The following is a 230686-nucleotide window of genomic DNA, read 5'->3' as shown; positions in this document are numbered from 1 at the left end:
ATCCTTTCCCGCACCGAAGACCGGCATGTCCACATGGCCAAAGCGACGTGTCTTTTCGTTGTCATTGCCGAGCAGGACATCGATCAAATGGCCGGTACCGAACCGTTCCTCTGTTCGATACACGGCAGCGAGCGCCTTGATGGCGGCCTCGGTTCCGTCCCAGGTGTCCACGGGCTTGATGCAGGTATCGCAGTTTCCGCAATGCCCCGCATGCTCTTCTCCAAAATGTGCGAGGATCGCCTGTCGTCGGCAGCCGGCTGTCTCGCAGATCGCAAGCAACGCATTGAGCTTGGCGCGCTCGACCCGCTTGACGTCGTCGCCGGACGTGCCGTTGTCGATCATCCTGCCGCGCTGAATTACGTTGGCCATCCCGTAGGCCATCCAAACTTCGGACGGCAGACCGTCACGACCGGCACGGCCCGTCTCCTGATAATAGGCTTCGACTGAGCTCGGCAAATCCAGGTGCGCGACGTAGCGTACATCGGGTTTGTCGATGCCCATCCCGAAGGCGACGGTCGCGACGAGGCAGAGGTCTTCCTCTTTCAGGAAGGCGTCCTGATTGGCATCGCGAACCTCCCGGTCCATACCCGCATGGTAGGGCAACGCGCGGATGCCTTGCGCACTCAACCACTCCGCGGTTTCCTCGACCTTCGCGCGCGACAGGCAGTAGACGATACCGCTCGATCCCTTGTGATTCTCCAGGAAGCGCAGCAACTGCTGGCGCGGCTGATCCCGTTCAACGATCTCGTAGGCAATATTGGGGCGATCGAACGACGCGTTGAAGACCCGGGCATTGCGCAGGGTGAGCCTGTCGATAAGATCTTCCCGCGTATGCGGGTCGGCGGTCGCGGTCAGCGCCATACGCGGCACGCCCGGGTAAAGGTCGGCGAGTTCACCGAGCTGCCGATACTCCGGGCGAAAATCATGCCCCCATTGCGAGACGCAATGCGCTTCATCGATTGCAAACAGCGCGACCTTGGCGTCTCCGATCAACTCGCGAAACCCTGATGTCACGATCCTCTCGGGGGTCACGTACAGCATGTCGAGCGTGCCGGCCGCGAGCGCGCGTTTGACCTCGCCGAACGTTTCCCGCGGCATGGAGGAATTTATTGAAGCGGCACGGACGCCGATCTGCTTCAACGCTTCGACCTGATCGCGCATCAGCGCAATCAGCGGCGAAACAACGATGCCGACGCCGTCGCGGCAGAGAGCCGGGATCTGAAAGCACAGGGATTTTCCTGCGCCCGTCGGAAACAGCACAACCGCGTCTCCGCCCGAAACAACATGGCGAACGACAGCCTCCTGGTCGCCGCGAAAGGAAGGGTAGCCGTAAACCTTCTGCAAAACCCCGACCGGATCCGCCTGCATACCGCTTTTGCGTTCACCATCTTGGCTGGTTGATTTCGCTTGCATGAGCTCGTTCCGCCTCCATCCTTGCTCGCGAGCCATCTCACAAGGCACGACCTTTGCAAAGCCCGCCGCCGCAGATATCGCCACTATCCATCAAGCGGTTCGTGCCCGAATGACATTGAGGCACGAAACAAATGACCTGATAGAAAATATCAATCGACACACCCCTAGATTTAAGGGGGCAGCGGGATCGCGACCGCGTTGCAAAATTAGCAAACGATAATATTAGATACCGATAATTTGAACACTTTAGGAACATTCTAAAAACCTGTCTGCACCGTTCAAAACGGATTCCCAGACGGTCATAGAGAATATCTATCATATTCTCGTCGAAGCAGTCACCATACAGCTACTCTGAAACTGTTTGCAGAAACTGCGGACAGGCCAGCTCTCATGGGCCAGCTTTCTCAGGCCTCTCGGACGCAAAATGTCCGGCTCGCGATTGCATCGCAACATCGTGATGAAACAGCACCGTACGATTTGCCGCCTTCCGCGTTACCTGCCGAGCAACTCATCTCGGCAGCGACGGAACAGGCCAAATTACGATGATCCCCACACAGTTCTCCTACCCGAAGAAGGGGTTGCTGCCGCGGCTTGCAGCCATCGGCTGTGCCGTTGCACTTGCCGGCTGCAATCTGCAGGCAGAGGAGGAAGCAAAGCCACCGCGCCAGCCAACGGAAGTCGGGATTGTGACGGCGATGACAGAAGACGTGCCGCTCGTGAACGAGCTTGCAGGTCGCACATCCCCGTTCGAGACTTCTGAGGTCAGGCCCCAGGTGTCAGGGATCATCGAGGCTCGCTCGTTTACCGAGGGTGCTTTCGTCAAGAAGGGCGACACGCTCTACCAGATCGATGCAAGCCTGTTCGAAGCCTCGGTTGCGGAGGCACGCGCCAATCTCGAAAGCGCAAGGGCCGGCGAAGACAACGCGCGGATCGAATTCGAACGTTTAAAGCCCCTGGCGCAAAAGGGAGCGGTTAGCGAGCAGGCGTTTACGGATGCCACTGCAGCGCTCCGGTCTGCTACCGCGACCGTCGCGCAGAACAATGCGAAGCTCCAGACCGCGGAGATCAACCTGCGCTACAGCAAGGTGACCGCGCCGATCAGCGGCAGGATCGGCCGTTCGCTGGTGACGACAGGTGCGCTCGTATCGGCTCAGCAGACGCAGGCCTTGGCGACCATCCAGCGCCTCGACCCGATCTTCGTCGATATTCAGCAATCCTCGACTGCGCTTTTAAAGCTGCGAGATGCGATGGCCTCGAGCGAATTGTCCAAGGACACGGCCGAGGTGCGTTTGAAACTGGAAGACGGGCAGGAATATCCGCTTCCGGGCAAGCTCCAGTTTACCGATGTCACCGTCAATCCGTCGACCGGGTCTGTTACACTTCGCGCCGAGTTTCCGAATCCCGACGCCATCCTCCTGCCAGGCATGTATGTCCGCGCAGTTCTCTCACAGACTCAGGCGAAGGACGCGATCCTTGTGCCGCAGCAGAGCGTGACGAGGAGCCCCACAGGAGAGGCAAGCGCGCTTGTGGTCGGCGACGGAGATACCGTCCAGCGGCGTGCGCTCCAGGTCGCTCAGGCTGTCGGCAATCGCTGGCTTGTGACCGAAGGCCTTGCTCCTGGAGACCGGGTCATCGTTGAAGGCGTCTCCAAGGTCAAACCCGACGACAAGGTCAAGATTGTCGACGTGGGTAAGAAGCAGACCGCAGAAGCAACAGAGAACAAGGCGGTCCCCGCGCTATGATCAGCCGTATCTTTGTCGATCGTCCAATCTTTGCCTGGGTGATCGCGATCGTGATCATGTTGGGTGGTATCGGCTCCATCCTGACGCTTCCGGTCGAGCAGTATCCGGATATCGCGCCGCCGCAGGTGAACATCCGCGCCAATTACACTGGGGCTTCTGCTGCAACGCTTGAAACCAGCGTGACACAGGTGATCGAGCAGCAGCTTACCGGCATCGACGGCCTCATCTACTTCACGTCGACCTCCAGCGCCGAAGGCCAGGTCACGATCGCGGTAACATTCGACAAGGGCACCGATCCCGATATCGCACAAGTTCAGGTTCAAAACAGAGTGCAGCAGGCTCTCTCTCGCCTGCCCCAGCAGGTGCAGCAGCAAGGTCTCACCGTTACGAAGTCCAACAGTGACTTTTTGCTTGTCGCCGCAGTTTACGATGAAACCGATAAGGCGAAGGATTCCGATATTTCGGACTACATTGCCGCCAATCTCCAGGAGCGGATCGGTCGCCTTCCCGGCGTCGGCGATACCAACCTTTTCGGCTCGCAATACGCGATGCGGGTCTGGCTCGACCCGGGTCGTTTGTTTTCATACGGGATGATGCCGTCGGACGTCATCACCGCGATCGAGGCGCAGAATACGCAGGTTGCGGCCGGCCAGATCGGCGCCCAACCCTCCCCCGACACGCAGATGCTGAATGCGATCGTGACCGCCCGTTCGCGCCTGACGACACCGGAGGAGTTCCAGCGGATCGTCATCCGCACGGACGAAAGCGGCGCACGTGTCACCTTGGCGGATGTCGCCCGCGTCGAACTCGGACAGGAAAGCTATACGCGCTTCACCCGTTTCAACCGTCATCCGGCATCCGGCATTGCCGTTCAGCTTGCCCCCGGCGCGGACGCGCTTGAAACGGCCGAGCTGGTGAAAGCGGCTATCGATGGCGAAGCGGCAAACATGCCGGATGGCTACCGCGTCACCTACCCTCGTGACTCCACCGAGTTCATCCGGCTTTCGATCGAGGAAGTGGTGAAGACACTGATCGAGGCGATCGTTCTTGTCGTCATCGTCATGTTCGTCTTCCTGCGCAGCTGGCGTGCGACGCTTATTCCAGCACTTGCCGTCCCGGTCGTCGTGCTCGGCACGTTCGGCGTGCTCGCACTGTTCGGATATTCGATCAACACGCTCACCCTATTCGGACTGGTCCTTTCGATCGGTCTTCTGGTCGATGACGCGATCGTCGTCGTCGAGAATGTCGAACGTGTCATGGAGGAAGAGCCGGACTTAAGCCCCCGAGACGCGACGCTTCGCTCGATGGGTGAAATCCAGACGGCGTTGATTGCGATCGCGCTGGTCCTGTCGGCGGTGTTTGTTCCGATGGCATTCTTCGGCGGCTCAACCGGTGTCATTTACCGGCAGTTCTCGGTCACTGTTATCTCCGCAATGGTTCTGTCGGTCGTGGTGGCGCTGGTGCTGACGCCGGCCCTGACCGCAACGCTGATGAAACCACGCGTCAAAGAGAATGCGCCGAAACGCACTGGTGGTCTGATCCGGCGATTTGGGACGATGTTCGACCGCGGTTACGGCTGGGTTCAAAAGACATATCTCGCGGCCGTCACGATCGCCATCCGCAGGATCTGGCTTTCGATCATCGCCTTTTGTGCGCTGGCCGGCGCCGTCGTGTTTCTCTTCCTCCAACTTCCCGGCGGCTTTCTTCCGGTTGAGGATCAAGGTTACGGCGTCGTTCAATACACGCTTCCGCCCGGCGCAACACGCGTTCGCACCGTCGAGACCGCAGCCGCGATCGAAGACCACTTCCTCGGACCGGAGCAGGCGAATATTGCTGGCCTGTTTACGATTTCGGGTTTCCGTTTCAGCGGTTCCGGCCAGAACGTCGGTCAGGGTTTTGTGCAGTTCAAGCCATGGGACGAACGAGTGGGCGAAGAGAACGCGGCCGCCTCGATTGTGGCGCGTGCCACAGCCGCGCTCGGGCGCTCCTTGCGCGACGCCCAGTTCTTTGCGCTGACACCGCCATCGGTGCAGGGACTGGGTCAGTCCAACGGCTTCACCATGCAACTTTTGAACAATGGCGATCTCAGCCTGACGGAATTCAAGCAGCGGCGCGACCAGCTTCTCGCTGCGGCGACTGCGGATCCGACACTTGCGCGCGTACGTCCGAGCGGACTTGAAGACGTCCCGACGTTACAGATCGACATAGACGACGAAAAGGTCGGCGCACTCGGGATCCAGCAGTCCGATGTCGATGCAACCCTGAGCGCAGCCTGGGGTGGCGTCTATGTCAACGATTTCGTGGACCGTGGGCGCGTGAAGCGGGTCTACGTCCAGGGTGATGCCGCCCACCGCGGCGCTGTCGAGGATCTCGACGGCTGGTATGTGCGCACGGCAAGCGGCGAAATGGCACCTTTCTCTTCGTTTGCCAAGACGAGCTGGTCCCAGGCGCCGACAACGCTGACGCGGTTCAACGGGTTGCAGTCTTACGAAATCCAGGGACAAGCGGGACCGGGCCTAAGCTCCGGTCAGGCAATGGACCGTATGACGGAACTGGCAGCGGATCTGCCGGGGACGTCAGTGGCCTGGAGCAGTCTCTCGTACCAGGAAAGACTGTCCGCCGGACAAGCGCCCATCCTGTACGGGCTGTCGCTTCTCGTCATCTTCTTATGTCTTGCAGCACTTTACGAAAGCTGGTCGATCCCGTTCTCGGTCATGCTCATCATTCCGCTTGGCATCATCGGAGCGGTCTGTGCTGTCACCTTGCGCGGCTTGGAGAACGACGTTTATTTCCAGATCGGCCTTCTGACCACGATGGGCCTTTCCGCAAAGAATGCGATCCTGATCGTCGAGTTCGCGGAACAGGCGGAACGGGCCGGCAAGAGCGCTTACGATTCTGCCATGGAAGCTGCCCGCCTGCGGCTAAGACCGATTCTGATGACCAGTCTTGCCTTCATCTTCGGCGTTTTGCCGCTTGCAATTTCGTCCGGCGCGGGTGCACAGAGCCGCATCGCGATCGGTACGGCGGTCATCGGCGGCATGATCACGGCGACGATCCTTGCAACGCTTTACGTTCCGCTGTTTTTCGTGCTCGTACGGCGAATCTTCAGCGGCCGCAAAGCTAAGGCAGAAAATCTGGAGGCCAAGACAGAGACCGCATAGCACCGGCATGTCCGTTATAGATGCGGCTGTCCTTCTCGCACGGTCCGGTTAAAACCTCATGATCTACTTCACCAGCGACACTCATTTTGGCGATCCCCGCGTGTTGCGCATCGACCGGCGACCGTTCCCGGACATGGTCGCGCACGACGAGGCACTCATTCAATACTGGAATGACATAGTCGGCGCTGACGACGATGTCTGGCATCTCGGCGATTTCATGTCCGTGCGCGGTGGCGATTGCGATGCGCTACTGGCAAAGCTCAACGGCCGCAAACACCTGATCATCGGCAATAACGACCCGGAGACCACGACGTCGGCCAGTGGCTGGACGTCCGTGCAGCACTATCATGAGCTTCATATCGACGATGTCCATCTGATCCTCTGCCACTACGCGTTTCGCACCTGGAACAAGATGGGCAAGAAATCGATCAACCTCCACGGCCACTCGCATGGCCGGCTCAAACCGCTGCCACGGCAGTTTGACGTTGGCGTCGATGCGCAGGGGCTTCGGCCGGTAACGCTGGAGGATGTCGTCAAGAAGAAGGCAGCGCCAAAGGTCGCCTCTGTCGTGACGCAGGGCGGCGGACATGCGAACGGATAGAAGAGAGCGGTTTTTGTTGAAAAGGGAATTCCAACTTCTGGGCGCTGGCGCTTTGATGGTCGCGGCTGCCTTTGCCGACCCTGTCGCTGCCGAGACCGCACCTCCGGAACCAACCAAAGAGACGGAGTGCCTCTACGAGCGGCGCGACGGCGACGAAGCGCTCTGCATCGCCAAGGAGACGTTCAACGTCGATCTCTGTCACGCAATCGAACATTTCGCGACAGAACAGAAGATGCCGCCCGCCTTTTTCGCCCGCCTGATATGGCGTGAAAGCCTGTTTCGGCCTGAAGCAGTCAGCCCGAAGGGCGCGCAGGGTATCGCGCAATTCATGCCGGATACGGCCCGTCTACGCGGTTTGAACAACAGCTTCAACGTTCTCGAAGCGCTTGATGCCTCCGCGACATATCTCGCTGAAATGAGAGGTAAGTTCGGCAATTTCGGTCTCTCGGCGGCCGCATACAATGCCGGCGAAGCAAGGCTGCAGAGGTTTCTCACCTCGGGAAGCCTGCCGATGGAGACGCGGGACTACGTCTTCGCGATTACAGGCTATCCCGCGGAAGTCTGGAGAGACAATGCTCCGGCGGTTGCCGCACCCGATCTGGACCCTCAAAAACCGTTTAAGGACGCCTGCGTCGCGCTGGCGGACACTCGTCGCATCAACGATCCGGTTCTCGGTGCGTCAGCCGACTGGGCGCCCTGGGGTGTCCAGCTCGCCGCGCATTATAACCCTGGCGTTGCCGGCCGGCTATTTGCCGCCTCGGCTGCGAAACTGCCCTCGCCGCTTAATGCCGAACGCGCACTTATCGTGCGCCAGCGCGGCGGAAATTTCGGTCGTCGTCCGCGCTACGCAGCCCGCATCGGTGAGGAAAGCCGGGCCGCTGCAGTCAAGCTTTGCAATGAAATCAAAGCCCACGGCGTTTCCTGCACGGTTCTCAAGAACCGCTGAACCGTTGACCCTGTATGTGGACGTCGACACCGTTTCCTGAGAAATCGTCGGCGGGCCTTACTCGAATTCCATGATCAGTTCATCAACCGCGAGGCTCTGGCCGGGCAATGCTGTCACCCGCTTCACCACGCCACGACGTTCCGCCTTCAGGACATTTTCCATCTTCATCGCCTCGACAGTCGCCAGCGTCTGACCTGCTTCGACCTGATCGCCCACGCCGACCGTGACCGAGGTGATGACACCGGGCATCGGGCAGAGCAGCATTCGCGACATATCCGGCGGGACCTTGACCGGCATCAGGCGTGCAAGCTGCGCAACACGCGGTGAACGCACCCGCGCCCTGACATCCATACCGCGCCAACGTAGCCGGATGGCCGATCCAATCAGATCGATTTTCACTTCGGCAACTCTGTCACCGATGGTAAAACTGGCAAGTCGCTTGCCGGGCAGCCAGTCCGAAGAGATCGCGAAGCGACTGCCATCTGCAAATACGACGGCGCTTTCTGCCGATCCGGTCTCGATCGTGACCGTTTCCTCAGCGTCTGCCAGTGCCACGATCCAGTCCTTGGCCGTCACGCGGCCAGCGGTCGCAAGCGTTCCTGAGATCTGCAGCGCCCGCTGCCTGATCATCTGATGCGCAAACGCCGCAATCACTGCCAGCGTCCGCAACGCATCCGCATCGGGATGCACGCCGGAAAAGCCATCGGGAAACTCCTCGGCGATATAGGCCGTCGTCAAGTTGCCGGAGCGGAAACGCTCCTGGCTCATGACCGCCGAGAGGAAGGGTAGGTTGTGGCCGATGCCCTCGACCTCAAAACCGTCGAGCGCTGTCGCCATCGCATCGATCGCAGCCGTCCTGTCTTTCGCCCAGGTGCAGAGCTTGGCGACCATCGGGTCGTAGTACATCGAAATCTCGCCACCCTCGAAGACGCCGGTATCGTTGCGCACGATCGTGCCATCGTGCTTGACGCCCTCGACCGGTGGACGGTAGCGGCTGAGCCTGCCGATCGACGGCAGGAAGTTGCGATAGGGATCTTCGGCATAGAGCCGGCTTTCGATCGCCCAGCCTTCAAGCTTCACGTCGTCCTGGCTGAGGGCCAGCTTTTCATCGGCCGCGATCCGGATCATCTGTTCGACGAGATCGACGCCGGTAATTAGCTCCGTCACAGGATGCTCGACCTGCAGCCGGGTGTTCATTTCGAGGAAGTAGAATTTCCTGTTGCCGTCGACGATGAATTCGACTGTGCCCGCGGAGAAATAACCAACGGCCTTTGCGAGCAAGACGGCCTGCTCGCCCATCGCTTTCCGGATCTGCTCATCGAGGAAGGGAGACGGCGCTTCCTCGATAACCTTCTGGTTTCGCCTCTGGATCGAGCATTCGCGCTCCCCGAGATATAGCGTGGTCCCGTGCTGGTCGCCGAGTACCTGGATCTCGATGTGACGCGGTTGCGTCACGAATTTTTCGATGAAGATGCGATCGTCGCCAAAGGAAGACTTCGCCTCGTTTTTGGATGACTGGAAACCTTCCCGGGCTTCGGCATCGTTCCAGGCGATCCGCATGCCCTTGCCGCCACCGCCGGCAGACGCCTTGATCATGACGGGATAGCCGATCGAGGAGGAAATCTTTACGGCCTCATCGGCATCCGCAATGAGATCCATGTGACCCGGCACGGTCGAAACGCCCGCTTCGGCGGCGATTTTCTTGGACGTGATCTTGTCGCCCATCGCTTTGATCGCCCTGACCGGCGGACCGATGAAGATGATGCCAGCTTTCTCGAGCGCTGCTGCGAACAGGGCGTTTTCCGACAGAAACCCGTATCCAGGGTGGACGGCATCTGCGCCTGTTTTCGCGACGGCATCGAGAATACGGTCGATGACGATATAGGACTGGTCGGAAGGTGCTGGACCGATATGAACCGCCTCATCCGCCATCCTCACATGCAGCGCATCACGATCGGCGTCCGAGTAGACGGCGACGGTTGCGATACCCATCCGCTTGGCGGTCCGGATGACCCGGCAGGCAATTTCGCCGCGATTGGCGATCAGGATTTTCTTGATCATGCTTGGAGCCTCACAGCGGGATTGTGTCGTGCTTTTTCCAATGGGTCTGCACCTGCTTGTCGCGCAACGAGGCAAATGCCCTTGCGATACGACGGCGCGACGAATGCGGCATGATCACATCGTCGATAAAGCCACGCTCTGCCGCGATAAACGGGTTGGCGAACCGCTCCTCGTATTCCCGGGTGCGGGCTGCGATCTTGTCCGGATCGTCAAGCTCCGACCTATACAGGATCTCGGTCGCACCTTTAGCGCCCATAACGGCGATTTCAGCCGTCGGCCAGGCATAGTTGATATCGGCGCCGATATGCTTGGACGCCATCACGTCATACGCGCCCCCATATGCCTTGCGGGTTATCAGCGTCACCATCGGCACGGTGGCCTGCGAATAGGCAAACAGCAGCTTTGCGCCGTGCTTGATGACGCCGCCATATTCCTGCGCCGTGCCCGGAAGGAAGCCCGGCACATCGACCAGCGTCAGCAGCGGAATGGAAAACGCATCGCAGAACCGCACAAACCGCGCCGCCTTGCGCGACGAGTCGATATCGAGGCAGCCGGCCAGCACCATCGGCTGGTTGGCAACGATGCCGATCGTCTGTCCCTCCATGCGAATGAAACCGGTGATGATGTTTTTCGCAAAGGCTTCCTGGATCTCGAAGAAGTCGCCTTCATCGGCAAGTGCCGTGATCAGTTCCTTCATGTCATAGGGCTTGGCCGCGCTATCTGGGATCAGCGTATCGAGCCGCATCTCCAGCCGCGACGGGTCGTCATGGACAGGGCGAACCGGGGGCTTCTGGCGATTGTTGAGAGGCAGAAAGTCGAACAGCTGTCTGACCGCTTCCAGCGCTTCCACGTCGTTTTCGAAGGCGGCATCCGCGACCGAGGATTTCTGGGTATGGGTCGTGGCGCCCCCCAGTTCTTCGGCTGTCACGATCTCGTTCGTCACGGTCTTCACCACGTCCGGGCCCGTCACGAACATATAGGACGTGTCGCGCACCATGAAGATGAAGTCGGTCATGGCAGGCGAATAGACGGCGCCGCCGGCGCATGGTCCCATGATCACCGAAATCTGCGGGATGACGCCGGAAACCTCGGCATTGCGGCGAAACACTTCCGCATAGCCGCCGAGCGAGGCGACGCCTTCCTGGATGCGAGCGCCGCCGGAATCGTTGAGGCCTATGACCGGAGCTCCGACCTTTACCGCCATATCCATGATCTTGCAGATCTTCTGGGCATGGGTTTCGGACAGAGACCCGCCGAGCACTGTGAAATCCTGGCTGAAGACATAGACCTGGCGCCCGTTGATGGTGCCCCAGCCGGTCACGACACCGTCGCCGGCCACCTTCTGTGTCTCCATGCCGAAATCCGTACAGCGATGGGTGACATACATGTCGAACTCCTCGAAGGAGCCCTCGTCCAGCAGGACCTCTATCCGCTCGCGCGCCGTCAGCTTGCCCTTCGCGTGCTGGGCGTCGATCCGTCTTTGTCCCCCTCCAAGACGCGCCTCAGCTCTGCGTTGTTCCAGCTGTTCGATTATCTGCAGCATGCGTTGTCGTCTCCCATCCCCTCGTCCCCGTGCCCCAGCTAAGGCTGATGCGACAGCGGCGCGCCTTATGCCTTCGCGATCAAAGATGAAGCTGCGGCTTCGTCTAGAACTATTGCTAACCGCTTGCCGGAGATGACGCCAGCCCCTCCGATAGGCTGACGTCCGCATCCATTTCAAGCTCCCCCGCCCTCGCGGAAGCGGACAATCTGGCAGCTCAGCGAAGCATATATCGCCGCCAGGGATGCTCTTCGCGGAAGCCTAAAACTTCGCGGGCCTTGCGGTTCGAGAGCGGCGCTTCATCCCGACCCATCTCGCGCCAGACCGGCGTATCCGGACAATATTTTGCGAGGAATTCGGCGGTTGGCAGCTCGGCGGTGATCGTGTCGTTGACTGCGTTGAAGACCTGATAGCCAAGCCCGTCTTTCTCCAGGCAGAGATGGACGATCTGACCAAGGTCGCGCGCGTCGATGTAGCTCCACGCATTGCGTTTTCGCGACATAGGCTGTTCAAGGAAATCTGCGAAATTGTCGTATTCGTCAGGCTCGATCACGTTTCCGATGCGCAGAGCATAGACGTCGGCTCCGTAGCGCATGGCAAAGGCGCGAGCGGTTTTTTCGTTGACGACTTTCGACAATCCGTAGCTGTCCATCGGATCGCTGTCGTAATCTTCTTCCAGCGGAAACGCGTGGAAATTCTTGTCACCTTCGGCAAAGCAGACGCCGTAGGTCGTCTCGCTTGAAGCAATCACGACTTTGCGTACGCCGAGCTTCATGGCGGCTTCCAGCACGTTATAGGTGCCCATGACATTGGCTTCGAATGTTTTGTTATCAGGCTCGATCAGCACGCGTGGAACCGCTGCGAAATGGACGACCGCATCGGGTGCCGATGGCGGTGCGCCGTCTTCGAAGCCGGAGAACCCGAAATGCGTCGTCAACGCATTGAAGACCTGGCCGCTGTCGGTGATATCCGTGATCAGCGTATTCACGCCGGTCATATCGAGCGGTTTCAGATCGACATTCAGGACCGAGTATCCCTTCGCCAGAAGATACGATACCGCATGCTTGCCGGCTTTTCCGGTGCCGCCAGTGAAAACGATCCGCTTTGTCATGTTTCTGTTCCCTTCCCATATGTGAGCCATAACCGCCATGCCGGGCGGTCATGGTAGTCCGCGGCGTCGTGATCGTCACGCCCCTCCGCGCAGCGTTACGTCGCAGCCGGCCAATCGTTGGCGGGTTCCTCGACAACAGCCTTGTCGCTGGCGCGATCAGGCTCATCGGTTTTCGGAAGCCGCAGATCGACCCCTGTCTTTGCTATGACATCGAGCACATCGCTCTGGGATGCTCCAGCTGCAACGTATTCGTCGACGAGTGCCTCAACCTTCTGGCGAAGTTCGTTTGTCCAATGGCCTTCCATCACTCTGCTCCTTTTTTAAGATCGTCTAACAACTCTATCCATACAGGTGCATGGTCGCTCGTGTGGGCCCAGCCACGAACATGCGTGTCGACCTCGGCTCGCGAGAGGTCGTCTGCGAGACCTGGGCTCAACAGGAAATGGTCGAGGCGAAGTCCTGCGTTTCGCCCATACGCGTTCCGGATGTAGTCCCAGAAGGTGTAGATGCGCTCGTCGGCATGTAACCTGCGAATGGCATCCGTCCAGCCCTGCGCGAGAAGCTCCCTGAATGCATTGCGAACTTCGGCCCGGAACAACGCATCATCTGTCCATCGCTCAGGCTTATAGACGTCGAGTTCGGTCGGTATGATGTTGTAATCACCCGCGATGACGACCGGAACGTCTAATTCTATCAGCTCGGCGGCATAGTCCTGCAGTCGCGAAAGCCACGCGAGCTTGTAATCGAATTTCGGGCCGGGTGAAGGATTACCATTCGGAAGATAGACGTTGCCGATGAGGATACCGTTCACAAGGGCTTCGATATATCGTCTTTGGACATCGTCAGGATCGCCAGGGAGGCCCTTTCGAGTCAGCAGCGGCTCTTCGCCGCGCGTTAGAATCGCCACGCCATTCCAGGATTTCTGCCCGTGCCACACGGCGCCGTAACCGGCTGCTTCAATGGCTTTGATGGGAAACTTCTGATCAGGCGCTTTGAGCTCCTGCAGACACACGACATCAGGCTGCGATTCCTCCAGCCACTGGAGGAGGATATCGATCCGCCCGTTGATGCCATTGACGTTGTAGCTGGCTATTTTCACGCGAATTGTACCCGAGTGCGACTATCGAGTTCGCGGCCCAGCCTAAATTTGCAGTGCTGCGTGTTGGTTTTGACAAAGCACAAGTTGACGGATCGATGCCGCCTTGCGCAGTCGCCGGCAATTGCCCGGCATAAAGAAAGGGCGGCCATGAAGACCGCCCTTTCAGAATATGGATCAGATCGGAGTGTTGGTGCGGTAGCAACCGCGCTCGGCGTCGATCTGGTCCTGTGTGTAAGGATCAGCCTTGTCGTCGAACTGCGACCAGCCATCATTGGTGTATGCTGTGCGACGCTCGTTGAGATCGACAGAACGCGAACGGATCAGGATCGCTTCCGAAGCCACTGCCTTGTCGTCATCGACCTTGGCGACAACCAGCGAACCGCCGCGGCGTACGCCTTCGGCATAAAGGTGGGCGTCCTTCTCCGACACACCGGATTCGATCATTGCACCGACGATGCCGCCTGCTGCGCCACCGGCCACTGCGCCAGCGACAGCACCGGCTGCCGTTGCTGCAAGCCAACCAGCTGCTACAACCGGGCCAACGCCTGGGATTGCGAGCATTCCGAGACCGGCCAGAAGACCACCGGCGCCACCAGCGACGGCACCGATGCCAGCGCCTGTGCCCGCGCCTTCAGCAGCGTTGCTGCCCTGGCCTTCGATATCTTCTTTGCCGTTCTTGTGCGACACGATGCTGATGTCGTCGGATGACACGCCAGCATCTTCGAGAGCCTTCACCGCGGCGCGGGCGTCATCGTAGTTGTCGTAAAGTCCAGTAATGGTACGCATGGGAATTTCCTCTTCGTATTCGTTATTGTTGTTGGGACGATCAGGCTTACTTCGCCATCACCACATTGCCCTGGAAGTCCAGCGCCACGTTGCCGTGCTTGCCGTCCTTGGTACCCATGGCGCGCCAGATGCCCTGGTCGTCCAGTTTGAGACCGGAGACTTCCGCGTAACCGGCTTCTTCGATTCTCGATTTTGCCTGCGCCTCTGTGAAGCTGTTCTTGCCAGCAACCGGTGCGGCCGGATTTGTTTCGCCGGAGGTGCTCACCGCTGGTGTCGTCTCGGTCGTCTTAGGCTCTGTCTGAGCCAGAACGGCGGATGCCGAAAGAAGGACTGCAGCGAGGCCAAAGCTAAGTTTTTTCATGGTGTTCCTCCAAGTTCTGCATTCACTTTCGAATGCGCGGAGGACAACCCGCGGAGCCGGATTTTGTTCCGTTGAGATTAGGCACGGCGGATCAACCGAGGACGCGCATCCGCGTTCACCCACGATACGAACACGGTTGGTCCCGATCTCACCAGTTGGTGAAAGAGCCGTCATCGCGGCGCAGGTGCGGCGGCTCGCTGTATTCGAAGCTCGACGCCTGTAGAAGCGATTCATTGACCTCGACACCGAGACCCGGCTCGTCCGGCACGCGGTAGAAGGCTCCGTCCATCCCGATCTGTTTCGGGTAGGTTGCGGGGTCACCGAAACCCAGCTGCTCTGTCGGTGAGTTACGGCATTCCAGCCAAGCGAAGTTGGCGACGGCTGCAGCAAGGTGGACGGAGGCCGCCGTGCATACGGCGCCAAGCGGCGCATGCGGCATGAGGTCGACGTAATGCGCCTCGCACCAACCGGCAATCTTCATCGCTTCGGTGAAACCGCCGACATTGCAGATGTCGATACGGCAGAACTGCAGGAGGTCACGTTCGACATAGGGAAGGAATTGCCATTTCGACGAAAACTCCTCGCCGATGGCAAACGGTATCTCCGTCATTCTGCGCAGTGCTTCGTAGGCACCGGGCGTCTCGTCGCGGATCGGTTCCTCGATGAAATCCAGAGTGCCCCGCGGCAGCTTTTGACAAAACGAGGCGGCCTCGGCGACGCTGAGGCGATGATGGTACTCGACGCCGAGCGTAATCTCATTGCCCACGGCCTCGCGCACGCGGGTGACCCATTCGGCCGTCGTCGCGATCGACTCGCGTGGTTCGAAACGATCGCTGTTTTCCTGGCCGGTGGCGATCATCCGGATGCACCGCCAGCCCTGGTCCTTCAGGAGCAGCGCCTGCTCCACCATCTCAGGTCCCGGTTCGGCAGAGGTCGTTGCGAAGGCCGGCACCCGCTCGCGCTGCCGGCCTCCGAGCAATTGGTACACGGGCACTCCGAGAGCCTTACCCTTGATATCGTGAAAGGCGATGTCGAGGGCAGAGATCGCGGCCGTCAACACCCGTCCGCCCTCGAAATACTGGCTTCGATACATCTCCTGCCACAGGGCGCCGCACTGCATCGGATCCCGACCGATCAGAAACCGGCTGTAGTGATCGATCGTCCCGAGAACCGCCTTCTCTCGATATGACAGGCCCGACTCGCCCCAACCATAAATCCCCTCCTCCGTTTCCACCTTGAGAAGCAGTTGGTTGCGAACACCGAGTTTGGTGACATAGGGCTTTATCGCCGAGATTTTCATGAGAGCCGAGCCATGCTTGTCGGAGATCGGGTGGACTGAGCGTCAGGCAACCATCAGCGCGCCGCCCAGTTTGCACCACGTCTGAAGATCGTCTTCATCTGCGGCACGTCGAATTCCTTCGCCACATGGCCAAGCGACGAATAGAAGACGCGCCCTTTGCCGTATTTGCGCTTCCAGACGACAGGCATGACAACGCCGTCGATCCAGTAGGCGTGATCGCCATTGAACGTGGTCGTCGCAAGCACCTCGTTCGAAGGGTCCACATGCATGTAGTATTGCTCGGACGTGTATGGGAAATCACTGATGCCCTGCATCAACTCGTCGTCCGGGCGGGTCACATTGACGGTGTAGTCGATGATGTTGCCGGGGTGGGCCACCCACTGGCCGCCGATGATGAACTGGTATTCCACGCATTCGCGAAACGCGTCACCGGCGCCACCGTGGTAGCCGGCGATGCCGACACCGTTTTCGACGGCCGATGCGAGGTTCTTCGCCTCCTCCTTCTCGATTTTCGACATGGTCATGATCGGCACGATCAGGGACAGGTCGTGAATGGAAGGATCTGCAAACGCTTCCGTCGTGTTTTCCAGATAGACCTTGAAGCCGTCCTCCTGAAGAATGTCCCTTATGACATGAGCGCATTCCTGCGGTTCATGCCCGCTCCAGCCACCCCATACGATCAAAGCTTCGCGCATATCAGTCTCCTCCAGTGTGGTGTCAGCGGGCGATCTGCCCGTCTATCAAGGATTGCGAAAGCGGCGCCGGCCGCTCCGGCTTGGTGGTGATGTCAACGGTCTGCCCTGTGTCTGCCGCGGTGCCGAAGGCTTCCATGACTTCAAGGACATGCAGAGCGAGATCGCCGTTCGCCCGATGCGGGCGGTCCGACAGGATGGCATGCGCCATATCGGCGACGCCGAGTGACCGGTAGTTGCCGTCGGAATAGGGTTCCGTCGTCGGCTGCGGCTCGAAGCTGCCGCCTTTCTTCAGCAGCTGAATGTCGCCGCCAAAATGGTTCGGATCGGGGACGATCAGCGTTCCCTCGGTGCCATAGACTTCGAGCGGCACATGCTTGTGACCCGCGACGTCGAAGCTCATGCTGATCTGCACCACGGCGCCGTTTTCGAAGGCCATGACGCTCGAAACATGCGTCGGAATATGCACGGGGATCTTCTGGCCGTTGCGCGGTTCGCTGGTGATGGTGCGCTCATTGCGCGGAGTGACCGCAAAGCCTGCAACTTTGGCGACCGGCCCCAGAAGATTGACGAGGTCGGTGATATAGTAAGGCCCCATATCGAACATCGGCCCGCCGCCGGCTTCATAGTAGAAGTCAGGGTTTGGATGCCAGCGTTCGTGCCCGGGGCACATGAAGGTGGCGGTTCCGCCAACCGGCGTTCCCAGCACGCCCGTATCGATGATCGACCGGGCTGTCTGGTGCGAACCGCCAAGGAACGTATCGGGCGCTGCGCCGATCCGGAGACCAGTCGACTTCGCGGTCTCGGCCAGCTTCTTTCCCTCAGCAAAGGTAATGCCAAGCGGCTTTTCGGAATAGGTATGCTTGCCATGCGCAAGGGCGCGAAGACCGACCTCCACATGCGCCTTTGGCACGGTGAGGTTGACGATCAGCTGGATCTCCGGATCCCCGAGCAACTCATCGATGCTGCGGGCCGACAGGTTGAACTCGCCGGCGCGCTGCTCCGCCAGACCGTGATTGAGATCCGCGATGCCGCGGATGTCGAGGACCGGGAAAGACGCCATCGCTTTCAGATAGGCTGACGATATGTTGCCGCATCCGATGATGCCGATGCCGAGTTTTTGCATAGTCTCCTCCCAAAGTTGCAAATATGTGGTTCGCCTGAGCTAGAGGCTCGAAGCGGGACCTGTCGTTCCCCAGGGCGATTCGTAAAGCTCGCGCAACGCGACGACCGCCGCTCCCTGCGCCCAGGCCTCGTCGGTTGACTGGTCGAAAACCAGTTCGGCGACTTCGCTGATTGAGCTCGGAATAGCGCAGGAATAGGATTGCTGCAGGCTGTCGGTAAACACGGCGCCGAGCCCCAGCGTCGAGCCGACGATGATGACGCGGGGCGGACCGAACAGCGTGACGATGTTGGCAATCGCCAGCCCGACAGCTTCGCCGGCCCTAATAGCGGCGCCCGACAAGGGATTGTTCTCGGAGGCGATCAGCGCCTGCGCATGCGCCATACCGCGCCCGAGCCGCACGGCTTCGGCGAAATGCCCCACCAGCTGCTGCTCGCCGAAAATGGCTGTCTCGCCGGCAACCGCCGAAAGCCTGAGCGTCTCCTCGGATGTCGCGCCGAGCACCAGGTCGCCGAGATTATGACTGAGACCGCCAGCTCCACGGAACACCTGCCCGTTGTGAAGAAGGGCGAGCCCCAACGTCTGCTCAAGCGAGACGATGACGAAATCGTCGAGGTCCCGGGCTTGACCGAACCAGTGATGCGACAAAGCGATCGCGTGCGCATCGCTTTCGACGATGGTCGGAAGGCCGAGCCGGCTCGTCATTTCCTCGGCGAAATTGATATCCGTCTCGCGAAAGATAGGGCTGGAGCGCACCTTTCCGGTGCGATGTTCGACAACCCCTGGCAGGCCTAAGCAGACTGTGTCGATGTCGCTCAACGAAAGACCGGCATCGACGATGCACCGCCGCACGCCGTCTTCGACGAGATCGCTGATCACGCCGATCGGCAGCCTGTCGACGCGGACAGGGATGGTGAGCTGCGACAGAACCTCGCCGCAGAAATTCGTCAGCGCGAAAACGAGGCGGTTATTGGCGATCTTTGCGCCGACGACGCGTGCCGCATCCGGGTTGAGCTCCAGCATCACCCGCGGCCTGCCCCGTGCCGCCGTATTTCTGATATCGCCCTCGTGCCTCGTCAGGATCAGTCCGTCGTCGAGCAGAGAGGCAGTGATAGCTGAGACGGTCGTGGTCGACAGCTGCGAACGTTCACTGATCTCGACCCGTGAAATCGGGCCGCGCCTGCGGATCTTGTCCAGCACCGTGAACCGATTGATCGCCCGCATCAATTCTGGATCTGCAGTCTTCATGGAAAGTCGGATGCCCGTATCGCTGTGACGTTCGATTCCGATATTTATGTCGGATCACGAATTAAATAGCGTTGACGAACTGCCTCTTGTCAAGCCAATGTGAGCAAAACTTCAGCGAGTGCGGTTGACAATGATGCAAATGTCGTTTGAATTAATCCGCATAAGGGAAAAATTGAGGATGGTTGTTTCCCTTTGGAGGAGGAAGAATGACCTATCACCACAATGCAACGTCCTATACGGGCGTTCGGATCACTGCGCTCGCCGCAGCCACTGCACTTTCGACGCTTTTTCGGGACCAATACGGCAACTGCTGCACAAACGGTCGTCAAGTGGATGCACGTCGAAACCGTACCCGCCTATATCAAGACGTGGGAAGACATCGCCAAGAAGTATGAAACGCAGCATCCGGATGTCGATATCCAGCTGCAGTTTCTCGAAAACGAAGCGTTCAAGGCCAAGTTGCCGACGCTTCTGCAGTCCGACGCGGCGCCTGACTTCTTCTACAGCTGGGGTGGCGGCGTTCTTCGTCAGCAGTCGCAGACGGGCGCCCTGATGGACCTGACAGAGGCCATGAACGCAAACGGCGGCGAATGGGCCAAGACCTACAAGCCAGCCGCCGTCGCCGGCCTGACATTCGATGACAAGATCTATGCCGTCCCTTACCGAATGGGGACCGTCAGCTTCTTCTACAACAAGGAGTTGTTCGCCAAGGCAGGCGTCAAGGCCGAAGACATCAAGACCTGGGACGATTTCCTGGGAGCGGTCAAGACGTTGAAAGGTGCCGGCATCGCGCCGATTGCGGGCGGCGGCGGTGATAAGTGGCCGCTGCATTTCTACTGGAGCTTCCTCGTCATGCGCAATGGCGGCGAAGCAGTGTTCGAAGCCGCCAAGAATAAGGAAGGCGAAGGCTTCATGCACCCTGCGGTGATCAAGGCCGGCGAGCAACTGGCAGAGCTCGGGAAGCTTCAGCCTTTCCAGAACGGCTATCTCGGCGCCAACTGGCCGCAGACGCTTGGTGCGTTCGGCGATGGACGGGCTGCAATGCTTCTCGGCTTTGAAAATACCGAGCCAAACCAGCGCAAGAATGCCGGCGACGGCAAGGGGCTTGCTGCCGACAACATCGGCCGCTTCGGGTTCCCGATTGTCGAAGGCGGCGCCGGCAAAGCCACCGATACGCTGGGCGGGCTGAACGGCTGGGGCGTCAGCAAGAACGCTTCGCCGGCGGCTGTCGATTTCCTCCGCTTCCTGACCAGTCAGGAGATGGAGCGGCAGATGGCCTCCGAAGGGATGATCATTCCTGCGGCTGTCGATGCCGAGGAAGGCTTGAAAAACCCGCTGATGCGGGAATCTGCCGACCAGCTCGCCGCATCCACCTGGCACCAGAACTTCTTCGACCAGGATCTCGGTCCATCGGTTGGCCGCGTCGTCAATGATGTCTCGGTGGAAATTCTTGCCGGGCAGATGACAGCCGAAGAGGGAGCGCAGGCAATCCAGGACGCGACCGAACTGGAGTAAGCCGACGAGCCGGTGGCGGCAGCGCCGTCACCGGCAACGGCACTTCTGAATTGGTGCGACAAGGATAGACCGGATGAACAACATGACCGCGAAGATCAGCGGCGCCTCCGTCATGGGTGTGCCGGAAAAGGTCCGCTACAAAAGCCCGACCGCGCGTGGCAGATTGCCGGCGCTGATCATCTTCCTGCCGCCTGCCCTGCTTCTGTTCACGCTCTTTGTGATCCTGCCCATGGGCGAAGCCGCGTGGTACAGTTTCTATCGCTGGAACGGCTACGGCACGCCGACCGAATTTGTGGGCGTTCGCAATTTCGAGGTGCTGTTCAACAACGCCGCCTTTTCGACTGCTTTGATCAACAATGGCCTGATCATCGTCGTGTCCCTGCTGCTGCAGGTGCCGCTGGCAATCTGGCTCGCTGTGATGCTCGGCAAGAAAATCAGGGGCGTCGTCGCATTCCGGCTGATCTTCTTTCTACCTTATGTTCTGGCCGATGTGGCCGCCGGCCTCATCTGGCGCTTCGTCTATGACGGCGACTACGGATTGTTCGCCGCAATCGCCGGCTTTCTCGGCGTCGCGACACCCTATGTTCTGGCCGACAGGGATCTTGCGATCTACGCGGTGCTGGCGGTCGTCATCTGGAAATATTTCGGCTTTCACATGATGCTGTTCATCGCCGGCCTCCAGTCGATCGACAAGAGCGTCATGGAAGCGGCCGAAATCGACGGTGCCACTGGCTGGCAGAAATTCCGCTACGTTACCCTGCCCTTGCTCGGGTCGACCGTGCGTCTCTCCGTCTTCTTTGCCATCATCGGATCGCTGCAGCTGTTCGACCTGATCATGCCGCTGACCGGCGGCGGTCCGTCGAACTCGACGCAGACCATGGTCACCTTTCTCTACACCTACGGCGTCACGCGCATGCAGGTCGGATTGGGAAGCGCCGTCGGCGTCGTCCTGTTCGTCATTTGTGTAACGATCGCCTTCGGTTACAAAAGGATATTCATGCGAAATGACTGACACATCGTCCACAGTCCGCGTGTCCACGGCCACGCGCCTCTATGTCTATGTTTCGCTGTCGCTGGTCGCTGCCGTCGTGCTGGTTCCGCTGGTCACGACGGCGCTAGGCGGCTTCAAGACGCTTGGCGACCTCCGGCTCAATCCGTTCGGGCTGCCCAGCGAATGGGTCTGGTCCAACTACATCGATATCCTGTTCGGCGAGCGCTACTGGCGCCAGATGATGAACTCGCTGATCATCGCCGGTGTCACCGTGTTCCTCACATTGGTCGTCTCGTCGATGGCGGCCTTCTGCTTTGCGCATATCCGCTTCTTCGGCTCAAACCAGTTGCTCAACTACTTTCTGATCGGGCTGATGTTTCCGGCAGCAACGGCAATTCTCCCGCTGTTCATCCGTATTCGCGATCTTGGCCTGCTCGACTCCTATTGGGGCGTGATCCTGCCGCAGGTCGCATTCGGGCTCGGTATGAGCATCCTTCTGTTCCGCAACTATTTCCGCAACCTGCCGGAAGAGCTGTTCCAGGCGGCCTTTGTCGATGGCTGCGGCTATATCCGCTTCTTCTGGTACATATCGCTGCCGCTATCGCGGCCGATCGTGGCTACGGTTGGCATCGTCACCTTCGTCAGCAGTTGGAACAGCTACATCCTGCCGTTGATCATGCTGAATACCGAAAGCAAATATCCGTGGCCTCTCGGCATCATGGTCTATCGCGGCGAGTTCGGCACCGATTGGCAGCTGGTGCTTGCCTTCATCACGCTCACCATCCTGCCGACGATCATCGTCTTCTTCCTGGCCCAGAAACACATCATCGCAGGCCTAACCGCCGGCGCCGTAAAGTCTTGAAATGAGGGATTAGCATCATGGCATCGGTTGGCCTTACAAACGTTCGCAAGAGCTACGGCGCGCTTCAAGTGGTGCACGATATCTCGCTGTCGGTCGATGACGGCGAATTCATCGCCCTGGTCGGGCCGTCAGGCTGCGGAAAGTCGACGCTGCTTCGCATGATCGCCGGGCTCGAGGACATCAGCGAGGGCGAAATCACGATCGGTGGAACTGTGGTCAACGCTATGACGCCGCGGGAACGCAACATCGCGATGGTCTTCCAGTCCTACGCACTCTACCCGCACATGACGGTCGGCGAGAACATGGGCTTCAACCTCAAGCTTGCCGGTGTCACCAAGCCTGACATCGCGACCCGCGTCGGAGAAGCTGCCCGCATGCTGGCGCTCGAGGATCTGCTGGACCGCAAGCCCAGCCAGCTTTCCGGCGGGCAACGGCAGCGCGTCGCGATGGGACGGGCGATCGTTCGCGATCCGGCAGTCTTTCTGTTCGACGAACCCTTGTCCAATCTCGACGCCAAACTGCGCGTGCAGATGCGCACCGAGATCAAGGCGTTGCACCAGAAGGTCGGGACGACGTCCATCTATGTGACGCATGACCAGATCGAAGCGATGACCCTTGCCGACCGGATCGTGGTCCTCAATTCCGGCCGCATCGAGCAGGTCGGCACGCCGATGGAGCTCTACCGGACACCCGCCAACCTCTTCGTCGCGGGCTTCATCGGCTCACCCGCGATGAACCTTCTCGACGGCACGATCGACGGCGAAAACGACAGGCCGGTCGTTCGTCTGGCAGAAGGATCCGCAATCGACATTTCACCGCTGCGCAAGGTGCGACACGGCCAGAGCGTCAAGCTCGGGCTCCGCCCCGAACACCTGACGGCCGGCGGCGACAATATCGGTGGAGAAACGCTGCTCGTCGAACCGACGGGCGCCCAGACGCATGTGCTGTTTGAATTCGCTGGCCAGCAGATGACCGCCATTGTCGATGGAGACCATCCCGTGCGACACGGAACGCAGTTTCGCGCCGGCATCGACAAAAACCTCGTCTACGTCTTCGACCGGGAAAGCGGCGTGAGCCTCTGACGCCGATTCAGCGCTGCACGTGATCGGGAGGGTCGTCTGCCCGCTCGGCTCACCTGCGTCACAATGTCCTTGTGGTTGCAACTCATTGCATGGGTTGCCGTAACTCATTATGACCTTGGGCTGCACGATGAGCTGATAGGCGAGATGATCCGGCGTTTTGGGCAGATTAGACAGGTAGGGTTGCGCATTCTCTGCAGCCTTGCGTTTCTGTTGCTCGGATTTGCCAATTCCCATCCGACCGCCAATGCGCGCTCGATCGAGACCATCGCGATTGCGTCCTACATCCTCCCGGACGGAAGTCTGCCTGATCTTTGCCTTCCCTCGGAAGCCGGGAAGCACCATAAAGGTGAAAGCAAGATCTCCTGCGACGCCTGCCGGCATGTGACGGCATCAATACTGCCACTGCCGACAGATACGTTGGGTGCGCCGATCCTGCGCGAGATCGTTCACGCCCATTCCGGAACCGACGAAAGCCCTCCTCGGTTCGTCCTGCTGACCGGCACCTCGGCCAGAGGGCCCCCTCTTCGTAGCTGATCAGAAAGAAAACCAATTCTGCTACGTCAAAGGCGAATACCCATGTCGACAATCCGAGCGAAATTTCTTGTAGCGGCCGTGGCATTGATGCTGCCCAGCACCGCATCTTCCCAGCACATGCATGCACCCGGGACCGGCGATATCACGATCGAGTCCGCATATTCCCGCGCCATGCTGCCGGTGGCAAAGGTCGGCGGGGGGTACCTGACGATCAACAACTCCGGTGCGGCCGACCGGCTGGTTGGCGCAAAGTCGGATCGTGCCGAAGACGTCCAGATCCACGAGATGAAGATGACCGGCGCCGTGATGGAAATGCGGGAACTGGACAAGGGCATCCCCGTGCCGGCCAAGTCTACCGTCAAGCTGGAACCCGGTGGCTATCATCTCATGTTCACGAATGTCTCTAGACCTTTCAAGGAGGGCGAGACGCTGGCGGTCACGCTCATTTTTGAAAAGGCCGGGCCGATCGAGGTTGATTTTGCCGTCGGACCGTTTGCCGGTGCGCAAAGGCCTCACGCCGCTCATGAAGGTCACGACTGATGACGAAGAACCCGTTCATGCTGGTTGCCACAACGATCTCGGCAATCTTCATCACTGTCCTCGTCGGAATCCTCTTCTTCACGTTCAAGGATGAGCCAAGAAACACCACATTCAATACCGCGTTTTCTCTGATCAACGATCGGGGAGAAGCGGTCGATCAGTCGATCTTCAAGGGCAATCCGTCCTTGGTCTATTTCGGCTACACCCATTGCCCGGAAGCCTGCCCGACGACGCTTTATGAAGTTGCTGGATACCTCAAGGAACTGGGTGAAGACGGCCTGCCGATCAAAAGCTACCTGTTCACGGTCGATCCGGAACGGGACACTCCTGACATCATGAACGGCTATGTCACCGCCTTTTCCGACCGGATCACTGGGGTGACCGGAACGCCTGAAGAGATCCGGCGCGTCGTTGTCGGATGGCGCGCATTTGCGGAAAAGAAGCCGAACAAGAGTGGTGGCTATTCCATGAGCCACACGATGGACCTGTTCCTGATCGGTGCGGATGGCAGGTTGAAGGGGCTCATTCCCTATGGCTCGGATCCCGACGTCGCCATCAGCAAGATCCGCAGCGCGCTCCTGTAGTCTCACGAGCGGGGTCATAGCTCATGGCGGCCATCGAACCAATGTAGATGCCGACAGATACGCATCGCTTCTTAAATTAAGCCATGCTAATCTATTCTTAAGCGGTCTCTGACATTGCTTTTCCGCAAGTGTGGAAAGTGCCATGATCTCTGGTCGACATATCGGTCCGGCAAATCGTAAATCTGCACAGCAGGTTTTGACGAAAGGACTCGCGTCCGCCAAGGACGGCATCTTGTCGAAGCGACGACTTTCCGACGCCCTCTCAACCGATGCGATCTGGCCGGCATTTCAGCCGCTTGTCGATCTGCAGAGCGGTGCGATCATCGGCTTTGAGGTTCTTGCGCGTTGGACCGATTCTGAAGCAGGTGCCATCGCACCTTCAGATTTCATTCCGTTCGCCGAAACCAGCAATCTGATTGGCGCTTTGACGCAAAAGATCGTCCAGGATGCCTGTCGCAAAGCTGCAAGCTGGAGGGGAGACTTTGTCCTCGCGATCAACCTGTCGCCGACGCAGTTTCAGGACCCAGACCTCTTCCACTTTCTGGCTTCGATAATCTCGGAAACCGGGTTTCCGATGAACCGGATCCATATCGAAATGACGGAAAGCGCACTGCTCGATGACGATACAGTCGTCAGGGAAAACATAGCATCGCTCAAGTCTGCCGGCATGGGCATCTCCCTCGACGACTTCGGGACCGGCTTTGCCAGCCTGACGCGGCTTCACGCGTTCCCCTTCGACAAACTGAAGATCGACACAAGCTTCGTGCGCTCCATGCAGCATGACAGCGGCAGCCGGAAAATCGTCGCCTCGGTCATTGGGCTGGGGCAAAGCCTTGGCATGACGGTTGTTGCCGAAGGCGTTGAAACCGAAGAACAGGCAGAAATGCTGAAGCGTCTTGGTTGCGACGTTGGACAGGGGTGGCTGTTTGGCAGACCTGTCGACGGTGATGCGACAGAACGGCTTCTCGCTGTCAGCAAGCAGAAGCCACTCACGGAACGCCGCGGAACCGGCTCGCTGTTCCAGCGGGTCCATCAACTGGAAACGCTCTATGAGGCGGCACCGGTCGGCCTCTGCTTTCTCGATTCAGACTTGCACCATGTCAGTGTAAACAATCGGTTCGCTGCAATGCTGGGATTAACGCCCGAGCAGATGATCGGGCTCACCGTTCACAGTTTCATGCCGGCACGAGAGGCGCGCCGGGTCACCAAAGATCTTCAGCGAGTCCTTGCGGGCGAGCCTTTGATTGTGGACGAATATCGTCCGCCCGGAAGTGAGAACATTCTCCTCGTGGTGAACCAGCGGGTCGATGACGACGCAGGCGAGCCGATCGGCATTTCGGTCACGGCGATCGATGTTACCGGTCACAAATCGATGGAAAAGGCGCTGACCGAGACGGAAGACCACGCACGATGGTCGATCGAACTCAGCCCGAACATTCCCTGGTCGAGCGATGCCGAAGGCATTGTCAATTTCATGGGGCCAACGCCAGACCCGACGATGTCCAGGATGCGTGACCGGATCGCGGACTGGTACGGTCGGATGCATCCGGACGACAGTTTGCGGGTTCGGCGGGAATGGCTTGGATGGCTGCCATCCGGCGACCCATTCGAAACCAGGTTTCGCATGCGTCTGCACGACGACAGCTGGCGATGGATGGTCAGTCGGGCAAAGCCTCATCGCGATGCGACCGGCAAGATCGTGAAATGGTACGGCACCATCACCGAGATCGTGCCCACGGAGGTCCCGCTGGACGGGAAAGTATCCGTGAAGGCTCCTCATGTCTGGCATGATCCGGACCAGGCTGATGTCCTGCCGACGCAACACTTGATCTCAATGCTGATGAGGATGTTTGAGTCCGCGCCCATTGCCATGGCCATCACGACGAGCGACACGAAAACCTCGAGCTACGTCAAAGTCAACGATGCCTATCTGAAGCTCACCGGCCTGAAATGGGACGAGATCAACGGAAAGAAGCTGATTTCCGAGGGTGCCGCGATCGACAATCCCGCCCGCGACAGACGGCACCGGCTATTGCGCGAGGACGGCGCCTACGAGCTCGAAGATGTTGAAATTGCGCATTCGGATGGTACGATCATCCCAACCCTGATTTCGGCGCAACGCACGATCGTCGATGGCGTTTCATTCGATGTGGAGGTCATTGTCGATGTGTCTGCCCGCGTCAGGCAGCAGCGCGCTATCGAAAGCGCTCTGAAAACCTCCGCGCAGACCGATGCCCTGTCAGGACTCCCAAACCGAGCCTGTTTCGATGAAGTTGTCGCCGGAGAGGTTGCCCGCAACCTGCTCAATGACAGAAAGCTCGCCATCGCCTACATCGATCTCAACGGCTTCAAGATCGTCAACGACAGTCTGGGGCATTCCGCAGGCGACGAAGTCCTGCGAACGATCTCGGCGAGACTTCGCGAAAGTTTCCGAGCGACGGATTTCATCGCCAGGGTCGGAGGAGACGAGTTTGCTATTCTTCTCGACATGGATCGCAAGTACGCGGGAGATATGCAGACGCATATTCAGGAAACGATGGAAAGGGTGTTCAAGCCGATCCCCATCGATGGCCAGGTGACATTCACGGGTGCCGCGGTCGGCGTTACGTTCCTCCAGGCCGAAGACACGCCGCAAACCTATGTCAAACGCGCTGACGACTATATGTATCTGGCGAAAGCCACCGGAAAACGGGTGGCCGTCGTGTGTTTCGGTCAGGTTCTCGATCGCCCGACGACGCATAAAGTGGACCGGACGAACGGTGTTCATGACGGCTGAAGTGTGTCGACGGCCGAACTATCGGCAGCCGATATTTCGAGGTGTTGTGCCAACCCCTTTCATGCAGGGCAGGTCTGGATACCTATCCAGACTGCCGCGATCGTCGTCAGTCCGGCGCGACTGACGACGGAGGTCGGATTGTGGCGGCATCGTCGGCCGCTGCATCGTTCTCTCCACCAAACGCGGCATCAGCCTGCTGGTTGACCTTGGTCACATCGTCGCTTTCCTGATCCGACATGTCGGCTGGATGCTCGGAGCGCTTCCAGTGATCGTCATGGGACCCTTCAGGACGGCCTTCTTCCTCCCACAGTCTGTAGGCCCGTTCGCGCTGTTCCTGTTCTCTATCGGTCATGGTTGCTCCTCCTAAGTTGCGAAGACATAACCAGCGGACGGACCCCGGGTTTCCGGGAGGCGGATGACATACAATAAAATTTTTGTCAGCTCGCCGCGCAGGCTCTGCCGGACAGCGATCGCAAGCGATTGACAAAGGCCGTTTCTTTGTCCAACCTTGGCGTCATTCCGAGGGGAGCATCGAACGGTGCTGAGATGGCGGTGAGCCGGACCCTTGAACCTGATCCGGGTCATACCGGCGTAGGAACGGAAACGGCGCAATACCGCACCTCTTTCTTATTCTCCGCTCGCCTGGATCTCCATGATGTCAAGGTCAGGAGATCAGCCATGCTTACGCTCTCGAGAGATTCCCATATAGGACGAATGCGGTTCGACGGTTTCACGCCTCAGCACTGACATGCACTCCCGGTTCGCAGCCCTCGGGCTTTTTCTGCTGCTGGTAAGCTGGCAGATAGCCGTTCAGGTCTTTTCGCCGCCACGCTATCTTTTGCCGTCACCGCTCGCGGTGGTGCAGGCATTGGTGCGTCAGAGCAGCTTCCTCGCTCATCATACCGCTGTCACCATCACCGAGATTTTTGCAGGTCTCGTCGCCGGCAGCATCTTCGGTGCGGCGGTCGCGTTTCTCGTTGTGGCATTCCCGCGGGCCGGCAGGCTTGCCTGGCCGATCATCCTTATCCTGCAGACCTTTCCGGTCTTCGTGCTGGCACCCATCCTGGTGCTTTGGCTCGGTTTCGGCATGGCGTCGAAAGTGATGATGACGATGCTCGTCATCTTCTTCCCGGTCGCCTCCGCCTTCGCAGATGGCCTGAGGCGGACGGAACCAGCGATTCTGGAAGCCGCCGCGCTGACAAGCGCGACGCCCTGGCAGATCCTTGTGCGGCTCCGAACACCGCTTGCGCTGCCGGCGCTCGTGTCCGGTCTGCGCGTCGCCGTGCCGCTCGCGCCGCTGGGTGCCGTGATCGGCGAATGGGTCGGGGCTTCAGCCGGGCTCGGCTTTGTCATGGTTCAGGCGAACGCCCGGATGCAGACCGACACCGTTTTCGCAGCCATGACCATCCTGGCCCTGACCAGCGTCGCGCTGCGCCTGGGTTTCGACCGTCTCGTAAAGGGACGCCCCCATTGGGCAATCGAGACCGAACAACAGACACAGTTATCATCGTGAGGAGAGACGACCACCCATGAAACGCATGCTTCTGGCCTTTGCCATTGCCCTATCCGTGAGCATGATTGCGTCCGCTAGCCAGGCGGCAGAAAAACTCACCGTCATGCTCGAATGGTTTGTGAACCCGGACCATGCGCCGCTCGTGATTGCCGCCGAAAACGGCTATTTCGAAGCCGCCGGCCTCGATGTCGAGCTGGTGCCTCCCGCCGACCCATCGACGGTGCCTCGCCTCGTTGCCGCCGGCCAGGCCGATATCGGCATCCACTACCAACCGAACCTCTATCTCGATCGTGCAGTCGGCCTGCCGCTCAAGCGGATCGGTACCCTCGTCGAAACGCCCTTGAATACGGTGACGGTTCTCGCCGATGGCCCGATCAAGAGCCTCAAGGATCTGCGCGGCAAGAAGGTCGGCTTTTCCGTCACGGGTTTCGAAGACGCGATGCTGAAGCGCATGCTCGAGGGCGAAGGCATTGGGCTTACCGAGGTCGAACTGATCAACGTCAATTTCGCCCTCTCGCCATCGCTGATCGGCGGCAAGGTCGACGCCACGCTTGGCGGCTTCAGAAACTTCGAACTGACGCAGATGCGGATCGAAGGGCACGAGGGTCGTTCCTTCTTTCCGGAAGAACACGGCGTCCCTGTTTATGACGAGCTGATCTTCGTGACGCGCGACGCGCTTGCGACAGATCCCCGCCTCCCCCGCTTTCTCGAATCCGTCGAGAAGGCTGCGATCTTCCTGACCAATCACCCGGACAATGCCTGGAAGCTGTTCATCAAGGCCTATCCCAACCTCGACGACCAGCTCAATCGGCAGGCGTTCACCGATACGCTGCCACGTTTCGCCAAACGGCCTGCAGCGCTTGATCGCGGCAGATACCAGCGTTTCGGTGAGTTCATGGCAGCGAGCGGCCTCATTCCGCAGGCGCCGCCGGTCGAAGATCTAGCGATCGAAATCCGGTGATGACAATGAACAATTCCCCGACGCCGCAACAGGCCGGCGATCGCCTGGCACGTGTGCGGGCCCGGCGCCCACGCGTCCATTGCCTGATGAACACGGTGGTGCAGAAATTCGTTGCTGACGGCATCACTGCAATCGGCGCCATCCCCTCGATGACCTCCTCCCCGGACGAAATCGTCGGCTTCGTCTCGAAGGCTGATGTCCTCGTCGTCAATCTCGGCACGCTGGATGCTGATCGCCGCAAAGTGATCGAACTGGCTGTCGAGGTCGCAAACGATCATGGAAAACCCTGGGTCCTCGATCCCGTTCATAGCGACTATTCCCCCGTGCGGCTGGAGTTTGCAAAGACATTGATCGCCCGCCGCCCAACAGTACTGCGTGGCAACAGCGCGGAGATGGCGCTGTTCGGAGACATTGGCGAAACACTGAAAATCGAGACCGGCGCTCACGACCGCCTGACGGATGGCGCGCGAACCGCCACTGTTCGGAATGGCCATCAATGGATGGCGGATGTCACCGGGACCGGTTGCCTGTCAGGTGGCATCATCGCAGCGTATCTGGCCGTCGAACCGGAAGCCATGGCTGCGGCGGCTGCGGCACTAGCGACGACCGGCGTCGCCGCCGAACAGGCCGCCGGGCACGCGCGCGGCCCCGGCAGTTTCGGCATCGCGTTTCTGGATGCGCTCTCGGCGCTCACTCCCGACGAGCTCAGTCTGCACGGAAGGATCGACCATGAAATTTGACTACCGACTGAACCCGATCGTCGATGCCGGTCTTTCCGATAGCGGCGATCTCGTGGACCTCGCCGCGATCGCCGTCCGAAACGGCGCGACGCTGATCCAGTACCGCGACAAGGCCGGCTCCACCCGGCAGATGATCGCCATGGCCAAAAGCATCAAGGCCGCCCTTGAAGGCACCGGCGTGCCGCTTGTGATCAACGACCGTGTCGATGTGGCGCTCGCTTCAGGCGCCGACGGCGTGCATCTGGGTGCTGACGACATGGATGCCGGGACCGCACGCCGGCTGCTCGGCCCCGACGCCATCATCGGCCTCACCGTCAAGACACGTGCCGATGCGGAACGTGCCGGCCGGGCGCAGGCGAGCTATGCCTGTATCGGCGGGGTGTTCGAGACCTTGTCGAAACAGAACCTCGATCCACCGGTCGGCCTCGACGGTTTTCGGGATCTGCGCGAACGATTGCGACAACTGGATCCGACCCTCCCGGTCGGCGCGATCGCGGGCATCGGGCTGGAGCAGGTGCGCAGCGTCATCGAGGCCGGTGCCGACGGTGTCGCGGTCATTTCGGCAATCTTCCGCGCACCGGACCCTGCAGACGCCTGCCGGAGTTTTCGGCGCCGGGTGGAAGATGCCCTGAGCGAGGTAAAGCGATGACATCCGTTGCCATGACAATCGCCGGCTCCGACAGTGGCGGAGGCGCCGGCATCCAGGCCGATATCAAGACATTCTCCGCCCTCAACGTCTTCGCCACCAGCGTCATCACGGCCGTGACGGCGCAGAACACGCGGGGCGTGAGCGCCGTTGAAGACATCTCGCCGACAATGATCCGGGAGCAGATGCGCGCAGTGCTTGCCGATATCGAGGTCCATGCGATCAAGATCGGCATGGTTTCACGCTGCGAAACAATCCGCGCGGTTGCCGAGGGCCTGGCAGACTATCGCGGTCCTATGGTCCTCGATCCGGTCATGGTCGCGACCTCGGGAGACCGGCTGCTGCGCGAGGACGCAATCTCCGCCCTGATTGCCAGCCTCGTTCCGAAAGCGACGATCGTGACGCCGAACCTGCCGGAAGCTGCACTGCTGACCGGCATGCCGGTCGCCGAAACCCGGTCCGATATGACCCGTCAGGCGGAGATCATCCTCAACGCCGGAGCCCGTGCCGTGCTGATCAAGGGCGGGCATGGAATCGGCTGCGACAGCATCGATCTCCTCTTCGACCAGTCAGGCGTGACGGAGTTCTCGGCAGCCCGTGTCAATACGAAAAACGACCATGGCACAGGCTGCACACTTGCGGCGGCGATCACCGCCGGCCTCGCCCGCGGCCTCTCGCTGCACGAGTCCGTTGGAGCTGCGAAGACCTATCTTCAGGACGCTCTCATTGCCGGAAGAAACCTCTCGATCGGCGGCGGGCATGGCCCGGTCCACCACTTCCACAAATGGTGGCCAGCATGAGCCGAGCTATCGAGGGTCCTGCAAGGGCCGGACGCCTGGCGCAGTTCGCGTCGCGGCTTGCCTCGCCGGTTGCCCTCCTTGTCATTTGGCAGATCGCCAGCATGACGGGACTGCTGTCGCCGCGCATTCTGGCCGGACCGGGCGACATCGTCGCGACAGCCAGCCGCCTCATCGCGGCCGGTGAACTGATCAACGGGCTGATCGTATCGTTCCTGCGGGTGCTTGCAGGCTTTTCGATCGCGCTCGTCGCCGGGATTGTTCTGGCTCTGATCTCCGGCCTGTCTCGGTTCGGAGAAGCGGTGATAGACCCGCCGATCCAGATGCTGAAGGCCATGCCGTTCCTGGGTCTTCTGCCACTGTTCATCCTCTGGTTCGGGATCGGCGAGATGCCGAAGATCGGGCTCGTCGCCTTCGGCGCCATCTTTCCGATCTACCTCACCCTTTACGGCGGCATTCGCGGCATTGACAGGAAGCTGATCGAGGCGGGGCAGACAATGGACCTCGGCACGACAAGCATCATTCGCCATATTATCATTCCAGGCGCCCTGCCCTCGCTGCTCGTGGGCGTCCGATACGGCCTCAGCGTCGCCTGGCTCAGCCTCGTCGTCGGCGAACAGATCAATGCCGCAAGCGGCATCGGATACACCATTTCCTATGCCCGCGACTTCCTACAGACCGATGTCATCGTCGTCTGCCTTCTGGTCTACGCCATCCTGGGCCTGCTGACCGATGGCCTTGTTCGGACTATCGAGGCTTATGCGCTGCGCTGGCGTCCGGAGGCGATCGGTTGAGCCCCCTCGTCGACATCAGGCAACTCACCCGCTCGTTCGGCGCCACCGCAGTTCTCGGAGGCATCGACCTCACACTGACGCCCGGCGAATTCGTGGCCCTGCTCGGCCGCAGCGGTTCGGGGAAAACCACGCTTCTGCGCATTCTGGCCGGTCTCGACACCGCTCCAGCCGAAAAGCTTCAGCTCACCACACGGCGCTCGGTGGTTTTCCAGAAACCGCGACTGCTGCCGTGGAAAAGTGTCATCGACAATGTCGCGCTCGGTCTGCGCCACCCGGACGCCCGGACGCGAGCCACACAGGCACTGGAGGAAGTCGGCCTGTCCCACCGGGTCGATGCCTGGCCACTGACGCTCTCAGGCGGCGAGGCACAGCGGTCGGCGCTTGCGCGGGCTCTCGTGCGTGAACCCGAATTGCTGCTGCTGGACGAGCCCTTTGCCTCTCTCGATGCGCTGACGCGGTTGCGAATGCATGAGCTCGTCCTCGCGCTGTGGCGCAAACATCGTCCGGCGGTGCTGCTCGTCACCCACGACGTCTGGGAGGCCGTGGCGCTTGCAGACCGAATCCTGGTGCTCGATCAGGGACATTTCATCCGCGAAATCAATGTCGATATCGACCGCCCCCGCCGCCGCGACGACCGCAGAACGGGCCGCATCGAAGCGGCGCTGCTGGAAGATCTCGGCGTCCTCCCCACACAAGACTGACTTCCATGTGAAAACCGCAGATTGGACTGAGCTATGATTTCCAAGCGTACATTCCTTGCCGCTGTCACCCTCTTCAGTGCCGCCGCCGTGTTTGCCCCTCCTGTCCACGCAGCCGATCAGGTGGTGCGGATCGGTTGGTTGCGGGGACCCAACGACATCACGCTCGTCAAATCCCGCGGAACGTTGGAAAAGGCGCTGTCCGCAAAAGGCATCAAGGTCGAGTGGGCGGGCCCGTTCCCGGCGGCCGCACCTGCGTTCGAAGCGCTCAACGCCGGCAGCATCGATATCACCGCCGGCAGCTCGACCTCGGCAATTGCAGCCCTCTCGGCCAGGATCCCGCTGGTGATCTTTGCCTATCAGAAGATGGCGTCAGGCTCTGAGGGTATCGTGGCGACGAAGGGTTCCGGCATCGCCACCATCAGGGACCTGGCGGGCAAGAAGGTGGCGGTCAACCGCGGGGGCACAGGGGAATATCTGCTGATGCGCGGACTGGAGACGAACGGCATCGATCCTGCAAGCGTGGAACGCGTCTATCTCAGCCCCAGCGACAGCGGCCCGAGCTTCAGCCAGGGCCATGTCGACGCCTGGGCGACCTGGGATCCGTTCCTGACCATCGCGGAAAAGGCCTATGACGGCACGGTCATCGCCGATGGCGCCGCCATCAGGTCCGACAACGCTGTCGTTCTTGTCGCGAGCCCCGAATTCGCCAAGGATAAGGCCGATCAGCTGCAGCTCGTCTTCGATGTCATCAAAGCGGAAAACGCCTGGGCAGTCGCCAACAAGCCGGAGGCCGGGGCGATCTGGGCGAAGGAAATGAACGTACCGGCAGAACTCGGGGCGAAGATCGGCGAAAACAATGCGGTGCCGACGACAGCCGTTTCGCAATCGGCCGTAAAGCAGATCAACGCCGTCGCTGAGTGGTACGCCAAAAGCGGAATCATTCCGGCAGTGCCCGACATTGCTGACGGCGTCGTTGAGCTGAAGTAAGTCTCGACGGGCTCGCCCGGCCCCTGCGTCGCTCGGGGTCGATTGCCGGCAAAATCGTTGCTGCCCCGTGCGCGATGAAGCCATGCATCGAAAGTCCGTATCAGATGGGAAGATGGCCTCCCGGGAGAAGGCGATATTGCGATCGTTTCACCCGGGAGACCAGGTTTCAGGCCACTTCGCAGATATCGAGGATGGTCAGCATGTAGACGCGGATCATGTCGAGGAAATCGACGATGTCGACGCGCTCGTCCGGCATGGTGTTGTAGCGACCGCCGGGACCGCAGACGATGCCTTCCATGCTAAGCTCATGGTAGAGATGACCGGCATCTGTGCCGTAGAAACGCGTCGGCGTGATCGCGCCGGTCGGCTGCTGCTCCCCGCGGACAGCCTCATAGGCCGCGTTGATCGATGTGACGATGCGGCTATCCGGCGAAACTTCGAAGGGCGGCATCAGCGGGCGGCCCTCGATCATTTCTGGAACCAGCTTTGCCTTCAGGCCCGGGAAACGGCCTTCGAGTGCATGCAACTCATCGGCCAGATCGGCGAGAACGCCTTCCTGCGTCTGGCCCGGTGCATAACGGCACGACCCTTTGAGGCGAACGAAGTCGGCCACTTGCGGCGGACGCCATTCCTCGAGGTCGCGACCGAGCGCGCCGTGGACGACGCCCACATGGCCGCGGTTGATCGAGCGATGCACATCGCTTCTGGCGCCGCTGAAGGTCATCGCATTGATGCGCGGAATGATATCGCAGGCGGCGGCAATCGCGTCGACGGATTCCTCGCGCTTCGACAGGTGGCGGGTGTCGCCGGTCAGCTCGATGACATAGCTCAACGCTGCCGCGTGCATGGTGACGGCAACGAGGTCGCTCGGTTCGCTGTTGATGAAATAGTCGGCCTTCACGCCGCTTTTGATGGCCGCAAGTGTCCCGACGCCGCCCTGCAATTCGCCGACGACGAAGGTCAGGATCACGTCGCCCTTGAGCTTGACGCCCGCCTCGAGCAGCGTCTTTACCGCGCAGAAATAGGCGGCATCGCCGGCCTTCATGTTGGAAACGCCGATACCGTAGATGAATTTGTCGTCGACGAGCCCGGCATAGGGGTCGACGGTCCAGCCTTCGGTGACCGGATTGGTATCGAGATGGCCGTTGAACAGCAGGCTCTTGCCGCCGCCTTGGCCTTTCAGGCGACCGATCGTGTTGAACCGCCGGCCATCGTCGAAGGCCTGCAGCTCGGCTTCGACGCCGATCTTTGCAAGCTCAGCCGCCATCCAGCGTGCCAGAACCTTCTCGCCTTCGGTTTCCGAATGGCTCTTGTGCTGAACCATCTTCGACAGAAAATCGAGGCAGGCCTTTTCGTCGATCCGATCCACGAGGGATTTCGGGTCCATTGTCATGCTCCTTGATGCGGTATTACTGGTATTGAGCGGCGGCGCGCGGCACCGCCTCGATCAGGCGGCGGGTGTATTCCGCCCGGTCGGGACTATCGATCTCGGACGCCTTCACCACCTCGATCAGATCGCCGCGATACATGACGGCGATCCGGTGGGCGATCTGGCGGATCAGGTTGAGATCGTGGGTGATGAACAGGTATGCCGTGCCGCTGGCCTTCTGCAGTTCCAGCAGAAGCTCCACGACCGACGCCTGCACCGAGACGTCGAGCGCAGAGGTGATCTCGTCGCAGATGACCAGCTTCGGTTTGGAGGCGAAGGCACGGGCAATCGCCACGCGCTGTTTCTCACCGCCCGAGAGCTGATGCGGATAGCGGCTTGCGTGGGTGCGCGGCAGGCGCACCTGCTCCAGCATGTCCCCGACCTGTCTCTCGAGATCGCTGGTATCGCCGAACAGTTTCAGCGGACGCGAGAGGATCTCGAAAATCTTCTGACGCGGATTGAGCGAGGCATCCGGGTGCTGGAAGATGATCTGCACGTCCTTGCGATAGGCATTGTCCATATCGCCGAGATTGCGGATCTCGCGTCCTTCGAACCGGATCTTGCCCTCGAACCGGTTGAGGCCGGTCATGGCCTTGGCGAGCGTCGATTTGCCCGAGCCGGATTCTCCGACAATGCCGAGAATTTCTCCCGGACTGATGCTGAGGCTGATCGCATTGTTGCCGGTCACGCGCTCGGTCTTCCGGCCGGTCAGGGCGGAAAGGAACGGCTTGCGACCGAAATGGACGCTGACATTCTCGACCTCGACCAGCGGCTTGTCCGTCGGAGCGACATCATCGTTTACCAGCCGGCGGGCCGGATCGGGAACCGCGTTGATCAGCTCGCGGGTATAGTCCTGCTGCGGATTGGTGAAGATGTCACGCACCGTGCCCTGCTCGACGATCTCGCCGCGTTTGATGACGGCGACGCGGCCGGCGGTGCGGGCGACCAGTGCAAGGTCGTGGGAGATGTAGAGCGAGGCGACGCCGGTTTCGGCCTGCAGCTCAACGAAGAGGTCCAAGATCTGACGCGAGGTGATCACGTCGAGTGCCGTGGTCGGCTCGTCGAAGATGATGCATTCGGGATTGCAGGCGAAGGCCGATGCGATGACGACACGCTGCTTTTCACCACCGGATGCCTCATGCGGCATGCGGTGCATCATCTGGGCCGGCGTCTTCAGCCCGACATGGGCAAGCCGCGCCTCGCCTTCCGTCCAGGCCTGCTGCCAGGACAGGCCGCGGTGGCGAACGAGGACTTCGGCCAGCTGCTTGCCGAGCGAGAGGGTCGGATTGAGCGAAGTGCTCGGATCCTGGAACACCATGCTGATACGGCGTCCGCGAAACGTTTCCATTTCACGCTCCGCCTTTTCCATCAGATTGTCGGAGCCCAGCAAGATACGTCCCCCGGGCTCGCGGGCGTTCTTGGGCAGGTAGCGCATAATCGACCATGCAAGCGACGTCTTGCCGGATCCGGACTCGCCGACGAGGCCCAGGATCTCGCCGCGGTTGATGGCAAGATCGATGTTCTTCAGCGCGTGAAACGGGCCGTTCGCGGTCTCGTAATCGAGCGAATAGTTCTCGATTGTGAGAACTGGCGTAGCGGGCGAAGGGTGTTCAGTATTGGTCATTATTTTCACCTCAGGCCCGCGGATTGAGGGCATCGCGGAGACCGTCGCCCAGAAGGTTGAAACCGACGGCGACGATGGCAATCGCCACGCTCGGCCAGATCAGGATGCCGGCCGAAAGATGCATGTAGCGGCGGGCTTCCGATACCATCAGACCCCATTCGGCCGCCGGTGGCTGGGCGCCGAGACCGAGGAAGCTGAGCGTCGCAAACAGCATCACCGCGAAGGACACGCGAATGGTCATCTCTACGATGATCGGCGCGATCACGTTGGGTAGCATTTCGCGGCGGATGATGTAGCCGGCACTTTCGCCCCGCGCGACAGCTGCGTTGACATAGTCCTGCTTGCGCACCGACAGCGCAACGCTGCGGGTGATGCGGGCCATGCCCGGTGCAAACGCGATCGCAACGGCGACCAGCGCATTGACGGTGCTTGATCCGAGAAGGTTGACCACCAGAAGGGCAAACAGCAGGCTTGGTATCGACATGACGGCATCGATGGTGCGCATGATCAGCTCGTCTGCGCGACCGCCGAGAAAGGCGGATGCGGTTCCGATCAGCGCCCCGATCAGGGTGCCGACGATGGTGGCGAGAACCGCCATGACGACGGTGGCCCGCGCTCCGATCAGAAGCCTGCTGAAAATGTCGCGACCATACTGGTCGGTGCCGAGCCAATAGGTGAGGCTCGGACCTTTATATCGGGCAAGAGGCGACAGCTTTTCCGGATCGTGCGGCGCAACCAGAGGGCCGAAGACGACGACCAGGAGCACGAACACGACGAGGAAGATTCCGATCGCGCCCTGCGGCGTCTTCAATAGACGTTTCGTGAAATCAATCATACTGGATCCTCTTGTCGAGCCAGGCATAGAGGATGTCTGCGATGAAATTGACGATCGAATAGGTGGCAGCCATGATCAGCACGCCGGCCTGGATCGCCGGCAAGTCGCGGGCCTGGATGGCGACGATCAGCTGGCGTCCGATGCCCGGAATGGCAAAGATCTCTTCCACGACGATGACGCCGCCCAGAAGATAACCGACATCGAGCGCGACAATGGTGATGGTGGGAAGAAGCGCGTTGCGCAGCGCATGGCGGCGCAGAACCTGTCCACGGGAAATGCCCTTCAGCCGGGCGGCGCGGATATAGTCGGTATGCAGCACGTCCACCAGTTCGGACCGAACCATGCGCGAAACATGGGCAATTAGGATGATCGAGATGACGCAGACGGGCAGGACGAGATGGGCGATCCCGCGGGAAAAGTCCTCGGTCAGCGGCACGTAACCGGTCGGCGGCAGCCACTTCAGCCAGTCGGCGAAGAACAGCACGGCGACAGTTGCCGTCACGAATTCCGGAAGTGCGACGCCCGCATAGGAGATCAGGCTCACCACCATGTCGGCGACCTTGCCGCGGCGGATGGCGGCGATAATGCCGAGCGGGATCGCGAGAACCAGCATCAGGCCGATCGACAGGAAGGCCAGAAGCAGCGAACGACCGAGCGCTTCGAACATGACCGGACCCACCGGTTGGCCGGTGCGCAGAGATGTTCCGAGATCACCCTGAACCACATGCCACAGCCAGGTCAGATACTGCTGCCAGATCGGCGCATTCAGGCCCATGGTTGCGCGCAGCGCGTCCAGCGCTTCCTGGGTCGCGTTTTCGCCCAACATCATGACGGCCGCATCGGCCGGCAGGACCTGGGTTATGGCAAAGACGATCAGCGACACGACGAACAGCGTGTAGACGATCATCACCAGCCGCTTGGCTATGTAATTCGGGGACAGGGTCGTGTTCCTCTGACAAGAGAGCCGGACGCCCGGCGGCGTCCGGCAGGTTTCGAGATCAGCCGCGCTTCGGTGCGTCAGATGTCAGCGAGACATAGTCGAGACGGAACACGGATGCGCGCGGATGCGCCTCGTAACCGGAAACCCAGCTGCGCTTGGCCGAGAGGACGTCGAAGAAGGACGGGATGATCGAGGGAACCTCCTCGTTCATGATCTCTTGCGCCTTGGTGTAGAGCTCGGTCCGCTTGTCGGTGTCGATCGTTCCGCGCGCTTCGTTGACCAGGGCATCGAAGGCCTTGTTGTTCCAGCGCGTCTCGTTCCAGGAGGCATCCGACGTGTAGAGCAGCTTGAAGATGCCGTCAGGGGTGGGCTGCATGTTGTAGAAGCCGACGTAGAACGAACCCTTTTTCCAGACCTGCTCGAGGTAGGTCGCATGCGGCATCGTCTGCACGTTGATGGTGATGCCGACTTCCTTGGCCATTTCCTTCAGCGCGACGGCAAGCTGGGTGCGGACCGCGGGGCGGTCGGAGGCGACAAGGGTGGCTTCAAAACCGTTCGGGAACCCGGCCTCGGCAAGCAGCTTTTTGGCTTCCTCGATGTTCTGCTCGCGCTGCTTGACGCCCTTGAAGAACTGGTAGGAGCCGTTGAGCGGGGTATCGTTACCCTCTGTTCCGAAACCTTCGGTGACGAAACCGACCATTGCTTCCCGGTCGACAGTCAGTGCGATGGCGCGGCGAACGCGCGGATCGTTGAAGGGAGCCGTATCGCAACCGAAATTGATGTTGCAGAACTGGCCGGACGGCGTGCGCAGCACATCGACGCCATCGCTGCCGTCGAGGCGCAGATATTCGGTCGGCTGGATGGTGGAGACGATGTCGACATCGCCAGACATCATCGCGGAACCTTCAGCGGAAATGTCCGGGAAGACCTGCACCTCGACACGGTCGAGATAGGGGCGAGCCGGATCGTAGTATTTCTCGTTGCGCTCGACGACGATCAGGCGATCGGGCTCATAGGAGACCAGCTTGAACGGACCCGTACCGACGGCTTTGGTCGAAAGGCTCTTCAGGTCGCCGGTGGCGATCGATGCCGGAATGATGCGGGCGCTTGTGTAGGCCATGGAGACGGGAAGGTCGGCATAGGCGCCGGTCAGCTTGAACATGACGGTTGCATCGTCGACGGCAACGATATCGGCGATCGGACCGACATTGTTACGGCCGGGAGATGCTGTCGCCGGATCAAGGATTGCCTTGAAGGTTGCGACGACGTCCTTGGCCGTGAAAGGCGAGCCATCGTGGAAGGTAACGCCGGTGCGCAGCTTGAACGTCCACTCGGTCAGCGCCTCGTTCGGCGTCCAGCTTTCGGCCAGATCCGGCTCGACCGACATGTCGACCTTGAGACGGGTGAGGTTGCTGTAGAGCAGCTCGGTCACCAGGTATTCCGGGTTGACGCGGGTCAGAAGCGGGTGGATGACGCTGACGGCCTGGTCGACGGAGATCTTCAGCGTACCGCCCTTGGCCGGTGCTGCGGCCTGGGCAAAGCCCAGCGATGGCGTTGCGAGAATGGCGGCGGTGCCGGCCAGGAAGAAGCGGCGTTTCATTTCCAGCATGTTTATCGTTCCCTTTATGCTTCGATGCTGCTTGGTATGGTTATATGCGACTTTCGGGCATGGCCTCGGCAGCGAAATCCGCCGCGAGATAGGCGAGAATGCTTTTTGCGAGTGCGATGATGTCCTGTCGGGTCGTGTGCTCTTCCGGGCTGTGGATGCAGCTTTCCGGGCGACCGAGGCCACCGAGCAATACTTCAGGGCCAAAGCCGGCCTTCTGGACATAGCCGAAGTCCGAACAGCTGGCGGCGCCCCATTTCTGAAAATCGTTCGGCTTGTATCCGAAGCCGAGCGAAAGCGCCTGTTGCCAGCGCGGCCAGTGCGGGCCATCGGGATCGTCGGTCGGGATCAGATGACCGACAAGATCGACTTTTAGCCCGAGCTCTGTCCCTTCGATGCAATTTCGGATCGTCGCTTCGATCTCGGCGCGTGCGTCCTCATAGCTTTCCTCCGGGGCATATCGACGGCTGACGAGGATCTTCACCTCGGCCGGAACCTGCCCGCCCGCTGTGCCGCCGTTGACGGCGGATATGGTCAGCTGTGGCCGCAGCGGCCCGGTTGCATGCGGCGGCGGCGCGAGCTTGGATGCGCGTTTGGCCACGTCAGGCTTCAGCGCTGCGAGCGCATTCAGAACCGGCAAGGCGCCCTCGATGGCATTCACACCCGCGCCGGTGCGATTGCCCTCGCCGGCATGGACCGCATGGCCGGTAATCGTGACCTGCAGGTTGAAGATCCCGAAGCAGCCCGCCCAGATGCGTGGTGCGGCCGTTCCGTTGAAATTGAGGATATGCCCCTTGAGCATGCCCTGTTCCGCGAGATAGCGGATGCCGGGATACAGACCGCCTTCTTCATCCGTGCACAGGAGCAGCACCGGATCGTAAGCGAGAGAAACGCCGCATTCGCGTGCCGCCCGAAGCGCCAGAAGCGTCGCAGCGATTGTGCCCTTCATGTCGGCAGCACCAAGCCCGAAAAGGTCATCGCCTTCGACCGTCAGCTTCAGCGGATCGCGGCTCCAGCCCGGAGCAACCGGAACCGTATCGACATGATAGTAGAGACCGCAGACAGGCCTGTCCGTTTCGCGCCTTGCAACGAGATTGATGCGTTCGCCGGAAGCCGGTCCGCCCTCGACATACCAGAGGTCGTGAGGCACTGTCACACGCTCGAATTCGAAGCCGAGCGGCATCAGCAACTCGGTCATCAGATCGGCAAACGCGCCATAGCCTTCGCCCGGTGGAAAGGTGGTGTCGACCGCAACCATCCGTGCAAGATCCTGCACGGCCATCTCGACATCGCGGTCAATCGCTGCCATGGCAGACGTCAGGGGCTCAGAAGTGGTGCCTGGTTGCTGTAGGCTCATCTCGGTCGTCCTCCGCATTCCGGCAGCCTTCACAACTCGGCTCATTAATATAAACTATATAGTAATACAGCGTAGATCGGCATCACGTGTCAACTCCAAAGAAGAGGCAATTCATTGCCTGATAATTCAGCAAATGCCGCCCGACTGAGCGATCTGTCCTTGCCTCTCTATGAGGTCGTGAAACGACAGATCACCGAGGCGATCATGATCGGCGCCCTGGAGCCCGGCTCCGTGCTGCCGAGCGAGATTGCCCTAGCGCAAACCTATGGCGTTGCTGTCGGAACGATTCGACGCGCCCTGATGGATCTCACCAACGACGGACTTTTGAGCCGACGCCGCAAGACCGGGACCGTCGTGACCGGACGCAAACCGCAGCACGGATTGCGCCTGTTCTTCCAGTATTTTCGTCTTCACGGGCTGGACGGCTCGCTGAGCAAATCCGTTACCAAGGTCACGTCGCTGGAATTCAGTGAGGCTTCGGACGAAACAGCGGCGAAGCTGCAGATTGAAACGGGCAGGCCGATCGTGCATTTCCACCGCGTCCGCTATATCGACGACCGGCCAATCATGCACGAAACATTGACGCTGCCGCGCGAGCGCGTCCCCGGCTTTCCGCAGAAGCAGGAGGACATCCCGCCGCTCTTTTATCTGCATCTCCTCGAAAACTACGGGATCCGGATTTCGGCGATCCGTGAACAGATCGGCGCGGACCTGGCATCGGAGGATGATGCACGCTGGCTGAACCTGACGCTTCCAGCCGCAGTCATGACGATCGACGAAGTGGCCTACGACCAGATGGCCGTGCCAGTGCTCATCTCTGCGCACCGGGCGACGACTGCGGACCACCGCTACGTCAACGAGATACAGTAAGCGCGCGATCAAGCTTCAACGCTGAAGCGATGAGCTTCGCTACATTAGCGCAACGTCTAGCAAACCAAAACGAGATGGCGAAACCGCCGCGAGCGTGATCCAGGCTCGCGGCGGTAACAGCTTATTTTCAACGGCTTGGTGCCTATTGTTAACTCAGAATTCTTCCCAGTCCGCAACCGCCAGGGCAGCGGAAGACGAGGCGTTAGCGATCTTGCGCGGCATTGCGACGGCTGCAGGGCGATCCGAAATGGGCTGTGCGACCGGTCTTGAAGCGACGGGGCGATGGGCGATCGGATTGCGCTTCTGCAATGTCTGGGCCGGGGCCCGATCGGTGTCGAAATTGAACTGTTCGAGCAACTGGAACAGCGCGGCCGCTTCCCTTGCCATTTCATGGCTCGCAGCTGTCTGCTGCTCGACCATGGCGGCGTTCTGCTGTGTGCCCTGATCGACCGTGTTGATCGCACGGTTGATTTCGGTCAGCGCGGTGGACTGTTCGCGTGAGGTTTCGACGATCGCGGTGATGTCGCCGTTAATACCTTCGACATGGGTTGCGATCTCGCGAAGGGCGGCGCCTGCCTTCGTGACAAGCGAGACGCCGTTTCCGACATGCGTGCTGGAGGCCGTGATGAGTGTCTTGATTTCCTTGGCCGCTGTCGCAGAGCGCTGCGCGAGTTCCCGCACTTCCTGCGCAACGACGGCAAAGCCTTTTCCGGCCTCCCCTGCGCGCGCCGCTTCAACACCGGCGTTCAGCGCCAACAGGTTTGTCTGGAAGGCGATTTCGTCGATCACGCCGATGATGTTCGAGATTGCCTTCGACGACGCTTCGATCTGGTCCATGGCACCAATCGCTTCACGCACCACGTCACCGGAATGGTTGGCATGCTCCTTCGTGCGGGCAACCAGTTGGCCGGCTTCCTCGGCACGTCGGCTGGAATCCTTCACGGTCGTGGTGATCTCTTCCAGAGCAGCTGCGGTCTGCTCGACCGAAGCGGCTTGCTGTTCAGTCCGCTTCGCCAGATCGTCCGCCGATGTGCGAACCTCATTGGAACCGGCCGAAATAGCCTTCGCGTTTTCGGCAACCATCACCATGGCCTGCTTCAGCTTCTGCGACGCCGCATTGAAGTCGGTCCGCAAGCGCTCCAGTGATGGAATAAACGGCTTTGCAATTTGCTGCGAAAGGTCACCGTCGGCGAAACGCGTCAGGCCTTCTGCGAGGCGCTCGACGTTCTCGACTCGGCCGGTAACATCGGTGGCAAACTTGGCGACCTTGATGACCTTGCCACTGGGATCGAAAACGGGGTTGTAGGAAGCCTGGATGTAAACGCTACGGCCGTCCTTGCTGATGCGGCGGAACTCGTCGGCAACATATTCGCCGCCGCGAAGGCGCTCCCACAACTGCGTGTATTGCGGGGATGCCGCTTCGGTCGGGTCCATAAAGATCCGGTGATGCTTACCCACGATCTCGTTCAAGGAATATCCGAGCGCCGACAGGAAGTTGTCGTTGGCGGTAAGGATTTCACCCTGGGGCGTGAATTCGATGGTTGCCTGCGCGCGGGAAACAGCTGAAAGTTTGGCTGCGCTGTCGAGCCCATTCATCTTTGTTTCGCTGATGTCGTTGGCAAACTTGATGATCTTCAAGACCTTGCCGCTGCCATTCTTCACCGGATTATAATTGCCGCGGATCCAGATTTCCTGGCCGTTTTTCGCAATGCGCTTGAATTCGCTGCACTCGAACGTGCCGCCCTTAAGCTTGCTCCAGAAGGCTTTGTATTCAGGCGTTGCAGCGTAATCTCCGTCGACAAAGATCCGGTGATGCTGACCGATAATCTCCTGCTCGCTATATCCCATCAGATCGCAGAAGTTTGTATTGGCTCGCAATATGCGTCCTTCGGTATCGAACTCGATGATCGCGAAGGACAGGTCTAAGGCCGAAAGAATTTGATTAGAGTTTGCGCCGAAAAAATCGAACATTACGAAGCCTTGCAATACAGGTGATTGGTCAACCTTCATCGCAAACAATTGTTAAATTAGTAATTAAGACTTGGCAAAAAACAAGAATAAGCCTTTGTAAAAATACATTTAAGCGTTGATCAATAATATATTCCTATTACCTAATCTAGGTTGGGTAGTCTCACGTTCAGGTGGCCGGAAGTAGAGGCGAGCATCCTGCGCGGCGTGCCCTTCCTGCCGCCATCAGTCCATCTTTAGCAATCGATAACCCTCTCTCGACAAACAGTCACGTTCCTGGGCTTGGCATCCATTGCCTGGAAACGTTTGCGGTTTACCTCTCGGTCAACTCCGAACGGTAACCGACCATGAACGCTGTGACGTCTATCCTCCACACATTGGAACCTCATCCGTTTCAGCTTCTCAACACCGAGAAAATACTAGAGATGTTGCCGCGCCCGGTCTTGGTTGTCGGATCCGATGGTCTCGTCGTCTACGCCAACAAGGCGAGCGAAGTCTCATTCGGCGCATTTCCCGGGAGCGCCGTCCACGCGCTTTTTACGGGCTTGGGCACAGACCTGCCCGACACCAGCTGCGCCCCGGTTTCAGTCACGTCCATCCATAGCGGTGAGAGCTTCGATGCCGCGTTCGTCTCTTTCGACGACGGGCAGTATCTCGTTGACCTGCGACCTGCATCGCAGAACCAGGGCATCGCCATCAAGACCGATGTCGACGAACTGACGGGCCTTGCCAAGCGGAACGCCTTGCTGTCGCACCTGTCGTCCGCTTTGAGCAACGGTTTTAAATCTTCATCGATCGCCGTCCACTGCCTCGATCTTGACCGCTTCAAGATGGTCAACGACACGCTGGGACATGCAACAGGCGACCTTCTTTTGAAAAAGGTGGCCGACCGCCTCAAGGCCGCGTGCCGCAAAAGCGATGTCGTTGCGCGTCTTGGCGGGGACGAGTTCGTGATCCTCCAGCAAGATGTCGATGATCTTGCTGCGGCCGAAAAACTCGCTTCGCGGATCGTGGACCTTGTCGGCCGCACCTATGTTCTGAACGGTCACACAATCAATATCGGCGCAAGCGTCGGGGTCGCCTTTGGCGCTGATGCGCTCCAGCCAGACGACCTGCTCCGCAACGGTGATCTTGCTCTCTATGAGGCAAAGAAGGCCGGGCGTGGACGTTACCGCATGTTCGAAAGTGGGATGGACGCTCTACTCCTCGGACGTCGGGAAATGGAGATCGATCTCCGCCGCGCGCTGGCCCTGAAGCAGTTCAAGCTGAACTATCAGCCGTTCCTCGATGTCTCGACCAAACGCGTGGATGGCTTTGAGGCCCTGCTCCGCTGGGAACATCCCGTCAAAGGCAACATCCCGCCTCTTTCCTTTATCTCGCTTGCAGAGGAAAACGGCCTGATCGTCAAGATCGGCGAATGGGTTTTGCGCGCAGCCTGCTTGGAGGCCATGTCCTGGCCGAATGATATGATTGTCGCCGTCAACGTCTCGCCGCTTCAGTTCAAAGCGGACACACTGATGGAAACGGTCGCATCGGCGCTAAGGCACTCGGGATTGCCAGCCCATCGCCTGGAAATCGAAATTACCGAGGGCGCCCTACTCGATGACACAGATAACGTCATCCAGACGCTGAATGCCATGCGCGCACTTGGCGTCAGAATCTCCATGGACGATTTCGGCACTGGCTATTCGTCCTTGAGCTACCTGCAGAAGTTTCCGTTCAACAAACTGAAGATCGATCGCTCGTTTGTTGCCTGTGACGACGCAGACAGCGAGGCGATCCTGCGATCAATCGCAAGTCTCGGGACGAGCCTCGGGATGTCGATCACGGCTGAAGGCGTCGAGACGGCGGAACAGTTGGCGCGCATTCGTGGCGAACGCTGCACCCATGTGCAGGGCTATCTGACGGGACGGCCGATGGGCACGGATCAGATTCCGGCGTTCCTGGCACAACACATTTTATAAAGGGGAACTGATAATGGATAACAGCTTGTATCGCCTGGTCTACTACAGCCGCAACCAGATCGGCGACGATGGCGCGGCGTTTAGCTCAAACGTCGACGAGATCCTGGCGAAAAGTCGGGTGAACAATCTGCGTGACGAGATCACCGGGGCGCTTCTGTTCAACGCGGGCTGCTTCGCCCAGGTTCTGGAAGGTCCGCTCGAGCGGGTGGAAGCCGCATTCGAGCGCATCCAGCAGGACGAACGCCACGGCGAAGTTTCGCTGCTGGCCGTGGACCCGATCAGCCATCGGTATTTCCCGAACTGGGCAATGGGTTTTATCGGGACATCCGAAGCCCACGCAAAGCGCTTCGCCGACGTCGGCTCGTCAAGCGGTTTCGATCCGTCGCGGCTAAGCGGCGAGCAGATCCACACCCTGTTGCGAGACCTCGCAATCGAAGAAGAGGCCGCCTGATTCCAGTACGGCCTCCTCCTTCAAAGACATCGCTTACTGCGGAGCGTTGCAGCGGGGCGTGATCGGACGAAGCCTTACTTCTTCGCAGGATCGACCTTCTGCTGGTAGCGACCCACGATCTCACCCTTGCCGATCACATGACCGGCCACTGCGGCGAGAAGAGCATCCCGGTCGGATGTCGGGGGAAGAGCCAGCATCTCGTCGAGCGCAAGAACCTGGAAGTGATAGTGATGCGCCTGGTCGCCGGCCGGCGGCTTCGGTCCGAAATAGCCGTGACTGCCGGATGTGTTGCGGCCCTGAAGGACGCCTTCCGGTTCGACGAGGCGGAGCTGTTCCTGCAACCCTTCCGGCAGGGACGTCACCGTCGCCGGGATATTCCATGCCAGCCAGTGAACAAACGGCTTGGTCGGTGAGGAGCCTGGATCCTCTACGATGATCGCGTAGGACGCAGCCTTCGGGACGGTCTTCCAGCTGATCGCCGGTGAGACACTCTCGGCATATTCGCTATGACGCTGCGGCATAAGTTCGTCGTTGTCAAAAGACGAGGACGAGACGGATACGCTGCCTTCCGTCTTGGTCTCCGGGCGATCCATGGCAAGTGGCACATCGATACCTTTGGCGGCCTGCGCCTTCATAGGTTCAGCGGGCGCAGCGGGCTGCGCTTGTGCCTTTTGCGCGTCGCCGGTGTAAGCCACCCTGTAGATGACACCGTTTGCATCGTCGGCCATCAGCAAGGCGCCATCCTTGGCGACGGCCAGTCCGACCGGTCGTGCGAAATGCGTCTTGCCACCATCGCTTAGGAAGCCGGTGACGAAAGGTTCGAAGGATTTCGGCTTGCCGTTTTCGAAGTGAATGCGAACAATCTCGTATCCGGATGCCGGGTTACGATTCCAGGATCCGCGCATGGTTGCAAACGCATCGCCCGAGAACTCGGCCGGAAACGACGTTCCGCTGTAGAATTTCATCTGCATGGGGGCTGCGTGTGCCGTGTAGCCGAGTTTCATCGGATCGCTCTGCGCCTTCCACTCCTCCTTGGTCACGCCGCCGACCGGTGTTGACTGCGGATAGATGTCGCCTGCTCCGTAAACATGCGGCCAGCCATATTGCTTTCCCTGTTCGATGAGGTTGAGCTCTTCTGCCTGCACCTCATCACCGAGGAGATCGATGCCATGGTCGAGCCCCCAAAGTTCACCGGTCTCGCGGTTCCAGTCGTAGCCGATCGTGTTGCGAAGGCCGGACGCGAAGATGGTGCGGCTCTTGCCATCAGGGGTCGCCCGGAGCACCGTTGCGTTTTCGGCATTGCTTTCGTTGCAGGCGTTACAGGTGGAACCGACGCTGATGTAGAGCATGCCATCAGGACCGAACTCCATGACGCGGTTGGGATGCTGTCCGGAATCCGGCAGATCGCCAATGATCATTTCAAGTGGCCCGAGCGTGCCGTCGTCCTTGATGTCCGCGACGAACACCTCTTTGACCGTGACGAGATACAGCCTGTTATCCTTGATTGCCAGACCGTGGGCCTGCGCACGCGCTGCCACTTTCACCGGAGCGCCGTCGGCCTTGCCGTCGCCGTTCTCGTCCTTCAGCAGCAGCACGTCGCCTTCCTCGCGGCGGCTGACATAGATATAGCCCTTATCCGACACGGCGATGATGCGGCTGTTTCCGAGACCCTGGGCGAAAGGCTCAACGGTGAAACCTTCCGGCGCCTTCAAGGTGGCGATCCGTTCCGCGGTTGCCGGAATCTTGTTCGGCTTGAACACGTTGGTCGTGATCTGGACTTCGGTTCCATCGCCCTGCTGTGCATAGGCTGCGCTGCTCAAGAATACCGCGGTCGCGACCGACGCGACGCCAAGAAGTCCAAATTTCATCACTGTATCTCTCTCGTTGACTCGCCCCGTAACCAGCAACCGGAGCCATAGTTCCTCCACCGAGACGCGAAGCGAGAGCACAGCCGTGGTTTGAGACGTCAAATCGAACGAGAACGTAGCGTCACGCTTTCGGTGGCTTTGGCAAAGGGTTGCCAAACAGATCAACCGGGTCGGGAACCGCTGACGCGCTCGCCTTCTGGTCGTCGGATAGTCTGCCACCAAATGAGCGTGAACTGTTCGGCCTTCCGGCCCACAGCACCATTTCGATCTTTTCTCCGGCCTTGATATCTCTGTGAGCGATGAAATAGCCGCGGTGGTCCGGTGCGCGCTCGTGGCCGGCTTTTTCATTTTCGAATAGGCTGACATCGCCGGGCTTTGCCTCGTAGCGCATCGTGACGTCCCTCTTGTCTTGTCGTTACCGGTCCCATGGCGGGATAAATCTGCGGTCGTTATAGGCGGACAGGAAACCGGAATGGATGGGGTCGAGCCAGTTCTCGTCTTTCAAAAAGACAAGGGCGTCATGAACGAGACCGCCACCCGATGCCTGAACCTTGAGCATTGCCCGGAAACTTCCCTCTTCACCAACGTCTTCCAGCTTATCCAGAACCGGCAGATCGTCTTCAGGGACTTCAAACAACTCCCCTGTCACCTGCAAACCGGTTCCCGGTTGTTCGAGCATCATCGGCCCGTAGAATGGTGCTGCTATCAACAGGGGGTAGGGCTCGACCGTCACTACATCCCCGATATATTCCGAATTCCCAAGCCCCTTATCATGAAGCGCAAAGCCTCTTTTCAGGGTGCCGTAAATGAACACTTTCACATGGTTCTCCTATCCGTGAGGTCGAATAACCCGCTCGACATCGACCTGTTCCGTGCAAGGCAACGCGGCATCCGGTCGCTGATGTCTCACCGCCATAGCGGCCTGACCGCGTGAAGAGAAAACGCAAAGTTCGAAGGGAACAGGGCGCGACAAACTAAGTTCTTGCTGCCTGATAAAATTGCAGACGCGAGAATGGCAGGTTCATGTGAGTATCGTTGAGTCCCGAAATGAAAACGCCCCCTCTCCCCTCCCCGCATCCGAACAGACCCCGCATCTGAAACTTCCGCCGGGTTTGGTGGCAACCCGGCTTGAGGCATCGCTCCGGAGCTCCGGTCGTTCGCTCTGCTACGTGGCATTGAGCGAAAATGCTGCGCAAAAAATAGCGGATGCCATGGCAGCGCTCTTTCCCTCGGTCCAATTCATTGTTCTGCCGCCTTGGGACTGCCTTCCCTATGATCGGGTTCCGCCCTCGCGGCACTGCATGGGTCGACGCATGGACGCATTGCGGATATGGGCCAGGCCAAGCGACACGCCGCGACTGCTGCTGACATCGATCGACGCGACGCTGCAGCGCATTCCGCCGGCGGGGGTCATCGCCGATGGCCAGATCGAACTGGTGGTCGGCCATCCATTCGATCGCGAGGCATTCCTGAATTTCGTCAGACGATCAGGCTATGTGGAAGAGGGTGTTGCCGACGATCCCGGCGAACTGGCGGTGCGCGACGGGATGATCGACATCTATCCCGCCGGCGCCCCGGGCCCAATGCGCATCGTCCTGTCGGAAGACGATCACGTGACCGAATTGCGTGGGTTTGACCGCGTCTCGCAGCGAACCGAGAGCTACCTTGAACGGTTGAGCTTCGGTCCGGCATCCGAAGCCATACTCGCAGACCTCATTCCGGAAGCCCCTGCTCCAAAATCTGAGACGATGGAGCGCCAGCTTTCCCGCCTTTACCCGGACATGGTGACGGTTTTCGATATCCTCGGCAATGCCGCTTTGACTGCGGCTCCGGGCGCAGCAGACCGGGTCGTACGGAATCTGGAAATCATCGACGACGCCCGCCAGTCCCGCACGGAATTCGGTAAGACCGGAACATCCTCTCCTTGCTCGTTCTATCTTGACAGCGAGGAGTGGGAACAGCGCTTCACCGGCGTGCAGACCAGCGCACTGGATCTCGAACAAGGGGGTGACCTGCCTTCCGGGGCGTCGGATGCGGACCCGCGCAAGGCACTGGTCAAATTTGCACAGGAACGCCTGGGCGATGGAATGAAGGTTGTAATTTCCGGGCATGGCAAGGCATCAGAGGCGCTTTGCCGCCGTGTCGCGAAAGCAACTGGTGTATCGCCTCGGTTCGTCGACAGCTGGACGCAGGTGATGGACGCCGAATCCGGCGCGCTTTTGAAGCTCGCCTGCGCCCTCGATCACGGGTTCCTCGACGTCGCGCAAAATGTTGCTGTGATCGCCGCAGGCGACGAAGACCGACATGTTTCAAGTGCAACTTCCTTTCTTGGCGAACCAGATCTTCGGATCGGCGACGTCGTCGTCCACGAAGATCACGGCATTGGAATTTTGAAAGATCTGGAAAGCATCGCCGTTGCAGGCGTCGCGCGTGACGCTGCCCGTCTGGAATATCGCGAAGGTGCTTCCGTGCTTGTTCCGATGGAAGAATTCGGAAAGCTGTGGCGCTACGGTTCCGAACCCGAGGCGGTCTCGCTCGATCGTCTTCACACCGACGCCTGGCAAAAGAAGCACGAGAAGATTGTCGCGGATATCAAATCGACGGCGCGTCATTTTTCGACCATCGCAAAGCACAGGCAGGCCTCGCCGGCCGAGACGTTCATTCCTCCCCGCGCCGAATTTTCAGCCTTCACCCGACGGTTCCCTTTCGCCGAAACACCAGATCAGGCCGAAGCCATCAAGGCCACGCTTTCCGATCTCGCGTCCGGGCATGCCATGAACCGCCTTGTCTGCGGCGATGTCGGCTTCGGCAAGACAGAGATCGCACTGCGCGCCGCAGCAGCGGTAGCACTTGCGGGCGGCCAGGTGGTCGTCATCGCCCCAACGACTGTTCTCACACGTCAGCATTTCGCCACCTTCAAGCGACGCTTCGAAGGAACAGGCATCTCTGTCGGAATGTTGTCACGGCTCGTCAAGCCAAGCGAGGCGAAGCAGGTCAAGGCGGCGTTGGCCGAGGGTGAAATCGACGTTATCGTCGCGACCCATGCGATCCTTGCAAAAGACGTGCGCTTTGCGCATCTCGGGCTTTTGATCGTGGATGAGGAACATCGGTTCGGGCTCAAGGATAAACGGGCCATGAGCGCGCTCGCGCCGACCCTCCACACGCTCGCCATGTCGGCAACACCTATCCCACGCACCTTGCAGTCGGCAATGGTCGGAGTTCAGGAGGTCAGCCTCCTGACGACTCCGCCCGCCCGGCGCCGACCCGTTCGCACATCGCTTGCAGCATTCGACAACGCATCGATGCGCACCGGATTGATGCGCGAATACCGCCGGGGCGGACAAAGCTTCGTCGTGGTGCCGCGCATAGAGGATATCGAAGCCGTCGAGGCGATCCTGCGCAAGATTGTTCCCGAGCTCTTGGTTAAGGTCGCGCATGGCAAGATGCCGGCGGCGACGATCGACGAAGCGATCGTCGGTTTCGCGGACGGCGATGGCGATGTCCTTCTCGCCACCAACATTATTGAAAACGGCCTCGATGTGCCGCGCGCCAATACGATGTTCATCTGGAATGCGGAGCGGTTCGGTTTGGCCCAGCTGCACCAGTTGCGTGGACGGGTCGGCCGTGGAGGCGCGCAGGGCATGACCACGCTTCTGACGGAAGAAGGTGCAGAACTGCCCGAGGAAACGCGCTTGCGGCTTTTGACACTCGTAGAGAACGACCGCCTGGGCGCCGGGCTTGCGATCAGTCTGCGCGATCTCGATCTGCGCGGCGGGGGCGACATCGCCGGCGAGGATCAGGCTGGGCATATGAAGGTCATCGGCATTGGCCTTTACCAGAAGCTCCTCGCGCGTGCCGTCGCGAAACTGGGAAAACGACTTTCGGCCACCAGAAAGCGCGCAATCCTGCATCTCGACGTCGCGGGCACGATACCGGCGGATTACGTGCCGGATCCGGCTGTCAGGCTCAATCTCTATGCCAGACTTCTGCGGGCATCCTCACAGCGCGACGTGAATGATCTGGAAGAAGAGTTCGAGGATCGCTTCGGCGAATTGCCGCAGGAGACGCTGCTGTTGTTGCGCACAACCAGGCTGCAGCTTGCAGCAGGCCATCTCGGTATCGCCAAACTCGAAGCCGGACCGAAGGCGATTGCGATGACCATTGCCAAGATGCCGGCAAGGGTGATTTCGGCCCTGACGAAGAAGATTGCGGCAATCCGGCGGGAAGACCGGCTGATATTTGAGACGGTCGCCCAGACCTGCGACGAGCAGCTGAAGTTCTTCGAGCGACTCATTCTGGCGGCGCGAAGGCCTTGAGGCTTTACGGTTTGACTTGATCGACGATAGCGCGGGCCCGTACTGTGGGCCCGCGAATTTTTGTCAGAACCCCGCGTCGGAGGCTGACGATCTGTCAGTCTCGCGGAGCGCCTCCTGTCCCCGCATATCGCGCCTCTGATGCCTCAACGTGCTCGTCACGTTTGTTGTCCGCATACGCCGTGCTTTCACCGGTGTTGCCAAACTTGTCCCTTATCCCGTCGGACATTACGTACCTTTCTAGTTGCTGATTGACGGAACACCCCGAACAAGCCAAGAACAAGCAACGCCGCGGGAACCCACTTGGAATGAAGCCCTTACGTATGCAATTGTTCGAGATGAGCGACCACGTCCGCGCTTCCCCGGGAAAGCGCTGGGGAGTGGCGGTTGCAGCGTTCGGGCTTGCGCTCTACGCGCGGTTTCTATGCGACCATCTCCTGCCGCCGGGCTTCCCGTATCTGACCTTCTTCCCCGCGGTAATCCTGACGACGTTTCTGGCGGGCGTCTGGCCCGGGGCCGTTTGCGCCGTGGCCTGTGGCGTGGCTGCCTGGTACTGGTTTATACCGCCGTTTGCGATGTTCGAGATCAACGGGTCGGTCCTCGTGGCTTTGACCTTCTACGCGTGCGTGGTCATCGTGGACATCCTGCTGATCCAGGTCATGCACAAGGCGGTTGATGATCTTCAGGAAGAACGTCTGCGCAGCGAAGATCTGGTGCGCGAACAACAGCGCCTTCTTGCCGAGCAAAAGGAACGGGAGCGCCAACAGCGTGTGTTGCAGCGCGAATTGTCCCACCGAATGAAGAACACGCTGGCGATGGTTCAAGCCGTCGTATCCCAGAGCCTTCGCAATGCGACAGACGTGAAGCTTGCCGGTGAAATGGCGTCGGCCCGCATCGACGCACTCGCCCGGGCACAGGATACGCTGACGGCAACGAACTGGTCCGCAGCAGATGTCGAGACGATTGTACGGACATCCGTCGAACCGCACCAGGACAGCCCCGACCGCTTCGATATCTTCGGGCCTCCGATGGTGCTCGAAGCACAACCTTCCATGGGTTTGGCACTGGCAATCCATGAACTTGCGACGAATGCCACCAAATATGGCGCGCTCAGCACGGCCGGCGGCAAGGTCGAGATCCGCTGGACGGCGCCCGGCGAAAACGGCTTTGCCTTCACATGGATCGAAAGCAAGGGGCCGGCCGTGAGCGAACCGACGCGGCGCGGCTTTGGCTCCCGCCTGATGGAGCGCGTTGTGCCGACCTATTTCAACGGCGTCGCCAACGTGGACTACCGCGCGGATGGATTGTACTACCGCATCGAAGGCGAACTTCTTCCGAAAGAGCGCCAGCCTCTTCAGAGCTGAAGCAATATGCGCCCCTGACCGGTTGCGACAACGACGACCATCGACACAATCACTATTCGAAAATCATATATTTCTAGTTCGATTATAATAATTAATTATATTGCAGCGCAGCAGGTTCGGTGGAACACTGGCGTCAACAAGGGCCAAAGGCCTGGAGCCGCCAGTAGGAGAACATCGATGAAACCATCTATCAGGGCCGGCTTTGTCGGCTTAGCTACTCTGCTTGCCTGCACGCCAGCCTACTCCCTCGGAGACACGATCAAGACCGCGATCGACGCGACCTTCGCGCCGCACGCGATGCCAACCCTCGACGGCAAGATAGAGGGTTTCAACGTCGATATGGCAAACCTGATCGGCGAACGGTTGGGCAAGAAAGTCGATCTGACCGGAGCGCAGTTCTCCGGCCTCATCCCAGCACTTCAGGCCGGCACCTATGACTTCCTTGTCGCACCGGTCACCGTGAACAAGGAGCGCGCCGCGAACCTTCTCTTCACCGAAGGCTTCATGGACACCAATTTCGGCTTCGTCGTGCCGGCCAATGCGCCTGAATACAAGACGCTGGAAGACTTCAAGGGCATGACGATCGCCGTCAACAAGGGCTCTGCCTATGACAGCTTCCTGCGGGAGAAGGAAAAGGAATTCGGCTGGAAGGTCGAAAGCTACGGTACCAATACCGACGCCGTGGCAGCCGTCATTGCTGGACGCGCCGATGCCAACCTTGCCGGCAACACTGCCGCTGCATGGGCGGTCAAGAAGAACCCACGCCTGAAACTCTCCTTCGAATACGAGACAGGCCTTGTTTGGGCGCTGTCCTTCCGCAAAGGCGACGAGACGAACCGTGATCTCGTCGATCGTGCGATGGAATGCCTGAAGCTCGACGGCTCGATGGCGAAGCTTTCGGTCAAATGGTTCGGCGTCACGCCGGAAGCTGGCACCACGATCGTCACCCCGACCAAGGGTTTCGGGACGCCAGGCTTCGATGGTTACAAGGACGATGACCACAAGGCCTCCTGCGATAACCTGAAGTAACGATCTGCAGCACGGGCAGGCGCGTCAGTCGCCTGCCCTCCCCCTTGATCAGACAGGATGCGGCAGCCGCGCCGATCGTTTCTCCCATTGGAGATCGCGGTTGGCCGGCAAAGGTGCCTGCATCGTGCCTGCCGGAGGTGCCACAATGGCCAATCGCCCAATGCTCGAAGTCGTCGCGCTGGAAAAGCGCTTCGGGACCACCACCGTCCTCAAGAAGATTGGCCTGAGGGTCGCCGAGGGCGAACTCGTGTTCGTCATCGGTCCCTCCGGTTCCGGCAAGAGCACGATGCTGCGCTGTTGCAATCGGCTCGAGGAGCCAACTTCCGGCGACATCATCGTCAACGGCCGCAACATCATGGCCGGCACCCGCCGCGATCTCGACCGTATGCGGCTGCAGATCGGCATGGTGTTCCAGGGCTTTCACCTCTACCCGCATATGAGTGTCCTCAAGAATGTCACTCTTGCCCAGCGCAAGGCGCTGAAGCGCTCCAAGGTCGAGGCGGATGCGCGGGCCATGGACATGCTCGAACAGGTGGGCCTGGCGCACAAGGCGGATGCCTATCCCGGTGAATTGTCGGGCGGCCAGCAGCAGCGCGTGGCGATCGCCCGCTCGCTGGCGCTCGACCCGAAAGTCATGCTGTTCGACGAACCCACCTCGGCACTTGATCCCGAACTCGTCGGTTCCGTCCTCAAAGTGATGAAGGACCTGAAATCCAAGGGCATGACGATGGTCGTCGTCAGCCACGAGATGGGCTTTGCCCGCGAAACCGCCGATAGGGTTATCTTCATGGACGGCGGTGTCGTCGTCGAAGAGGGCACGCCGGACGAGCTCTTCGGCAACCCGAAGGCCGATCGCACCCGCGCATTCCTTTCGCGCGTTTCCGGGTAACGGCGATGGACCGGTTCCTCGAAACCTTCTTCAACCCGGTGGTGATGGCGAAATATACGCCTGACATCATTGCCGGAATCTGGGTCACCCTGCAGATTGCCTCGGCGGTGATCGTGGCTGGCATCCTGGCCGGCCTCGCGCTCGCCTGCCTGCGCAGCTATGGCGTCAAGACGCTCAATTTCTTCATCATCTGCTACGCCGATATCTTTCGCGCCCTGCCGCCTCTGGTCGTCATCCTGATCCTCTATTTCGGCTTCCCGTCGATCGGCATCCAGCTGTCCGGCCCGATGGTTCTTTTCCTCGTTCTGGCGGCGACCCTTGCAGCGTTTGCCGAAGAGATATTCTGGGCCGGGTTCTCGTCTGTCGAGAAGGGTCAGTGGGAGGCGGGCATTGCAACCGGGCTCGGTTTCACCCGCACGCTTGCCTATGTCGCCCTTCCCCAGGCCGTCCGTCTCGCCATTCCGCCGCTCGTCAACCGCGTGCTCGCCATCACCAAGATGACCGCGCTCGGCTCGGCCATTGGCGTGTCGGAAATCCTGTCCAGCGCCACGACGGCGCAGAGTTTTTCCGGCAGCGCCACGCCGCTCACCATGTCGGTCGTCGCCTATCTGGTGATTTTCCTGGCGATGGTGGTCTTCGCCCGCTGGCTGGAAAGCCGGACCGCCTGGAAGAAGCGATAGGAGGCTGACATGGATATTTTCATCGACCAGTTCTTCAATCTCGACATCATGCGCCAGTCGTTGCCGTTGCTGATGTCCGGCCTCTGGATGACGCTCAAGCTGTGCAGCGCCGTGATCCTGCTCGGCCTGATCGGCGGCCTGTTCGTCGCGCTCGGCAATATGAGCGAGCGCCGCTGGCTGCGCTGGATCTCGATCGCCTATACAGATCTCTTCCGCGCCCTGCCGCCGCTGGTGCTGCTCATCTTCATCTATGCCGGCCTGCCCTTTGCGGGGGTCAACATCTCGCCGTTTTACGCCGTCGTCATCGCCTTCCTGCTCAACAACTCCTCCTATTACGCCGAGGTCTATCGCGCCGGGCTCATCTCGGTTGCCAAGGGACAGTGGGAAGCGGCGCAGTCGACGGGCCTCAGCCCGGTACAGACGCTTTCCCATGTCGTCCTGCCGCAGGCCATCCGCAACGTGCTGCCGGACCTGCTGTCCAACACCGTAGAAGTCGTCAAGCTCACCTCGCTTGCCTCCGTCATCTCGCTGTCCGAGCTTCTCTACAATGCCGGCATGGCGCGGTCGGTCACCTACAATGCCTCGCCGCTTGTGCTGGCTGCTCTCATCTATCTCGTGCTGCTGTGGCCGCTGGTGCGCCTCGTCAGTCATTTCCAGCGGCGCCTGGCCGCCTGATCGCTTTCGAAAGGAAACTCCAATGACCATCATGAAGATCGCAGGTGCCCAGCTCGGCGCCATCCAAAAAGCCGACAGCCGCGAAAGCGTCGTCATCCGCATGATTGCGCTTCTCGATGAAGCCGCATCCAAGGGCGCCGACATGGTCGTCTACCCGGAGCTGGCGCTCACGACATTCTTTCCCCGCTGGTACATGGAAGACCAGGCCGAAATCGATTTCTGGTTCGAGACGGAAATGCCGAACGCCGCCACGCAGCCGCTGTTCGATCGCGCCCGCGAGCTCAACATCGCCATCACCTTCGGTTACGGTGAGAAGACGCCGGATGGACACTATTACAACACCTCGGTTGTCACCGACCGGCAGGCCAATATCGTCGGCAAGTATCGCAAGGTGCACCTTCCCGGTCATTCCGAATACGATACCGAGCGTGCCTTCCAGCATCTCGAAAAGCGCTATTTCGAACCCGGCGACCTCGGCTTCAACGTCTGGCGCAACGAAGGCGTCATCATGGGCATGGCGATCTGCAACGACCGCCGCTGGCCGGAAACCTTCCGCTGCCTCGGCCTGCAGGGCGTCGAACTGGTGACGATCGGCTACAACACGCCGTCGGTGAACAGCCAGATGAGCGCCGAAGGTTTGGAGAAGCGGCTTTTCCATTCCGACCTTTCCATGCAGTCCGGCGCCTACCAGAATTCGACCTATGTCGTCGGCGTCGCCAAGGCGGGCAATGAGGACGGCCACCCGCTGATGGGCGGCTCGATCATCGTCGATCCGGACGGGTTCGTTCTCGCCCGCGCCGTGACCGAGGAGGACGAGCTGATCATCGCCGAGTGCGATTTCTCCAAATGCGACTTTGGCAAGAAGACGATCTTTGATTTCGAGCGTCATCGTCGTATCGAGCATTACGGACGTCTAACGAGCCAGACCGGCGTGATCATCGAAGTGTAAGGAAAGATCGACATGACAGCGTTTGATACGGTCATCCATGGCGGTCGCATCGTCACCGCATCCGACATATTCGATGGCGATATCGGCATTACCGATGGTCGGATCGCGGCGATCGGCGAGAAGATCGCTGGAGGAAGCCGCCGGGTCGATGCGGGCGGCAAGCTGGTCGTTCCCGGCGGCATCGAGGCGCATGCTCATATCGCCCAGGAAAGCTCCGCGGGCGTGATGACCGCCGACGACTACTATTCGGGTTCGGTCTCCGCCGCCTTCGGTGGCAATTCGTCATTCATCCCGTTTGCGGCCCAGCAGCGCGGCCAGTCCATTGCCGATGTCATTTCCACCTATGACGGTCGTGCCGCGCCGCACTCGGTGCTCGACTATTCCTACCACCTGATCATTTCCGACCCTTCGGCTGATGTCCTTGCAGAGCTGCCGGGCGTGTTTGCCCGGGGCATCACGTCGTTCAAGGTCTTCATGACCTACGACCTGATGAATATCGGCGACGGCGGCATGCTCGATATCCTGACGGTGGCGAAAACCCACGGCGCGCTCACCATGGTCCATGCCGAAAACAACGACATGGTAAAGTGGATGAACAGGCGGCTGGCCGCTGCCGGCCTCACCGCGCCAAAATACCATGCGATCAGCCGACCGGAGCTTGCCGAGGAAGAAGCGATCAACCGGGCCGTCTCGCTGGCAAAGCTGGTCGATGCAGCCCTCTTTATCGTCCATGTCTCGACGGCGGGCGGCGCTGCCATCGTCCAGCGCGAAAAGCTTGCCGGCACGAAACTATTTGCCGAAACCTGCCCGCAATACCTGGCTCTGACCCGCGATGATCTCGACCGGCCCGGCATGGAAGGGGCGAAATTCATCTGCTCTCCACCGCTCCGCGACGCGGCGACACAGGAAGCGCTCTGGCGGCACGTACAATCAGGCACGTTCGAGAGCGTCTCCTCCGACCACGCGCCTTACCGTTTCGATGTCAGCGGAAAATTTGCGAACGGCGCCGATGCTCCCTACCCGAAGATATCCAACGGCATGCCGGGCATCGCCATGCGCCTGCCCTACCTTTTCTCGGAGGGTGTCACCAAGGGCCGCATCACGCTGCAGCAGTTCGTGGCGCTTTCAAGCACCAATGCGGCCAAGACATTCGGCATGGCGAAGAAGGGAACGATCGCACCCGGCTACGATGCCGATATCTGCATCTGGGACCCGGAAGCCCGCCGCAAGGCAACGCTTGCCGAACAGAACGACAATATGGACTACACACCGTTTGAGGGCATGGAGATCGAGGGCTGGCCTGTCCTCACGATGAACCGCGGTGATGTCATCGTCGAGAACGGCGAGCTTAAGGCGGACCGCGGTCGTGGTCGTTTCATTGCCCGCAACCCTGTCGACCTGACGGGCAAGCCCGGCTACCGCGCCAAGGAATTAGATCCGGCGCAGAATTTCGGCGTGGAGATCGCCCCATGAGAACAGTCGGCCCGATCCTCGTCATCAACCCGAACAGTTCGGAAAGCGTCACCAAAGGCCTTCGTATGGCGCTCTCCCCGATGCAGTTTCCGGGTGGTCCCGTGATCGAATGCGTCACGATCGAAGAGGGTCCGCCCGGCGTCGTTACCCAGCGCCATGTGGATGAAGCCTCCCTGCGCATCGCCGATCTGATCGAAACCCGACCGGATGCCTCGGCCTATATCCTTGCCTGCTATTCGCAGCCCGGTCTGGATCTTGCCCGGTCGATCACCACGAAACCGGTCTATGGCATCCAGGATGCCGGCGTGCTGAGCGCTCTCGCGCTTGCAGATCTCTTCGGCGTCATCGCGGTCGCCGAGGGGTCGATCCCGCGCCACATGCGCAACCTTCGTCGCCTTGGCGTCGATGGCAGGCTTGCTGGCGAAGTCGCGCTTGAAGGCGCAATCAGCGTTGCCGACAGCGGCCATGGGGAGGAAAGCTACGCGGCGCTCGTGAAGGCCGGGCTGAAACTGCGCCAGATGGGCGCCGGCGCGATCGTGCTTGGCTGTGCCGGCATGTCCGGCCATCGCCGCAGACTGGAAGAGGAACTCGGCATCCGCGTGATCGATCCGACCCAGGCCGCCGTCGCGATGGCGCTTGGCGCAGTCCTCACCTGAACGCCATGACCGAAAACGAGCAGAAACCGGATATCTCGCTGCGTCTCCTCGAAATCTTCGGGGCCATGATGCGCTGCGAGACGACCGTGGAAGCGGCCGAGCAGCTTGGCATTTCCCAGCCCGCCGTTTCGAACGGCATCCGCCAGCTGGAAAACCAGCTTGGCATAACGCTGTTCGAGCGCCTGCACCGTCGGCTTGAGCCAACCGAGGAAGCGACGCTTCTGTTCGAAGAGGTGCGGCCTGTCTTCAGCATGCTGCGCAGCTTTTCCGCCCGCGCCCGCTCGATAAGGCATGGCACGTCGGGACGGCTGCGCGTCATGTCGACGCCGCCGCTTGGCAATACGGTTGCTCCGGTTGCACTTGCGAGGTTCCTCAAGGACCGTCCGGATGTCTCCGTCGCCTACGATGTCCGCCGCCTCGAACACGTCATCGAAGCCGTGCAGAGCGGGGCCGCCGATGTCGGGCTGGCGATTGCGCTGGAACGCCATCCGTCCGTCAATGTCGAGATCCTGTCGCGCACCCACATGGTCGCGCTCGTGCCGAAGGACCATCCGGTCGCCGGCCGGCAGGAGGTGACGGTCAGCGATCTCTCCGAACACGGTTTCATCGGCCTCGAAGCGGAATCGCGCATGGGCCAGATGCTGCGTGACGCCTTCGATCGCGAAGGTATCGACTACGAGCCGCGGGTCGAGGTGCGCTACTGCGCAACGGCTGCGGTTCTGGCCGGAGCAGGCGTCGGGGCAGCGGTCGTCGATCCCTATAGCGCCGCCTACCAGTCATCGGAGGGCTTGGTGCAACTGCCCTTCCAGCCGCCCCGCGAAGTCGCGGCCGTCCTGATTACCCGCAAAGGCGTGCCGCGCTCGCGTCTGCTGCACGGCTTCATCGCCGAACTGAAGCGAGCCGCCGGCGATGTGTTTTGAATTCCCGACATACTGAAGGAGATTGCCTTGTCCCGTATCGTTTATTTGAATGGCGAATGGCTGCCCGAGGCCGACGCTAAGGTCTCCGTGTTCGACCGCGGGTTTCTGTTCGCAGACGCCATCTACGAAGTGACCGGCGTCATCGACGGCAAGCTTCTTGAATATGACGGCCACGCCGCCCGCCTGAAGCGCTCGATCGGGGAACTGGGCCTGAACCTGCCGATTTCGGCCAGCGAACTTCTGGAGGTTCATCGCGAGATCATCAGACGCAATGAACTCAAGGAAGGCCTGATCTACCTCCAGCTGTCGCGCGGCCCCGCCGATCGCGACTTCGCCTTCCCGAAGAATCCTTCACCGACACTGGTTCTCTTCACCCAGGCAAAGTCGGTGATCGAGAACCCCAAGCTCGCGACTGGCCTGTCCGTTGCTCTGCTGCCCGACTGGCGCTGGGAGCGCCGCGATATCAAGACCGTGCAGCTGCTCTATCCCTCGATGGCCAAGATGCAGTCGATGGAGAAAGGCGCCGATGACGCCTGGCTGGTGGAAGACGGTTTCGTTACGGAGGCAAGCTCGGCGACCGCCCATATCATCGACAAGACTGGCAGGCTGATCACCCGCCCGCTGTCGAACGCAATCCTGCACGGCATCACGCGCGCAAGCGTGCTTGATCTCGCCGAAAAAGCCGGCATTCCCTATGACGAGCGCGCCTTCACACCCGATGAAGCGATGAATGCCTCGGAGGCCTTCATCACATCCGCCACCAACTTCGTCATGCCGGTCACCCGCATCGACGGTGAACCCGTCGGCGACGGCAAGCCGGGGACTCTGACGCTCAAACTGCGCGAACTCTACATCGCCGACAAGATCGCCAGCGCAATCTAAGCGCCGCGAGGCCGCCGTAACAGCGGCCTCCGCAATCTCCGGGTCGCCTTACTCGATCCTGAACACCACGTCGTGGGTAGCAACGAAGAATTCGCCGTCAGGTGTGACCCAGCCGCGAAACATGCCGTCGGTGTTGTAAGCTGTGGCGATCGTTCCGTCGGCTCCGACGGCCACAAGACCGGCGCCGATAGCGTGCGGCTTCAGGTCTTCCATGATCACCTTCGACGCCGCCTGCTCCACGGTTTCGCCGAGATAGCCGATGCGGCTTGCGACCTCATGGCCGACGGCATAGCGGATGAAGAGCTCGCCCTTGCCGGTGCCAGATACAGCGCAGAGACCGTCGCGGGCATAGGTGCCAGCGCCGACGATCGGGGTATCGCCGATACGACCGACCGGTTTGTTGTTGTAGCCACCGGTCGAGGTTGCGGCCGCCAGATGTCCGGCACTGTCGAGCGCGACGGCCCCCACCGTGCCGTGCTTTTCGGATTCGCTCGCCGATGCAGCCGTGCCGGCCGCCGCATGCGCCTTCATCGCAGCCAGCGCTTTCACGCGCTTTTCGGTGGTGAAATAATCGGGTTCGACGACGTCCAGGCCCTCGACCTTGGCAAACTCGTCGGCGGCATGGCCGCCCATCAGCACCGCTTCACCCTTTTCCATCACCCGCCGCGCCGCCTTGACGGGATTGCGGATGCGCCGCACCAGTGTCACCGCGCCTGCTTCGAGCGTCGCGCCATCCATGATCGAGGCATCGAGTTCGTGCTCTCCGGCGGCATTGAGGGCTGCGCCATAGCCGGCATTGAAATGCGCGCTGTCTTCCAGCACCACGACCGACGCCTGCACGGCATCAAGTGCGGAGCCGCCGATGCTCAGCACCGCCCATCCGGCTTTCAACGCATGACCGAGATCGACGCGCGCCGCGTCCCATTCCGCTTCGCTGAGGCCGAGCTTTGCCATCACGCCGCAGCCGCCATGGATTGCCAGTGCAATCTTGCCCATGATCTTCTCCTTTCCATGAATAAAAAAGCCGGGCAGCAGAACTGCCCGGCCAAGTTTACCTCCGGTTGGCGTGGAGGCTATTTCGCAGGCCTGATGTTCATGGCCAGTGTGTCTTCGTCCGAACGCGGCACGATGGTGATGGTCTTTTTCATGCCCCAGGCGGAAACGATCGAAGCGATCGAAAGATTGGGGCGATCGGAAGCAACCAGCGCGTTGGCGTCCTCCAGGTACTGTTCGCGCTTGCCCGCATCCATCTCGACACCGGCCGCCTCGATCAGCTTGTCCATTTCGGGGTTGGAGTAACCGCGGATGTTGAAGGCGCCGAGCTTCTTGGTCGGATCGTTGGTGTGAACCAGCGATGAGAGCGTGTAGTTCGCCTCACCGGTCAGCGTGCCCCAGCCGGACATGGTCAGCGAATAATCGCCGCGCGTGTTGGCCGGGAAATAGACGGCGCCGGGCTGTGCGTTGGCTTCCACCTGGATGCCGATCGCGGTCAGCATCTGGGCGATCGTCGTGCCGGTGTCCTTGTCTCCCGGCAGGCGGTCGTTGGTGAAGGAGAACGTCACCTTGAAACCATCGGGATAACCGGCGTCGGCAAGCAGCTTCTTTGCCTTCTCGACATCGTAGGGCGTAGGCTTGATGTCGGGATTGTAGCCGAAGATATTCGGGGTCACCAACTGCGTCTGGACGGCACCCATGCCCTCCATGGCGATTTCGGTGATGGTTTCGCGATCGATCGCAAGATCGAAGGCTTCACGCACACGGGGATCGATGAAGGGGTTTTTCGGCAGCGGCGAACCGTTCTTGGCGCTCACCTGCGGCGACTTTTCGCGGAAGTCGAAAGCCATGTTGAACAGGTAGACGCTGTCCTGGCGAACGATCGTCAGCTTTGAATCCGTTTCCAGCGTCGGCACGTCGGATGCGGGAATACGGGCGATCAGATCGACCTGGCCGGCCTTCAGCTGTGCAACGCGGGCGGCGTCGTTGGGAAGCTCCTTGCGGATCACCTTGTCCCACGGCTCCTTGCCGCCCCAGTAACCGTCGAAGCTCTGAAGAACCAGCTGCTCCTTCGGCGTCCAGGACACGAACTTGTAAGGACCGGTCCCGATCGCGGCCTTGCCGGAATTGAAACCTTGCGAGGCCTTTTCCGCGCTGTCGGAATAATCCTTGGCAGCGATATGCGACACCACGAACAGACGAATGAAATCGTTGGGCAGGGTTGGCGCCGGTCCGTCGGTCTTGACGCGGATCGTCAGCGGATCGACGATTTCGACGCCCTTGACGCGGCGGACGTAGATGGTTGTCGGGTTCGGGCCGGCGACTTTCGGAATACGCTCGATCGAGAACTTGACGTCCTCGGCGGTGAAGTCCGAACCGTCATGGAATTTGACGTTCGGGCGCAGCTTGAATTCCCAGGTCGTGTCGTCGATCGCGGTCCAGCTGGTGGCAAGGCCCGGCTCGAGTTCCAGATTGTTGCCCGACTTGATCAGCGAGTCGTAGATGTGCTTCATCGCCTCGGCATGGGTGCCGGCAGCGGTGAAATCGGGATCGATCGACAGCGGACCGGCGCGCACGCCGATGGTGAGGTCGGCGGCAAGGGCTGCGCCCGAAACACCGCCGAGCAGGGCGGCGGCGAGCACGATGGTGCGGAATGTCTTGGAAGCCGTCATTCTTCGTTCTCCTCTATTGTTGTCATTGGTGGCCAGTTCGGTGAATCGACGACGACCTTGGCAAGCAGTTCCGACAACATCAGCTGTTCGGCCGGCGTCAGCGACGAGATCATAGCCTTCTCGCGCTCCACCATCGGCTGCATGGCCTGATCGACGATGCGTCTGCCCTCCTCGGTGATGTAGAGGACAAAACTTCTCAGGTCCGCCTGGTCGATTTCGCGACGGACGATGTTCTTGTCGATCAGCTTCTGGATCGCCCGGCTGATCGTGTTCTTCGGAAAGCCCGAGGAATTGCAGATGGCACTGGCCGTCAGTCCGTCGGACAGGCCGAGCGAATAGATGACGACGAATTCCGGCCGCGCCAGGCCGTGTTCCTTTTCGATCAGTCGGTAGATCGGCTCGTTGAACTGCAGCGCCAGAAAGTTGAACCGGAACGACAACCAGCAGGGGTTCTTCCACAGTTTCACGGATACCAGGTCCTCGACGCCATGCGTGCCGGCGGCGGCTTTTCCGCCCTCCCGCAGCAGGGTCTCCAGTGTCGGTCCACGCGTCTGTCGCACTCTTCGGTCGCTTTCGAGCTTCGTGAGTTTTAGTCCCGTATGGAACTTGACGATCGTTTAAATGGCTGTCAATTTCTTTTTTTAGTCCCGTATGGAACTTTGCTTCATGCGACACAAAGCGTCGGAAAGCACAAATATTGTGCGGCCATGCGGAAAACAGAACGTTCTTTGCGCAGTTGCAAGAAGATTGAGAACGAGGGTAGCGAATTGAAGATTGCCGAGATGAACTGGATGCAGGTCGAAGAGCGCGTCGCGAAAGATGATCGCTGTATTTTACCGATCGGCAGCGTCGAGCAGCACGCCTATCTCAGTCTTGCGACCGATATGATCCTGGCTGAAAAGGTCTCGGTCGATGCTGCCGAGCCGCTCGGCATCCCGGTCTTTCCGGTCGTGCCTTATGGCCTTGCCTCCTCGTTCGCAACGTTTCCGGGAACGCTGACGCTATCGCTCACCACCTATATTGGCGTCATCGAGGATCTGCTCGACAGCATTTACCGCTCCGGTTTCCGGCGGATCCTGATCGTCAACGGGCATGGCGGCAACACGCCGGCGACGGTGGTGATTTCCGAATGGCTGAATGCTCACCCCGACGCGTCGGTGAAGTTCCACGACTGGTGGCGGGCGCCGCAGACGCTGGCCAAGGTGCAGCAGACCGATCCCGCCGCATCGCACGCGTCTTGGATGGAGAATTTCCCCTGGACGCGCACCACCAACGCGCGTCAGCCGACGACTGCCAAGCCACAGATCGACTACGCGGCGCTTGCCCGCGTCGGCGCTGCGCAGAAGCGCGACCTGCTCGGTGATGGCAATTATCACGGTCTCTACCAACGCCCCGATGAAGACATGGCTGCGATCTGGGAGGTCGCCGTTTCCGAAACCCGCGCGCTGCTGGAAGGCGACTGGCACTGACCGCCGCCTGACACACGACGCATTTTCGAACCCCGCACGAGACGGGAGAACAGGGAACGAATGTTTGGATTCATCCTGCAAAGGCTGTGGCAGGCGCTGATCGTGGTCCTTGCCATGTCGGCACTGGTATTCTGCGGCGTCTATGCCGTGGGCAACCCGATCGACGTGCTGATCTCACCGGACGCAACGCAAGACATCCGCGCCGCCGTCATCGCGCAATACGGTCTCGACCAGCCGCTGTGGCAGCAGTATTTCACCTTTGTCGGGCGTATCCTGCACGGCGATTTCGGCCGCTCCTTTGTCTACAACATGCCGGTCAGCGAACTGATCTTGACCCGGCTGCCTGCAACGCTCGAACTGACGCTGGCCGCCGTGCTGTTTGCCAGCCTCGTCGGCATTCCGATCGGCATGTATGCCGGATACAAGCCGCACAACCCGATCTCGCGTGCCATCATGGCACTTTCCATCCTCGGCTTTTCCGTCCCCACCTTCTGGTTCGGCCTGATGCTGATCATGGTGTTTGCCGTGCAATGCGGCTGCATGCCGGCCGGCGGACGCGGCGAGACCGCCAGCCTGTTCGGCGTCGACTTCAGTTTCCTGACCGGTGATGGCCTTTCCCACATGATCTTGCCGGCGTTGAACCTCTCACTGTTCAAGTTCTCGCTGATGATCCGTCTTGCCCGCGCCGGCACTCGCGAACTGATGCTGAGCGACACGGTGAAATTCGCCCGCGCTGCCGGGCTTTCGGAGTTCACGGTGCTGAGCCGGCATGTGCTGCGGCTGATCTCCATTCCGCTGGTCACCGTGTTCGGCCTCGAACTCGGCTCGACGCTCGCCTTTGCCGTCGTCACCGAAACGATCTTTTCCTGGCCGGGCCTCGGCAAGCTGATCATCGACAGCATCACCTCGCTCGATCGACCGGTCATGGTTGCCTACCTGATGTTTGTCGCCCTCCTGTTCATCGTCATCAATTTCGTGGTCGATCTTACCTATGCGCTGCTCGATCCGCGCCTGAGAAAGGGGCGTGCCTGATGCGCGACACTCCACTCTCCCGTTTTCTAAATGAATTCCGCCGCAACAAGGTTGCCACGGGCGCTGCGGTCTTCGTGTTCGTCATCGTGTTCATCGCCCTGATTGCGCCGCTGGTGACGCCTCAGGATCCTTACGACCTCGCGCATCTGGTGCTGCGAGACGCACGGCGCCCGCCGGGCTATGTCGGGACCGGCGGCTACACCCACTGGCTTGGAACGGACTCGCAAGGCCGCGACCTTCTGTCCGCCATCATCTACGGACTGCGGATCTCGCTGCAGATGGGCATCATCGCCAGCGGCACCGCGTTCGTCATCGGTGCCGTGGTCGGCTGTGCCGCCGCCTATATCGGCGGTCGCTTCGAAAGCCTTGTCATGCGCATCGTCGACCTGCAGCTGTCGTTCCCGGCCATTCTGCTCGCCTTCGTCATCGCCGCAATCCTCGGCCAGGGTCGCTACCAGCTGATCCTCGCACTGATCTTCGCCCAATACGCCTACTTCGCACGCACCGCCCATGGTGCCGCGGCGGCCGAACGGCAGAAGGATTATGTCGAGGCGGCGCTCTCCATCCCTCTGTCGCCATGGCGCGTGGTGCTGCGGCATATCCTGCCCAACTCGCTACCACCGCTGATCGTCGTCGCCACCGTGCAGATCGCCAGCGCGATTTCGCTTGAAGCAACGCTGTCCTTCCTGGGCGTCGGCCTGCCGCCGACCGAGCCGTCGCTTGGCATGCTGATTGCCAACGGTTTCCAGTATCTGCTGTCCGGCCGCTACTGGATCTCGATCTATCCCGGCCTGGCGCTGATCATCTTCATCGTCTCGCTCAATCTCGTCGGCGACCAGATCCGCGACCAGCTCAACCCGAGGCTCCGCCGATGACCGATACCGTGACAACACCGGCGACGCCGCTTCTCGAAGTCACCAACCTCAAGACCTGGTTCCCAAGCGGGCGCAGCGAGGTCAAGGCCGTCGACGGCGTCTCCTTCTCGATCGCGCCGGGAGAGGTGCTGGGTCTCGTCGGTGAATCCGGTTCCGGCAAGTCGATCACCGGCTTTTCAATAATTGGCCTGATCGACGAACCCGGCCGCATCGTCGAGGGCTCGATCAAGCTGGAAGGTCGCGAACTGGTCGGCTTGCCCGCCCACGAGCTTCGTGCCATTCGCGGCAAGACCATTTCGATGGTCTTCCAAGACCCGATGATGACACTCAACCCGGTCCTGAGCATCGGCATGCAGATCAAGCTCGCGCTGGAAGCTCACGAAAATATCGGCAGTGCCGAAGCCCGTGAGCGCGCGATCAAGGCGCTGGCCCAGGTTCGCATCAGCGATCCGGAACGCAAGGTGGATTTCTTCCCTCACCAGTTTTCCGGCGGCATGCGCCAGCGCGTTGCGATTGCGATAGCGCTTTTGCACCGGCCAAAACTGATCATCTGCGATGAACCGACGACCGCACTTGACGTGTCTATCCAGGCGGAAATCCTTGCCGAGATGAAGGAGCTTGTCTCCGAGCTCGGCACGGCGCTGATCTGGATCAGCCACGACCTTGCCATCGTATCGTCGATCGCCGACCGGGTTGCGGTCATGAAATCCGGCAACATCGTCGAGATCGGTCCAGCGCTCGGCGTCCTGACGAAACCACAGCACGACTATACCCGCGCGCTGCTCGATGCCCTACCCTCGCGCGCCAAACCCGGCGAGTTGCTGCTGCGTGGCAGCGGTATAGCAGACGCGGCGCCACCGCCGCGCAAATCGACAACCGCCAATCTGCCGCCTCTCGGCAGTCCCTATCTGGTCATCGACAATGTCGTGAAACGCTTCGAAAAGCCGGCCGGGTTGTTCAGGAACCTTGCGATCAAGTCCGGCCTGTCGCAGCCAACAAACGTGGTCCACGCCGTCGCCGGCGTCTCGCTGACGGTCAACCGTGGCGAAGTTCTGGGGCTTGTCGGTGAATCCGGTTCCGGCAAATCGACGCTGGGCCGGATGGCCGCCGGCATCACCGTGCCGACATCGGGCACGATCCGGTTGAACGGCCAGCCCGTCATGAGCACCGGCCGCGCGCCGAAAAAGATCACCACACGCATCCAGACGATCTTTCAGGATCCGTTTGCCTCGCTCAACGGCCGCATGCGCATCGGCGACATCATCGCCGAGGGGCCGCTCGCCCACCGTCTGGTGAGCCGTGCCGAGGCGGCGGTTTATGTCGGACAATGGCTGGCGGCCGTCGGTCTCGATCCGAGCTTTTCCAACCGCTTTCCGCACCAGTTTTCTGGCGGCCAGCGCCAGCGCATCGCCATAGCCCGAGCGCTCGCCATGCAGCCGGACGTGATCGTCTGCGACGAGCCGGTCGCCTCGCTCGACGTGTCGATCCAGGCGCAGATCATCAACCTTCTGATCCGACTTCGCGCCGAACTCGACCTGTCGCTGGTCTTCATCAGCCACGACCTGTCGGTGGTGCGCCACCTCTGCGACCGCGTCGCCATCATGTACCAGGGCCGGATCGTCGAGGAGGGCGAAGCCGCCGCCATCTATGCGGATCCGCAGCACGCCTACACGCAGCGACTGCTGGCGGCCGTACCGGTGCTGCCGCAGGCAGCCGAATGACTTAAACGGAGGACGGGATATGGAACCCTGGGAATGGGACGAAGCGACCTGGCGCGGCAAGGTCGACAAGGTGCGGGCCGGCCGTTCGCTGAAGCCGAAGACCTGGAAGAATGGCGCCCGCTGCGCCGTCGCACTCTCTTTCGATAGTGACCATGAGACCAACGAACTGCGCGACGGCGGCGAATCCATCGGTCGCCTTTCATGGGGCCAGTACGGCAATCGCCGGGGCGTGCCGCGCATTCTCGAGACGCTGAAGGCGGCAGACGTGCCCGCCACCTTCTTCGTGCCGGCGGTTGCCGCCCTCCTCCATCCGGAGGAGCAGAAACGAGTCATCGCCGAGGGCCACGAGATCGGCCTGCATGGCTGGATCCACGAGGTGAACACGCAGGTTCCGCCGGAGAAGGAACGCGAACTGCATCTGCGCGCCGCCGATACGCTGGAAAAGATCACCGGCGTCCGTGCCGTCGGCATGCGCACCCCTTCCTGGGATTTCTCCGCCGTGACGCTGGAGATCGAACGCGAACTGGGTCTACTCTACAATTCATCCTTGATGGCCGATGACGATCCCTATGAATTGGTCGAGAATGGCGTACCGACCGGCATGGTCGAGCTACCGGTCGAGTGGATCCGCGACGACGCCGTCTATTTCAACATGAACCGGTTTACCGCCCACCGCCCCTACACGCCGCCGCCGGCCGTGCTCGATATCTTCAAGCGCGAGTTTGACCGTGCCTATCAGGAAGGCGGCCTGTTTCTGCTCACCATGCATCCGCATGTCTCCGGTTACCGCTCGCGCATCTTCATCCTCGAAGAGCTGATCCGGCACATCACGCAGCACGACGACGTATGGTTCGGCACCCATGCCGACATTGCCCGCTTTGCCAAGGAGAATGCCGATGGCTGACACGACACGCAAAGTGGCTCTCGTCACCGGTGGCGGACGCGGCATCGGTCGCGCCTGCGCGCTGGATCTGGCAAAACACGGTTTCGATATCGTTCTGGTCGATCTGATCGAGGACGATCTGGCTCGAACCGCCGGCGAAATTGCCGAACTCGGCCGCCAGGCACTGACCTTCGTCGCCGACGTGCGCGACTACCGACGCGCCGCTGAGATCGTCGCCGAAGTCGATGCGCACTGGGGCCGTATCGACGTGCTGTTCAACAATGCCGGAAAGCCGATGCCGAAGGGGATCGAGGAGATCACCGAGGACGAGTTCGACACCACGATCGATATCAATCTCAAGGGTGCCTTCAATTATATCCAGCCGACCGTACCCCTTATGCGCCGCAACGGCGGCGGCCGGATCATCAATATGTCGTCGATGAACGCCCATACCGGGGGCGTCACCAGCGCTGTCAGCAAATTCGCCTATACATCAGCCAAGGCCGGTATTCTCGGCATGACCCGCGCGCTCGCCAAGGAACTCGCCCCCGAAATTGTCGTCAACGCCATCTGCCCGGGTGTGATCAAGACCGAACGCTCGAACGCCATGATCGACGCCCGCGAAGCCCAACTCGCCGCGGGCATCGCGATGAAGCGCGTCGGCACGCCGCAGGATGTGGCAAGCGTGGTCACGTTCCTCGCCACGTCGGAGCCGAACTTTCTGACGGGACAGGACATCCAGATCGACGGCATGCAGTGGGTGCGGTGAGGTAGCCAGTAGCCAGAACGATCACTAAAAACCCAACCGCCCGCAACGACACCCGCTTCACTTCCTCTGATGCAACACCACCCCGAGTTCATGCCACTCACGACCGTCTTTGCGGATAAGGTCATCGGCTGAGGCTGGGCCCATGCTGCCGGGGGCGTAGGGTTCTGGAACCGAGCCGTCTTCTGCCCAGGCGTCCAGGAAAGGCTGGACGGCAGCCCATCCGGATTCGATGCTGTCGGCGCGTTGAAACAGCGCCTGATCGCCGATGAACAGGTCGTAGATCAGGGATTCGTAGCCCGTCGTGTTGCCGATGTCGAACCTGTCGGAATAGCGGAAATCCAGTGTCACCGGCACTGTCTCGACGGATTGGCCGGGGCGTTTGATCGAGATTTCCATGCTCATCCCTTCATCCGGCTGAACCTGAATGACGAGCCGGTTGGGCGGCAGACGACGCGTCACGTCCGTTTCGCGAAACTGGGCAAATGGGACCTTGTTGAACGTGATGACGATTTCCGTGTCGCGGGCGGTCAAAGCCTTACCCGTCCTCAAGTAGAACGGTACACCGGCCCAGCGCCAGGTGTCGGCATAAAGCTTGAGGGCGACATAGGTTTCGGTCCGACTGTCGGGCGCGACATCCTTGGTGTCCCGGTAGGCTGACAACGACTTGCCGCCGAGATCGCCCGAACCATAGGCGCCGCGCACGCTGTTTGCGGCGGCCTCTTCAGCCGAATAGACACGCAGCGCTTTCAGCACCTTGCCCTTCTCGTTTCTAATAGCCTCGGCATCGAAACTGTTCGGGGGTTCCATCGCGATCATGGCCAGCAACTGGAACAGGTGGTTCGGAACCATGTCGCGGAGAGCACCTGTCGCATCGTAGAACTTGCCGCGACTACCGACATCGACAACCTCCGCCGCCGTGATCTGAACATGGTCGATATAGGTGTTGCTCCACAGGCCCTCGATGATCATGTTGGCAAAACGGGCCGTCATCAGGTTCTGCACAGTCTCCTTGCCGAGAAAATGATCCAGCCGGTAGACCTGGGTTTCCTCGACATTCGACAATATACGGGCATTGAGAGCCTTCGCCGAGGAGAGATCGGTCCCGAAGGGTTTCTCGATCGCGACGCGCCGGAAGCATGTCTCGGTTTCCTGCATCAGGCCATGCACTGCCAGCTTCTCGACGATCGGTCCGAACAGAACGGGCGGGACGGCGAGGTAGAAAGCAGCATTTGCCGACGATCCAAGCCGCGTTTCAATCGCCTGATAGATATCATCCCTGGTGAAATCGCCGCTCATATAGGAAATGCGGGATCGCAGACTGAACCAGGCGTCGTCTTTGCGGGTCGGCTCTTCGCCGTCTGGGCTGAGATGGGTGAGGAACTCATCGAGCCGACCGCGCAGAAATTCGTCGTCGCCCTCATCGATCCCGACACCGAGAATAGCGAGATCGTCTCCGACCAGGCCGCTGCGTGTCAGGTTGATGATCGCCGGAATGAGCAGGCGACGCGTCAGGTCGCCGGTGGCGCCGAAGATGACGAGAGTAACGGGCGGTGCTTTTTTCGGGATCACGCATAGCTCCTTCCATGAGGTCCTCACGGGGATATAGGCTTCTCGGTGCAACCAGCAATTCTCGAAAGGGAAATAGAGGCGAGTTGCGAGAAGGGTCGGCGCCGCGACGACTTGGCATCCACGCGCCGACGAATACTCACACCGGACCCGCATACCCAAGCCACCTTCCGCATCCGACAAACGCAGAATGCAAAGGAACATCGGCGAAACGGCGTTGTTTGTGAGGCGGCGAGCAATTTGGAGACCGGCATGGATCAGGCAAGCGCTTTCAACAGACGCAATCTTCTGAAACTTGGAGCCGCAGGCGCAACGGGGGTGGTGTTGTCCACGACGGTTGCCGGCGCTCAGAGCTACCCCGCACCGACGCAGGTGGACACCGGCATGGTCGAGGACGGCAAGGTCAAGTTCCCAGAATGGCGCGGGCCCGATGAGACCCCGAGCGGAAACCCGTCAGCGCCGCTTCCTCCGGAAGATAGGGTCGGCTTTGCGGTCGTAGCTCTCGGTCGTCTCAGCCTCGAAGAAATACTACCCGCCTTTGGCGAAACGAAAAAATCAAAACTCGTGGCGCTCGTGTCCGGAACGCCGGAGAAGCTATCGGCCGTCGCACGGCAATACGGCATCGCCGAGGATGCCTGTTACGATTACGAGAGCTTCGACGCCATCAAGGCCAATCCGGACATCAAGGCCGTCTACATCGTTCTTCCCAACAGCATGCATCGCGAATATGTCGAACGGGCAGCGCGGGCAGGCAAGCATGTCCTTTGCGAGAAGCCCATGTCGATCAGCTCGGCGGACGGGCAGGAAATGGTCAAGGTTTGCGAAGAGCAGAACGTCAAGCTGATGGTGGCCTACCGCATCCAGTACGAAGCCGCCAATCTCTACCTCGCCGAAAAAGTACGCAGCAAAGCCTATGGCCGCCTTGTCGGCATGTCCGCGATCAACGTTCAGACGGTTGCCGAAAACGGTGCCGAGCAATGGCGGCACAAGAAGGCTCTTGCCGGTGGCGGATCACTGCCTGACATTGGGCTTTACTGCCTGAACACCGCACGCTTCCTCACAGGTGAGGAACCGGTCGAAGTCATGGCAACGCAATACAGCCCCGAAGGTGACCCTCGCTATGCCGAGGTCGAGGAAACGGTCTCGTTCACCTTGCGCTTCCCATCCAATTTCATCGCCAACTGCTTCACCAGCTATGGCGCGCGAGACGACAAGCATCAGCGGCTCAATTTCGAAAAGGCCACCGCGGATATGGCGAACGCCTACAAATACGACGGCCAGAGCCTGACTGTCACCGAACTGGATGGCGAAAAATCCGTGCAGAAAAAGGTCGAGATCGCGCTCAACAACCAGTTCGCAGCCGAGATCGACCACATGGCGACCTGCATCATCGAGGACCGCAAGCCACGAACGCACGGCGAGGAAGGTGTGCAGGATCATGTTGTGATGGAAGCGATCTACGAGTCAGCGCGATCTGGAGCGCCCGTGAGGCTCCAGGCCCCAGACCGACTCGACGCCTTCCGCGGACCACCAGCTGCGCTCGAACTCTGACGCCGGTGTTTGCGCAAGCGCTTGTGTCGTGGACGCGTTCACAAGTTCAACCAGCGCTCTACCCATACGGGAGATTCGCCCTATCTCCGTTTTACAACAATGAAAGAGACAGATGAAAAAGCTCGCAATTATAATCATTTCGATCATGACCGCGTTTACCGGATACGTGCCCGCGCAGGCCATGCCGAAGGCAGCGATTAGCGCGGCTGCACCGGCGGCTGACGTCCAGCAGGTTCAGTACCGCAACGACAACCGCCGTTACGTCCCCCGTGGCGAGCGTCGATACAACAATCGCTACGATCGTCGTGACCGCTATGATCGCCGCAACCGTTACAGCAACCACCGCCGCCATGACCGTCGCTACGACAACCGTCGTCGCAGCAGCACTGGCGCCATCATCGGCGGCTTGGCTGCAGGTGCCCTAATCGGTGGTGCGATCGCTTCGCAGAACCGCAACGGCAGCAGCAGCTGCGCAGCGCGTTACCGCTCGTACCGCGCTTCGGACAACACCTACCAGCCGAACTCGGGCCCACGCCGGGTTTGCCGCTAACATCTTCACGGGTGCGTAAATGAGAGACCCCGCCAGCAATGGCGGGGTTTTCGTTTTTTTGGGCTACGGCAGTGGATTCGAGGCCGCATCAACTCACCTTAGGAGTTATTCCGAACCGCCCCGAACCCTCTCCCAGCAGCAAATGTTCGGCCAACGGGTGCCCGTGCAGGAACCTCGCCGCCGACTGGTCGTTTGCTTTGCATGAAGCCTTAACGCCATCCCGGCTATGGCTGCGAAATCGAGGAGAACACCATGGCAAGCGGTCAATTGAAAGCACTGCTCGGCGTACTCGCCGTTGCTGGATTTCAGAACAGGGACAAAATTGCGGAGCTCCTACGGGGCGTGAACAAGACCCAACCGGCTGGAGCGAACACCGCTCCGGAGACCAGTCCCCGGCAGACAAGTGGTCTTGAGGATCTGCTCGGCAAGCTTACGGGCGGCAAGGAAGCAGGCGGCCTTGGCGGAATTCTGGGAGGACTTGCGTCCGGCGGTGTCTTGAGTGGTGGTCTGGGTGACCTCCTGAAAACCTTCCAGCAGAACGGATATGGTCAGAAGGCCGAATCTTGGGTCAAGCTCGGATCCAACGAGGATATCGATGGGGATCAGCTTGCCGAAGCGATCGGACCCGAAGTTCTCGATGAACTGGCAGCGAAAACAGGACTGTCGCGAGATGAGATACTTGCGCGGCTGAGCAAGGATCTTCCCCGCGCGGTCGATGAGCTGACCCCGGATGGCAAGGTCCCCGCAGACGACCCGACATCGACAGTGTGATTGGAAGGGGCACCATCCCTTCATCCTCAAGCAAAACGGTAGATCCCTATGAAACTTTCAGACGATGCGCGTTCCATCCTGGTCTTTGCGGCCTATCATCAACTCCTCAGCGGTGACCCCGTAAAGGAAGTCGTTCTGGACGATGGTGCTGGTCATCACGCAAGCTCGAAGGGCCAGGCAGAACTCGAGGACGGCGGCCTCATCCGCATTGACGGAAAAAGAGCGGAGATTACCGACGAAGGTCAAAGCGTTCTCGCAACTGTCATCGACGCCATTCGAAACGCCACGGCGGGCTGAAGCAGAGATTAAGCTCAGCGTTTGAGGACCTGGTTTTCTTCGACCAGCCTACTACCATCTCAAGAGACAAGCCTCTGCTCTCAGGAATGAGACAGAGGCTTCGTTGCGTTCCCCTTCGGTCAGTCCTGACGGTTTCTCGTCCGACACGCATCTCAGGGGAGCCCTGCTGCTCGTCATCCGCAGGTCCGGGTCACAGCCGAGAGATTACCGGCCACGCTGACGCCGGTCGGCGCGATCGTGCTGTTATGATGCCACAGTACGTTATTGCTCAAGGTTGTAAGCGTGCCTCTCCGCTGCCGCCTAGCTAGAGTGGTTTCAGTTGGCATAATCAAAAACCCCACACCGTCAGCGAGAACCGCGTATGGTCGAGGTGAGCAGGCATTGAAAAAGAAATCCCGCCTCGAGAGGCGGGATTATCACTTCAGTCGACCAACGCTCACTAGCACGCAGATCTTACGCTGCGATCTCAGCCGGCGCCTGTGCACGGGCGGATGACCTGACGCGGCGGCTGCGGACCGGTCTTGTCACCTCGGCAATGATGGAGGCTGCAACGATCTGTCCGAGTTCGGCAGCACTTGTGATGCCCTGAATGAACGGACGTTTGTGCAGAAGATATGAGACAGCCGGGACGTACAGTCGCCTCACCGGTCGCACGCCCGCGATCAGCGGTCGGCACTGGTCGTCCACGTCAATCCCGCCCGTACGGCGGTGATTGCCAATGGCTGTCATCGTCTTTGCCTCGGATATCAGCCCTCGTTCGATAAGGGATGGGAATGGCAGATCGGTCGCCGACAGAGTTTTCTGGCCCGTGGCGTCGATAAACGTATCGAAGCGCATGGTGGTACCGCCGATTTCGACGGTAGCGCCCCGTTCAAGACCTTCTTTCACGATCTCCGAGTCATCGCCAAGGGCAACGATACCAAGACAACGGCTCCGATGAAGCGCAAGTAGGCGCTCGATCGACAGGTGCGGAACGGTCGCATAGTCGTCAGCGAAAATGCTCTTGAAGTTCCGGTTGAACCGGCCAAGGTCGTCAGCGTTCATAAAGCCGACCGCCGTCTCGATGATCTCGTGGGTAATGAGAATGGCGTAGCGCCACGGAACAGTGTGCTTCTGGGCATAGTTCCGCTTGGCTTCGGTAAGGTTAGACGCCGCCCATTCGAACGGGTCTTCCTTGTCGCGAACCCCGTAATACGCAACGGCGAACGTGTCGACAGTCAAGCCGTCTAGACCGATGGCCTTGGAATATTCCGGATCGGCAACAGCAAGTTCCTGGCGAAACAGCTCGAAAATGTCATCGAGCAGTCCGCTGCTGCCAAGCGCGATGCGGTCATCGACCGCCTGCTGCGTGCAGATCTTCGGCTCAAGATAGGGGATCGGAAAATAGAAATCGGCTTCGGGAAGAAGACCCTTGCGCGACATCATCACGATATCAAGAGCCTGGCCGTCCGCGTTGACGGAGTACTTAAGTTCGTCACCCTTGCTTTTGGTGAATTCACCGAACTTGGTCGCGACCGTCATGACGGCATCGATCGCACTCAGCGAAGTCCCCAAAATTCCGATCTTGCCGCTCGGGATGCTCTGCAATGCGGTCGCGGGCCATGGCGCCTCAAAGAAGCCGGGCGACGTCTCAGGTTCGGACGGAAAGCTATGTCCGGTCGCAATGACGACGTAATCGAACAGCGCCTCTGCGCCGCCGTGTTCAGGGCTCAGGCACAATTTGAACTGATCACCGACAGGCTGAACGTCGTCGACGGATGCGTTCTCAAACACGTCGACCGTATGCCTGGAGGCCCGCGATGCGTCGATGATCGCGTCGAACTGAGATCTGAAATAATCGCCAACCACGACACGCGGATAGAACGCACGGTCTGTGATTCCCGGGCGATCAACACCAATCTCGTTCAGGTACTCGTCGGACTGGAGTGCCAGCCAGTCGTGGAGCATCACCGGCAGAGCCGGCACCTCGATGCTCGGTATATTCGACAGCATCGCGAGGTCGTTGATGCCCCGCTGGTAGGGTGTTCCCTTGCCGGCGACGTCGGTTCGCTCGAAAATTGCGATATCCAGGGAGGCGCTGCATTTCACGAGGTCCTGCAGTGCGAATATGGCTGTCGGACCCGATCCAATAATGGCTACGCGTTTACGCATCTAAATCTCCTGCCCCGCGGAAAGCGGCGCACATTGACAGAACAACCGACATCGAAAGATGTTCCCCATCTGTCCAGACTGAGCAAACAGCAACGAGCCGGGTTTCACCTTGCTGATATGGGGATTCCTCCGCGATCTGCGATGTCCCGCGTGCCTTCGTGTCGTGTCGGTCCGCTACCGTACAGGCGCAACATGTTGATGAGGCGCTCAACGAGTCCCATGTATCGGGGAAGCAATCACAGAGATGGATACGATGGTTTCAAGGATCAGGAGAACGCTGACCATGGGCGAACGCGCGGCCGCCTTCGAGCACACCAATGCCGTTGCGCGCGAGACTGCAGATGACGAACGGCGACGTCGGGATGAAAAAAGCGAGCGCCTCCGGAAACTTCGACTGGCGGCAGAGCAAGGTGACAAGTCGAAGTGTTCGGCTGGATGAAACTTTTCATGCCAACCGTCATTAACGCTCCTCCACATCAAGAAAAGTGAGGAAACACGATGACCCTTCAAGGCAAAAAAATCGCCATTCTGATTGCTCCGCGCGGCACTGAAGAGCCCGAGTTCAAGCAGCCGAAAGACGCGGTCGAGGCAGCCGGTGCCACGGTCACTGTCATCGGCCTTGAAAGCGGCGAGGCCCAGACGAACAACAACGACCTCGACGCCGGGAGCAGCTATACCGTTGACAAGACGGTCAGCGACGTCTCGGCTGACGAGTTCGACGGCCTCGTCATTCCGGGCGGATGCGTGGGCGCCGACAAGCTGAGAGCCGACAAGGCGACGATCGCCTTCGTGCACGCATTCTTCCAGCAGGCAAAACCCGTGGGCGTCATCTGTCACGCACCGTGGCTTCTCGTCGAAGCAGACGTCCTGAATGGCCGGACGGTGACATCGTATCCGACAGTTCGCAAGGACATTGAGAACGCTGGTGGCATCTGGGTCGACAAGGAAGTTGTTGTCGACAAGGGGCTCGTGACGAGCCGCACCCCGAAGGATTTGCCGGCTTTCTGCGCGAAGATCGTCGAGGAATTCGAAGAGGGCAAACACCCACAGCAGGCCCGTAGCGCCTGAGTGACCACTCGGGATGCGGCTCCCCGAGGGGCCGCATCCCCCAGCCGGCGAGCATATTAGCTTGCGCTGGAACCAGGAGCACTATTCTGGCGTTTTTGGATTTTGAAGGAGCGCCAGATGATTGCACCCACGCCCGTCCGTTATTCCCCAGACCTCGAAACAGTCAAACCTGATGAGCGCGAGACGATCTCGGGTCTAATCGATCAGTTCGACATCATTCTTGAAAAGACTGCCGAGGATTACGGCCATGCCGTTCGGTCCGTGCACGCCAAAGCACACGGCATTCTTGAGGGTACAATGACCGTCAAGGACGGGCTGCCGCCCGAGTTCGCGCAAGGTCTGTTTGCCAAACCGGGCGAACATCCGGTCTACATGCGTCTTTCCACAAACGCCGGCGACATCTTGCCCGACGCTGTCGCTCTTCCACGCGGGTTGGCGATCAAGGTTGTCGGCGTCGAGGGTACTCGCCTGCCTGGCGCGGACGGCAATAACCAGGACTTCGTGATGGTCAACGGCCCGATCTTCCAGACGCCGGATCCGAAGAAATTTCTCTCCAGCCTCAAGCTCCTTGCCAAGACCACGGACAAGCTGGAAGGCACAAAGACCGTGATGTCCAGCGTGCTTCAGACCGTCAACAAGGGCCTCGAAGCCGTCGGCGTGACGAGCCCCACCATTCAGTCGCTCGGCGGCGCGCCGAATGTCGATCCGCTCGGCGAGACCTATTTCAGTGTCACGCCGTTCCGCTATGGTGACTACGTCGCAAAGTTCCGCGTGAAGCCGATCTCACCGGATCTGACCAAGCGCACCGGAACCGAAATCGATGCCAGCGTCCGCGAGAACGCCATCCGTGAGACGGTACAGGCGGAAATGCAGAAAACGCGAGGCCTGTGGGAATTCCAGGTCCAGCTGTGTCGCGATATCGAAGCGCAACCGATCGAGGATCCGACCGTAGAATGGAAGGAAGACGAAGCTCCGTTCGTGACCGTTGCAACTTTGAGCGCCGCTCCGCAGGATAGCTGGAGCGACGCCAAGGTGAAGAAGGTCGACGAGGAAATGCGGTTCAGCGTCTGGACCGGCCTTGCAGATCACCAACCTCTCGGCGGCATCAACCGGGCACGTAACGAAACCTACCGCCACTCTGCCGATTTCAGAGCCAAGTTCAACGGCTGTCCGTTCCACGAACCGCAGCAGTAACCACAGGGCAAACACCGGATTTCGGCGAGATCGACGTCTCGCCGAAATTTTACGTTTAAATTTCAAAAGAAGACGGCACTTGTGGATAGGCCGTACGGATTGTCCTCACATTCCGCTGCGCCTCGAAACGGCCGGAACTATGCGGCTCGCGGACTGTTCGCCTCCTTGAATGAAAGGAAATGCGATGAAGCCCGAAGATGAACCCAGTATCGACAAAATGAGAGACCCGCCTGAAGTCCGAAAGAAGAAGGGACTGTTAGGGCGCGGAGTGATCGTCGTGCTTGGCATATACGTGCTCGGCGCCTTCAGCCTGTATATCGCAATCGTCATCTACGGGCTCATGAGCTCGTCGTGACAGGACTGGAAGGAATGACCGTGAAGAACCCACCGGTTACCGAGGACGCCGACAAAACGCTGATCGAAAATGATGGGCACCAGCGCTTCAAGGAAAGCGTCGACACGACGCGTACTCCGGAGCAGGAACGCAAAGACGCCTCGGAGAAAACGGCTACGCCCGGATACGGCACAACCAAGTGAAAGGGCGCTGATGTCACAGAGCGGAAATCAAGGTCCGGACTGGTGGTTCGCCTGGCTGGGCCGGGACAACACAGGCACTGGCATGCTGCGGTTCCTGGCGCTGCCGCTGTCGTTCATCGTGGTGGTCGGAATTATATTCTGGACCATCTGGCCATCATGAATCTCTGACCAGAAGGAGAATAAAATGAGTGACGACAAAAAGACCGGAAGCGATGCGGATCGCACGAGCGAGAATGCCGACAAGGACCGTGAGGATTTGCTGAAGAAGGCTGAAAAAGGCCTTGAAGACGCCAAGGGCGAAAAGCCCGAGGGCGAGATCTGAAACGTCTCAAGCAGAATAGGTCTGGCCGGTCGCGAAACCGGCCAGACCCTCAGATCAGAACTGGCGACGCAGGCCGAATGTCACAGCATGGCTGCGGAAGTCGGTGCTCGACGTGGATCCGTCGCGGGCCTCGAAGTTGAAATCGTCGGCAGCTGTGAAGCGATACCCGATATCAAACGTCGTGTTGTCGAACAGCGAAGTGTTCGTGAACAGACCGATAGCCTGCAGATTGATGCCAACGCCGGCATCAAGGTGGTAGGCGAACTGGGTGTCGGAATCATCCATCAGCGTGCCGGTACCGGTTCCGCTGACGCCCTGCTTGCGCAGTTCCAGGTTCATGAAACCTGCACCGCCGCCGACGTAAGGCGTGATCGCGCTGACTGCGCCTTCAGCTGCAAGCGGGATATCGAGATAGCCGTTGACATAGCCCTGGAACGAGCGAGCGTCGCCGTAGGAGTCGATACCACCAACGCCGCCAAATCCGGAAACGCTGTGTTCGTCGACAGACGCGCTGCCATAACCAAGTTCAAGCTCGAGGCGCGGCGAAACGAAGCCCATCGATCCGAAGTTATAGCCGGCGCGCAGTGCGCTGTAGTAGCCGACATCATACTCGGTGGACACCGACGCGGCGCCGAAATCAAAGCCTGTATCGTCAAGGAAGTTTATGGAGCTCAGCGAACCAAAGTAAAAACCTGACGTCGCCGGTGCGGCAAGCGGAGTTTCCATGGGCGCGAGATCTGCGGCAGACACCGGGACTGCGATTGCCGAGGCGAGGAGAACGGTGGCCAGGGCTTTTGAGAGAGTGTTCATGACATATCCTTTAGTGGTCCGATGCCTGATCGGTGATTCAATCCACTATCAGAGTCGCGCTGTTTGCTAACGGAAAGAGCTAATAAAGATGATCTTGCAGTAGCGACTGCGCAATCACAGTTGCAAGTCCGCCACATGACTTCTGTCAAGTTCAGCAGGTCTTTCGCGCTTGGGAGCCGGCAACGTGCCTTATCCCAGACCCAAGGCGGATCTCGCTGCCGCATCGGCCTGTTCATTTCCGGAGATTCCGGAATGCCCTTTGCACAATTGAATTGTGACAAGCGGGTTGCGCTCGAGGAAAGCGTCCAGTTCGCGCCAGACATCTGCATCCGGGATTGGCCGACGACGTTCGTGCGGGTTTGATCTTACCCGCTTCCAGCCGTTGCCGCGCCAGATGAACCGCCATCGACGACACCCTTCGACGACATGGGCGGAATCGGTCCAGATCACCGCAGCCATTCCCGTCGCTTCGGCTTCAAGCCAAGACGCCGCCCGCATGACAGACAGCACCTCGAACGTATTGTTCGAGCTGCCGATCGTCGTCCCCGAGGCGACATGGATCTGCACGTCGCCTTTGAAAGCGACGATCGCCCAGCCGCCAGATCGGGAAGTGGCGTCGAACGAACCGTCGGTATAGACCTGGAAGATATCGGTCATCGGGGAAAGCATAGCATCGACAGATCCGGCGACAATGTCCACTTGCTTGACCGAGCCTGCCGATTTCGCCCCATCCATCACGATCAGCGCCTGAAGGTCGCGAACAGCTTTCGGACGCTGTCTCCGCCCAGGGTGACGAGGTCGAACTTCCGGCCAAACAGCAGCCACTCCCAGCAGATACCCTTCATCTGCCAGTGCACAGCGCGGCTGCACGCGGCAGGAGTCCACAAGGGTGACAGCTGTCCCTTGTCTTCAGCCTTGGCAAAGATGCGCTCCATGTTTTTAGTGTGCTCAGCGCTGAGGGCGTCCATCTCCTGCAGGACAGGTTCGAACTCATGTTCGAAGTTCGTTCTCAGAAGGATCGTGAGGAGCCGCTGCCGCTGGACGTCGCTTGCGAGCATCCCAAACCAGTCAAGAGCAATGGTTTCCACCGCCGAGATCGGATCAGTATCCTCGCAACCCGAGCCGGCAGCGTCGCTCATGTCGACCCGGGGAAGCTGCGCCGCGTTGTAGAGTTGGAGGAACAGGTCGCTCTTGCTGGCAAAGTGCCAGTAGACCGCTCCACGTGTGACACCAGCGGCAGCCGCGATTTCGTCCAGAGTACTGTTGGCGACGCCTTTCTCGAAAAAAAGCTGCTCGGCTGCGGTCAGGACGGCACAGCGCGTCTCGGCCGCTTCGGCTTTCGTTCGTCTCATCCTTGTCCTCCTCTTCCCGCTCTCCCCTACTCCGCCGCTTTGGGAGCTGCCTTTTCTGCTTCGTGGTTCGGCTCCTTCACGCGGAAGACTTTCATCACGAAGACGAAGAACACGGGAACGAAGAAGATCGCCAGCAAGGTCGCCGAGATCATCCCGCCGAGCACGCCGGTGCCGATCGCATTCTGACTGGCAGCACTGGCACCGGTGGCAATTGCCATCGGAACGACGCCGAGGGTGAACGCAAGCGACGTCATCAGGATCGGGCGGAAGCGCAGATGCGCTGCCTCGACCGTCGCATCAAACGTGGAGCGGCCTTCGGCGCGGAGGTCCTTGGCGAACTCGATGATCAGAATGGCGTTCTTCGCCGACAGACCGATAATGGCGATCAGACCCACGAGGAAGTAGACGTCATTCGACATTCCCCGAAGCATGACGGCCGCAACCGAACCGATGACCCCGAGCGGCACGACGAGCATGACCGAGATCGGGATCGACCAGCTTTCGTACAAGGCTGCCAGCAGCAGGAACACGAAGAGCACGCTGAGCGCGATCAGGGCGGGTGCCTGCGACCCCGACTGGATTTCCTGCAGCGACTGGCCGGTCCATTCGTAACCGAAACCGTTCGGCAGTTCGCCGGCAAGCCGTTCCATCTCGGTGATGGCGTCACCGGAGGAGAAGCCCGGTGCTGCCTGGCCGGCGATGCGGATCGACGGGTAGCCGTTATAGCCAACAACCTGCGACGGGCCCCGGACCCATTCGACCGACGCGAATGAGGCCATCGGCACCATGCCGCCATTGGCGTTGCGGACGTTGAGCCGCAGCAGGTCTTCTGTCTTCATGCGCTGCTTGCCGTCGGCCTGAACCTGCACGCGCTGCATGCGTCCCGCATTCGGGAAGTCGTTCACATAGGATGAGCCGAGGTTTGCGGTGATCGTCGAGTTGATGTCGCCGAATGTGACACCGAACGTGTTGGCTTTCTCACGGTCGATGAGAAGGTTCACCTGCGCCGCATCCGGCATGCCTTCGATGCGAACGCCTGCGAGAACCGGGCTCTTGGCAATTGCGGCCATCAACTGGTCGCGCGCCGCGCCAAGTGCCGTCTGGCCGTTGCCGGCACGATCCTGCAATCGGAAGGTAAAGCCGGACGAGTTGCCGAGACCCTGGATCGGCGGCGGCGACAGCGAGAACGCGATCGCATCGCGGATGCCGAAGATCTGGCCGTTGATCCTCTTTGCGATCGCATCAGCCGAATCCTCGGGACCGCGATCCGACCAGTCCTTCAGGGTGATGAAGGCGAGCGCGGCATTCTGGCCGCTGCCGGAGAAGGAATAGCCGTTGATGGCGATAATGCGCTCGACGGCCTTTTCACTGAGCGCGATCTTTTCGATCTGCGCGACGACCTCGGTGGTGCGGTCGGTGCTTGCCTCGGCCGGTGCCTGAACGTCGACGATCAGGAAGCCTTGGTCTTCGTTGGGCAGGAACGAGCTCGGCAGCTGCAGATAGGCCCAGCCGAGGCCGACCAGAAGCGCGACGTAGATGACCATGAAGCGACCGGATCGCTTGATGATGCCACCGACCGTGCGGGAATAGCCATGCGAAGCCTTGTCGAAACCGCGGTTGAAAATGCCGAAGACGCCCTTCTTCTCGTGGTGATCGCCTTTGATCGGCTTGAGGAACGAACCGCACAGTGCGGGCGTGAGCGACAGGGCAAGGAAACCCGAGAACAGGATCGAGACGACCATGGTCAGCGAGAACTGCTGATAGATGATCCCGACCGCGCCAGGGAAGAAGGCCATCGGGATGAACACCGCACTCAGGACGAGCGTAATGCCGATGATGGCGCCAGAAATCTGACCCATCGCCTTGCGGGTCGCTTCCTTCGGCGACAGCTTTTCCTGCGCCATGATGCGCTCGACGTTTTCGACGACGACGATGGCGTCGTCGACGAGAATGCCGATCGCGAGCACCATCGCAAACATGGTGAGCACATTGATGGAGAAGCCGGAGACATACATCACCGCACAGGTGCCAAGCAGCGCCACCGGGACGACCAGTGTCGGGATCAGCGTGTAGCGGATGTTCTGAAGGAAGACGTACATCACCACGAAGACGAGGATCATCGCCTCGATCAGCGTATGGATCACCTTCTCGATCGAGACTTCCACGAACGGGCTGGTATCGTACGGGATCTCGTATTCGATGCCGGACGGGAAATACTGCTGCAGCTCGGTCATGACCGCGCGCACGCCTTTCGCCGTATCGAGTGCATTGGCGGTCGGCGACAGCTGGACGCCGATGGCAGCGCTTGGCTTGCCGTTGAGGCGGCTGGAGAAGTTGTAGCTTTCGCCGCCGACCTCGATGCGGGCGACATCGCGCAACCGCACCGACGAACCATCGGGATTGGCACGCAACACGATCGCTCCGAACGCTTCAGGGTTGGTCAGCTGGCCCTGGACGTTGATGGTTGCGGAAATCTGCTGGCCGATCGGGTTCGGCGTCGCGCCGATACGACCGGCGGCAACCTGGGCGTTCTGGGCGCTGATCGCAGCCGTAACATCGGAGGCCGTCAGCTTGAGGCCGACCATCTTGTCGGGATCCATCCAGATCCGCATGGAGCGCTGGGTCGCGAACAACTGAGCACTGCCGACGCCGGGCACGCGGCGGATCTCGCCAAGCACGTTGCGGTTCAGATAGTCGCCGAGACCAATGACGTCAGTATTGCCGTCCGTGGAGGTCAGCGACACGACCATCAGGAACGATGTGCCTGCCTGCTCGACGCGCACGCCCTGCGATGTGACGGCACCCGGGAGGCGGGGTTCGGCGCGGGCGATGCGGTTCTGCACCTCGACCTGCGCTTCGCCGATATTCGTACCGGGTGCGAAAGTGACGTTGATCGACACACGGCCCGAGGATTCAGAGGTCGATTCGAAATAGATCAGCCCGGGAACGCCGTTCAGCTCTTCCTCGATCGGACGCGTCACGCCCTGGTAGATATCGTCTGGCGAAGCGCCCGGATAGTTGGTGGAGACGGTGATCTGCGGCGGCGCGACATTCGGATACTGCGCGATCGGCAGCATCGGAATTGTCAGCACGCCTGCGAGCATGATGAAGATTGCGACGACCCAGGCGAAGATCGGCCGGTCGATGAAGAAACTTGCCATGTAACCTGGTCCTTACTTCTTCGCCGGCTCTGCAGGAGCCGCATTGGCGTCGCCTTGCGCCGACTGCTCCGTCGCCGGCTTGTCCGCGGACCAGGGCTCAGGCTTGACGGTGGCGCCGGGAGCCGTCTTCTGGAACCCCTCCGCAATCACGCGGTCGCCGGCCTTAAGGCCCTGCGAGATGACCCAGCGTTCGCCAAGCGCACGACCGACGGTGACGCGGCGCTGCTCGACCTTGTCTTCGGCGCCGACCACGAGCACGCTCGCCTGGCCGCCGGAATCGCGCTGCAGAGCCTGCTGCGGCACGGCGAAGGCATCGCGCTCAAGACCTTCCTCGATCTGGACGCGGACATACATGCCCGGCAGGAGATCCCCATTGGTATTGGGGAATTCACCGCGCAGGGTCACCTGCCCGGTGGTTTCATCGACGGCTGCTTCCGAAAACAGCAAACGGCCCGTTTCCGGATATTTGGTGCCGTCGTCGAGCATGAGATAGGCGTTCGCCTCGTTCGGTCCCGTCATCAGCTTGCCGTCCTGCAGCGCCTTGCGCAGGCGGATCAGATCGGCGGCCGGCTGGGTGAAGTCGGCATAGATCGGGTCGAGCTGCTGGATGGTCGCGAGGTTTTCAGAGCCAGTCGAGCTGACCAGGGCGCCTTCCGTGATCAGCGCACGGCCGATGCGGCCGCTGATCGGTGCCGTGACATTGGCGTATTGCAGGCTGAGCTCGGCCTGGGCAAGGCCGGCCTGGGCGACGGCGACCTGAGCGTCCGCCTGCGCCAGTGCAGAGATCGCGGTATCGAGGTCCTGGCGAGTGGCGACGTTCGATTTGCTGAGCTGGGTCTGACGATCGGCGGTCTGGCGAGCCTGCATCTGCGCTGCCTGCGCACTCCGAAGCGTGGCCTGCGCGCTGTCGACCTGAACCTGGAACGGTGCCGGGTCGATGCGGTAAAGCACGTCGCCCGCCTTGACGATGGATCCCTGTTCGAAGACGCGCTCGACGATGATCCCGGAGATACGCGGGCGCACCTCGGCGAGACGGGTCGGAGCGATACGGCCGGGCAGATCGCTGGTAATCGGCAAGGTCTCGGGCTGCACCGTCACCACGCCAACGGGCGATGGAGGCGGCGCCGGAGGTGCTGCGGCTTCTTCCTTCTGGCACCCGACGAGGGCGAGGAGGCAAGTGATGGTCAGGATAGATCGCAACGCCTTAGGCATCGAGTGCTCCGCACAAGGATAGTTTACATACAGTCGGGCACGTATATAACCGGCGTCTAGTTTTGTGCAATGCACATAATCGGTGTTTCACGAAGGATTTACGGATGCTGTCAGGATTTTTCGGAGCGGTTGGAGATACACCTGTTCCTCCGTCGAAAGCCGTCGTCGTTGCAATTTCGAGCGACGGCATGGCTGACGTTGCGACGGCTGAGGACGGGCGATGAATACCGTGACCTGCCATGGACACACCATCCGGATGCTGAACATCAGCGGCACTCTTTGGATCGCGGCACCTGACGCGCTTCGTGCGTTGGGCGTCGATATTGCGCGTAAGGGTGCAAGTGTTCACCTGCAGAAGCTGCCGCGAACGGAAGTGAGACTTGTCACGTCATCCCAGTATCCGGACCTTTTCGCGGGGCGCCGCGGAAACCCGAGGATGAACCTCGTGACAGAGCAAGGGCTTGCTTTGCTACGAGAGCAATCGGGAAAGTTCTGCGCGGGATAGGCATCTCTCCCCGCCGGACCCGCGTCACCGCAGCGCCTCATCGAACGCCGGTCAGGCCACGAATGCAGGCAGAGCGGACTACGAGACGCCTTTACTGACCACTCTCGGGAGCTCAGCCCACAGCCACCTCCGGTGCCTGACCTGCAGCTTTGAAAGCAATCCCTTGGATAATCTCTCCGACGGACGCTTGCCGCAGCGTCGCGCGGGCATATCTGTTGCTGGATTGAATTCGAGCAAAGGACCATCCAATGGCTGACCCGACGACATACGATACGGACCGCGGTGAAGGCGGCGAGACCCACCAGCATGTTCCGTCCGATGGCTCGCATCCTGCTCAGGCCCACCTGACGACAAACCACGGCGTTCGGATCTCCGACAATCAGAACAGTCTGAAATCCGGCAATCGCGGTCCGAGCCTGCTTGAGGACTTCGTTCTCCGCGAGAAAATCTTTCATTTCGACCACGAACGCATCCCTGAGCGCATCGTGCATGCCAGAGGCTCTGCCGCACACGGTTACTTCGAGCTCACGGAATCCCTCACGGACGTGACAAAAGCCGACGTGTTTCAGCGTGTAGGGGACAAGGTTCCGGTTTTCGTCCGCTTCTCGACCGTTGCAGGCGGCGCTGGCTCTGTCGATACCCCTCGCGACGTTCGCGGCTTCGCCGTCAAATTCTACACGCAGGAAGGCAACTGGGATCTGGTCGGCAACAACATTCCGGTCTTCTTTATCCAGGATGCAATCAAGTTTCCCGATCTCATTCACTCGGTGAAAATGGAAGCTGACCGCGCCTATCCTCAGGCCGGTAGCGCGCACGGTACCTTCTGGGATTTCGCGTCGCTGATGCCTGAGACCACCCACATGCTTCTATGGGCCATGTCGGACCGTGGCATTCCGCGCTCGCTGCGCATGATGCAGGGCTTTGGCATTCATACGTTCCGCTTCGTCAACGAAGAGGGCAAGTCGACCTTCGTGAAGTTCCACTGGAAGCCGAAGCTCGGCGTTCAGTCGACGATCTGGGATGAGGCGCTCAAGCTTCAGGCCGCCGACAACGACTACCACCGTCGCGATCTCTGGGAAGCCATCGACAGTGGTGATTTTCCGGAATGGGAGCTCGGCGTTCAGCTTTTCGACGAGGAATTCGCAAGCCAGCTCCCCTACGACGTGCTCGACTCCACCAAGATCATCCCGGAAGAGATTTTGCCGGTCAAGATCGTCGGTCGGCTTGTGCTTGATCGCAACCCCGATAACTTCTTCGCCGAAACGGAACAGGTGGCTTTCCTGCCGTCGAACGTCGTCCCGGGCATCGACTTCTCCAACGATCCGCTGTTGCAGGGCCGGTTGTTCTCCTATCTGGATACCCAGAAATCCCGTCTCGGCACGGCCAATTTCCATCAGCTGCCGATCAACGCGCCGAAGTGCCCCATGCAGAACTTCCAGCGTGACGGCATGATGCAGATGAGCGTTCCGAAGGGTCGTGCCAATTACGAACCCAACAGCCTCTCAATGGCTGGAGAAGAAGGTGGCCCACGCGAGTGTCCCGCAACTGGCTTCCGGTCGTTTGAACGGGCGACAGGTGATCAGGAACAGGGCGACAAGCTGCGGGTCCGCGCCGAGCTTTTTGCCGACCATTACAGCCAGGCACGGATGTTCTGGAAGTCTCAGACAGCGTCCGAGCAGGCGCATATCGCGTCGTCTTTCGTGTTCGAGCTTTCCAAGGTCGAGTTCGATCACGTTCCGCCGCGCGTTCTTGGCAATCTTCTGAACGTTGACGAGGAGTTGGCGCAGCGGGTCGCCGATGGTCTTGGAATCGACCTTCCGGCTGCCAATCCGGCTGCACGGGAACCGGTCGATCTCGATCCGTCGCCAGCCCTGTCGATCCAGAAGAACATGGTCGAGACGGTCAAGGGTCGAAAGATCGGCATCCTTATTGCTGATGGCACCGATGCGAAGGCATTGAGTGATCTGAAGAACGCCATCAGCCAGGCTGGCGCCACCGCATTCGTCGTTGCGCCTAAGATCGGAAAGGCAAAACTGTCCGACGGCAACGTAACGAAAGCCGATGGTCAGCTCGCCGGTTCGCCGTCACAGCTCTTCGACGCGGTCGCGGTTCTCCTCTCGAAGGAAGGCAGCGACATGCTGACCCGGGAAGCCGCAGCGGTCCAGTGGGTGATGGATGCGTTCGGCCACCTCAAGGCTATTGGCCACACGAACGAGGCCCAGCCACTGCTGCAGAAAGCCGGCGTCGAAACCGATGACGGTGTTGTCGGGATGGACGGCTTCCTGAAGGCCGCTGCAAAGCGGTACTGGGATCGCGAACCCAAGGTGCGCATGCTCGCCTAACGCAATAAATAGCCCGGCGTGTCACTGCTTTCGTGGCATGCCGGATATAGCAAGTGAGGGGTGGGAACGGACCGTTCCCACCCCTCACGCGTTTATGATGGTCGCGATTTCGATGACCAGCTGAGTGCAGGATGCCAGTCAACGGTCCCGATCGGCTAGTTGAAGGGCCGGCTGACAGTGCGCTTGACGTCTGCCATAGAGGGGCCACGGACTGTCCGGTATCTTGCGGCGACAAGGTTATAGATACCGAACGCTGCGAGCCCGGCTGCGATGACGATGAAGATGGTCGCACCGCCGGGCAGCTCGCTCAACCAGTCCATCGCGTCAGCCATGCCGCCAGCTTGATCAGGATCGACCTTGAAGCCGGCATAGGCAAACAGGATGCCGACAACGGCAAACACCACACCGCGGGCCACGAGACCGTAGACACAGACATAGGTGAGCCAACTGGCATTGCTCGGGATGCTGATATACTTCTCGAATTTCCGGGTCAGGCCCTTTATCATGGTAACGACGCCGCCTGCGAACAGGCCAATGCCGGCGATGATAGCGAGGTAGGAGCCGAAAGGTTGGGACATGATCCATGTCGCCAGGCCCTTCTCTCCAGAACCACCGCCTCCGCCGCCCGAAAAGACCGAAAGCCCGATTGCGTAGATCCCGAGACCGACATAGGTCACGGCGCTGCCGAGAAGGCTTGCCCGAATGATCATTCCTTTGGCATCGCTGCCATGTCCGTCACTGTCGGCCAGAGCCTGGGCAAGCCGCCAGGCCACAAAACAGAAAAGCCCGATGCCGATTATCCCGACCCAAACCTTGCCGAACGGCTGATCCAGCAACGACGATATGGCCGACTTGCTTTCGGGGCGACCGCCGCCGAAGCTCGAAAACAGCGCCAACGCCGCAACCAGAAGAAAAACGACACCTCGCGCGGCATAGCCGAACTTAGCTAGCATCTCGAAACGAAATTCCTGCGGCACGCGCTTCTCCCTGGACGACGTCGGTAAAGGATCGAAACGCTCGGTACGGCATAAGGTTGTCGAAAACTACAGGTGAACCTCAAAGAAGAACCGAATCGCCTTCGTTCACATCCCTGTTTGCCACAAAGCGCAAGCTGCAGCGCCAAAGCGCAGGCCGGTCGAGCGCGCCTTGTGGCTCGCCCAAAACGAAAAAGCCTGCCGCGGGAGGAGGTGCGGCAGGCTTTTCGAAAAGATCGAACAACGGCTGGGAGGAGGAGTGCCGCTGTTCTGCCAGACGCCCATTGGGAGGAGTGGGTCGCCTGGAACACGAAGCTCTGCGGGAGGAGGTGCATTGCTTCGTTGGAAGACTGGATAATCCATTTATCCGAATGTAGAAAGGCAACATGTTGCAGTGCAGCTATGCACAATACGCGGCACTACCTCGTTGACGGCTTGAGGATGAGTGCCCATGAGCCGCGTTCTCTCCTAGAATTTTCTGACCGGTGACGGAGCTTTGTCGGATCGGCCTGGTTTTTTCTTTGGAGCCTCAGACGCGAATGCTGCGGGCGGGTACCAGTAGCCGTCGCTGTGGCGCCGGTAGCCCTGACGGCGTTCCTTAATACCGCGGTGGCCCTTGAGCATATGCTGTTTGCCCTGTTGCTTCTGGACAAGCTGAACGTCACCCCTGGAAAGCGGCTTCGCCCCCATCATCTGGGCATTGGCAGTGGAGATCCCGGTCAGCACGAGTATGCCGACCAATCCTGTCGCGAGGTATGCAGAGTATTTCAATGTCAGCTCCTTTGATAGCAAGCGAACAACAGCAAAAGCTCCATGCGGTTCCTATCAGGGATCTGACATTTACGTTTATTTACAGTTATTTACACTTACTGAAAAGCGCACGATCAGCAAGCGAGAGGCGCTCAGGGATATCGGCGCGAACCGATCGTATGAGATGGTTGTCAGCCGAGTGCTCGTTTCCCGCTGCATCGGTCTTTGGTGTTGTCCCGGTGATATCCCGCACGACGATCAAGATCTGTGCGCTGTTTAGACGCGGCGTCTGAAGCGGCCACGTGACACAAAGCACCCAAACCGTCGTGTGGCTTTACCGCGCGGAACATTTAGCTAAGAGCACGCGTTGGAAAGCAAATTGTAAATTAGGCATGCTCATGAACGACTCGATCTCGGCGAAAAGGGGGGCACAGGACGCCGGGGACAAGCTTCTTGCAGAGCATTCTTCCAAGGATCCCTTCTCCGCAGCATTCAAAGCAACCCGGATGCCGATGATCATCACGGATCCGCGCCAGTACGACAATCCGATCATCTTTTCCAACAAGGCCTTTAGTGACCTGACCGGATATCCGGCGGACGAACTGGTGGGACGCAACTGCCGTTTTTTGCAAGGACCCGAGACCGACCCAGCGGCAGTTCAGAAGATAAGGGAAGCGATCAGGGACCAGAGGTCGATCGCGATCGATATCGTCAACCACCGGAAAGACGGCTCGACATTTTGGAACGCTCTTTTCATCAGCCCTGTGTTCGACGATCAGGGCGATCCGCTCTACTACTTCGCGTCGCAGCTTGATTTCACGGACGACAAGACGTTGGAGATGCAGTCCGCTTCGGCGCGTCGGAGAGCCGAGGCGGAGGTCGCTGCCCGAACAGCAGAACTCACCCAGGCCCTCGATGCAAAGACGACCCTCGTCCACGAGGTCGACCACCGCGTCAAGAACAACCTGCTGACCATCGCTTCGATCGTGAAACTCAAGGCCAGGAAAACACGGGACGAAACGGTCCGGCATACGCTCCTGTCGGTCCTCAACCGTGTCGAGGCCCTAAGCACGGTGCAACGCAAGCTCTTCATGTCGAACGACGTCGGTCGCTTCGATGTCGCCGACTTTGCCCGCGATCACGTTGTCGACCTTGTGGGATCGCTCGGGCGCGACGATATCCGGATCACCATGGATCTGTCACCGGTTCTTGTGCCCGCCGCCAAGGCCTCCCCACTGTCTCTGATCGTCAATGAACTCATTGGCGATGCGGTCCGACGCGGATTGAGCGTGGGCGGTGGAGAGATCCACCTCGTGGTCAATCGTCCAAACGGGCATTTCATTATCGAAGTCCGCGATACGGCCGATCCAGTCGACGTCGACGAAGAGGATAGCGAATTCGGACGGCTGATGCTGGAGACGTGCTGCCGTCAGGTCGAGGCCGAGATCGAACGTGAGGTAGAGGGTCGGCGAACCACTGTCCGCATCATCTTGCCGCTAGATAGCTGATATGGAGCATAGCTTGAAAATCATGATCGTTGAAGACGAGGCCCTTCTGGCGCTTGAGCTCGAAGAAGAAGTCGAGGCGGCGGGCCATTCTGTAATCGGTCAGGCCATGAACCGGAAAAAGGCGCTGGCCATTCTGGAAGGCCAGATACCGGAATTTGCCTTTGTCGATGTGCATCTGACCGATGGCCCGACCGGACTCGAGGTCGGGCGGCACCTTGCCGACCGGGGGATCCCGTACGTATTCATCACAGGAAACCTGAAGCGCATTCCGGAAGATTTCGTGGGTGCAATCGGTGTAATCGAAAAGCCGTATACGATGAACGGCTTGAAGAATGCTCTCGAATACATCGCGCGACTTCTGCGCGGCGACATCGGGTTGAGCGTTCCACCCAGCATTATCGTCGCGCCGCCTGCACCGTAACGCAGACTGATTGAACTACCGGGAACTCCCCGCAACATTCGCCCACTGCCGTCTCGCGGCTACCTTGCACTCGCAGTTCAGAAACGGCCGACAATGACTTCGACACGAATATCCATACGCTTGCGATCGGATACACAGTGAACACGGTATCCCAGCGACCGCACGAAGTCGCATTGGCAAACACGATGGACGTTGCTCTCATGGCGGAAATCCTGTCCGCAAGCGACGACTGTATCAAGGTTATCGACCTCGCCGGCAACATTACGTTCATGAGCGCTGGCGGCATGCGCGTCATGGAAATTGACGATTTCGAAACCATCCGCAACTGTCCTTGGCCTGATTTCTGGAAAGACGACGGGAACGCGGCAGCGCGCGAAGCGCTTGAGGCTGCGCGCTCCGGACGTAGCTGTAGCTTTGTCGGGACGGCGGAAACGGCCAAAGGAAACTCGCGGTGGTGGGAAGTGAAAGTTTCCCCAATCCTTGGAGGAGACGGCAAGCCCGATCGGATCCTGTCCATCTCCCGCGACATCACAGGAACGAAAAAGGCGGAACAGGCAGCCATTCGCTCCGAGCGCCGGATGAAGGAAACTCTTGAGGCTGGAAGCCTTGGGTATTGGGAGCTCGACCTCGCGACCATGGCACTCCAGACATCTGACGTGTGCCGGGAAAACTTTGGTCGTCACAGGGACCAGTCCCTGAGCTATGAGGATCTGCAGAGCGCTATCCATCCCGACGACTTGCCCCGCATGCAAGCCGCGGTGGAGGAAACCCTGGCAGGAAGCTCGGACTACGATGTCCAGTACCGCGTCATCCGTCCCGACGGTGTTGTGGCCTGGGTGCTCGCGCGTGGCCAGCTCGTCCATGATGACCGGGGGCAGGCCGTCGCGATGTGCGGCGTATCGCTCGATATCACCGAGCTCAAATCCATGCAGGACAAGCTTTCACGAAGCGAAGAGCGCCTGCAGCTTGCTCTCGGCGCATCGACAATGGTCGGCATCTGGGATTGGGATCTGAAGACGAACCTGATCTATGCCGACCCCAATTTCGCCGAGATCTACACGGTAGAACCGGGTCGGGCAGCCGCTGGCGCGCCGCTTGAGGAATACACCCGGAATTTCCATCCCGACGACATGCCAGCGTTCGAAGCGGAACTGGCGCGGTTGTTCGAGGGACAGTCGACCTTCGATAACGAATACCGCATCATCCAGCCAGGTGGCGGTGTTCGCTGGGTCCACGCAAAGGGCCGTCTTATCCGCGACTCCTCCGGCGAGCCCGTGCGTTTTTCGGGTGCATCTGTCGAAATCACCGAGCGTAAGCAGGCCGAAGAAACACAAAAGCTGCTGATGCACGAACTCGCGCACCGGGTCAAAAACACGCTTGCCGTGGTGCAGGCCATCACCACCCAGTCTTTGCGCAATGCCCAGACGGTGGACGATGCGCGCGACAAGATCCAGTCGCGCCTCTCCGCTCTTTCCAAAGCGCATGACATGCTGACGCAAGAGGATTGGCGCGGAGCCGAATTGCGCGATGTGGTGGCCAACACTGTCTGCAATATCGGGATGCAGGACAGCGACCGCATCAAGGTTCGTGGGACGACCGTCATGCTCGGACCCCAGGCTGCCATGTCCTTCGGCCTGGTACTTCACGAGTTGATGACCAACGCCGTCAAATACGGTGCGCTTTCCAACGAGGTTGGCCATATCGATATCGAGTGGTCTGTCGTGCCACAGGGTGGCGAGAACAGGCTTCAGTTTAGCTGGATCGAAGTGGACGGACCAATCGTCGCCGTTCCAGAGCACAAGGGTTTCGGATCAAAACTGATCAAGTCGAGCCTGGGCTCGATGGGATCTGTTGATGTCGCTTATAATCCCACAGGACTTGTGCTGAAGATGGATGCGTCAATGGCTCAAATCGGGGCCGTGCTCACAGTCTGAGGTGGCAGCAGCTAGCACTTCCCGACAGTGCTAGCTGTTCAGCCATGCGTCCTTGACGTCGGCCGTCGCGTTGTCGGGCTTGGAATCCCCAATGAAGATCAGTACCGGTCCGCTGTTCTTGCGAACCGGATCGTAGAAATCGAGTAGATCAGGATACTCGTTTTGGATGAAGCCCGGGAACGGTTGCTGGTCGCGTAAGAAATGGTCGACCACGACCTGGTCGCCGTGCACGGAGTTGGGAACGGTTCCGCAACTGCCCGGCGCAATCCAGTGATCCGGATCGCGTTTGAACCGCTCGTACAGAAACGAGAAATCGTCTTTGTTCCAGCGCATCAACGCGGTCGACGCTCGAGACTTCAGGAAATGATCCTCCATCACAACGGCATCGCCTTTTGATGCAAGCTCGCTGGCCGAGGACATGAAGATCGTGTCCAGGTCGCAGAGTATGTTGACATCGTCGGAGAGCTCGGGACGGAAAGCCTCGAATTTCGACCACCACTTCGGCCAGTCGTGGCGAAATTTGACGGTCTCGACACCGTCCATTGCCTCATCGAAATCCGTGATACAGACGATGCGATCAAGGCCCGCAATATGCCGCCTCGCCCCGCGGGCAAGGCGTTCCACCCAGATCGGCTCGTAGCGCCCCCCGGAGCGCAGGACGGTCGTCAACGTGACCATGATCAGACGACCTTGAGCAACGGGCTTGCAATACGCCGCGCATCACCCATCCAGAGCTGGTCGCAGAGCTCTTCCAGCCAGTTTGCGGCCCTGGCCGCAGCGGCCGGCTCGTGCAGAGTTGCAAGTGCTTCCGTGTCGAGCTCTTCGGCACGCTGCAGAAGCCCCCGCCATCCCTCGTAATCTCCCGGCCAGTATGGAGCGGAAACCGCTGCACCAAGTCGGACGAGCTCGGATGCCTTGCGATGCTGTTCGGAAAAATACCGCCATTCGGGCATCACCACGAATTTCCGGGCCGCACGCGCAATCTCATGAACCGTGTTGTCGCCAGCGGAGGCCACAACGATATCGGCCGCTGCGATATGGTCCGTGACGTTGTCGACCCAGCCGAGTTCCTTCAAATTGGGGAAATCCGTCTCATGGCCTTCCCGCAGAACAGGACCGGCGACGAGCCACAGCGCATCCGGGACGGCCCGTGCGGCAATCGTCAGCGGCGCATAGGGCGTGCCGCTGCCGCCGCCACCTGTCATGACCAGCACGATCTTCTGATCCGAGGGCAGCCCAAGTCTCTGGCGTGCCTCTGCACGGGACAGAACCTGATCGCGGGTGGTGCAAAGACCACCCGTATAGAACGTCTTGTCGCGAAGATGGCGCGGATAGTCCTGCTGCTCCATACGCTCGTCGAACGGCGCCAGAATGCCGACCATCGCTTCGTAGGATCCGATATGACCGACGTCGTTGCGGTCGCCGTGGAGGCGCATCTGAACTGTTGGGGTGGAGCAGATCCGACCCAACATTCCGATCTCCGACGACACGTCCACGACAAACAGACCAATATCGCGGTCGTCGAGATGCTCGACGATGGTGCGCATCGTTTTCCGCATCGACGGCAGGCCCAAGGGAACGCAGTGCATGACAGATGGTGTAGGCTCATCGAACAGCCGCGCGGTCGGGACCATTTCGCCGATCATGTTCGGCAACGCGACGACTTCGACGCTTGAGCTTACGGACTCGAAATAGTCCGGCCCGGCCGTCAGAACAGAGACCTGCCTGTCCTGGCTGAAATGCTCGGCAATGGCCATGATCCGGTTGGCATGTCCGCGGCCCTGATGATGGGCGAAAAACGCGATTGGCTTTTTCATACTCGATAATTCCTATGAATACAGAACGGTACCGGGCTGTCGCGCGGCCTCAATTTCAGTCGGGTCCGGAAAGCGCAGGACGTCCAGCGCATCGCCATCCTCCTCCCATTGGATCAGCCCCGCCTCTCGGAACTGGCCAAGCCAGTAGCCCATGCACCAGCGGCCATGCTTTTCCTGAAAGAGGCGGGCATTGCGAAGGATCGGGTCGAAGTTGTGCAGAGGCGGTATGAGGACCGGGTGATGCTGGTGGTAGACGCGCGCGCCACCCACCCGGTAGGTCTTTACTCCGGCCTGCTCTGCCGATGCGGCGAAGTCGGTTTCTTCTCCGCCATAACCGACGAAGCGCTCATCCATACCGCCGATCGCTTGCCACGTGCTTTTTCGCAGCGCGAAGGACAGGCCCCAAAGCTGGCCGCCATCCGGTTCCTGCTCGACACGGCCGAATTCAGGAAACCGGGGCTTGGAGACATGCGGTTTGCCGAGCTCGTCGAGCACACCGTAGTCTCCCCGGAAATCGTTCACTTCTGCAGGCAGATACAGAACTTCGCTCAGACAGATCCCGTCATGCTCGTTCAAGGCGGCAGAGTAGGATTCAACAACCGTTGGCGACGCGATGCAGTCAACGTCGAGAAACATGAGTGTATCCCCCGAAGCCGCGGTTGCCGCCGCGTTCCGCGCCTTGGCAAGAGGCAAGTCCTCTCCCTCGACGAACACGTGCTTGACCGGAAACCGCAGGCTCGGCAGATCCTCGAAAGGCTCCGGCTGCATCCAGGCGATCACGAGTTCCGTGGGAAGGCACGACTGCTCCCCAAGGCTGCGCATCAGGTTGGCGAGATGTCGCTCGCGGCCACGAACCAGGGTCAGGACACTGAGAGACATTCAGCCTCCGCCTGTCTGCGGAAGTGGAGAACGCCTTCGATGATGCCTGCCGCATGGGTTTCTGAGGCGATATAGGAATGGCTGAGTGCAGGAAGCGTGGCCAGTCCATCCGAGTAGTTGGCGACGATGATCGACTGCGGGATGGCCTGAAGCATCTCGATATCGTTGCCGGAATCGCCGGCGACGAACACCATGTTTTCAGACAGTCCAGCACCACGACGGACGTAGTCAACGGCCGTCCCTTTCGATGCCTTGAGCGGCAGGACGTCGAGGTACCGTCGATGGCTGTGGATCACCGACGCGCGCAAACCGGCCTTTTCCAGCAGTTCCTTGATGCGTGCCACGACGCCGCTCGAGCCGTCACTGAAATAGCTGAGCTTGAAATCGCGCTGTTCGAGCGACGCCTGCGGGGTGAGGAAGCCTGCCTTGCGCAGAACTCTCTCGATGCCGCTTCGGTCCCAGTTCTCGGCGATGCGCTCGGCCCAATTCCGGTCATACTCGTAGGAGACGCCGTTCTCGCTAAGGTGATATATCTCGGATCCGACCGAGGTGATCATGACTTCCGGCCTCGGCACATCCTCCTGTTCGAGAATGGCCATGGCGCTGTGGAAGGAACGACCGGTCGCGACCCCGAAAGACAATCCACTCTGCTGTCGCCGCCAATTGCCAAAGGCATGCAGATGCGGAACCGATCCCACCAGAGTGTTGTCGATGTCGCTGATCAGTAGCTGCGAGGGCTTTTCCGTCTTGGCTGCGGGCTTGTCGATCAGCTCCGAGAGCAGGCCGTGATACCGTTCGGTATGTCGCGCCCAGTCATAACAGGCGACAGCACGTTCGCCGGCCTTGGAGTAAGTCTGCCACGTTTCGGAGCAGCCCAGGATTTTCAGCGCTGCGGAAGCAAGACCGTCCTCGTCGCGCGGGTCTATCAAGACACCGTTGCCGCAGGTCTCGACGATATCATTGGGGCCGCCGCTGTCAGTCGCGATCAAAGGCAGACCAACGGCCGAGGCTTCCAGGAGCGTCAATCCGAACGGTTCGTTGAGTGCCGGATTGACGAAAATGCCACCGCGGTCGCGAGCATAGGCATAATAGGCTGGCACCAAATCCGGTCGATGCATCTTCGGATAGGCGATCTTGCCGTACAGATCGTAGGTATCGACGAGATGAAGGATTTCGCGCAGGTTGTCCGCGAGATCCGGTTCGAGCTCGTCGATTTCGCAGCGGTTGCCGGCGAGGATCACAAGGTTCGCAGCTTCCTGGAGCGCTGGCGATTTTCCGTAGGCCCGTACAAGCCCGATCAGGTTCTTTTTGGTGACCGGGCGCGCGATGGCAAGCAAGACAGGCTTTTCCGGTTCAGCGAGGAAACGGGCGAGCTGGACCTCGACAGTTTCCGATGACTGGGCGCCCTGAAAAGCATCAAGGTCGCTGCCGGGCGGAAGCACGCGGATTTTGCCGGCGTCGTAGTTGTCATACCCCTTGTACTGCAGCTCAGCCTCGTCGCGCGAGGACGCAATGATCAGGGACGCCTGTTCAAGCGCGCATTCTTCCGCCGCAAGACGATGCGTCATGGATGCGTCCGATGCGATTTCCGGCATGGCCGCAATTTTCACCCTGCCGAGCGAATGCCCCGTGAAAACGAAAGGAATGCCCAACTCCGTTTTGATCCGCGCAGCGACGACCGCAGCGTCGGCGTAATGCGCATGGACAATGTCAGGAAGCCCATGTTCGCGAAGGTGCGCGATCAGCGCGTCGCTGAAGGATGCAACCTCCGCATGCATATCCTCTTTGCTGACATAATCGGGGCGATTGGTACGCAACCGTACAATCGAAATCTGGGGGCTCACGACCTCGGAAGGCCGCTGATAGTCCTCGCCGTGGCCGTGAAAGGCGCGCGTTGCGATCATTATTTTGGAGGCGGTGTCAGAGGCTTCACAAGCGCTGACAAGATCCATCAAGTAGCGGATATGCCCGCCGGTATCGGCCGTTAGCCCATACTCGACATTATTTCCGCGCAGACACCCTTGAAGTGCGACATGAAGAACGAACATACACAACCTTTCTGAGCAACAAGGATACAAAATGCTAGAATGCGCACCGGAACTCCCGAAGCCGATAAGGGTTGCGCAGGTTGCACCAAGTATCTTCCCCGTTCCTCCCCGCGATCATGGCGGAACGGAGCGTGTGATCCACGACCTCTGCGTAGCGATGCAACGCCAGGGTTGTGAGGTTACCCTGTTTGCGGCATCCGATAGCACCACGCCGGTCACCCGTATCGGGTCCCTGCCGAGCTTGCAGTTTCTGGAGAGCGAACACGGCACCGTGCCGCCTTCGATACCGGCAGTGCTCGAAAGCGTGACGTTGGATGAGGTTCTCCAGCGGCTCGCCGAGTTCGACATCCTGCATTTCCACGGCGAGTTCTTTCACGCGACCCTGCTGGGCGATCAGCGCTCGAAATCGCTGACAACGATCCATTGGCGCGTCGACGAGCTTGACCGGAAGCTGTTCTTCAATGCCTTCCCCGACCTGCCGGTCGCGGCCATTTCAGCGTCCCAGCAACGTGGGATCCCAGAAGCCAACCGCGCCGGCGTCGTCCTTCACGGCGTCGACGGAGACCGCTTCGAGCCCTCCTTTGAGCCCGGTTCCTATCTCGCCTTCATCGGGCGCATGACCGACCAGAAGCGGCCGGACAAGGCAATCGACGTTGCGGTCGAGTGCGGTCACCCCATCAAGCTCGCCGGTACGGTTGACGTCGGCAATCCTCTCTATTTCGACACCTATGTCCGGCCGAAGCTTGGCGATGGTGTCGAGTATGTCGGCCCGGTCGGTGATGCGGCCAAGAGCGAGCTGCTCCGCGGTGCGACAGCGCTGCTGTTTCCAATCGACTGGCCGGAACCGTTCGGTCTGGTCATGATCGAGGCCATGGCCTGCGGCACGCCCGTGATTGCGTGGAACAAGGGTTCGGTCTCCGAAGTGGTGGAAGACGGTGTCACCGGCTTTATCGTCGAGAACGAAGCGCAGGCAGTCGAAGCGGTCAACAAGGTGGGAAGCCTCGATCGCCGCCGCATCCGCGCCCGGTTCGAGGAGCGCTTTACCGCAGACCGCATGGCGCGGGACTATATCGAGATATACAATAGGATGCTGAAGTCGTGATGCGGACAGCGCTTCTCGCCTGGGACTACCCGCCGTCTCCAAGCGGACTTTCGACGGCGGCCAGGGAGATCGCTATGGCGCTCTCTGGCGAGGGCTGCGACGTGACTGTCTTTACGCTCGATCGCTCGGGAGCTCAGGACATAGACGGCGTTCGCGTCGTCGGTTGTGATATCCCGGATCAATCCCGTATCGGCCGCCTGCGCAAATGGGCTGCGATCGGTCACGCCGCCGCACCGCTGCGGTTCCGGCAGGCCGTTTTGCGTGATCATGCGGCAAAGCCCTTCGACGTGGTGGAAGCAACCAACTGGTACGCGCCAGCGAGTTTGCTGACGGGTCGGCACGGATTTGCGCTTGTGACGCGCAATTCGACGCCCGCTGCCTGGAGCAGGATGGCTGAGCTGCCGGTTCGCGACAAGCTGGACGCGGCTGCTGCGGACTTGCTGGAAAAGAAGCAGGCGGGGTCGAGCGCCGGGCTGATCTCCAACACGGACGAACACGGTCGACGGATCGTCGACCTCTATAAGATCGATAGCCAAATACCGCATCGGACGATCGGTCTCTCGCTGCCGCCTGAATTGCTGAAGACGGCACAGTCATCGCCCTACCCGGCTGGAGAGGAACCTGTCAGAATCCTGTTCGTCGGACGTGCGGAACAGCGCAAGGGTTTTGCAGAGCTGATGGGCGCGGTAGAGCTTCTGGCCGCCGAAGTCGCTTCCGGAACACTTCCTCCGTTTCACGTCAATCTGCTCGGCGTGCCGTCCGTCGATCTGCCGTCGCAGATGAGCGCTCATGCGCGCGAACGGGTAACCGCCCTAGGCCGCCAACCCGACGAAATGCTGCACGACCTCTATCGTCAGGCTCATATCGTTGCGGCACCGTCGCGATACGAAAGCTTCGGACTGGTTTACCAGGAGGCGATTGCGTTCGGGCGGCCCGTGGTCGCATCGGCTGAAGATCCGAGCGCGCGGGAATTCATCGGAGCGACCGGAGCCGGGCTGCTCGCGGAACGAACACTTCCCCAGGACATTGCAGCCTCCTTGCGATCCCTTATCCAGTCGCCACAGTTGCGTGAAAAACTGCATCATCGCGCCGTGCTGGCAGCCGGCCGTTTCGATAGACCCTATCTCGGTCGCGAGACCATGGCGCTCTACCGGCAGGCAATAGCCAAGTCTGGAAAGGCAAGATCTTGAAGGACGAGACAAACATCCGAGACGAAAGCCATATCGCGATCATCGGCAACTGCCCTGACTTCGTCGATGCCGGGCAGATGACGGATCGCTGTGACTGGGTCACGCGCTTTAACAATACCGCTGGGTTCATGGACGTCTCGGGGACGGAGATCTCCGAACTGGTTCTCGTCAGCCGCGGCGGACAGGCGACCGAATGGCTGGCCGACCCGGAGTTCACCAATCGCCCCGCGATGCGAAAAGCCGCACTGATTACCTTGGTTTTTCCGCCGAGTTCGGATCCCGGCGACGAATGCGGCGCCTTGGAGCTGACGTCGTTGCTGGAGGGCATCGGAAAACGCGTGCGCTATATCGAGCAATCCGTTCACGATCAGGCCCGACAGGAGCTGGAGGCACGTGGCGCGGCGCCGGACGCAGCCTTGAGCTCGGGCTTTGTCTATGCGTTCGAAACCCTCCTCAATCGCCCGGAAGATGCACCGCCTGTGATCCTGGCGGGCTTTTCGTTCGAAGGCTGGGACGGTCATGCCTGGGCCGCCGAAAAGCGCTGGTTCGAAGACATGCAGAAGTCGGGACGGCTCGATATTCGCGGGCTGTAAACCCGTCGTCAGGATAACGGCTGGCGCGTTCTGTGGCTGTCCAAGCCGCTTGCCCGACCAGAATTTCTAAATGGACGGAACTTCGGTCGGACTCACGCCTTCTAACGCCATGAAAAACAAAATCCTGCTCGTCTCGCTTCTATCCTCAATCACATTCGGAGCCGCGCAAGCGCAGGAATTGACCGCTGAGGCGGTCAACAACGCGAATATTGCGGCTGTTCCGCCAGAGCCCGTCCAGCAGCAGGAGAAGCCTGCCCCGGATCCCGCGATCATTCACCTTCAGGTTCTCCTCGATCGCGCCGGCGCTTCCCCGGGCGTGATCGACGGCCTGGACGGAAACAATGTTCGCAAGGCTGTCGCGGGTTTCGAAGCGCTCCAGAGCCTTCCCGTCGACGGAAAAGTCGACCCCGAAGTGGTCACGCGTCTGGCAGACGATCAGCATGTCATCGGTCCATACCAGATCGATCCCGATGATGCTGCAGACATCGTCGCCGAGATTCCGAAGGACTATGCCGAACAGGCCAAGATGGAGCATCTTGGCTTTACCAGCGTCGCTGAAAAGCTCGCCGAGCGGTTCCATATGGACGTGGACCTCGTGCATGCGCTGAACCCATCGGCGAAATTTGAGGCCGGGGAAACCATCTTGGTTGCCAACATCGGTGCGCCCCGGGCCGGCGTCGTCAAACGGATAGAAGCTCGCCGCAAGGAAGGACAGCTGGTCGCTTACGACGATCAGGATGCTATCATCGCGGTTTATCCGGCCACGATCGGGAGCGAGGATAATCCGTCGCCCTCCGGCAAGCATAAAGTCAACGGCGTCGCCCGTAACCCGACCTATGAATACAATCCGAAAATCAACTTCCAGCAGGGACAAAACAAGTCCAAGCTCACACTCCCGAGCGGTGCCAACAATCCTGTCGGAACGGTCTGGATCGATCTGTCGGAGCCGACCTATGGCATTCACGGAACGCCGGAGCCGTCGCTGATCGATAAGGCGGGCTCGCACGGTTGTGTGCGTCTCACGAACTGGGACGCCGAGGAACTGGCCAGCATGGTGAAGCCCGGCGTGATGGTCGAATTCGAAGACTAAAGCGTTACTTCGTCACGCGCGCATAGGCGCCCAGAATGAGCCGTTCGGCGCGCAGAAGGTAGGCCTCGAGCATGATGGATGCTTCCTGCGCGCGACCCGCTTCCAGTTCGGTGAGGATCTCGAGGTTCTGGTCGATGAACGGACCATGCAGCAGCTCCGGATCGCGCAGTAGGCCGAAGACGAGCCGCAGTTCCAGCGATATCTGTGCGTAGAAGGCCGAGAGGCGTGAACTGTCCGCGAGTTCGACGACGGCGGAATGGAATGCGATATCGGCAGTACCGACGCTCAACCAGTCCTTCGTCTCCCGCGAGAGTGCCGCCGCCTGGACGGCCGCCCGCATTTTCGCAACGCCCGGATGGCGCGGATGCGCATTGGCAATTGCCGAGCATTCGATGACCCGCCGGACGCGGTAGATATCGATGATCGTTGCCATGCTGGGCGTCGAAACGAAAACGCCCCGGTTGGCTTCGTATCGCAGCAGCCCTTCCTTGGTCAGAATGCGGAATACTTCGCGCAACGTGTTGCGTGATACCTGCATCTCGTCGCTGAGAGTCAATTCTGAAAGATGGCTGCCGGGAGTAAGCCTGCCGGAGATAACCTGTTCGCGGATACGACTGGCAACGCTTTCGGCAAGCGTCTGCACCGGCTCGCCCGGACGCGCAATCACTGGACCGTTGCCGTCTGGAACAGAAAGCACGCCTTTATCAGCGCCTTGCAGTTTGCGTTCAGCCAAGCCTTTGCCCCTCGCTCCGGATCTCGTCTCAATTTTCGGTAAAGTGCTTCGAACCCCGTCACAAGCGAAATGAGCCGAACTCGAACCCGCATGGTCCACTAAACCGTGCAAAACGCGGGTGACGCATCATTATTGCGCATTTGCCTAACTGTAGAGCAACATATAAAAATTGTTCAACACTCTGGACAGCATTGTTCGCCTTTGTTAGCGTCTAGTCAACGAGGATGAGGGCGCGCGGACAGTATGCTGACCATCGACATCAACAGTGACTTGGGCGAGAGCTTCGGCGCCTGGAAGATGGGTGACGATTCCGCCATGCTCGACGTGGTGAGCAGCGCCAACGTCGCCTGTGGTTTCCACGCCGGCGATCCGGCAGGGATTCTCAAGACAGTGAAGGCCGCCGCAGAACGTGGCGTGGCGATTGGTGCGCATGTCGGCTATCGCGATCTGGCAGGCTTTGGCCGTCGCAACATGGATCCTTCGAGCGAAGAACTGATTGGCGACGTGATCTATCAGATCGGCGCCTTGCAGGGCCTGGCCAAGGCTGCCGGCACCCGCGTTACCTATGTGAAGCCGCATGGCGCGCTCTACAATACGATCGCCATCGACGCGCGGCAGGCAGCCGATGTGATCGCCGCAATCCGGGCCATCGATCCTTCGCTGGTGCTGATGGCGCTGGCCGGTTCACAGCTGGTTGAGCAGGCCCGTACTGCCGGCCTGACCGTTGTTGCCGAGGCCTTTGCCGATCGCGCCTACACGCCGGAAGGCAACCTTGTCTCCCGCCGCGAAAAAGGCTCGGTCCTGCATGATCCCGAACTCGTGGCCCAGCGAATGCTGCGCATGGTCCGCGACGGTGTGATCGAGGCCATCGACGGAACGATGACGAAGATCGATGCGCAGTCCATCTGCGTGCATGGCGACAGTCCAGGCGCAGTCGCGATCGCGCAGCGGCTGCGCGCGCTTCTGGAAGAATCCGGCCATGCCGTCCAACCGTTCGCGCCGGCTGTATAACCCGCATGCATATCGCTTCCCCGTCCATGCCTCGTGATACATCCATGCGATTTCTGCCCGTGCGCGACGACAGTGTTCTTGTCGAATTGGCCGATCTCGGTGAGGCGCTGGCGCTGTTCGATGCGCTGGATACCAACCCAGTCGACGGTATCCGCGAGATCATTCCGGCAGCCCGCACGCTGCTGATTGCCTTCGATCCGGGCGTGATCTCCAACGAAGCCCTGACGGATGCGGTCGCTGCACTCGCCGGGGGCGAGCGCAAGGCGGCTTCCGGCCCGCTCGTCGAAATCCCGGTTCGCTACGATGGCGAGGATCTTGGCGAAGTTGCTGGCATCCTCGGCCTGAGCGTCGCGGACGTCATTCGCCTGCACGGCGAAAGTGAGTATGTCGCAGCCTTTACCGGTTTCGCGCCCGGTTTCGCCTATCTCTCCGGCGGCGATCAGCGGCTTAACGTACCCCGACGCAAATCGCCCCGGACACGGGTTCCAGCCGGCGCCGTCGGCCTTGCCGGAGAATTCAGCGGCATCTATCCCAAGACCAGCCCAGGCGGCTGGCAGCTGATCGGCACGACGCCGCTTGCCATGTTCGATATCGATCGCGCACCCGCCTCGCTTCTCCAGCCGGGAAGTCGCGTGCGTTTTCGCGATATGGCGGCCGACAAAGCCTACGAAGTTTCGGCCCCTGCGAAAACTGCGACTGCTCCGGTTGCGGCAAGCTATTCAAACTGCGCAATCGAGGTTCTGGCCGTCGGCCTGCCGGTCCTGTTTCAGGATCTCGGCCGCGCAGGCCAAGCAAACCAGGGCATCAGCGTATCTGGCGCAGTCGATCGCAGCAGTTTCAAGGCCGCCAACCGCCTCGTCGGCAATCCGGTCGGCACGCCGGCGCTGGAGATCTCCCTTGGCGGCTTCCGTTTTCGCATGCGCGGCCGCGGCGTGATGGCTGTGACGGGTGCACTGGCGCCGATCACCATCGCCACCACCGCGGGCAAAAAGCTGACGGCAGCGCATGGTGAGGCGATCGCGCTCGATGACGGCGACATCGTTTCGCTCGGACAGCCGACGGCCGGCATGCGCTCCTATCTGGCCCTGCGCGGCGGCTTTGACGTGACGCCGGTTCTCGGGAGCGCGGCGACGGATACCCTGGCGCAGATCGGCCCTGCGGCACTTGGCGCGGGCGCCGTTATCGGAATTCACCCGCCGGTGCTGGGATCGACCGTTGCTGCGCCAGAACTACCGGCGTTCGACATGCCGGACACTGTGGAGACCGTCGTTCTCGACGTAGTGATGGGGCCGCGCACCGACTGGTTCACACAAAGCGCCGTCGAGACATTCCTGTCCCAGGAATGGTCGGTAACGCCGCAATCGAGCCGGGTCGGCATCCGTCTTTCCGGTGAAGCGCTGGAGCGCCAGAACCACGCAGAGTTGCCGAGCGAGGCAACCGTGCGCGGGGCGCTTCAGGTGCCGGCGAGCGGTCAGCCGGTCCTGTTCCTTGCCGATCATCCGCTGACCGGCGGTTATCCGGTCATTGCCAATGTCGCCCGCCATCAACTCGATCTCGCAGGCCAGATCCCTGTCGGAGCGAAGATCCGTTTCAACGCGATCAGCGCCTTCGCTCCCCGGTCCATCTTAGGAAAATACCCATGAAGAAGGTTCTGATAGCTAACCGCGGCGAGATCGCGTTGCGGATCATTCGGGCCTGCAAGGATTACGGCCTGACCTCGGTTGCCGTCTATGCGGACGCCGATGCCGATGCGATGTTCGTGGCTCAGGCAGACGAAGCCTATTCCCTGAACGGTGCCACGGCCCGGGAAACCTACCTCGACATCGAGAAGCTGATCGTGGTCGCAAAGCGCTCCGGCGCCGACGCCGTGCATCCGGGATATGGCTTTCTCTCCGAGCGCGCTGAATTCGCAAAGGCTGTCATCGATGCCGGGCTGATCTGGATCGGCCCTGCCCCTCACGTGATCGAAGCGCTCGGCGACAAGCTCCAGGCCCGCGCGATCGCGCAGAAGGTCGGCGCGCCGCTGGTTGCCGGTAGCGACGGCGCAATCACCTCGCCTGCCGAGGCCTTAGCTTTCGCACGCCAATTCGGCATGCCGATCGCCATCAAGGCGGCGCATGGCGGTGGCGGACGCGGAATGAAGATCGCGCGCGATCTCGATGAGGTCGAAGAACTGTTCTCATCGGCTACGCGCGAAGCGGTCGCGGCCTTCGGTCGTGGTGAGTGCTACGTCGAGCAGTTCCTGGACCGCCCAAGGCATATCGAAGCTCAGGTTCTGGCCGACAGCCACGGCAATGTGGTTGTCGTCGGCACTCGCGATTGCTCGCTGCAGCGCCGCAACCAGAAGCTTGTCGAGGAAGCCCCCGCACCGTTCCTCTCGGACGAGCAGCGCGAAAAGATCCACGCCGCCTCGCGTGATATCTGCGCGGAGGCCGGCTATACCGGTGCCGGCACAGTCGAATTCCTGCTCAGCGCCGATGGCGTCATCTCCTTCCTCGAGGTGAATACCCGCCTGCAGGTGGAACATCCGGTCACCGAAGAGACTACCGGTCTCGACCTCGTCATCGAACAGTTCCGCATTGCCGAGGGACTGCCGATCAGCGTTACCAGCATGCCGGAACCGCACGGCCACGCGATCGAATTCCGCATCAACATGGAAGACCCCGGCCGCGGCTTCCTGCCGTCCGCCGGCGAAATCTCGAATTTCACGGCGCCATCGGGGCCGGGCGTACGTCTCGATAGCGGCGTCACGACAGGTTCGGTCATTCCGCCGATGTTCGACTCGCTGGCTGCAAAGCTCGTCGTCTGGGGTGCGACGCGCGATCAGGCCATTGCCCGTGCCCGCCGCGCGCTCAGCGAATTCACGATCGAGGGCGTGCCATCGGTCCTGCCGTTCCACCGTGCGGTGGTTGACCACGCGGATTTCTCGAGCGCGGACTTCCGCGTCCACACGCGCTGGATCGAGACCGATTTCGCCGAGACGCTCGAAGACGCGGCGCGCCCTGCCCCGGCGTCCGCCAGCGGGCTTTTGCGCGGCCATGTCGAGATCGACGGCAAACGGGTCGAGATCGGCATCCCCGATACGTTTCTTCGCCTGCTGGGCCAGATGCCTGCGACGGCATCGAGCGCTGGACCGGACGCTGCCGAGAATGATGCCGGCGCTGTTCGCGCCTCGGTTCCAGGCCTGCTCGTGCAATGGAATGTCGAGGATGGCGCAGCCGTCCGTGAAGGCGAGGTTCTTGCCATAATGGACGTGATGAAGATGGAAACCGCCGTCACCGCACCCGTTAACGGTATCATCAGCCTACTGGCAAAGGCCGGATCCTCCCAGACTGCCGGCGCAGTCATTGCCCGCATTGCCCCGGACAATGCCGGAACCAATAGCCCGACGGAGACGCGGACATGAGCATGACCGAAAACAGCAAGCCGCTCCTGTCGGTCGAGGGCCTGAGCGTCGAATTCGGCGCAAGCCGCGTGGTCGACGACCTGTCGTTTACGGTCGAGGCCGGGCAAACCGTTGCCGTGGTCGGCGAGTCCGGTTCGGGCAAGTCGGTGACCTCGCTGTCGACCATGCGTCTCGCCGACATGATGGGTGCAAATTATGCATCCGGTCGCATCATGTTCAACGGCCGCGACCTGTTGCAAGCCAGCCAGAAAGAGATGCGTTCGGTCCGCGGCAAGGAGATCGCCATGATCTTTCAGGAGCCGATGACCTCGCTCAACCCGGTCTTCACCATCGGCGACCAGATCTGCGAAGTGCTTGTCCTGCACGAGAAGATGAGCAAGAGCGCGGCCCTGACTGAAGCCGGTCGGCTGCTCGACATGGTGCGCCTGCCCGATTCCGAAGAACTTCTGACCCGCTATCCGCATCAGCTTTCCGGTGGCATGCGCCAGCGGGTGATGATCGCGATGGCGCTTGCCTGCCGCCCGAAGCTGCTGATTGCCGACGAGCCGACGACTGCGCTTGATGTCACCATCCAGGCGCAGATCCTCAACATCATGCGCGATCTGCAGAAGACCCTCGGCATGGGCATGGTGTTCATCACCCATGACATGGGCGTCGTTGCCGAAATGGCAGACCATGTCGTCGTCATGTGGAAGGGTAAGAAAGTCGAGGAAGGCCCGGTTCGCGAGATCTTCGCCAACCCGCAGCACCCCTATACCCAGGCCCTGCTTTCCGCCGTGCCGAAGCTCGGCAGCATGACGGGAGAGGCTTTCCCCAAGCGTCTGCCGCTGACCATTTTGCAGGATGGCAAGCCAACCGTCGTCGGCGAGGAGCGTATCCAGGACACGGTCAAGAATGGCGCAACCCCGCTCCTGTCGGTCAAGGATCTCTACGTCCGCTTCGACATCAAGAAAAACCTGTTCGGCAAGGCCACCCATCGCTTGAGCGCCGTGCAGAAGGTGAGCTTCGACATCCATCCCGGCGAGACGCTGGCACTGGTTGGCGAAAGCGGTTCGGGCAAGTCGACCATCGGCCGGACGATCCAGCAGCTTCAGTCTGCCATGTCCGGCGACATCGCCTTCAACGGCCGAACCTTCTCGTCCATGTCGGCTGCCGAACGCTTCCGCCTGCGCCAGGATGTCCAGTACATCTTCCAGGACCCGTTCGCCTCGCTCGATCCGCGCAAGACCGTCGGCTTCTCAATTGCAGAGCCGATCAACACCCACAGCCTGATCTCCGATGCCAAGGCCGTCCGCCGCCGCGTCGACGAACTGCTGGAGCGTGTCGGCCTAACTTCCGATGTCGCGACCCGCTATCCGCACGAGTTTTCCGGCGGCCAGCGGCAGCGCGTCTGCATTGCCCGCGCGCTTGCCTCCGATCCGAAGCTGATCATTGCCGACGAGGCGCTGTCGGCGCTCGACGTGTCGATCCAGGCACAGATCATCAATCTGTTCATGGACCTGCAGGCCGAACGCGGTCTCGCCTACCTGTTCATCAGCCATGACATGGCCGTGGTCGAGAAGATGAGCCACCGCGTCGCGGTTCTGTTTCTCGGCCAGATCATGGAACTTGGCTCACGACGCCAGGTTTTCGAGACGCCTGCCCACGATTACACCCGTCGCCTTCTGTCCGCGGTACCGGTCGCCGATCCGACCGTTGCCCGCCAGTCGGCGATGATCGAGGGCGAAATTCCCAATCCGGTGAGGCGCGTCGGTGACGAGCCCGCCATCCTCGTGCACGAGGAAATCAATCCAGGCCACTTCGTCGCGAAGAGCGCCTGAAACCAGCGACACAATCGCAACCATCTGAAGAGGAACAGATCAATGACAACAATCAAACGGGGACTGAAGGCGACCGCAGTGGCGCTTGCGCTCTCGACTGCCTTTGCGTCGGCGCCTGCGTTCGCTGCCGGAAAGCTGACCATTTCGAGCCCGCAGGATCCGGGCAGCTGGGATCCGATCGATACGTTTCTCGTGCAGTGGGCAGCCGTTGCCACCAACATCTTCGACGGACTGACCTATCGTGGTCCGGACCTGAAGCTGGTTCCGGGTCTGGCTGAATCCTGGGAAGAACTCGACGAAGGCAAGCGCATCCGTTTCAAGCTGCGCCAGAACGTGAAGTTCCACAACGGCGAGCCCTTCAACGCAGCCGCCGTCAAGTTCACCTTCGAGCGCCTTCTCGGCGAACAGGGTGCCAAGGGTCCGCAGCGTTCGAACTACATCTCGATCGAGAGCATCGACGTCATCGACGACTATACGGTTGACCTGAAGCTCAAGGCTGCCGATCCGGTTCTTCTGACCAAGCTTGCCGGTTACGGCGCGATGATCGTTCCGCCGAAATACATCCAGGAAAAGGGTGAGGACAATTTCAACCTCAACCCGATCGGCACGGGCGCGTTCAAGTTCGTGTCCTACCAGCCCAAGGTCGACATCAAGCTCGAAGCCAATGCCGACTATTGGGGCGGCGCGCCGAAACTGTCGGAACTCCAGTTCCGATTTATCGCTGAGCCAGCAACCGCTGTTGCCGAACTGCAGGCTGGCCGCGTCGATCTGGTGATCCCGCCGACCATTCCGATCGGCATGCTGCCGGTCATCGAAGGCGACAACAAGCTGGAAATCGTTTCCGTTCCCGGCCCGACTGTCGACGCGCTGCGCTTCAACACCCGCGACGGCATCACTGCCGACCCAAAGGTGCGCAAGGCGATCATCATGGCTGTCGATCGCGCCACGATCGTCAAGTCGATCCTCGCCGGCCAGGCCTCCGAGATCACCAGCTTCCAGAGCGCGCTTTCCTTCGGCTTCGATCCGGACCTCAAGGCAATCCCTTACGATCCGGCCGGTGCCAAGAAGCTGCTTGCCGAAGCCGGCGTGAAGACGGGTGCGACGCTGCAGATCGATATCCGCGGCAATGATGCGACGATGAACGAAGTGGCGCAGGTCATTTCGAGCTACCTGTCGATGGTCGGTATCACCGCCACCATCAAGCCTTACGAAACCAACGTTCTGCTGAACGACATCATCCCGCAGGGCAAGACCGGCGCGATGTTCCAGCAGAAGTGGGGCGGCTGGACGTTCGACTACGACAACACCGCCTATTCGATGTACCACTCGGGCGAAAAGTGGAACCCGTACGATAAGGACGAAAAGCTGGACAAGCTGCTGGAATCGCAGCGTCCGCTGACCGACCGTGCGGCCCGCGAAAAGATCCTGCGGGAAGTCGGCGCCTATGCGTCGGAACGCGCGCTCGAACTGCCGCTCTACAACAGCAACGCCATCTTCGGCATCAACAAGCGGGTCAAGGGCTTCATCGCGCCCCCGGACAACCGCCTGAAGCTGACCGACGTCACCGTCGAATAGTCATCTGAAAAGCCACCCCGCCCGGGCCAACCCGGGCGGGGCCGAACTTCTCCTTAAGGACAACACAGTGGCCGGTTTCCTCATCAAGCGATTGCTACAGGCAATTTTCGTCGTCATCGCCATCACGCTCATCGTCTCGTTCGCCATTCGCCTGACCGGTGATCCGGCCGTCACGATGTTCCAGGGCGGCGGCAGCATGACGGAAGACGATCTGGCGCGCATTCGCGCAGCGCTCGGAACCGACCAGCCGTTCCTCGTCCAGTACTGGACGTTCATGAAGGGGCTGGTCACGCTCGATTTCGGCCGCAGCTTTTCCGGCGGCACGTCGGTCTCGATGCTGATCGGCAATGCCCTGCCGGCGACCCTGCTGCTCGCCTTTATCTCGATGTTCGTGTCGATCGCGCTTTCAATCCCGCTCGGCATCAAGGCTGCCACCTCGCGCGGCAAGGCTGCCGACCAGGCCATCCGCATCTTCTCGCTGATCGGCCTGTCGTTTCCGAATTTCTGGCTCGCCACCATGCTGGTCCTCTTGTTCTCCATCACGCTCGGCTGGCTGCCGCCAAGCGGCATGTCGGGCTTTTCGAGCTATGTCATGCCCGCCGTCACCATGGGCGTGATCCTGACCGCGACGAATGTGCGTCTTGTCCGCACCTCGATGCTGGAAACGCTGCAGTCGCAATACATCATGGTCGCGCGCGCCAAAGGCTTGAGCGAGAGCAAGGTTCTCTACAGGCACGCGCTGCGCAACTGCGCCATTCCGCTGATCACCTATTTCGGCCTGCAGTTCGGTGGCCTGCTCGGCGGCATCGTCGTCATCGAGCGTGTCTTCAACTGGCCGGGACTGGGCACGCTTGCCTTCGACGCCGTCGGCGCCCGCGACTTTCCCGTGCTTCAGGCCGTCATCACCGTTCTGTCGCTGATGATCGTCGGCATCAACCTTCTGGTCGACATCGCCTATGGCCTCGTCGATCCCCGCATCCGCACGGAGTAACCGGCAATGGCAACAAAAACCTCTAGCCGGTGGCGCTTCGCAAGCCTCGAATTCGTTCTCGGCATGTCCCTCACCGTCGTCATCTGCCTCGCAGTGCTGTTTTCCGACCTGCTGTTTCCGGGCGGCGCCGACAAGATCGACCTGATGGCGCGGCTCGCCAAACCCTTTGCGACCGCCGCTCACCCGTTCGGAACCGATCCGCTGGGCCGCGACGTGCTGGCGCGTGTCGTTGCCGGCGGAAAGATCTCGCTCCTGGTCGGCTTCACCTCCGTCATCGGCGCCGTCGTCTTCGGCGTGCTGGTAGGCCTGATCGCCGGCTATTACCGCGGTTTCTGGGACATGCTGGTGATGCGTTTTGCCGACCTGCAGCTCGCGATGCCGTTCATTCTGCTCGCTATCACATTCATCGCCATCGTCGGCGGAAGCCTGACCAACACGATCATCCTTCTGATTGTGTCGCAATGGGTGCAGTATGCCCGTCTGGTACGGGGCTCGGTGCTGACGCTGAGGGAGCGCGAGTTCGTCCTCTCGGCCCGCGCGATCGGGGTGAAGGACTGGCGCATCATCATCCAGCACCTGCTGCCGAACCTGATCGGACCGGTGATCGTTCTGATGACGCTCAATGTCGCCAACAACATTCTGCTCGAAAGCAGCCTGACCTTCCTCGGCCTCGGCGTCGATCCCACCATTCCAAGCTGGGGCGGCATGCTCGCCGATGGCCGAACCTATCTGCAGACTGCATGGTGGGTCAGCGTCTTCCCGGGTCTTGCGATCCTGCTCACGGTGCTCGGGCTCAACCTTCTCGGAGACTGGCTGCGCGACAGCCTCGATCCGACCGGCCGCACGTCCCGATAAGCAGCACGGCATTCACAAGGGTTAAGCATCATGACTTCGTTCTTTGAAACCAAACTGGAGCGTACGCTCGACACGCTGGTTGCAAGCGCGACGCCCGGGCAGTCCATCGAGGCCTGGACATTCGACGACACGACGAGCCGTCGTGCCGCCGAACAGGCGTTGAAGTACAAAGGTGTCACCGCCCGCATCCGCAGTGCCTACAAGCCGCTTCTGTTTGCGTTTCTGGAAGAGATCGACTGTCAAGGCGTCACAGCGATCGAGGTGCGTTATCCGGTTCATGCCGACGCCCCAGCCAACCGTTTCCGGCTCGAAGCCTATCCGCTTGCGGCACTTGTCGGAGACGCTGATATCGCGTTCATCGCGCGGGAAGATGACGAACTGGTCTATGACGTCGCGCTCACCCGCAACGGCCAGACGGAAACGCTGAAGGTTCAGGCACCGAACCGCGTGCATACCGATGCGGTCGGGGAAACCAATCTCTCCCCTACCGGCTGGATCAGCCGCGATGGCGCGACCGGCGAGCGCCTGAAAACGGATTACGAGCGCCTGTTCAGCCTCGCAATCGAGGCGATCGCAAACCACGACTGGGGCAACGAAGAACCCTATTTCGAAGAACTCAACATCGCCGTTTCCCATCCGGCGGAAGACATGCCGCTGGCGGTTGGCGACGAGGTCGTCAGCCTCCGCGAGGCCCTGCACGAGGATTTCTATTTCTCGCTGCTGGAATTCTTCCAGAAGAAATCCGGACGTCCGCTTGGCGACCGTGGCCTGAAGCCCGGCCAGATCGTGCCGGAGATGGTGCGCAGCAACGGCGAGATCAGCGTTCGTGTCGAGACCCGGCCGTTGAGCACAGGTTTTAGGGATGGCCCCGAACAGGAAATCGATACGGCCAGCGAACCACCGGCCGTTGCGCAGATGTCGAGACTGCTGTCGGACATCGGTGGAGAGGAATTCGATGCCCGGTCGCGCTCCGGCCGCGTTCTCTCGGCGCGATACGTCAGAGGCAGCGACACGGCGGTCATGATCAGCGGCGGCCAGCATCCGAACGAGACGACCGGCATTGTCGGCGCGATCCGCGCTGCCCGTGCGCTCAAGCAGCGTGCCGGCGCCCATTTCACCATCTCGCCGATCGAGAACCCGGATGGCTACGCGCTGCACCAGCGCCTGCGTGTCGGTAACCCGCGCCACATGCATCACGCCGCCCGCTACACGGCGCTCGGCGACGATCTCGAATACCGGACGTTGGAAAACTCCGGCGCGCATCTGAACGAAAAGGCAATCCGCTTCACGGCGCAGGAACTGAGCAAGGCCCAGCTGCATATCAACCTGCACGGCTATCCGTCGCATGAATGGACGCGGCCGCTCTCCGGCTACGTGCCGCGCGGTTTTGGCATGTGGACGCTGCCGAAGGGTTTCTTCCTGATCATGCGCCACCACGCCGGCTGGACGCAGCAGGCCGAAGCCATACTCGACCACGTCACCCGCCATCTCGGCGCAATTCCAGGCATTCTCGATTACAACAATCGCCAGATCGCACTCTACGAAACCCATGCCGGCGAGACGGGTTTCCGCATCATCAACGGCTTCCCGTGCCTGTCGTCCGTCGACGATCGCCATACCGTACCGCTGACGCTGATCACCGAATATCCTGACGAGACTATCTACGGCGACGATTTCGTCACGGGCCATACGGCGCAGATGGAGACGGTGATCTCGGCCTACGATGTCTGGCAGACGCTTAACGCCTGTACGGCGTAAGGTGACAGGCTCCCGGCGCTGCGTCTAGTTCGTTGCAGGCGGTTCGGTTACCCGATCTCGCCTGATCGCCTCTGAAAAGTCCTCGGACATGCCCGCCGCCTTGGCTTTCTCGGCAATATGGGACTGCTTCCTGAGCACCGCCATCGGGGACCCAGTGTCGAGGATGCCCTGATCGTAGGCGTATTCGGGTAGATAGCCGTTCACATACAGCCGCCAGTCGAGAGGGACCGTGCCTCCAAGCGTTCTGACGATGGCCACAACCGCAGTCGTGCAGTTCGTCATCAGCGAGTTGTACCACTGCGGCTGGCGGGACAGCTTGTTTGCATCCTCGACATAGGCGACCAGGAGGTTGCGTGCTGTCTGCGGCAAGACGTTCACCCGGTAGAGCTGGACGTCCTCGCCGCGCACGATCGTACGAACCCCGATAATATCCCGCTCCTCTGCCGCGACGATCACAAGCGGATTGCTCTTGAAGAGATCCGCGATCGGCGAAAACGCGCCGCCGCGCTGGCGACGAACCTCGACGGACCAGGCGACGTGCTCGCCATTCGAGAAGCCGAAGCTGACCAGCATGTGGCCCATCAGCGGTCCCGACCAGTAGGACATGAAGAGATCAACCGACGTCAGCGTTGTCAGATCATACGTCTTTGTTTCCCAGTTTTCGGTGAAATCGGTATCGCTTCTCCAGGTAAAGTCCCGCACACCGTTCAGGGTCAACGTGTTGCCCGAAATCGTTCCGGTGACCTGTCGCGCAACGTCCGGCGACCAGTCCCCTACCGCTGGGGGCGCGAGCGTGAACCACCACGAAAGCACGATCGCGAAGGCCACCGAGAACACGCCCGTTGGAGCCCGCCATCGGTGGCGGATCACAGAGACGATGGTCAAGACACCGAGAGCGGCAAACAGCGCAGCGAACACCGCTCTTGCCGGGAGCGGCAATGGCAGACGGTACCACAGTGCCAGCGATGACCACGCCGAGACGAGTAGAATGACGATAAAAACGCCCGTCAGGGCGAGGAAGTGGAATACTCGGCGCAAATCGGTGTCTCTCGGTTCAACACACGCAACATAGGGTGACAATCGACAAGTGCGACCACGCACGGACACAAGAATGAGAGAGAAAGATCAAGCATCCTTCCCTGGTCTATCGCCAGAAACCGCAAGCTCAGCGCCCGCCGACGACCGCGCCTGCCAATCTGAACGGACTTGAAATGACCGATGCCGCGACGTCGAAGACGAAGGCGCCCGCCTCCGGCACCGAAACCGCCCCGCCACCCGCCTGCGCAAGCTGCGGACCCAGTTGTGCGAGATTGGCGTACCGGTCGTGCCCGACCCCATCTGCTGCCTTGACCGACGAGATGTCGATGATCCGCAGACCATAGCGCAAGGCTGCGTCGCGCACCGAAGGGCTATCGACATTGAGCGATCCCGCGCGCGGTTTCTCGCCGCTGATGAAACTGGAGATCTTGAGCGCCTTGTCGTCCTTGGAAACAAACAGCGTGATGGGGGTACGCATCCGCCCAACGACCTCCAGCTGCGACCTGAACAGATCGTCGTCAATGTCTGGAGCCGCGAGCACGACGACCAACTTGTCGAGGACGTCGCCGCGGCCTTCAAGCTTCAGCTGGCGAAGCGTTTCCATGATCAGGAACCCGCCGATGCTATGCCCGAACAGGATGACCCGTTTCACATCGCGTTTGGCTGCCATCGATTTGACGAGCCAGACCAGGGTGTCACGCGAAGCCAGGGCCGCGTCACGATCCGCGAGATATCCGGCAAGGGATCCCTGCGACGGCCAGGAGAAAAGGACGGGTTTTCCATCCGTCTTGGAATCGGCGGCGACCTGCGCGAGCCGGTACAGACCCTCCTGGAACGTATAGTTATACCCGTGGACAAAGATGCCAACCGCCCCATCCTTGTTGGGCGCGTCCGCCAACGCCAGAAACTGTTTTTGGTCGAGAGAGCGTCTTTCGGAAACAACCATGTCCGTCGACGCGTCGGGTTTACCGACAGGCCATTCGATCTTCGGCGGGCGGTGCGAGGGCGGGATTGCGACCGTGAACGTTTCGAAGGCCGGATCTGCGTTACGGCGGGACGAGTATCCGTCGCCGTCCCGCGACCGGTTCGTCGCAGTAAGGACGGTAAGCTGACGGCTGGATGCCGGGTTAACCGCGACCGGATCGAGAACAGAGGCCGAAGGCCTGTTGGCACAGGCAACGAGCTGAGCGGACACGATCGCGATAATCGCAGCCGAGATCCATCGCCGCGTCAATACGGAATACTGCATCGTAACCAGCGACTTTCGAAAGGTGAATGGTGCCGGTTGATGCCACGAAATGTTGCCGAACTCAACTGGCTGAAACCCACGCTAAATTCGCCTGCACCACCTGGCCAGTCGACCGGAACGCGAGTGCATCATTCAAGCTGAAATTAGAGGGAGGCCTGGCTTTGAAGACCCCGGACGGTGCTGCCACGGTCCGGGGTCTAGTCTTTGTTACACACGGCGAATTCATGGCCGGATTAGGCTGCTTGAGCCAGTCAGTCAGCGATCTTCACGATCAGCTTTCCAAAATTGCCGCCGGTGAGCATGCCGATGAAAGCCTCGGGCGCACGTTCGAGGCCGTCAACGATATCTTCCCGATACTTTATGTCGCCGGACGCGACGCGCGGGCCGACCTCATCGAGGAAGTCTCCAAAGTGGCTGATGAATTCAGTCTGGATGAAGCCGCGGATGAGAAGGCTGCGCCTCAGAACCGCCGACATGGTGATCGGAAGCCTGTCCGTTTCCGCAGATCCGGCGCCATTGTAGTGCGCGACAAGCCCGCAGACGGGGACACGGGCAAACTGGTTCAGCAGCGGCAGGACGGCGTCCCAAACGTGCCCGCCGACATTTTCGAAATAGACATCGACGCCGTCAGGGCATGCAGCAGCGAGATCGGACGCAAAATCTTTCGAGCGGTGATCGACAACGGCGTCAAAGCCGAGGCCATCTTTCACATACGCACATTTGTCCGGTCCGCCGGCAATCCCGACTGCCCTCGCCCCGGCAAGTTTCGCAAGCTGGCCGACCAGCGAACCGACAGGCCCGGAGGCAGCGGCGACAACGACGGTCTCGCCTTGCTTCGGCTTCCCGATGAACTTCATTCCGCTCCAGGCGGTCGAGCCGGGCATTCCCAGCACGCCGAGTGCCGTCGTCAGCGTTGCGCCGTGCGTTTCGACACGAGTCAGGGTATCTCCGTGGACAACCGCATTGGTCGTCCATCCGGTCCGAGCACGAACGATATCGCCGGGCGAAAAGGCTGTGTGGCGAGACTTCACCACTTCGCAGATCGTTTCGCCTTCCATAACGCCATCAATGGGAACGGGCGTTGCATAAGACTTTGCGTCGCTCATGCGACCGCGCATGTAAGGGTCGAGCGAAAGATAGAGGCATCGCAAGGTGACCTCTCCTTCTGCTGCTTCCGGGAGTTCGAAATTCTCGATGCGGAAATTCTCAGCCTCGGGCTGACCGGTCGGTCGGCTTGCCAAGACGATGCGGCGAATGGCGGTCATCCTGTGTGTCTCCTTGTCGTTGTCGACTCCCGGGTGAAGTAGTCGGCGGCACCGATTTGCCAAGGCCGAACCGCGATGGGCGATTAATTTGCTGCCACAAGCTTTCGTGGGGCAGCACAGGTCGGAATTGTGATTTGGACGGACAGACCACCGGCCGGTCTGTTTTCTGCCTTTGCGCCCCCGCCGTGCCATTCCGCCGCACGCCGGGTAATGGCAAGCCCAAGGCCGAAGCCGGAACGGGTGGTGACGGTTGAACTTTGCGAAAACGGCTTGAAGATCGCCTCCAGTTCCGTCTCCGGCACACCCTCGCCGTCGTCCTCGACGGTCACGATCAGCTTCCGGTCCAAGACCTTGGACGTCACACGGACAGCGGTGCTTGGTCCCGTGTGGGTAATGGCGTTGCGGATCACATTTTCCAGCGCGCGGTAGATCAGCTCGCCGTTGACGGAAGCCACGAATGTGTCGACGCCCTCATACTGGACGGTTACCCCGCGTGCCTGTCCCTCGAAGCCGGCATCGTCCACAATCTCACGCAGGAGATCGACAAGGTCGAGCGTCTGCCGCTCGAACCTCGGTGTATCGCGATCCGACAGCCGGGCGAGAGTGAGGATTTCGCCGACCAGTTCGTCGAGCCGCTCGACCTCGCGGCTCATCCGCTCGATCATCACCGCCAGCCGTACGGGGTTCTGTTGCAAAACGCCGATAGCAGCTTGCAGACGCGATAAAGGCGAGCGCAGTTCGTGCGAAATATCGTGGAACAGCTGCTGCTGAGCCATCTGGAGCTCCTGCAACCGGGCAGCGGTGATATCCAGATCGTGCGCCAGCGACGCGATCTCGTCGCGTTTGGCGCCGATCTTGTGGGCGATCCGCACGTCCAGTTCTCCCCTGGCAAGCGAGCGCAGCCCATAGCGCAGCTGCTCGACCGGGGTAATGAAATAGCGGGCGAGCCAATAGGCCGCAGCTGCTGCCGCAAGAAGTGCTGCCAGCCACGGAACAGCCCGAGGCCAGGTTTTAGCCATCATGCTCGGCGCTGCGCCGGCAATTTCCAGGCGATAACACTCTCCGTCGCGCACGGCGGTTCGAACGAGCGCCTCCTCGTTTTGCTCGGCACAATCGATCGCCGGCCCGTCGGTCGTGACGGTGACCGGGATGTCGCGACCGGTCCGCCGAACCGCCGCCACCAGCCTGGCCGTAGCCTCCAGGCCATCCGACTGGAGCACCTGGGCTGCGGTCTCCAGCGTCAGGCTAAGTTCCCGGCCAGCAACCTCCTCCTCGAACGGTGATTGGAACAGCGTGCTGATCGCAAACAGGATCGCAATCGAGCCGGCCATGGCCAACCAGACGACGGTGAAGAATTTCCAGAACAGGCGATGCATGGTCAGCCTTCCAGCAACTGGTAGCCGCGGCCGCGAACGGCCTGGATCCAGGGCTGCCCATCCGGGCGGGCGCCAAGTTTCTGCCGGATGCTGCTGATGTGGACGTCGATCCGGCGATCGAACGCGGTGAGCGGCTTGGCAAACGCCCGCAACGATATCTCCTGCTTGGAGACGAGCTGGCCGGAGGAGCGGGCAAGCACTTCCAGCAGGCTGAACTCGGTTCCGGTCAGTTCCAGGGGTGCCGCCCGCCACATCGCCCTGCGGTTCGACGGATAAAGCACCAGTTCACCCGTCCTGATCTCGTTGACGGTGCCGTCCCGCTCGGTTCGGCCCGAGCGGCGCAGGATGGCGCGAATGCGCGCGGCGAGTTCCCCCGGCGAACAGGGCTTTGAGACGTAATCGTCTGCGCCGAGATTGAGGCCGGCGATGCGGTCGATATCGTCTCCCCGCGCCGTCAGCATCAGCACCGGCACGTCGCTCACCTGCCGGATCTTGCGGAGAACCTCGATGCCGTTCATCCGCGGCATCATGATGTCGAGCACGATCAGATCGGTCGAGGAGGACATGGCCTCGGCCACGCCGACGCGACCATCCGCGGTCGTTTCGACGGCGAAACCTTCCTCTGTCAGATACTCGCCCAGCAGGTTGGTCAGCTCGGCATCGTCATCGATCAATAGTAGCTTGTTCATGCCCTGCTCTTGCTCCTTCGATAACTTCAGCTTTACGACCTTGAGGCTGCGAAGACAGCAGTTTTACCTAACTTAACCTGCTCTTGACCGACATTAACATGGCTATCCCTATACTGCGGCCTTCAGTTAAGGCGGTGTCCAATCGATGCGCAGCACTCTTTCTTCAGTTCTACCAGTCCTGGCCGTCGCGGCCCTGCTTAGCGGCTGCACGAGCATCGGCACTCTCAAGCCGGCGACGCCGGCTGTTGCCGCCTTCTGGCATGCAACGCTTCCGCATCGCGGTCGAACAGCCGATCTCGTGACCTGGTGGGCAAGCTTCAAGGATCCCTCGCTGGATGCCTTGTTGTACATGGCGGACCGCGAAAACCCGACTATCGAGCAGGCGGTGGCAAATATAGACAAGGCGCGCGCTACGCTCGACAGCACCGCGTCAGGGCTTTTCCCATCGCTCGACGGCTCTGCATCGGCAAGCCGTGAGGGCAATAAGGGTAACGACAATAACAGGCTGACCGCCGGGACGACAAAGAGCGGCGGGCTTGATTCCGCCTGGGAAGTCGATCTGTTCGGCAAGACCAAGAAGCAGGTGCGCGCCGCTGCATCGCGGGCCGCTGGCGAAGTCTGGTCCTGGCATGATGCCCGCGTTTCGATTGCCGCCGAAGTGGGCGACGACTATGTCCAGTACCGCGCCTGCCGCGAACTGGAGCGCCTCTACCGCGACGAGCTCGCATCGCAGACGGCCACCATCCGCGCCACGGAACGGTCGGCACAGTCAGGCTTTACGTCCACAGCTGACCTGGCGCTGGCACGGGCAAGCGCTGCTGCCTCCTCGTCAAGCCTGACGGCCCAACGCGGCGAGTGCGAGATTTTGATCAAATCGATCACACAATTGACGGGCGGAGACGAACCGGCGGTCCGCCGGCTACTCGATCAGGGCAAACGGCGTATTCCGCAGCCATCTGCGGTGCGGATCACTGCCGTGCCTGCCGACGTCCTGCGACAGAGGCCCGACGTCAATGCGCTGGAGGCTGAAGTCGCCGCAACGATTTCGGACGTCGGCGCGGCGAAGGCCGATCTTTACCCCAGCCTCAGCCTCAGCGGATCAATCTCGATCAGCCAGTCCAGCGTGACCGGCCGGTCCGTTCCCTGGTCCTTCGGACCGGCGCTGTCGGTGCCGTTGCTGGATGGCGGTGCACGACGGGCGGCTGTGCGCAGTGCGGTTGCCGACTACGATATCGCGGTTGCGAACTATATGTCTGGCGTGCTTGGCGCCGTTGCCGAAGTCGAGACGGCGCTGTTGCGGGTCGACACGGCGCTGCGGCGGATTGCCGACGCAAAAAGCGCTGCCGACAACTATCAGCGCTATTTTCGCGCGGTCGACCAGAACTGGGCGTCCGGAGGCGTCAGCATTCTCGACCGCGAAGAAGCCCGCCGATCGGCGCAATCGGCGGCCATCACTCTCATCGAAATCAGGCGCGACGCCGTCCAATACTGGATCGCCCTCTACAAAGCGCTTGGCGGAGGCTGGTCCATTCCGACCGCCGCTGCCTCTTCTGCACGGGAACTCAACTAATGCTTAAAACATCACACCCGCTCACGACGATGGCGCTTGCCTGCGTCGTCTGTCTTGCTTTCACCCCGGCAGGCCGGGCACAGGACGCGACGCAGACGACCGCCGGCGCGGCCGCCCTCACTGTCAGCGTCACGAAACCCGAGGTTTCCCAGTGGCCGGTGCTCATTCCGGCAAGCGGGCGGCTTGCGGCCTGGCATGAAGCGGTGATCTCCGCCGAAGTCAGCGGATTGCGGATCATCGGCATCAATGCGGATGTGGGAGCGACGGTAAAAAAAGGCGAGTTGCTGGTGCAATTCGACGCCGAAACCGCTCAGGCCGAGCTCGAGCAACAGCAGGCAAGCGTCGAGCAGGCAAAGGCCGATCTCGATCAGGCGGTCGCGAATGCCGACCGTGCCCGCGGGCTGACCGGCTCCGGTGCGATCTCCGCCCAGCAGACGACGGAGTATCTGATCACGGAGCGCAAGTCGAAAGCAGCCCTTGCGTCGTCGAAGGCCGCGCTGGCATCCGCGCAGCTGACCCTTGACCGCACGAAGGTCTACGCGAACGACGATGGCGTGATCTCTGAACGGTCCGCGTCGCTTGGGAAAGTGGTGACCGCCGGCGACGAACTGTTCAAGCTGATCCGCCAGAATCGCATCGAGTGGCAGGCGGAGCTGCCGGTCAAGCGGCTGGCCGATGTCAAGGAAGGCACCAAAGCGGTCATCCCAACGCCGCTCGGCGATGTCCGTGGCGAGGTGCGGCTTGTCTCGCCCACGAGCTCGACCGCCAACGGTCGGGTCACTGTCTATGTCGCCCTGCAGCCCGCAGTCGGAATGCCACAACCGAAGACCGGCATTCTCGTCAGCGGCAATTTCGAATTCAGCGCCACCGATGCGCTGACAGTTCCGGCAACGGCCGTCACCCTGAGGGACGGCTTTTCCTACGCGTTCGTCCTCAACGCGACAGATCAGCCGACGGTAACCCGCAAGCGTGTCGAGACCGGCCGGCGGCAAGGCGACCGGGTCGAGATCGTATCGGGGATCGACACGACCGAGGAAGTCGTCGTCTCCGGCGGCGCGTTTCTTGCGGACGGTTCCGTGGTGCGGGTGGTCGATACGGTCGCCGAAGCCGAGACGGAGGCGATGAAGTGAATTTCTCCTCCTGGTCCATCCGCAATCCCGTTCCGCCGATCCTGCTGTTCGTCCTGATGACGGCCTGCGGCCTGTGGGCGTTTAACCGTCTCGACATCCAGAACTTTCCCGACATGGATCTTCCGACGATCGAGATCAGTGCGTCGCTCGACGGGGCCGCCGCCTCACAGCTTGAGACCGAGGTCGCGCGCAAGATCGAAGACGAACTGACGGGCCTGACGCGGCTCGATTCCGTGACCACGACGGTTACCGATGGCTCCGTCAGCATTTCCGTCGCCTTCGAAGTCGGAAAGAACACGCAAGAGGCACTGGACGAGGTAAAGAGCGCCGTCGATCAGGCGCAGGACGACCTGCCGGAAGAAATGAACGCACCGACGGTTTCCAAACAGTCGCTGAACGCGTCGCCGCTGATTACCTATGTGGTGCGGTCAGACACGCTGGATGCGGCGGAACTCTCCTGGTTCATCGACAACAATATGTCGCGTGCCCTGATGGCTGTCGAAGGCGTCGGCGAAGTTGGGCGCCTGGGTGGTGTCGACCGGGAGGTCCGCGTCGAACTCAACGCCAATCTGCTCGATGGCCTCGGTCTGTCTGCAAACGACGTCAACGGGCAGCTCGATTCAGTGCAGTCTGACCTGTCGGGCGGCAAGGGGCGGATCGGCGGCGAAAGCCAGTCTGTCCGAACGCTGGCGGCCGTCGGCAGCGTTGAACAGCTCCGCGCACTGCCGATACCATTGCCGGCGGGAAACTGGGTTCGGCTGGACGAACTCGGCACGGTCACCGATTCCCACAGCGATCTCAGCTCGCTTGCCTATATCAACGGCAAGCCGGTCATTGCAGCGCAGATCAAGCGGTCCAAGGGCTACTCGGACGTTGCCGTCACGGACAGTATCCGCGAACAGATGAAGTCGTTCGCGGCAGAAAATCCGCAAGTGACGATCGAGGAGGCCTACAACACGATCGTACCAATCGAGCAGAACTACGAATCGTCGATGCATATGGTCTATGAGGGCGCGCTGATTGCAATCTTCGTGGTCTGGCTCTTCCTGCGTGACTGGCGGGCGACGCTTTTGGCCGCTGTTGCCTTGCCCTTGTCGATCATCCCGACGTTCCTCGTGATGTATCTCCTCGACTATACACTGAACACGATCACGCTTCTGGCGCTGTCTCTTGTGGTCGGGATCCTGGTCGACGATGCGATCGTCGAGATCGAGAATATCGAACGACATCTCAACATGGGGAAAAGCCCCATGGATGCAGCCATGGAAGCGGCCGATGAGATCGGCCTCGCCGTGATCGCCACCACCTTCACCCTGGTCGCCGTGTTCCTGCCGACAGCCTTCATGGGCGGTATTCCCGGCATCATCTTCAAGCAGTTCGGCATCACGGCCTCCGTCGCCGTCCTCGCCTCGCTTCTCGTCGCGCGCCTGGTGACGCCGATGATGGCGGCTTACATTATGAAGCCGAGCGGCAAGGCACACGAAGAGGACGGTCGCCTGATGCGATCCTACCTCTGGGCCGTCAAAGGCGCGCTTCGTCGGCGCTGGATACCGGTGCTCGGTACAGTCGGATTTCTGGCGTTCACGATCCTGCTTCTCAGCCATCTCTCGACCGGGTTCTTTCCAGCTTCCGATAGCAGCCAGACCCAGGTCACGATCACGACGCCTCCGAGCTCCACAATTGAATCGACCGACGAAGCGGCGCGAAAGGCGTCCGCGGTCATTGCCGGCGTCGACCACGTTACCTCGGTTTTCCAGGCAACGGGCACGGCCTCCACGGGCGGGATGAACAGCACCTCGAATGCCAGCACCAACAGTGCGACGCTCGTCGTCAACCTCACGTCGATCGACGACCGTGACGTCAAGCAATCTCAGATCGAAGCGGATTTGCGCAAGGCGCTGGAAACCTTGCCCGGCGTCCGTCTTGAGATCGGATCCGGCGGCAATGGTACGCAGCTGACGCTGACGCTGGCCGGCGACGATTCCGACCTTCTGGAAAAAGCGGCCGCCAGCCTCGAGTCCGACCTGCGCACGCTGCCCGGCATCGGCAACGTGACCTCGTCGGCCGCGACCCAATCGCCGGAGATCACCATCCGCCCTAATCTCGCGGAAGCCGCATCTCTGGGTGTGACCTCGAAGGCGATCGCCGACGCCATTCGGGTCGCAACGGCCGGCGCCTATGATGCGGCCCTGTCGAAGCTCAACCTGCCGGAACGCCAGGTCCCCATCCGGGTCATGCTCGACACGGCGAGCCGGCAATCGCTGGATGCACTGTCGCTCATCCCGGTCGAGGGCAAGGACGGCAATGTCGCGCTCGGCGCCATCGCCGACATATCGCTAGGCTCTAGCCCCAGCCAGATCGACCGGCTCGACCGGTCGCGCAACGTCTCGCTCACGATCGAGCTCAACGGCCGGAGCCTTTCGGAAGTGACGAACGAGGCAGCGCAGCTGCCCGGCTACAAGAACCTTCCGCAGGGCGTGAAATTCGTCGAGCAGGGAGAGTTGAAGCGCCAGAGCGAGCTGTTCAGCAGTTTCGGATTGGCGATGGCGATCGGCATCTTCTGCGTCTACGCTGTGCTGGTCCTGCTTTTCCATGACTTCCTGCAGCCGGTCACGATCCTGATGGCCTTGCCGCTGGCTCTCGGCGGCGCGCTCTTGCCACTGGTGCTGACGGGAACAAGCTTCTCGATGCCTGCGGTCATCGGCCTGCTGCTTCTGATGGGCATCGTGTCGAAAAACTCGATCCTGCTCGTCGAATACGCGATCGAGGCGCGGCGCGCCGGTATGTCACGCTACGACGCGCTGGTGGATGCCTGCCACAAGCGGGCGCGGCCGATCGTGATGACGACGATCGCCATGGCCGGCGGTATGCTACCCGCCGCCCTCAGCCTCGTATCCGGCGATTCAAGCTTCCGCCAGCCGATGGGCATCGTGGTGATCGGCGGCCTCATCACCTCAACCTTCCTGAGCTTGCTGGTCATCCCAGTCGTGTTCACATTCCTGGATGATCTGTTGGTCTGGCTGAAGGGACGGTTCCACTCGCGCAAGCAGCACGCCACGGAGTAGCGTGCGTATAGTCTGGCGGCAGTCGAAGCCGGAGGGCTTCGATGTCGCCCGGCTGCGCGTGAGCCGGGCGCGACATCGCGCGCATCAATGCGGATGCATGCCGGACATACGTCCGATGTCGCTCGGAAGATATGCCTCTCTCCCCGAGACGCTTTCGATCCGAATTCCATAATAGACAGGTTTGTTTTCCACCCCTGCCGCTGCTGTTTTCAGTCCTCCGGGCAGCCAATAGGTTGCATTGCTGGCCTGTAGGAGAGACCATGCGCGCGCATATTTCGGCCATTCGGCAGCCTGATCGAATTCCTTGAACTGACCATTCGCGATCACGGTTCGCCATTGTTGTGGACTGGAGATTTCGTCTGCCAGAATGCAGACGGAGTTATTCTCACGCATCCACGAGATCTTCTTGCCCTCGAGCGAAAAGCTGTAGAACCAGTCGTCCTCAATGATGAAAGAAATCGGAACCGTGTACGGGCGGCCTTCGAGGACGCAGGACAATCTCCCCATCCGGGTTTTTGAAAGGAATGCTATGCACTCCTGATAATCAAGTTCTCTTATATTCATCCCGTCTGCCTTTCGTGAGGGCGCGCTTTCCGCTCCTCAAGCCGAAATCCTCAAATTCATTATGTCAGTGATGACGTTCAGTGGTGACGTTCATACGCTCGGGCTGAACAGATTTTGCCCCTGGCTTCTGAACCGGTCAAAGATCGCCGAAACAGTGCGAACATAGGGTCTCCCCTTTGCCGTCATCGAGATGCGGTTCGCCCGCACCGTCAACAGACCGCTCAGAGCGAACGGTCGCAGCAAGGCCAGTTCGTCGGCATAACCGGCGGCATTCTGTCCCAGATCGACGGAGAAATCGCACATCAGGCGTTCGATGATTGTCGCGCGTTCATGATCGTCCTCGACAAAGGCGTGGCCGCGTCGCGTGGGTAGAGACCCCTCCGCGATATGGCGTTTGTAAGCCTCGATACCGGATTCCGACTGCGTGTAGCCACCGGGGAGCCGCGAGATGGAAGAGCACCCGAACCCCAGCAGGGTCGGGCGATCGTCGTCCGTGTAGCCTTGGAAATTGCGGTGGAGCCGACCTTCTCTTGCGGCAGCCGCCAGTCGATCGGAAGGCTTGGCAAAATGATCGATGCCGATCGCCTGATAGCCCTCGCGGATGAAGAAAGACGCGATCGCGCTTGCCTGCTGCAAACGCTCGATGGGTCCAGGAAGCGATGCGCTATCGATCAGGCGCTGGTTGGCCCTTCGTGATGGTAGATGGGCGTATCCATAAAAGGCGATGCGATCCGGATTAAGGTCCAAGACGGAACGGCAGGTGGTCAGCAAGCTTTCCTGGGTTTGGTTCGGAAGACCATAGATCAAATCGAAATTGATGCGTGAAATGCCGGCGTCGCGCAGGTCGCGGACGGCGGCGGCAACCTTTTCTTCCGGCTGCTCCCGCCCGATCGCCTGTTGCACAACGGTGTCGAGATCCTGGACGCCGAGACTGGCGCGGTTGATCCCGAGCCGGCCGAGCGCTTGGCAGAGATCGCGCCCGAGCATCCGCGGGTCGAGTTCGATCGAATGCTCGTAGTCGTCTTCCAAGTCGAAATGCTTCTTGAGCATACCGAGAACGGAGCTCAAGCCTGCCTCGCCCAGAATGGAGGGCGTGCCGCCGCCCCAGGCGATGCGACCGATCTTCAGCCGGGCTGGCAGGTGAGCGGCAACCAGCGCGATCTCTGCCTCCAGCGTGGTCCGGTAGTCCTCGACCGGCTCGGCCTTCCGAACCGCCTTGGCATGGCAACCGCAATAGTGGCAAAGCTGCCGGCAATAGGGAACGTGCAGATAGACAGAGACCGGTTCGGCCGGATCAAGTTGGCCGAGCCAGGCGGCCTGTTCCTTGGGCCCCACCGCCTCGCTAAAATCCGCGGCGGTGGGGTAGGATGTGTATCGTGGAACCGGCATTTCCGCGAGACGCTCAACCAAATCCGGTTTCATGCGGCCGGATCTCCGAGGGAGCTGCGTTTTGGCTTGTTTGAGGGGTCCGGAAGCGCCGAGAGGCGCCGGTCTTCCTTCATCTCGAACCACATGGCGTTGAGGATGGCAAAGACGCAGGCGAGGCCGACGCCGAGGATCCAGGAAAAATACCACATGAATGATCTCCTTCAGTAAGCGTTCGGATTGCGACCGATCGAAGCCGCGTTCACTGGACCGCGCATCACGTGGTAGACCCAGGCCGTGTAGGCGAGCACGATCGGCAGGAAGACGACGGTCGCCAGCAGCATGATGAACAGGGTGAGGTGGCTGGATGACGCGTCCCAGACCGTCAGGCTCACGGCCGGATCGATCGACGACGGCAGCAGAAAGGGGAAGAGCGACAGGCCGGCGGTCGAGATGATGCCAAAGATGGCAAGGCTCGATCCAGCGAGTGCGATCTTGAACCGACGGCTGCCGAGTCCTGCCAGGGCGACGAGCGACCCGACGAAGCCGAGAACCGGCGCAATGATCATCCAGGGATATGCATGGTAGTTGTTGAGCCATGCTCCAGCCTGCGTGACGACGGTTTTCGCCAGCGGATTGGATGGACCTGCAGCTTCCTGAATACTGGTGACGACATAGCCGTCCATGCCGAAGGCGACCCACAAGCCGGCGAGCGCGAACAGGGCGACGGTGGCTGCGGCCGCCATCCGGCCAAAGCGCGTCGCGCGTTCGGCGACCGGCCCCGAGCAGCGCATGGCAATGACCACGGCTCCGTGCATGACCAGCATCGACAGGCTGGTGAGGCCAGCGACCAGGGCAAATGGCCGAAGAAGACCGAAGAAATTCCCGTCGTAATGGGCCCTCATCGTGCCATCGAGGCCGAAAGGTACGCCGAGCAGCACGTTGCCGACCGCGACACCGAAGATCAGCGCCGGCACGAAACCGCCGATGAACAGCGCCCAGTCCCAGGTGCTTCTCCAGCGCGGATCCTTGACCTTGCCGCGGAACTTGAAACCGACCGGCCGGAGGATGAGGGCCAGCAGGATGGCGATCATGGCAAGGTAGAAGCCGGAGAAAGAAGCCGCGTAGAGCGCCGGCCAGGCGGCAAAGATGGCGCCGCCGCCCAGAACGAGCCAGACCTGGTTCCCTTCCCAGGTCGGCCCAATCAGGTTGAGCAGGATGCGCCGCTCCTCGTCCGTCTTGGCCGCAAATGGCAGGAGGGCGCCAACGCCGAGATCGTAGCCGTCGGCGATGGCAAAGCCGATCAGGAGGACGCCGAGCAGCAACCACCAGATGATCCGCAATGTTTCATAATCGAGAGGTAAATGGGACATGGACCTTGCTTTCGAATGAGAGGGTCAGCGTTGCGGCGCAGCGGCGGCGCGTTCGGGAACCACTGCCGATCCGCGAATGCCGTCGATCAGCACGTTTCTTTCGCTCGGACCGGCCTTGATGATTTTGAGCATCAGCAGAACCATGATGACGGCAAGCGTCGTGTAGACCGTGAGGAAGAAGCCGAGGCTGATCGCCAGATCCACGAGGGTTAGGCCCGACGCGGCATAGAAAGTCGGCAGCACTCCCTCGACCACCCAGGGCTGACGCCCGTATTCGGCAACGAGCCAGCCGAATTCGATGGCAACCCATGGCAGCGGCAGACTGAACAGGGCGATCCACAGAAGCACGCGGTTTTCACCAAGCCTGTGGCGGGAGGCCAGATAGAAAGCCACCGCGAAGAAGACGATCAGGTAAATGCCGATCGCAACCATGAACCGGAAGCTCCAGAACAGCGTCGGCACGTCCGGCACCGTATCCCAGGCGGCCTTTTCGATCTGCTCGTCGGTCGCCGCCGGCACGTCATCGACGTAACGCTTCAACAGGAGTGCATAACCGAGGTCATGCCAGGTATCGGCAAAGGTCTGGCGGGCAGCAGCATTGTTGCGGTCGGCACGAATCTGGTCCAGCGCCGCATAGGCGGTCATGCCGTTGCGGATGCGAACTTCCGCACGCTCGACCAGCGGCAGGATGCCGGGCACCTCGGTGGAGAGTGACCGCGTGGTGATGAGGCCAAGGACGTAAGGGATTTTCACCTCATAGCTGTTCTCGCGGACGCCCGGGATGGCAAAGACATTGAGGCCGGCAGGTGCCGGTTCTGTTTCCCACATGCTTTCCATCGCAGCGATCTTCATCTGCTGGTGCTCGGTCGCCACATAGCCGCTCTCGTCACCAAGGACGACGACGGAAAGAGCCGAGGCGAGGCCGAAGCTCGCAGCGACCGCCATCGACCGCTTGGCTAGATCCAGATGGCGTCCCCGCAGCAGGAACCAGGCGCTGATCGCCATGACGAACATGGAGCCGGTGACATAGCCGGCGCTGACCGTGTGGACGAACTTTGCCTGCGCCACGGGATTAAAGATGACAGCGGCGAAATCGGTGATTTCCATGCGCATGGTATCGGGATTGAAGGTCGAGCCGACGGGGTTCTGCATCCAGCCGTTGGCGATCAGGATCCACAGGGCCGAGAAGTTGGCGCCGAGCGCCACGAGCCAGGTCACGGCCAGATGGCCGACTTTGGAAAGCCTGTCCCAGCCAAAGAAGAAGATGCCGATAAACGTGGCTTCCAGGAAGAAGGCCATCAGGCCCTCGATCGCCAGGGGCGCCCCGAAGATATCGCCGACATAGTGGCTGTAATAGCTCCAGTTCATGCCGAACTGGAACTCCATGACGATGCCGGTTGCGACGCCCAGCGCAAAGTTGATGCCGAACAGCGTGCCCCAGAAAAGTGTCATGCGCCGCCAGATTTCGCGCCCGGTCATCACATAGACGCTTTCCATAATGGCCATCAGGAAGGACAGCCCCAAGGTCAGCGGAACAAAGAGGAAGTGGTACATTGCCGTCGCCGCGAACTGCAGTCGCGAAAGGTCGACAACCGTAAAGTCGATCATGTGTCTACCCGCCTGTTTTCAGGTTTTCCGGTTCGAAATCCCCGGTCTGAAAGCGGCATAATCCACCGCACGGGCCCCGTGCATTGATTGCAATCAATGAGCCCTCCTGCATGCCGGATTAGATAGTCCCACGACGATCAGGGCAGTGCGGAAACCGATGACCACAATCACAGACGAGCAGGAAATGGGTGAAGATGGCGGCGACCGGAAAGCGCTTTCCGCCCTGCGCCGGCACGGCGGCATCGCCCTCGGCATCGCGGTCGCACTCCCATTAATCTCCGGCCTGCTGCTGATCGGGCAGGTGCTCCTAATGTCGCAGGTGCTCGGCCGGGCGATCGAGGATGGCGTTCCCTTAGGCCAGCTCTCGCCGCAGATTTTCGGTTTCGCTTCTCTCCTTGTCCTGCGCGTATACCTAAGCTTTGCTGCCGAGTGGGCGGGATCGGTCGCTGCCGAGAAGATCAAGCGAACGGTGCGCGACAGCCTGACCACGCGGCTGCTTGCCCCTGGTCCGGACTGGAGACAAGACCGGTCGTCCGGCGCGCTTGCCAGCACGGTCGTCGATCAGGTCGAGGCTCTCGAGGGATTCTTTTCGCGGTTCCTGCCCGCAACCATCCAGGCCGCGCTGCTCCCTATCATCTTTGCCGCGGCCGTCATGCCGTTCGACTGGGTGGTCGGGTTGCTGTTTCTGTTCACTGCGCCGTTGATCCCGCTGTTCATGGCACTGGTCGGCTTCGGGGCACAGGCCGCAAGCGATGCACAGGCCAATGCGCTGTCGCGGCTGTCGGAGTATTTCGCCGACCGTCTCGGCGGTCTCCTCACGCTGAAGCTGTTCGGACGAATGGAGATCGAGGCTGGAGCCATGCACGAGGCGACAGACCAGCTTCGCCGGCGGACGCTGCGCGTGCTGCGCATCGCGTTCCTGTCATCGGCAGTGCTCGAATTTTTCGCAGCGCTTGGCGTTGCCGGCGTCGCACTTTACGTCGGCCTCAGCTATCTCGGCATGGTCGACCTGCCGGGTACGCAGTTGTCGCTCCAATCCGGGCTCTTCTGTCTGCTGCTGGCTCCGGAAGTTTATCTTCCGCTTAGATCGCTCGCCGCACATTACCACGACCGCGCCCATGCCAAGGGGGCGGTCGCAGAGATCGTGCGGCAATTCGGCGAGCTTCCCATGCCCGTGGCTGTGATCATCCCTCCGGCACCGGTGCGGCTTGTCTCCTCCGCGGTCCCGATCCTCGCCACCAATTTCAGCATCAAAACGCCGGACGGTTGCTCCATTCTGCTCACATCGAGCAGACTTTCCATCCCGGCTGGCCAGCATATCGCCCTCGTCGGCCGCAGTGGCATCGGCAAGTCGACGCTGCTGAATGTGCTGGCAAGGCTTGCGCGCACTGAAGGAACAATCGAGTTCGGCAATCGCCGGCTCGACGACATTAATGAGCGCGAGCTCCGCCGGATGCTGACCTTCGTCAGCCAGCGGCCGCATCTCTTTCATGGCACGATTGCCGACAATATCCGCTTCGCTGATCCCGGTGCCAGTGACGAAAAGGTACGCAGCGCGGCCGATCTGGCCCTGGTCACCGCGTTCAGCGATGGCCTTCCGGATGGACTTGCAACCCGCATCGGAGAAGGTGGTCTCGGCCTGTCCGGCGGCGAGGCTCATCGCGTCGGCCTGGCCCGCCTCTATCTCACGGATCCGTCCATCATCCTGCTTGACGAGCCGACCGCGCATCTCGATCCCGAGACGGAAGCGACCGTGCTCGATCGCCTCCAGGGGTTCGCCCAAGGGCGGACGATGATCATTGCCACGCATTCGATGACGGTCGCTTCCCGCATGGACGCGACAATGCGGTTCGAGAACGGACATCTCTTGCCAATGAGGCCGACCCTGTCTGTCGTTTCCTCTGGTCGGGAGTTTGCCGCATGAGAGCGCTCCTGTCTTTCCACCCGCTGTTTCGGCGCCATCTGGCAGGCTTCGCCATTGCCCTGGGCCTTTCGCTTGCGACACTTCTCGCGGGCGTTGCTCTGCTGGGCATTTCCGGCTGGTTCCTGACCGCGGCATTCCTGACCACCGCTACCATGAGCTTTAACCTATTCGGCCCATCGGCTGCCGTCCGCGGCCTGTCGATGCTGCGTATTCTGTCGCGCTACGGCGAAAAGCTCGTCGGTCACGACACGACGCTTCGAGTGCTGGCCGACATCAGAGAATGGCTGTTCAGACGCCTCGGTCCCGGCGTGCACCAAGCCAGCCAGACGCTCCGCAAGGGCGATGCGGTTTCACGGCTAACGGCAGACGTGGATGCGCTCGACAGTGTGTTCATCGTTGCAGCCGGTCCGCTCGTGACGGGTGTACTCACAGCAACGGCAGTGACCGTTTTCCTGTCCGTCATGCTGCCGGCAGCTGCAGTCCTATATGCGGTCTTCATGGCGACAGCTCTGTTTGTCGTTCCGATTCTGCTTTCAAGCGGAACGCGCCGGCTGGGCGCCCGGGTCATAGACCTCTCGACCGAACTGCGTGTGGCGGCGTTCGACATGGTCGACGGCCACGCCGATCTGATTGCATTCGGTGCTGCCGATCGGATGCGGGCACGCTCCGATGCAATCGCTGCAGATCTTTCAAGGACGAGGCTGCGTCTCGCCCGTGCCTCGGCATCGGCGTCAGCAGCAATCGCCGTCCTGGGAGGACTTGCAGTCGTCTGCACATTGCTGACCGGGCTGACGGCTCTGGAACGTGGCCTGATCAGCGGCCCTATTCTCGTCGGCCTTCTTCTCGCCTCGCTCGGGAGCTTCGAGGCAACGGCGGCCGTCACCCGTCAGGTCGCAAAGTTCGGTAGCGCGATCGCTGCGGCGGAGCGACTGAGGAGACTGGCGGAGACACCACCTGTTGTCGTCGATACGCTCCACCCGGCAGCCCTTCCCGCCGGGGGAAGTATCTCAATCGAAGGCCTGACCTTCGGCTACGATCCGCGGCGGCCTGTCCTACGGAACCTCGATCTGACGGTGGACGCCGGAAGCAGCGTCGCCATCATGGGGGAAAGCGGCGCCGGAAAATCCACACTCGGCGCCCTTCTCCTGCGCCTCGCTGATCCCATCGCGGGAGCCGTGCGCGTTGCGGGTACGGATATCCGCGACATCGCGCAGTCCGATCTCCACGCCAGGATCGCCCTGCTCGAACAGAACGCGCCGGTCTTCATCGGCACGATCGGTGACAATCTGAGGATCGGCTGCAACGGAGCGAGCGATGACGAATGCTGGTTCGCTCTCGGCAAGGCGCGTCTCGCCGACTTTGTGCGCAGTCTGCCTGCCGGTCTGGAAACGCCGGTCGGAGAAGCCGGTCATACACTCTCCGTCGGACAGGCACGGCGGCTTTGCCTCGCCCGAACACTTCTGTCCAAGGCGGAGATCCTCGTTCTCGATGAGCCGACCAGCGGTCTCGACCGGGAAACCGAACTCTCGTTCTTCAGTGATCTCAGGAACGCGACGGTGGGACGAACCGTCCTCCTCATCAGCCATGCGCACTTGCCGTTCGGGATCGTTGACCGCATCCTCCATCTGACGGACGGACGTCTGCGCGAAGATCAGTGAACGTTGATGCCTGCAACGGCCTCCAACGCAGACATGTCGATCAGTTCGACGGTTTGCGGATCGGGCAGCCGGATCATGCCCGTATTGCGCAGCTTGGTGAAGGAGCGGCTGACGGTTTCGATCGTCAGCCCAAGATAGTCCGCTATGTCGGTCCGCGACATTGGCAGGGACAGAGGATTGGCGGAAAGTTTATGCTCCGCAGCCCTTGCCGACAGCGCCAGAAGAAAGCTCGCAAGCTTTTCGACCGGCGCCAGGCGCCCGAGAATCATCTGATTGTCACGGGCCTGGCGAAGCGCCGAGCGGGTAAAGGAATGCAGCCGGTCCTTCAGCTTGGGGTAGCGTTCCATCAGCGCATGCATTTCGCGCGTCGAGAACGAACAGAGCTGGACTGAACCAATCGCTTCCGCCGTGGAGGAATGGACGTCCTCATCCGCCAGGCCAAGATAGTCGCCCGGCAGCAGAAAGCCGGTGATCTGGCGGCGTCCATCGGGGAGCGCGATCGATAGTCGCAACATGCCTGCAGTAAGGCTGTAGGTCCGATGCAAAGGGTCGCCTTCGCTCACAAGCATCTCGTTGGGAGCAAGATGCCGAGAGGTCATGATCTTGTCGAGTTCGGAAAGTTCCTCGTCAGCCAACGCAGCACAAACAGCCATTGTGCGCACATCGCAGTTGGCGCAAGCGCTGCACGCTTTCCGCCGATGTACCGATTTCTGAGTGGTGAAAGGACTGTCGTGCGTATCTACCAATCGATCGTTCTCGTCTGCTGTCACTTCAACATAAAATATTCAGTGGGACACACAACCGATATTGCGGATGCCGACGATCAGGAACGCCCAACCATCCTGCCAAGTGTATGACGCACGTCGACGAATACAACATATTATCACGTTTGCGATGAGCAATGATCGCGATCGGCGTGTATGGCGGCCGCTCCGCAGCTTCGGCCTACAACTCTTTCCGACGGAGCCTAATAGGGCATGCCGACATAGTTTTCGGCGAGTGCTGCTGCCGCAGCCTTCGAGCCTACGAGGTAATTGAGTTCCGCTTCCTGGATTTTCCGGTCGAACTCGCCGGCTTCGGGAAAGCGGTGCATCATCGTCGTCATCGACCAGGAGAAGCGCACGGCGCCCCATACGCGCTTGAGGGCTCGCATCGAATAGGCGTCGATTGCCGCGGCTGATTTCTCTAAGAAATACTCTTGCAGACCTTCGAACAGGTAGAACACGTCACTGGTTGCAAGGTTCAGCCCCTTGGCGCCGGTCGGGGGCACGATATGGGCGGCATCGCCGACCAGGAACAGGCGGCCGATCCGCATCGGCTCGGCAACGAAGGACCGCAACGGCGCGATCGATTTTTCGAATGAGGGGCCGACGACCATGCTTTCCGCATGCTCCGCCGGCAACCGCCGACGCAGTTCGTCGTAGAAGCGCTCATCCGACCAATCCTCGATCTTCTCGTCCAGTCCGCACTGGATATAGTAGCGGCTGCGGCTGGCCGAGCGCATCGAACACAGTGCGAAACCGCGGCTGTGATTGGCGTAGATCAGTTCGTGGCTGACCGGCGGCACATCCGCCAGGATCCCGAGCCAGCCGAACGGATAGACCCGTTCGAACGTCGTGAGACTGTGCTCCGGCACCGATTTACGGCTGATGCCGTGGTAACCGTCGCAGCCGGCGATGAAATCGCAGTCGATCCGGTGGCTGACGCCCTCTCTTTCGAATGTCACGTACGGGTTCGTTCCATCGAAGTCATGCGGCGCTACGTTTTCGGCACTATAGATCGTGGTTGCGCCGGAGGCTTCGCGCTGATCCATCAGGTCGCGGGTGACTTCGGTCTGGCCGTAAACCAGCACGCGTTTTCCTGTTAGCCCGAACAGGTCTATGCGGTGGTCGCGGCCGTCGAAGGCAAGCGAGAACCCGTCATGTGGGAGGCCGTCCCTGTGCATCCTGTCCGCCGCACCGGCACGCTCCATCATGCTGACCATGCCTTCCTCCAGCACACCCGCCCGCACCCGGCCAAGGATGTAGTCCTTGCTCACCCTGTCGAGAATGACGTTTTCGATACCGGCATTGGTCAGCAGTTGGCCAAGCAAGAGACCCGAAGGGCCAGAACCGATGATGGCGACTTGGGTGCGCATGAAATCCTCCGTAGATCTTGGGGTCTCTTTAAGCGCACCCGCAGGCGTTTGAACAATGGACTATACGGCCAATCTATAGGACTGATGCCGGTCCGCCTTCACGCAGAAAAGCAACGCTCGCCGGACACGGAGAGCGGCAGGATGACGTCCAGACGTCTCGTACCAGGCCGTCGCGATGATGGCCTGCCCGATCGGTGCCTTCACTTCAGCGGCGAGAAGGGTAGCGGCATGGCGATCTGGCTGGTCATTTCAGGTGTCAGCCAGTCGGGACCGCCCTTCGGTGGCCACTTGCCGTCGGCGACCGATTTTCCGCGGGCGTCGGTGCGGGCGGCAAGGCTGGCATAGGGCCAGATCTGGGTGAGCCGCGGCCTGCCGTCGAGCCCATACATGGCAACGGTGAGCTTCGAATAGGCCTCGCGCCCGGGCACCGCATCGGCCCATTTTTCCGCGGTCGGCGTGATGCCGTTGATCCGGGTGTGATAGGTGCGGAACTCATAGATCGGACCGAACGTGCCGGCCTTGATGGGGGCCAGGAATTCCAGCGCGCGGTAGCTTTCCATGCTGAGCGAAACCAGTTGCTCGACGCAGCCGAAGGGGTTGTCGCTACGCAACGCCCGCTCGCGCTCGCCGTAGAGACTATCGAGACTGTCGAAGGCGCGCAGCAGGAAGATACGGTTCAGCGAGCCGATATCGGTGCCCCAGGCTCCGCAGAGGCGCCCCTCGCCTGCGGCAACCCAGGCTTCGATCCCAGGCGTTGCCTTGCCAGCGCCAAAGATCACCGTGTCGAGCGTCGCAAGTTCATAAAGGCTCATTCCATTTCCTCCTGTGAAATTGTCTCGGATACCGTGACGGGCTGGCCGGACAGAACCCGACCGGCGATGTATCCGAACGTCATGCCCGGACCGAGTGTGATGCCGCCGGACGGGTAATTGCCGCCCATGATCGACGTCATGTCGTTGCCGACAGCAAACAGACCGGGGATTGCCTCGCCGCCCGCGTCCAGAACCCGCGCCTGCGGATCGGTGCGAAGGCCAGCGAAGCTTCCGAGCGATCCGGGCACGATCTTCACCGCGTAAAACGGCCCATGGGCAAGCGGGGCAAGCGATGGATTGGGCGCGTGGTCGGCATCGCCCTGGACCCGGTTGTAGGCGGACCGGCCGCGCCCGAATTCGGGGTCTTCGCCACGCTCAGCATATCGATTGAAAGTCGCGACCGTGTCTGTGAGAGCTACTTCGGGAATGCCGCAGACCGCGGCAAGCTCGGCCAGCGTTCGACCTCTCTTGAGGTAACCGGAACGGATCGCCGGGCCGAGAGGAAAGGGAAACGGCTTTGCCCATCCAAGGCCCCAGCGGCGTTGTCCCCTGTGATCGGCAATCAGCCAGGCAACAGGCGGGCTTGCCTGCGGCGTCGCATCGAGCAGCGCCTTGGTAAAGTCGTGATAACTGTCCGCCTCGTTGACGAACCGTCTGCCCGACGCGTTGACGGCGATGATGCCGGGTTTGGCGCGTTCGATCAGATGCGGGAAATGGGCAACGCTGCCATCCGGCCGTGTCACCAGCGACACCGGCGCCAACGCCATGGCCGATGCGAGATCTGCGGAAACGGTGGCGCCGACGGTTTCCCCCAGCCGTAATCCGTCGCCCGTATTGCTGCGGGGTGCTGCCGAAAAATGTCCCTCGCCGCCGCCGGCCGATCCGGCCAGCGCAGTCAGACGGTCGCGGTCATGCGGAAAACCACCGGTCGCCAGCACGACGCCGCGCGCCGCATGAACGATCGTATCGGCACCTTCATTGCCCAGCCGCGCGCCGACGACCCGATCGCCATTCCGCAACAGCTCTTTTGCCGGCGCCTGTTCCATCATCGACACGCCGAGATCGAGCGCCGAGCGCAGCAGACGGGCAACAAGAGCATTGCCGTTGACGAGATGCATGCCGCGGCGGTGCAATGCAAGATCGCGAAAATGCCGGACGAGCCGGCCCGCTGCGTAGAGCCCCGAACGCGGCTTGCGGGTTGCCTTGAAGAAATGTCCGATGTCGGCACCGCTTGCGAGCCCCATGCCCCAGAGGCTGGCGACGTCGAGCGGCCGGCGAAGCTTGTCGATCCATGGCCCGAGCCGCCGCCCGTCATACGGAGCTGCCGTCACCGACCGGCCACCCTTCAGAGCACCGGGCGTGTCGTGGAAATCCGGCACGCGATTGCCGTCCACCCAGCGGACCTCCGTATGATCTTGGAAGAAGGAAACCATTTCCGGACCATTGTCCAGGAAGGCCGCGACGCGCGGATCACCGTAACGGTTGCCGAGTTCGCTGCGCAGGTATCCGCGGGGCCCCTCCGGTGGTTCGTCTATTCCGGCGGCCCGCGCCAGAGGATTGCGGGGTATCCAGAGCCAGCCGCCCGACCAGGCTGATGTGCCGCCGAAAACAGAAGCCTTTTCAGCGACGATGACCTTGCAGCCGTAGTGCGCTGCCGTCACCGCCGCCGCGAGCCCGGCAGCGCCGGAACCGATGACGAGAACATCACAGGTCATGGTAATCACAGATTGCCGTTCCATCCATCCCCGCCTTACGTACATGCCCGGACAAGACAGTGGAACGGCGCGTTGCTACGCGGTCTTTCGTTCCATTCCGCTGGCCGGCTCAACCGCCTTCACGACTGCCTGAAAATATTGCGATCCCGAGGCTGCCTCGCCAAGTTCGATGGCCGCGGCCTGGAGCCGGGGTGCGAGCACCGCCATCCGCTCCGCGGTCATCCGCACGGCCGGGCCGGCGATCGAGAGACATCCGAGCACCTGACCATGGCCGTGATACCGGACCGGAACGGCCATCGCCGCCATGCCGGCGATATAGCTATCCACCGCCGTCGCGTAACCGAGCGCGCGGGCCTGAGCCAGTTGTTCCAACAGCAGCGTAAGGCTGCGCGGGGCGTTCGGTCCCGTGCCTTCCGCCTGTCGCAAAAGCCCTTGGCCGGAGACAAGCGACAGCGCCTCTTCATCACTCATCGACGAAAGCCACGCCTTACCCCCGGCGGAACTCGCCAGATGCACGACCACGCCCTGTTCCTGGCCCGGATCGTAACGGAGGCCACGTGTTGCCCCCTGCGCCACCGCCACCCAGGTCAGACGGTCGCCATCGATGACGGAAAGCCGGATCAACTCGCCGGAATGCGCCGCCAGTTCGTCGAGCACCGGCTGCGCCACATCCGTAATGCCGGCACGGCCGAGAAACCCGACGCCCATGGCCGGCAGCTTGATGGTCAGGGCGTAATCGCCCTGCGCCTGCGCCTGGCGCACATAACCTAGCCGCGCGAGCTCCTGCAAAGTCCGGTGTACGCCGCTTGCCGGCTGATCGATTTCGCTGGCGATCGCCGACACGGTGAGGCCGGCCGGATGATTGACCAGCAGTTCGATGATGGCGAGGGATTTTCCGAGAACGCTGCTCATGGACCCATTCCGTTGTTGAACACTGTTCCACTAAGGCTTTCGAGCGGTGAAAGGTCAACTGTGACGGACTGTCCGGTATCGGCTGCCGCGCGGATCGCATCGAGCACGATCAGGTTGGCCGTCGCGTCCCGTACTGACACGATCGGCGTGCCTGACCCGTCGATCAGATCGGCAAAATGGGAAAGCTGGCGCTCGTAGGGGTCGGCCTGGATGACATCGAGTACTGTCGGCCGCAACTTCTCAGTCCAGTCCGGCTCGCCCCTCGGTTCCCAGAGCGTCAGATCGGGCAGCGAGAGGCCAGCTTTGCTGCCGGCATAATGGTGGGCGGTTACCGGATGAGCCGGAAAGCGTGCCGGATTTTCCGCCGCTGTCAGGTCCCAGGCCCAGGGGCCGACCGCGGTATCGGATATGCACAGGGTCGCGATCCCGCCATCGACGAAGGAGAGACTGACCGCCGCCGTATCCTCGACGGCAAAACCGCGGCGCGCATGGCTGGCGATCGCCTGGACCTGCGCAATCTCGCCGAAGAAATGCCGCAGCAGATCGATTTCGTGGACCATGTTGATCAGCAACGGCCCGCCGGCGCCCGGAGTTCTGCGCCACGCGGCCTCGAAGTATCCGGCCGGCTTGGCAAGCGAACAGGTCACGGTCGCCATCACCAGATCACCGATCCGGCCGGCATGGATCGCCGCATGGGCTGCGCGGATGATCGGGTTATGGCGGCGGTGGTGACCGATCAGAAGCGGCAGACCGGTCTCGTCGGCAATCGCGATCAGCCTCAGCGCCGAAGCCATGCTTTCGGCGACCGGCTTTTCCAGAAGCACAGGAATACCGGCCCGCAACAAAGCTTCGGATACGGGGAGATGCGTCTCGTTCGGAGTGGCGACGATCGCCGCGCGAGCGAGACTCGAATCGATCAGGGCCTCGGAGGACGGTAGGTAGGGAATGCCAAGCGAGGCAGCGAGAACAGAACCCGCCGGCATCGGGTCGACGATCGCCGTCAGGCGAAAACGCGGCATTCCAGCCAGCGTATCGATATGCGTGCGGCCGATGGCACCGGCTCCAATTACCGCAGTGTCGACTACACGTCCCATCCAAACCCTCCCCGATTGAATGTGAGGTATCAGACGAATAACAAAAATGGAACTAGTTTTTATTCTTGAATGTGATTCCATAATTTGTGATGGTGGCCACAGAAGACTGGTCTGTCTCGTCTTTTGGGAGGATTGCCACATGCAACATGCACTGACGAAAGTCGGGTCAGATTACGATGTCGTCGTACTGGGAGCTGGCGCAGGCGGCATGTCGGCCGCCATCTTTGCCGCGATGGAAGGCGCACGTGTCCTTTTGGTCGAGCGCACCGAATATCTCGGCGGCACGACCTCCTATTCCGCCGCGACCACGTGGATCCCGCTTACCCGTCACGCGCAGGCCATGGGTGCCGACGACAGTCGCGATAAGGTTTCAGGCTTTCTCGATCGCGCTGTCGGAAACCACAGCTCCAAATCCGTGCGCGATGCGTTTGTTGCAGCCGGGACAGGTGTGGTCGATGCGCTGGAAGACAAAACGGACGTCAAATTCCGTGCGCGCCCTTTTCACCCCGACTATCTTTACGAGCTCGAGGGCGCCACGTCCTTCGGGCGGGCGCTCGAACCTTTGCCGTTCAATGCATCGGCGCTCGGGAAAGACCTGCATCTCATCCGTCCGCCCATCCCGGAATTTACCATTCTCGGCGGCCTCATGGTGGACCGTGACGACATCGCCCATCTGATGAAAATTGGCAAATCGGCGAAGTCGACCGCTTACTCGGCTCGACTGATCGGACATTACTACCTGGACAAGATCCGCCATGGCCGCGGAACGCGGCTGGTGATGGGCAATGCTCTCATCGGCAGGATGCTGCTTGCCGCGCGAAAGCTTGGGGTCACCATCCTCACCGAAACCGAGGCATTGGCGTTCACGACCGGGCCTCACGGCGTAACAGGCGTGACACTCCGTCAGAAGGATACCGAACGGCAGATTCACGTCACGGGCGGGTTGATCCTCGCCTCCGGCGGCTTTGCCCGTCACCCGACCATGCGTGCAGACAAGTTGCCGCAACCACTGCCCGAATTCAGCCCGTCGGCGCCTGGTCATACGGGCACGCTGCATGATCTCGCCTTTACCGCGGGCGCCTATCACGGCGACACGGCGGCGCAGCCGTGCTTCTGGGCGCCGGTCTCGCATCGCAAGCGCGCCGATGGCTCGATGGCGGTTTTTCCGCATTTCGTCTTCGACCGTTCCAAACCCGGCATCATCTCGGTTGGCCGCGACGGTCGTCGCTTTGTCAACGAAAGCACCAGCTACCACCTGTTCGTGTCGGCCATGTATGCGGCGAACAAGGACGGCAGCCATGTGCCCACCTATCTGATTGCCGACGCTGCGGCGCTGAAGAAATACGGCATGGGGATGATCCGGCCCGGTGGTGCGAACATTGCCCCCTATCTTGCCGATGGCTACCTGACCGAGGCTGCGACGCTCGACGAACTCGGCAGAAAGCTCGGCATCGACGCTGCCGGCCTGAACGACAGCGTGGCCAGAATGAACGCCTATGCAAGGACCGGCACGGACGCCGACTTCGCCCGCGGCACCACCGTCTACGAAAAGGCCAATGGCGATCCGACGCATGGGCCCAATCCGACACTCGGGCCGCTCGAGACGGCTCCCTATTATGCCGTCAAACTCTGGCCTGGCGATATCGGCTCGGCCATAGGCCTGGTCGGCGACGAAAATGCCCAGCTTCTGCGGCGCGACGGATCGGCGATCTCAGGCCTTTACGCCTGCGGCAACGATTTGCAGTCGATCATGGGCGGGGTCTATCCCGGCCCAGGCATCACTGTTGGCCCGGCGATCGTGTTCGGGGCCATCGCCGCCCGTCATGCAGCCCGCCGCGCCGTCGCTGCTCGCAAGGGAGAGGCTGCATGAGCCTCGTCCTTGTGACCGGCGGAACCGGCTTCGTCGGCCTGCGAACCGTCAGGGCATTGCAGGCGGCCGGGCACCGGGTCCGGATCTTCGACCTGGCTCCCAAGCCGGAACGACTATCCGTCATGGATGGCGTCGACATCGTCTCGGGCGACATCACCGATGCCGCCGCGGTGGCGAAAGCTGCCGATGGATGCAACGGAATTGTCCATCTCGTCGGCCTGATGACGGTTGATTGTGCCCGCAGCCCGGCGCTCGGCACGCGCGTCAATCTTCTAGGCAGCATCAACGTGTTCGAGGCGGCAAAGGCAAAGCGCCTACCGATTGCCTATCTGAGTTCGGCCGGCGTGTTCGGACTCGACGATGCCGTCAATCCAAGGCCGATGACGGTCTATGGGGCGACAAAGCTTGCGGTCGAAGGCATGGCGCGGGCCTATCTGCTCGACCACGGCATCCCGAGCCTCGGCCTTCGCCCCTACATCGTCTACGGCCCCGGCGAAAGCGCTGGCATCGCGGCTGGTCCGTCGATCGCGCTTGGAGCAGCCGTGCGCCGCGAACCGGCCGAAATCCATTTTTCCGGCCGCGTCGGCTTCGTCTACGTGGACGACGTGGCACAGATGTTATCGACCGCGATGACAGTGCCGCTGGAAGGAGCGACCGTTCTGACCATGGCCGGAGATACGGTGGAGATGACCGATTTTGTCGCCGAACTCAGTCACCAGTCCGGCTGGAACGAGATCCGGATCAGCGGACCGCCCTTGCGTATTCCCGCCGATTTGGCGTCGGACCCGGTGCCGCACATCCTCGGCAATCAGCCTGTCACGACTGTCGGCAACGGCATCGCCCGGGCCTTGGCCGAACTGAAGGAGACCGCCGGTGTTGAATAGTCCAACGTTTCGCCCCCATCGTCCATTTGCCGACGAAGGGGCCTATGTTTTTGTCGAGCTTGAGAACGACCGGACAAGGGTCGGATCGCATGCCGAGGGGAGGAAGGCGTGAGTATAAATATAAAGGTCGACGGGGAGACCAAGCTCTTCCCGATCATCGGCCATCCGATCGGACAGGTGAAATCGCCCGCTTCGCTCAGCCAGATCATGGCCGATCGCGGCTTTAACGGCATCGTCGCACCGGTCCATATTCTCCCCGAAGACCTGGCCGGCTGGCTGTCGCAGGCAAAGAGCATGCGCAATGTCGCGGGCATCATTGTCACGGTACCGCACAAAGTCCCCTGCCTCGAATTCTGCGCCCGCATATCGGCCCGCGCAAAGGCATCCGGCGCCGTCAACATCATGATCCGCGATGGCGACGACTGGGTGGGCGACGCAACCGACGGACACGGCTGCCTTGACGGTGTCGCGGCCCAAGGCTTCGAGATCGCCGGCAAGTCTGCGCTTCTGGTGGGTACCGGCGGCGCCGGAGCGGCCATCGCCTACGAAATCCTGGCACGCGGCGCCTCGGAACTGGCCCTGCACGATCTCGACACGCACAAACGCGACGCGTTGATCGCGCAGTTGAACAAGGCATTTCCGGGTCGTGCGCGGATAGGCTCAACAGATCCACGCGGTTTTGCACTGGTCGCCAATGCCACGCCACTTGGCATGCGTGAGACCGATCCCCTGCCGGTGCAGACGGATCTTCTGACCGCAGACCAGTTCGTCTCGGACGTCGTGACGCGGCCGGCCGTGCCGCCGCTGATTGCTGCTGCCCGCGACAAGGGCTGCGGCACCATGTCGGGGTCAGGCATGTTCGACGCCCAGGCCGTGCTGCTGGCCGATCTGTTGATGGGGACACGCACGATCGACGCCTAGGCGATCGAGACGGAGACACCGCAGGCCCGGGTCTACGCCCGGGCATGAGGATACGGCGACAAGGGAGGAGACCTGGCCGCCGGGACGGAAATATCGATCAGCCAAGGAGGAAGGTCATGATCAGACAACTTATCACCACGACTGCAATGGTACTGGCGCTCGGCGCAATGCCGGCGCTTGCTGAACTGAAGGTCGGCTCGATCGTCGAGTTGTCCGGACCCGGCGCCGCGGCCGGCACCAACTTCCGCGATGGCGTGAAGATGGGCTTTGAGGAAATCAATGCGCAGGGCGGCATTCTCAAGGAGCCGGTCAAGATTCTGGAATATGACAGCCAGACCGACCCGCAGGTTTCGCGCGCCATGGTGCAGAAGGGTATCGACGACGGTATCTACGCGATCATGGGAACGGTGTTCTCGTCATCAACCGTGGTCAACATGCTGGTCGCGCGTCAGGCCGGCATTCCGCAGTTCACCGGCTCCGAGGCTCCGTCCATCGTCGCCATGAAAAACCCCTACATCTTCCGCACCGCCTTCGGCTCGCAAAAGGGCGTGCCGAAACTTGCCAAATACATGTCCGAGACGATGGGCCTGAAAAAGGTTGGCGTCGCCTGGGCCAATACCGAATTCGGCAAGGGCGGCCACAAGGCTTTCGTCGATGCGATGAAGGCTGCCAATATCGAGATCGTCGTCGATGTGCCGTCCGAACAGGCGCAGGCTGACTTTTCCGCCGACGTGCTGAAGCTGAAGGGCTCCACGGCCGAAGCCTTCTTCATCTATTACACCGAAGAAGAAAGCGCCCGCTTCCTGCGCGAAGCCCGCAAGCAAGGCCTGAACAAACCGCTTCTCGGCGAAACTACTCTGATCGGCCACAAGGTCATCGAACTTGCCGGCGATGCGGCCAACGGCGCTATGGGCCATGTCGGCCTGACGCCCGATGCCGATATCCCCGCCGTCAAGGAAATGGTCGAGCGCTTCAAGACGAAGTTCAAGTACACGCCCGACCACAATGCCATCAAAGGCTACACCGCCGCCTGGACGTTGAAATACGTCACGGAAATGGTCGGCAAGCCGGACAGCAAGGCCATCGCGGAAAAGCTGCACGGTCTCAAGCTGACCGCCAAGGAGCACCCCGGCGTCCTGATGGATGTGAGTTGGGACGACACCGGCGAGATGTCGCGCGAAAGCTTTGTCGTGAAAGTCGAGAACGGTAAACAGGTGGTCCAGGCGGTGCTGCCGCCGAACTGATGCTGATCGCATGACGAGACAAGTGCCGGCGGTTCGCGCCGCCGGCACGTCGTCATCAATCCTGCACGTCACGCCGATTACCAGCCCGTGAGGACGACCCCATGGCCGAGTTTATCCAGATTATTGTCTCCGGTCTCGCCGCCGGCTCCATCTACGCGCTTGCGGCAGTCGGCTTCACCCTGTTGTGGCAGGCATCGCAAACCATCAACTTTGCCCAGGGCGAGTTCGTCATGCTGCCAGCGTTTTTCGTGCTGGTTGGTATGACAGTGTTCGGCCTGCCGCTATGGCCCTCCGTGGCGCTGGCGCTCGCGCTGTCGCTTCTTATCCTCGGCGTGGCCTTCAAGCGGCTGATCGTCGAACCGATGCTGCCGCACGGAACGCTGCCGCTGGTCATCGCCACCATTTCGCTCGGCCTGCTGATGAAGGAAAGCGTCAAGGAATTTTACGGCGCGACCGCCCAGCCCTTCCCTGCGATCTTTCCGCAGACGGTCTACGAGATCGCCGGTGCCAGCGTTTCGATGCAGGATATCGGCAATCTCGTTGTCTCGATGCTCGCGATCGGCAGCCTGCAGCTCTTTCTCAACCGAACACGGACCGGCCGATGCATGCAGGCCAGCGCCCAGAATCCGGCGGTCGCCGAAATCCTTGGCGTCAACGTCAAGCGCATGGTGCTCTATACATTTCTGATTAATGCCGGCCTTGCCACTGTCGCCTCGGTGCTGATCTCGCCGATCTATCTCGCCAAGTTTTCCAATGGTGAAACGCTCGGCCTCGTCGCTTTCATCGCCGCCATCGTCGGCGGGTTCAACCAGATCCGTGGCGCTCTGGTGGGCGGTCTGCTGATTGGCGTGATCGACAATCTATCGGCTGTCTACATCTCCGCCCAGTACCGCTCGGCCATGCCGCTTCTGCTGCTGATCGCCATCATCCTCTTGCGTCCGCAGGGCCTGCTCGGCACCTCGGAAGGGAGAACCGTATGATCCTCCTGAAACCGTTTCTGCTTCTGCTGGGTATTGCTGCCCTCGTCGCCGCTCCGATCGGCCAGGGCAACTACATCGTCTACACGCTGGCCTCGTGGCTGATTTTCTCGATCACTGCCATGGGCCTCAACCTGACGCTCGGTTATGCCGGACAAGTCAGCCTGGCGCAGGCCGCCTTCATGGGCATCGGCGCCTACATCACCGCGCTGATGACGCTCAACGGCGTTCACTGGGGACTGGCCGTGATCGTGTCGATCGCAGCAAGCTTCGCGGTCGGCTTGCTGCTCGGCTACCCCGCGCTGCGGGTTCAGCACCACTTCCTCGCCTTCGTCACGCTTGCCTTCAACACGCTGTTGTTCCTCGTGCTGCGCAACGAGGAAGAGATTACCGGCGGTTCGTTCGGCCTTGTCGGCATGCCCCGGCCGTCGTTTTTCGGCATCACCACCGACAGCAACATCGCCTTTTACTATTTCACGCTGGTCTGCTTCGTCGTGTCCGCTAGCGCCATGTGGTGGATCCTGCGCTCTCCCTGGGGGCGAGCCTTCAGGGCGCTGCGCGAAAATCCGATCCGCGCCGAAAGCCTTGGCCTTAAGGTTCGACACCAGACACTGCTCGCCTTTGCCATCGGCTCTGCGTTCGGCGGTCTTGCCGGCGCGCTGCAGGCACCGCTGGTGCAGTTCATCGAGCCCAGCAGCTTTGCACTGATCCATTCCCTGAAAATCCTGCTGATGGTGGTGGTCGGCGGTTCGGGCTTCTTCTTCGGCCCGATGCTGGGTGCCGCCGTGGTGATCCTCCTGCCGGAACTGCTGCGCTTCACGGAAGGCTATTACCTGATCATCTACTCGACGCTGGTGATCGTCCTGATGGTGTTTTCGCCAACCGGCCTGATCGGGGCCGGCAAGAAACTCGCCGAAAGGTTCCGGCCCAAGCATGAAGCCCGCCGCGATCTCAAACAGGGAGTCCAGCTATGAATGCGGCGGCCCAGGAGGTCATTCTTTCGGTTCACAACATCTCAAAACGGTTCGGCGGCATCCGCGCCGTCCACCAGGTCAGCTTCGATGTGCATAAAGGCGAGATCCTCGGATTGATCGGCCCGAACGGATCGGGCAAATCGACGCTGTTCAACTGTATTCTTGGCCAGTCGAAGCCGACCGAGGGTCACTGCAAGATCAACGGCAAGTCCACCGACGGCGTAAGGCCTGCCGACCTGTCGCTGATGGGTGTCGGCCGCACCTTCCAGCAGCTCTCGGTCTTCCCCAACATGACGGTGTTAGACAATATCATTGTTGCCGGCCAGGAGCATGAAGGCTCGATGCTGTCGCGCCTGTTGGGCAAGTCGGATGCCGGACTGACGGAAAAGGCCGAACAGCTGAGCGAGTTCTTCCGGTTGACGCCTTACCGCGACACACCGGCGGGCTCGCTTTCCTACGGCCAGCAAAAGCTGGTCGACGCGGCCATGGCCTTCATGGCGGGACCCGGCATCGTGCTTCTCGACGAGCCGGCGGGCGGCGTCAACCTGACCATGCTCGGGCACCTCAAGGACCGGCTGATCACCTACAACCGCGAACATGGCACGACCTTCGTGGTCATCGAACACAATATGGAATTCGTCATGTCGCTCTGCACCCGCGTCATCGTGCTGGCGCAGGGCGAGATCATCGCCGAGGGGACACCGGATGAAATCCGGGCGAACCAATTGGTCATCGACGCGTATCTCGGAGGCTGACATGCTGGAAGTGAAAAACCTCAATGGCGGTTACGGCCGTATCACAATCCTCAACGGGACGTCTTTCAGCATACCGAAGGCGTCCATCACCACAGTGATCGGTCCGAACGGCGCGGGCAAGTCCACGGTGTTCAAGGCGATCTTCGGACTGCTCAACATCAATTCCGGCTCCATCCACCTGGAAGGCGAGGACGTGACGCGAAAGCGCCCGGCCGACATGATTGCCCGTGGCGTTACCTACGTGCCGCAGGGCCGCAATGTCGTGCCGCAACTGTCCGTGCTGCACAATCTCGAACTCGGCGGCATTACCGCCAAGGATCAGGCGCGGGTGAAAATGCGGATGGAACAGGTGATGGACCAGTTCCCGATGCTGCGCCAGCGCAAGGACCAGAAGGCGATCGAGCTCTCCGGCGGCCAGCAGAAACAGCTTGAGATCGCCCGCGCGCTGCTGCTCGATCCGAAGCTGATCCTGATCGACGAACCGTCAATCGGCCTGTCGCCCAATCTCGTGCAGGAAGTGTTCCAGACGCTGACCCGCCTGCGCGACCAGAGCGTAACGATCCTGATGGTCGAACAGAATGCCAAGGCGGCGCTCGCCATGTCCGATTATGGTCTGGTCCTGGAACTCGGCCAGACGCGGATGTTCGACAGGTCGGACAAGCTGCTCAATGACCCGCGTGTGGGCCAGCTCTTCCTCGGCGGTCACATCGAGGATGCCGCCTGATTGATCCTCGCGATCGCATAACCTTTTCGGCGAAGCGTTCTCAAGGGGACGCGTCGCCGAAATCACCGAACGCGGTCCAGCCGCCGTCGACCGGCAGCACCACACCGGTGATCGCCGATGCCGCTGGTGAGGCTAGGAAATTGACGGCGGCAGCCACCTCCTCGGCCATGATCAGTCGCCCGATCGGCGTGCGGCGGCGAAGCGTGGGCAGATCGATCCGGCCTGCGGCGGCCAGCTTTTCCACCAACGCGGTCTGCACGAAAGCCGGCGCAACGGCATTGACCCGCACACCCCGCCCTGCCCACTCGCAGGCCATTGCCCGTGTCATTGCAACAATCCCGGCCTTGGCAGCGCCATAGGCGTTGCGCTTGGGAAGACCGGTCAGCCCTGCAATCGAGGACAGGTTAACGATTGCGCCATCACCCCGCGCGACCATGCCACGCGCCACTTCCCGCGACATCAGAAACGTGCCGGCCAGATGCACATCGAGCACCCTCCGGAAAACCTCGATCCCCTGCTCCAGCGTTGGCAGGTGGCTGTCGCCGATCCCGGCATTGTTGACCAGGACATCGAACGGAGCTGAACCCGCGACCGCGGCCACCTGCGCCTCATCGGTCACATCGCAGGCCATGCCGCGATGGACATCGCCCAATTCGGCCGCCCGCTCAGCAGCCTTATCGCCGTCGATATCGGCGATGGTGATGCGGTGGCCGCTTTGAGCAAGCGCTTGGGCAATTGCCAGGCCGATCCCGTCGGCGCCGCCGGTGACGAGGGCTTCACGCATAACCAGGCCTCGGTACCAGTCCCATCAGCGATTGCGACAGCCCCCCATCGACGAGGATGTCTTGTCCCGTGATGTAGGATGCGCGCGGCGAGGCGAGAAACAAGGCTGTATCTGCCAGATCTTCGGGGCTTCCGATACGGCCGACGGGGACCATGGCTTCGCGTCGCGCTTTGACCTGCGGATCGGCGTAGAAGGTTTCGGAAAGCGCCGTTCGCACCAGTCCCGGGCTCAACGTGTTCGAGCGGATGCCTTTGGGTCCCCATTCGTAGGCAAGCTGGCGCGACAGCATCAGGATTGCTGCCTTCGACGCGGAATAGGCGCCGCTTGCAGGTTGAGGGTAGCTGCCCGAAATGCTCGCGACATGCACCAAGGCACCTTGTCCGCGGGACATCATGCCGCGACCGAACGCCTGAGCGGTGACGAGATAACCCGTAAGGTTGACGGAAAGCATCGCCGACCAGTCGGCCTCGGAGACGCTTTCGAGCGGGCCGGGCCGCAGGATTCCGGCGTTGTTGATCAGGATATCAGCGCCTCCCTGCGCCTCGACCGCATCCGCCGCTGCGGCAACGTCGTCTGCCCGCGACACATCACACTTGAGCGAGAAACTACCCATACCCAGTTCGGCAGCGAGCGACGCCGTCTGCGCCTCGTCACGGTCGAGCAGCACGACCCGCACACCTTCCGCAGCGAAGGCGCGCGCCAGCCCCTGACCGATGCCGCCTCCGGCGCCGGTGATGACGGCCGTCTTTCCCTCCAGTCCAAGCCAGCTCATGCCGCGTCTCCCTCCCCCGTCGCCGCCGGTGCGATCCCTGCGAGATAGCGCCCGGTGATCCAGCCGAATGTCATCGCCGGGCCGAGCGTGATCCCGGCACCGGGATAATTGCCGCCCATGATCGAGGCCCGGTCGTTACCGACCGCAAACAGGCCATCGATCACCCGGCCATCCCGATCGACGACCGAGCCCTCCACTGTGGTTTTCAGTCCGTCGAACGTTCCGAGGTCGCCGATTTCCAGCCGGACGGCGTAGAACGGCCCTTGCTCCACAGGCGCAACCGAAGGGTTGGGCTTGTGGTCGGGATCGGCGAGGTACCGGTTGAAGGTGGTCTCGCCGCGATGGAACTGTTCGTCTAGGCCTTGCCTGGCGCCCCGGTTGAATTCGGCCACGGTCGCCACCAGACCGGTCGCATCGATCCCGCAGACCTTGGCGAGATCGGCAAGCGTCTTGCCTTTCTTGAGGTACCCGTTCCGTAGCCACGGCAGGAGTGGCACCGGCGCCGGCTTTGCGTGGCCAAGACCATACTTGCGGATCGCCCGATGGTCGCAAATCAGCCACGCGCCCCCCTCGCCCGCCGCAACCATGGCAGCGCCGACATCGTGGTAGCTCTCGCTCTCATTGGTAAATCGCCGGCCATTGGACAGAACGGCGATCATGCCCGGCTTGTAGCGATCGAGCAGATGCGGAAAATAGCCTATGCCTGGCACACGGCTGATCGGCATCCAGGCGGCCGGCTGGGCGAATTCGGCATCAAATGCGCCGCCTGCCTCTTCGCCGAGACGGATGCCGTCACCGGTATTGCCCTCCGGTACCGGCGAAAAATGCTCACCGCCTGCCTTGAGATGGGCGTAGATCCCGGCTCGCCTCGCGAGATCCTGCGCATATCCTCCGCAAGCAAGGACTACGCCCCGCCGGGCGACGATACGGCCGGGTGACGCGCCACCGACCTCGACACCGGTGATACGACTACCGTCCTTGGTCATCCGTAGCGCCGGCGTATCGGTCAGGATCGGAATATCGAGATCGAGACAGGCTGCGGCCAGCCGCGCTGCCAGCGCGTTGCCGCTCGTGACCTGGACGCCGCGGCCGTGACGCACAACCTCGCCGGCATGCGCGACAAGGCGTTTCATCACGTAGGAAAACGAGGTCAGCGATTTGGTGGCGTTGAAGAAATGCCTGATATCGGCATTGGACGAGTTGAACATCATGCCCATGAACGTGATCGAGCCGAGCGGCGGCCGCAGCCGCGCAAGATCGCTGCCGAGCACGCTGCTGTCGAAAGGCGCCGCCAGCACCGAGCGCCCGACATCGACGCCGCCATCCACCGTCGGGTGATAGTCCGGGTAAAGCGTGGGGACGAATTTCACCACCGTCTCGCGTTCGAACCAGTCGAGCATTTTCGGACCGGCCTCGAGAAACGCGTCGATCGTTTGCGCGTCGAACCAGTTCCCGGTCTCGGCCTTGAGGTAACGGCGCGCCGCGTCGCGCGTATCGCTCGGGTTGTTCGACTTCCCGTGCCGGTTTCCGGGTATCCACAGCACGCCACCCGAAAACGCCGTCGTGCCTCCGAACACAGGCTCCTTCTCGATCACGATCACGGACAGGCCGTGTTTCCTCGCCGTGATCGCGGTGGCAAGCCCTCCCGCGCCCGATCCGACGACCAGCACGTCACAGACGTGCCCCTCCTCCCTCTTCGGCTCCATCCGCTTCTCCCGGTCGCGTTTGATGGAGATCTTGCTAACCCGCATACCGGGGATGACCAATGGACGCCGTCGCGCAATTGTTGCACTATTTGGCAGGGAGATAATGAGGAGGACACATGGGAAGCTTGGCCGCAGGCGGCATTCCGCTTTACTATCTCTATGGCGATCAGGGTGCCGACGTCGATCTGGACTTCCTGCATATCGAACCCCTGCGTGACCGCAGCGGGCCAAACGATTGGAGGATTCATCCGCATGCCCATCCCGACCATATGCAGGTTCTGCTGGTCAGAGAGGGGGGTGGAACCATCCGCATGGAGGATCAAATCTCATTCATACCCGCGCCTGCGATCATGGTCGTTCCAGCCGGAATTGTTCACCAGATCGATTTTGATCCGGGGACTGACGGCTACGTGGTGACGGCCGCACTCGGTTGCCTGAAGGCAGCGTCAAGCTCGGACCCGCGGCTCGAAACGGCTGCATCGAGACCGGCAGTCTACCCGATCGAAGGAACCGGCGTCAGCATTCCGGCCGTCGTCGATACGTTTCACTGGCTGCATCGGGAATTCATCTGGTCGGCACCCGGCCGGCGCATATCGATGATGGCGCACTACATGCGGCTGCTCGTGATCGTGCTGAGGCTTAACATCACCCATGACGAGACCGGTATATCCACGCCAGACCGGGGTTATGATCTGCTTTTGCGCTACAGGGCCCTTCTGGAACGCCACTTCCGGACGGAGCGATCCTTGACCTTCTACGCGAAAGAGCTGGCGGCGACGCAGGCGCGGCTCAATGCGGCCTGCAAGGCACGCGCCGGCAAGACCGCGTCGGACCTGCTCTACGAGCGGCTGTTGATGGAAGCCAAGCGCTACCTCGTCTATACCGAGAGCAGCGTCGCGCAGGTGGCACATATGACCGGTTTTGACGACCCCGCCTATTTCAACCGCTTCTTTACCCAGCGTGTCGGAATCTCTCCGGGGACCTATCGCAAACAGGCGGCACGACACGACAGCTGATAGGCTCAATTGTCCAATCTCTTGCAGACCTTATCCATGTTCGCGGGCGGTCCGGCGTGCCAGACTGACGCGATGGGAGACGGTGATGATCCACGAATGGCGAACCTATCAGCTAAAGCCGGGCGCAACCGGCGAGTACCTCGCGCTGCTTGCAGACCTCGGGCTTCCACTTGTGACACGGCACCTGCCACTTCTCGGCTACTGGCAGGCGGAAACCGGCCCTCTGAACGTGATCCACCATCTCTGGACCTATGCGGACTGGGCTGAACGCGAAGCATGCCGCGCCGCCCTCTCGAATGAAGAGGCTTGGGTGAACGGCTTCATCCCCCAGGCTTTCCCGATGGTGTTGCAGCAGCACAACTATCTGGCGACGCTTGGGCGCGGATCACCCGTTTTCGACACGGCCGTCGCCGACCGTCACCGGCAGCATGGCCCACGGCCCGCAGGCACGCCCTTGTTTGCCCCTGACTGTGCAGGATTGGTGACCGGCCATGCGCCGCCTGATGCGGTCGCGCTGCTCGAGCCGTTTTCCGGTTCGACAGAAGGTCCTCTTGCCCTGCTTCCACGTCACGCTGATCCGTTGAGGTACGTCGGTGGGTATGACGGACAGCACACCGTGCTGCGCCCCTTGTCGTTTTCGCCGCTTTGAACGCTGTGCAAATTGCCGCTACACCTGCGCAAATGTCTCTTTCAGTTTCAAGCCGAGCGTTACCGCACGCGCTATCATCAGGACCATCATCGCTGTCCACAACCCTTCATTTCCCCAGACCTGCTGCAGACCATAAGCGGTGGCGATGAAGATGCCGGTGGAGATGATCATGCTGTTGCGCATATCTCGGGCACGCATGGCTCCGATCATGATGCCATCAAGCATGAAGCTGGTCACGGAAACGAGCGGCAACGCGATCAGGAAGGGAAGCAGGGCAATGGCGGCGGTACGAACATCTTCCTGATCGGTGAGGAGCGAGATGATCGATGGGCCAGCGAAGGCGTAAACAACTGAAAACAGAAACGCCACCAGACCCGACCACACAAACGCGGCCTTGACCACCTGGGCAAGCGCTTTTTTTTGCCGCGCGCCGATGACTGAACCGACCAGGGTTTCAGTGGCGTTCGCAAACCCGTCCAACCCATAGGATGTAAAGCCGTGGAGGTTGAGAAGGATGGCATTGGCGGCGAGGATCGTGTCGCCTTCCTTGGCACCGCTGCGGGCAAACCAGCCGAAACAGAGCAGAAGGAAGAAGCTTCGCAGAAAGATGTCCCGGTTTACCGCGACCAGCCGTCGAAGCGCCAACCCGTCCAGCAGCTCCTTCATCCGCACTGCGGGATGCGCACCGAATGGCTTGATGATGAAGAGGCCTGCGATCAAGGCCACCCATTCGGCAAGGGCGGTCCCCGCCCCTATCCCGGCGACACCCCAGTCGAAAACAAGAACCAGCGTGAGAGTTGCGAGCAAGTTGACGATATTAAGGGCGACTTGTAGCGCCAGTGAGATCATCACGCGCTGGCAACCGAGAAGGTAGCCGAGGAGGACAAAATTTCCGAGCGTCGCAGGCGCTGACCAGATTCTGGCGAATGCATAATCCGACGCGCTCCGGTAGACCGCTTCACTGCCGCCGAGGAATCCGAGTCCGATCTCGATGATCGGCTTTTGCAGCAGGATGATCACGGCACCGCCGGCAGCGGCGATAAGCAGCGCCCGAAACAGATGCATGCGCATGAGCGTGCTATCTTTGGCACCCCACGCCTGGGAGACCAGACCGGTCGTTGCCATGCGCAGAAAACTGAAACTCCAGAAAAGGAAATTGAACAGCACGCCGCTCAGCGCGACCCCGCCGAGAAAGAAAGACCCCGGGAGATGTCCCGCCACCATCGTATCGACAAGTGACAGGATCGGCTGAGCCAGATTTGCGAGAATGATGGGAAGCGCCAGAAAGACCATCCGACGGTTCCAGTTTTCCTTTGCTCCCTGTTCCGGCAAGATGGTCATAATCCGAAAGGGCCTGAGCAGAAGAGCTTCGCCTGCCCTATAGTCTTGATCGACATGGTATTGCTCCCATCGGTCGGCTTTTTGTTGGACCTCATGTTGGCTTCACCAGTCCATGACGACCTTTCCGGAATTGCCGGAGCGCATGGCCTCGAACCCGTCTCTGAAGGAGTCGATGCCAATGCGATGGGTAATAAGAGGCGAAAGGTCGAGGCCGCCCTGCACGAAGGCGATCATCTTGTACCAGGTCTCGAACATTTCCCGCCCGTAGATGCCTTTGAGATTGAGCATCTTGAAGATCACTTTGTTCCAGTCGATCTCGAACCCGGTCGGCGCGATGCCGAGAATCGCAATCTTGCCGCCATTGTTCATCTTGTCGATCATGTCGCGGAATGCGGGGGCCGCGCCCGACATTTCCAAACCGACATCGAAGCCCTCGGTCATACCGATGCGCTTCATCACGTCCGACAGGTTTTCCTTGGACGCATCGACGACGTGGTCGATGCCGAGCTTTTCGGCAAGTGCCAGACGTACCGGGTTGATGTCGGTGATCACGACCTTGCGGGCGCCCGAGCGCTTGGCAACCATCGCACCCATGATGCCGATCGGACCGGCTCCGGTCACCAGGACGTCCTCGCCGACCAGATCGAAGGAGAGAGCGGTGTGCACGGCGTTGCCGAACGGATCGAAGATCGCGGCAATCTCGTCCGGCACATCATCCGGGATCGGCACGACATTGTCTTCGGGAATGCAGACGAATTCGGCAAAAGATCCGGGCCGGTGGACACCCACGCCCAACGTGTTGCGGCAAAGGTGTCCGCGCCCCGCGCGGCAATTGCGGCATTTGCCGCAAACGATATGCCCCTCGCCGGAGACGCGCGCGCCGACCTGGACCTTGGTGACCGCAGAGCCCACCTGCGCGATCTCCCCGCAGAACTCGTGGCCGACGACCATCGGCACCGGAATGGTTTTTTGGGCCCAACTGTCCCAGTTCCAGATATGAACGTCGGTGCCGCATATCGCGGACTTCTTCACCCGGATCAGCACGTCGTTGGGGCCGGGGTCCGGAACAGGGATATGCTCCATCCAGAGACCGGTTTCGGCTTTCGACTTGACGAGGGCGCGCATCATGTTGGTCATCGAAAAATTCCTGTCAATGAGTTGGATCGGTTCGGGCCGGGCGTCTACTCGATCACGCGCAGTTCCCTGCCGACCTCTTCGAACGCCGCAATGGCCCGGCGCACATCGTCCTCACTATGCGCCGCCGACATCTGGGTACGGATACGCGCCTGGCCTTTCGGTACGACCGGGAAGGCGAAGCCGACGACGTAGACACCCTTTTCCAGCATCCTCGCCGCCATGTCCTGCGCCAGCGACGCATCGCCGAGCATGACGGGAATGATCGGATGCCCCTCGCCCGCCAACGTGAACCCAAGCTTGCTCATTTCATCGCGGAAGAGGCGGGAATTGGCTTCTAGCCGGGCGCGCAATGCGTCACCATTGTCGATCAGGTCAAACACCTTCAGCGAGGCGCTCGCAATCACCGGAGCGAGGGTGTTGGAAAACAGATAGGGACGCGAGCGCTGGCGCAGCCAGTCGACCACTTCCTTCTTGCCGGACGTATAGCCGCCGGATGCACCGCCGAGCGCCTTGCCGAGCGTGCCGGTGATGATATCCACCCTGCCCTCGACGCCGCAATGTTCCGCCGAGCCGCGACCGTGCTTGCCGACGAAGCCGACGGCATGGCTGTCATCGACCATGACCATGGCGCCATATTTCTCGGCAAGGTCGCAGACGCCCGCAAGATTGGCGATGATGCCGTCCATCGAAAACACGCCGTCTGTGGCGATCATCTTGAACCGGCTGCCTTCGGCCTTTTTCAGTTCCTCCTCCAGCGCCGCCATGTCGTTATTGGCGTAGCGGAAACGTTTCGCCTTGGAGAGGCGCACCCCGTCGATGATCGAAGCGTGGTTGAGTGCGTCCGATATGATCGCGTCCTCCTCGCCGAGAAGCGTCTCGAACAATCCACCATTGGCATCAAAGCAGGACGAATAGAGGATCGTATCCTCCAATCCCAGAAACTTCGAAATCCGGTCTTCGAGCTGCTTGTGCTCTTCCTGCGTCCCGCAGATGAAACGCACAGATGCCATGCCGTAGCCGTAACGATCCAGCGCGTTCTTGCCGGCCTCCACCAGTTCGGCGTTATCGGCAAGGCCCAGATAATTGTTGGCGCAAAAATTCAAAACCTTGCGACCAGATGCGACTTCGATCTCGCCGGCCTGTTTGGAAACGATCACCCGCTCGGTCTTGTAGAGACCCGAAGACCTCAGACCCGCAAGTTCGGTGGAAAGATGTGCGAGGAACGCGTTGCTCATTGTGAATGCAACCTTGTTTGCCTCCGACGCATCCGCGTCGCGGCTTGGAGAAATTCGGGTATGGGACAGGAGAAGCGCGTTGACGCTCCTACCTCCCCTGCCTCGACCTTAAGCTGCTCGGTCCGTTTGCCGGACGGTGAAGCAATGATCGAAGGCTTACGATGGTCACGCGGCCAAGGGTGCAAACCCGTTTTGGCAAAGGGTCTTTAATTCATCCAATGACATTACGTCTAGATCAAGCGCGTTGAGAAGATCGTTCTCAGCCGCGAAATCACGTCCGTACATGGCCGAGAAGATCCGGACACCGGCTTCGTGGAGCTCCGCTGGAGAATCGGCGAGACGGCCAAGTTTCGCCGTCATCACTAAGCCAAATGGGACGTCTTCCGTCACATAACGGCTGTCGGCCGTACTCGGACCCGTACCGCCATTACCGGCCTCGTGCATTTCCTGGTTCATTTGCGAAATCGAATTGACCGGCACATGGAACGAGAGATGGAAATGCTGGAAGATATCGCGCACGTCCAGACCAAGTCTTGTCGCAATGGCAATCCGTTCCTTGTCGAGATCCTCAAGAAGACGCCCGACATTCGGTGTGACATTCTGTCCTTGGCTCCAGCTTTCGCCGCGCTCCATGCGGGTCATGTTGCCGAGCGCAATTCCCATATGATTTTGCGGATTGAGATTGGATAGCGCAATTGCCATCAGGCTTCCCCGATCAAGGAACCGGTCACCGAATAGGTCCTTGCAGACCACTAGGCCAGCCGCGCTCCGCGATGAAGGGATGGTAGCGATATCAACCTGCTTTCGCACCGTGTTGACCTTCACGGATGTCGGGCTCAACTGTCTGCCCGATACGGCGGTCGTGCCCCAGGCAACGATGGTGACTGTGATCCCGCGCGCCGCGACAAGACGCGACAGATAGAGAGCGCCGAACGAGGCGTGCGAGCTGAAGATAACCGTCTGCTCGGACGTCAGGTAGGGTGCGACCGCATCCAGCACCGTCCTGTGACCGTAGGCCGGCAGCGCAATCACCAGCACGTCTGCGCCCGCAGCAAGGTCTGCCGCATCCTTCGCAACCGCAGGCTTGAAGGTGCCGACGATCGCGCCTTCGGCCACAAGCGCCTCCCCCTTGCCGAGTGCTTTTGTCCGCTCCCCGGAGGGTGACCAGAGTGTCACATCATGTCCTTGCTGCTCTACCAGAGCCGCCGTTGCAAATGCGATTGAACCGGCGCCGACAATACCTACCCGCATGAAAATTTCCTTTTCTTTTCGAATGAAAGACCGCTTTGGAAGCCGATCCTTATCTTGAACTCACAGACGTTCGCTGTGTCCCCGGACCGATCTCCCCGGATGCGACCACGAGAAACGCGCTCGCACCGACAGGGCCAACGCTTTTTAGCGCATGGGGCACGTCCGCCGCGTAACGCGCCGTCTCACCCGTGCGCACGATCATCGTGTTACCGGCGCTGCGCACCACGATCTCGCCCTTCGTACAGTGCAGATGCTCGATAGTGCCCGCACCGTGAGGGTCGCTTGCCAGTTCGCCCTCCGCCTCGAAGCTGAGAAGATACCACTCGATCAGCGACACCATGTTGGCCGGCGACAAAATCTGCAGCGTACAGCTGCCATCCGCGCTTCGGATCGTCGGCGTTAGGTTGCCCGGTTGCAAATCGATGATGGAGCCTCCACCCCGCTCCTCGCTCGCGCCGCTAATCAGGCTGTTGAGATCGATCTCCAACGCCCGGGTCAGATGCCACAGCGTTCCATAGGTCGGATTTGCGTTGCCGCGTTCTATCTCGGACAGCATTGATCGCGAGACGCCCGACATTGATGCCAACTGGGCAAGCGTCAGGTTCAACTTCTTTCGGTAAGCCTGCAAACGCGGCCCAATTTCGGGCGGATTTATCGAAAACATGGCTACTCCCCCTTTTGCCGAACCTGCGAGCGTTGCGAAAAATCAGTCCCTGACCGGCTCGCCGAGTGTATGCATGAGCCTGTTGGCCCATCCGAACAGAGATGTGGACAGAATGAGATCGAGGATCTCATCCTGTCGCAGACCGGCCTCCACAAGCGCTGCCATGTCGTCCGCATCCGCCTCGGGAGGGCATTTGGAAAGGTTGACCGCGAATTTAAGGATCGCCTTGAGACGTGGATCGATCCCTGCATCGACGCCATCGGCGAAAATCGCCGCGATCACATCTTCATCCTTCATCAGTTGATTGTAACGGCTGGCATGGACCGCAGCACAATAAATGCAGCGGTTGACGATAGACGCGCCGACAGCCCCGATCTCCCGCTCGGCGCGTGACAGACCATCGCGACCGTACATGACTGCGTTGAACAGCGGCGTCCTGTGCTTCAGTGTTTCGACATCATGAGCGAGCACGAGAACATAGTCTGAAACCTTGGTATTGGAGGGCGTGACCTTCAACGCCTCGAGCTGCTCCGCGCTCGCCTCGGCGAGATCAAGCGGTTTTACGTAAGGCTTCCAAACAGGAATGTCGGTGGTGAAGTCGTGGACAATCTCGCTCATGCCAAACCCCGCATCAGTTGAAGACCGGCTGCCACCCTGATCTGGTAGCTGACGAAGGCAACAAGCTCCGCCAGCCTCACGATATCGTCGTCAGCAATGCCGGCTTTTTGCAGCAATTCGATATCTCCACGCGTTGCTTCTTTGGGCGAATGTGCGACCAGATCGACATGCCGGATCAGCGCCCTCGATCGAGGATCGCTTCCGCCGTCGAACCAGATGTCTGCCAGGCGGGCAGCATCCTCGGGCGCGCCTGCTTTTTCCAGCATTGCCTCAAAATGGTCTTCGAACGCCTTTTGGTCGTTGATCTTTGCGATCCGCCAGGCGAGTGCCGCTCGCTCTGCATGCGAAATGCCGCCGGGAACTCTTGGAGTGAGAGCACCACCATGAGTTTGCTGCGTCAAGGCCATGATATCAGCCCTTCCAGCAACCACTTCCGCCAATCGGGTACCCTGCTCGATGCCGACGATCGCGGCGATCAGATCCTCGTTTTCAGCCATACCGTCTTCCCCTAAGCCTGCTTGAGTGCGATTGTCTGCGCACCATCCGGCAAGGGTGACGCAGTCCATTCGTCGCCGCGCAGTTCGGGCGTGTCGTAGGCTAGCAGACGTTGCCAATGCTGTTCAAAACTCTCGGCATAGAGCTTTGCGGCAATTTCGCGCGACAGCCATGCCGCACCCTCGCTGATGCCGGGGATGTCCCCACTCACCTTGCCAAGGCTCGCGGCAGCGCCCGAATTGAAGCTGTATATGTTGGCAAGCCAAGGCGCCTGCCCCGGCTCCCGCTCGAGAAATGTAAAATCATTGGCGAGATAAGGGAATTTGCCCAGATCTGCGTTCTCTTCGCCCGGAGGCGGCGTGAAGCGGTCATGCCACAGCAAGATCTTGTCCGCGTAGCCATCAAGCTCCTTGCGCGCCAGTGGATCGACCCCGAAGCCGGTTCCGAGGATCATGAAATCGGCACGCAAAGCCTTGCCCTGCGATGTTTCGATGAGGATTTCGTCGCGGTCGAGTTTTACCTTTTCGACCGCCGTGTCGAAATGGAAATATGCATTCGGATGTCGGCTGACACGCATCGTTGATCCGCGGGGGGCCGGCGTCTGCGTGCGCAGTGAATAATTCATGATCTGCCAGCGCCTGGCATCGCTGAGCTTTGGAAATGCGGCAGTGAAACCGAACGAGCCTATGCCCATCAATTTATTGATCCGCGGCATCTCTTTCCGGCGAATGAGGTGTCGAACTTCGGCTGCGCCCGCCTCCAGTGCTTCTGCCGCGTTGTCGACCGCAGAGGCGCCAACACCGACGACCACGATCCGTTTTCCGCGCAGGGCTTCGAAGTCGATATCGTGAGACGAATGCGCCCAGTATTTCCGCGGGAGATCGTTGACGAAACCGGGTATGCTGGGACGACCTAGGCCATCGCGGCCGGTTGCCATCACCACCTTGCGTGCAAGCACCGAGCTTTCGCGCGCACCGTCGCCGCAAAGCGTCAGCCGCATAAGTTCGCCTTCCGGCTCGATCGTCTTGACTTCGACGCTGTTTTCAACCGGAAGATCCAGCACCTTACGATACCAGCAGAGATACTCCATCCACATCGGGCGCGGGATCTTGTCGAGCGCTACCCATGAGTCATTGCCGAACCGAGCGGTAAAATAGGCACGGAACGTGAGCGATGCCATGCCATAAGCCGGACCAGTCAGTTGCTTGGGCGAACGCAGGGTTTCCATGCGCGCATAGGTGATCCAGGGCCCTTCCATACCAGCCCGATTGCGGTTGAAGATGCGGATATTCGCAATACCCGCAACCCTGAGCGCGAAGCCGGCAACCAGACCGCACATTCCGCCGCCGATGACGACGACGTCGTGAACCTGCGGCTCGCTAACCGTCGGCGCCACCCAGTTTGCAGCTGGATAGCACAGGCATGCAAGGTCGTCGCGCACACGCAATTCCAATTCGGCCAGACTGTTTACGGTTGATTGGAGCGGTTTCTGTACATCATAGGCCATAATCTGCCTCCGGCGCCCGGTAGATCTGGGGCTCGAATTGAATGCTCGAACTGTCTTGGCGCCTCACTCTTGGAGAGGCAGACACCCACCTCATTTGCCCGCATGCCGGTCGGGAATGATGGTCGCTGTCTCCGTCTTCCAGCCGAGCCAGACATCCTCATTGCCCAACTGGGATACTTCGCTTGGGTGAACCAACGTGTTGAGAACCGCGCCGCGTTCGACCTCAACCATCAGTGAAGTATGGTTGCCCTTAAATACGCGCTGACGGATCTTGCCTTTGATGCGATTGCCGCTTGCCGGTTCGAAGCCCGAGCAGTGGATAGCCTCCGGACGCAACACTACGTAGAGATGTTCGCCGACGCGCGGCGCGAGTCCGCCGGGATTTGCCTTGATGGTGATGCCGTTCCAGCTCAGCGCCGTTTCGTCGCCCTCCGATCCGATCACCGTGCTCCGCAAAAGGTTCGTCTCGCCGATAAAGTTGGCGACGAACACCGAGCCCGGCCGTCCATAGAGCGTGTTCGGGTCGCCCATTTGTTCAATACGCCCCTTGTTCATCACGACGATTGTATCGGACATCGTCAACGCCTCTTCCTGGTCATGCGTCACGAACATGAAGGTCTTGCCTGTCTTTTCCTGGATCGATTTCAGCTCTATCTGCATTTGCTGGCGCAGCTTGGCATCGAGTGCTGACAGTGGTTCATCGAGCAGCAGCACATCCGGATCCGGGGCAAGCGCGCGCATGAGCGCAACACGCTGACGCTGACCGCCCGACAGTTCCGCCGGCAGTCGGCCGGCATATTCTTGTAGCTGGACCAGTTCCAGCAGTTCCGAGACGCGGCGGTGTATGCCTTGGTTGTCGAGGCCTTTCAGCTCAAGCCCGAAGGCGATGTTGCGGGCAACGCTCATGTGCGGAAATAGCGCATAATCCTGAAACACGATGTTGACGTTACGCTTGTTGGGCGGCACGCGGGTCACATCCTTGCCGCTCAGCATGATGCGGCCGGATGTCGGTGTTTCGAAGCCGCCAAGCATCCGAAGAGACGTAGACTTCCCGCAGCCGGATGGTCCCAGCAACGTGACGAATTTGCCTGCCTCGATGCTGAGATTGAGGTTGTCGACCGCAACATGCGTGCCGTAGCTTTTGCTGACATTGTCGAATTGTACGACGGGTTCCATTAGCGGGTCCTCGCGCGGCGGGTGATGAATTCGGCGTACAATCCCACAGCGGCCGTAACCACCAGAACGATCGTCGCCATTGCATTGATTTCGGGAGACATGCCGCCTTGCACCTTAGCAAAGATCAGCATGGGGAGCGTCGGGCGGTAGCCACCCAGGAAAAACGTGCGGACGAAATCGTCGATCGACAGGAGCACGCAGAAGATCATGCCGCCTAAAAGTGCTGGCCCGAGATAGGGCAGCGTCACCCGGAAGAAGGCAACGATACTGTCTGCCCCGAGATCGCGCGCGGCATCGACCAGATTTCCAGGCATGGAACGAAGGCGGGTAAGAGCCATGACCACGACGAAGGGAACCGCGTGCACCGTATGACCGAGGATAATGGCCGCGGTTCCCGTCGGCATGTCGATGGTCGAGATGAATATGCGCAGTGAGATCGCTGAAATCATGCCCGGTACTACGGCGGGCAGACAGGCGAGAGCAAAGATGATGGTCCGGCCACGGATGCCGTTCGAGACGATCAGCATGGCGATCCAGGTTCCGAGCGTGGTCGCGCCCAGTGTGGATGCCGCGGCGATCATGATGGAATAGAGGCAGGCCTCAAGGAACTGCTTGTCCTGCATGACCCTGACGTACCAGTCGAATGTCCAGTCGCTGATCGGAAACGCGACAAAATTGGCATCCTTGAAGCTCATTGCCATCATCAGGGTGAGCGGCAGGAGCAGATAGAGGATGAAGACCCAGTAAATGGCAGTCAACGTCGTGCGTGGAACATCAGAAACCATGTTGCGCATCAGATCGCACTCCCTTTCTTGCCGCCGACAACACGCATGAAGATCCCTGCTGTGATCAACGCCGTTACCAGCATGATCAGCGCAAATGCGGCGCCAACCGGCCACTTGTCGCTTGCGCCATGGAAGAAGCCGCTGATCGTTTCAGGAAACAACACCGTATTCGGACCGCCGAGAAGCATGGGAGTTGCAAAGACCCCGATGCAGGTCAGAAACACGAGCGAGCAACCGGACACGATGCCGTCCTTGGACAGGGGAAGAATTATCCGGCGGAAGCGCGTGATCGGTCCGGCGCCTAGGTCGGCGGCAGCGTCTAGATATTGCGATGGAATTTTCTCGATGGCCGAATAGAGCGGCAGAAGCATATAGAGGCAGATCAGATAGATAAGGCCGAATCCGAGCGAGAACGACGTATAGAGCATCGGGATGGGCCGGTCGATCAAACCGATTTCGCGCAGAAAAACATTGAGCGCGCCGCGATTGGCCAGAAGCATGATGACCGAGAATGTGCGGATCAGTTCACCGGCCCAGAACGGCACCAGAAGCAGAAGCAATGCCTTTGAGCGACCTTCGGGCCTGACGATCTTCGCCACGTAATACGCCACGGGATACACGACGATCAGTGTGATCGCGGTCGCTGCGGTCGCAAAGACGAAGCTCTTGATCAACGGCGTGAAGTAAAGCGACTCCTGAAAGAAGATCGCATAGTTATCGAACGTGTAGTGCGCTTCTACACCCGCCGGGATGGGATAGCGGGAGAGAAGACTGATCTTCAGCATCTGATAGATCGGACCGACATGCAGCATGACGAGCCAGACCAGTGGGATGCCGGCCAGCAGAACGACACGGCCGATGCGGGAATCGACGGCGGCGCCGAGCGTGTGCTGGTAAATTGCGGAATTGACGATCCGCGCTATGCCGGTTGAATATTTGGGTACGGGCGCGTTGCGTCCGGCCGCATCCCCGGCTATCCTGTTGATGTTCGCCATGAAACTATCTCGGTTAGAGCGACTCGACTGTCCGCAGCTCGGCTAACGGTTCGTCTTCGCGCGTGGTCAGGATGAAAATCCTATGATCACCAACCGTCCCCGGAGACCGCCGAAGCGCTTCGGAAGCGGTCACGGATCGTGCAGGGACCCGCCTTGTCAGGCTGCCTTGACCTCTGCAGTCGCACGATCGATCATCTGGTTTTTCATGTCGCGATTAACCGACGAGAAGAAGATGATGCGATCGAGCTGCTCCTGAGGAAGCGTTGAAGCGAGCTTCTCGCGATCGTTCAGCAGGTCTGCGACGCCGTTGATTGTAGAGCTGTACCCCGACTGACGGGTCATGGCAGCGCCGACCTCTGGACTTTCAAGGATCGCATTGAGCAGCTTGTACGCATTTTCAGCGTTAGGCGCGTTGTTGACGACGTTCAGCGTGTAGCAGAAGCCGAAGGTGCCTTCTTTCGGAACAGACAGCTCGATCGGATGCCCTTCCATAATGAGCTTAGCAGCCGGGCCGGACCACGAATGGGCAAGATAGATATCCTCGTTGATGAACATCTGCTGCACTTCCGAACCCGCGTCGTAGTACTTCCGAACCATGTCCTTGTGCTTGATGAGCAGGTCCCGAGCTTCGTTCGTTGCCTTCTGCGCGATGTCCGCTTTGTCAACATAGGTCACGAAGTCACCATCATGCCCGAGCATCTGCATAGCAATCGTCATGAAGTCGCTGACGATGTAAGACGTTAGGCCCTTGTACTCTGGATCGAACATGATCTGCCAACTCGGCGCATCCTTGACGTAATCGACATTGCGAGCAAGTCCTTCGTATCCCGCAAGGATCGGAAGACCCCAGAGCTTGTCATCGACCCGCGCCCAAGGGGCGTCCTGATATGCGGTGTTGAGGTTTTTCCAGTTTGGAATCTTGGCCGTGTCGAGCGGCTGGATCAGCTTCGAGCTGATGAACTGCGAGTAGCGGTGCCCGGCGACCGTGACAATGTCGGTTGACGGATTTGCGCCCTCCGCGGTCAGAAGATTGTACTGCTTGCCCTGGTCATCGGTCAGCCGGATCCTCACTTCGATCCCAGAGTCTCTCTCGAACTTTTCAACGAATTCCTTCGGGAGAAACTTGTCATAGGTGGTGACGTTGATGACGCCGTTTGCCGCCCAGGCGGGCCGAGGACGAATGATCATCGGCATCGCAATTGCAGTAGCGCCTGCGCCGAGCAAGGTCAATGCGGACCTGCGGGTTATTGTGGATTTGTCACTCATCTTGCGTTCCCCTTTTTAATTGAACTTCAATCGAGTTTGTAAATAGCATCGCCGCGTCGTGGCGCTCGGAAACGAACCTCCAATTTGGGCAGCTTGACCGTTCATCGTCCGGTATGCTGAATTTAATTCCGGTAAATAGGAACTGAACGTAATATTAGATCTATGTCAACTCCCAATTTGAAATTCTATTGCTCGATCGCAATGGACGACGTTGCAGCCGTACCGGACGACGCGGAGGTCGAGTCTGCGTTGCCAGGGGGCCGGAGAAACTCGGTTTTTGCGCTGAACCGTTGCACCGCCGAAGCTCGCGGTTGCCCGTCAGGAGCCATCATTTCTGAATCCGCGATTTGAAATGGGGTTCTTGACCGCTGCGTTTGCTGCCTTGCGCCGCAGTCAAATACTATTGGCTTATCAGAAAAAGCTCTTCAAGCTTTGTTCGTGACCTCCAAATCAACGCGATTTCGGAGTTGTTGTCAGCCCCTTGAAAATGATCAAGATTTCGCTCGGTTTGAAAGGCGACCGAGGACCAGCCGGATTTAAGAGAGCATTTCGTGCTACAATGGATGGTAAGATCAGCTGTACCGACCGCTTCCCGCTCTGAAGGGCGACTAAGACTTCTGTGCCGGACTGCTGATGGTAAACAACTCGGCAGTTCTCGTTTGCCTTGCAGTTAATTTCACCCGTGATCGGATCTTCTTTGTCATTGAGTACGACCGCAACGAGAACCCACTTGCCCCTCTTGTCCCAGTTCTTGAGCCAAACCTATTGTTGGTAATGGAGCAAGTCCTCAGGCCAAGGAACCGGATATGCGCCCATACGATCTAACCCATCGCGGGAACTCTCTGCTGCCATAACGCTGACATCAGGTTCTAAGGTATGGCACATCGTTGGCTCAAGCATAATGCGAAAACCTTTTCGCCACTTAGTAGTCCCTCGATGTCTGCTTGAAGCCGGGAGCGTCAAGTCCGCTATTGGGCGTCGAAAAAGAAAATCGCACCGCAACGCTATAACAAGCTGTGCCAACGCGATGCTGGCGCCGAGAACTTCGGCCGTTCACCCAATGATCCGGACCTCATCACACCCGCAGCGCGCCGGGGGTGAGGCCGTCTTCCCGGCGCATGATGGCCGTCAGGTGGCTTTGGCTGGAGAAGCCGCAGGTAAGCGCGATCTCTGCCAGTGGCAGCGGTCCGTTGACAATCAGTGCACGGGCCTCGTCGAGGCGAAGTCGGGTGAAGTACTGGTGCGGGCTCGTGCCCGTTCGACGCCTGAACGAGCGAAGCAGCTGGCTCGACGAAAGCCCGACCAGCGAGGCCAGGTCCTCGAGCCTGACACCGAGTGTCATATGCGCCTGCATGTGATCGCGCACCTGCCGGAACTGCCGATCAGACAGCCCACCCAGATCCTTCTGGGGCCGGGCTACGCCGTATTGCCGGATGAGGTGGATGCCAAGCAGGTTGAGAAGCGAGTCGAGCTCGAGGCCGGCCATCGTGCCATGCGTGCCTGAACGCAGTTCGTCGCGCAGCATGCCACCGATCAACCCGACACGCCGGTCGACGACCGGCAAGGCATCCGCGACGACGGTTGCGGCCGGCAGGTCGAGGTCGGACTGGGCGAGACCGTCAAGCCATGGCTGCGACAGCGAGAATGCCGCCACTTCCTTGGGCTCATGCCAGCGCGCCCAGTAGTCTGCGCCTGCCGGAACGATTTCACAGCATCCGCTCGCAGCCGAGGCGGTGCGGATCCGCGTCCCGCCAAGGCGTGACTCGCGGTTGCTGAAGGGCTTGAACGACAAGAGCACGAGATGATGGGGGATCGACTGGCTGATCTCGCCTGCGTTCCGCCGGTTCCACGCCGCCGTCCCGAAATCGGACCGGACGAGCCGACCCCAGTTCGGCACCGGCGTGTCGGCAGTGGCGACATGCGGTGCTTCGGGCGGAATGGCATCTGACATGGCTGTTTCCCGTCCAGCGTGCGGATTTACTAACAACGATGCGCGTATCCTGAAAGCCGCACCCCCTCCATGTCGCCTATTCCTTGATCATCAACAAGGAGAAAGACAATGACGACCAGCGACATGATCAAAAATAACGACGGCCAGGTTGCAGTGGTGATGGGTGCAACGCGCAACCAGGGTCGGGCCTATGCCGTCATGCTGGCGCGCAACGGCTGCCGCGGCGTGGCCGTCCACTATCACGGCGAGGCCTCCCGCGGCGAAGCGGAAGAAACTGCCGCCGAGATCAAGCATCACGGTGCCGAGCCCCTTCTGTTCAGCGCCGACCTGACCCAGGTCGCCGATGTCGCAAGATTGTTCGACGCGGTCGACAAGACGTTCGGCCAGCTCGACATCGTGGTGAACACGGTCGGCAAGGTGGTCAAGAAGCCATTTGTCGAGATCACCGAGGCCGACTTCGACCAGAGCTTCGCAATCAACAGCAAGGCGGCGTTCTTCTGCATGCAGGAAGCCGCAAAAAGGATCGCCGACAACGGCCGTATCATCAACATCGGCACGACGCTGCAGGCGGCAACGACCGGGCTATACGCGATCTATGCGGGCTCCAAGGCGCCGCTCGAACACTTTACGCGCGCGCTTGCCAAGGAGATCGGCCACCGGGGCGTCACCGTCAACACCGTAGCACCCGGCCCGCTCAACACCTCCTTCTTCTACCCGGTGGAAAGCGCGGAATCGAAGGCCTTCCTCTCCGGCATGAGCCCGCAGAACCGGCTCGGCGAAATCGACGAGATCACCCCGCTGATCGAGTTCCTGGTCAGCCCGGGCGGCAGTTGGGTCACCGCGCAGACCCTCTTCATCAACGGCGGCTTCATCGCCCGCTGATCCCTCGACTGCACGCAACAAGGCTGATGGCCCATCGATCGGACCGTCAGCCGGCATCCAACCCGCCTGAGGCAGCGCGAACTTGATCAGGTGTGGCCCGCTATCGCGACCCATCCTATCTTTTGGTCTGCATGCCCGCGACGAACCATATGATCGGTTCATCAGCAGCGTTGGGATCAGGCGGCCTTTCTTGCTATGTCGCAAATGCTCAGAGTAACTGCCTTAAGCAGCTGTTCGAATACCTAAGGGTGCAGGAGCAGCAATGCACATCCATTGATCTGTTACACACCACAAATTTTGGGCGACTGGCCCTATACTCTGGAGGTATCCGCCATCAGAGAGATTGGCACCTTGGGGAGAGAGAGATGCATCCGGCCGAAACGTTCGAACTGGTTTTTACCCTGCGTCTCGCGATCCTCGCCCTGCACTGGTTTGCCGAACGCGCCAAGCTTCCGCCATCTGTCGCCCTTCTCGTCGGCGGCGGGGCCCTGGCCTTCCTTCCCGGACTGCCGGTGATCGAGCTGGATCCCGAGCTGGTTCTCGTGCTTTTCCTGCCGCCGCTCCTGATGGACGGGGCCTATTATACCGCGCTTGCCGCCTTCCGCCGCCACAGCGCCGGCATTCTGTCGCTGGCCATCGGCGCGGTCGTCTTCACCACCCTGGTGGTGGGGCTTGTTGTTCACTGGCTGGTCCCGGCGCTGCCCTGGGCCGCCTGTTTCGCCCTTGGCGCCATTGTTTCGCCACCGGATGCCGTCTCGGCACGGGCGGTTCTGCAGCGCGTGAAGCTTCCCCGCAGGCTGACAACGCTTCTCGAGGGTGAAAGCCTCCTGAACGACGCCAGCGGCTTGGTGCTTTTCCGCTTCGCTGTCGCGGCAGCCTTGACGGGAAGTTTTGATGCCGTGGATGCGAGCCTCGAGTTCGGCTTCCTGGCGATTGGCGGCGTCGTGGTCGGCGCCGTCGTGGGTGGGGCCTGGACCTTCCTCCTCCGGCGGCTGGGCGACGAGACCCTGATGATCCTCGCCTCCCTGATCCTCGGCTGGGCCGCCTATCTGGCTGCCGAAGCGATCCACGTCTCGGGCGTCATCTCCACAGTCACCGCGGGCCTGGTTTTCGGTTGGTACCAGCACGTCGTCTTTACCGCGAGCGTTCGCATCCGCGCCGGCGCCTTCTGGCACGTCATGGTGTTCCTGATGGAGGCCATGATCTTCATCCTCATCGGTCTTTCGCTGCGCGGCGTGCTGGAACGCGTCGGGGGATTCGAGACTGTCCTTGCCACCATGGCGGTTCCGGTCGTGGGCGTGATCGTCGCGATGACGCTGGCGCGCTTCGTCTGGATCTTCGGCTGCGACGCCGTTCTGGCGCTGCTCAACCGGCTCGGATTTCCCATCGTCGACCCGCTCGGCCCGAGGGCCGCGACGGTGATGAGTTGGGCGGGCATGCGTGGCGTGGTCACCCTCGCTGTTGCCCTGACCGTCCCCGAAACCATGCCAGGTCGCGACCTCATGCTGGTCGCAGCCTTCGCCGCCATTCTCGTCACTGTTCTTCTCCAGGGGATGACGCTTGGGCTGGTCATCCGCGCTGCGAACCTGTCTGATCGGGGCGTGCGCCCGGCATTGAGCCTTGCACAGGCGGAAGCGGCGGTCGCAGCAGCCCAGCTCGTCGCCGTCCGGTCGCAGGCCTATACCGACGACGGAACGCTTGCTCACCCTCGATTGCTCGAGGGCTTCCAGCGGCGCGCCGACCAGGCATTCCAGAACGCGGACGATGAAGACACTTTCGTAGACGAGATCACGGCCCACTACGACCTCGTCCTCGAGGCGGTAAGGGCCGGCCGGGCCGAACTCGTGCGCCTTCATCGCGCCCACCAGATCAGTGACGAAACGCTGCATGACCTGGAGCGAGACCTCGATCTGGAAGAGCTATCGGCGACAGCCGCGAAATCCCTCTGACATGACGCTTGCGGCGTTTACCTCTGTCCAACGTGCTGGACTTAGCGTCCTGCTCGTGTCCCTTCTGATGCCGGAGCCCATGACTTAAAACGAGCGCATCACCGGCGATCGACTGCAAATAAAGGAACTATGGTTTTGGAAATCGGAATTGACAGTTTTGCGGCAACCGTCAAGGGTGTCAGCGCCATGGATCGCATGGGTTTCCTGCTCGACGAGATCGAGATGGCCGATACGTCCGGCCTCGACGTGTTCGGCATTGGTGAGCACCACCGCATCGACTATCTCGACAGCGCACCGGCCGTCATCCTTGCCGCCGCCGCCGCGCGGACGAAGTCGATCCGGCTGACCAGCGCGGTAACGGTGCTTGGCGCCGCAGACCCCGTCCGCGTCTTCCAGGAGTTCGCGACGCTGGACCTCATCTCGCGGGGACGGGCTGAAATCGTCGTTGGTCGGGGATCCTCGATCGAGGCCTATCCGCTGTTCGGTCTCGACCTCAACGACTACGATGCCCTGTCGGAGGAAAAGCTGGAACTGCTGCTCGCCCTGCGCGACGAGACCAATGTGACATGGTCCGGCCGGTTTCGGGCGCCACTCGACGGCCAGGGTGTCTACCCTCGTCCTGCCCAGCCGAAGATGCCCATATGGCTCGGGGTTGGCGGCACGCCGCAATCCTTCGCCCGTGCCGGGATCCTAGGTCTTCCGCTGATGGTGGCGATCATTGGCGGGGAATTCCGGCGGTTTCGATCGCTGGTCAATCTTTACCGGGAGGCCGGAGCACGCGCCGGGCACGCGCCCGAAGCACTGCGCGTCGGCATTCATGCGCTCGGCTTCGTGGCCGAGACGGACCGCGAGGCGGAGGATCGCTTCTTCCCCGGCTGGCAGGCGATGTTCACCAAGATCGGCCTCGAGCGTGGCTGGGCACCGTCGACGCGCGCGCAGTTCGACAACCTGGTTCGGCCCGGCGGCGCGTTCCTCGTCGGTGATCCCGATACGGTGGCGGCAAAGATCCGGCAGACGTCCGATGACCTCGGCGGCATCGACCGGCTGACGTTCCAGATGAGCTCCGCGGCAAGCGACCAGCCGGCGATGCTGCGGTCGATCGAAATGCTCGGCCGCGAGGTCAAGCCACGCCTCTCGGCCTGAGCTAAAGGTCGTTTCTCACAGCGACGGTTGCTGAGGCGGCCTTTCCGTATCCGCCGGAGGAACAGCGATGAAAACGCGGGTTCCGACCTACTGAGCCAAAAGGCGCTTGGTCCGTCGGTTATCCGCACGCGTTGCAGGCGGCGTTCAGCCTGAGACTCGGTACCTTTGCGCAAAGTGCGCGAAGGCCGAAACCTGCTTTGCCAGGAAGTGGCGCGTGTCGGCGTCGGTCAGTTCCAGCGTTTCGCTGTGCACCTTGGCTGCGACATGCCCGATCATGACCTCCGGCTTGTTGAGAACGGCGGCATCCAGATAGACGAGGATCTGTCGGAGATGATACTGGGCCCTAGCGCCGCCGAGCATACCGGCTGACGCCGTTTGGATGGCCACCGGCTTGCCGGCAAACGGCTGGTTCGGCAGCCGTGAAAGCCAGTCCAGCGCGTTCTTGATGCCACCCGGGACCGAGTAGTTGTACTCGGGCGTGACGATGATTACGCCGTCGGCGAGACGGATCGCCTCACCCATCGCCGTCACCTCCGCGGGGAACCCTGCCGCCTGCACATCCTCGTCGTAGAGCGGGAACGTGCCGACCGAGCCGAGTGCTGTGATGGTCACGCCCTCCGGGGCGAGAGACGGCAGGGCGCGAGCGATTGCAGCATTGTAGGATTTATGACGCAGGCTTCCGAGAAGGGTCACGAAGTGCAGCGGCTTAGGTTCAAACATGAAGGCTCCAAATGAGAATGCCGACGAAAAGGCGGATCAAACGGGATCAGAATCCGGATTGACCACTTTCGGCAGCTCGATGATGAGATAGTCGAGAAACGCGCGCACCGAAGGCAGCACGTAATCCCGGAACGGCAGGACTGCAGTGATCTCCGCCTTGCCGGCCAGCCATTCCGGCATGACCCTTTGCAATCTGCCCTCAGCCACGTCTTCCCGGCAGATGTAACCGGGAAGTGCCGCGATCCCGATGCCGTCTGCCGCAGCCTGTTTCAGCATGATCAGGTCGTTGCCCGCCATGCGTGGCTGGACGGAAAGCACCCGGTCGCCGATCACGGGATGGCTGAGCTTCCACACCGTTGCCTGCCCGGGACGATGCATCGCCAGAAGGTCATGTTCTGAAAGCTCGTCCGGTGTCTTCGGTTCGCCACGACGCTCGATATAGCGCGGCGCTGCGAAAATGAACCAGGGCGCCGGAGAGAGCGTCCGCTGCACCAGGGCCGAATCGGTCATCTGCCCCTCGTGAGCCCGGATCGCGAGATCGAAAGCGCCGCCGACGATGTCCGTCTGCTCGTCGCCCGTGTGCTGGACGAGCTGGATTTTCGGGTGGTCGATCGCGAACTGCGGTATGATCTGCCGCAGGACATAGACCGAGGTCGCGATCGCCGTCGTGAACTTGATGACCCCCGTCGGCTCCTCCAGCCTCTGGCGCACCGCGTTCTCCGCGATGTCGGCGTTTCGAAGCATGACAAGCGCGTGGCGATAGAAGAGAGTGCCCGCTTCGGTCAGCGTCTGCACCCGTGACGTTCGATTGATCAGCCGGACGCCGAGGGCGGCTTCAAGCTGCTGCAGCCGATGGCTGAGTGTCGACTTCGCAACGCCCGTGCTGCGGCTTGCAGCTGTCAGGCCGCCGCTGTCGACGACCTGGACGAAGGTACGGAAATCATTGAGGTCGAGCACGGGTTCAGTCCTTTTACGAGATCGGCGCAAAGACCGCCAAAGGCCGTTTTTTGATGGGCCAATTCCAAGGAGACCACGACCAGCATTAGAGAGACGCCCTGACAAGCGCAACCCCGAGATGATCGGCCAGTCCTCTAGATGCCGCCGCAAACGCCGAGAGGTTGATCCCCATCACCACCTCCGAATCGATCCCATCCACCGGGACGAACGACGCCTCGAACCGGATGCTGGCTTCATCGGCGCTCTCGCCGGGACGAACCAGGATCTGGTTCGTCTGGGCGCTGACCGGGATCGGAAACGTCACCATCTGGTAGGTGAGATGACGCGCCCCGTCATCACTGGATATTAGCCGCTCGCGGACGGTCGTCCCGTCGGTCGTGACCAGCTCCCGTTCTCCGTCGGCGACCAGACGGCTTTCACGGGCAATCGGGTTCCACGAGGCGACCGCTGCGAAATCGCTAACGACGGACCAGATCCGTTCCGGGCTTGCGGCAAGGGTCGCGGTATAGACGGCGACATAGCTCTTGCTCATACCCGTGCTCCACCGTTGGCCAGAACATGCTGCCCCGTCAGCCAGCGTGCCTGATCTGAAGCCAGGAAGGCGACGACATCGGCGATCTCGTCGGGTTCGCCAAGGCGTCCGAGTGGCGACCCGGCCGCAATCCGGTCACGCTCTTCCTGCGGCGCATCCTTGATGAACTCGGTGTTGGTTGCGCCGGGCATGACCGAGTTTACGGTAATCCCGCGGTGACCCAGCTCTATCGCCAGAACCTCGACGATCAGCTTCGATCCGGCCTTCGAGGCCGCGTGCAGGCCCATGCCCTGTGCCGTGAACGCGGTGGTCGAGGTCGAGATGTCGATAATCCTTCCGCCGTCCCGCACCCGCTTGGCCGCTTCCTGGAGCACGAAGAACGAGCCCTTGGCATTGAGACCAAAAATTCGGTCAAAATCCTCTTCCTTCACGTCGACGACCGGCACGCCGATGAACGGCAGCCCGGCATTGGCGACGACGATATCGAGGCCGCCGAAGGCCGTATCGACCTCGTCAAACAGCCGCCGGATGTCCGCCATATCGGCGACATCGGCCTGGAAGGGACGCGCCACGCCGCCGGCATCCTCGACGGCCCGCACCGCTTCCGCCGCTTCCTTCGGACGGCTGCGATAGTTGATCGCAACCGTCGCGCCCTCGCGGCCGAGCCGCTCGCCGATCGCCCGGCCGATGCCGCGCGATGCACCGGTGATCAGCGCTACCTTGCCTTTGAGAGATGTCATGAGAATGCTCCTTCGTATGTGGGCTATGATCGGCGAGAGCGCCGGCCTGGCTCTTTCGATCCGGCCGGTCAGGCGAGGATGCGCGCGGCGATCCGCTCGGCGACCATGATGGTGGTGACGTTGGTCGGGACCGACGGGATGTCGGGAAGAATGGAGGCGTCAACGACGCGAAGGTTCTCGATGCCACGCACGCGCCCGAAGGCATCGACAACGGCAGTCTCGTCGGTGTCTGTCCCCATCGGAACCGTCGAGGTCGGATGCTGGTAAGCCGCGATGTTGGCGATGATATTGGCGCGCAGGTCCGCGTCGCTTTGCACGGCATCGCCGGGCGCCATCTCGTGATCGACCATGCCCGCGAAAGGAGCGGTTCTGCCGATCTCGCGGGACAGCCTGACCGCTTCCACCATCCTGTCGAGATCGCTCGGGTCGTCGAAGAAGTTATAGTGGATGCGCGGCGCGACGAGCGGATCGCGCGAGGCCAGGCGGAAGCTGCCGACAGACTTTGGCAGCGTTACTGCAGCCGCGAGAACGATCGCGCCGCCCGTCGGGCTCGCCTTCGGGTCGATGAAGTGGGTCGCGGAGACCTGGAGGTCGAGATCGCCGCCGGTCGCTGCCGCTGAGCCCGTCCAGACAAGCGCGCCGGCTGCAGGGCTCATGGCCCTGTCGGCGGCCTTCAGGGCGTAGACGTTGTAGAAGAACGGATGGTCCTGGAGACGGGATCCGACCGGCAGGTCCGCCAGGACAGGAATCTCCAGCGCGCGGAGATCGCCGGCAGGCCCGATGCCGGAGCGCAGCAGCATGGCCGAGCTTCCGAACGCCCCGCCCGACAAGATGATCTCGCCGCCGGTCAAAACCTCTCCCGTCACCAGCCGGACGCCGGAGGCCCGATTGCCGCTGAAGACAACGTGATCCACTTCTGTCTCGCCGCGGATGGTGAGGTTCGGGCGGGCGCGAACCTCCTCGGTGAGATAGACGATGCCGGTATTCATCCTCCTCTCGTCGACGACGTTGAGCGGATAGGCCCCTGCCCCGTCCGCAGCCGCGCTGTTAAAATCCGAAACGTCAGCCAGACCCAAGGCCCACGCGGCGTGAACGAAGCCGCGAGAGGACGCGGTCAGTTCCTCGAGGGTTCGCTGCCGGACCGGAAAGGGGCCGGATCGACCATGCAGGGTATCGTCGCCGGTCGGGGTGTTTTCCAAAGCCTTGTAAGCGGCCGACACCTCGTTCCAGGACCAGCCTTCGATCCCGCGCGCCGCCCAGCGTGCGAAGTCGGACGGCCGTGCCCGCGCCATTGACGGCGGAACTGCCACCGACCACCCTGCCCCGCGGCAATGGAATGTCATGGCCGAGCTTTGTCGTGTCGTCGCTGTGATAGTGCCAATCGAAACCCGAAGTCCCCACAGTGCCGGCATCGGTCAGGCTCTGCGGATAGGCGCTCGGCTCAAAATTAGGCCCCGCTTCCATTAACAGTACGGTGCGATGAGGATCGGCGCTGAGGCGCGTTGCAAGCACCGCTCCGGCGGACCCGCCTCCCACGATGATCACGTCGACCGGTGGCGCTTCGGCATGGGCGTGCGCCAGGCCGATCAGGACAGCGCCCGTTGCTTTGCCGCTTCCAGCCATGAAACGTCTCCTCGTCATCGCCACTTGCGTGAAATTGTCCCTGATGGAGCGCTATGAGCGCTGCAGGCAAGGCTTCACCTCTGTGTCAGGGAAGTAGCGAATACGGGATTGTGCGAACAGCGGGCCCATCCCGGAAGCTACGTTCAACAGGATGGACGATGCACACCGACGACGTGACGACGCCACGAAGCTAGGCCAACTGTCTAAACTGAGCGATGCAGTGCTTGACGACCGAATTTGACGCGCAAGGCGGAGGCATTTCCGCTGCCGGTCAGAAGCGGTAGATTCTTACCCGGTGCGACAGGCAGGCGCTGTTCGCCTCCATTTCAGTTGGAGCGTCCTCGGGATCGCTTAGGTCTACGCGACCTCAAATGTAACCTTGGCGTATGCGCCACCGTCAGGATTGTTTCCGACCTCCAAGCGGGCATTGTGGCCTTCCGCAATCGCTTTGACGATCGTCAGACCAAGCCCTGAACCGCTCGTGCCACGACCGCTGAGCCTCTCGCTTCTCCAGAACATGTCGAAAGAGGAGTGCTGCGCATAGTCTGGTAGTCCTGGACCCTTGTCCTGGACAGAAATGAACGACCGCCCCGTGTCATCCACCCCAGTGTGAACATCGATCGGCCCGAAATCGCCCGCGTATCGCCGTGCGTTTTCCAGAAGAGCGAGGATAGCCTGGCGGAAACGGTCCGGATCGATCATTGCCGGTGCGGGCGCAAGGTAGGTTCGGAAATTGACATCACCGCCTGCGGAGATCTGGAACAGGGTCACCGTCTCCGAAGCATGCAAGGCCAAGTCGGTCGCCGTGGTCGCGGTCACAAAGTCGATCGTGCCCGCCAGTGAGAGCGTGTTCAGCTGGTCCACCAGCCGCGACATGCCCCGTGTCTGCGCCAAAAGCGCACGCAACTGGGCTTCGCTGACGGGAATGACGCCGTCAGTCATGCCTTGCAGATTGCCCTGCAGCACCGTCAGTGGTGTGCGCAATTCGTGGGCCACCGCGCGCGTATTGAATTTCAGGCGGGTCTCCAATGCAAGCAACTCGCTCGCCATGCGATTGATGGTGATCGCAAGCGTTTCGACTTCCTTGGTTGCGCCCGGTTCGACCGTGACCTGAAAATCGCCCTGCCGGATCTTTTCGGCTGCGGCCGTCAGGCGGGTGAGCGGCGCGACGAGCCGGTAGGCCAGGACGACGCCAATGCCGCTGGTAAACACGATCAGCAGAAATCCGAAACCTAAAACACCCTCGACAGGGGACGCCTCGGTCGCCTCTTCCAGTGTCGGATAGAGCGGCGCGAGTGCCGCGAGATCGCTCGGTGCGGGGATCTCGCCATTGTTGATGCTGACCCAGGCACGTTTCGCATCGGGGGGCAGCGCGTCCAGTGCCGATAATTCGGCATGATCGATATACCAGTCGGTCAGGATATAGAGGAGCGCGATGGTCATCAGTTGAATGACGGAAACCAGAGCCGCCGTCAGTGTTGATAGAGCCGGTCTAGACACCTGTCGACCTCGCGAAACGATAGCCTATCCCGCGCACGGCAACGATAAAGCCGTCCAGGCCGCAACTCGCCAGCTTTCGCCTGAGATTAGCGATATGCGTATCGACGGTTCGATCGAGCGCATCGCTTTCGGGCATGCACGCGTCCAGCAAGGATGCTCTTTCGAAGGTCTTAAACGGCGACCGGACGAAACAAACGAGAAGGCGAAACTCCGTTGCGGTCAGCGGCAGTTCGACCCGGCCTTTGTCCGTCGATGCAATCGCGATGTGGGCCTCCAGCTGAACCTCGACCCCATCGTGCCGGACAACCTCATGAGCGCCAACGCCTCTGGTGCGCTTGAGGACTGCGCCCACCCGCGCCACGACTTCCTGCGGGTTGAACGGTTTGGTGACATAGTCATCGGCGCCGAGCTTCAGGCCGAGCAACTTGTCGGTACTGTCATCCATCGCCGACAGGAAGATGACCGGCACGCTGGAATTTGCCCGGACCCTCGCCAGAAGATCGAAGCCATCGATGTCAGGCAGGCCGATATCGAGCAGGATCAGGTCGGGCTGTAATCTCTGGACGTGGGTGAGAGCCGTAAGCCCTGTCGAAGCCTTTACCGTCCTGTAGCCGGCTCTTGCGAGATATTTTTCAATAAGGGAAGCAATCTCTTGGTCGTCCTCGACGACCAGCACGAGCGATGAGATCATCGTCAAACTCTCTGACTTTGACATGCTCTTCTCCGGTTCTCGGTCAAATCTTGATAATCCGGCGAGAGAACGTGGTCCTCACAGAGGAACCACCCATGGACGTAACTGATCTCAACCACGTTCAAAAAGCAAATCCGAAGACCGTTGAAGACGAAGCACACTGTTTGCTTCCAGAAGCGCTTATGCTTCTGGGTTTTGTATCGCTGATCTTTGCAACTGTGCCGGAAATCGACCTGATCGTCAGTCGTTATTTCTGGGATCCCATCGCGGGCTTCGCTTTCGAGGAAAACAGTTTTCTCATTGCGTTTCGTGACCTCAACAGGCGTCTGCCTTGGGTCGTGATCGGGTTTGCAATCGTGCTTTTGCTTGCAAGTCCTTTCCTCAGGAACCCGAAATACTCAGCCGCACCGTATAAGTTGTTATTCGTGCTGACCTTCTTTGCAGCAGGTCCGGGGCTGGTCGTTCAATTCATCAAGATGCTGGTCGGGAGGGCGCGTCCAAGAGCACTCGACGAATTCGGCGGCAGCGCGATCTTTACCCCTCCGTGGCAGCTCACCGACCAATGCGTCAGAAATTGTTCCTTTATCTCGGGAGAGGCCGCAAGCGCCTTTGCGCTGCTCACACTTGTCGTGTTCGTTACCCCCAGACACCGGACAACTTTTCTCGCAGCGGTCGGCATTGTCGCGGCAGCCTTCTCATTCAACCGAGTGAAGTTCGGAGGCCACTTCCTCTCGGACGTGGTGATCGCCTGGAATGTGATGTTCGTTCTGGCCGTGCTCCTCTGGCAATTGTTTTCTCAAAACGCACCTCAGATCGACGCATTATTCAAGAGAGATCCGTGCCGAACGTAAGTCTTCGTTGAGATCGCATCAGAGCGTGCGGCCTGGGCCTGGAGTAATGCCGTCGGTTACGTTCGCTGCCGGCAGGAACCGTGGCCGCATCTGGTGCAACGCTGCGGTCATCTACTTAAATTCGCTGGCACGGCCGACTTCAGACTTCCTAATTTATGAATATACCGGTCGATCGTGAACCGGGCGGGGTCGCAAGCTGGATATTGCCGCGATCTGCGGATTGCCATCTGTCCTGCTAGTTGATGGCCGCGGTCCTTATGGCGCCTTGGATAAGGTCGTCAAGACGTCATCGCTAACGTCATCGACGAGAAGTCGAGGACTGCTCTGACGCTTGGCGAATGTTTCTGCGAGATAATCAGACGACGTGGATGGGAAGACTTGTCGGCGGTAAGTCCACGATCAGCCGTATCAACCGACCCGACCACATCCCGGTCGGCCAGAATATGTGAAAGCACGGCGAGACCTCCTTGCTACTAACCGAAAGCTCTACTGCCACTGCAATGCAACGCACTAGCCGGAAAGGACAATGCAGTTGTCTGATACCCACTGCGTTTTTTGGAACGATAACCGCGTCGGTCTGTTGTAGGGCCACATGCAGGGAGTGGGACATGCGCAAAGTACTCGTGGTGGACGACGAGGTGTTGATCCGGATGACGGTCACAGACGCCCTGGAGGATGCGGGGTTCGAGGTCATAGAAGCCGGCACGGTGGACGAGGCCCTGGACAAGATTGACGACGGGACCATTCACTTCCTGTTCACGGATATCCAGATGCCAGGCCTTCTGACGGGTGTGGACCTTGCCCACGAAGTCGCCGCTCGCTTCCCTCACGCCGGGATCGTGGTTGCCTCCGGTCGCATCACGCCCGGTGAGATCGATCTGCCATCTTCGGCACAATTTTTCTCCAAGCCGTATGACCTTGATCTGATCGTTGCGCGCTTCGAGTCGATGTCGAAAAGCGCTGATCAGCGCGCTTCATCTAGCCATGTTTCCGAAACAAGCGGACGCTAACTTATTCACCGGCAACCGAGGCGACCGCGCAGACGTTCAACGACAAAACAGCTGCGCGTTAGCCCGTCGGTTTTCCGGCGCGGGCTTGCGGCCGAGGCCTTTTCCAAGCGGTCAAGAGGCAAGCCGGCTCGTGTCGATGATAAGCGTGACCAGCGCTCCGTCCGGTGTCCAGTTATAGGAGATCGTTCCTCCAAGGTGAGCGGACATGGTACGGTCCAGCATTCTGCTACCGTAGCCGGCCGGGCCCTGTGGGAAGACAACCTCTGGCCCGCCCTGCTCGATCCAGGTCACCATAAGATTGTTCTCCTCGACCGATCCGGACACATCCAGTGTTCCGGTGCCGACTGACAGGGCGCCGTATTTCAGTGAATTCGTGGCGAGTTCGTGGATCACCAGCGAGAGGCCTGTGGCTGCCGCCTCTCCCACGCCCATCCTTGGAACTGCTACCCGAATACGGCCAGCAAACGCCGCCGTCTCGTCATAGGGGGAGAGCAAGATCGTGATCAGGTCACCGAGAAGAGCGGCCTTGCCCTGCCCGCCAGGTAAAGGCCGGACAAGGTCGTGAGCACGGCCGAGAGCGGTTAGCCTTAGAGTGAGCTGTGAGGTCATATCGGCGATCGAACTCGAGGACCGGGATGTCATCTGCGTCAGCCCTGACGCGATGGCGAGCAGGTTCTTGACCCGGTGGCTCATTTCTCCGGCGAGAAGCTCATGCCCTTCTTCAGCCTGCTTGCGGCCTGTGACATCGAGAAAGATGCCGGTCATCTGCCGAGCCAGAATATCCTCATCGCTCCCCTGACCGCGTGCTGAGATCCAGCGAACTTCAACATCGCTCATGATCCTGAAGTCGATCTCGTAAGGTCCAACGACGGCACGTGTTGCCGAGAACGCTGCCCTGACACGATCGCGGTCGGCCGGATGGACCTTGGCCGAAAGGTCCTCAAAGGACAGGACGCCATCGACCTCCAAATCCCATAGTGCATACCCCCGCTGGTCCATCGTGAACGCGTCCGTATCGACGTTCCAGGTCCACAGCGCCACGCCTGCCGCCTTGATCGCGCGTCGCAACTGACCGGATGTCCACTCGGTGTTCTGGTCCATCAAGATGGCATCCTTAAAGGTCGGACTTGCGGGCGCGCATTGCGATCAGGCCTGCGGATGCCTTGGCGATGTCGTCGGCATCCTTCGCGAGGCGTGCCTGCCGCAGCCTTTGTGTTTTCGTCTCGCGCGCCGCAACGAGGGAGTCCATTTCCGCGACGGCGTGATTTCGGGCAAAGAACTGCGTCTGCGTATTGCCGAAGGCAATCTCGGCCTGCTGTCTGGATTTCGAATGGATCTGTGTCATGGATTTTCCTGTGGTTGAGCCTGCTTTGAGCGAGCCAACAAAAAAGGCCAGGCTGTAAGCCCGGCCTCTCAAATAACTTGGTGTCGTCGGTGCCAGTACATCCGTGGTCAAGGACGAAACCAGGTACGATTAGGCAGCCTGAAGGTTGCAGGCCGACATCTTGCCCGACTTCGCGTCGCGCTCGAGTTCGTAGCCAAGCTTCTGGCCTTCTACGATTTCGCGCATTCCCGCGCGCTCGACGGCAGAGATGTGGACGAACGCGTCAGCGCCGCCGTTGTCAGGCTCGATGAAGCCGAAACCCTTGGTGGAATTAAACCATTTTACTGTGCCTGTGGTCATGATGAACCCTTTCAAAGCAATGTTGAGTGACCGTAGGACCGAAGCCGAACGGATGAGTGTAACGATTGATTTTGAGAGGGAAGTTCGTTCAGAGCGCGGTGCCAATCGCGCGGTAACCAAAGTTCAGCAAGCAAAAGATCGATAAACCAAAGATAGAGACGAAGGGCCGCCAAGTCAACCTTTAGTTTTGACCTGCTCTACAGACCCGTCCCGCACGACGAGGTTCATTAGGGCTTGTCCGCCAACCGCCCCGCGCATACAGTCTGAAGAGGATGGTTCTGTATGCCAGCGTCCAAAAGAACTTGCCTCCGTCCGCGACGCACCGGCGCTCATAGACTCTTTTCGGCCAAACTTCTCGCGCAGCCAAGGGAAACCGAAGCCAACAGGCCCCGTCCAACCCTAACAGCTCCAAAGATTGCGACCTTCCTTTGATCGACCCCCTTCACATGACAGCGCTTAAACGACTTGGTTGGTCGGACTTCTTTTCGGATCAGCTCACATCCGATGAAGACGAACTCGCGCCGCGGCGCATTGCCTCCGTCCACCGGTCGCGCGTGGAGGCTATTGATGCCGGTGGTCCGGCCGCCCTCGAGCTCCCAGCCAACGCCAACACCGCCGATTTCGCGGTCGGCGATTGGATCCTCGCCGACCCGATCAGCGGCATGCTGGTTCGCCGTCTCGAACGGAAAACTCTCTTTCAACGACGTGCGGGGAACGACACGATCCCGCAACTGGTTGCTGCCAACGTCGATACCCTGTTCATCGTGACGTCCTGCAACGCCGAATTCAACCTTTCAAGGTTGGAACGGTATCTGATCCTGGCCGAACAAGCCGGGAGCAACCCGGTGATCGTCCTGACAAAGGCGGACACGACCGAAGACGCTGACGTCTTCCGGGTCCAGGCGCAGGGACTGCAGCCTGGCCTGCCCGTTATCCTCCTGAACGGACGCTCGGTAGAGGCACGCGAACTCCTGGCGCCGTGGTGCGGCGAGGGACAGACCTGCGCGCTCGTGGGATCGTCGGGCGTTGGGAAATCAACCCTGGTCAACTCGCTCGTCGGGTCTCAGTCGGACACACAGAAGACCGGCACGATCCGGGAATACGACTCGCAGGGCAGACACACCACGACGGCACGATCGCTGCACGCGCTACCGGGTGGCGGATGGGTGATCGATACACCCGGGATCCGGACGCTGTATGTAAGTGATGTTGCCGACGGTATCGATGTCTTCTTTTCCGATATCGCCGAACTGGCATCGCAGTGCCGGTTTCGCGATTGCAGCCATGTCCACGAACCCGGATGTGCCGTTCAGGCTGCAGTCGCAAGCGGCGAACTTGCAGGCGATCGTCTCGACCGGTGGCGAACCCTGGTCACCGAAAATCGGGACAGGACGCCGGTCGTCAGCGGTCCACACGGCAACAAGATCTCCAGAAGAAAGCGCCACTAGGCGCGACCTCCCGCATGCTTGGCCGAAGCGCTTTGTTGAAGGGGTGAGCCGCGGAGCGTGCAGATTCGTGACGCTTTGCCTCATCGGCTCGTTGCCCGTGATAGCCGACGCTACACCGTCCCCGATGTTTGAGAGCCGCTGATGGGGTGCCGGATCGTCATATTGCGAGAGGCGCATATGGCAGTCCGATGATGCCCAACCATGCCCTCCCTGATTGTATCGAGATAGATCGGTGGAAACCGCTTTCATTTGTGCTCCTGCAATAAAATTACTCCAGGCACACTGATCGCGACACCATGGTATTCGCTGCTCGGTTTACCTGAACGTAAAATGTCGCTGCTTTCTCGATTCACGGTCTGGCGCGGATGCCAGGTCAGGATACCCCGGCTATTGCCCCTGCAGGACCCTGCAATTATGAGGTTAGTCGAGGCGCGCGGATATACACTCCGCATTTGTGTCGAGAGCAAAAAAGCCTTGCGGTTCCGATATTTCTGGCATTCACTCGCCCAATCGGACGGAAAACCAGGAGGATAACGGTATGTCATCTCGTCTCATGCGTGCGGCTGCAGTCGCTTTGCTCGGATCAACTCTGCTGGCCGGGGCACCGGCATTTGCTGAAACGGTGCTTCATCGTGGCAATTCCGGCGAACCGCAGACGCTCGATCAGGCCCAGACCTCGATCAATATCGAAGCCTTCATCCTGAAGGATCTTTATGAAGGTCTGACGATCTACGACGCTGCGGGCAAGATTGTACCGGGTGCAGCGGAGTCGTGGAAGGTCTCCGACGACGGACTGACATACACGTTTAAGCTGCGTGAGAATGCCAAGTGGTCCGATGGCTCGCCCGTCACGGCGCAGGATTTCGAATTCTCGTTCAAGCGCGTGGAAGATCCGAAGACCGCCGCGAAATATGCGAACATCCTCTACCCGATCAAGAACGCGGAAATGGTCAACACCGGCAAGGCCGATCCGAAGGAACTCGGCATCAAGGCCGTCGATGACAAGACGTTCGAGATCACCCTCGAGCGCCCGACCCCCTTCTTCCTTGAACTTCTTGCTCACCAGACTGCCCTGCCTGTCTCCAAGGCAAGCCTTGAGAAGAACGGCGCCGATTTCGTCAAGCCAGGCACGATGGTGTCGAACGGGGCCTTCCAGCTCGTCAGCCATGTGCCGAACGACAGCCTCGTTGTCCAAAAGAACCCCAATTTCTGGGATGCCGCCAACGTCAAGCTCGACAAGGTGATCTTCTACCCTATCGACGACCAGGCCGCGTCCGTCCGCCGCTTCGAGGCGAAGGAAATGGATCTCGTCTATAACTTCTCCGCCGACCAGATCGAGCGGCTGCGCTCGGCCTACAAGGACCAGGTTCATGTGTCGCCGACGCTTGCGACCTATTATTACGTCTTCGATGGCCGCGAGGCTCCCTTCAACGACGTTCGTGTCCGCCAGGCCCTGTCCATGGCCGTCGACCGCGATTTCCTGGCCAAGAAGATCTATAGCGGATCGCAGCTTCCCGCCTATTCGCTGGTGCCGCCGGGCATGGCGAACTATGGCGAACCCGCCAAGGCCGATTTCGCAGAACTTTCCCAGCTCGACCGCGAAGACAAGGCGATCGAACTGATGAAGGAAGCCGGTTACGGTGAAGGCGGCAAGCCGCTCAATATCGAGGTCCGCTACAACACCAACCCGAACCACGAACGTGTCGCCACCGCCGTTGCCGACATGTGGAAAAACACGTTCGGTGCCAAGGTGACGATGAGCAATCTCGATGTCTCCTCGCACTACGCCTATCTCCAGGAAGGCGGCAAGTTCAACGTGGCACGTGCCGGTTGGGTTGCCGATTATGCCGATCCGGAAAACTTCCTCGCCTTGAACCTCTCGACCAACAAGACCTTCAATTACGGGCATTACGAGAGCAAGGAATTCGACGATCTGATGAAGAAGTCGTATGCGGAAACGGATCCGGCTGCGCGATCGAAGATCATGCATGAGGCGGAAACAATCCTGATGCGCGACCAGCCGATTGCTCCCTTCCTGACCCAGGCCGATCTGTGGCTTGTTTCGGACCGCATCAAGGGCTGGCAGGACAATGCTGCCAATGAACACCTGAGCCGCTTCCTGAGCGTTTCCGAATAATCGACACGGGATGGCGTCCGACAGCGTTTCGGACGCCATCCCGCAGGAGACTACTGCATGCTGTCTTTTATCCTGCGCCGCCTCGCGAGCGCCGTCCCGACGCTGTTCATCGTCGTGACGATTTCCTTCTTCCTGATGCGTTTTGCTCCGGGCGGTCCCTTCAACCTGGAACGTCCGCTGCCACCCGCAACGATGGAAAACATCATGCGGACCTACCAGCTAGACCAGCCGTTATGGCGTCAATATCTCACCTATATCGGCAATGCCGTGCAGGGTGATTTCGGTCCAAGCTATATCTACAAGGACAACACCGTCGCGGAACTGATCGGAAAAGGCCTTCCCTACTCCATTGAACTCGGTTTCTACGCTCTGCTTCTTGCCCTGATTGGCGGCGTGACGCTCGGCACGATCGCGGCCCTGCGCCAGAACAGCGTGCTCGATTTTTCCATCATGACGCTCGCGACGATGGGTACGACGATCCCGAATTTCGTTGTCGGCCCGGTTTTGACGCTGATTTTCGCAATTCTTCTTGCGCTGTTGCCGGCCGGCGGCTGGGGAGATGGTTCGTTCTCGTTCCTGCTCCTGCCGATGATCGCACTGGCGCTGCCGCAGCTTGCCGTTTTCGCCAGGCTGACGCGCGGATCGATGATCGAGGCGCTGCATGCCGACCATATCCGCACCGCGCGCGCTTATGGCCTTCCGGCAAGGATCGTCGTCATCACGCATGCCATGCGCGGCGCCATGCTGCCGGTCGTCTCCTATCTCGCACCCTGTGCCGCCGCATTGATGACCGGCTCGGCCGTCGTCGAGACCATCTTCACCATTCCGGGCGTCGGCCGTTATTTCGTGCTCGGCGCGCTCAATCGTGACTATACGCTGGTCATGGGCACCGTCGTCCTGATCGCCATCTTTGTTATCGTCTTTAATCTCCTGGTCGACCTTCTCTACGGCCTGCTCGATCCGAGGGTCCGTCATGACTGATATCGCCAACGATCCGCCTTCCACCCCGCCCCAGAGCACAAGCCGCAGTCTTTTCCAGCTTGCCGCCATCCGCTTCCGTCGCAACAAGGCGGCGATGGGCGGCTGCGTGATGCTCGTTCTGATCGCGCTCTTTTCCTATCTCGGCCCACTTTTTGTGCCTCATAGCTATGACCAGGTCTTTTCTTCCTATGTGACGGTGGCGCCAAGTCTCGAGCCGCGGCCAGACGAGGCATCGCTGGAGGGCGCCATGCAAGGCGTCGCGACTCGCGCCCGCGTCAACCTCGACGCGTTCGAGGTGACGGGCCAGATCTTTTCCGCGACCATCAGCGCCGAGGATCCGATCGACCCACGCACGACGCGTTATTTCGACCGTGCCAACGAGTTCGACGACACCAAGGTAGTGGCGACCGAAAAAGACGGGCGCGTTCTCAAGGTCGAAGGGAATGTCAGCCGGGAATACTTCCTGTTCGGCACGGATCCGAACGGCCGCGACCTGCTTGCCCGTGTCATGCTCGGCGGCCAGATCTCGATTGCCGTCGGCGTGCTGGCCAGCCTCGTCTCGCTTGGCATCGGCGTGCTCTACGGCGCGACCGCGGGTTATCTTGGCGGCCGTGTCGACAATGTCATGATGCGCTTCGTCGAAATCCTCTACTCTCTCCCCTTCGTCTTTCTCGTCGTCGTCCTGGTCGTCTTCTTTGGTCGTTCCTTCATCCTGATCTTCCTGGTGATCGGTGCTGTGGAATGGCTCGACATGGCGCGCATCGTGCGAGGCCAGACGCTGGCGCTGAAGCGCCGGGAATTCGTGGGCGCTGCCCAAGCGCTCGGCCTGAGCGACTGGCAAATTATCCGCCGGCATATCATCCCGAACACGATCGGACCGGTGATCGTCTTCGTCACCGTCGTGGTTCCGAAGGTAATCCTCCTGGAAAGCTTTCTGTCTTTCCTCGGGCTCGGGGTTCAGGCGCCACTGACCAGCTGGGGCGCTCTGATTTCGGAAGGCGCCAACAATATCCAGTCGGCACCCTGGCTCCTGATCTTTCCCTCCATCTTCTTCGTGGCAACGCTGTTTTCGTTGAACTTTATCGGCGACGGCCTGCGCGACGCGCTCGACCCGAAGGATCGTTGACATGACCGATCAAAAAGACACCATTCTCTCGATCCGCGACCTGAAAGTGAATTTCACGACGCCGGATGGCACGGTCAATGCGGTCAAGGGCATCGGCTTCGATGTCCGTGCCGGCGAGACGCTCGCCGTCGTCGGCGAAAGCGGCTCCGGCAAGAGCCAGACGATGATGGGCATTATGGGCCTGCTCGCTGGAAACGGCACCGTCACTGGCTCCGCCGCCTATCGGGGCAAGGAACTGGTCGGACTGCGAAATAACGAGCTCAACAAGATCCGCGGTGCCAAGATCACGATGATCTTTCAGGAACCGATGACCTCGCTCGATCCGCTTTACACGATCGGCCGCCAGATCGCCGAACCGATCGTCTACCACCGCGGCGGCAGCCGGAAAGCGGCCCGCAGCCGCGTGCTGGAACTCTTGGAACTGGTCGGCATTCCCGATCCCGCCCGCCGCATTGACAGTTACCCGCATGAACTGTCCGGCGGCCAGCGGCAGCGCGTCATGATCGCCATGGCGCTTGCCAACGAACCCGACGTCCTGATCGCCGACGAGCCGACGACGGCGCTTGATGTGACGGTCCAGGCGCAGATATTGAAACTGCTGCGCTCGCTCCAGGAGCGTTTCGGCATGGCGATTGTGCTGATCACCCACGATCTCGGCATTGTCCGGCATTTTGCCGAACGTGTCGTCGTCATGCGGCGCGGCGAAGTGGTGGAACAGGGAGCCACATCACAGATCTTCAAGGCTCCGACTTCCGCCTATACCCGCATGCTGATCGATGCCGAACCTCAGGGTCGCAAGCAACCGCCAGCGGAAAACGCACCGATCATTCTGGAGGGACGCGATGTCACGGTCGATTTTCCGATCGGCCGCGGGCTTTTTTCGAAGGGTCCAAAGAGTTTCCGGGCCGTCGACGGCGTCACCGTCAAGCTCAGGCAGGGCCAGACGATCGGTATCGTTGGTGAGTCCGGCTCGGGGAAATCGACGCTTGGGCGCGCGCTGCTCCGGCTTCTCCACAGCGGTGGTCATTACCGCTTCGACAAGACCGACATCTCCGGCTTCGACCGTCGGCAGATGCGGTCCCTGCGCAAGGAGATGCAGCTCGTCTTCCAGGATCCCTTTGGGTCTCTCTCGCCGCGTCAGACAGTCGGCGAGATCATCACCGAAGGTCTGCTCGTCCACGAGCCTTCGCTGAACAAGGCGGATCGAGACCGGCGCGCGATCGCCGCCCTGACCGAAGTCGGGCTCGATCCCCAGGCGCGCAATCGCTACCCGCACGAATTTTCCGGCGGTCAGCGCCAGCGCATCGCGATTGCCCGCGCGATGATCCTCAAGCCGCGTGTGGTTATCCTCGACGAACCGACCTCGGCACTCGACCGGTCCGTGCAGGGACAGGTGATCGACCTCTTGCGCAAGCTGCAGTCCGACCACAACCTTTCCTACGTCTTCATCAGCCACGACCTTGCCGTGGTCAGGGCCATCGCGGATCATGTGATCGTCATGAACAACGGAAAGATTGTTGAGGAAGGCGATACGGACGCGATCTTTGACGCCCCGAAGGCCAATTACACAAGGGCGCTGATCGGAGCCGCTTTCAGCATCTGAGTCGCCACTATCAGCAATATGCCCACCGTCGTCGTCTTCGAACCGCGGCGCAGTGTGGAGAAAGACACGTATCCGCCTGATCGCCGGCGGGGCGCCATGGACGGCTGCTCGAATCATGGGTTGGTTCCGTCGTGGGAGTTGCCGGCATGAAAAGGCACGGCTGCAGCGGCCCATCACGTCCCCACAAGAAGCCGTGAATTATTCAATCAAGAGGTCACTGCTTCCGGTTATCTTCTTGCGTCACCGGCCCAATATTTCTAGGAAAATTGTCGGACGCACGGAGAAGCTAATATGGCCACGCGCGGACGGACGCGCCCTCCCTCTTCCACCAGTCATGGCATTGCCGACGGTTTGAGCGGGTTCGGCGCACGATTAGCACGCGGGTCGGGAGGTCCGCATCCCAGGAGACTGACATGACATTGAAGACAATCACTGCGGCACTCGCTGCCACACTCGCATTCGCCCCGCTTGCCTACGCCGACATCACGGTCGGCCTCATCGCGCCGCTGACCGGCCCGGTTGCTGCGATCGGCGCGCAGATCAAGAACGGCGCGGAAACCGCGGTCGAGGAAATCAACAAGAAGGGCGGCGTCAACGGCGAGAAGCTCGTGCTCAGAATTGTCGACGATGCCGGCGAACCCAAACAGGGCGTATCTGCCGCCAATCAGCTGATCGCCGACGATATCCGTTTCGTGGTTGGCCCTGTCACATCGGGCGTCTCTATCCCCGCCTCGGTCGCGTTTGCCGAAAACGGTGCACTGATGGTTACCCCGACAGCCACTTCGCCGGAACTGACCGCGCGTGGCCTTTCCACCGTGTTTCGCACCTGCGGCCGGGACGACCAGCAGGCGGACGTTGCCGCGAAATTCGTGGTCGAGAAATTCAAGGACAAGAAGATCGCCATCCTCAACGACAAGGGGCAGTATGGCAAGGGTCTCGCCGATGCCTTCAAGGCATCGCTGAATGCGGCCGGCATCACGGAAGTCTTCAACGACGCGCTGACGGCGGGCGACAAGGATTTTAGCGCGCTGGTGACACGCCTGAAGTCGGAAGGCACCGAAGTCCTCTATTTCGGCGGCTATCACCCGGAAGCAGGCCTTCTGGTGCGCCAGATGAAGGATGCCGGCATGAACGTGCAGCTGATCGCGGGTGACGGCCTTTCCAACAGCGAGTTCATCACCACGGGCGGCGACGCAGCCAACGGCACGATCTTCACCAACGCTGCCGACGCGCTGAAGAATGCCGACAGCAAGGCCGCGGCCGATGCGCTCATTGCAAAAAAGATCCCCGCCGAAGCGTTTACCCTCAACGCCTATGCAGCCGTCGAGGTCATCGCCGCCGGCGTCGCCAAGGCTGGCAGCACCGACGACGCTGAGGCAGTTGCTGCAGCGCTCAAGGATGGCACCGGTATCAAGACTGCCATTGGCGAACTGACCTACGGTGAAACCGGCGATCTCAGCTCGCAGAGCTTTTCCGTATACAAGTGGGAAGGCGGAAAGACGGTTGTGGCCGAATAAGGCCGCTCCGGATCTGTATTGCGACGGGCGCCCTAGGCGCCCGTTTGCTTGCCGTCGGTGCACTATCCGTCGATTGTCGCCCGAAGCGACGGCGGATGCAACCAGGTCTCTTTTCTCAAAGTCACTGATTTGACGACAGAAATCGCTCGTCATGCGCGTCACGCGTTCATGCTGCATGCGAAAAGAATAAGCGTCGAAATCGAGAATCAGGGGGACGTTTGCGCTCCCTGCGTCACTGTCTGTTCCAGCCCATAGCAACGTGTATCGAAGCCTTTTCCCAGACCGCTAGATTGGCCTCTTGTCATAATGCTCTTGTCGCGTGTGATTTGCGGCGATAGTAGTGCATGGGACAGCTGCCTTCGGGCAGCTTGCCTGGGAGGGTTTGTAATGTCTGGTCTACTCGCCGTGTCGCGCGCTATCGACGCGATGAACACGCTTTTCGGTAAAGCCGTTTCATGGCTTTTGTTGGCGGCAGTGCTGATCAGCGCCATCAACGCAGTGACCCGAAAAGTCTTCAATCTGAGCTCAAATGCCTGGCTCGAGGCGCAATGGTACCTTTTCTCCGCAGCCTTCCTGTTGGCGGCGGCCTGGACATTGCTGAGCAGCGAGCACGTCAAGGTCGATCTGGTCTATGGCCAGCTCCCCAGACGGGCGCAGCTTTGGATCGAGGTGTTCGGGACAATCTTCTTCCTGATGCCGTTCTGCCTCGTCACCATCTACCTGTCCTGGCCGATCGTCATCGCCAAATATGTGAGCGGAGAGGTCTCCAACAATACCGGTGGGCTGGTGCTGTGGCCAGTCTGGGCCATGATCCCGATTGGTTTCGGCCTGCTGGCACTCCAGGGACTGTCGGAACTGATTAAACGGCTAGCGATCCTCAGCGGTGCGATGCCCGACGCCGTCGCTCTCGCCGACGCCGAAGCGCAAGCGCTCTAATTCGTAGCAGGATACGCTCATATGTTTGCATTCTTTGCGGAAAATCTCGCGCCGATCATGTTTCTATCACTGATCGTCGTGTTGCTGCTTGGTTATCCGGTTGCCTTCGCACTCGCCTTTGTCGGCTTTGTCTTCGGTTTCATCGGCATCGAAATGGGCCTTTTGCCCATCAACCTGTTCGGAGCGATCCCTGACCGCATCTTCGGGCAGATGTCGAACGAGACGCTGCTCGCCATTCCTTTCTTCACCTTCATGGGGCTGATTCTCGAACGAAGCGGAATGGCCGAGGATCTGCTCGATACGATCGGCCAGCTGTTCGGCCCGATCCGCGGCGGGCTCGCCTTCGCGGTCATCTTCGTGGGCGCCATCCTTGCAGCCACCACAGGCGTCGTTGCGGCCTCCGTCATCTCGATGGGCCTGATCTCGCTGCCGATCATGCTGCGATATGGTTACGACCGACGGGTCGCGGCCGGCACGATCGCAGCGTCGGGAACGCTTGCCCAGATTATTCCGCCCAGCCTCGTGCTGATCATTCTGGCCGACCAGCTCGGCCGCTCGGTCGGCGACATGTACAAGGGCGCACTCGTGCCCGGTCTCATGCTGGTTGCTGCCTATACCGGCTACATCATCCTGATGTCTTTCCTGCGTCCGGCAAGCGTGCCGGCTCTTCCCATCGAGGCGCGATCGCTTCGTGGCTGGAAGCTTGTGGCCAAGGTCATCACCTCGCTCGTGCCGCCGCTCGTGCTGATCTTCCTCGTTCTCGGCACAATCTTTATCGGCCTTGCGACGCCGACCGAAGGCGGCGCGATGGGCGCAGTCGGTGCTCTGCTTCTTGCAGCCTTCAATCGCAAGCTTACGCTGGCGATGGTGAAGTCGGCCCTTTACGCGACAGCGAAACTGTCCTCCTTCGTGATCTTCATCTTGCTCGGCGCGCGCGTGTTTTCGCTGACCTTCTACGGTGTTGACGGTCACGTCTGGGTCGAGCACCTGATGACGTCGATCCCGGGCGGCGAGATCGGGTTCCTGATCGTTGCCAATCTGCTCGTATTCTTCCTGGCCTTTTTTCTCGATTATTTCGAGCTGGCCTTCATCATCATCCCGCTGCTGGCACCGGTTGCCGATGCGCTCGGCATCGACCTGATTTGGTTCGGCGTGATGCTGGCAATCAACATGCAGACCTCGTTCATGCATCCGCCGTTCGGGTTCTCGCTATTTTACCTGCGCTCCGTCGCTCCGACGAGGGCCTACAAGGATCGCATCACCGGTGCGACAATCCAGCCGGTCACATCCGGCCAGATCTACATGGGCTCCCTGCCCTACCTGGCGATCCAGCTCGTCATGGTCGTCGTCGTCATCGTCTTTCCGGGTCTCGTTACTCACTACAAATCAGGATCTGCCGTCGTCGATCCATCGACGATTGAGCTCAACGTACCGATGCCGGGTGCCGATGGCGCTAACCCGTTTGGAACACCGACCCAGCCTTTCGGCGCACCGGAGCAGTCTTCCGGCGATCCCGCCGCCCCGGCCGTCGATATCCCTGCACCAGATTTCGGTTCCCCGACGCCAAGCTTCGGCGCACCGAAAAACTAGACACACGCTTTGATCGCACAGCGTGCGTTCGATACTGCCGAACCTGAGGAGGAGGAAACGCAATGACGGAAACCATCAACAGACGCAATTTCCTGACGAAAGGTGCAGTCGGAGGGGCTGCAACAGTCGCCGCGACCGCACTCGCCGCACCGGCGGTTGCCCAAGAACTGCCAAGCATCAAATGGCGCCTGACATCGGGCTTCCCGAACAATCTCGACACGATTTACGGCGGCGCAACCGTCATGGCGGAGACACTGTCGAAGATCACCGACGGGAAATTCCAAATTCAGGTGTTTCAGGCCGGCGAACTCGTACCCGGACCGCAGGCGATCGATGCGGTGAAGGCGAACACCGTCGAAATCGCTCATACCTGCGGATACTATTTCACCGGCAAGGATCCGACATTTGCGATCGGCTCGACCATCCCCTTCGGTCTCAATGGTCGTCAGCAGAACGCCTGGCTTTACCACGGCGGCGGCAATGAGGCTTATAACGAGTTTCTCTCTGCCTATGGCGTGGTTGGCATCCCCGGCGGGGCCACCGGTGCCCAGATGGGTGGATGGTTCCGCAAGGAGATTAAGGGCGTCGCCGACCTCAAGGGCGTCAAGATGCGCATCGCCGGTGTCGCCGGCGAAGTGATGTCTCGGCTCGGCGTGGTGCCGCAGCAGCTACCGGGGGGCGATATCTATCCGGCTCTCGAGCGCGGAACAATCGACGCGGCCGAGTGGATCGGTCCCTATGACGACGAACGCCTCGGCTTCTACCAGATTGCGCCGAACTACTACTACCCGGCCTATTGGGAAGGTGGTCTGACGATCCACTTCTTCATCAATAAGGCACAGTATGAGGGTCTGCCTCCCGCCTACAAGGCCGCACTCGATGCCGCCTGCAAGGCGGCGAACATCAACATGCAGGCACTCTACGATGTGAAGAACACTGCAGCGATCCGCTCGCTTGTCGGCAAGGGCGTCAAACTGCGACCGCTGCCACGCGATGTCATGGATGCCGCCTACAAGACGACGTTCGAACTCTACGCGGAATATAGCGCCAAGCATCCGGCATGGGCAAAGATCTATCCAGGCTGGAAGAAGTTCAGGGACGAGTCCTTCGAGTGGTTCCGCGTCGCCGAATACAGCTATGACAGCTACATGTACTCTGCCCAGGCCTCGGGCAAGTAACAAAACCGGAGGTCGGCTTTAAGGCCGGCCTCCGGACTCAAGATCAGTTGGCATCGAAGAGACAGGTCTATCGTTGGGCTGTCCCGGTGGTCCTACCGACACATCGCAAAAGCCGCAGCCGGGACGGCATGATCTCGCGTGACGATCCCATGCTTTCCCGGCCACCGGCCTTCAGAACTGATCGGATTATCCTAAACCGCGGCATCACCCAGAAGGATCTGCAGCTTGACGTCTGACGGGTTGCCGGCTGCTGCCCTCTCGAAGGCCTCAATGCTCTTGTCGAAATCGAAAGTCTCGGTGATCAGCGGATTAAGGTCCACCTTGCCGGATGCAATCAGCTGCAGCGCCCGGTCGAAGATATTGGCGTAGCGGAAGACCGTCTCTATCCGGATTTCCTTCGAGATCGCGCCTGCCACGTCGAACGAAACCTTGTCCACCGGCAGGCCGACCATCACGATAGCTCCACCCGGGCGAACGAGGTCGAATATCCCGTCATAGGCCTTCGGGCTGCCGCTGGCTTCGAAAACAACATCGGCGCCCCAGCCGTCGGTTTCCCGTGCGATGACCTCGGCGAAGCTTTCCTCCCCGATATTGACAGGGGTGATACCGGAATACTGGGCAGCGATGGCGAGTTTCGGTGCGCTGAAATCGGAAATGAACACGCGGCTGCACCCACCAGCGAGCGCCGCCAGAGCGACCATGATCCCGATCGGGCCGCTTCCGATCACCGCCGCAACATCGCCGGGGGCGATGCGGGCACGCGCTGCAGCCTGCATGCCAATGGCAAATGGCTCCACCATCGCGCCTTCGGCGAAGGACACGTTGTCGGGAAGCTTGTAGGTGAACGCCGCGGGATGGACGACTTCGGATGTCAAAACGCCATGGATCGGCGGCGTTGCCCAGAACCGGACGCTGGGATCGACGTTATAGATGCCGAGCTTGGATGCGCGCGACGAGAGGTCCGGTATTCCCGGTTCCATGCACACCCGGTCTCCAACCTTGAAACCGGAAACGGCCGAGCCGACCTCGATCACCGTGCCTGCGGCCTCATGTCCCAGAACCATTGGCTCACGCAGCACGTACGGTCCGATTGCGCCGTGCGTGTAGTAGTGTACGTCGCTGCCGCAGACGCCAACCGTGTGAATCTTGATCTTCAGTTCCGAAGCTCCGACCGCCAGCGGCAGGTCAATGTCTCGAAGGGCGAGAACGCCCTTTTCTTCCAGTACCAAGGCTTTCATCATCGGATCCTTTTGCTCGATGGGCGCCAAATTCGGCGCATCGGTTGACCTAGGAATAGCGACCGGTTTGAAAAAGAAAAGTGCTGTTTGGTGAGATTTTCAGCAGCTATCGCTTCTTTCTTGCGCGTATCGCCCCTTCGCCCCCAAGGTCTCGCTCTCCCCACCAAGCAGTCCATCCGTCTGTTTTAAAACGATAAAAACAGGATTTTTGCTCACCATAGGGACACCTTCAGCCTACAATGAAGGCATGTTGACATTTGTCGAAAACTATCTGACAAATGTCACGTGCTGGCCGCTGGAGGGCGGTTAACCCTGACAGTGATTGGTCCGACGCTCATCGAGCGGAAGGATCATCGGAGGAAATTAGCGTGGAATATCTGCTTGAGGTGGAAGGACTGAAGAAGTCCTTCGGCGGCGTTGCCGCATTGCGTGAGGGTCGCTTTCAGCTGAAGCCGGGCTCGGTGCACGCGCTGTGTGGCGGCAACGGCGCCGGAAAGTCGACCTTCCTCAAAATCCTCATGGGCATTTACAAGCGTGATGCCGGCTCCATTCGCCGTCGCGGTCAGGACGTCGATTTTTCAGGCCCAGCCGAAGCGCTCGCCTCCGGTATCGCGATCATCGAACAGGAACTGAGCCCTGTCCCTCATATGACCGTGGCGGAAAACATCTATCTTGGTCGCGAACCCTCCGGGCGCTTCGGCGGCGTCGACTTCAAGACGATGAACCGTAACGCCCAGCGGTTGCTGGATCAGCTCGAATTCCAGATCCGTCCCACTCAGTTCATGATGAACCTTTCGGTTGCGCAGATGCAACTGGTCGAGATCGCCAAGGCGCTCAGCCACGATGCGGAAGTCATCTTCATGGACGAGCCGACATCGGCAATCGGCGAAAAGGAAGCGCAGCAGCTCTTCAAAACGATCGAACGGCTGAAGGCCGCCGGCAAGGGTATCGTCTACGTCTCGCACCGCCTGTCAGAAATCTTCCAGATCGCGGATGCCTACACGGTGTTCCGCGACGGCTCCTATATCGGCTCGGGTGACTTGGCTGATATCGACAGGCCGAGCCTGATCAAGATGATCGTCGGTCGGGAACTGGGCGAGGAATATATCAAGACCAACACGCCGACGGAAACGGATGGCCTACAGGTTACGGGGCTGACAGCCGCCGGCAAGATCGACGACATTTCGTTTTCGGTTTGCAAGGGTGAGATCTTCGGGATCTACGGACTTATGGGATCCGGCCGGTCGGAAATTTTCAACTGCATCTTTGGTCTCGATCGTCTCGATAGCGGCGAAATCAGGATCGATGGCGCGCCGGTCAAGGTCAGCAAGCCGGCTGACGCGATGGAGCACGGGCTCGCTTTCGTTACCGAGGACCGCAAGCTGACCGGGCTCAATCTGACCGATAGCGTCAGAGGCAACATTGCGCTTGCCAGCCTGCCGGAACTCAGCCCCAATTTCGTCATGCGTCGCCGCGGCGAGCAGGCTGCCAGCCGGAACATGATCGAAAGATTTGCGATCAAGGCGGCCCGCGACACGATGCCGGTCTCGGGCCTGTCAGGCGGCAATCAGCAAAAGGTCGTCCTGGGCAAGTGGTTCCTGCTCAATCCCAAGGTGCTTCTGCTCGATGAACCGACGCGTGGCGTCGATGTCGGCGCCAAGCGCGAGATCTATCGCATCATCTGCGAATTCGCCGAGGCCGGTGGAACCGTAGTGATGATTTCATCGGAAATCGACGAAGTGCTGGGCATGTCCGACCGCATCCTCGTCATGCGCAACGGTCGCTCGACTGGCATCTATCCGCGCGCGGAGACAGACGCGCAGGCGTTGGTGCACCTTTCTACGTGACGGGCCCGGGTCACTGGGCCAGACGCGCATTTTCAAGATTCGATCGGCATGGGAAGAGGTAAGAACAGTGTCCGCCACAGAAAACAAGCCGGCAGCCGCATGGTTCGGTTCGGATAACCGCAAGTTGCTCATCCAGGAATACGGCATCTTTCTCGCCTTCCTGCTCCTGGCATTCATCCTGTCGGTCTCCAACGAGTACTTCCTCACCGCCGGCAATATCTCGAACGTGCTTCTACAGACATCTATCAATGGGGTGCTGGCGATCGGCATGACATTCGTCATCCTGACCCGGGGCATCGACCTCTCCGTCGGCTCGGTCGTAGCGCTCGCTGGTATGGTGGCCGCGAGCCTTGCGACGACTTCAGCGACCGCCGGCGTTGCGGGCGGCCCCTATCCGGCATTCGTCGCGTTCGCGGCGGGCATTCTCGTCGGTCTCGCATGCGGCATGGTCGTCGGTGTAATCGTCTCGCGCTTCTCCGTCCCCGCCTTCGTTGCCACCCTCGGCATGCTGTCGGCGGCACGCGGCATGACGCTGATCTATGGCGGCGGCAGACCTGTCCCGGCGCTTATCCCGGATTTTCGCTGGCTTGGAACCGGCAACATTATCGGCATCCCGATGCCGGTCGTCGTTCTCGCCGTCGTCTTCATTGCCTCTTGGTGGGTTCTCAACCGCACGCGCTTTGGCCGCTATATCTACGCCGTCGGCGGCAACCCGCATGCCGCCGTGACTTCAGGCATCAACGTCACCCGCATCAAGTTCGCCGTGTACTGCATCTCGGGAGCACTTGCGGGTCTTGCCGGTATGATCCTTGCCGCTCGCACGGGCTCCGGCCTGCCGCAGGCCGGTGTTGCCTACGAGCTCGACGCCATCGCGGCCGTGGTCATCGGCGGTACCAGCCTCTCGGGTGGTGTCGGTCGCGTCACGGGAACCCTGATCGGCGCGCTCATTATCGGCGTCATGAACAACGGTCTCGATCTGCTCGGCATCGAATCTTACTACCAGCAGGTCCTCAAAGGGGCGCTGATCGTCGGTGCGGTCATGCTGGATCAAAAACGCAATCAAGGGGCCTGACCCCAGAACAATTCGGATCGCGAAACGGTCCGACATGTACCGCGCGTCAAAACGGCGACCGGACATTCCGTGGAGGAGAAGAAAATGAAGAAACTTTTGCTTGCTCTCGTCGCCAGTGCGGCGATGCTTTCGGCACCCGCAATGGCGCAGGACAAGAAGCTCAAGATTGGCGCGACCACCTATGGTCTCAATGCTGAATTCATGCAGATCTGGTCGGCGGCTCTGAAGGAACATCCGGCCGTCAAGAGCGGCAAGGTCGATGTCACGGTGTTCGATGGCCGATATGACGCGCTGGTCCAGCAGGAACAGTTCAACACGATGATCACACAGAAATTCGACGCGATCATCTTCGTGCCGATGGATATCGAGGCCGGCGCGACCGCTGTGCAGATGGCCCATGATGCCGGCATCCCCGTTGTCGGCTCCAATGCCCGCGTCAATTCCGATCTCCTCACATCCTATGTCGGCTCGAACGACGTGGAAGCCGGCGAGCTCGAAGCCAAGGCAGTCTTGGACAAGATGGGCTGCAAGGGCAATCTCGTCATCATCGAAGGCCCGATCGGCCAGTCCGGCCAGATCCAGCGCCTGGAAGGCAATGAAAAGGCACTCGCTGCCTGCCCGGACGTAAAGGTTCTCGAAAAGCAGACCGGCAACTGGTCGCGCGCCGAAGCTCAGACCCTGATGGAAAACTGGCTGACATCCCATCCGGGCCAGATCAATGGCATCATCGGCCAGAACGACGAAATGGCACTCGGTGCGATCGAGGCAATCAAGGCTGCAGGTCTTAAGGTTGAAGACTTCGCGATTGCCGGCGTCGATGGCGTGACGGATGCGATCAACTCGGTGAAGCGCGGCGAGATGGCTTCCATCCTGCAGGACGCCAACGCCCAGGCTCAGGGCGCTCTCGACGTCGCCATCAAGGCCGCCAACAAGGACTACAAGCCCGAATCGAAGATCTGGACCCAGTATCCGGACATGAAGTGGGCGGATGGCGCCGAGAAGGACTACCTCGTGCCTTGGACGCCTGTCACGAAAGAAAACGCCGACAAGCTGCTCGAGTCCCGTAACTGATACTTTTCGTTTTCGATCCAAGGGAGGGGCGGTGACCGCCGCCCCTCCCGTCTCCGTCGCAAAGGCTTGAAGACATGAGTGATACCGCTCCCCAGATCGACCTGAATTTCCCCCTGAACGGCAAGATTGCCGTCGTCACCGGCGCCGCATCCGGCATCGGCGCTGCCGTCTGCGACGCGCTGACCGAAAAGGGCGCGACCGTCGCCGTGCTTGACCTCAATGCCGAACTGGCCGCAGCAAAAGCGGCCGAACTCGGTGGCGCATCGAAATCCTTCGTCTGCGATGTCTCGCAGGCATCTTCCGTCGAGAAGGCGATCGCGGGCGTCCTCGACACCTTCGGCCACATCGATATAGCCGTCAGCAGCGCGGGGGTCGTCTTCCTCGCTCCGGCCGAGGATCTGTCGCTCGATTACTGGGATAAGACGATCGACATCAACCTGAAGGGCACTTTTCTCTTCACGCAGGCAGTCGGAAGGGCGATGATCGCCGCTGGCAAGGGCGGCAAGATCGTCAATCTCGCCTCGCAGGCGGGCACCGTCGCAATCGAGGAGCACGTCGCCTACTGCGCCTCCAAATTCGGCGTCATCGGCATGTCGAAGACCTTCGCGGCCGAGTGGGGAAAATACGGTATCTGCGTGAATACCATTTCGCCAACAGTCGTGCTGACGGAACTCGGAAAGAAGGCTTGGGCCGGCGAAAAGGGTGAAAATGCGAAGAAGCGTATCCCGATCGGCCGTTTCGCCTACCCGCAGGAAATCGCCGCAGCGGCAGTCTTTCTTGTCTCCAATGGTGCGGACATGATCAACGGCGCGGATCTCCTGATCGACGGCGGTTACACAATTCTCTGAGGACAAACCATGCAGCGTTTCGTCAATAATCCTGATCTTGTCGTCGAAGATACGGTCAAGGGCTTCGTCAAGGCCCATTCCGATATCGTCCGGCTTGCGGAAAACCCACGTGTCGTCGTGGCGAAGAATGCCCCCGTCAAAGGCAAGGTCGGCATCGTCACCGGCGGCGGTTCGGGTCATGAACCCGCCTTCATGGGCTACACCGGCAAGAACATGCTGGATGCGGTCGCCGTTGGCGAACTCTTCTCCTCGCCGACGGCCAAGAGCTTCTCTGACGCATTCCGCGAGGCGAATGGAGGCGCAGGAGTGGTGTGCCTTTACGGCAATTATGCCGGCGACAACATGAACGTGAAGATGGCAACCAAGCTTGCCACCAAGGAAGGAATCGAGGTTTTGACGGTCGTCGCCAACGACGACGTCTGCTCGGCTCCCCTGTCCGAGCGGGAGAAGCGCCGCGGGGTCGCCGGTGAGATCTTCATGTGGAAGATCGGCAGCGCCAAGGCCAGCCAGGGCGGTTCGCTCGAGGAGGTTCGCGCCGTCGCGCAGAAGGCGATCGACAACTGCCGGTCGATCGGGGTCGGCCTTGGCCCCTGCACACTTCCCGCCGTCGGCCATCCCAATTTCCAGATCGAGCCCGGCACGATGGAAGTCGGCATCGGCCACCATGGCGAGCCTGGGGTGCGGGTCGAACCGCTCAAAAAAGCCGAAGACGTTGCAAGGGACATGGTGAAGATCGTGCTCGACGATCATGACCTGCCGGCCGGCGTCGAAGTCGCCGTGCTCGTGTCAGGCCTCGGCGCGACGCCGCTCAACGAACTCTACATCCTCAACGATACGATCGAAACCGAGATTTCCGCACGTGGCCTGAAGGTCTACAAGACCTTCATCGGCAACTATTTCACGTCGCTCGAAATGGTGGGAGCGACCCTGACGGTCATGGCGCTCGACGACGAAACTAAGCCGCTTCTCGATCTCGAGACGCGCTGCACCATGCTGCTTTAAGGACCTGGCGATGCAGACTTTCCTCAATGCCCACGCGGGCGATATCGTGATTGCGATCGCCGACCGCATCATCGAAAACCGCGCCTATCTCAGTGAGATCGACGGCAAGATCGGTGATGGTGACCACGGCGTCAACATGGCCAAGGGCTTCGGCATGACGTCCGAGCGCCTCAAGACCCAAGACGTGTCGCTGGCCGAAGCCTTCGATACGCTCGGCACTGTGTTGATGACGGAGATTGGCGGCTCTATGGGTCCGCTTTACGGCGTGATGTTCACCGAGTTCGCAGAAACGCTCGAAGGAAAGGATGTCGTTGACGCTCGCCTCTTCTCGACAATGCTTCATATGGGCCTTGCCGGCATTCAGTCGATCGGTTCTGCCAAGGTTGGCGACAAGACGCTGATCGACGCGTTCGTGCCAGCCATCGAAGCGTTCGACAGCACGGTCGCAGGCGGACAGTCCTTTGCTGACGCGCTGGCGGCGATGACCGAAGCCGCCGACAACGGACGTGATTCCACCATCGACCTCGTCGCGAAGATCGGGCGCGCCAGCCGTCTCGGCGAACGCTCGCTTGGCGTTCTCGATGCCGGTGCCACGTCATGCGCCTTGATCCTCAAGGAAATCGCGAAGGGCGTGACAGGCAAGTTGCAGGCGCCCTGAACTCAGCAAACCCCTCCCAGGACCGGGCGACCTGCCTTTGCGGGCAGGTCGCCGCTTAATTCCAGAAATAAGAAGCCAACGTCGATAAATTGTCCTAAAAAATTCCGGCGGTCCGGATAGCTCGGCCCCGTATCGACTGTCGGAGCACGTTTCGGATTGACACCAGTGAAGACACAGCAGTCCGGCAATGCGATGATCGGCACCAACGATGTCGAACACGCCCGCGAGGGCATGTCTCTGAGATATGGCGACGACCCCCTCGTCTGGGCCTGCTGGCTTTATTACGAGGATGGTCTTACCCAAGGCGATATTGCTGCCACGATGGGTGTGTCGCGCGCCACGGTGAACAACTATCTCGCAGAGGCGCGTGAGCGCGGCATCGTCAACATCGCCATCGAACCCGCCCGGCTTGCGTCACTGACCATCGCGCGCGAACTCAAGCGGCATTTCGGGCTCGTCGACTGTCTTGTCGTCCCCAGCGAAGAAACCGGCAAATCGCTGATCGAACGGATCGGTGCTGCCGGCGGCCAGGCATTGCAGCGTCTGATCAAGTCGGGCGATACGGTCGCCGTTTCCTGGGGGCGCACAATGCTTGCGATCGGCGAAGCTGCCCATGTTCCCGGATTGCAGGATGTCACGGTCATTCAGGCGGCGGGCGGAACACGGGCAAGCTTTTCCTATACGCCGGAGCTTTGCGCAGCGGCTGTCGCCGGGGCCGTTGGCGGCAGGCTCGTCAACATATCCGCCCCCGCCATCCTCTCGTCTCGAACGATGCGTGACGCTCTGTTAGAAGAGCCGCTGGTGGCCGATCAGTTCGGCATGCTGTCGCGTGCCAACAAGGCGCTTTTTGGCATCTCGTCACTGAGGCCGAATTCGACCATTCACACAAGCGGCTTTTTCGAAGACGTGGCGCTGCAGGATTATCTCGCCAAGGGCGCCGTCGGCGCCGTCTCTGGCCGCTTCATCGACGGCCAGGGGCGTCCGGTGGCAGGGCCGCTGGACGAGCGCCTGATCGGCATGTCACTCGACATGCTCAAATCGGTCGGCCTCCGCGTTGCTGCGGCCGGAGGATTCGACAAGGTGCCGGCGATCCTCGCTGCCCTGCGCGGCGGCTATGTCAACGTGCTGATCACCGATGCGGCGACCGGACGGGGTATTCTGAATGCCGACGGCGTGACCGTGATCGACCAGATGCTAGCGCAGCGCCCTCGCTCGGAAAGCCCGTCTACCCAAGTGACAGGGACGCGGACGCGCAATCGCGTGAAGAAGTTCCTCAATGATCCGGATCATGTGGTTGAGGAAATGCTGCAAGGCGTCGTGCGGGCGCATCAGAAACATCTGATGCCCGCCGGAAAATCCAACCGGGCGTTGATTGCCAGGGAAGGTCCGCGGCCCGGCAAGGTCGGTCTTGTCATCGGCGGCGGCTCCGGTCATGAACCCTGCTTTCTCGGCTATGTGGGAAAGGGGCTGGCGGATGCGGTCGCCGTCGGCAATGTCTTTTCCTCCCCGCCGCCGATGCCGATCCTGCATTGCGCCCGGGCCGCTTCGGGTGATGCCGGTGTGCTTTTCGTCTACGGCAACTATGCCGGGGACGTCATGAACTTTGAGATGGCGGCAGAAATGGCCGAGGCCGAGGGCATCGCGGTGCGCACGGTCCTGACCACCGATGATGTCGCCTCGTCCTCCATGGAAGACCGGGACGGCCGACGCGGTGTCGCCGGCAATTTCTTTACCTTCAAGATCGCCGGTGCAGCCTGCGACCGCGGTCACTCGCTCGACGCGTGCGAAGCACTGACACGCAAGGCCAACTCCCGCACATTCACGCTGGGTGTCGCACTCGAAGCCGGCTCTATGCCGCAGACGCGCCGTCCGAGTTTCGAGATCGGGGAAGACGAGATGGAGTTCGGCATCGGCATCCATGGCGAACGGGGTGTCAGTCGCGAGAAGATCGAGAATGCCGACGCGATTGCGGACAAGATTATCGATCGCATATTTCACGAGATGGGGGCGGTCGCAGGCAGCCGTGTCGCCGTGCTGGTGAACTCCTTCGGTGCAACGCCATTGATGGAGCTCTATATTCTGTTCAGGCGTGTCGAGCAGAGGCTGAAGGCCAAGGGCATCGAGATCGAAGCAAACTGGATTGGCCACTACTGCACATCATTGGATATGGTCGGCGCCTCGATCTCAATCCTTCATCTTGATGACGATCTGACTACTCTGCTCCATCATCCCTGCGACACTGCGGCGTTGAAAATAGGGTAAGGCAGGGCTTTCAATGGCACAGTGCAACAGTTGGAGGGAAATGGTGCACGGAAACGATGCGCGCTTACTCAGCCGAATGTTCAACAAGATCTCCGATGCGATGGCCAAGGAGAAGGATTTCCTGACCGAGCTTGATGAGGCGATCGGAGACGCCGATCACGGCATCACGATGTCGCTTGGCTTCAGCGCTGTTGCGAGTGAGTTGTCGCGGAGCGATCTCGACAGCATGACTGCCGCCGAAGTCATGTCGGCTGCTGCGACCACGTTTCTCGATGCGGTAGGCGCATCCACGGGCCCGCTCTATGCGACCGGCTTTCTCCATGCATCCGATCGTATGAACGCACATCGACCTCTCGATGCCGCTGGCCAGGTCGCGATGCTGAGAGCCATCACAACCGGCATTCAGCAGCGGGGCAAAGGGATGCGCGGAGACAAGACCATGCTCGATGCCTGGATGCCGGCAGCCGATGCGGCGGAGGCGAGATCCGGCGAACCCGGACACATTTGGTCCTCGGCCTGCGAAGCGGGAGAATTGGGCGCCAAAGCAACGCAATCCATGATCGCGCTTCGTGGTCGCGCCGCAAGACTGGGCGAACGCTCGCTTGGCCATATCGACCCCGGCGCTGCCTCCGCGGTCGTGATCCTCAAGGCGATGCGCGAAACCTTCGACGGGACGGCATCTGGCTGACAATTGGGGGGCGGACAGCTCGATGGCTTTTGCGGGGCCTGAGTCCCATAAAATAGCGCCCGGGCTTCAGGTAACCGCATAATCCTCTCCGCACAGTAGTTTGTCGAAGCACCGCGCTTTCCCCCTGCTGCTCAGCGTCGGCAACAGAATGGTTGAGATCGTCCTGCCCGTTATCCACCTGCGAATAGATGAATCACGTCGGAACGAAAACGAAGTCGCTTCACTCCTGATATTTCCGCATGAAGCGGCTGTCGATGCGATGCTTCCAATTGGCCACCCAGCGGCCGGCCACGGCTATGTTCCACTTGTCGGCAATGGCCCGCCCGTCGGCGAGAGAGATCAGTGCCAGCCACTGCCGTTGCGGTTGATAAGAAAGCGGGGCTTCTCCGCAGAGGCTGCGGAGGATGTTCTCGGCCAGAACCGGTCCTTGCCGCACGGCAAACACGCCGGCCTTTGGACGGGGGCTCGGCAGAGATGCGACGTCGCCGGCGGCGAAGACATCCGGATGCGACAGGGATCGCAACGTTTCGTCCACGCAAATGAAACCGCTTCGGTCGAGGAGAAGGCCGGTCTTGCGCAAGAAGGCTGGGGCGCCGCTCGACGTCGTCCAGATGACCTCGTTCACAGCAAGTCGCCGACCGTCGCGGGCGACGAGCTCAGCGTCGTGGAAAGCGACGACATCGAACGCGGGGTGGTGGGCGATGGCCGCCCTTCGCAATTCCCGCTCCAACAAATGCCGCGCCCGCCGACTGCGCTCCGGAACCGGCTCCGCTGCCCGCCCGACGAGTATTATGCGGATGTCTCGTCCGGAAAACCGGCGTCTGAGCGCAAAGGCGACCTCCACGCCTGCCACCCCCTGCCCTACGACCGCGATCGTTGAGAGCCGTCCTTCTGGGGCCAGCGCATCGAGCCGGGCAAGGCGATCGGCAAAGCTTGCGATCGGCTTTACGGAGATGCCGGCCGATATGCCGTCGGGCAGTATAGGGGTGGAGCCGATATCGATCGAGAGCAGCCCGTAGCCGAGGTTTTGGCCGCTCGCGACTGAGACCACCCGGCGTTCCGGGTCGATAGCGGTCGCCGTGGTTTCGGCAAAGGCGCCGCCAGCGCGCGCGCACAAGGTCGCCAGATCGATGTGGAAATCGTCGAAACCGTATTCCCCCGAGATATGGCCCGGAAGCATGCCGGAATAAGGCGCATAGCGCGATGGCGAAACCAGCGTGATCTGCGCGCCGAGACCCATCTGCCCCAACAGGCGCACCACCTCGACATGGGCGTGGCCACCACCGAGAAGCACGACCGGGATTTTCGCGTTCGCCTCAGTCATGAGCTGCTCCCTTCATGCCAATACGATGAACGGGACCGCCAGCGGCCTCGGCATCCGCTTCGTCATGGGTGACAAGAATGACCGGCAGGCCGGCGGTTCTTGCACGCTCGAACACGAGGGTTCGCATCTGGGCGCGCAACTCCATATCGAGCTTGGAGAAGGGCTCGTCGAGAAGCAGCAATCTCGGCCGGGAGACGAGAACGCGAGCAAGCGCCACCCTGCCCTTTTGCCCGCCGGAGAGCGTGGCCGGGTCCCGATCCGCAAAATCTGCAAGGTTCATGTCGGCGAGAATGTCTGCCGCGATCTGCCGGCGTTGGCGGCGATCTCGCACATCTGCCGGAATGGCGAAGGCGACATTGGCGCCAACAGACATATGCGGGAAGAGCAGCGGGTCCTGGAACAGGATCCCGGCGCGACGGGCTTGCGGCTCCAGCGACAGGAGATCGACACCATCGACAAAGACGGTCCCTTTGGCGTCGAATACAGGATCGAGAAACCCGCCGATGAAGCACAGCAAGGTGGATTTGCCCGATCCCGAAGGTCCCATGACGGTGACGACTGAACCGGGAGGAACGTCCGCGGTCAGCGCAATCAGGCTGACATCACCCAGACGGATCAACACATTCGAGAGGGAGAGGCCATTGGTCGGCTGTCGCTGGAGCGTCATCAAACCCTCATATCCCGGCGGTTGCGGTGGAGCGCTGCGGGGATCAGCGCAAAGAGCGCAAAGGCGAGAAGAGGCAGGACAGTCTGCAGCAGGGCATAGACTCCGATGACACGGCGGTTGTTGCCGGAGGCTAGAGCGACGGCCTCCGTGGTGATGGTCGAGAGCCGCCCCTCCCCGATCAGAAGGGTTGGCAGATACTGCCCAACCGAGACGGCAAAGCCAAGGGCAAGCGCTGTCAGGATCGGACGGACCAGCATGGGCAAGCGGATCGACACGAGCACCGACAGCCGTGACCGGCCGAGTGCTGTCGCAATGATCTCGTAGCGACGATCGAGCGCGCGCCAGGGATCGGCGAGCGAGAGAAAGACATAAGGCAGCACAAAGACCAGGTGCACGAGCACGAGGGCTGTCAGCCTGTAATCGCCGCCACCACTACCGATGAAAAGCAGCTGCAGGCCGAAAACGAAGGTGATCTGCGGCACGATCAGCGGCAGGTAGAGCATCAACAGCGCCTTCTGGCTCACGTGGCGTCCCGTCTGAATCTCCCGCTCCAGGCAGCCGACGGTCAGCAGGATGGCCAGCAGCGTCGAGGCGAGACCTGTCACCAGTGTCGTTACGAGCGGATCGCCAATGCGCGGCAAGGCACTCATCCAGCTCCTCGGCGTAAAACTCTGCGGCAGGATATCGGGAAACTGCCAAAGACCGGCGACAGACCAGATGGCCAGAATGGCGAGGCCTGCGAAGACGGCTCCGCCGATCAGGCCGACGACCAGGATCGACGCGCGGCGCAGCAACTGGTCGCGAACGAACCGCCATCCCCTGTCCCGCGATGCGCGGAGCAGGACCGCAGCGACCCGCTCCAGCATCAACCACAAGAGCAATCCTGCCAGGGTGACGCCCAGTTGCAGGACGGCACCGGCCGAGGCGAGGAAACGCACGGACAGATCCGGATCGTTCATCCACTGGACGAGCCGGGTCGCGAGCGTGCCGGGCAGGTTGGGACCAAGGATCAGCGCCACATCCACGACCGAGGACGAGTAGGCGATGACGGCATAGACGGCAAAACGGATCTGCCGGTAAAGCGACGGCCAGAGCAGGTAGACGAAGCCCGCAATACGCCCATAACCGAAGGAGGCTGCAAGCCTTCGCGCAGCGGAAAGCTCCACCTGCGGCAGGGCCGCCAACGTGACCAGAAACAGGAACGGTGTTTCCTTGATCACGAGGCCCGCGATCATCGTCAGCCCCATCGGGTCATGGGGGATAAGAATGTCCGGCGGCCGATCAATGCCAAAGAGAGGCGCGACGAGGCGAATAAGGAAACCCGATGGCGCGATCAGGAAGGCGAGCCCGAAAGCGGCCGCCGCATGGGGCACGGCCAGGAGAGGCGACAGCAGATGCTGCAGGCGTGACAGCGTCGGTGTGCCGGCGTAACTCGCAACGAAGATCAGCGTGATGCCGAGAGAAATCAGGGTGGCGGCGAGGCCGGTTGCTACACTCAAGACTGCCGCTGTTGGCAGACCCGGTGTCGCCGCAAGATCTCGAAAGGGTTGCAGGCTGAGGTCATGTCCGCCGAGTGCGGGCAGATAGCCTAAGGCCGGCAGCAACGTGCCGAGGAGCCCGAAAGTGATCGGCAGGACCAGAAGGCTAAGCGTGACGGCAACCGCACTCCTCGGAAGAAGTGCGGTCATTCCGTTCAAAAAGGAGCGATCGGTCGCCTGGGCTGTCACAGCTCAGTTTCCGCTGGCGTAGCGCCGGCGCCATTCGACCTCGATGCGCTCCATCCAGCTCGCATGCGGCTCGGCAATCACGGGGCCGAGCTTGTCCGGCGCAAGGGTGGCTGCGCCGAGGTCGAGCGCTTTGAAGGCGGCACGATCCGGCTCCGGCAGTTTTGACATGGCGAGAACGGTCGGATCACCCCAATAAGTCGGGTCCTGCTTGCGAAGCTGCGCTTCAGGCGAGATGAGGAAGTTCGCCGTCACCAGCGCCCCCTCCTTCGCATTGGCATTGTAGGGAATGGCGACGAAATGGGTGTTGCCGAGCGTGCCTTCGGAGAAGGTGAAGGAGCGCACGGTCTCGGGCAATTCGCCGGCCTTGATCCCGGCAGAGGCTTCCGACGGATTGAAGGCGAAGATAATGTCCAGTTCGCCGTCGGCCAGCTTCTGTTTCATATCCGAATAGTTCTGCGGGAAGGTCTTGCCCGAACGCCAGGCTGCCGGATGCAACTGGTCGAGATAGGCAAAGAGCGGCTCGACATCAGCGTTAAAAGTCTCTTCGCTGACCGGCTTCGCCAGTTTGGAGGGGTCGGCGATCACCTCGCTCAAAACCTGCTTCAGGAAGGACGAGCCTGTAAAATCCGGTGGCGCGGGATAGGAAAACCGGCCTGGGTTCTTCTTCGCCCAATCGAGAAGCGCAGTCGCGTTGTCCGGCATGGCGAAGGCTTCGGTGCGCGCGCTGTCATGGAAGAAAACCATCTTCGCGCCACCCCAGGGGCTTTCAAGGCCCTCTGTCGGCTCGGTGAAATCTGTGAGGATGGTCGGCTGGTTTTCGACATCGACATAGGCCCAGTTGGGCAGCGAGCTTGCCCAGCCGGGGGTGAGGAGCAGCCCTTGCTGCTTCATCGAGACGAAGTTTTCGCCGTTGATCCAGATGAGATCGACCGAGCCGCCGTCATTCTTGCCGGCGGCTTTCTCGGCGATCACCTTGGCGACCGCGCTTGCGGTATCCTCGAGCTTCACCTGCACCACGCTCACCCCGTAGCGTGACTGCATCTCGGCGCCCACCCATTCGAGATAGGCGTTGATGTTTTCCGAGCCGCCCCAGGCGTTGAAATAGACCGTCTGGCCGGTTGCTGCCTTCTCGACGGCTGCCCAGTCGGAAAGCTCGGGGCCGGCGGCTTTCGCCGGAAAGCTACTTGTGGCTGCCATCAAAGCGGCGGCGAAAATCCCTGTCATCAATCGCATTCTGTGCCCTACTCCCTGAAAGTCGACCGCCTGACGCTGACGCGCTGCGGCTCCTGTTTGAATTACGTCTTCGAGATGCGCCGGGTTTCATGCTTTCTTGCCGGGACCCATTTGTCGTCGCGCGAGCGCGGCCGCAATCTCCTCGCTTGGCTCCGAATCAAACGTGGCGCCCGCCATTGCAGTCAGCTCATGGGTAATGCGCATTTGTTCGACGAAGGCCCGGCATCCCCGGCAAATCGCCAGATGTAGCCTGATGTTGAGCCGCGGCCAGAAGCCGAGATCGCCGTCGATCAGAAGGCTGGCGCGCTCGACCACTTCATTGCATCGAAACATGGCTCAGCCCTCCCCGGATGTGGTAAAGTGAACGCTCATTGCGAACTCCTGCGCTTGGCGATCTGCCGCACGAGCGTCGGGATCAGCGCCACCAGCGCCAGCGCGAAGAAGGCGAGCGTGATATCGCGCGTCACGAGATCCGAAATCTGCGCTTGCCTTCCGCTCGCCAGCGCGGCGACCAGCACACTGTCAACTCCCTGGCCGAGATAGGCATAGGCGAAAGTTCCTGGCAGGATGCCGAAGAACGTGGCGGCTATGAACCGCCCGAGGCTGATGTCGAACAGGGCAGCCGCGATATTGACGACGAAGAAGGGAAAGACCGGAGCGAGACGGATGACGAAGAGATAGCCGAAGGCATTCTCCCGGAAACCGTCCGCCATCTTCTTGATGACCCCATCAACCCGGTGGCGCAGAAAATCGCCGAAGGCCGAGCGGGTGGCGAGGAACAGGATCGCCGCACCGACCGTGGCACCAACAGCCACCAGCGCTCCCCCGATCATCCAGCCGAAGAGGAAACCACCGAAGATGGTCAGCACGGACGCTGCCGGAAACGAGAAGGCGACGGCCGCGGTATAGACGAGCAGGAAGATGACCGCCGACCAGAGGACATTGGCGTCGACGTAACTCCTCAAGGCCTGCCGTTGTTCGGCAAGAAATTTGAGGCTGAGATAGTCCTGCAGGCCGAAGACATAGCCGAGTGCGAGGCCGGTGATGACGAGGACCACGGGCGTATAACGCCACCTGCTACCTTTGCCGACAGCGCCCTTCGAGGTGGCGGGCTCGTCATCCGGCGGCGCGCCGTGTTGTGGGGAACGGCTGTCAATCATGGCGGTTTCCGTGAAGCTGCGGCATGCCTTGTGGGATCGGATGTACCGGCGCGACAGATCCCCCATGGTCACTATGGCTTGATAGGATCGAATGCGGCTGGACTTTGAAGGCGATTGTTTTGCTAATGACGCCTGAGCTGGGGCTGGGGGCAGCATGGCGCAGGTGGAAGGTGATGATCGGGCTCTGGCGCTGCGTCTCGCCGACGGGGATGCGGCAGCGTTCGAAATGCTCTATCGCCGGCACAATGCCGCGATGATCCGTCTTTGCAACGGCATCGTCCGCTCGCGTGTCATCGCGGAAGACGTCGCGCAGGACACCTGGGTCACAGTGCTCGACCGCATCGATCTCTTCGAAGGGCGCGGATCGCTTGCAAGCTGGATCTACACTATCCTGATCAACAAGGCGCGCAGCCGCGCCAGACGCGAAGGCCGCACGGTGTCCTTCGACGATTTTGGTGTCGACGGCACCCTCAACGACGCGTTCGACGGGCGCGGCCACTGGCGCATCATGCCCGCACTTTGGGAAAATCTGACGCCGGAACGCCATGTCGAGGGTCGAAGCATTCTGCAGCATGTGGAAGCCGTCATCGAAACTCTGCCGCAGGCGCAACGCGCGGTGCTGATCCTTCGTGGCCAGCAGGAGCTTGATCCGGCGGAGGTCTGCACCCTTCTCGACATTTCCGAGGGCAATATGCGCGTACTTCTGCACCGGGCGCGGCTGACGGTGCGCAACGCGCTTGACCGGCTGAATGCGGATCTCTGAGAGGGACACGGCGTCGCTCATTGATCATCTCCGGAAAAGGCGACCCAGCCCTGGCGCCAGCGGATGACGGTCGTCACCCCGCAAAGCGCGGCAAATCCATAGGCAATCAGCGGGAAATGCCAAGGCAAGAGACACATGACGATGAAGACCGCGATCGTCTCGAAGCCTTCGGCGAGACCGCCGGCGTAGTAGATGCCCTTGGTGGGAAATTCCGGGGCCTCGCGGCCGAGTTTCGCCGCAACTGCCGAGAAAGCGAGGAAGGACGAGCCTGTGCCGACGAAGGACACGATCAGCACCGCTGCGGGCAGCGCATTGATCTCGGGCACCGCAACCGCGAAACCGAGCGGGATCAGCGCGTAGAAGACCATGTCGAGCGCGATGTCGAGATACGCTCCACGATCCGTCGGACCATGCAGGCGGGCAACCGCACCATCGAGCCCGTCCAGCGCCCGGTTCACAAGGATCAGCAGAAGCGCCACCCAAAAGTAGCCGAGGCAGAGAGCGGCGAAGGCGCCGAGCCCGCCCCCGAAACCAACGAGGCTGATCTGATCTGCACGAACCCCACGATGGGCCAGAAATGCAGCGACGGGCTGCAGTACTGCCTTCTGCAGCGGCAGGATCTTGGCGTCGATCATCCGCGCCTCCAGGTCTGGAAGCGTTCAAGCAGCGAGAGCAGAAACCCGTTGATGTGATTGCGGCGCCACTGACCGGCCACCTGCTTGTTGGCCTCTGCGAGCGTCGGGTAAATGTGGATCGTGCCGAGGATCTTGCCGAGCCCATGGCCATGTTTCATGGCGAAGACGAATTCCGCCAGCAGGTCGCCGGCATGCTCGCCGACAATCGTTGCACCCAGGATCTTGTCCTTGCCCGGCACCGTCAGCACCTTGACGAAGCCACGGGCGGCCCCATCGGCGATCGCGCGATCGAGATCGTCCAAGCCAAAACGCGTTACCTCATGCGGTATCTTCTTCTCACTCGCCTCGGTCTCGGACAAGCCCACCCGCGCCACTTCTGGATCGGTGAAGGTCGCCCACGGAATGACTGAGTAATCAGCCTTGAAGCGCTTGAGATCACCGAACAGCGCATTGACAGCGGCAAACCAGGCCTGATGTCCGGCGACATGGGTAAACTGGTAGGGCCCTGCAACATCGCCTGCCGCCAGGATGTTCGGATGAAGGGTCTGGAGGTATTCGTTGGTCTCGACCACACGATCGACCTTGATGCCCAGATCTTCGAGCCCGAAGCCCTTCAGCCTCGGGGCGCGTCCGACCGCGACGATGATCTCGTCAAAGCCGATGCGGAACTTGGCCCCGTCCTTCTCGACCTCGATCCATTTTTCACCGGCATCCGCGCCACAGGCGACCGCCTTGTGACTGGTCAGCACATTGACGCCGTCCGCCTTCATCGAAGCCTCGACGAGCGCGGCCGCATCCTCGTCCTCGCGCATCATCAGCCGTGGTGCCATCTGGATCTGCGTGACCTCGGAGCCAAGCCGCGCAAAACTCTGCGCCAGCTCGCAGCCGATCGGCCCTCCGCCCACAACCACGAGCCTTTGCGGCACAGAAGGTCGATCGCGGAGCCGCTCCCACATGGTGTCAGATGTGAGATAGCCGATGTCGGCGAGGCCCGGTATCGGGGGCACAAAGGCCTGGGCGCCGGTCGCGATGATGATCGCGCGCGTCGTCAGACGCTGCATGCCGCCTCCGTTCAGGGCAATCTCCACCGTCCAGGGATCGATCAGCTTTGCGTAGCCTTGCAGGACGTCGACGCCCAGCCCCGTATAGCGTTCGACGCTGTCATGCGGCTCGATTTCGGCGATCACCTTGTGGATCCGCTCCATCACCGCAGAGAAAGGCACCTTCGGCTCGACCGGCTCCAGGCCATAATGGTCCGCATGGCGCATCTGGTGCGCCACCTTTGCGCTCTTGATCAGGGCCTTCGAGGGGACGCAGCCATAATTCAGGCAATCGCCGCCCATCTTGTTCGCCTCGACCAGCGTCACCTTCGCCTTGGCGGCGGCAGCGATATAGGCCGACACCAGCCCGGCGGATCCGGCGCCAATGATCACCAGGTTGCGATCGAAACGCTTCGGCCGCGTCCAGGTGGATCGGGAAAAGCCCTCGTTCTGGTCCATAGATTTCGTCTTTCCACCCGCAATAGACGTTGCTTCAGGAAGACGCGCAGGAATCCACATTGTTACAAGGCTTCATCAAGATTTCCTGTGATGAATGGATTTTCCCTTCAGAACAGCGCTATTACGCGATGCTGGCTTCGCTCGTCACGCTTGAACAACCGCAGCTACAATCCCCCAACCGCCTCTGCCGCGGCTTTTACGCGCTCGAAATCCGCCGGCAAAGTCAGTCCATGTTTGGCCCGCTCAAGGGCCTCCCTCGAGTGGCGTATGGCATTTTCGCGATAGCGATCATGTTCAAACGTCGCGAGAATTCGCAGCACTTTCTGCAATCTCAGCCCGACTTCGACAACGCCGGCGCCGTCCCGCGCGATCGGTGTGAAGAGATCATCAAACAGTTCGTCAAGGCTGATCGCCGGCACGTAGACATTTGGATACGGCACTTCATGCTCATCCTCCCCTGTCGTTTCGTTCCAGACAGCCAGAACCCGCACTGTCCGCGTGAGAACATCGATCGCGGTACCGGGATCGTTGGTGGCCGCCGAAAGGGCGCGAGACGCAATCTCCGACAGAACTGCAGCGCCAAATCGCGGGTCCTGATCATAGGACCTGGTATCGCCCACCGTGAAACAGCGGGAGATTGCCGTTGTCTCCTCGCCGTCATCGGCGCCCTCGATCCACGCAACCGGCGTCGACGGATCCACAAACTGACCCGGAATCATGTGAATGTATATCTGCGCTTTCGCGTCGGTTGCGATGCCGGAAAGGGCGCCGGTATCAAGATGCTGCACGTACCCTATCCGATCGACAAAGACCGGTCTCGCCGTGGCCGGAATGGTCTCTGCAGCGCTTAACCGGCTTCCGCCGAGATACGGTTGCTTACGCCGGGACCGCATCGCCTCTACGGTGACCTTTTCCACTCTCTCGGTCGTTTCTGTGACACGCCCGAGCCTGGAAAGGTGGTCGATCCAATGCAAGAGCGTGACGACAATCAGCACAATCACGGCAACTGTCACAACAAAGAGAACGACGCGACCGCGGTCGCCGTAGGCGCCGGTGCTCAAAGCGATGATCCCGACAAGACTGAAGAGGAAGGAGCCGATGAAGGTCGCGAGCACGTTTTGCGTCGTGCTGTCCTCCATGACCAGCGTGGTCGCGCGGGGCGTGACGTTGCTGGTTGCAGCCGAATAGGCCGACACCATCGTGCTGAGAGAGAATGTCGTGACTGTCAGCATACTTGAGGCAATGATGCCTAGTATATTATCGACAGCGTCAGCGCCAATCTTCGTGGGAAGATCACCCGGAATGAACGGACTGGCGACGATGGCGACAAGTGCGGTGATAATGGCAAGGATGGAAAACAGACTTGCCCGAAACCAGATTTTCCGGACCAGTTTTGACAAAAGCCAAACCCAGCGTGACGTCATCGGTATTCTCACTCTTCTGGCTCATCGCGGGCCGTCTCTTGTCGACGTCTCAGGTGTACGCCTTTGCCTGCCAAGTTGGGATTAATCAGGTCGCCCGTCAGTCTGCCGCGACAGTTGGTGTCCGCTTTGGAGCTCAACCCACGTAGCGGGACCTAGGATCAAGCGTCTGCGAACAGACCGCCTTCCGCTACGATGAGCGTCGGACCTGTTATGGTAACAGGCGCGCCTTGCAACGAGGCCGCCCCCCATAACAGCTATATTCCGGATGGATGTTCTGGAGCACTGTGGACCAGCTGAAACTCCGGCGAATGCACCAGGTGAAGATAGCGTTCGAACTGCGCCAGGACGTCGCTGATGAGTTGATCGCGCGACATCCCCATCACGTCATACCCGCGATTGCCGCTCGAGAAATAGGTCCGCGCCTCAAAGCGAAACTCAGGCTCTCCGGCCCGCACAGGCGTAAAACTCGCGACGCGCTGCTTTGTGGGTGTGACACCGTAGACAAAGTCACGAACATCTTGTGCGGGTGAGCGCAGGACGATCGCTCCGTCCGTGTCATCGACCACCTCAGCATGCCGTCCCCTGGAGGTCAGTTCCTGCGCGACCTGATCAAGGGCTGGACGCACATGCGTGTCGATGAAGCGACGGACATCGGCTTCGGTCGCGGTGGCCAGCATCAGGGCCAGTCTCCGCTGCCAGGTCTGCCCGGATGCCGGCTGGGCAACCGGAAGTGTGGCGCCGTTGTGCGCATCGCGCTGTGCAAGGTCCTCTCGCATGCCCAGATACAGCGAAAGGACGAGACCGAGCATGATCACGGCAAACGGCAGCGCGCTGGCGACAGTAGCAGATTGCAGCGCCGTCAGGCCACCGGCGAGCAGCAGGCACCCCGCCACGAAACCTTCCATAACGCACCAGAAAACCCGCTGTCCTGTTGTCGTGTTCGTCTCGCCGCCGGCTGCAATGGAGTCCACGACCAGCGCACCCGAATCTGCCGAGGTGATGAAGAAGATCGACACCAGCAGAACCGCGAGCGTCGAGGTAATTGCCGGCAGCGGCAGATACTCGAAGAACCGGAACAGCCCGACTGAGACGTCATTGGCGATAGCCGCGCCGAGAGCGCCGTTGGCGATGCCGTTATCGATAAACATCGCCGTATTGCCAAACACCGTCATCCAGAAGAAGGTGAACCCGGCGGGAATAAAGAGGACGGCGACGACGAATTCACGCACCGTTCTGCCGCGGGAAATGCGGGCGATGAACATGCCGACGAAGGGCGACCAGGAAATCCACCAGGCCCAGTAGAACAAGGTCCAGGCATCAACCCAGGGCGTCGGCTCATAGGCGTAGATGTTGAATGTGCGCAGGACCAGCGTGTCGAAATAGAGACCGAGGTTCTGCACGAAATCCCGAAACAACAGGCTGGTCGGACCAACCACGAGAACGAATATCATCAACAGGATGGCAACGATAAGGTTGGTTTCCGACAGGATGCGGACGCCCTTGTCGAGGCCGGTCACGACCGACACTGTCGCCATCGCGGTCACGACTGCGATCAACGGCAACTGCACAGCGATGCCGATCGGAACGCCGAGAAGATGGTTGAGACCCGCATTGATCTGCGAGACGCCGACACCGAGCGACGTGGCGATCCCAAACATCGTGCCGACAATCGCAAAGATATCCACCGCGTGACCGATAGGACCATCGATACGGTTTTTGAGAAGCGGATAGAGGCCGGAACGGATCGTCAGCGGCAGGTTGTAGCGATAGCCGAAATAGGCAAGCGACAGGCCGACAACGGCGTAGATTGCCCAGGCGTGGATCCCCCAATGGAAGAAGGTCACGGTCATTGCTTCGCGCATGGCTGCGACCGAACGCGGCTCGGCCGTCGGCGGCGCCATGAAATGCGTCATCGGTTCACCGACGGCGTAGAACATCAGGCCGATCCCCATGCCGGCGGCAAACAGCATGGCGATCCACGACAGGAAGCGGAAATCGGGAACGGAATCATCCGGACCAAGCTTGAGCTGTCCGAAGCGGCCAAAACAGAGCAGCAGGACGGATGCGAGAAATATGCCGACGGAAAGCAAATAGAACCAGCCGAACGCGCCGAGGATCGATGCCTGTACGGCGCCAAAAAAAGCGCCCGCTTGCCCGGGTATGGCGATGCCGACCACCAGAAACAGACCGATTACGATGACTGAGCCGTAGAAAACCGGGGGGTTGATGACAAAACTTTTCATACCGCGGATTTGCCCTCCTGCGCTCCGACTTGCGGATCATTGGGACGGACGATCCCGCCCCAATCCGGCCGCTTTTCATGGAAACTAGGCGGCGCTCCTGAAAAGTCCACAATGACGACGCAAGCCGATGCCTATCGCAAATGACCATTCTTCGACCATGACGGCGAGACATGATACGAGACCGAAGTTTGCAATCGTGCTCCAGCTTGGCCGTCGTTACTCGCGAACAGCGTATGTCGGCCTTCGGTGAGGCGTTGAAACCCGCGGAAATCCGACATGGGAGTGCAAGGAGGAAACCACTTTCGCATTGGTGCGGAAAGGTTGCTGTGCTGAACAGAGTTGGTCGCATCAGCCTGGAGAATTGATACCTCCTTCGAGGTAACCTTGAATTGCATCCTCGACCCATGTCCAGATAGTGGAAGAGCGAGAACACTGCGCCCGAAGCCACCGGTTGCAACCGTGTTCAGATGAGCAACGGCAGCGCGCGGTTCGACTCTTAGCGTCTTTGCAACGACGTAGAATGCTTGGGAATTGTGTTTTCTGTTGATATATAGCCCAACCCGGCAAGGCTCGGCGGGAAACTTGCATCCTCCTCGACAGTGACGTCGATGAACTAAAGAACACATATTAGAGGTGGGCAATTTGCAAGTTTTGTTGCTTGCGGGGGCCTGATGGCGCAGCGATCTGAAAACTCGACCGCCTTAAACCCAAAGGAACCGTCGACTCGGTGCTTACGCAGTTTGCCGAGTGAGTGTGCCGGCAGCTTCGCTCTTTACTGGGCACGGCGAAACCTGGATTTGAGGATGTCGCGCTATCGGTGTTCGGACGCTTTGGGTGTGAGGAAAGCAAGAAGTCTGTTGGTAGAACCGACAACTCCGGGGTAAGTGAGGATGCAGTTTCCAATGGGCAGGCTCTTTTCGGGAGGCTTGCTACCTGCATCGGCCTGCAATAATCCCTGTACTCCCGCTCCGGCTTCGAGGCATTAATGACGCTACCAAGCAATGAATCAATCGAAGAGCTCGTCGCTTTGTCGATGTTGCAACAAGCACGTACATTTGCCGAGGCATACGGAGGGCAGTCGCGCCTATGGCAGAGGCCCTATGCAGAGGCGCGGCCTCGTGTCGCTTCATCAATCGCATCGGTCTGGATGACGGCCTATCCTCCTTCGGTAATCCCGTTGCCCGGCGAATCCGTTCTGAAGACCCTTGGCGACGCACATCTGTGGTCAGCCCTTTCGGCGATCGGCGTACGCGGTATTCACACGGGGCCGATGAAACGTGCCGGCAGTATGAAAGACGGCGTCTACAGCCCGACAATCGACGGCAATTTCGACAGAATAAGCTTCGACATCGATCCGACTTTCGGCACGAACGAAGAATTCGTTGCCATCAGCCGCATGGCGGCGGCACACAACGCCATTGTCATTGACGATGTCATTCCTTCACACACGGGCAAGGGTCCGGATTTTCGGCTCGCCGAAATGAATCATTCGACATACCCTGGTCTTTACCACATGGTCGAAATTCCAGAGGAAGAATGGCAGCGTCTTCCGGACGTGCCGGAGGGCCGGGAGGCGGTCAACCTGCCTGCCGATACCGTTGACTACCTGAGGGATCGTAGCTTGATTGTCGGCCAGCTCCAGCGGGTCATTTTCTTCGAGCCCGGCGTGAAAGAGACGGACTGGAGTGCGACCGGCCCGATTACCGGCGTCGACGGCAAGGAGCGCCGCTGGGTCTACCTCCACTACTTCAAGGAGGGGCAGCCGAGCCTGAACTGGCTGGATCCATCATTTGCCGCGCAACAGATGATCATCGGCGATGCGTTGCATTCGATCGACCAGATGGGCGCCCGTGGCCTGCGGTTGGATGCGAATGGATTTCTCGGCGTCGAGCGCCGAGTGGAGGGGCCGGCATGGTCGGAAAGCCATCCGCTTTCCGTGACGGGCAACGCACTGCTCGCTGGCATGATCCGCAAGGCCGGCGGGTTTTCGTTTCAGGAGCTTAATCTGACGATCGATGATATTGCCGCGATGTCGAAGGGTGGAGCGGATCTGTCCTACGATTTTATCACGCGCCCGGCCTATCATCACGCGCTGTTGACAGGCAATACCGAGTTCTTGCGCATGATGCTGCGGATGGTCCATGAATTTGGCATCGATCCTGCGTCGCTTATTCATGCGCTTCAGAATCACGATGAACTGACGACGGAACTCGTGCATTTCTGGACATTGCATGCAGACGATATTTACACCTTTGCCGGCCAGACCTGGCAGGGGCGTACGCTGCGCATGCATATTCGCGACGTAATACGCGAGCGCCTTTCGGGACCCAACGCCCCCTATAACCTTCCCTTTGTCACCAACGGCATCGCCTGCACGACAGCGAGCGTCATTGCCGCAGCCCTCGACATTGCCGACCTGGAGAGCATCGATGACGAGACGACAAAGCTGATCCAGAAAATTCACCTTCTCCTGGTGATGTACAACGCTTTTCAGCCGGGCGTATTCGCGCTTTCCGGATGGGATCTGGTCGGCGCTTTGCCATTAACACCGGCTCAGGTGCAGCACCTGATGGCCGACGGCGACACCCGCTGGATCGAACGCGGCGCCTATGATCTGACGGGTCAGAACTCTGGCGAGGAGTTTTCCGCCGACGGCATGCCGCGTGCCCGCGCCCTATACGGCCCGATTAGCGAGCAGCTCGCGCAGCCGGACTCGTTTGCCTCGCAGCTCAAACGCCTGCTGGCCGTTCGGGAAGCTTATGGGATCGCGGCCAGTCGACAAGTCTCGATACCTGATACCACCGCCCCAGGTTTGCTCATCATGGTCCACGAACTTCCGGATCTACGAGGCACGCAGGTGACCGCCCTGAATTTCAGCTCCTCGGCGATCTCCGAAGTCGTGATCTTGCAGAACGTCAGGCCAGGACCTGTCGTCGACATGATTGCGGAGTCGATCGAAGGCGACCTTACAGAAGATGGCGCCTTGACTATCAATCTCGAGCCCTACGAGGGTCTATCCCTCAGAGTTGTTGGAACGCTCCCGACGCTCTAAATGTCACGCGCCTATCTCTGCAAATAGCCGCGCTTGTGCGTTCGCTGGTGGGTCGACAACCCGCTTGCGAACGCGATACTTGACGGGATTTTACACGCCTTGGCCGGCGGTGATCCAACGATACGGGATCTCTGACGCCTACACCTGCTGTCGAGTGGCAACCGATCGCAGGACCACGCGGGCGACATTAAGCTGCCTCCATGCATCACATCACATGGACAGCTCGAAAGCGCTCGGGATGCTGCTCCTGGCGGCATGGACCGGCACGTCGACGCGTTGTCCTGTGATCCGGTCGTAGAGGTGCAGTGCCTTTGGCGGCAGGGTCAGCCAGACGGACCGGCCTTCCAGTTGCTGGTCTCCAGGTGGCAGGGTCGCCGCGATCTCCCGGTCGCCAAGGGTGCAATAGGCGACGCGCGAGCCACCCAGTTCCTCGACAAAATCGACCGTCGCCGGAAGGCCGGTTCCGGCAGTTTCACTCAGAAGGAGGTTTTCGGGCCGGACGCCAACGGTGACCGGAGTGCCTTCGGCAAGGCTTGTCCGGCCGATGCCGACCCCGCCAGCCGTCGCATCGATGACGAGAGCGCCGCCGGCCCCGATGGCGGCCGGGAAAAGGTTCATGGCCGGCGCCCCCATGAACCCGGCGACGAAGACCGAGGCCGGCTTTCGGTAGACCTCGGCGGGCGAGCCGATCTGCTCGACGCGACCGGCATTCATCACGATCAGCGTGTCGGCAAGCGTCATCGCTTCGACCTGATCATGCGTCACGAACACCGACGTCGCGTTGAGGCGCCGGTGCAGCTTCTTGATCTCGATGCGCATCTGGACGCGTAGCAGCGCATCGAGATTGGACAGCGGTTCGTCGAACAGGAAGACGTCGGGCTCGCGCACCATAGCGCGGCCCATGGCCACGCGTTGCCGCTGCCCGCCGGAGAGCTGCGCCGGGCGCCGGTCGAGATACTCCGTCAGGTTCAGGATCCTCGCCACAGCCTCGACCTTGCTGTCGCGCTCGGCCCGCGGCAGCTTGGCGATCCGAAGCGGATAGGCGATGTTCTGGCGCACGGTCATGTGCGGATAGAGTGCATAGTTCTGGAACACCATGGCACAGCCACGATCGGCCGGCTCGATGTCGTTCATCACCGTTTCACCGATGGAAATCGTGCCTGACGTGACCTCCTCCAGTCCCGCGATCATACGCAGGAGGGTCGACTTGCCGCAGCCCGATGGACCGACGATGACGACGAAATGGCCATCGGGGATGGTGATGTCGACGCCATGCAGGACCGGCTTGCCGTCGTAGGATTTTTTCAGGTTTGAGAGTGTCAGATCAGCCATCAGATGTCTCCCGGACGACGGTTGTGCAGGTGTGCAATCGTGGACGTGTCGCGGCCGATGCCTGCGAGAATGGGTCTGCCGCGCATCAGCGGATACCGGATTTCATGAAGGACTGGACGACCTAGCGCTGCAGGAGGACGTAGATGACGAGGACCGGCAGGCTTGCGAGCGTCGAGGCTGCCATCAGTGGTCCCCACTGGTTGCCCTCGGCCGTCATGAACATCTGGATGCCGATCTGGATGACGGAGTTTTCGGCCGTGCGGCTGAGCAGCAGTGGCCAGAAATACTCGTTCCAGGTCGAGATGAAGATGAGAATAGCAAGCGAGGCAATCGTGCCGCGCAGATTGGGCACCATCACCTCCCAGAGAATCCGCCAGTTGCGTGCGCCGTCCATACGCGCCGCCTCGATGACTTCCCGGGGGAAGCTGCGCATGGCCTGGGCAAGAAGCAGGATCGCAAGCGCCGAGACAAGGTTCGGCAGGATCAGCGCCACGATGCTATCGAGCAGACCCATCTGGGCAATCAGCAGATAGTTCGGGATCATCACCACCTGAAAGGGTACCAGCCAGGTCAGCGCCACGGCGCTATACACCAGCTTGTCGAGCGCGAATGTCCAGCGGGCGAAGGCGAAGGCGGCAAGAAGCCCGGTCAGAAGCTGAAAGGCCGTGGAGACGACGGAAAAGACCAGCGTGTTGACCAGCATGCGGCCGATCGGGATGGCCTCCAGAGCCTGCCGGTAATTGTCGAGCGACATGCTCGTCGGCCATAGGCTCGTCTCGAACATGGCATTGGCGGGACGCAGCGAACTCGCCAGCATCCAGTAGACCGGGAAAAGGCACAGGATCGACAGGAGGACCATGAGAACATGACCAGCCGCGGTGTCGAGGCCGGATTTGTCCGAGATGCGGCGAAGCGGGCGCGCCATCGGGCGGGGCGCGCGCAGGACGTCAGTTGTCATGGAAGGTATACCTGTCGATCAGGCGGAAGAGCACAAAGGCCACTGCGCCGAAGCCGAGGAAAAGGATGACGGCCGCAGCCGAGCCCCAGCCCACCGACATGGTGGAGAAGCCGAAATCCCAAAGGAGATAGTAGATGTTGGAGGTGGAGCCGAGCGGGCCGCCGCCTGTCAGCACGTTGATATAGGTGAAACTCCACTGCGCGCCGAGCAGGATCGTCATGACCACCAGGAACAGGGCCGTGGAACTGAGGAGCGGCAGGCGGATGTCGCGGATGATCTCCCATTTGCTGGCGCCGTCCATGCGGGCGGCCTCCACCAGGGAGGGGTTGATGTTGGCATTGGCGGCAGACAGGATCAGCGTCGAAAACCCGATCAGCTTCCAGCCGGTGATCAGGATGACGGTCCAGATCGCGGTGTTGGGATCGGAAAGAAACTTCACGGGCTTGAAGCCGATGCCCTGGAGCATCTGGTTGATCAGGCCGTAGCCGGGATCGAGCAGCCAGCGCCAGACGGCGGCGGCCACCACCGGCGCGATGATCATCGGCACGAAGATGATGGCGCGGTAGATGTTGCGCGAGCGCTCGGGAAGGTCATGAGTATAGATGGCGATCGCCAGCGGGATCAGCACGGCCAGCGGCAAAAGACCGAAAATATAGATCCCGGTATTGCGCAGCGACTGCCAGAATTTGGGCAGGGCAAAGATGCGCGTGTAGTTGTTCCAGCCGACATAGATCTGCGGCGAATTGGGCAGCATGTTCCACTGGTAGAAGCTCAGACGCAGCGCATCGACCAGCGGCCAGTAGATCCAAACCACAAGCAGGATGATGGCCGGAGACAGGTAGAGCCAGGGTGCCCAGCGCGACTGGGTCATCCGTCTGCGGCGGGTCGGTGCTTGTGTGGCCAGGGCCATTCTACGCTCCAGTGGGTTTGAAAGGCGTTGGCCTTTTCCGTCGGGCCGGTCGTGGCAAAAGCGCACGACGGGTGTGTTACGCGCACAGACGGTCCGTCAACGCGTCGATCTCCGCGGCGTTAAGACCGATCCGCGCGAGATAAGCGGCGATCCCGCCATGCGCCGTATCGAGACAGGAAAGGAAGGCTTCCATCGTCACGGCGTCGCTGGCGAGCATCCGCTCGACATGGTCGGCATCGATCCCGGCCGCAAGCGAGCGGGCGCGAAGCTGCGCGATCAGGCCCTCGGCGGAGGCGGTGAGCGCATAGTCTGCCACGATGTCGGCATGCGAGACGCCGGCAGTGGCCAGAAGCATGGCAGCGACGACGCCGGTACGGTCCTTGCCGGCGGTGCAGTGGAACAGCACCATCCCCGGCCGGGCCTGCCCGATGGCGCGAAAGACCGTGGCGAACTGCGCGCCACAGTGATCCAGCGCGCTGCAATAGCGCTCTGCCATGTCGAAGGGCTGCCGCACCATTGCGATCGGCGCCAGCGCGTCGAAGAGCACGATATTGCGGTAGGACACCGTCTCGTGGCCGATGAAGGGGTGGTCTGTGACCGCAGTCTCGTGCGGCCCGCGCAGGTCGATGACGAGCGAGAGATCATCGGCGACAAGCGTCGCCAGGCTCTCGCCATTGAGCGGGTGCAGCGCTTCCCCGCGCAGGATCCGGCGCCACTGCGTGGTGCCGCCGGCCTGCCGATTGTAGCCGCCAAGGTCGCGGATGTTGTGGGTGTCGGGCAGCGTCCAGTGACGCATGGCGGCCTCCTGCTGTGCTTCGGTCTGTTC

General features: G+C 60.6%; 201 protein-coding genes, 1 pseudogene and 1 riboswitch (1 of these 203 only partly in view). Of the genes and pseudogenes, 105 read left to right on the top strand and 97 right to left on the bottom strand.

All coding sequences use genetic code 11. The features are described 5' to 3' along the window. Positions 1-1368: the 5' portion of a DNA helicase RecQ gene (gene recQ / locus ACQY1K_RS18615; RefSeq protein ID WP_430260595.1), read on the bottom strand. The gene continues 447 nt to the left of window position 1, outside the view; the window shows 1368 of its 1815 coding nt (coding positions 1-1368); the start codon lies at positions 1366-1368; its stop codon lies beyond the left edge, outside the window. Positions 1369-1955: 587 nt separating this feature from the next. Here recQ and ACQY1K_RS18610 point away from each other — a divergent pair. The 4 genes from ACQY1K_RS18610 to ACQY1K_RS18595 are packed head-to-tail and all read left to right on the top strand — an operon-like array spanning position 1956 to position 7863. Next, a complete protein-coding gene (locus tag ACQY1K_RS18610) occupies positions 1956-3155 on the top strand; it encodes an efflux RND transporter periplasmic adaptor subunit (protein ID WP_430260167.1) in 1200 nt (399 codons plus the stop codon). Continuing rightward, positions 3152-6316: an efflux RND transporter permease subunit gene (locus ACQY1K_RS18605; protein ID WP_430260165.1), complete on the top strand. Its 3165-nt coding sequence runs from the start codon at positions 3152-3154 to the stop codon at positions 6314-6316. The genes ACQY1K_RS18610 and ACQY1K_RS18605 overlap by 4 nt, the downstream gene beginning before the upstream one ends. A gap of 58 nt (positions 6317-6374) precedes the next feature. Continuing rightward, positions 6375-6917 (top strand): metallophosphoesterase family protein, encoded by a 543-nt coding sequence (locus tag ACQY1K_RS18600; protein WP_113165407.1) that lies wholly within the window; start codon positions 6375-6377, stop codon positions 6915-6917. 55 nt (positions 6918-6972) lie between these two features. Next, positions 6973-7863, top strand: a complete 891-nt coding sequence (locus tag ACQY1K_RS18595; protein WP_430260593.1) for a lytic transglycosylase domain-containing protein — start codon at positions 6973-6975, stop codon at positions 7861-7863. Between the two features lie 57 nt (positions 7864-7920). Here ACQY1K_RS18595 and ACQY1K_RS18590 read toward each other — a convergent pair whose 3' ends face one another. The 11 genes from ACQY1K_RS18590 to ACQY1K_RS18540 form a co-directional block, all read right to left on the bottom strand. Then, positions 7921-9924, bottom strand: a complete 2004-nt coding sequence (locus ACQY1K_RS18590; RefSeq protein WP_430260163.1) for an acetyl-CoA carboxylase biotin carboxylase subunit — start codon at positions 9922-9924, stop codon at positions 7921-7923. Between the two features lie 10 nt (positions 9925-9934). Continuing rightward, positions 9935-11467, bottom strand: a complete 1533-nt coding sequence (locus ACQY1K_RS18585) for an acyl-CoA carboxylase subunit beta (RefSeq protein ID WP_062459666.1) — start codon at positions 11465-11467, stop codon at positions 9935-9937. Between the two features lie 214 nt (positions 11468-11681). Next, positions 11682-12575, bottom strand: a complete 894-nt coding sequence (locus tag ACQY1K_RS18580) for an NAD-dependent epimerase/dehydratase family protein (RefSeq protein ID WP_113165410.1) — start codon at positions 12573-12575, stop codon at positions 11682-11684. A 95-nt stretch (positions 12576-12670) separates the two neighbouring features. Further along, complete coding sequence (locus ACQY1K_RS18575) at positions 12671-12880, bottom strand: hypothetical protein (RefSeq protein WP_092663073.1); 210 nt, start codon at positions 12878-12880, stop codon at positions 12671-12673. Next, positions 12880-13674 carry an exodeoxyribonuclease III gene (gene xth, locus ACQY1K_RS18570; protein WP_430260160.1) on the bottom strand — a complete coding sequence of 265 codons (795 nt, stop codon included), beginning with the start codon at positions 13672-13674 and terminating at the stop codon, positions 12880-12882. The genes ACQY1K_RS18575 and xth overlap by 1 nt, the downstream gene beginning before the upstream one ends. Before the next feature lie 174 nt (positions 13675-13848). Further along, a complete protein-coding gene (locus ACQY1K_RS18565; protein WP_430260158.1) occupies positions 13849-14460 on the bottom strand; it encodes a general stress protein in 612 nt (203 codons plus the stop codon). Between the two features lie 46 nt (positions 14461-14506). After that, positions 14507-14821: a hypothetical protein gene (locus ACQY1K_RS18560; protein ID WP_062459650.1), complete on the bottom strand. Its 315-nt coding sequence runs from the start codon at positions 14819-14821 to the stop codon at positions 14507-14509. A gap of 148 nt (positions 14822-14969) precedes the next feature. Beyond that, the gene (locus ACQY1K_RS18555; protein ID WP_430260156.1) at positions 14970-16121 is read right to left on the bottom strand and encodes a mandelate racemase/muconate lactonizing enzyme family protein; all 1152 of its coding nucleotides are present in this window, start codon (positions 16119-16121) and stop codon (positions 14970-14972) included. Between the two features lie 53 nt (positions 16122-16174). Beyond that, on the bottom strand, positions 16175-16816 hold the full coding sequence (locus ACQY1K_RS18550) for a ThuA domain-containing protein (RefSeq protein WP_062459644.1): 642 nt from the start codon (positions 16814-16816) through the stop codon (positions 16175-16177). Between the two features lie 22 nt (positions 16817-16838). Then, positions 16839-17939 (bottom strand): Gfo/Idh/MocA family protein, encoded by a 1101-nt coding sequence (locus tag ACQY1K_RS18545; RefSeq protein WP_430260154.1) that lies wholly within the window; start codon positions 17937-17939, stop codon positions 16839-16841. Positions 17940-17978: 39 nt separating this feature from the next. Beyond that, a complete protein-coding gene (locus tag ACQY1K_RS18540; RefSeq protein ID WP_430260152.1) occupies positions 17979-19184 on the bottom strand; it encodes an ROK family protein in 1206 nt (401 codons plus the stop codon). A 206-nt stretch (positions 19185-19390) separates the two neighbouring features. Here ACQY1K_RS18540 and ACQY1K_RS18535 point away from each other — a divergent pair. The 8 genes and pseudogenes from ACQY1K_RS18535 (at position 19391) to ACQY1K_RS18500 (ending at position 28068) form a co-directional block, all read left to right on the top strand. Then, a pseudogene (locus ACQY1K_RS18535) lies at positions 19391-20699 on the top strand (ABC transporter substrate-binding protein). A 112-nt stretch (positions 20700-20811) separates the two neighbouring features. Beyond that, positions 20812-21711, top strand: coding sequence for a carbohydrate ABC transporter permease (locus tag ACQY1K_RS18530; RefSeq protein ID WP_092663466.1), 900 nt, complete (start codon positions 20812-20814; stop codon positions 21709-21711). Then, positions 21704-22552 carry a carbohydrate ABC transporter permease gene (locus ACQY1K_RS18525; protein ID WP_062578048.1) on the top strand — a complete coding sequence of 283 codons (849 nt, stop codon included), beginning with the start codon at positions 21704-21706 and terminating at the stop codon, positions 22550-22552. Before ACQY1K_RS18530 ends, ACQY1K_RS18525 begins: the two co-directional genes overlap by 8 nt. Before the next feature lie 17 nt (positions 22553-22569). After that, a complete protein-coding gene (locus tag ACQY1K_RS18520; RefSeq protein ID WP_430260150.1) occupies positions 22570-23634 on the top strand; it encodes an ABC transporter ATP-binding protein in 1065 nt (354 codons plus the stop codon). Positions 23635-23814: 180 nt separating this feature from the next. Then, positions 23815-24168, top strand: coding sequence for a hypothetical protein (locus ACQY1K_RS18515; RefSeq protein WP_430260148.1), 354 nt, complete (start codon positions 23815-23817; stop codon positions 24166-24168). 42 nt (positions 24169-24210) lie between these two features. Then, positions 24211-24708, top strand: coding sequence for a copper chaperone PCu(A)C (locus ACQY1K_RS18510; RefSeq protein WP_430260146.1), 498 nt, complete (start codon positions 24211-24213; stop codon positions 24706-24708). Then, a complete protein-coding gene (locus tag ACQY1K_RS18505) occupies positions 24708-25292 on the top strand; it encodes an SCO family protein (protein WP_430260144.1) in 585 nt (194 codons plus the stop codon). Before ACQY1K_RS18510 ends, ACQY1K_RS18505 begins: the two co-directional genes overlap by 1 nt. A gap of 232 nt (positions 25293-25524) precedes the next feature. Further along, positions 25525-28068 carry an EAL domain-containing protein gene (locus tag ACQY1K_RS18500; protein ID WP_430260142.1) on the top strand — a complete coding sequence of 848 codons (2544 nt, stop codon included), beginning with the start codon at positions 25525-25527 and terminating at the stop codon, positions 28066-28068. 106 nt (positions 28069-28174) lie between these two features. Here the strand turns inward: ACQY1K_RS18500 and ACQY1K_RS18495 are convergent, their stop codons facing one another. Then, a complete protein-coding gene (locus ACQY1K_RS18495; RefSeq protein WP_062459613.1) occupies positions 28175-28420 on the bottom strand; it encodes a DUF2934 domain-containing protein in 246 nt (81 codons plus the stop codon). A gap of 160 nt (positions 28421-28580) precedes the next feature. Further along, a riboswitch (TPP riboswitch) is annotated at positions 28581-28683 on the top strand. 133 nt (positions 28684-28816) lie between these two features. Here ACQY1K_RS18495 and ACQY1K_RS18490 point away from each other — a divergent pair. Genes ACQY1K_RS18490 through ACQY1K_RS18455 form a run of 8 tightly spaced genes read left to right on the top strand, consistent with a single transcriptional unit; the run spans position 28817 to position 35207 of the window. Next, a complete protein-coding gene (locus ACQY1K_RS18490; protein WP_430260140.1) occupies positions 28817-29581 on the top strand; it encodes an ABC transporter permease in 765 nt (254 codons plus the stop codon). Between the two features lie 16 nt (positions 29582-29597). Next, entirely contained in the window at positions 29598-30542 is a 945-nt protein-coding gene (locus ACQY1K_RS18485) for an ABC transporter substrate-binding protein (protein ID WP_430260138.1), read from the top strand. Continuing rightward, the gene (locus ACQY1K_RS18480; RefSeq protein ID WP_430253686.1) at positions 30542-31282 is read left to right on the top strand and encodes a hydroxyethylthiazole kinase; all 741 of its coding nucleotides are present in this window, start codon (positions 30542-30544) and stop codon (positions 31280-31282) included. The genes ACQY1K_RS18485 and ACQY1K_RS18480 overlap by 1 nt, the downstream gene beginning before the upstream one ends. After that, on the top strand, positions 31272-31931 hold the full coding sequence (gene thiE / locus ACQY1K_RS18475) for a thiamine phosphate synthase (protein ID WP_430260136.1): 660 nt from the start codon (positions 31272-31274) through the stop codon (positions 31929-31931). The genes ACQY1K_RS18480 and thiE overlap by 11 nt, the downstream gene beginning before the upstream one ends. Beyond that, positions 31928-32728 carry a bifunctional hydroxymethylpyrimidine kinase/phosphomethylpyrimidine kinase gene (gene thiD, locus ACQY1K_RS18470; RefSeq protein WP_430260134.1) on the top strand — a complete coding sequence of 267 codons (801 nt, stop codon included), beginning with the start codon at positions 31928-31930 and terminating at the stop codon, positions 32726-32728. Before thiE ends, thiD begins: the two co-directional genes overlap by 4 nt. After that, positions 32725-33519: an ABC transporter permease subunit gene (locus ACQY1K_RS18465; RefSeq protein WP_430260132.1), complete on the top strand. Its 795-nt coding sequence runs from the start codon at positions 32725-32727 to the stop codon at positions 33517-33519. The genes thiD and ACQY1K_RS18465 overlap by 4 nt, the downstream gene beginning before the upstream one ends. Next, positions 33495-34220, top strand: a complete 726-nt coding sequence (locus ACQY1K_RS18460; RefSeq protein WP_430260591.1) for an ABC transporter ATP-binding protein — start codon at positions 33495-33497, stop codon at positions 34218-34220. The genes ACQY1K_RS18465 and ACQY1K_RS18460 overlap by 25 nt, the downstream gene beginning before the upstream one ends. A 33-nt stretch (positions 34221-34253) precedes the next feature. Beyond that, positions 34254-35207: an aliphatic sulfonate ABC transporter substrate-binding protein gene (locus ACQY1K_RS18455; RefSeq protein WP_430260130.1), complete on the top strand. Its 954-nt coding sequence runs from the start codon at positions 34254-34256 to the stop codon at positions 35205-35207. A 166-nt stretch (positions 35208-35373) separates the two neighbouring features. Here the strand turns inward: ACQY1K_RS18455 and ACQY1K_RS18450 are convergent, their stop codons facing one another. From ACQY1K_RS18450 to ACQY1K_RS18425, 6 genes are read right to left on the bottom strand one after another with little or no spacing between them, the layout of a single operon-like run. Then, complete coding sequence (locus tag ACQY1K_RS18450; RefSeq protein ID WP_430260128.1) at positions 35374-36594, bottom strand: M20 family metallopeptidase; 1221 nt, start codon at positions 36592-36594, stop codon at positions 35374-35376. Positions 36595-36616: 22 nt separating this feature from the next. Then, a complete protein-coding gene (gene nikE / locus ACQY1K_RS18445; protein WP_430260126.1) occupies positions 36617-38260 on the bottom strand; it encodes a nickel ABC transporter ATP-binding protein NikE in 1644 nt (547 codons plus the stop codon). A 10-nt stretch (positions 38261-38270) separates the two neighbouring features. Beyond that, positions 38271-39095 carry an ABC transporter permease gene (locus ACQY1K_RS18440; protein ID WP_062459577.1) on the bottom strand — a complete coding sequence of 275 codons (825 nt, stop codon included), beginning with the start codon at positions 39093-39095 and terminating at the stop codon, positions 38271-38273. Beyond that, the gene (locus tag ACQY1K_RS18435; RefSeq protein ID WP_092663122.1) at positions 39088-40035 is read right to left on the bottom strand and encodes an ABC transporter permease; all 948 of its coding nucleotides are present in this window, start codon (positions 40033-40035) and stop codon (positions 39088-39090) included. Before ACQY1K_RS18435 ends, ACQY1K_RS18440 begins: the two co-directional genes overlap by 8 nt. A gap of 58 nt (positions 40036-40093) precedes the next feature. Beyond that, positions 40094-41644: an ABC transporter substrate-binding protein gene (locus ACQY1K_RS18430; RefSeq protein WP_430260124.1), complete on the bottom strand. Its 1551-nt coding sequence runs from the start codon at positions 41642-41644 to the stop codon at positions 40094-40096. Between the two features lie 40 nt (positions 41645-41684). Next, entirely contained in the window at positions 41685-42950 is a 1266-nt protein-coding gene (locus ACQY1K_RS18425) for a M20 family metallopeptidase (protein WP_430260122.1), read from the bottom strand. Between the two features lie 162 nt (positions 42951-43112). Here ACQY1K_RS18425 and ACQY1K_RS18420 point away from each other — a divergent pair, with 162 nt between their 5' ends. Continuing rightward, positions 43113-43868 (top strand): GntR family transcriptional regulator, encoded by a 756-nt coding sequence (locus tag ACQY1K_RS18420; protein WP_430260120.1) that lies wholly within the window; start codon positions 43113-43115, stop codon positions 43866-43868. 153 nt (positions 43869-44021) lie between these two features. On the opposite strand, the gene ACQY1K_RS18415 is transcribed toward ACQY1K_RS18420, so the two are convergent. Continuing rightward, the gene (locus ACQY1K_RS18415) at positions 44022-45839 is read right to left on the bottom strand and encodes a methyl-accepting chemotaxis protein (protein ID WP_430260118.1); all 1818 of its coding nucleotides are present in this window, start codon (positions 45837-45839) and stop codon (positions 44022-44024) included. Positions 45840-46261: 422 nt separating this feature from the next. Here ACQY1K_RS18415 and ACQY1K_RS18410 point away from each other — a divergent pair, with 422 nt between their 5' ends. Together ACQY1K_RS18410 and ACQY1K_RS18405 are read left to right on the top strand one after the other, a co-directional pair. Further along, positions 46262-47800: a putative bifunctional diguanylate cyclase/phosphodiesterase gene (locus ACQY1K_RS18410; RefSeq protein WP_430260116.1), complete on the top strand. Its 1539-nt coding sequence runs from the start codon at positions 46262-46264 to the stop codon at positions 47798-47800. 13 nt (positions 47801-47813) lie between these two features. Further along, the gene (locus ACQY1K_RS18405; RefSeq protein ID WP_062459555.1) at positions 47814-48251 is read left to right on the top strand and encodes a BLUF domain-containing protein; all 438 of its coding nucleotides are present in this window, start codon (positions 47814-47816) and stop codon (positions 48249-48251) included. Positions 48252-48325: 74 nt separating this feature from the next. On the opposite strand, the gene ACQY1K_RS18400 is transcribed toward ACQY1K_RS18405, so the two are convergent. From ACQY1K_RS18400 to ACQY1K_RS18390, 3 genes are all read right to left on the bottom strand, one after another. Continuing rightward, entirely contained in the window at positions 48326-50119 is a 1794-nt protein-coding gene (locus ACQY1K_RS18400; RefSeq protein ID WP_430260114.1) for a YbhB/YbcL family Raf kinase inhibitor-like protein, read from the bottom strand. Positions 50120-50240: 121 nt separating this feature from the next. Continuing rightward, positions 50241-50510 (bottom strand): hypothetical protein, encoded by a 270-nt coding sequence (locus ACQY1K_RS18395; RefSeq protein WP_092663136.1) that lies wholly within the window; start codon positions 50508-50510, stop codon positions 50241-50243. Between the two features lie 24 nt (positions 50511-50534). Further along, positions 50535-50939, bottom strand: a complete 405-nt coding sequence (locus tag ACQY1K_RS18390) for a gamma-glutamylcyclotransferase family protein (RefSeq protein ID WP_325264835.1) — start codon at positions 50937-50939, stop codon at positions 50535-50537. 493 nt (positions 50940-51432) lie between these two features. On the opposite strand from ACQY1K_RS18390, the gene ACQY1K_RS18385 reads away from it, so the two are divergent. The 11 genes from ACQY1K_RS18385 (at position 51433) to ACQY1K_RS18335 (ending at position 63949) form a co-directional block, all read left to right on the top strand. Beyond that, complete coding sequence (locus ACQY1K_RS18385) at positions 51433-54435, top strand: DEAD/DEAH box helicase (protein WP_430260112.1); 3003 nt, start codon at positions 51433-51435, stop codon at positions 54433-54435. Positions 54436-54740: 305 nt separating this feature from the next. Next, positions 54741-55796: a sensor histidine kinase gene (locus ACQY1K_RS18380; RefSeq protein ID WP_430260110.1), complete on the top strand. Its 1056-nt coding sequence runs from the start codon at positions 54741-54743 to the stop codon at positions 55794-55796. A gap of 177 nt (positions 55797-55973) precedes the next feature. After that, positions 55974-56825: a transporter substrate-binding domain-containing protein gene (locus tag ACQY1K_RS18375; protein ID WP_430260108.1), complete on the top strand. Its 852-nt coding sequence runs from the start codon at positions 55974-55976 to the stop codon at positions 56823-56825. A 145-nt stretch (positions 56826-56970) separates the two neighbouring features. Next, positions 56971-57714 carry an amino acid ABC transporter ATP-binding protein gene (locus tag ACQY1K_RS18370; RefSeq protein ID WP_430260106.1) on the top strand — a complete coding sequence of 248 codons (744 nt, stop codon included), beginning with the start codon at positions 56971-56973 and terminating at the stop codon, positions 57712-57714. A 5-nt stretch (positions 57715-57719) separates the two neighbouring features. Continuing rightward, positions 57720-58394, top strand: coding sequence for an amino acid ABC transporter permease (locus ACQY1K_RS18365; RefSeq protein ID WP_430260104.1), 675 nt, complete (start codon positions 57720-57722; stop codon positions 58392-58394). 9 nt (positions 58395-58403) lie between these two features. Beyond that, entirely contained in the window at positions 58404-59069 is a 666-nt protein-coding gene (locus tag ACQY1K_RS18360) for an amino acid ABC transporter permease (protein WP_430260102.1), read from the top strand. Positions 59070-59091: 22 nt separating this feature from the next. Next, positions 59092-60018: an N-carbamoyl-D-amino-acid hydrolase gene (locus ACQY1K_RS18355; protein ID WP_184655423.1), complete on the top strand. Its 927-nt coding sequence runs from the start codon at positions 59092-59094 to the stop codon at positions 60016-60018. A 12-nt stretch (positions 60019-60030) separates the two neighbouring features. Continuing rightward, a complete protein-coding gene (gene hydA, locus ACQY1K_RS18350; RefSeq protein WP_430260100.1) occupies positions 60031-61491 on the top strand; it encodes a dihydropyrimidinase in 1461 nt (486 codons plus the stop codon). Further along, the gene (locus ACQY1K_RS18345; protein WP_430260098.1) at positions 61488-62147 is read left to right on the top strand and encodes an aspartate/glutamate racemase family protein; all 660 of its coding nucleotides are present in this window, start codon (positions 61488-61490) and stop codon (positions 62145-62147) included. Before hydA ends, ACQY1K_RS18345 begins: the two co-directional genes overlap by 4 nt. A gap of 5 nt (positions 62148-62152) precedes the next feature. Continuing rightward, entirely contained in the window at positions 62153-63067 is a 915-nt protein-coding gene (locus tag ACQY1K_RS18340; RefSeq protein ID WP_430260096.1) for a LysR family transcriptional regulator, read from the top strand. A gap of 27 nt (positions 63068-63094) precedes the next feature. Then, on the top strand, positions 63095-63949 hold the full coding sequence (locus tag ACQY1K_RS18335) for a D-amino-acid transaminase (protein ID WP_430260094.1): 855 nt from the start codon (positions 63095-63097) through the stop codon (positions 63947-63949). 48 nt (positions 63950-63997) lie between these two features. On the opposite strand, the gene ACQY1K_RS18330 is transcribed toward ACQY1K_RS18335, so the two are convergent. From ACQY1K_RS18330 to ACQY1K_RS18320, 3 genes are all read right to left on the bottom strand, one after another. After that, positions 63998-64945, bottom strand: a complete 948-nt coding sequence (locus ACQY1K_RS18330) for an isoaspartyl peptidase/L-asparaginase family protein (protein WP_430260092.1) — start codon at positions 64943-64945, stop codon at positions 63998-64000. Positions 64946-65022: 77 nt separating this feature from the next. After that, positions 65023-66615: an ABC transporter substrate-binding protein gene (locus ACQY1K_RS18325; RefSeq protein ID WP_430260090.1), complete on the bottom strand. Its 1593-nt coding sequence runs from the start codon at positions 66613-66615 to the stop codon at positions 65023-65025. Next, positions 66612-67175, bottom strand: a complete 564-nt coding sequence (locus ACQY1K_RS18320) for a MarR family winged helix-turn-helix transcriptional regulator (RefSeq protein ID WP_430260088.1) — start codon at positions 67173-67175, stop codon at positions 66612-66614. Before ACQY1K_RS18320 ends, ACQY1K_RS18325 begins: the two co-directional genes overlap by 4 nt. Before the next feature lie 207 nt (positions 67176-67382). Between ACQY1K_RS18320 and ACQY1K_RS18315 the strand changes: the two genes are divergently transcribed. Genes ACQY1K_RS18315 through ACQY1K_RS18290 form a run of 6 tightly spaced genes read left to right on the top strand, consistent with a single transcriptional unit; the run spans position 67383 to position 73364 of the window. Continuing rightward, complete coding sequence (locus ACQY1K_RS18315; RefSeq protein WP_430260086.1) at positions 67383-68084, top strand: creatininase family protein; 702 nt, start codon at positions 67383-67385, stop codon at positions 68082-68084. 60 nt (positions 68085-68144) lie between these two features. Continuing rightward, on the top strand, positions 68145-69116 hold the full coding sequence (locus tag ACQY1K_RS18310; protein WP_062578112.1) for an ABC transporter permease: 972 nt from the start codon (positions 68145-68147) through the stop codon (positions 69114-69116). Beyond that, entirely contained in the window at positions 69116-69991 is an 876-nt protein-coding gene (locus tag ACQY1K_RS18305) for an ABC transporter permease (protein WP_062459221.1), read from the top strand. The genes ACQY1K_RS18310 and ACQY1K_RS18305 overlap by 1 nt, the downstream gene beginning before the upstream one ends. Beyond that, the gene (locus ACQY1K_RS18300) at positions 69988-71712 is read left to right on the top strand and encodes an ABC transporter ATP-binding protein (RefSeq protein WP_430260084.1); all 1725 of its coding nucleotides are present in this window, start codon (positions 69988-69990) and stop codon (positions 71710-71712) included. The genes ACQY1K_RS18305 and ACQY1K_RS18300 overlap by 4 nt, the downstream gene beginning before the upstream one ends. A gap of 19 nt (positions 71713-71731) precedes the next feature. Further along, on the top strand, positions 71732-72616 hold the full coding sequence (locus tag ACQY1K_RS18295) for a polysaccharide deacetylase family protein (RefSeq protein ID WP_430260082.1): 885 nt from the start codon (positions 71732-71734) through the stop codon (positions 72614-72616). Then, a complete protein-coding gene (locus tag ACQY1K_RS18290) occupies positions 72609-73364 on the top strand; it encodes an SDR family NAD(P)-dependent oxidoreductase (protein ID WP_430260080.1) in 756 nt (251 codons plus the stop codon). The genes ACQY1K_RS18295 and ACQY1K_RS18290 overlap by 8 nt, the downstream gene beginning before the upstream one ends. A gap of 57 nt (positions 73365-73421) precedes the next feature. Here the strand turns inward: ACQY1K_RS18290 and zwf are convergent, their stop codons facing one another. After that, the gene (zwf, locus tag ACQY1K_RS18285) at positions 73422-74933 is read right to left on the bottom strand and encodes a glucose-6-phosphate dehydrogenase (RefSeq protein WP_430260078.1); all 1512 of its coding nucleotides are present in this window, start codon (positions 74931-74933) and stop codon (positions 73422-73424) included. A gap of 249 nt (positions 74934-75182) precedes the next feature. Here zwf and ACQY1K_RS18280 point away from each other — a divergent pair, with 249 nt between their 5' ends. The 4 genes from ACQY1K_RS18280 to ACQY1K_RS18265 all read left to right on the top strand — a co-directional run bounded on the left by ACQY1K_RS18280 (position 75183) and on the right by ACQY1K_RS18265 (position 78099). After that, positions 75183-76481, top strand: coding sequence for a Gfo/Idh/MocA family protein (locus ACQY1K_RS18280; protein WP_430260076.1), 1299 nt, complete (start codon positions 75183-75185; stop codon positions 76479-76481). A 112-nt stretch (positions 76482-76593) separates the two neighbouring features. Next, complete coding sequence (locus tag ACQY1K_RS18275; protein ID WP_430260074.1) at positions 76594-77031, top strand: BA14K family protein; 438 nt, start codon at positions 76594-76596, stop codon at positions 77029-77031. A 252-nt stretch (positions 77032-77283) separates the two neighbouring features. Then, positions 77284-77802 carry a YidB family protein gene (locus ACQY1K_RS18270; RefSeq protein WP_430260072.1) on the top strand — a complete coding sequence of 173 codons (519 nt, stop codon included), beginning with the start codon at positions 77284-77286 and terminating at the stop codon, positions 77800-77802. A 48-nt stretch (positions 77803-77850) separates the two neighbouring features. Continuing rightward, entirely contained in the window at positions 77851-78099 is a 249-nt protein-coding gene (locus ACQY1K_RS18265) for a hypothetical protein (protein WP_062459499.1), read from the top strand. A 453-nt stretch (positions 78100-78552) separates the two neighbouring features. Here the strand turns inward: ACQY1K_RS18265 and ACQY1K_RS18260 are convergent, their stop codons facing one another. Further along, positions 78553-80250: an FAD/NAD(P)-binding protein gene (locus ACQY1K_RS18260; protein ID WP_430260070.1), complete on the bottom strand. Its 1698-nt coding sequence runs from the start codon at positions 80248-80250 to the stop codon at positions 78553-78555. 498 nt (positions 80251-80748) lie between these two features. Here ACQY1K_RS18260 and ACQY1K_RS18255 point away from each other — a divergent pair, with 498 nt between their 5' ends. From ACQY1K_RS18255 to ACQY1K_RS18230, 6 genes are all read left to right on the top strand, one after another. Next, on the top strand, positions 80749-81318 hold the full coding sequence (locus ACQY1K_RS18255) for a type 1 glutamine amidotransferase domain-containing protein (RefSeq protein WP_062459496.1): 570 nt from the start codon (positions 80749-80751) through the stop codon (positions 81316-81318). A gap of 117 nt (positions 81319-81435) precedes the next feature. Continuing rightward, the gene (locus ACQY1K_RS18250) at positions 81436-82512 is read left to right on the top strand and encodes a catalase family protein (RefSeq protein ID WP_430260068.1); all 1077 of its coding nucleotides are present in this window, start codon (positions 81436-81438) and stop codon (positions 82510-82512) included. A gap of 184 nt (positions 82513-82696) precedes the next feature. After that, positions 82697-82867: a hypothetical protein gene (locus ACQY1K_RS18245; protein ID WP_156461775.1), complete on the top strand. Its 171-nt coding sequence runs from the start codon at positions 82697-82699 to the stop codon at positions 82865-82867. A gap of 14 nt (positions 82868-82881) precedes the next feature. After that, entirely contained in the window at positions 82882-83049 is a 168-nt protein-coding gene (locus ACQY1K_RS18240) for a hypothetical protein (protein ID WP_156461776.1), read from the top strand. A gap of 10 nt (positions 83050-83059) precedes the next feature. Next, the gene (locus ACQY1K_RS18235) at positions 83060-83209 is read left to right on the top strand and encodes a hypothetical protein (protein ID WP_156466530.1); all 150 of its coding nucleotides are present in this window, start codon (positions 83060-83062) and stop codon (positions 83207-83209) included. A 24-nt stretch (positions 83210-83233) separates the two neighbouring features. Continuing rightward, the gene (locus ACQY1K_RS18230) at positions 83234-83371 is read left to right on the top strand and encodes a hypothetical protein (protein ID WP_156461778.1); all 138 of its coding nucleotides are present in this window, start codon (positions 83234-83236) and stop codon (positions 83369-83371) included. A 54-nt stretch (positions 83372-83425) separates the two neighbouring features. Here the strand turns inward: ACQY1K_RS18230 and ACQY1K_RS18225 are convergent, their stop codons facing one another. The 5 genes from ACQY1K_RS18225 to ACQY1K_RS18205 form a co-directional block, all read right to left on the bottom strand. After that, positions 83426-84181, bottom strand: coding sequence for a porin family protein (locus ACQY1K_RS18225; RefSeq protein ID WP_325264802.1), 756 nt, complete (start codon positions 84179-84181; stop codon positions 83426-83428). Between the two features lie 189 nt (positions 84182-84370). After that, on the bottom strand, positions 84371-84916 hold the full coding sequence (locus ACQY1K_RS18220; RefSeq protein ID WP_430260066.1) for an RNase H family protein: 546 nt from the start codon (positions 84914-84916) through the stop codon (positions 84371-84373). A 5-nt stretch (positions 84917-84921) separates the two neighbouring features. Then, on the bottom strand, positions 84922-85533 hold the full coding sequence (locus ACQY1K_RS18215; RefSeq protein WP_062578152.1) for a TetR family transcriptional regulator: 612 nt from the start codon (positions 85531-85533) through the stop codon (positions 84922-84924). A 26-nt stretch (positions 85534-85559) separates the two neighbouring features. Then, positions 85560-88694 carry an efflux RND transporter permease subunit gene (locus ACQY1K_RS18210; protein ID WP_209899193.1) on the bottom strand — a complete coding sequence of 1045 codons (3135 nt, stop codon included), beginning with the start codon at positions 88692-88694 and terminating at the stop codon, positions 85560-85562. Positions 88695-88706: 12 nt separating this feature from the next. Next, on the bottom strand, positions 88707-89906 hold the full coding sequence (locus tag ACQY1K_RS18205; RefSeq protein ID WP_113111521.1) for an efflux RND transporter periplasmic adaptor subunit: 1200 nt from the start codon (positions 89904-89906) through the stop codon (positions 88707-88709). 753 nt (positions 89907-90659) lie between these two features. Between ACQY1K_RS18205 and ACQY1K_RS18200 the strand changes: the two genes are divergently transcribed. Beyond that, positions 90660-92753 (top strand): catalase, encoded by a 2094-nt coding sequence (locus ACQY1K_RS18200; protein ID WP_430260064.1) that lies wholly within the window; start codon positions 90660-90662, stop codon positions 92751-92753. Positions 92754-92908: 155 nt separating this feature from the next. On the opposite strand, the gene ACQY1K_RS18195 is transcribed toward ACQY1K_RS18200, so the two are convergent. Further along, the gene (locus tag ACQY1K_RS18195) at positions 92909-93730 is read right to left on the bottom strand and encodes a DUF1206 domain-containing protein (protein ID WP_430260063.1); all 822 of its coding nucleotides are present in this window, start codon (positions 93728-93730) and stop codon (positions 92909-92911) included. Between the two features lie 465 nt (positions 93731-94195). Beyond that, positions 94196-94498, bottom strand: coding sequence for a hypothetical protein (locus tag ACQY1K_RS18190; protein ID WP_430260061.1), 303 nt, complete (start codon positions 94496-94498; stop codon positions 94196-94198). A 377-nt stretch (positions 94499-94875) separates the two neighbouring features. On the opposite strand from ACQY1K_RS18190, the gene ACQY1K_RS18185 reads away from it, so the two are divergent. The 3 genes from ACQY1K_RS18185 (at position 94876) to ACQY1K_RS18175 (ending at position 98340) form a co-directional block, all read left to right on the top strand. Further along, a complete protein-coding gene (locus tag ACQY1K_RS18185; protein WP_430260589.1) occupies positions 94876-95985 on the top strand; it encodes a PAS domain-containing protein in 1110 nt (369 codons plus the stop codon). A 13-nt stretch (positions 95986-95998) separates the two neighbouring features. After that, positions 95999-96406 (top strand): response regulator, encoded by a 408-nt coding sequence (locus ACQY1K_RS18180; RefSeq protein WP_062459470.1) that lies wholly within the window; start codon positions 95999-96001, stop codon positions 96404-96406. A gap of 137 nt (positions 96407-96543) precedes the next feature. Beyond that, positions 96544-98340, top strand: coding sequence for a PAS domain-containing protein (locus tag ACQY1K_RS18175; RefSeq protein ID WP_430260059.1), 1797 nt, complete (start codon positions 96544-96546; stop codon positions 98338-98340). A 30-nt stretch (positions 98341-98370) separates the two neighbouring features. Here ACQY1K_RS18175 and ACQY1K_RS18170 read toward each other — a convergent pair whose 3' ends face one another. Genes ACQY1K_RS18170 through ACQY1K_RS18155 form a run of 4 tightly spaced genes read right to left on the bottom strand, consistent with a single transcriptional unit; the run spans position 98371 to position 103084 of the window. After that, positions 98371-99018 (bottom strand): hypothetical protein, encoded by a 648-nt coding sequence (locus ACQY1K_RS18170; protein ID WP_092663211.1) that lies wholly within the window; start codon positions 99016-99018, stop codon positions 98371-98373. Positions 99019-99020: 2 nt separating this feature from the next. Continuing rightward, complete coding sequence (locus ACQY1K_RS18165; protein WP_174197647.1) at positions 99021-100157, bottom strand: glycosyltransferase; 1137 nt, start codon at positions 100155-100157, stop codon at positions 99021-99023. A 12-nt stretch (positions 100158-100169) separates the two neighbouring features. Continuing rightward, positions 100170-101036 (bottom strand): galactosyltransferase-related protein, encoded by an 867-nt coding sequence (locus ACQY1K_RS18160; RefSeq protein ID WP_430260058.1) that lies wholly within the window; start codon positions 101034-101036, stop codon positions 100170-100172. Beyond that, complete coding sequence (locus ACQY1K_RS18155; protein WP_430260057.1) at positions 101018-103084, bottom strand: HAD-IIB family hydrolase; 2067 nt, start codon at positions 103082-103084, stop codon at positions 101018-101020. Before ACQY1K_RS18155 ends, ACQY1K_RS18160 begins: the two co-directional genes overlap by 19 nt. A gap of 31 nt (positions 103085-103115) precedes the next feature. Between ACQY1K_RS18155 and ACQY1K_RS18150 the strand changes: the two genes are divergently transcribed. The 4 genes from ACQY1K_RS18150 (at position 103116) to ACQY1K_RS18135 (ending at position 107059) form a co-directional block, all read left to right on the top strand. Then, positions 103116-104186, top strand: coding sequence for a glycosyltransferase family 4 protein (locus tag ACQY1K_RS18150; RefSeq protein ID WP_430260056.1), 1071 nt, complete (start codon positions 103116-103118; stop codon positions 104184-104186). Further along, a complete protein-coding gene (locus ACQY1K_RS18145; protein WP_430260587.1) occupies positions 104186-105376 on the top strand; it encodes a glycosyltransferase family 4 protein in 1191 nt (396 codons plus the stop codon). Before ACQY1K_RS18150 ends, ACQY1K_RS18145 begins: the two co-directional genes overlap by 1 nt. Further along, positions 105373-105969: a hypothetical protein gene (locus ACQY1K_RS18140; protein WP_430260055.1), complete on the top strand. Its 597-nt coding sequence runs from the start codon at positions 105373-105375 to the stop codon at positions 105967-105969. Before ACQY1K_RS18145 ends, ACQY1K_RS18140 begins: the two co-directional genes overlap by 4 nt. A gap of 109 nt (positions 105970-106078) precedes the next feature. After that, positions 106079-107059, top strand: a complete 981-nt coding sequence (locus ACQY1K_RS18135; protein WP_430260054.1) for a L,D-transpeptidase family protein — start codon at positions 106079-106081, stop codon at positions 107057-107059. Positions 107060-107063: 4 nt separating this feature from the next. On the opposite strand, the gene ACQY1K_RS18130 is transcribed toward ACQY1K_RS18135, so the two are convergent. Further along, positions 107064-107726 carry a GntR family transcriptional regulator gene (locus ACQY1K_RS18130; protein ID WP_430260585.1) on the bottom strand — a complete coding sequence of 221 codons (663 nt, stop codon included), beginning with the start codon at positions 107724-107726 and terminating at the stop codon, positions 107064-107066. Between the two features lie 309 nt (positions 107727-108035). Between ACQY1K_RS18130 and ACQY1K_RS18125 the strand changes: the two genes are divergently transcribed. From ACQY1K_RS18125 to ACQY1K_RS18090, 8 genes are all read left to right on the top strand, one after another. Continuing rightward, the gene (locus ACQY1K_RS18125; RefSeq protein ID WP_430260053.1) at positions 108036-108803 is read left to right on the top strand and encodes a LamB/YcsF family protein; all 768 of its coding nucleotides are present in this window, start codon (positions 108036-108038) and stop codon (positions 108801-108803) included. 44 nt (positions 108804-108847) lie between these two features. After that, entirely contained in the window at positions 108848-110446 is a 1599-nt protein-coding gene (locus ACQY1K_RS18120) for a 5-oxoprolinase/urea amidolyase family protein (protein WP_430260051.1), read from the top strand. Beyond that, positions 110443-112209, top strand: coding sequence for an acetyl/propionyl/methylcrotonyl-CoA carboxylase subunit alpha (locus tag ACQY1K_RS18115; protein WP_430260049.1), 1767 nt, complete (start codon positions 110443-110445; stop codon positions 112207-112209). Before ACQY1K_RS18120 ends, ACQY1K_RS18115 begins: the two co-directional genes overlap by 4 nt. Before the next feature lie 2 nt (positions 112210-112211). After that, the gene (locus ACQY1K_RS18110) at positions 112212-114029 is read left to right on the top strand and encodes a dipeptide ABC transporter ATP-binding protein (RefSeq protein ID WP_430260583.1); all 1818 of its coding nucleotides are present in this window, start codon (positions 112212-112214) and stop codon (positions 114027-114029) included. Positions 114030-114071: 42 nt separating this feature from the next. Continuing rightward, positions 114072-115604 carry an ABC transporter substrate-binding protein gene (locus ACQY1K_RS18105; RefSeq protein WP_430249715.1) on the top strand — a complete coding sequence of 511 codons (1533 nt, stop codon included), beginning with the start codon at positions 114072-114074 and terminating at the stop codon, positions 115602-115604. A 67-nt stretch (positions 115605-115671) separates the two neighbouring features. Then, positions 115672-116595, top strand: coding sequence for an ABC transporter permease (locus tag ACQY1K_RS18100; RefSeq protein WP_430260047.1), 924 nt, complete (start codon positions 115672-115674; stop codon positions 116593-116595). 6 nt (positions 116596-116601) lie between these two features. Then, a complete protein-coding gene (locus ACQY1K_RS18095; protein WP_062459423.1) occupies positions 116602-117450 on the top strand; it encodes an ABC transporter permease in 849 nt (282 codons plus the stop codon). A gap of 30 nt (positions 117451-117480) precedes the next feature. Continuing rightward, complete coding sequence (locus ACQY1K_RS18090; protein ID WP_430260045.1) at positions 117481-119208, top strand: M14 family metallopeptidase; 1728 nt, start codon at positions 117481-117483, stop codon at positions 119206-119208. Between the two features lie 24 nt (positions 119209-119232). Here ACQY1K_RS18090 and ACQY1K_RS18085 read toward each other — a convergent pair whose 3' ends face one another. From ACQY1K_RS18085 to ACQY1K_RS18065, 5 genes are all read right to left on the bottom strand, one after another. Continuing rightward, positions 119233-120246, bottom strand: a complete 1014-nt coding sequence (locus ACQY1K_RS18085) for a DUF4105 domain-containing protein (protein ID WP_430260043.1) — start codon at positions 120244-120246, stop codon at positions 119233-119235. 127 nt (positions 120247-120373) lie between these two features. Beyond that, on the bottom strand, positions 120374-121495 hold the full coding sequence (locus ACQY1K_RS18080) for an alpha/beta hydrolase (protein ID WP_174197634.1): 1122 nt from the start codon (positions 121493-121495) through the stop codon (positions 120374-120376). Positions 121496-121746: 251 nt separating this feature from the next. Continuing rightward, positions 121747-122760, bottom strand: a complete 1014-nt coding sequence (locus ACQY1K_RS18075) for an NADP-dependent oxidoreductase (RefSeq protein ID WP_430260040.1) — start codon at positions 122758-122760, stop codon at positions 121747-121749. 83 nt (positions 122761-122843) lie between these two features. Further along, a complete protein-coding gene (locus ACQY1K_RS18070) occupies positions 122844-124136 on the bottom strand; it encodes a HAMP domain-containing sensor histidine kinase (protein WP_062578202.1) in 1293 nt (430 codons plus the stop codon). 2 nt (positions 124137-124138) lie between these two features. Next, positions 124139-124825, bottom strand: a complete 687-nt coding sequence (locus ACQY1K_RS18065) for a response regulator (protein ID WP_113111543.1) — start codon at positions 124823-124825, stop codon at positions 124139-124141. A 145-nt stretch (positions 124826-124970) separates the two neighbouring features. On the opposite strand from ACQY1K_RS18065, the gene ACQY1K_RS18060 reads away from it, so the two are divergent. From ACQY1K_RS18060 to ACQY1K_RS18050, 3 genes are read left to right on the top strand one after another with little or no spacing between them, the layout of a single operon-like run. Further along, on the top strand, positions 124971-126395 hold the full coding sequence (locus tag ACQY1K_RS18060) for an efflux transporter outer membrane subunit (protein ID WP_430260037.1): 1425 nt from the start codon (positions 124971-124973) through the stop codon (positions 126393-126395). After that, positions 126395-127525 carry an efflux RND transporter periplasmic adaptor subunit gene (locus ACQY1K_RS18055; RefSeq protein ID WP_430260035.1) on the top strand — a complete coding sequence of 377 codons (1131 nt, stop codon included), beginning with the start codon at positions 126395-126397 and terminating at the stop codon, positions 127523-127525. Before ACQY1K_RS18060 ends, ACQY1K_RS18055 begins: the two co-directional genes overlap by 1 nt. Further along, positions 127522-130590, top strand: a complete 3069-nt coding sequence (locus tag ACQY1K_RS18050) for an efflux RND transporter permease subunit (RefSeq protein ID WP_430260033.1) — start codon at positions 127522-127524, stop codon at positions 130588-130590. Before ACQY1K_RS18055 ends, ACQY1K_RS18050 begins: the two co-directional genes overlap by 4 nt. Positions 130591-130674: 84 nt before the next feature. Here ACQY1K_RS18050 and ACQY1K_RS18045 read toward each other — a convergent pair whose 3' ends face one another. From ACQY1K_RS18045 to ACQY1K_RS18025, 5 genes are all read right to left on the bottom strand, one after another. Continuing rightward, positions 130675-131154: a pyridoxamine 5'-phosphate oxidase family protein gene (locus ACQY1K_RS18045; RefSeq protein WP_430260031.1), complete on the bottom strand. Its 480-nt coding sequence runs from the start codon at positions 131152-131154 to the stop codon at positions 130675-130677. A gap of 90 nt (positions 131155-131244) precedes the next feature. Next, positions 131245-132576 carry an oxygen-independent coproporphyrinogen III oxidase gene (gene hemN / locus ACQY1K_RS18040; RefSeq protein ID WP_430260029.1) on the bottom strand — a complete coding sequence of 444 codons (1332 nt, stop codon included), beginning with the start codon at positions 132574-132576 and terminating at the stop codon, positions 131245-131247. Beyond that, positions 132573-132731: a cytochrome bd-I oxidase subunit CydX gene (gene cydX, locus ACQY1K_RS18035; protein WP_184655460.1), complete on the bottom strand. Its 159-nt coding sequence runs from the start codon at positions 132729-132731 to the stop codon at positions 132573-132575. Before cydX ends, hemN begins: the two co-directional genes overlap by 4 nt. 12 nt (positions 132732-132743) lie before the next feature. Next, positions 132744-133892, bottom strand: coding sequence for a cytochrome d ubiquinol oxidase subunit II (cydB, locus tag ACQY1K_RS18030; RefSeq protein ID WP_092663253.1), 1149 nt, complete (start codon positions 133890-133892; stop codon positions 132744-132746). A 24-nt stretch (positions 133893-133916) separates the two neighbouring features. Beyond that, positions 133917-135497 carry a cytochrome ubiquinol oxidase subunit I gene (locus ACQY1K_RS18025; RefSeq protein ID WP_430249983.1) on the bottom strand — a complete coding sequence of 527 codons (1581 nt, stop codon included), beginning with the start codon at positions 135495-135497 and terminating at the stop codon, positions 133917-133919. Between the two features lie 160 nt (positions 135498-135657). Here ACQY1K_RS18025 and cydD point away from each other — a divergent pair, with 160 nt between their 5' ends. Together cydD and cydC are read left to right on the top strand one after the other, a co-directional pair. Then, on the top strand, positions 135658-137424 hold the full coding sequence (gene cydD / locus ACQY1K_RS18020; protein ID WP_430260027.1) for a thiol reductant ABC exporter subunit CydD: 1767 nt from the start codon (positions 135658-135660) through the stop codon (positions 137422-137424). Beyond that, complete coding sequence (gene cydC, locus ACQY1K_RS18015) at positions 137421-139082, top strand: thiol reductant ABC exporter subunit CydC (protein WP_430260025.1); 1662 nt, start codon at positions 137421-137423, stop codon at positions 139080-139082. The genes cydD and cydC overlap by 4 nt, the downstream gene beginning before the upstream one ends. Here cydC and ACQY1K_RS18010 read toward each other — a convergent pair. The 6 genes from ACQY1K_RS18010 to ACQY1K_RS17985 all read right to left on the bottom strand — a co-directional run bounded on the left by ACQY1K_RS18010 (position 139076) and on the right by ACQY1K_RS17985 (position 145752). Next, a complete protein-coding gene (locus ACQY1K_RS18010) occupies positions 139076-139735 on the bottom strand; it encodes a helix-turn-helix domain-containing protein (protein WP_082471789.1) in 660 nt (219 codons plus the stop codon). The genes cydC and ACQY1K_RS18010 overlap by 7 nt on opposite strands. Before the next feature lie 314 nt (positions 139736-140049). Then, positions 140050-141219: a 4-hydroxybenzoate 3-monooxygenase gene (gene pobA / locus ACQY1K_RS18005; RefSeq protein WP_430260023.1), complete on the bottom strand. Its 1170-nt coding sequence runs from the start codon at positions 141217-141219 to the stop codon at positions 140050-140052. 200 nt (positions 141220-141419) lie between these two features. After that, positions 141420-142031 (bottom strand): NIPSNAP family protein, encoded by a 612-nt coding sequence (locus ACQY1K_RS18000; RefSeq protein WP_174197614.1) that lies wholly within the window; start codon positions 142029-142031, stop codon positions 141420-141422. Then, positions 142028-143770, bottom strand: coding sequence for an FAD-dependent oxidoreductase (locus ACQY1K_RS17995; RefSeq protein ID WP_430260021.1), 1743 nt, complete (start codon positions 143768-143770; stop codon positions 142028-142030). The genes ACQY1K_RS18000 and ACQY1K_RS17995 overlap by 4 nt, the downstream gene beginning before the upstream one ends. Positions 143771-143821: 51 nt before the next feature. Then, positions 143822-144658, bottom strand: a complete 837-nt coding sequence (locus tag ACQY1K_RS17990; protein ID WP_192087254.1) for an IclR family transcriptional regulator — start codon at positions 144656-144658, stop codon at positions 143822-143824. Next, positions 144655-145752: a Gfo/Idh/MocA family protein gene (locus ACQY1K_RS17985; protein WP_430260019.1), complete on the bottom strand. Its 1098-nt coding sequence runs from the start codon at positions 145750-145752 to the stop codon at positions 144655-144657. The genes ACQY1K_RS17990 and ACQY1K_RS17985 overlap by 4 nt, the downstream gene beginning before the upstream one ends. Before the next feature lie 139 nt (positions 145753-145891). Here ACQY1K_RS17985 and ACQY1K_RS17980 point away from each other — a divergent pair, with 139 nt between their 5' ends. The 8 genes from ACQY1K_RS17980 (at position 145892) to ACQY1K_RS17945 (ending at position 154101) form a co-directional block, all read left to right on the top strand. After that, entirely contained in the window at positions 145892-147622 is a 1731-nt protein-coding gene (locus ACQY1K_RS17980) for an FAD-dependent oxidoreductase (RefSeq protein WP_430260017.1), read from the top strand. Then, positions 147619-148506, top strand: a complete 888-nt coding sequence (locus tag ACQY1K_RS17975) for an NAD-dependent epimerase/dehydratase family protein (RefSeq protein WP_430260015.1) — start codon at positions 147619-147621, stop codon at positions 148504-148506. Before ACQY1K_RS17980 ends, ACQY1K_RS17975 begins: the two co-directional genes overlap by 4 nt. Before the next feature lie 108 nt (positions 148507-148614). Next, the gene (locus ACQY1K_RS17970) at positions 148615-149427 is read left to right on the top strand and encodes a shikimate dehydrogenase family protein (RefSeq protein ID WP_430260013.1); all 813 of its coding nucleotides are present in this window, start codon (positions 148615-148617) and stop codon (positions 149425-149427) included. A gap of 116 nt (positions 149428-149543) precedes the next feature. Beyond that, positions 149544-150671, top strand: a complete 1128-nt coding sequence (locus tag ACQY1K_RS17965; RefSeq protein WP_430260011.1) for an ABC transporter substrate-binding protein — start codon at positions 149544-149546, stop codon at positions 150669-150671. A gap of 101 nt (positions 150672-150772) precedes the next feature. Next, positions 150773-151651: a branched-chain amino acid ABC transporter permease gene (locus ACQY1K_RS17960; RefSeq protein ID WP_062459345.1), complete on the top strand. Its 879-nt coding sequence runs from the start codon at positions 150773-150775 to the stop codon at positions 151649-151651. Continuing rightward, entirely contained in the window at positions 151648-152622 is a 975-nt protein-coding gene (locus ACQY1K_RS17955; RefSeq protein WP_430260008.1) for a branched-chain amino acid ABC transporter permease, read from the top strand. Before ACQY1K_RS17960 ends, ACQY1K_RS17955 begins: the two co-directional genes overlap by 4 nt. Then, entirely contained in the window at positions 152619-153377 is a 759-nt protein-coding gene (locus ACQY1K_RS17950) for an ABC transporter ATP-binding protein (protein WP_430260006.1), read from the top strand. Before ACQY1K_RS17955 ends, ACQY1K_RS17950 begins: the two co-directional genes overlap by 4 nt. A 1-nt stretch (position 153378) precedes the next feature. Beyond that, the gene (locus ACQY1K_RS17945; RefSeq protein ID WP_430253795.1) at positions 153379-154101 is read left to right on the top strand and encodes an ABC transporter ATP-binding protein; all 723 of its coding nucleotides are present in this window, start codon (positions 153379-153381) and stop codon (positions 154099-154101) included. 40 nt (positions 154102-154141) lie between these two features. On the opposite strand, the gene ACQY1K_RS17940 is transcribed toward ACQY1K_RS17945, so the two are convergent. Genes ACQY1K_RS17940 through ACQY1K_RS17930 form a run of 3 tightly spaced genes read right to left on the bottom strand, consistent with a single transcriptional unit; the run spans position 154142 to position 157363 of the window. After that, on the bottom strand, positions 154142-154885 hold the full coding sequence (locus ACQY1K_RS17940) for an SDR family NAD(P)-dependent oxidoreductase (protein WP_430253797.1): 744 nt from the start codon (positions 154883-154885) through the stop codon (positions 154142-154144). Further along, positions 154878-155657 carry an SDR family NAD(P)-dependent oxidoreductase gene (locus ACQY1K_RS17935; RefSeq protein ID WP_430260004.1) on the bottom strand — a complete coding sequence of 260 codons (780 nt, stop codon included), beginning with the start codon at positions 155655-155657 and terminating at the stop codon, positions 154878-154880. The genes ACQY1K_RS17940 and ACQY1K_RS17935 overlap by 8 nt, the downstream gene beginning before the upstream one ends. Continuing rightward, positions 155654-157363 carry an FAD-dependent oxidoreductase gene (locus ACQY1K_RS17930; protein WP_430260002.1) on the bottom strand — a complete coding sequence of 570 codons (1710 nt, stop codon included), beginning with the start codon at positions 157361-157363 and terminating at the stop codon, positions 155654-155656. Before ACQY1K_RS17930 ends, ACQY1K_RS17935 begins: the two co-directional genes overlap by 4 nt. A gap of 116 nt (positions 157364-157479) precedes the next feature. Between ACQY1K_RS17930 and ACQY1K_RS17925 the strand changes: the two genes are divergently transcribed. Further along, a complete protein-coding gene (locus tag ACQY1K_RS17925) occupies positions 157480-158379 on the top strand; it encodes a helix-turn-helix domain-containing protein (protein WP_430260000.1) in 900 nt (299 codons plus the stop codon). A gap of 85 nt (positions 158380-158464) precedes the next feature. After that, positions 158465-159028: an NIPSNAP family protein gene (locus ACQY1K_RS17920; RefSeq protein ID WP_192087247.1), complete on the top strand. Its 564-nt coding sequence runs from the start codon at positions 158465-158467 to the stop codon at positions 159026-159028. 18 nt (positions 159029-159046) lie between these two features. On the opposite strand, the gene ACQY1K_RS17915 is transcribed toward ACQY1K_RS17920, so the two are convergent. The 13 genes from ACQY1K_RS17915 to ACQY1K_RS17855 all read right to left on the bottom strand — a co-directional run bounded on the left by ACQY1K_RS17915 (position 159047) and on the right by ACQY1K_RS17855 (position 173449). Further along, entirely contained in the window at positions 159047-160252 is a 1206-nt protein-coding gene (locus ACQY1K_RS17915) for an MATE family efflux transporter (protein WP_430260581.1), read from the bottom strand. Positions 160253-160471: 219 nt separating this feature from the next. Continuing rightward, entirely contained in the window at positions 160472-161506 is a 1035-nt protein-coding gene (gene tdh, locus ACQY1K_RS17910; protein WP_113111568.1) for an L-threonine 3-dehydrogenase, read from the bottom strand. Positions 161507-161550: 44 nt separating this feature from the next. After that, a complete protein-coding gene (locus ACQY1K_RS17905; RefSeq protein ID WP_062459309.1) occupies positions 161551-162741 on the bottom strand; it encodes a glycine C-acetyltransferase in 1191 nt (396 codons plus the stop codon). A gap of 165 nt (positions 162742-162906) precedes the next feature. Then, positions 162907-163992, bottom strand: coding sequence for an NAD/NADP octopine/nopaline dehydrogenase family protein (locus tag ACQY1K_RS17900; protein WP_430259998.1), 1086 nt, complete (start codon positions 163990-163992; stop codon positions 162907-162909). A 49-nt stretch (positions 163993-164041) separates the two neighbouring features. Continuing rightward, on the bottom strand, positions 164042-164656 hold the full coding sequence (locus tag ACQY1K_RS17895) for a helix-turn-helix domain-containing protein (protein WP_184655478.1): 615 nt from the start codon (positions 164654-164656) through the stop codon (positions 164042-164044). A 42-nt stretch (positions 164657-164698) separates the two neighbouring features. Beyond that, entirely contained in the window at positions 164699-165274 is a 576-nt protein-coding gene (locus ACQY1K_RS17890) for a peroxidase-related enzyme (protein ID WP_430259995.1), read from the bottom strand. After that, complete coding sequence (locus tag ACQY1K_RS17885; protein WP_184655480.1) at positions 165271-165771, bottom strand: CMD domain-containing protein; 501 nt, start codon at positions 165769-165771, stop codon at positions 165271-165273. Before ACQY1K_RS17885 ends, ACQY1K_RS17890 begins: the two co-directional genes overlap by 4 nt. A gap of 11 nt (positions 165772-165782) precedes the next feature. After that, a complete protein-coding gene (locus ACQY1K_RS17880; RefSeq protein WP_430259992.1) occupies positions 165783-167276 on the bottom strand; it encodes an NAD(P)-binding domain-containing protein in 1494 nt (497 codons plus the stop codon). A gap of 90 nt (positions 167277-167366) precedes the next feature. After that, on the bottom strand, positions 167367-168452 hold the full coding sequence (locus ACQY1K_RS17875) for an ABC transporter ATP-binding protein (protein ID WP_430259990.1): 1086 nt from the start codon (positions 168450-168452) through the stop codon (positions 167367-167369). Continuing rightward, positions 168452-169246: an ABC transporter permease gene (locus tag ACQY1K_RS17870; protein WP_184655483.1), complete on the bottom strand. Its 795-nt coding sequence runs from the start codon at positions 169244-169246 to the stop codon at positions 168452-168454. Before ACQY1K_RS17870 ends, ACQY1K_RS17875 begins: the two co-directional genes overlap by 1 nt. After that, complete coding sequence (locus ACQY1K_RS17865; protein WP_430259988.1) at positions 169246-170232, bottom strand: ABC transporter permease; 987 nt, start codon at positions 170230-170232, stop codon at positions 169246-169248. The genes ACQY1K_RS17870 and ACQY1K_RS17865 overlap by 1 nt, the downstream gene beginning before the upstream one ends. A gap of 156 nt (positions 170233-170388) precedes the next feature. Then, positions 170389-171498, bottom strand: coding sequence for an extracellular solute-binding protein (locus ACQY1K_RS17860; RefSeq protein ID WP_184655485.1), 1110 nt, complete (start codon positions 171496-171498; stop codon positions 170389-170391). Between the two features lie 1075 nt (positions 171499-172573). Continuing rightward, positions 172574-173449, bottom strand: a complete 876-nt coding sequence (locus ACQY1K_RS17855; protein WP_430259986.1) for a helix-turn-helix domain-containing protein — start codon at positions 173447-173449, stop codon at positions 172574-172576. 108 nt (positions 173450-173557) lie between these two features. On the opposite strand from ACQY1K_RS17855, the gene ACQY1K_RS17850 reads away from it, so the two are divergent. The 3 genes from ACQY1K_RS17850 (at position 173558) to ACQY1K_RS17840 (ending at position 177423) form a co-directional block, all read left to right on the top strand. Then, a complete protein-coding gene (locus tag ACQY1K_RS17850; protein WP_430259984.1) occupies positions 173558-174331 on the top strand; it encodes an SDR family oxidoreductase in 774 nt (257 codons plus the stop codon). Between the two features lie 365 nt (positions 174332-174696). After that, entirely contained in the window at positions 174697-176280 is a 1584-nt protein-coding gene (locus tag ACQY1K_RS17845) for a Na+/H+ antiporter (protein ID WP_430259982.1), read from the top strand. 135 nt (positions 176281-176415) lie between these two features. Continuing rightward, a complete protein-coding gene (locus ACQY1K_RS17840; protein WP_430259980.1) occupies positions 176416-177423 on the top strand; it encodes an Atu2307/SP_0267 family LLM class monooxygenase in 1008 nt (335 codons plus the stop codon). A gap of 144 nt (positions 177424-177567) precedes the next feature. Here ACQY1K_RS17840 and ACQY1K_RS17835 read toward each other — a convergent pair whose 3' ends face one another. From ACQY1K_RS17835 to ACQY1K_RS17805, 7 genes are all read right to left on the bottom strand, one after another. After that, complete coding sequence (locus ACQY1K_RS17835) at positions 177568-178143, bottom strand: NADPH-dependent FMN reductase (RefSeq protein WP_430259978.1); 576 nt, start codon at positions 178141-178143, stop codon at positions 177568-177570. A gap of 36 nt (positions 178144-178179) precedes the next feature. Then, positions 178180-179100, bottom strand: coding sequence for a LysR substrate-binding domain-containing protein (locus ACQY1K_RS17830; RefSeq protein WP_430259976.1), 921 nt, complete (start codon positions 179098-179100; stop codon positions 178180-178182). 85 nt (positions 179101-179185) lie between these two features. Then, a complete protein-coding gene (locus tag ACQY1K_RS17825; protein WP_430259974.1) occupies positions 179186-179632 on the bottom strand; it encodes an SRPBCC family protein in 447 nt (148 codons plus the stop codon). Beyond that, entirely contained in the window at positions 179629-180372 is a 744-nt protein-coding gene (locus ACQY1K_RS17820) for an SDR family oxidoreductase (RefSeq protein WP_430259972.1), read from the bottom strand. Before ACQY1K_RS17820 ends, ACQY1K_RS17825 begins: the two co-directional genes overlap by 4 nt. 68 nt (positions 180373-180440) lie before the next feature. Next, positions 180441-181682 carry a GMC family oxidoreductase gene (locus ACQY1K_RS17815; protein ID WP_430259970.1) on the bottom strand — a complete coding sequence of 414 codons (1242 nt, stop codon included), beginning with the start codon at positions 181680-181682 and terminating at the stop codon, positions 180441-180443. 670 nt (positions 181683-182352) lie between these two features. After that, positions 182353-183438: a sensor histidine kinase gene (locus tag ACQY1K_RS17810; RefSeq protein ID WP_246454117.1), complete on the bottom strand. Its 1086-nt coding sequence runs from the start codon at positions 183436-183438 to the stop codon at positions 182353-182355. Positions 183439-183487: 49 nt separating this feature from the next. Then, entirely contained in the window at positions 183488-184186 is a 699-nt protein-coding gene (locus tag ACQY1K_RS17805) for a response regulator transcription factor (RefSeq protein WP_430260579.1), read from the bottom strand. A gap of 95 nt (positions 184187-184281) precedes the next feature. On the opposite strand from ACQY1K_RS17805, the gene ACQY1K_RS17800 reads away from it, so the two are divergent. Then, complete coding sequence (locus tag ACQY1K_RS17800; protein WP_430259968.1) at positions 184282-185037, top strand: phosphatase PAP2 family protein; 756 nt, start codon at positions 184282-184284, stop codon at positions 185035-185037. 608 nt (positions 185038-185645) lie between these two features. Next, the gene (locus ACQY1K_RS17795) at positions 185646-186047 is read left to right on the top strand and encodes a response regulator (RefSeq protein ID WP_062459305.1); all 402 of its coding nucleotides are present in this window, start codon (positions 185646-185648) and stop codon (positions 186045-186047) included. Between the two features lie 111 nt (positions 186048-186158). Here ACQY1K_RS17795 and ACQY1K_RS17790 read toward each other — a convergent pair whose 3' ends face one another. The 3 genes from ACQY1K_RS17790 to ACQY1K_RS17780 all read right to left on the bottom strand — a co-directional run bounded on the left by ACQY1K_RS17790 (position 186159) and on the right by ACQY1K_RS17780 (position 187731). Beyond that, positions 186159-187148: a sensor histidine kinase gene (locus ACQY1K_RS17790; protein ID WP_113166133.1), complete on the bottom strand. Its 990-nt coding sequence runs from the start codon at positions 187146-187148 to the stop codon at positions 186159-186161. Between the two features lie 13 nt (positions 187149-187161). Continuing rightward, on the bottom strand, positions 187162-187392 hold the full coding sequence (locus ACQY1K_RS17785; RefSeq protein ID WP_430259966.1) for a hypothetical protein: 231 nt from the start codon (positions 187390-187392) through the stop codon (positions 187162-187164). Positions 187393-187521: 129 nt separating this feature from the next. Beyond that, positions 187522-187731, bottom strand: coding sequence for a cold-shock protein (locus ACQY1K_RS17780; RefSeq protein WP_062459297.1), 210 nt, complete (start codon positions 187729-187731; stop codon positions 187522-187524). 446 nt (positions 187732-188177) lie between these two features. Here ACQY1K_RS17780 and rsgA point away from each other — a divergent pair, with 446 nt between their 5' ends. The 9 genes from rsgA (at position 188178) to ACQY1K_RS17735 (ending at position 200247) form a co-directional block, all read left to right on the top strand. Continuing rightward, the gene (gene rsgA, locus ACQY1K_RS17775; RefSeq protein ID WP_092663297.1) at positions 188178-189179 is read left to right on the top strand and encodes a ribosome small subunit-dependent GTPase A; all 1002 of its coding nucleotides are present in this window, start codon (positions 188178-188180) and stop codon (positions 189177-189179) included. A gap of 553 nt (positions 189180-189732) precedes the next feature. Next, positions 189733-191316: a peptide ABC transporter substrate-binding protein gene (locus ACQY1K_RS17770; protein ID WP_244508866.1), complete on the top strand. Its 1584-nt coding sequence runs from the start codon at positions 189733-189735 to the stop codon at positions 191314-191316. A gap of 57 nt (positions 191317-191373) precedes the next feature. After that, positions 191374-192297, top strand: a complete 924-nt coding sequence (gene oppB / locus ACQY1K_RS17765) for an oligopeptide ABC transporter permease OppB (protein WP_062459288.1) — start codon at positions 191374-191376, stop codon at positions 192295-192297. After that, a complete protein-coding gene (locus ACQY1K_RS17760) occupies positions 192290-193423 on the top strand; it encodes an ABC transporter permease (protein WP_092663301.1) in 1134 nt (377 codons plus the stop codon). The genes oppB and ACQY1K_RS17760 overlap by 8 nt, the downstream gene beginning before the upstream one ends. A 1-nt stretch (position 193424) precedes the next feature. Further along, entirely contained in the window at positions 193425-195026 is a 1602-nt protein-coding gene (locus ACQY1K_RS17755) for an ABC transporter ATP-binding protein (RefSeq protein WP_430259963.1), read from the top strand. A 413-nt stretch (positions 195027-195439) separates the two neighbouring features. Then, positions 195440-196543, top strand: a complete 1104-nt coding sequence (locus ACQY1K_RS17750; protein WP_430259961.1) for a branched-chain amino acid ABC transporter substrate-binding protein — start codon at positions 195440-195442, stop codon at positions 196541-196543. A gap of 387 nt (positions 196544-196930) precedes the next feature. Further along, the gene (locus tag ACQY1K_RS17745; RefSeq protein WP_062459277.1) at positions 196931-197479 is read left to right on the top strand and encodes a TRAP transporter small permease subunit; all 549 of its coding nucleotides are present in this window, start codon (positions 196931-196933) and stop codon (positions 197477-197479) included. Positions 197480-197500: 21 nt separating this feature from the next. Further along, positions 197501-199069, top strand: a complete 1569-nt coding sequence (locus ACQY1K_RS17740) for a TRAP transporter large permease (RefSeq protein WP_062459274.1) — start codon at positions 197501-197503, stop codon at positions 199067-199069. Between the two features lie 62 nt (positions 199070-199131). Next, the gene (locus tag ACQY1K_RS17735; protein WP_062578270.1) at positions 199132-200247 is read left to right on the top strand and encodes a TRAP transporter substrate-binding protein; all 1116 of its coding nucleotides are present in this window, start codon (positions 199132-199134) and stop codon (positions 200245-200247) included. A gap of 191 nt (positions 200248-200438) precedes the next feature. Here ACQY1K_RS17735 and ACQY1K_RS17730 read toward each other — a convergent pair whose 3' ends face one another. After that, positions 200439-201485 (bottom strand): NAD(P)-dependent alcohol dehydrogenase, encoded by a 1047-nt coding sequence (locus tag ACQY1K_RS17730; RefSeq protein WP_200943516.1) that lies wholly within the window; start codon positions 201483-201485, stop codon positions 200439-200441. Between the two features lie 368 nt (positions 201486-201853). On the opposite strand from ACQY1K_RS17730, the gene ACQY1K_RS17725 reads away from it, so the two are divergent. The 8 genes from ACQY1K_RS17725 (at position 201854) to dhaL (ACQY1K_RS17690) (ending at position 210933) form a co-directional block, all read left to right on the top strand. Continuing rightward, positions 201854-203332, top strand: coding sequence for a sugar ABC transporter ATP-binding protein (locus ACQY1K_RS17725; RefSeq protein ID WP_430259959.1), 1479 nt, complete (start codon positions 201854-201856; stop codon positions 203330-203332). 67 nt (positions 203333-203399) lie between these two features. Next, a complete protein-coding gene (locus ACQY1K_RS17720; protein WP_062578276.1) occupies positions 203400-204404 on the top strand; it encodes an ABC transporter permease in 1005 nt (334 codons plus the stop codon). A gap of 84 nt (positions 204405-204488) precedes the next feature. Beyond that, positions 204489-205475 (top strand): substrate-binding domain-containing protein, encoded by a 987-nt coding sequence (locus ACQY1K_RS17715; RefSeq protein ID WP_062578278.1) that lies wholly within the window; start codon positions 204489-204491, stop codon positions 205473-205475. 74 nt (positions 205476-205549) lie between these two features. After that, positions 205550-206323: an SDR family oxidoreductase gene (locus tag ACQY1K_RS17710; RefSeq protein WP_062578280.1), complete on the top strand. Its 774-nt coding sequence runs from the start codon at positions 205550-205552 to the stop codon at positions 206321-206323. A 9-nt stretch (positions 206324-206332) separates the two neighbouring features. Beyond that, positions 206333-207325, top strand: a complete 993-nt coding sequence (locus ACQY1K_RS17705; RefSeq protein ID WP_062578282.1) for a dihydroxyacetone kinase subunit DhaK — start codon at positions 206333-206335, stop codon at positions 207323-207325. Between the two features lie 10 nt (positions 207326-207335). Beyond that, the gene (gene dhaL / locus ACQY1K_RS17700; protein WP_092663311.1) at positions 207336-207983 is read left to right on the top strand and encodes a dihydroxyacetone kinase subunit DhaL; all 648 of its coding nucleotides are present in this window, start codon (positions 207336-207338) and stop codon (positions 207981-207983) included. A gap of 192 nt (positions 207984-208175) precedes the next feature. Beyond that, on the top strand, positions 208176-210245 hold the full coding sequence (locus tag ACQY1K_RS17695; RefSeq protein ID WP_244508867.1) for a bifunctional sugar-binding transcriptional regulator/dihydroxyacetone kinase subunit DhaK: 2070 nt from the start codon (positions 208176-208178) through the stop codon (positions 210243-210245). Between the two features lie 43 nt (positions 210246-210288). Further along, entirely contained in the window at positions 210289-210933 is a 645-nt protein-coding gene (gene dhaL, locus ACQY1K_RS17690) for a dihydroxyacetone kinase subunit DhaL (protein ID WP_430260577.1), read from the top strand. Between the two features lie 220 nt (positions 210934-211153). Here the strand turns inward: dhaL (ACQY1K_RS17690) and ACQY1K_RS17685 are convergent, their stop codons facing one another. From ACQY1K_RS17685 to ACQY1K_RS17660, 6 genes are all read right to left on the bottom strand, one after another. Next, positions 211154-212257, bottom strand: coding sequence for an FAD-dependent oxidoreductase (locus tag ACQY1K_RS17685; RefSeq protein ID WP_209899624.1), 1104 nt, complete (start codon positions 212255-212257; stop codon positions 211154-211156). After that, complete coding sequence (locus ACQY1K_RS17680) at positions 212250-212924, bottom strand: ATP-binding cassette domain-containing protein (protein WP_430259956.1); 675 nt, start codon at positions 212922-212924, stop codon at positions 212250-212252. Before ACQY1K_RS17680 ends, ACQY1K_RS17685 begins: the two co-directional genes overlap by 8 nt. After that, positions 212924-214612 carry an ABC transporter permease gene (locus ACQY1K_RS17675; protein ID WP_430260575.1) on the bottom strand — a complete coding sequence of 563 codons (1689 nt, stop codon included), beginning with the start codon at positions 214610-214612 and terminating at the stop codon, positions 212924-212926. Before ACQY1K_RS17675 ends, ACQY1K_RS17680 begins: the two co-directional genes overlap by 1 nt. Positions 214613-214654: 42 nt before the next feature. After that, positions 214655-215884: an ABC transporter substrate-binding protein gene (locus ACQY1K_RS17670; protein WP_430259954.1), complete on the bottom strand. Its 1230-nt coding sequence runs from the start codon at positions 215882-215884 to the stop codon at positions 214655-214657. A gap of 87 nt (positions 215885-215971) precedes the next feature. Next, positions 215972-216217 (bottom strand): zf-HC2 domain-containing protein, encoded by a 246-nt coding sequence (locus tag ACQY1K_RS17665; RefSeq protein WP_092662804.1) that lies wholly within the window; start codon positions 216215-216217, stop codon positions 215972-215974. Positions 216218-216252: 35 nt separating this feature from the next. Further along, on the bottom strand, positions 216253-217044 hold the full coding sequence (locus ACQY1K_RS17660; protein ID WP_430259952.1) for a TVP38/TMEM64 family protein: 792 nt from the start codon (positions 217042-217044) through the stop codon (positions 216253-216255). Positions 217045-217198: 154 nt separating this feature from the next. Here ACQY1K_RS17660 and ACQY1K_RS17655 point away from each other — a divergent pair, with 154 nt between their 5' ends. Beyond that, on the top strand, positions 217199-217807 hold the full coding sequence (locus ACQY1K_RS17655; RefSeq protein WP_430259950.1) for an RNA polymerase sigma factor: 609 nt from the start codon (positions 217199-217201) through the stop codon (positions 217805-217807). Between the two features lie 17 nt (positions 217808-217824). Here ACQY1K_RS17655 and ACQY1K_RS17650 read toward each other — a convergent pair whose 3' ends face one another. From ACQY1K_RS17650 to ACQY1K_RS17635, 4 genes are all read right to left on the bottom strand, one after another. Continuing rightward, positions 217825-218442, bottom strand: a complete 618-nt coding sequence (locus ACQY1K_RS17650; protein ID WP_430259948.1) for a CDP-alcohol phosphatidyltransferase family protein — start codon at positions 218440-218442, stop codon at positions 217825-217827. Then, on the bottom strand, positions 218439-219941 hold the full coding sequence (locus tag ACQY1K_RS17645) for a dihydrolipoyl dehydrogenase family protein (RefSeq protein WP_430259946.1): 1503 nt from the start codon (positions 219939-219941) through the stop codon (positions 218439-218441). The genes ACQY1K_RS17650 and ACQY1K_RS17645 overlap by 4 nt, the downstream gene beginning before the upstream one ends. A 164-nt stretch (positions 219942-220105) precedes the next feature. Further along, entirely contained in the window at positions 220106-221365 is a 1260-nt protein-coding gene (locus ACQY1K_RS17640; RefSeq protein ID WP_062577753.1) for a DUF2254 domain-containing protein, read from the bottom strand. 254 nt (positions 221366-221619) lie between these two features. After that, positions 221620-223608 carry a BCCT family transporter gene (locus ACQY1K_RS17635; RefSeq protein WP_430259944.1) on the bottom strand — a complete coding sequence of 663 codons (1989 nt, stop codon included), beginning with the start codon at positions 223606-223608 and terminating at the stop codon, positions 221620-221622. A gap of 985 nt (positions 223609-224593) precedes the next feature. On the opposite strand from ACQY1K_RS17635, the gene treS reads away from it, so the two are divergent. After that, positions 224594-226660, top strand: a complete 2067-nt coding sequence (gene treS / locus ACQY1K_RS17630; protein WP_430259942.1) for a maltose alpha-D-glucosyltransferase — start codon at positions 224594-224596, stop codon at positions 226658-226660. 210 nt (positions 226661-226870) lie between these two features. Here the strand turns inward: treS and ACQY1K_RS17625 are convergent, their stop codons facing one another. From ACQY1K_RS17625 to ACQY1K_RS17610, 4 genes are all read right to left on the bottom strand, one after another. Beyond that, the gene (locus ACQY1K_RS17625) at positions 226871-227992 is read right to left on the bottom strand and encodes an ABC transporter ATP-binding protein (protein ID WP_430259940.1); all 1122 of its coding nucleotides are present in this window, start codon (positions 227990-227992) and stop codon (positions 226871-226873) included. A 121-nt stretch (positions 227993-228113) separates the two neighbouring features. Continuing rightward, the gene (locus ACQY1K_RS17620) at positions 228114-228950 is read right to left on the bottom strand and encodes a carbohydrate ABC transporter permease (RefSeq protein ID WP_430259938.1); all 837 of its coding nucleotides are present in this window, start codon (positions 228948-228950) and stop codon (positions 228114-228116) included. Next, positions 228940-229860: a carbohydrate ABC transporter permease gene (locus tag ACQY1K_RS17615; RefSeq protein WP_430259936.1), complete on the bottom strand. Its 921-nt coding sequence runs from the start codon at positions 229858-229860 to the stop codon at positions 228940-228942. Before ACQY1K_RS17615 ends, ACQY1K_RS17620 begins: the two co-directional genes overlap by 11 nt. A gap of 76 nt (positions 229861-229936) precedes the next feature. Then, a complete protein-coding gene (locus ACQY1K_RS17610; protein WP_430259934.1) occupies positions 229937-230656 on the bottom strand; it encodes a tyrosine-protein phosphatase in 720 nt (239 codons plus the stop codon). Positions 230657-230686: the final 30 nt, after the last annotated feature.

The sequence above is a fragment of the Neorhizobium sp. IRS_2294 genome, assembly GCF_050500145.1.
In the GTDB taxonomy this organism is placed as follows: Bacteria; Pseudomonadota; Alphaproteobacteria; order Rhizobiales; family Rhizobiaceae; genus Neorhizobium; species Neorhizobium soli.
Note: the sequence above shows the minus strand (reverse complement) of the source record. Positions and strands in the feature narration are given on the sequence as shown.

Excerpts from the sequence above, each read along its gene's own strand:
- ACQY1K_RS17640 (WP_062577753.1), bottom strand. The coding sequence starts at position 221,365 with ATGACGTCACGCTGGGTTTGGCTTTTGTCAAAACTGGTCCGGAAAATC.
- ACQY1K_RS17890 (WP_430259995.1), bottom strand. The coding sequence starts at position 165,274 with ATGAGCGAGATTGTCCACGACTTCACCACCGACATTCCTGTTTGGAAG.
- ACQY1K_RS18155 (WP_430260057.1), bottom strand. The coding sequence starts at position 103,084 with ATGTTCGTTCTTCATGTCGCACTTCAAGGGTGTCTGCGCGGAAATAAT.
- ACQY1K_RS18135 (WP_430260054.1), top strand. The coding sequence starts at position 106,079 with ATGAAAAACAAAATCCTGCTCGTCTCGCTTCTATCCTCAATCACATTC.
- ACQY1K_RS17810 (WP_246454117.1), bottom strand. The coding sequence starts at position 183,438 with ATGACCATCGCGCTCCTCTATATCCTGACCGACTGGTATATCGATCAT.
- pobA (WP_430260023.1), bottom strand. The coding sequence starts at position 141,219 with ATGCGCACCCAAGTCGCCATCATCGGTTCTGGCCCTTCGGGTCTCTTG.
- ACQY1K_RS18425 (WP_430260122.1), bottom strand. The coding sequence starts at position 42,950 with ATGGCAGCGATTGACCGCGATGTCGAGATGGCCGTGCAGGATCTTGCA.
- ACQY1K_RS17710 (WP_062578280.1), top strand. The coding sequence starts at position 205,550 with ATGAGTGATACCGCTCCCCAGATCGACCTGAATTTCCCCCTGAACGGC.
- ACQY1K_RS18235 (WP_156466530.1), top strand. The coding sequence starts at position 83,060 with ATGTCACAGAGCGGAAATCAAGGTCCGGACTGGTGGTTCGCCTGGCTG.
- ACQY1K_RS18210 (WP_209899193.1), bottom strand. The coding sequence starts at position 88,694 with ATGGCAAGTTTCTTCATCGACCGGCCGATCTTCGCCTGGGTCGTCGCA.
- ACQY1K_RS18145 (WP_430260587.1), top strand. The coding sequence starts at position 104,186 with ATGCGGACAGCGCTTCTCGCCTGGGACTACCCGCCGTCTCCAAGCGGA.
- ACQY1K_RS18550 (WP_062459644.1), bottom strand. The coding sequence starts at position 16,816 with ATGCGCGAAGCTTTGATCGTATGGGGTGGCTGGAGCGGGCATGAACCG.
- ACQY1K_RS17730 (WP_200943516.1), bottom strand. The coding sequence starts at position 201,485 with ATGAAAGCCTTGGTACTGGAAGAAAAGGGCGTTCTCGCCCTTCGAGAC.
- ACQY1K_RS17990 (WP_192087254.1), bottom strand. The coding sequence starts at position 144,658 with ATGAGCAGCGTTCTCGGAAAATCCCTCGCCATCATCGAACTGCTGGTC.
- ACQY1K_RS18000 (WP_174197614.1), bottom strand. The coding sequence starts at position 142,031 with ATGAGCCTTTATGAACTTGCGACGCTCGACACGGTGATCTTTGGCGCT.
- ACQY1K_RS18355 (WP_184655423.1), top strand. The coding sequence starts at position 59,092 with ATGACCATCATGAAGATCGCAGGTGCCCAGCTCGGCGCCATCCAAAAA.
- ACQY1K_RS17820 (WP_430259972.1), bottom strand. The coding sequence starts at position 180,372 with ATGACATCTCTCAAAGGCAAGGTAGCGCTGATCACCGGTGCATCGCGC.
- thiE (WP_430260136.1), top strand. The coding sequence starts at position 31,272 with ATGAAATTTGACTACCGACTGAACCCGATCGTCGATGCCGGTCTTTCC.
- ACQY1K_RS18275 (WP_430260074.1), top strand. The coding sequence starts at position 76,594 with ATGAAAAAGCTCGCAATTATAATCATTTCGATCATGACCGCGTTTACC.
- ACQY1K_RS17635 (WP_430259944.1), bottom strand. The coding sequence starts at position 223,608 with ATGAAAAGTTTTGTCATCAACCCCCCGGTTTTCTACGGCTCAGTCATC.
- ACQY1K_RS17805 (WP_430260579.1), bottom strand. The coding sequence starts at position 184,186 with ATGATCTCATCGCTCGTGCTGGTCGTCGAGGACGACCAAGAGATTGCT.
- ACQY1K_RS18450 (WP_430260128.1), bottom strand. The coding sequence starts at position 36,594 with ATGGACCCGAAATCCCTCGTGGATCGGATCGACGAAAAGGCCTGCCTC.
- ACQY1K_RS18060 (WP_430260037.1), top strand. The coding sequence starts at position 124,971 with ATGCGCAGCACTCTTTCTTCAGTTCTACCAGTCCTGGCCGTCGCGGCC.
- hydA (WP_430260100.1), top strand. The coding sequence starts at position 60,031 with ATGACAGCGTTTGATACGGTCATCCATGGCGGTCGCATCGTCACCGCA.
- ACQY1K_RS17930 (WP_430260002.1), bottom strand. The coding sequence starts at position 157,363 with ATGGAGCCGAAGAGGGAGGAGGGGCACGTCTGTGACGTGCTGGTCGTC.
- ACQY1K_RS18305 (WP_062459221.1), top strand. The coding sequence starts at position 69,116 with ATGCGCGACACTCCACTCTCCCGTTTTCTAAATGAATTCCGCCGCAAC.
- ACQY1K_RS18345 (WP_430260098.1), top strand. The coding sequence starts at position 61,488 with ATGAGAACAGTCGGCCCGATCCTCGTCATCAACCCGAACAGTTCGGAA.
- cydB (WP_092663253.1), bottom strand. The coding sequence starts at position 133,892 with ATGTCCCATTTACCTCTCGATTATGAAACATTGCGGATCATCTGGTGG.
- ACQY1K_RS17855 (WP_430259986.1), bottom strand. The coding sequence starts at position 173,449 with ATGTCAGATGCCATTCCGCCCGAAGCACCGCATGTCGCCACTGCCGAC.
- ACQY1K_RS17900 (WP_430259998.1), bottom strand. The coding sequence starts at position 163,992 with ATGCGGGTAGGTATTGTCGGCGCCGGTTCAATCGCATTTGCAACGGCG.
- ACQY1K_RS17680 (WP_430259956.1), bottom strand. The coding sequence starts at position 212,924 with ATGACGCTCCAGCGACAGCCGACCAATGGCCTCTCCCTCTCGAATGTG.
- ACQY1K_RS18225 (WP_325264802.1), bottom strand. The coding sequence starts at position 84,181 with ATGAACACTCTCTCAAAAGCCCTGGCCACCGTTCTCCTCGCCTCGGCA.
- ACQY1K_RS18120 (WP_430260051.1), top strand. The coding sequence starts at position 108,848 with ATGCGATTTCTGCCCGTGCGCGACGACAGTGTTCTTGTCGAATTGGCC.
- ACQY1K_RS17655 (WP_430259950.1), top strand. The coding sequence starts at position 217,199 with ATGGCGCAGGTGGAAGGTGATGATCGGGCTCTGGCGCTGCGTCTCGCC.
- ACQY1K_RS17750 (WP_430259961.1), top strand. The coding sequence starts at position 195,440 with ATGACATTGAAGACAATCACTGCGGCACTCGCTGCCACACTCGCATTC.
- ACQY1K_RS17985 (WP_430260019.1), bottom strand. The coding sequence starts at position 145,752 with ATGGGACGTGTAGTCGACACTGCGGTAATTGGAGCCGGTGCCATCGGC.
- ACQY1K_RS17950 (WP_430260006.1), top strand. The coding sequence starts at position 152,619 with ATGAATGCGGCGGCCCAGGAGGTCATTCTTTCGGTTCACAACATCTCA.
- ACQY1K_RS17665 (WP_092662804.1), bottom strand. The coding sequence starts at position 216,217 with ATGTTTCGATGCAATGAAGTGGTCGAGCGCGCCAGCCTTCTGATCGAC.
- ACQY1K_RS17715 (WP_062578278.1), top strand. The coding sequence starts at position 204,489 with ATGAAGAAACTTTTGCTTGCTCTCGTCGCCAGTGCGGCGATGCTTTCG.
- ACQY1K_RS18595 (WP_430260593.1), top strand. The coding sequence starts at position 6,973 with ATGGTCGCGGCTGCCTTTGCCGACCCTGTCGCTGCCGAGACCGCACCT.
- ACQY1K_RS18125 (WP_430260053.1), top strand. The coding sequence starts at position 108,036 with ATGCTGACCATCGACATCAACAGTGACTTGGGCGAGAGCTTCGGCGCC.
- ACQY1K_RS18410 (WP_430260116.1), top strand. The coding sequence starts at position 46,262 with ATGTTGCCGCGCCCGGTCTTGGTTGTCGGATCCGATGGTCTCGTCGTC.
- ACQY1K_RS18270 (WP_430260072.1), top strand. The coding sequence starts at position 77,284 with ATGGCAAGCGGTCAATTGAAAGCACTGCTCGGCGTACTCGCCGTTGCT.
- ACQY1K_RS17670 (WP_430259954.1), bottom strand. The coding sequence starts at position 215,884 with ATGCGATTGATGACAGGGATTTTCGCCGCCGCTTTGATGGCAGCCACA.
- ACQY1K_RS17835 (WP_430259978.1), bottom strand. The coding sequence starts at position 178,143 with ATGTTTGAACCTAAGCCGCTGCACTTCGTGACCCTTCTCGGAAGCCTG.
- ACQY1K_RS17740 (WP_062459274.1), top strand. The coding sequence starts at position 197,501 with ATGTTTGCATTCTTTGCGGAAAATCTCGCGCCGATCATGTTTCTATCA.
- ACQY1K_RS18545 (WP_430260154.1), bottom strand. The coding sequence starts at position 17,939 with ATGCAAAAACTCGGCATCGGCATCATCGGATGCGGCAACATATCGTCA.
- ACQY1K_RS18395 (WP_092663136.1), bottom strand. The coding sequence starts at position 50,510 with ATGCGCTACGAGGCAAAGCCCGGCGATGTCAGCCTATTCGAAAATGAA.
- ACQY1K_RS18590 (WP_430260163.1), bottom strand. The coding sequence starts at position 9,924 with ATGATCAAGAAAATCCTGATCGCCAATCGCGGCGAAATTGCCTGCCGG.
- ACQY1K_RS17915 (WP_430260581.1), bottom strand. The coding sequence starts at position 160,252 with ATGGTGGCGGGACATCTCCCGGGGTCTTTCTTTCTCGGCGGGGTCGCG.
- ACQY1K_RS17920 (WP_192087247.1), top strand. The coding sequence starts at position 158,465 with ATGATCCACGAATGGCGAACCTATCAGCTAAAGCCGGGCGCAACCGGC.
- ACQY1K_RS17885 (WP_184655480.1), bottom strand. The coding sequence starts at position 165,771 with ATGGCTGAAAACGAGGATCTGATCGCCGCGATCGTCGGCATCGAGCAG.
- ACQY1K_RS17625 (WP_430259940.1), bottom strand. The coding sequence starts at position 227,992 with ATGGCTGATCTGACACTCTCAAACCTGAAAAAATCCTACGACGGCAAG.
- dhaL (WP_092663311.1), top strand. The coding sequence starts at position 207,336 with ATGCAGACTTTCCTCAATGCCCACGCGGGCGATATCGTGATTGCGATC.
- ACQY1K_RS18095 (WP_062459423.1), top strand. The coding sequence starts at position 116,602 with ATGGCAACAAAAACCTCTAGCCGGTGGCGCTTCGCAAGCCTCGAATTC.
- ACQY1K_RS17850 (WP_430259984.1), top strand. The coding sequence starts at position 173,558 with ATGACGACCAGCGACATGATCAAAAATAACGACGGCCAGGTTGCAGTG.
- ACQY1K_RS18405 (WP_062459555.1), top strand. The coding sequence starts at position 47,814 with ATGGATAACAGCTTGTATCGCCTGGTCTACTACAGCCGCAACCAGATC.
- ACQY1K_RS18325 (WP_430260090.1), bottom strand. The coding sequence starts at position 66,615 with ATGACGGCTTCCAAGACATTCCGCACCATCGTGCTCGCCGCCGCCCTG.
- ACQY1K_RS18610 (WP_430260167.1), top strand. The coding sequence starts at position 1,956 with ATGATCCCCACACAGTTCTCCTACCCGAAGAAGGGGTTGCTGCCGCGG.
- ACQY1K_RS17795 (WP_062459305.1), top strand. The coding sequence starts at position 185,646 with ATGCGCAAAGTACTCGTGGTGGACGACGAGGTGTTGATCCGGATGACG.
- ACQY1K_RS18365 (WP_430260104.1), top strand. The coding sequence starts at position 57,720 with ATGGACCGGTTCCTCGAAACCTTCTTCAACCCGGTGGTGATGGCGAAA.
- ACQY1K_RS18525 (WP_062578048.1), top strand. The coding sequence starts at position 21,704 with ATGACTGACACATCGTCCACAGTCCGCGTGTCCACGGCCACGCGCCTC.
- ACQY1K_RS17705 (WP_062578282.1), top strand. The coding sequence starts at position 206,333 with ATGCAGCGTTTCGTCAATAATCCTGATCTTGTCGTCGAAGATACGGTC.
- ACQY1K_RS18230 (WP_156461778.1), top strand. The coding sequence starts at position 83,234 with ATGAGTGACGACAAAAAGACCGGAAGCGATGCGGATCGCACGAGCGAG.
- ACQY1K_RS17905 (WP_062459309.1), bottom strand. The coding sequence starts at position 162,741 with ATGAGCAACGCGTTCCTCGCACATCTTTCCACCGAACTTGCGGGTCTG.
- ACQY1K_RS18360 (WP_430260102.1), top strand. The coding sequence starts at position 58,404 with ATGGATATTTTCATCGACCAGTTCTTCAATCTCGACATCATGCGCCAG.
- ACQY1K_RS18115 (WP_430260049.1), top strand. The coding sequence starts at position 110,443 with ATGAAGAAGGTTCTGATAGCTAACCGCGGCGAGATCGCGTTGCGGATC.
- ACQY1K_RS17875 (WP_430259990.1), bottom strand. The coding sequence starts at position 168,452 with ATGGAACCCGTCGTACAATTCGACAATGTCAGCAAAAGCTACGGCACG.
- ACQY1K_RS18530 (WP_092663466.1), top strand. The coding sequence starts at position 20,812 with ATGGGTGTGCCGGAAAAGGTCCGCTACAAAAGCCCGACCGCGCGTGGC.
- ACQY1K_RS18185 (WP_430260589.1), top strand. The coding sequence starts at position 94,876 with ATGAACGACTCGATCTCGGCGAAAAGGGGGGCACAGGACGCCGGGGAC.
- ACQY1K_RS17645 (WP_430259946.1), bottom strand. The coding sequence starts at position 219,941 with ATGGACCAGAACGAGGGCTTTTCCCGATCCACCTGGACGCGGCCGAAG.
- ACQY1K_RS17610 (WP_430259934.1), bottom strand. The coding sequence starts at position 230,656 with ATGCGTCACTGGACGCTGCCCGACACCCACAACATCCGCGACCTTGGC.
- ACQY1K_RS18415 (WP_430260118.1), bottom strand. The coding sequence starts at position 45,839 with ATGTTCGATTTTTTCGGCGCAAACTCTAATCAAATTCTTTCGGCCTTA.
- ACQY1K_RS18580 (WP_113165410.1), bottom strand. The coding sequence starts at position 12,575 with ATGACAAAGCGGATCGTTTTCACTGGCGGCACCGGAAAAGCCGGCAAG.
- ACQY1K_RS18380 (WP_430260110.1), top strand. The coding sequence starts at position 54,741 with ATGAAGCCCTTACGTATGCAATTGTTCGAGATGAGCGACCACGTCCGC.
- ACQY1K_RS18300 (WP_430260084.1), top strand. The coding sequence starts at position 69,988 with ATGACCGATACCGTGACAACACCGGCGACGCCGCTTCTCGAAGTCACC.
- ACQY1K_RS18165 (WP_174197647.1), bottom strand. The coding sequence starts at position 100,157 with ATGAAAAAGCCAATCGCGTTTTTCGCCCATCATCAGGGCCGCGGACAT.
- ACQY1K_RS18150 (WP_430260056.1), top strand. The coding sequence starts at position 103,116 with ATGCTAGAATGCGCACCGGAACTCCCGAAGCCGATAAGGGTTGCGCAG.
- ACQY1K_RS17965 (WP_430260011.1), top strand. The coding sequence starts at position 149,544 with ATGATCAGACAACTTATCACCACGACTGCAATGGTACTGGCGCTCGGC.
- ACQY1K_RS18510 (WP_430260146.1), top strand. The coding sequence starts at position 24,211 with ATGTCGACAATCCGAGCGAAATTTCTTGTAGCGGCCGTGGCATTGATG.
- ACQY1K_RS18480 (WP_430253686.1), top strand. The coding sequence starts at position 30,542 with ATGACAATGAACAATTCCCCGACGCCGCAACAGGCCGGCGATCGCCTG.
- ACQY1K_RS18010 (WP_082471789.1), bottom strand. The coding sequence starts at position 139,735 with ATGGCTGTTTGTGCTGCGTTGGCTGACGAGGAACTTTCCGAACTCGAC.
- ACQY1K_RS18385 (WP_430260112.1), top strand. The coding sequence starts at position 51,433 with ATGGACGCATTGCGGATATGGGCCAGGCCAAGCGACACGCCGCGACTG.
- treS (WP_430259942.1), top strand. The coding sequence starts at position 224,594 with ATGACGCTACCAAGCAATGAATCAATCGAAGAGCTCGTCGCTTTGTCG.
- ACQY1K_RS17955 (WP_430260008.1), top strand. The coding sequence starts at position 151,648 with ATGATCCTCCTGAAACCGTTTCTGCTTCTGCTGGGTATTGCTGCCCTC.
- ACQY1K_RS18310 (WP_062578112.1), top strand. The coding sequence starts at position 68,145 with ATGTTTGGATTCATCCTGCAAAGGCTGTGGCAGGCGCTGATCGTGGTC.
- ACQY1K_RS17895 (WP_184655478.1), bottom strand. The coding sequence starts at position 164,656 with ATGTTTTCGATAAATCCGCCCGAAATTGGGCCGCGTTTGCAGGCTTAC.
- ACQY1K_RS18290 (WP_430260080.1), top strand. The coding sequence starts at position 72,609 with ATGGCTGACACGACACGCAAAGTGGCTCTCGTCACCGGTGGCGGACGC.
- ACQY1K_RS18605 (WP_430260165.1), top strand. The coding sequence starts at position 3,152 with ATGATCAGCCGTATCTTTGTCGATCGTCCAATCTTTGCCTGGGTGATC.
- ACQY1K_RS17755 (WP_430259963.1), top strand. The coding sequence starts at position 193,425 with ATGACCGATCAAAAAGACACCATTCTCTCGATCCGCGACCTGAAAGTG.
- oppB (WP_062459288.1), top strand. The coding sequence starts at position 191,374 with ATGCTGTCTTTTATCCTGCGCCGCCTCGCGAGCGCCGTCCCGACGCTG.
- ACQY1K_RS18090 (WP_430260045.1), top strand. The coding sequence starts at position 117,481 with ATGACTTCGTTCTTTGAAACCAAACTGGAGCGTACGCTCGACACGCTG.
- ACQY1K_RS18505 (WP_430260144.1), top strand. The coding sequence starts at position 24,708 with ATGACGAAGAACCCGTTCATGCTGGTTGCCACAACGATCTCGGCAATC.
- ACQY1K_RS18080 (WP_174197634.1), bottom strand. The coding sequence starts at position 121,495 with ATGCAGTATTCCGTATTGACGCGGCGATGGATCTCGGCTGCGATTATC.
- ACQY1K_RS18375 (WP_430260108.1), top strand. The coding sequence starts at position 55,974 with ATGAAACCATCTATCAGGGCCGGCTTTGTCGGCTTAGCTACTCTGCTT.
- thiD (WP_430260134.1), top strand. The coding sequence starts at position 31,928 with ATGACATCCGTTGCCATGACAATCGCCGGCTCCGACAGTGGCGGAGGC.
- ACQY1K_RS17785 (WP_430259966.1), bottom strand. The coding sequence starts at position 187,392 with ATGACACAGATCCATTCGAAATCCAGACAGCAGGCCGAGATTGCCTTC.
- ACQY1K_RS17870 (WP_184655483.1), bottom strand. The coding sequence starts at position 169,246 with ATGCGCAACATGGTTTCTGATGTTCCACGCACGACGTTGACTGCCATT.
- ACQY1K_RS18520 (WP_430260150.1), top strand. The coding sequence starts at position 22,570 with ATGGCATCGGTTGGCCTTACAAACGTTCGCAAGAGCTACGGCGCGCTT.
- ACQY1K_RS17980 (WP_430260017.1), top strand. The coding sequence starts at position 145,892 with ATGCAACATGCACTGACGAAAGTCGGGTCAGATTACGATGTCGTCGTA.
- ACQY1K_RS17685 (WP_209899624.1), bottom strand. The coding sequence starts at position 212,257 with ATGACTGAGGCGAACGCGAAAATCCCGGTCGTGCTTCTCGGTGGTGGC.
- ACQY1K_RS18495 (WP_062459613.1), bottom strand. The coding sequence starts at position 28,420 with ATGACCGATAGAGAACAGGAACAGCGCGAACGGGCCTACAGACTGTGG.
- ACQY1K_RS18430 (WP_430260124.1), bottom strand. The coding sequence starts at position 41,644 with ATGCTGGAAATGAAACGCCGCTTCTTCCTGGCCGGCACCGCCGCCATT.
- ACQY1K_RS17865 (WP_430259988.1), bottom strand. The coding sequence starts at position 170,232 with ATGGCGAACATCAACAGGATAGCCGGGGATGCGGCCGGACGCAACGCG.
- ACQY1K_RS17925 (WP_430260000.1), top strand. The coding sequence starts at position 157,480 with ATGGGAAGCTTGGCCGCAGGCGGCATTCCGCTTTACTATCTCTATGGC.
- ACQY1K_RS17770 (WP_244508866.1), top strand. The coding sequence starts at position 189,733 with ATGCGTGCGGCTGCAGTCGCTTTGCTCGGATCAACTCTGCTGGCCGGG.
- ACQY1K_RS18560 (WP_062459650.1), bottom strand. The coding sequence starts at position 14,821 with ATGAAAAAACTTAGCTTTGGCCTCGCTGCAGTCCTTCTTTCGGCATCC.
- tdh (WP_113111568.1), bottom strand. The coding sequence starts at position 161,506 with ATGACCAACATGATGCGCGCCCTCGTCAAGTCGAAAGCCGAAACCGGT.
- rsgA (WP_092663297.1), top strand. The coding sequence starts at position 188,178 with ATGACAGCGCTTAAACGACTTGGTTGGTCGGACTTCTTTTCGGATCAG.
- ACQY1K_RS17860 (WP_184655485.1), bottom strand. The coding sequence starts at position 171,498 with ATGAGTGACAAATCCACAATAACCCGCAGGTCCGCATTGACCTTGCTC.
- ACQY1K_RS17975 (WP_430260015.1), top strand. The coding sequence starts at position 147,619 with ATGAGCCTCGTCCTTGTGACCGGCGGAACCGGCTTCGTCGGCCTGCGA.
- ACQY1K_RS18205 (WP_113111521.1), bottom strand. The coding sequence starts at position 89,906 with ATGCCTAAGGCGTTGCGATCTATCCTGACCATCACTTGCCTCCTCGCC.
- cydD (WP_430260027.1), top strand. The coding sequence starts at position 135,658 with ATGACCACAATCACAGACGAGCAGGAAATGGGTGAAGATGGCGGCGAC.
- ACQY1K_RS18110 (WP_430260583.1), top strand. The coding sequence starts at position 112,212 with ATGACCGAAAACAGCAAGCCGCTCCTGTCGGTCGAGGGCCTGAGCGTC.
- ACQY1K_RS17615 (WP_430259936.1), bottom strand. The coding sequence starts at position 229,860 with ATGGCCCTGGCCACACAAGCACCGACCCGCCGCAGACGGATGACCCAG.
- ACQY1K_RS18600 (WP_113165407.1), top strand. The coding sequence starts at position 6,375 with ATGATCTACTTCACCAGCGACACTCATTTTGGCGATCCCCGCGTGTTG.
- ACQY1K_RS18160 (WP_430260058.1), bottom strand. The coding sequence starts at position 101,036 with ATGTCTCTCAGTGTCCTGACCCTGGTTCGTGGCCGCGAGCGACATCTC.
- ACQY1K_RS17780 (WP_062459297.1), bottom strand. The coding sequence starts at position 187,731 with ATGACCACAGGCACAGTAAAATGGTTTAATTCCACCAAGGGTTTCGGC.
- ACQY1K_RS18105 (WP_430249715.1), top strand. The coding sequence starts at position 114,072 with ATGACAACAATCAAACGGGGACTGAAGGCGACCGCAGTGGCGCTTGCG.
- ACQY1K_RS18215 (WP_062578152.1), bottom strand. The coding sequence starts at position 85,533 with ATGAGACGAACGAAAGCCGAAGCGGCCGAGACGCGCTGTGCCGTCCTG.
- ACQY1K_RS18585 (WP_062459666.1), bottom strand. The coding sequence starts at position 11,467 with ATGCTGCAGATAATCGAACAGCTGGAACAACGCAGAGCTGAGGCGCGT.
- ACQY1K_RS17940 (WP_430253797.1), bottom strand. The coding sequence starts at position 154,885 with ATGCGTGAAGCCCTCGTCACCGGCGGCGCCGACGGGATCGGCCTGGCA.
- ACQY1K_RS18280 (WP_430260076.1), top strand. The coding sequence starts at position 75,183 with ATGGATCAGGCAAGCGCTTTCAACAGACGCAATCTTCTGAAACTTGGA.
- ACQY1K_RS17790 (WP_113166133.1), bottom strand. The coding sequence starts at position 187,148 with ATGGACCAGAACACCGAGTGGACATCCGGTCAGTTGCGACGCGCGATC.
- ACQY1K_RS17880 (WP_430259992.1), bottom strand. The coding sequence starts at position 167,276 with ATGGCCTATGATGTACAGAAACCGCTCCAATCAACCGTAAACAGTCTG.
- ACQY1K_RS18220 (WP_430260066.1), bottom strand. The coding sequence starts at position 84,916 with ATGGATGGGGCGAAATCGGCAGGCTCGGTCAAGCAAGTGGACATTGTC.
- ACQY1K_RS18070 (WP_062578202.1), bottom strand. The coding sequence starts at position 124,136 with ATGCATCGCCTGTTCTGGAAATTCTTCACCGTCGTCTGGTTGGCCATG.
- ACQY1K_RS18465 (WP_430260132.1), top strand. The coding sequence starts at position 32,725 with ATGAGCCGAGCTATCGAGGGTCCTGCAAGGGCCGGACGCCTGGCGCAG.
- ACQY1K_RS18055 (WP_430260035.1), top strand. The coding sequence starts at position 126,395 with ATGCTTAAAACATCACACCCGCTCACGACGATGGCGCTTGCCTGCGTC.
- ACQY1K_RS18170 (WP_092663211.1), bottom strand. The coding sequence starts at position 99,018 with ATGGTCACGTTGACGACCGTCCTGCGCTCCGGGGGGCGCTACGAGCCG.
- ACQY1K_RS18440 (WP_062459577.1), bottom strand. The coding sequence starts at position 39,095 with ATGATTGATTTCACGAAACGTCTATTGAAGACGCCGCAGGGCGCGATC.
- ACQY1K_RS17945 (WP_430253795.1), top strand. The coding sequence starts at position 153,379 with ATGCTGGAAGTGAAAAACCTCAATGGCGGTTACGGCCGTATCACAATC.
- ACQY1K_RS17650 (WP_430259948.1), bottom strand. The coding sequence starts at position 218,442 with ATGATCGACGCCAAGATCCTGCCGCTGCAGAAGGCAGTACTGCAGCCC.
- ACQY1K_RS17960 (WP_062459345.1), top strand. The coding sequence starts at position 150,773 with ATGGCCGAGTTTATCCAGATTATTGTCTCCGGTCTCGCCGCCGGCTCC.
- cydC (WP_430260025.1), top strand. The coding sequence starts at position 137,421 with ATGAGAGCGCTCCTGTCTTTCCACCCGCTGTTTCGGCGCCATCTGGCA.
- ACQY1K_RS18400 (WP_430260114.1), bottom strand. The coding sequence starts at position 50,119 with ATGAAATTTGGACTTCTTGGCGTCGCGTCGGTCGCGACCGCGGTATTC.
- ACQY1K_RS18330 (WP_430260092.1), bottom strand. The coding sequence starts at position 64,945 with ATGGGCAAGATTGCACTGGCAATCCATGGCGGCTGCGGCGTGATGGCA.
- ACQY1K_RS17825 (WP_430259974.1), bottom strand. The coding sequence starts at position 179,632 with ATGAGCAAGAGCTATGTCGCCGTCTATACCGCGACCCTTGCCGCAAGC.
- ACQY1K_RS17735 (WP_062578270.1), top strand. The coding sequence starts at position 199,132 with ATGACGGAAACCATCAACAGACGCAATTTCCTGACGAAAGGTGCAGTC.
- ACQY1K_RS17620 (WP_430259938.1), bottom strand. The coding sequence starts at position 228,950 with ATGACAACTGACGTCCTGCGCGCGCCCCGCCCGATGGCGCGCCCGCTT.
- hemN (WP_430260029.1), bottom strand. The coding sequence starts at position 132,576 with ATGAAACCGGATTTGGTTGAGCGTCTCGCGGAAATGCCGGTTCCACGA.
- ACQY1K_RS18455 (WP_430260130.1), top strand. The coding sequence starts at position 34,254 with ATGATTTCCAAGCGTACATTCCTTGCCGCTGTCACCCTCTTCAGTGCC.
- ACQY1K_RS18045 (WP_430260031.1), bottom strand. The coding sequence starts at position 131,154 with ATGAATATAAGAGAACTTGATTATCAGGAGTGCATAGCATTCCTTTCA.
- ACQY1K_RS17845 (WP_430259982.1), top strand. The coding sequence starts at position 174,697 with ATGCATCCGGCCGAAACGTTCGAACTGGTTTTTACCCTGCGTCTCGCG.
- ACQY1K_RS18340 (WP_430260096.1), top strand. The coding sequence starts at position 62,153 with ATGACCGAAAACGAGCAGAAACCGGATATCTCGCTGCGTCTCCTCGAA.
- ACQY1K_RS18250 (WP_430260068.1), top strand. The coding sequence starts at position 81,436 with ATGATTGCACCCACGCCCGTCCGTTATTCCCCAGACCTCGAAACAGTC.
- ACQY1K_RS18555 (WP_430260156.1), bottom strand. The coding sequence starts at position 16,121 with ATGAAAATCTCGGCGATAAAGCCCTATGTCACCAAACTCGGTGTTCGC.
- ACQY1K_RS18245 (WP_156461775.1), top strand. The coding sequence starts at position 82,697 with ATGAAGCCCGAAGATGAACCCAGTATCGACAAAATGAGAGACCCGCCT.
- ACQY1K_RS17800 (WP_430259968.1), top strand. The coding sequence starts at position 184,282 with ATGGACGTAACTGATCTCAACCACGTTCAAAAAGCAAATCCGAAGACC.
- ACQY1K_RS18075 (WP_430260040.1), bottom strand. The coding sequence starts at position 122,760 with ATGACCGCCATTCGCCGCATCGTCTTGGCAAGCCGACCGACCGGTCAG.
- ACQY1K_RS18255 (WP_062459496.1), top strand. The coding sequence starts at position 80,749 with ATGACCCTTCAAGGCAAAAAAATCGCCATTCTGATTGCTCCGCGCGGC.
- ACQY1K_RS18265 (WP_062459499.1), top strand. The coding sequence starts at position 77,851 with ATGAAACTTTCAGACGATGCGCGTTCCATCCTGGTCTTTGCGGCCTAT.
- ACQY1K_RS18200 (WP_430260064.1), top strand. The coding sequence starts at position 90,660 with ATGGCTGACCCGACGACATACGATACGGACCGCGGTGAAGGCGGCGAG.
- ACQY1K_RS18485 (WP_430260138.1), top strand. The coding sequence starts at position 29,598 with ATGAAACGCATGCTTCTGGCCTTTGCCATTGCCCTATCCGTGAGCATG.
- ACQY1K_RS17660 (WP_430259952.1), bottom strand. The coding sequence starts at position 217,044 with ATGATTGACAGCCGTTCCCCACAACACGGCGCGCCGCCGGATGACGAG.
- ACQY1K_RS18540 (WP_430260152.1), bottom strand. The coding sequence starts at position 19,184 with ATGAAGACTGCAGATCCAGAATTGATGCGGGCGATCAATCGGTTCACG.
- ACQY1K_RS18490 (WP_430260140.1), top strand. The coding sequence starts at position 28,817 with ATGCACTCCCGGTTCGCAGCCCTCGGGCTTTTTCTGCTGCTGGTAAGC.
- ACQY1K_RS18240 (WP_156461776.1), top strand. The coding sequence starts at position 82,882 with ATGACCGTGAAGAACCCACCGGTTACCGAGGACGCCGACAAAACGCTG.
- ACQY1K_RS18295 (WP_430260082.1), top strand. The coding sequence starts at position 71,732 with ATGGAACCCTGGGAATGGGACGAAGCGACCTGGCGCGGCAAGGTCGAC.
- ACQY1K_RS17935 (WP_430260004.1), bottom strand. The coding sequence starts at position 155,657 with ATGAGCTGGCTTGGACTGGAGGGAAAGACGGCCGTCATCACCGGCGCC.
- ACQY1K_RS18575 (WP_092663073.1), bottom strand. The coding sequence starts at position 12,880 with ATGGAAGGCCATTGGACAAACGAACTTCGCCAGAAGGTTGAGGCACTC.
- nikE (WP_430260126.1), bottom strand. The coding sequence starts at position 38,260 with ATGACCAATACTGAACACCCTTCGCCCGCTACGCCAGTTCTCACAATC.
- ACQY1K_RS18565 (WP_430260158.1), bottom strand. The coding sequence starts at position 14,460 with ATGCGTACCATTACTGGACTTTACGACAACTACGATGACGCCCGCGCC.
- ACQY1K_RS17675 (WP_430260575.1), bottom strand. The coding sequence starts at position 214,612 with ATGACCGCACTTCTTCCGAGGAGTGCGGTTGCCGTCACGCTTAGCCTT.
- cydX (WP_184655460.1), bottom strand. The coding sequence starts at position 132,731 with ATGTGGTATTTTTCCTGGATCCTCGGCGTCGGCCTCGCCTGCGTCTTT.
- ACQY1K_RS17760 (WP_092663301.1), top strand. The coding sequence starts at position 192,290 with ATGACTGATATCGCCAACGATCCGCCTTCCACCCCGCCCCAGAGCACA.
- ACQY1K_RS17995 (WP_430260021.1), bottom strand. The coding sequence starts at position 143,770 with ATGGAACGGCAATCTGTGATTACCATGACCTGTGATGTTCTCGTCATC.
- ACQY1K_RS18260 (WP_430260070.1), bottom strand. The coding sequence starts at position 80,250 with ATGCGTAAACGCGTAGCCATTATTGGATCGGGTCCGACAGCCATATTC.
- ACQY1K_RS18065 (WP_113111543.1), bottom strand. The coding sequence starts at position 124,825 with ATGAACAAGCTACTATTGATCGATGACGATGCCGAGCTGACCAACCTG.
- ACQY1K_RS18370 (WP_430260106.1), top strand. The coding sequence starts at position 56,971 with ATGGCCAATCGCCCAATGCTCGAAGTCGTCGCGCTGGAAAAGCGCTTC.
- ACQY1K_RS17695 (WP_244508867.1), top strand. The coding sequence starts at position 208,176 with ATGATCGGCACCAACGATGTCGAACACGCCCGCGAGGGCATGTCTCTG.
- ACQY1K_RS17745 (WP_062459277.1), top strand. The coding sequence starts at position 196,931 with ATGTCTGGTCTACTCGCCGTGTCGCGCGCTATCGACGCGATGAACACG.